205 protein-coding genes, 1 tRNA gene and 1 pseudogene (1 of these 207 running past the window's edge) are annotated in these 228608 nt (G+C 64.6%); 107 read left to right on the forward strand and 100 right to left on the reverse strand.

The genetic code is table 11. The features are described 5' to 3' along the window. The 3 genes from OH705_RS07100 to OH705_RS07110 form a co-directional block, all read right to left on the reverse strand. On the reverse strand, positions 1-810 hold the 5' portion of the coding sequence (locus tag OH705_RS07100) for an acetyl-CoA C-acetyltransferase (protein ID WP_267301593.1). Its footprint begins 369 nt before the window's first position; 810 of the gene's 1179 nt are visible here — the first part of the coding sequence; its start codon is at positions 808-810; its stop codon lies beyond the left edge, outside the window. A 189-nt stretch (positions 811-999) separates the two neighbouring features. Beyond that, a complete protein-coding gene (pta, locus tag OH705_RS07105) occupies positions 1000-3090 on the reverse strand; it encodes a phosphate acetyltransferase (RefSeq protein ID WP_267301594.1) in 2091 nt (696 codons plus the stop codon). A 32-nt stretch (positions 3091-3122) separates the two neighbouring features. Next, positions 3123-3425 carry a DUF3565 domain-containing protein gene (locus OH705_RS07110; RefSeq protein WP_267301818.1) on the reverse strand — a complete coding sequence of 101 codons (303 nt, stop codon included), beginning with the start codon at positions 3423-3425 and terminating at the stop codon, positions 3123-3125. On the opposite strand from OH705_RS07110, the gene OH705_RS07115 reads away from it, so the two are divergent. The 8 genes from OH705_RS07115 (at position 3424) to OH705_RS07150 (ending at position 11138) form a co-directional block, all read left to right on the forward strand. Further along, complete coding sequence (locus tag OH705_RS07115) at positions 3424-3909, forward strand: FKBP-type peptidyl-prolyl cis-trans isomerase (RefSeq protein WP_046854201.1); 486 nt, start codon at positions 3424-3426, stop codon at positions 3907-3909. The two genes, OH705_RS07110 and OH705_RS07115, sit on opposite strands and share 2 nt — an antisense overlap. Before the next feature lie 145 nt (positions 3910-4054). Next, entirely contained in the window at positions 4055-4537 is a 483-nt protein-coding gene (locus tag OH705_RS07120; RefSeq protein ID WP_094011746.1) for a glutathione peroxidase, read from the forward strand. 278 nt (positions 4538-4815) lie between these two features. After that, positions 4816-5121, forward strand: a complete 306-nt coding sequence (locus tag OH705_RS07125; protein WP_023630342.1) for a DUF3649 domain-containing protein — start codon at positions 4816-4818, stop codon at positions 5119-5121. Next, on the forward strand, positions 5118-6680 hold the full coding sequence (locus tag OH705_RS07130; protein ID WP_267301598.1) for a PepSY-associated TM helix domain-containing protein: 1563 nt from the start codon (positions 5118-5120) through the stop codon (positions 6678-6680). The genes OH705_RS07125 and OH705_RS07130 overlap by 4 nt, the downstream gene beginning before the upstream one ends. Next, positions 6680-7006 carry a DUF3325 domain-containing protein gene (locus tag OH705_RS07135; protein WP_046854208.1) on the forward strand — a complete coding sequence of 109 codons (327 nt, stop codon included), beginning with the start codon at positions 6680-6682 and terminating at the stop codon, positions 7004-7006. Before OH705_RS07130 ends, OH705_RS07135 begins: the two co-directional genes overlap by 1 nt. Positions 7007-7010: 4 nt before the next feature. Next, positions 7011-7562: an RNA polymerase sigma factor gene (locus tag OH705_RS07140; RefSeq protein ID WP_038706796.1), complete on the forward strand. Its 552-nt coding sequence runs from the start codon at positions 7011-7013 to the stop codon at positions 7560-7562. Next, positions 7559-8530: a FecR family protein gene (locus OH705_RS07145; RefSeq protein WP_267301603.1), complete on the forward strand. Its 972-nt coding sequence runs from the start codon at positions 7559-7561 to the stop codon at positions 8528-8530. The genes OH705_RS07140 and OH705_RS07145 overlap by 4 nt, the downstream gene beginning before the upstream one ends. Before the next feature lie 205 nt (positions 8531-8735). After that, positions 8736-11138 (forward strand): TonB-dependent siderophore receptor, encoded by a 2403-nt coding sequence (locus OH705_RS07150; RefSeq protein WP_267301605.1) that lies wholly within the window; start codon positions 8736-8738, stop codon positions 11136-11138. 55 nt (positions 11139-11193) lie between these two features. On the opposite strand, the gene OH705_RS07155 is transcribed toward OH705_RS07150, so the two are convergent. Beyond that, the gene (locus OH705_RS07155; RefSeq protein WP_267301607.1) at positions 11194-12069 is read right to left on the reverse strand and encodes a helix-turn-helix domain-containing protein; all 876 of its coding nucleotides are present in this window, start codon (positions 12067-12069) and stop codon (positions 11194-11196) included. Positions 12070-12297: 228 nt separating this feature from the next. On the opposite strand from OH705_RS07155, the gene OH705_RS07160 reads away from it, so the two are divergent. Further along, positions 12298-13200: a DMT family transporter gene (locus OH705_RS07160; protein WP_023631099.1), complete on the forward strand. Its 903-nt coding sequence runs from the start codon at positions 12298-12300 to the stop codon at positions 13198-13200. Between the two features lie 66 nt (positions 13201-13266). Here the strand turns inward: OH705_RS07160 and OH705_RS07165 are convergent, their stop codons facing one another. Next, positions 13267-14241, reverse strand: coding sequence for a 2-hydroxyacid dehydrogenase (locus tag OH705_RS07165; protein ID WP_267301611.1), 975 nt, complete (start codon positions 14239-14241; stop codon positions 13267-13269). A gap of 85 nt (positions 14242-14326) precedes the next feature. After that, a complete protein-coding gene (locus tag OH705_RS07170; RefSeq protein ID WP_023632830.1) occupies positions 14327-15274 on the reverse strand; it encodes a LysR family transcriptional regulator in 948 nt (315 codons plus the stop codon). Between the two features lie 180 nt (positions 15275-15454). Here OH705_RS07170 and OH705_RS07175 point away from each other — a divergent pair, with 180 nt between their 5' ends. From OH705_RS07175 to OH705_RS07190, 4 genes are read left to right on the forward strand one after another with little or no spacing between them, the layout of a single operon-like run. Next, a complete protein-coding gene (locus tag OH705_RS07175) occupies positions 15455-16981 on the forward strand; it encodes an efflux transporter outer membrane subunit (protein ID WP_038706791.1) in 1527 nt (508 codons plus the stop codon). Then, complete coding sequence (locus OH705_RS07180) at positions 16978-19155, forward strand: FUSC family protein (RefSeq protein WP_104444925.1); 2178 nt, start codon at positions 16978-16980, stop codon at positions 19153-19155. Before OH705_RS07175 ends, OH705_RS07180 begins: the two co-directional genes overlap by 4 nt. Before the next feature lie 4 nt (positions 19156-19159). Further along, positions 19160-19360, forward strand: a complete 201-nt coding sequence (locus tag OH705_RS07185) for a DUF1656 domain-containing protein (RefSeq protein ID WP_008097766.1) — start codon at positions 19160-19162, stop codon at positions 19358-19360. 10 nt (positions 19361-19370) lie between these two features. Continuing rightward, the gene (locus OH705_RS07190) at positions 19371-20231 is read left to right on the forward strand and encodes an HlyD family secretion protein (RefSeq protein WP_104444926.1); all 861 of its coding nucleotides are present in this window, start codon (positions 19371-19373) and stop codon (positions 20229-20231) included. 40 nt (positions 20232-20271) lie between these two features. Here the strand turns inward: OH705_RS07190 and OH705_RS07195 are convergent, their stop codons facing one another. Continuing rightward, positions 20272-20730: a universal stress protein gene (locus OH705_RS07195; RefSeq protein WP_094011739.1), complete on the reverse strand. Its 459-nt coding sequence runs from the start codon at positions 20728-20730 to the stop codon at positions 20272-20274. Positions 20731-20990: 260 nt separating this feature from the next. Between OH705_RS07195 and OH705_RS07200 the strand changes: the two genes are divergently transcribed. The 4 genes from OH705_RS07200 to OH705_RS07215 all read left to right on the forward strand — a co-directional run bounded on the left by OH705_RS07200 (position 20991) and on the right by OH705_RS07215 (position 26097). Next, positions 20991-21896, forward strand: a complete 906-nt coding sequence (locus tag OH705_RS07200; RefSeq protein WP_038706789.1) for a LysR family transcriptional regulator — start codon at positions 20991-20993, stop codon at positions 21894-21896. Positions 21897-22042: 146 nt separating this feature from the next. Then, a complete protein-coding gene (locus OH705_RS07205) occupies positions 22043-23584 on the forward strand; it encodes an MFS transporter (RefSeq protein WP_038706788.1) in 1542 nt (513 codons plus the stop codon). Between the two features lie 27 nt (positions 23585-23611). After that, a complete protein-coding gene (locus OH705_RS07210; RefSeq protein ID WP_102682104.1) occupies positions 23612-24673 on the forward strand; it encodes an HlyD family secretion protein in 1062 nt (353 codons plus the stop codon). Beyond that, entirely contained in the window at positions 24670-26097 is a 1428-nt protein-coding gene (locus tag OH705_RS07215; RefSeq protein ID WP_267301619.1) for an efflux transporter outer membrane subunit, read from the forward strand. Before OH705_RS07210 ends, OH705_RS07215 begins: the two co-directional genes overlap by 4 nt. Positions 26098-26140: 43 nt before the next feature. Here OH705_RS07215 and OH705_RS07220 read toward each other — a convergent pair whose 3' ends face one another. From OH705_RS07220 to yaaA, 15 genes are all read right to left on the reverse strand, one after another. Continuing rightward, a complete protein-coding gene (locus OH705_RS07220; protein WP_094011735.1) occupies positions 26141-26965 on the reverse strand; it encodes an SDR family oxidoreductase in 825 nt (274 codons plus the stop codon). A gap of 133 nt (positions 26966-27098) precedes the next feature. Further along, positions 27099-27563 carry a hypothetical protein gene (locus tag OH705_RS07225; RefSeq protein ID WP_023632535.1) on the reverse strand — a complete coding sequence of 155 codons (465 nt, stop codon included), beginning with the start codon at positions 27561-27563 and terminating at the stop codon, positions 27099-27101. A 142-nt stretch (positions 27564-27705) separates the two neighbouring features. Next, on the reverse strand, positions 27706-29160 hold the full coding sequence (locus tag OH705_RS07230; RefSeq protein WP_094011734.1) for a mannose-1-phosphate guanylyltransferase/mannose-6-phosphate isomerase: 1455 nt from the start codon (positions 29158-29160) through the stop codon (positions 27706-27708). A 35-nt stretch (positions 29161-29195) separates the two neighbouring features. Continuing rightward, complete coding sequence (locus OH705_RS07235; protein WP_038706783.1) at positions 29196-29843, reverse strand: alginate O-acetyltransferase AlgF; 648 nt, start codon at positions 29841-29843, stop codon at positions 29196-29198. Positions 29844-29863: 20 nt separating this feature from the next. After that, complete coding sequence (locus tag OH705_RS07240) at positions 29864-31024, reverse strand: alginate O-acetyltransferase (protein ID WP_038706782.1); 1161 nt, start codon at positions 31022-31024, stop codon at positions 29864-29866. Positions 31025-31034: 10 nt separating this feature from the next. Further along, complete coding sequence (locus OH705_RS07245) at positions 31035-32495, reverse strand: MBOAT family O-acyltransferase (protein WP_267301625.1); 1461 nt, start codon at positions 32493-32495, stop codon at positions 31035-31037. A gap of 190 nt (positions 32496-32685) precedes the next feature. Beyond that, complete coding sequence (locus tag OH705_RS07250) at positions 32686-33789, reverse strand: mannuronate-specific alginate lyase (RefSeq protein WP_038706780.1); 1104 nt, start codon at positions 33787-33789, stop codon at positions 32686-32688. Between the two features lie 7 nt (positions 33790-33796). Then, a complete protein-coding gene (locus OH705_RS07255) occupies positions 33797-35239 on the reverse strand; it encodes an alginate O-acetyltransferase (protein WP_023630479.1) in 1443 nt (480 codons plus the stop codon). A 13-nt stretch (positions 35240-35252) separates the two neighbouring features. After that, complete coding sequence (gene algG / locus OH705_RS07260) at positions 35253-36809, reverse strand: mannuronan 5-epimerase AlgG (protein ID WP_046854234.1); 1557 nt, start codon at positions 36807-36809, stop codon at positions 35253-35255. Positions 36810-36827: 18 nt separating this feature from the next. Next, positions 36828-38306 carry an alginate export family protein gene (locus OH705_RS07265; protein WP_038706779.1) on the reverse strand — a complete coding sequence of 493 codons (1479 nt, stop codon included), beginning with the start codon at positions 38304-38306 and terminating at the stop codon, positions 36828-36830. Next, entirely contained in the window at positions 38303-39745 is a 1443-nt protein-coding gene (algK, locus tag OH705_RS07270) for an alginate biosynthesis TPR repeat lipoprotein AlgK (protein ID WP_038706778.1), read from the reverse strand. Before algK ends, OH705_RS07265 begins: the two co-directional genes overlap by 4 nt. A gap of 13 nt (positions 39746-39758) precedes the next feature. Next, complete coding sequence (locus OH705_RS07275; protein ID WP_038706777.1) at positions 39759-40925, reverse strand: alginate biosynthesis protein Alg44; 1167 nt, start codon at positions 40923-40925, stop codon at positions 39759-39761. A gap of 34 nt (positions 40926-40959) precedes the next feature. Further along, positions 40960-42441, reverse strand: coding sequence for a glycosyltransferase family 2 protein (locus tag OH705_RS07280; protein WP_177182921.1), 1482 nt, complete (start codon positions 42439-42441; stop codon positions 40960-40962). Positions 42442-42512: 71 nt separating this feature from the next. Next, positions 42513-43829: a nucleotide sugar dehydrogenase gene (locus OH705_RS07285; protein ID WP_046854238.1), complete on the reverse strand. Its 1317-nt coding sequence runs from the start codon at positions 43827-43829 to the stop codon at positions 42513-42515. Positions 43830-44601: 772 nt separating this feature from the next. Then, a complete protein-coding gene (yaaA, locus tag OH705_RS07290; RefSeq protein WP_267301629.1) occupies positions 44602-45381 on the reverse strand; it encodes a peroxide stress protein YaaA in 780 nt (259 codons plus the stop codon). Between the two features lie 149 nt (positions 45382-45530). Here yaaA and OH705_RS07295 point away from each other — a divergent pair, with 149 nt between their 5' ends. Then, on the forward strand, positions 45531-46649 hold the full coding sequence (locus OH705_RS07295) for a polysaccharide deacetylase family protein (RefSeq protein ID WP_267301630.1): 1119 nt from the start codon (positions 45531-45533) through the stop codon (positions 46647-46649). Between the two features lie 14 nt (positions 46650-46663). Here OH705_RS07295 and OH705_RS07300 read toward each other — a convergent pair whose 3' ends face one another. Then, the gene (locus OH705_RS07300; RefSeq protein ID WP_263160158.1) at positions 46664-47554 is read right to left on the reverse strand and encodes a bestrophin family protein; all 891 of its coding nucleotides are present in this window, start codon (positions 47552-47554) and stop codon (positions 46664-46666) included. A 192-nt stretch (positions 47555-47746) separates the two neighbouring features. Between OH705_RS07300 and OH705_RS07305 the strand changes: the two genes are divergently transcribed. Beyond that, complete coding sequence (locus OH705_RS07305) at positions 47747-47908, forward strand: transcriptional regulator (protein WP_267301633.1); 162 nt, start codon at positions 47747-47749, stop codon at positions 47906-47908. Positions 47909-48022: 114 nt separating this feature from the next. Here OH705_RS07305 and OH705_RS07310 read toward each other — a convergent pair whose 3' ends face one another. The 5 genes from OH705_RS07310 to OH705_RS07330 all read right to left on the reverse strand — a co-directional run bounded on the left by OH705_RS07310 (position 48023) and on the right by OH705_RS07330 (position 50760). Next, positions 48023-48502, reverse strand: coding sequence for a GNAT family N-acetyltransferase (locus OH705_RS07310; protein ID WP_267301635.1), 480 nt, complete (start codon positions 48500-48502; stop codon positions 48023-48025). A gap of 86 nt (positions 48503-48588) precedes the next feature. Next, complete coding sequence (locus OH705_RS07315; RefSeq protein ID WP_267301636.1) at positions 48589-49491, reverse strand: nucleotidyl transferase AbiEii/AbiGii toxin family protein; 903 nt, start codon at positions 49489-49491, stop codon at positions 48589-48591. Continuing rightward, positions 49478-50032: a type IV toxin-antitoxin system AbiEi family antitoxin gene (gene abiEi / locus OH705_RS07320; protein ID WP_267301638.1), complete on the reverse strand. Its 555-nt coding sequence runs from the start codon at positions 50030-50032 to the stop codon at positions 49478-49480. Before abiEi ends, OH705_RS07315 begins: the two co-directional genes overlap by 14 nt. Before the next feature lie 217 nt (positions 50033-50249). Further along, positions 50250-50510, reverse strand: a complete 261-nt coding sequence (locus OH705_RS07325) for a DUF3077 domain-containing protein (RefSeq protein WP_267301640.1) — start codon at positions 50508-50510, stop codon at positions 50250-50252. A 16-nt stretch (positions 50511-50526) separates the two neighbouring features. Continuing rightward, positions 50527-50760, reverse strand: coding sequence for a hypothetical protein (locus tag OH705_RS07330; RefSeq protein WP_023629291.1), 234 nt, complete (start codon positions 50758-50760; stop codon positions 50527-50529). Between the two features lie 139 nt (positions 50761-50899). Here OH705_RS07330 and OH705_RS07335 point away from each other — a divergent pair. Next, positions 50900-51334, forward strand: a pseudogene (locus OH705_RS07335) (hypothetical protein); the annotation flags it as partial. A gap of 721 nt (positions 51335-52055) precedes the next feature. Here OH705_RS07335 and OH705_RS07340 read toward each other — a convergent pair. From OH705_RS07340 to OH705_RS07365, 6 genes are all read right to left on the reverse strand, one after another. Then, complete coding sequence (locus tag OH705_RS07340; RefSeq protein ID WP_267301641.1) at positions 52056-52352, reverse strand: hypothetical protein; 297 nt, start codon at positions 52350-52352, stop codon at positions 52056-52058. 17 nt (positions 52353-52369) lie between these two features. Beyond that, entirely contained in the window at positions 52370-52600 is a 231-nt protein-coding gene (locus tag OH705_RS07345) for a hypothetical protein (RefSeq protein WP_267301642.1), read from the reverse strand. Between the two features lie 502 nt (positions 52601-53102). Beyond that, positions 53103-53393 (reverse strand): hypothetical protein, encoded by a 291-nt coding sequence (locus tag OH705_RS07350; RefSeq protein WP_267301643.1) that lies wholly within the window; start codon positions 53391-53393, stop codon positions 53103-53105. Positions 53394-53497: 104 nt separating this feature from the next. Beyond that, positions 53498-53995: a hypothetical protein gene (locus OH705_RS07355; protein ID WP_267301644.1), complete on the reverse strand. Its 498-nt coding sequence runs from the start codon at positions 53993-53995 to the stop codon at positions 53498-53500. 68 nt (positions 53996-54063) lie between these two features. Further along, positions 54064-54600 carry a hypothetical protein gene (locus OH705_RS07360; RefSeq protein WP_267301646.1) on the reverse strand — a complete coding sequence of 179 codons (537 nt, stop codon included), beginning with the start codon at positions 54598-54600 and terminating at the stop codon, positions 54064-54066. A 138-nt stretch (positions 54601-54738) separates the two neighbouring features. Then, a tRNA-Leu gene (locus tag OH705_RS07365) sits at positions 54739-54823 on the reverse strand. Positions 54824-54932: 109 nt separating this feature from the next. Here OH705_RS07365 and queA point away from each other — a divergent pair. The 6 genes from queA (at position 54933) to OH705_RS07395 (ending at position 61006) form a co-directional block, all read left to right on the forward strand. Further along, the gene (gene queA / locus OH705_RS07370) at positions 54933-55982 is read left to right on the forward strand and encodes a tRNA preQ1(34) S-adenosylmethionine ribosyltransferase-isomerase QueA (protein ID WP_046854244.1); all 1050 of its coding nucleotides are present in this window, start codon (positions 54933-54935) and stop codon (positions 55980-55982) included. Between the two features lie 14 nt (positions 55983-55996). Continuing rightward, positions 55997-57112, forward strand: a complete 1116-nt coding sequence (gene tgt / locus OH705_RS07375; protein WP_023629281.1) for a tRNA guanosine(34) transglycosylase Tgt — start codon at positions 55997-55999, stop codon at positions 57110-57112. A gap of 42 nt (positions 57113-57154) precedes the next feature. Beyond that, complete coding sequence (yajC, locus tag OH705_RS07380) at positions 57155-57490, forward strand: preprotein translocase subunit YajC (protein WP_023629280.1); 336 nt, start codon at positions 57155-57157, stop codon at positions 57488-57490. Positions 57491-57554: 64 nt separating this feature from the next. Then, complete coding sequence (gene secD, locus OH705_RS07385) at positions 57555-59417, forward strand: protein translocase subunit SecD (RefSeq protein WP_038706774.1); 1863 nt, start codon at positions 57555-57557, stop codon at positions 59415-59417. 10 nt (positions 59418-59427) lie between these two features. Beyond that, a complete protein-coding gene (gene secF, locus OH705_RS07390) occupies positions 59428-60336 on the forward strand; it encodes a protein translocase subunit SecF (protein ID WP_102682082.1) in 909 nt (302 codons plus the stop codon). 121 nt (positions 60337-60457) lie between these two features. Continuing rightward, on the forward strand, positions 60458-61006 hold the full coding sequence (locus OH705_RS07395; RefSeq protein ID WP_023629277.1) for a glycine zipper 2TM domain-containing protein: 549 nt from the start codon (positions 60458-60460) through the stop codon (positions 61004-61006). A gap of 69 nt (positions 61007-61075) precedes the next feature. Here the strand turns inward: OH705_RS07395 and suhB are convergent, their stop codons facing one another. Beyond that, positions 61076-61894: an inositol-phosphate phosphatase gene (gene suhB, locus OH705_RS07400; RefSeq protein WP_038706773.1), complete on the reverse strand. Its 819-nt coding sequence runs from the start codon at positions 61892-61894 to the stop codon at positions 61076-61078. 151 nt (positions 61895-62045) lie between these two features. Between suhB and trmJ the strand changes: the two genes are divergently transcribed. The 21 genes from trmJ (at position 62046) to OH705_RS07505 (ending at position 80727) form a co-directional block, all read left to right on the forward strand. Next, on the forward strand, positions 62046-62801 hold the full coding sequence (gene trmJ / locus OH705_RS07405) for a tRNA (cytosine(32)/uridine(32)-2'-O)-methyltransferase TrmJ (protein ID WP_046854249.1): 756 nt from the start codon (positions 62046-62048) through the stop codon (positions 62799-62801). Positions 62802-62804: 3 nt separating this feature from the next. After that, complete coding sequence (cysE, locus tag OH705_RS07410) at positions 62805-63593, forward strand: serine O-acetyltransferase (RefSeq protein ID WP_023630640.1); 789 nt, start codon at positions 62805-62807, stop codon at positions 63591-63593. Between the two features lie 168 nt (positions 63594-63761). Further along, on the forward strand, positions 63762-64253 hold the full coding sequence (gene iscR / locus OH705_RS07415; RefSeq protein ID WP_023630639.1) for a Fe-S cluster assembly transcriptional regulator IscR: 492 nt from the start codon (positions 63762-63764) through the stop codon (positions 64251-64253). A 44-nt stretch (positions 64254-64297) separates the two neighbouring features. Next, positions 64298-65512 carry an IscS subfamily cysteine desulfurase gene (locus OH705_RS07420; protein ID WP_023630638.1) on the forward strand — a complete coding sequence of 405 codons (1215 nt, stop codon included), beginning with the start codon at positions 64298-64300 and terminating at the stop codon, positions 65510-65512. Between the two features lie 46 nt (positions 65513-65558). Then, the gene (iscU, locus tag OH705_RS07425; RefSeq protein WP_023630637.1) at positions 65559-65945 is read left to right on the forward strand and encodes a Fe-S cluster assembly scaffold IscU; all 387 of its coding nucleotides are present in this window, start codon (positions 65559-65561) and stop codon (positions 65943-65945) included. A gap of 25 nt (positions 65946-65970) precedes the next feature. Then, the gene (iscA, locus tag OH705_RS07430; protein ID WP_023630636.1) at positions 65971-66294 is read left to right on the forward strand and encodes an iron-sulfur cluster assembly protein IscA; all 324 of its coding nucleotides are present in this window, start codon (positions 65971-65973) and stop codon (positions 66292-66294) included. An 8-nt stretch (positions 66295-66302) separates the two neighbouring features. Continuing rightward, positions 66303-66824 carry a co-chaperone HscB gene (gene hscB / locus OH705_RS07435; protein ID WP_031315121.1) on the forward strand — a complete coding sequence of 174 codons (522 nt, stop codon included), beginning with the start codon at positions 66303-66305 and terminating at the stop codon, positions 66822-66824. 43 nt (positions 66825-66867) lie between these two features. After that, positions 66868-68730, forward strand: a complete 1863-nt coding sequence (gene hscA / locus OH705_RS07440; RefSeq protein ID WP_038706771.1) for a Fe-S protein assembly chaperone HscA — start codon at positions 66868-66870, stop codon at positions 68728-68730. A gap of 3 nt (positions 68731-68733) precedes the next feature. Next, complete coding sequence (fdx, locus tag OH705_RS07445; RefSeq protein WP_046854253.1) at positions 68734-69075, forward strand: ISC system 2Fe-2S type ferredoxin; 342 nt, start codon at positions 68734-68736, stop codon at positions 69073-69075. Positions 69076-69085: 10 nt separating this feature from the next. Beyond that, positions 69086-69286, forward strand: a complete 201-nt coding sequence (gene iscX / locus OH705_RS07450; protein ID WP_110699949.1) for a Fe-S cluster assembly protein IscX — start codon at positions 69086-69088, stop codon at positions 69284-69286. 89 nt (positions 69287-69375) lie between these two features. After that, the gene (gene ndk, locus OH705_RS07455) at positions 69376-69801 is read left to right on the forward strand and encodes a nucleoside-diphosphate kinase (protein WP_023630072.1); all 426 of its coding nucleotides are present in this window, start codon (positions 69376-69378) and stop codon (positions 69799-69801) included. A gap of 28 nt (positions 69802-69829) precedes the next feature. Continuing rightward, complete coding sequence (gene rlmN, locus OH705_RS07460) at positions 69830-70972, forward strand: 23S rRNA (adenine(2503)-C(2))-methyltransferase RlmN (RefSeq protein ID WP_267301661.1); 1143 nt, start codon at positions 69830-69832, stop codon at positions 70970-70972. A gap of 14 nt (positions 70973-70986) precedes the next feature. Beyond that, positions 70987-71748 (forward strand): type IV pilus biogenesis/stability protein PilW, encoded by a 762-nt coding sequence (gene pilW, locus OH705_RS07465; RefSeq protein ID WP_267301662.1) that lies wholly within the window; start codon positions 70987-70989, stop codon positions 71746-71748. Beyond that, complete coding sequence (locus OH705_RS07470) at positions 71745-72770, forward strand: RodZ domain-containing protein (protein WP_267301663.1); 1026 nt, start codon at positions 71745-71747, stop codon at positions 72768-72770. The genes pilW and OH705_RS07470 overlap by 4 nt, the downstream gene beginning before the upstream one ends. Positions 72771-72773: 3 nt before the next feature. Beyond that, a complete protein-coding gene (ispG, locus tag OH705_RS07475; RefSeq protein WP_023630055.1) occupies positions 72774-73883 on the forward strand; it encodes a flavodoxin-dependent (E)-4-hydroxy-3-methylbut-2-enyl-diphosphate synthase in 1110 nt (369 codons plus the stop codon). A 24-nt stretch (positions 73884-73907) separates the two neighbouring features. Next, complete coding sequence (gene hisS / locus OH705_RS07480) at positions 73908-75194, forward strand: histidine--tRNA ligase (protein WP_038706768.1); 1287 nt, start codon at positions 73908-73910, stop codon at positions 75192-75194. 38 nt (positions 75195-75232) lie between these two features. Next, the gene (locus OH705_RS07485) at positions 75233-75874 is read left to right on the forward strand and encodes a tetratricopeptide repeat protein (protein ID WP_038706767.1); all 642 of its coding nucleotides are present in this window, start codon (positions 75233-75235) and stop codon (positions 75872-75874) included. Next, complete coding sequence (gene bamB, locus OH705_RS07490) at positions 75849-77018, forward strand: outer membrane protein assembly factor BamB (protein ID WP_094011722.1); 1170 nt, start codon at positions 75849-75851, stop codon at positions 77016-77018. Before OH705_RS07485 ends, bamB begins: the two co-directional genes overlap by 26 nt. Positions 77019-77135: 117 nt before the next feature. After that, positions 77136-78599: a ribosome biogenesis GTPase Der gene (gene der / locus OH705_RS07495; RefSeq protein ID WP_023630727.1), complete on the forward strand. Its 1464-nt coding sequence runs from the start codon at positions 77136-77138 to the stop codon at positions 78597-78599. Between the two features lie 200 nt (positions 78600-78799). Next, on the forward strand, positions 78800-79948 hold the full coding sequence (locus OH705_RS07500; protein WP_023630728.1) for a pyridoxal phosphate-dependent aminotransferase: 1149 nt from the start codon (positions 78800-78802) through the stop codon (positions 79946-79948). Next, a complete protein-coding gene (locus tag OH705_RS07505; RefSeq protein WP_046854260.1) occupies positions 79936-80727 on the forward strand; it encodes an amidohydrolase in 792 nt (263 codons plus the stop codon). Before OH705_RS07500 ends, OH705_RS07505 begins: the two co-directional genes overlap by 13 nt. Positions 80728-80783: 56 nt before the next feature. Here OH705_RS07505 and OH705_RS07510 read toward each other — a convergent pair whose 3' ends face one another. Together OH705_RS07510 and OH705_RS07515 are read right to left on the reverse strand one after the other, a co-directional pair. Beyond that, on the reverse strand, positions 80784-83339 hold the full coding sequence (locus OH705_RS07510) for a sulfite reductase flavoprotein subunit alpha (RefSeq protein WP_267301667.1): 2556 nt from the start codon (positions 83337-83339) through the stop codon (positions 80784-80786). Between the two features lie 102 nt (positions 83340-83441). Further along, positions 83442-85721: a TonB-dependent receptor gene (locus tag OH705_RS07515; protein WP_267301668.1), complete on the reverse strand. Its 2280-nt coding sequence runs from the start codon at positions 85719-85721 to the stop codon at positions 83442-83444. A gap of 231 nt (positions 85722-85952) precedes the next feature. On the opposite strand from OH705_RS07515, the gene OH705_RS07520 reads away from it, so the two are divergent. Further along, positions 85953-86633: a Fe2+-dependent dioxygenase gene (locus OH705_RS07520; RefSeq protein WP_267301670.1), complete on the forward strand. Its 681-nt coding sequence runs from the start codon at positions 85953-85955 to the stop codon at positions 86631-86633. A gap of 3 nt (positions 86634-86636) precedes the next feature. After that, positions 86637-87386 (forward strand): tetratricopeptide repeat protein, encoded by a 750-nt coding sequence (locus OH705_RS07525; RefSeq protein ID WP_267301671.1) that lies wholly within the window; start codon positions 86637-86639, stop codon positions 87384-87386. A gap of 114 nt (positions 87387-87500) precedes the next feature. Here the strand turns inward: OH705_RS07525 and OH705_RS07530 are convergent, their stop codons facing one another. Beyond that, complete coding sequence (locus OH705_RS07530) at positions 87501-88664, reverse strand: type III PLP-dependent enzyme (RefSeq protein WP_025337787.1); 1164 nt, start codon at positions 88662-88664, stop codon at positions 87501-87503. 653 nt (positions 88665-89317) lie between these two features. Here OH705_RS07530 and OH705_RS07535 point away from each other — a divergent pair. The 3 genes from OH705_RS07535 (at position 89318) to OH705_RS07545 (ending at position 93312) form a co-directional block, all read left to right on the forward strand. Continuing rightward, positions 89318-89806 carry an RNA polymerase sigma factor gene (locus OH705_RS07535; RefSeq protein ID WP_038706762.1) on the forward strand — a complete coding sequence of 163 codons (489 nt, stop codon included), beginning with the start codon at positions 89318-89320 and terminating at the stop codon, positions 89804-89806. A 17-nt stretch (positions 89807-89823) separates the two neighbouring features. Next, positions 89824-90786, forward strand: a complete 963-nt coding sequence (locus tag OH705_RS07540; RefSeq protein ID WP_267301674.1) for a FecR family protein — start codon at positions 89824-89826, stop codon at positions 90784-90786. Positions 90787-90894: 108 nt separating this feature from the next. Next, complete coding sequence (locus OH705_RS07545) at positions 90895-93312, forward strand: TonB-dependent siderophore receptor (protein WP_160290935.1); 2418 nt, start codon at positions 90895-90897, stop codon at positions 93310-93312. Between the two features lie 40 nt (positions 93313-93352). Here the strand turns inward: OH705_RS07545 and OH705_RS07550 are convergent, their stop codons facing one another. Genes OH705_RS07550 through OH705_RS07565 form a run of 4 tightly spaced genes read right to left on the reverse strand, consistent with a single transcriptional unit; the run spans position 93353 to position 96795 of the window. Then, complete coding sequence (locus OH705_RS07550; RefSeq protein ID WP_094011714.1) at positions 93353-94510, reverse strand: betaine/proline/choline family ABC transporter ATP-binding protein; 1158 nt, start codon at positions 94508-94510, stop codon at positions 93353-93355. Then, a complete protein-coding gene (locus OH705_RS07555; RefSeq protein WP_263160170.1) occupies positions 94507-95160 on the reverse strand; it encodes an ABC transporter permease in 654 nt (217 codons plus the stop codon). The genes OH705_RS07550 and OH705_RS07555 overlap by 4 nt, the downstream gene beginning before the upstream one ends. Then, positions 95157-96068, reverse strand: a complete 912-nt coding sequence (locus OH705_RS07560) for a glycine betaine ABC transporter substrate-binding protein (protein ID WP_267301676.1) — start codon at positions 96066-96068, stop codon at positions 95157-95159. The genes OH705_RS07555 and OH705_RS07560 overlap by 4 nt, the downstream gene beginning before the upstream one ends. A 13-nt stretch (positions 96069-96081) precedes the next feature. Next, positions 96082-96795, reverse strand: a complete 714-nt coding sequence (locus OH705_RS07565; protein WP_038706760.1) for an ABC transporter permease — start codon at positions 96793-96795, stop codon at positions 96082-96084. A gap of 480 nt (positions 96796-97275) precedes the next feature. Here OH705_RS07565 and OH705_RS07570 point away from each other — a divergent pair, with 480 nt between their 5' ends. Continuing rightward, on the forward strand, positions 97276-98859 hold the full coding sequence (locus OH705_RS07570) for a peptide chain release factor 3 (protein WP_023629783.1): 1584 nt from the start codon (positions 97276-97278) through the stop codon (positions 98857-98859). A 103-nt stretch (positions 98860-98962) separates the two neighbouring features. On the opposite strand, the gene OH705_RS07575 is transcribed toward OH705_RS07570, so the two are convergent. The 4 genes from OH705_RS07575 to OH705_RS07590 all read right to left on the reverse strand — a co-directional run bounded on the left by OH705_RS07575 (position 98963) and on the right by OH705_RS07590 (position 102751). After that, positions 98963-100042: a polyamine ABC transporter substrate-binding protein gene (locus OH705_RS07575; RefSeq protein WP_023629782.1), complete on the reverse strand. Its 1080-nt coding sequence runs from the start codon at positions 100040-100042 to the stop codon at positions 98963-98965. A gap of 52 nt (positions 100043-100094) precedes the next feature. Then, entirely contained in the window at positions 100095-100436 is a 342-nt protein-coding gene (locus OH705_RS07580; RefSeq protein WP_023629781.1) for a cupin domain-containing protein, read from the reverse strand. Between the two features lie 33 nt (positions 100437-100469). Next, positions 100470-101876, reverse strand: a complete 1407-nt coding sequence (locus OH705_RS07585) for an NAD(P)/FAD-dependent oxidoreductase (RefSeq protein ID WP_104444940.1) — start codon at positions 101874-101876, stop codon at positions 100470-100472. Between the two features lie 65 nt (positions 101877-101941). Continuing rightward, on the reverse strand, positions 101942-102751 hold the full coding sequence (locus OH705_RS07590; protein ID WP_094011712.1) for a helix-turn-helix domain-containing protein: 810 nt from the start codon (positions 102749-102751) through the stop codon (positions 101942-101944). 244 nt (positions 102752-102995) lie between these two features. Between OH705_RS07590 and OH705_RS07595 the strand changes: the two genes are divergently transcribed. Further along, complete coding sequence (locus tag OH705_RS07595; RefSeq protein ID WP_038706757.1) at positions 102996-103904, forward strand: hypothetical protein; 909 nt, start codon at positions 102996-102998, stop codon at positions 103902-103904. A gap of 151 nt (positions 103905-104055) precedes the next feature. On the opposite strand, the gene OH705_RS07600 is transcribed toward OH705_RS07595, so the two are convergent. The 9 genes from OH705_RS07600 to OH705_RS07640 all read right to left on the reverse strand — a co-directional run bounded on the left by OH705_RS07600 (position 104056) and on the right by OH705_RS07640 (position 115697). Continuing rightward, entirely contained in the window at positions 104056-105024 is a 969-nt protein-coding gene (locus tag OH705_RS07600; protein ID WP_023632048.1) for a peptide ABC transporter ATP-binding protein, read from the reverse strand. Then, complete coding sequence (locus OH705_RS07605) at positions 105024-105992, reverse strand: ABC transporter ATP-binding protein (RefSeq protein WP_023632049.1); 969 nt, start codon at positions 105990-105992, stop codon at positions 105024-105026. The genes OH705_RS07600 and OH705_RS07605 overlap by 1 nt, the downstream gene beginning before the upstream one ends. A 10-nt stretch (positions 105993-106002) precedes the next feature. Beyond that, positions 106003-106929, reverse strand: coding sequence for an ABC transporter permease subunit (locus tag OH705_RS07610; protein WP_038706756.1), 927 nt, complete (start codon positions 106927-106929; stop codon positions 106003-106005). 10 nt (positions 106930-106939) lie between these two features. Continuing rightward, positions 106940-107950 carry an ABC transporter permease subunit gene (locus tag OH705_RS07615; protein WP_023630501.1) on the reverse strand — a complete coding sequence of 337 codons (1011 nt, stop codon included), beginning with the start codon at positions 107948-107950 and terminating at the stop codon, positions 106940-106942. A 76-nt stretch (positions 107951-108026) separates the two neighbouring features. Beyond that, positions 108027-109622 carry an ABC transporter substrate-binding protein gene (locus OH705_RS07620; RefSeq protein ID WP_023630502.1) on the reverse strand — a complete coding sequence of 532 codons (1596 nt, stop codon included), beginning with the start codon at positions 109620-109622 and terminating at the stop codon, positions 108027-108029. A gap of 72 nt (positions 109623-109694) precedes the next feature. Then, the gene (locus OH705_RS07625) at positions 109695-111074 is read right to left on the reverse strand and encodes an OprD family porin (RefSeq protein ID WP_416383568.1); all 1380 of its coding nucleotides are present in this window, start codon (positions 111072-111074) and stop codon (positions 109695-109697) included. A gap of 157 nt (positions 111075-111231) precedes the next feature. Next, the gene (locus OH705_RS07630) at positions 111232-112824 is read right to left on the reverse strand and encodes an ABC transporter substrate-binding protein (protein ID WP_267301686.1); all 1593 of its coding nucleotides are present in this window, start codon (positions 112822-112824) and stop codon (positions 111232-111234) included. Between the two features lie 212 nt (positions 112825-113036). After that, entirely contained in the window at positions 113037-114662 is a 1626-nt protein-coding gene (locus OH705_RS07635) for an ABC transporter substrate-binding protein (protein WP_023630505.1), read from the reverse strand. 312 nt (positions 114663-114974) lie between these two features. Then, positions 114975-115697, reverse strand: coding sequence for an SIMPL domain-containing protein (locus OH705_RS07640; RefSeq protein WP_102684911.1), 723 nt, complete (start codon positions 115695-115697; stop codon positions 114975-114977). Between the two features lie 201 nt (positions 115698-115898). On the opposite strand from OH705_RS07640, the gene OH705_RS07645 reads away from it, so the two are divergent. Next, the gene (locus tag OH705_RS07645) at positions 115899-117155 is read left to right on the forward strand and encodes an ATP-binding protein (protein WP_038706754.1); all 1257 of its coding nucleotides are present in this window, start codon (positions 115899-115901) and stop codon (positions 117153-117155) included. Next, positions 117155-117715: a response regulator transcription factor gene (locus OH705_RS07650; RefSeq protein ID WP_023632665.1), complete on the forward strand. Its 561-nt coding sequence runs from the start codon at positions 117155-117157 to the stop codon at positions 117713-117715. Before OH705_RS07645 ends, OH705_RS07650 begins: the two co-directional genes overlap by 1 nt. A gap of 79 nt (positions 117716-117794) precedes the next feature. On the opposite strand, the gene OH705_RS07655 is transcribed toward OH705_RS07650, so the two are convergent. Next, positions 117795-117983: a hypothetical protein gene (locus OH705_RS07655; RefSeq protein ID WP_023632666.1), complete on the reverse strand. Its 189-nt coding sequence runs from the start codon at positions 117981-117983 to the stop codon at positions 117795-117797. A gap of 14 nt (positions 117984-117997) precedes the next feature. Then, positions 117998-119632 carry a phospholipase gene (locus OH705_RS07660; RefSeq protein ID WP_267301692.1) on the reverse strand — a complete coding sequence of 545 codons (1635 nt, stop codon included), beginning with the start codon at positions 119630-119632 and terminating at the stop codon, positions 117998-118000. 189 nt (positions 119633-119821) lie between these two features. Here OH705_RS07660 and OH705_RS07665 point away from each other — a divergent pair, with 189 nt between their 5' ends. From OH705_RS07665 to OH705_RS07690, 6 genes are all read left to right on the forward strand, one after another. Then, positions 119822-120763 carry an AEC family transporter gene (locus OH705_RS07665; protein WP_023631898.1) on the forward strand — a complete coding sequence of 314 codons (942 nt, stop codon included), beginning with the start codon at positions 119822-119824 and terminating at the stop codon, positions 120761-120763. Between the two features lie 49 nt (positions 120764-120812). Next, positions 120813-122168 (forward strand): amino acid permease, encoded by a 1356-nt coding sequence (locus OH705_RS07670; RefSeq protein ID WP_267301695.1) that lies wholly within the window; start codon positions 120813-120815, stop codon positions 122166-122168. A 464-nt stretch (positions 122169-122632) separates the two neighbouring features. Continuing rightward, the gene (locus OH705_RS07675) at positions 122633-123301 is read left to right on the forward strand and encodes a FadR/GntR family transcriptional regulator (protein WP_267301697.1); all 669 of its coding nucleotides are present in this window, start codon (positions 122633-122635) and stop codon (positions 123299-123301) included. Between the two features lie 13 nt (positions 123302-123314). After that, positions 123315-124595: a CynX/NimT family MFS transporter gene (locus OH705_RS07680; protein ID WP_110604801.1), complete on the forward strand. Its 1281-nt coding sequence runs from the start codon at positions 123315-123317 to the stop codon at positions 124593-124595. Positions 124596-124710: 115 nt separating this feature from the next. Next, positions 124711-125181 carry a nuclear transport factor 2 family protein gene (locus tag OH705_RS07685; protein WP_023629130.1) on the forward strand — a complete coding sequence of 157 codons (471 nt, stop codon included), beginning with the start codon at positions 124711-124713 and terminating at the stop codon, positions 125179-125181. A 43-nt stretch (positions 125182-125224) separates the two neighbouring features. After that, on the forward strand, positions 125225-125521 hold the full coding sequence (locus OH705_RS07690; RefSeq protein ID WP_094011703.1) for a GIY-YIG nuclease family protein: 297 nt from the start codon (positions 125225-125227) through the stop codon (positions 125519-125521). A 115-nt stretch (positions 125522-125636) separates the two neighbouring features. On the opposite strand, the gene OH705_RS07695 is transcribed toward OH705_RS07690, so the two are convergent. Beyond that, complete coding sequence (locus OH705_RS07695; protein ID WP_102683850.1) at positions 125637-125879, reverse strand: hypothetical protein; 243 nt, start codon at positions 125877-125879, stop codon at positions 125637-125639. A 344-nt stretch (positions 125880-126223) separates the two neighbouring features. Further along, a complete protein-coding gene (yejK, locus tag OH705_RS07700; RefSeq protein ID WP_267301703.1) occupies positions 126224-127231 on the reverse strand; it encodes a nucleoid-associated protein YejK in 1008 nt (335 codons plus the stop codon). Positions 127232-127622: 391 nt separating this feature from the next. Between yejK and OH705_RS07705 the strand changes: the two genes are divergently transcribed. After that, a complete protein-coding gene (locus tag OH705_RS07705; RefSeq protein ID WP_008098055.1) occupies positions 127623-127904 on the forward strand; it encodes an HU family DNA-binding protein in 282 nt (93 codons plus the stop codon). Between the two features lie 47 nt (positions 127905-127951). Here OH705_RS07705 and rlmF read toward each other — a convergent pair whose 3' ends face one another. The 5 genes from rlmF to OH705_RS07730 form a co-directional block, all read right to left on the reverse strand. Beyond that, a complete protein-coding gene (gene rlmF, locus OH705_RS07710) occupies positions 127952-128902 on the reverse strand; it encodes a 23S rRNA (adenine(1618)-N(6))-methyltransferase RlmF (RefSeq protein WP_267301707.1) in 951 nt (316 codons plus the stop codon). Between the two features lie 119 nt (positions 128903-129021). Further along, positions 129022-131868 carry a valine--tRNA ligase gene (locus OH705_RS07715; protein ID WP_023629114.1) on the reverse strand — a complete coding sequence of 949 codons (2847 nt, stop codon included), beginning with the start codon at positions 131866-131868 and terminating at the stop codon, positions 129022-129024. Positions 131869-131996: 128 nt separating this feature from the next. Next, positions 131997-132368, reverse strand: coding sequence for a DNA polymerase III subunit chi (locus OH705_RS07720; RefSeq protein ID WP_267301710.1), 372 nt, complete (start codon positions 132366-132368; stop codon positions 131997-131999). Between the two features lie 5 nt (positions 132369-132373). Further along, a complete protein-coding gene (locus tag OH705_RS07725) occupies positions 132374-132802 on the reverse strand; it encodes a DNA polymerase III subunit chi (protein ID WP_023629112.1) in 429 nt (142 codons plus the stop codon). Positions 132803-132852: 50 nt separating this feature from the next. After that, positions 132853-134346 carry a leucyl aminopeptidase gene (locus OH705_RS07730; RefSeq protein WP_038706751.1) on the reverse strand — a complete coding sequence of 498 codons (1494 nt, stop codon included), beginning with the start codon at positions 134344-134346 and terminating at the stop codon, positions 132853-132855. 290 nt (positions 134347-134636) lie between these two features. Between OH705_RS07730 and lptF the strand changes: the two genes are divergently transcribed. Both lptF and lptG read left to right on the forward strand, forming a co-directional pair. Continuing rightward, complete coding sequence (lptF, locus tag OH705_RS07735; RefSeq protein ID WP_023632478.1) at positions 134637-135752, forward strand: LPS export ABC transporter permease LptF; 1116 nt, start codon at positions 134637-134639, stop codon at positions 135750-135752. Further along, positions 135745-136806: an LPS export ABC transporter permease LptG gene (lptG, locus tag OH705_RS07740; RefSeq protein ID WP_023632477.1), complete on the forward strand. Its 1062-nt coding sequence runs from the start codon at positions 135745-135747 to the stop codon at positions 136804-136806. The genes lptF and lptG overlap by 8 nt, the downstream gene beginning before the upstream one ends. Before the next feature lie 80 nt (positions 136807-136886). Here the strand turns inward: lptG and OH705_RS07745 are convergent, their stop codons facing one another. From OH705_RS07745 to arcD (OH705_RS07800), 12 genes are all read right to left on the reverse strand, one after another. Then, positions 136887-137375 (reverse strand): RDD family protein, encoded by a 489-nt coding sequence (locus OH705_RS07745; RefSeq protein WP_046854298.1) that lies wholly within the window; start codon positions 137373-137375, stop codon positions 136887-136889. A gap of 93 nt (positions 137376-137468) precedes the next feature. After that, positions 137469-137681, reverse strand: a complete 213-nt coding sequence (locus tag OH705_RS07750; RefSeq protein ID WP_046854299.1) for a cold-shock protein — start codon at positions 137679-137681, stop codon at positions 137469-137471. Positions 137682-138029: 348 nt separating this feature from the next. Then, complete coding sequence (gene gcvT, locus OH705_RS07755) at positions 138030-139151, reverse strand: glycine cleavage system aminomethyltransferase GcvT (protein ID WP_094011698.1); 1122 nt, start codon at positions 139149-139151, stop codon at positions 138030-138032. Between the two features lie 26 nt (positions 139152-139177). Further along, positions 139178-140554, reverse strand: a complete 1377-nt coding sequence (locus OH705_RS07760; protein WP_038706749.1) for an L-serine ammonia-lyase — start codon at positions 140552-140554, stop codon at positions 139178-139180. Between the two features lie 141 nt (positions 140555-140695). Further along, complete coding sequence (gene gcvP / locus OH705_RS07765) at positions 140696-143551, reverse strand: aminomethyl-transferring glycine dehydrogenase (protein ID WP_267301717.1); 2856 nt, start codon at positions 143549-143551, stop codon at positions 140696-140698. Between the two features lie 9 nt (positions 143552-143560). Next, the gene (gene gcvH, locus OH705_RS07770) at positions 143561-143944 is read right to left on the reverse strand and encodes a glycine cleavage system protein GcvH (RefSeq protein ID WP_267301718.1); all 384 of its coding nucleotides are present in this window, start codon (positions 143942-143944) and stop codon (positions 143561-143563) included. 302 nt (positions 143945-144246) lie between these two features. After that, positions 144247-145755, reverse strand: coding sequence for a sigma-54-dependent transcriptional regulator (locus OH705_RS07775; RefSeq protein ID WP_094011695.1), 1509 nt, complete (start codon positions 145753-145755; stop codon positions 144247-144249). A 105-nt stretch (positions 145756-145860) separates the two neighbouring features. Beyond that, on the reverse strand, positions 145861-146229 hold the full coding sequence (locus OH705_RS07780) for a DUF5064 family protein (RefSeq protein ID WP_031315061.1): 369 nt from the start codon (positions 146227-146229) through the stop codon (positions 145861-145863). A gap of 56 nt (positions 146230-146285) precedes the next feature. Continuing rightward, complete coding sequence (arcC, locus tag OH705_RS07785; protein WP_160290943.1) at positions 146286-147215, reverse strand: carbamate kinase; 930 nt, start codon at positions 147213-147215, stop codon at positions 146286-146288. A 142-nt stretch (positions 147216-147357) separates the two neighbouring features. Then, entirely contained in the window at positions 147358-148368 is a 1011-nt protein-coding gene (locus OH705_RS07790; protein WP_094011694.1) for an ornithine carbamoyltransferase, read from the reverse strand. A gap of 68 nt (positions 148369-148436) precedes the next feature. Further along, positions 148437-149690, reverse strand: a complete 1254-nt coding sequence (gene arcA, locus OH705_RS07795) for an arginine deiminase (RefSeq protein WP_110604796.1) — start codon at positions 149688-149690, stop codon at positions 148437-148439. Positions 149691-149722: 32 nt separating this feature from the next. Continuing rightward, entirely contained in the window at positions 149723-151150 is a 1428-nt protein-coding gene (gene arcD / locus OH705_RS07800; RefSeq protein WP_023630518.1) for an arginine-ornithine antiporter, read from the reverse strand. Between the two features lie 425 nt (positions 151151-151575). Between arcD (OH705_RS07800) and arcD (OH705_RS07805) the strand changes: the two genes are divergently transcribed. Next, positions 151576-153003 carry an arginine-ornithine antiporter gene (gene arcD / locus OH705_RS07805; protein ID WP_023630516.1) on the forward strand — a complete coding sequence of 476 codons (1428 nt, stop codon included), beginning with the start codon at positions 151576-151578 and terminating at the stop codon, positions 153001-153003. 24 nt (positions 153004-153027) lie between these two features. Here arcD (OH705_RS07805) and OH705_RS07810 read toward each other — a convergent pair whose 3' ends face one another. From OH705_RS07810 to gap, 6 genes are all read right to left on the reverse strand, one after another. Next, on the reverse strand, positions 153028-153441 hold the full coding sequence (locus OH705_RS07810) for a YbaN family protein (RefSeq protein ID WP_160290944.1): 414 nt from the start codon (positions 153439-153441) through the stop codon (positions 153028-153030). Between the two features lie 49 nt (positions 153442-153490). Then, a complete protein-coding gene (locus OH705_RS07815; RefSeq protein ID WP_038706745.1) occupies positions 153491-154096 on the reverse strand; it encodes a biliverdin-producing heme oxygenase in 606 nt (201 codons plus the stop codon). A gap of 181 nt (positions 154097-154277) precedes the next feature. Next, positions 154278-156866 carry a TonB-dependent receptor gene (locus OH705_RS07820; protein WP_267301721.1) on the reverse strand — a complete coding sequence of 863 codons (2589 nt, stop codon included), beginning with the start codon at positions 156864-156866 and terminating at the stop codon, positions 154278-154280. 125 nt (positions 156867-156991) lie between these two features. Continuing rightward, positions 156992-157954 (reverse strand): FecR family protein, encoded by a 963-nt coding sequence (locus OH705_RS07825; RefSeq protein ID WP_267301723.1) that lies wholly within the window; start codon positions 157952-157954, stop codon positions 156992-156994. Between the two features lie 93 nt (positions 157955-158047). After that, entirely contained in the window at positions 158048-158560 is a 513-nt protein-coding gene (locus OH705_RS07830) for an RNA polymerase sigma factor (RefSeq protein ID WP_023632569.1), read from the reverse strand. A gap of 140 nt (positions 158561-158700) precedes the next feature. Then, complete coding sequence (gene gap, locus OH705_RS07835; RefSeq protein WP_038706743.1) at positions 158701-159702, reverse strand: type I glyceraldehyde-3-phosphate dehydrogenase; 1002 nt, start codon at positions 159700-159702, stop codon at positions 158701-158703. 266 nt (positions 159703-159968) lie between these two features. On the opposite strand from gap, the gene edd reads away from it, so the two are divergent. From edd to OH705_RS07890, 11 genes are all read left to right on the forward strand, one after another. Further along, complete coding sequence (edd, locus tag OH705_RS07840) at positions 159969-161795, forward strand: phosphogluconate dehydratase (RefSeq protein WP_094011692.1); 1827 nt, start codon at positions 159969-159971, stop codon at positions 161793-161795. Continuing rightward, the gene (locus OH705_RS07845; protein WP_038706741.1) at positions 161792-162748 is read left to right on the forward strand and encodes a glucokinase; all 957 of its coding nucleotides are present in this window, start codon (positions 161792-161794) and stop codon (positions 162746-162748) included. The genes edd and OH705_RS07845 overlap by 4 nt, the downstream gene beginning before the upstream one ends. A gap of 96 nt (positions 162749-162844) precedes the next feature. Further along, positions 162845-163540: a response regulator gene (locus OH705_RS07850; RefSeq protein WP_201754994.1), complete on the forward strand. Its 696-nt coding sequence runs from the start codon at positions 162845-162847 to the stop codon at positions 163538-163540. Then, positions 163524-164978, forward strand: coding sequence for an ATP-binding protein (locus tag OH705_RS07855; RefSeq protein ID WP_094011690.1), 1455 nt, complete (start codon positions 163524-163526; stop codon positions 164976-164978). The genes OH705_RS07850 and OH705_RS07855 overlap by 17 nt, the downstream gene beginning before the upstream one ends. A gap of 121 nt (positions 164979-165099) precedes the next feature. Further along, complete coding sequence (locus OH705_RS07860; protein ID WP_267301725.1) at positions 165100-166317, forward strand: AGE family epimerase/isomerase; 1218 nt, start codon at positions 165100-165102, stop codon at positions 166315-166317. Positions 166318-166432: 115 nt separating this feature from the next. Beyond that, positions 166433-167719 carry an ABC transporter substrate-binding protein gene (locus OH705_RS07865; protein WP_094011688.1) on the forward strand — a complete coding sequence of 429 codons (1287 nt, stop codon included), beginning with the start codon at positions 166433-166435 and terminating at the stop codon, positions 167717-167719. A gap of 141 nt (positions 167720-167860) precedes the next feature. Next, positions 167861-168769, forward strand: a complete 909-nt coding sequence (locus OH705_RS07870; protein ID WP_023630395.1) for a carbohydrate ABC transporter permease — start codon at positions 167861-167863, stop codon at positions 168767-168769. Then, the gene (locus OH705_RS07875; RefSeq protein WP_023630394.1) at positions 168762-169607 is read left to right on the forward strand and encodes a carbohydrate ABC transporter permease; all 846 of its coding nucleotides are present in this window, start codon (positions 168762-168764) and stop codon (positions 169605-169607) included. The genes OH705_RS07870 and OH705_RS07875 overlap by 8 nt, the downstream gene beginning before the upstream one ends. Positions 169608-169610: 3 nt before the next feature. Next, positions 169611-170765, forward strand: coding sequence for an ABC transporter ATP-binding protein (locus tag OH705_RS07880; protein WP_094011687.1), 1155 nt, complete (start codon positions 169611-169613; stop codon positions 170763-170765). A 13-nt stretch (positions 170766-170778) separates the two neighbouring features. Beyond that, complete coding sequence (locus OH705_RS07885; protein ID WP_371041597.1) at positions 170779-172152, forward strand: carbohydrate porin; 1374 nt, start codon at positions 170779-170781, stop codon at positions 172150-172152. 119 nt (positions 172153-172271) lie between these two features. Continuing rightward, positions 172272-173126, forward strand: a complete 855-nt coding sequence (locus OH705_RS07890) for a D-hexose-6-phosphate mutarotase (protein WP_038706736.1) — start codon at positions 172272-172274, stop codon at positions 173124-173126. On the opposite strand, the gene hexR is transcribed toward OH705_RS07890, so the two are convergent. Further along, positions 173119-173982, reverse strand: a complete 864-nt coding sequence (gene hexR / locus OH705_RS07895; protein WP_172670918.1) for a DNA-binding transcriptional regulator HexR — start codon at positions 173980-173982, stop codon at positions 173119-173121. The two genes, OH705_RS07890 and hexR, sit on opposite strands and share 8 nt — an antisense overlap. 191 nt (positions 173983-174173) lie before the next feature. Here hexR and zwf point away from each other — a divergent pair, with 191 nt between their 5' ends. The 3 genes from zwf to OH705_RS07910 are packed head-to-tail and all read left to right on the forward strand — an operon-like array spanning position 174174 to position 177035. Next, positions 174174-175643: a glucose-6-phosphate dehydrogenase gene (zwf, locus tag OH705_RS07900; protein ID WP_038706735.1), complete on the forward strand. Its 1470-nt coding sequence runs from the start codon at positions 174174-174176 to the stop codon at positions 175641-175643. Then, the gene (gene pgl / locus OH705_RS07905; RefSeq protein WP_263160184.1) at positions 175630-176343 is read left to right on the forward strand and encodes a 6-phosphogluconolactonase; all 714 of its coding nucleotides are present in this window, start codon (positions 175630-175632) and stop codon (positions 176341-176343) included. The genes zwf and pgl overlap by 14 nt, the downstream gene beginning before the upstream one ends. Positions 176344-176360: 17 nt before the next feature. Further along, positions 176361-177035: a bifunctional 4-hydroxy-2-oxoglutarate aldolase/2-dehydro-3-deoxy-phosphogluconate aldolase gene (locus OH705_RS07910; protein WP_046854326.1), complete on the forward strand. Its 675-nt coding sequence runs from the start codon at positions 176361-176363 to the stop codon at positions 177033-177035. A 190-nt stretch (positions 177036-177225) separates the two neighbouring features. Here the strand turns inward: OH705_RS07910 and leuA are convergent, their stop codons facing one another. The 4 genes from leuA to OH705_RS07930 form a co-directional block, all read right to left on the reverse strand. Next, a complete protein-coding gene (gene leuA, locus OH705_RS07915) occupies positions 177226-178899 on the reverse strand; it encodes a 2-isopropylmalate synthase (RefSeq protein WP_267301731.1) in 1674 nt (557 codons plus the stop codon). A 350-nt stretch (positions 178900-179249) separates the two neighbouring features. Beyond that, positions 179250-180077, reverse strand: coding sequence for a M23 family metallopeptidase (locus OH705_RS07920; RefSeq protein ID WP_038706732.1), 828 nt, complete (start codon positions 180075-180077; stop codon positions 179250-179252). Between the two features lie 3 nt (positions 180078-180080). Next, the gene (gene xseA / locus OH705_RS07925; RefSeq protein WP_267301732.1) at positions 180081-181460 is read right to left on the reverse strand and encodes an exodeoxyribonuclease VII large subunit; all 1380 of its coding nucleotides are present in this window, start codon (positions 181458-181460) and stop codon (positions 180081-180083) included. A 76-nt stretch (positions 181461-181536) separates the two neighbouring features. Further along, positions 181537-182415, reverse strand: coding sequence for a LysR family transcriptional regulator (locus OH705_RS07930; protein ID WP_094011683.1), 879 nt, complete (start codon positions 182413-182415; stop codon positions 181537-181539). A gap of 97 nt (positions 182416-182512) precedes the next feature. Between OH705_RS07930 and OH705_RS07935 the strand changes: the two genes are divergently transcribed. The 4 genes from OH705_RS07935 (at position 182513) to guaA (ending at position 187087) form a co-directional block, all read left to right on the forward strand. Next, complete coding sequence (locus tag OH705_RS07935) at positions 182513-183268, forward strand: sulfite exporter TauE/SafE family protein (RefSeq protein ID WP_038706731.1); 756 nt, start codon at positions 182513-182515, stop codon at positions 183266-183268. 50 nt (positions 183269-183318) lie between these two features. Continuing rightward, positions 183319-183876 (forward strand): hypothetical protein, encoded by a 558-nt coding sequence (locus OH705_RS07940; RefSeq protein ID WP_023628476.1) that lies wholly within the window; start codon positions 183319-183321, stop codon positions 183874-183876. A gap of 86 nt (positions 183877-183962) precedes the next feature. After that, on the forward strand, positions 183963-185432 hold the full coding sequence (gene guaB, locus OH705_RS07945) for an IMP dehydrogenase (protein WP_023628475.1): 1470 nt from the start codon (positions 183963-183965) through the stop codon (positions 185430-185432). A 77-nt stretch (positions 185433-185509) separates the two neighbouring features. Continuing rightward, positions 185510-187087 (forward strand): glutamine-hydrolyzing GMP synthase, encoded by a 1578-nt coding sequence (gene guaA, locus OH705_RS07950; RefSeq protein WP_038706730.1) that lies wholly within the window; start codon positions 185510-185512, stop codon positions 187085-187087. 65 nt (positions 187088-187152) lie between these two features. Here the strand turns inward: guaA and OH705_RS07955 are convergent, their stop codons facing one another. Continuing rightward, the gene (locus tag OH705_RS07955; protein WP_050704159.1) at positions 187153-188097 is read right to left on the reverse strand and encodes a helix-turn-helix transcriptional regulator; all 945 of its coding nucleotides are present in this window, start codon (positions 188095-188097) and stop codon (positions 187153-187155) included. Positions 188098-188274: 177 nt separating this feature from the next. Between OH705_RS07955 and OH705_RS07960 the strand changes: the two genes are divergently transcribed. From OH705_RS07960 to tadA, 6 genes are all read left to right on the forward strand, one after another. After that, positions 188275-188721 (forward strand): hypothetical protein, encoded by a 447-nt coding sequence (locus OH705_RS07960; protein ID WP_267301736.1) that lies wholly within the window; start codon positions 188275-188277, stop codon positions 188719-188721. A 2-nt stretch (positions 188722-188723) separates the two neighbouring features. Next, positions 188724-189383: a hypothetical protein gene (locus tag OH705_RS07965; RefSeq protein WP_082337649.1), complete on the forward strand. Its 660-nt coding sequence runs from the start codon at positions 188724-188726 to the stop codon at positions 189381-189383. Next, positions 189376-190041, forward strand: coding sequence for a hypothetical protein (locus OH705_RS07970; RefSeq protein ID WP_104444958.1), 666 nt, complete (start codon positions 189376-189378; stop codon positions 190039-190041). Before OH705_RS07965 ends, OH705_RS07970 begins: the two co-directional genes overlap by 8 nt. 31 nt (positions 190042-190072) lie before the next feature. Further along, on the forward strand, positions 190073-191545 hold the full coding sequence (locus OH705_RS07975; protein ID WP_267301740.1) for a M48 family metallopeptidase: 1473 nt from the start codon (positions 190073-190075) through the stop codon (positions 191543-191545). 89 nt (positions 191546-191634) lie between these two features. Next, on the forward strand, positions 191635-193017 hold the full coding sequence (locus tag OH705_RS07980; RefSeq protein ID WP_046854334.1) for a multicopper oxidase family protein: 1383 nt from the start codon (positions 191635-191637) through the stop codon (positions 193015-193017). Then, entirely contained in the window at positions 193017-193496 is a 480-nt protein-coding gene (gene tadA, locus OH705_RS07985; protein ID WP_038706726.1) for a tRNA adenosine(34) deaminase TadA, read from the forward strand. Before OH705_RS07980 ends, tadA begins: the two co-directional genes overlap by 1 nt. A 104-nt stretch (positions 193497-193600) precedes the next feature. Here the strand turns inward: tadA and mltF are convergent, their stop codons facing one another. Next, positions 193601-195058, reverse strand: coding sequence for a membrane-bound lytic murein transglycosylase MltF (mltF, locus tag OH705_RS07990; protein WP_267301742.1), 1458 nt, complete (start codon positions 195056-195058; stop codon positions 193601-193603). Between the two features lie 222 nt (positions 195059-195280). On the opposite strand from mltF, the gene purL reads away from it, so the two are divergent. Together purL and OH705_RS08000 are read left to right on the forward strand one after the other, a co-directional pair. After that, a complete protein-coding gene (gene purL / locus OH705_RS07995) occupies positions 195281-199180 on the forward strand; it encodes a phosphoribosylformylglycinamidine synthase (protein WP_267301744.1) in 3900 nt (1299 codons plus the stop codon). 3 nt (positions 199181-199183) lie between these two features. Then, the gene (locus OH705_RS08000) at positions 199184-199495 is read left to right on the forward strand and encodes an NIF3 1 (RefSeq protein ID WP_023632229.1); all 312 of its coding nucleotides are present in this window, start codon (positions 199184-199186) and stop codon (positions 199493-199495) included. Positions 199496-199575: 80 nt separating this feature from the next. Here the strand turns inward: OH705_RS08000 and nagE are convergent, their stop codons facing one another. From nagE to OH705_RS08025, 5 genes are read right to left on the reverse strand one after another with little or no spacing between them, the layout of a single operon-like run. After that, a complete protein-coding gene (nagE, locus tag OH705_RS08005) occupies positions 199576-201237 on the reverse strand; it encodes an N-acetylglucosamine-specific PTS transporter subunit IIBC (RefSeq protein WP_038706724.1) in 1662 nt (553 codons plus the stop codon). A gap of 12 nt (positions 201238-201249) precedes the next feature. Next, on the reverse strand, positions 201250-203793 hold the full coding sequence (ptsP, locus tag OH705_RS08010) for a phosphoenolpyruvate--protein phosphotransferase (protein ID WP_094011675.1): 2544 nt from the start codon (positions 203791-203793) through the stop codon (positions 201250-201252). A gap of 18 nt (positions 203794-203811) precedes the next feature. Further along, positions 203812-204834: an SIS domain-containing protein gene (locus OH705_RS08015; protein WP_267301749.1), complete on the reverse strand. Its 1023-nt coding sequence runs from the start codon at positions 204832-204834 to the stop codon at positions 203812-203814. Next, positions 204831-205919, reverse strand: coding sequence for an N-acetylglucosamine-6-phosphate deacetylase (gene nagA / locus OH705_RS08020; RefSeq protein WP_104444960.1), 1089 nt, complete (start codon positions 205917-205919; stop codon positions 204831-204833). Before nagA ends, OH705_RS08015 begins: the two co-directional genes overlap by 4 nt. 11 nt (positions 205920-205930) lie before the next feature. Further along, positions 205931-206662 (reverse strand): GntR family transcriptional regulator, encoded by a 732-nt coding sequence (locus tag OH705_RS08025; RefSeq protein ID WP_038706720.1) that lies wholly within the window; start codon positions 206660-206662, stop codon positions 205931-205933. 461 nt (positions 206663-207123) lie between these two features. Here OH705_RS08025 and OH705_RS08030 point away from each other — a divergent pair, with 461 nt between their 5' ends. Beyond that, entirely contained in the window at positions 207124-207363 is a 240-nt protein-coding gene (locus OH705_RS08030; RefSeq protein WP_094011672.1) for a hypothetical protein, read from the forward strand. Continuing rightward, positions 207360-207599, forward strand: coding sequence for a DUF3077 domain-containing protein (locus OH705_RS08035; protein ID WP_050704173.1), 240 nt, complete (start codon positions 207360-207362; stop codon positions 207597-207599). The genes OH705_RS08030 and OH705_RS08035 overlap by 4 nt, the downstream gene beginning before the upstream one ends. A 98-nt stretch (positions 207600-207697) precedes the next feature. On the opposite strand, the gene tatC is transcribed toward OH705_RS08035, so the two are convergent. From tatC to tatA, 3 genes are read right to left on the reverse strand one after another with little or no spacing between them, the layout of a single operon-like run. Then, positions 207698-208432 carry a twin-arginine translocase subunit TatC gene (gene tatC / locus OH705_RS08040; RefSeq protein ID WP_267301751.1) on the reverse strand — a complete coding sequence of 245 codons (735 nt, stop codon included), beginning with the start codon at positions 208430-208432 and terminating at the stop codon, positions 207698-207700. After that, on the reverse strand, positions 208432-208719 hold the full coding sequence (gene tatB / locus OH705_RS08045; protein ID WP_023632013.1) for a Sec-independent protein translocase protein TatB: 288 nt from the start codon (positions 208717-208719) through the stop codon (positions 208432-208434). Before tatB ends, tatC begins: the two co-directional genes overlap by 1 nt. Then, positions 208719-208937 (reverse strand): twin-arginine translocase TatA/TatE family subunit, encoded by a 219-nt coding sequence (tatA, locus tag OH705_RS08050; protein ID WP_267301754.1) that lies wholly within the window; start codon positions 208935-208937, stop codon positions 208719-208721. Before tatA ends, tatB begins: the two co-directional genes overlap by 1 nt. A 136-nt stretch (positions 208938-209073) precedes the next feature. Here tatA and gspK point away from each other — a divergent pair, with 136 nt between their 5' ends. Next, positions 209074-210039 (forward strand): type II secretion system minor pseudopilin GspK, encoded by a 966-nt coding sequence (gspK, locus tag OH705_RS08055; RefSeq protein WP_267301756.1) that lies wholly within the window; start codon positions 209074-209076, stop codon positions 210037-210039. 73 nt (positions 210040-210112) lie between these two features. Here gspK and OH705_RS08060 read toward each other — a convergent pair whose 3' ends face one another. Further along, on the reverse strand, positions 210113-212158 hold the full coding sequence (locus tag OH705_RS08060; RefSeq protein WP_094011668.1) for a PhoX family protein: 2046 nt from the start codon (positions 212156-212158) through the stop codon (positions 210113-210115). Positions 212159-212364: 206 nt separating this feature from the next. Between OH705_RS08060 and OH705_RS08065 the strand changes: the two genes are divergently transcribed. The 12 genes from OH705_RS08065 to OH705_RS08120 are packed head-to-tail and all read left to right on the forward strand — an operon-like array spanning position 212365 to position 222982. After that, entirely contained in the window at positions 212365-214011 is a 1647-nt protein-coding gene (locus tag OH705_RS08065; protein ID WP_267301758.1) for a lipoprotein UxpA, read from the forward strand. Further along, positions 214008-214427 (forward strand): pilus assembly protein PilZ, encoded by a 420-nt coding sequence (locus OH705_RS08070; RefSeq protein WP_038706716.1) that lies wholly within the window; start codon positions 214008-214010, stop codon positions 214425-214427. Before OH705_RS08065 ends, OH705_RS08070 begins: the two co-directional genes overlap by 4 nt. 3 nt (positions 214428-214430) lie before the next feature. Further along, the gene (gspD, locus tag OH705_RS08075; protein WP_267301761.1) at positions 214431-216380 is read left to right on the forward strand and encodes a type II secretion system secretin GspD; all 1950 of its coding nucleotides are present in this window, start codon (positions 214431-214433) and stop codon (positions 216378-216380) included. Beyond that, positions 216380-217828 (forward strand): GspE/PulE family protein, encoded by a 1449-nt coding sequence (locus OH705_RS08080; RefSeq protein ID WP_038706715.1) that lies wholly within the window; start codon positions 216380-216382, stop codon positions 217826-217828. Before gspD ends, OH705_RS08080 begins: the two co-directional genes overlap by 1 nt. A 2-nt stretch (positions 217829-217830) precedes the next feature. Continuing rightward, the gene (gspF, locus tag OH705_RS08085; protein ID WP_267301762.1) at positions 217831-219027 is read left to right on the forward strand and encodes a type II secretion system inner membrane protein GspF; all 1197 of its coding nucleotides are present in this window, start codon (positions 217831-217833) and stop codon (positions 219025-219027) included. A 14-nt stretch (positions 219028-219041) separates the two neighbouring features. Further along, positions 219042-219476 (forward strand): type II secretion system major pseudopilin GspG, encoded by a 435-nt coding sequence (gene gspG, locus OH705_RS08090; RefSeq protein WP_046854352.1) that lies wholly within the window; start codon positions 219042-219044, stop codon positions 219474-219476. A 13-nt stretch (positions 219477-219489) separates the two neighbouring features. Next, positions 219490-219933: a type II secretion system minor pseudopilin GspH gene (gspH, locus tag OH705_RS08095; protein ID WP_038707593.1), complete on the forward strand. Its 444-nt coding sequence runs from the start codon at positions 219490-219492 to the stop codon at positions 219931-219933. Beyond that, positions 219930-220298 (forward strand): type II secretion system protein, encoded by a 369-nt coding sequence (locus OH705_RS08100; protein WP_267301763.1) that lies wholly within the window; start codon positions 219930-219932, stop codon positions 220296-220298. Before gspH ends, OH705_RS08100 begins: the two co-directional genes overlap by 4 nt. Then, positions 220295-220885, forward strand: coding sequence for a prepilin-type N-terminal cleavage/methylation domain-containing protein (locus tag OH705_RS08105; protein ID WP_267301765.1), 591 nt, complete (start codon positions 220295-220297; stop codon positions 220883-220885). The genes OH705_RS08100 and OH705_RS08105 overlap by 4 nt, the downstream gene beginning before the upstream one ends. Continuing rightward, on the forward strand, positions 220882-221943 hold the full coding sequence (locus OH705_RS08110) for a GspL/Epsl periplasmic domain-containing protein (RefSeq protein WP_267301767.1): 1062 nt from the start codon (positions 220882-220884) through the stop codon (positions 221941-221943). Before OH705_RS08105 ends, OH705_RS08110 begins: the two co-directional genes overlap by 4 nt. Beyond that, the gene (gene gspM / locus OH705_RS08115; RefSeq protein WP_023633121.1) at positions 221940-222326 is read left to right on the forward strand and encodes a type II secretion system protein GspM; all 387 of its coding nucleotides are present in this window, start codon (positions 221940-221942) and stop codon (positions 222324-222326) included. The genes OH705_RS08110 and gspM overlap by 4 nt, the downstream gene beginning before the upstream one ends. After that, on the forward strand, positions 222323-222982 hold the full coding sequence (locus OH705_RS08120; protein ID WP_267301769.1) for a general secretion pathway protein GspN: 660 nt from the start codon (positions 222323-222325) through the stop codon (positions 222980-222982). The genes gspM and OH705_RS08120 overlap by 4 nt, the downstream gene beginning before the upstream one ends. Positions 222983-222994: 12 nt before the next feature. On the opposite strand, the gene OH705_RS08125 is transcribed toward OH705_RS08120, so the two are convergent. Both OH705_RS08125 and OH705_RS08130 read right to left on the reverse strand, forming a co-directional pair. Then, positions 222995-224614: a ShlB/FhaC/HecB family hemolysin secretion/activation protein gene (locus OH705_RS08125; protein ID WP_267301771.1), complete on the reverse strand. Its 1620-nt coding sequence runs from the start codon at positions 224612-224614 to the stop codon at positions 222995-222997. A 187-nt stretch (positions 224615-224801) separates the two neighbouring features. Next, a complete protein-coding gene (locus OH705_RS08130) occupies positions 224802-228518 on the reverse strand; it encodes a hemagglutinin repeat-containing protein (protein WP_267301773.1) in 3717 nt (1238 codons plus the stop codon). Positions 228519-228608 lie beyond the last annotated feature (90 nt).

Below are 228608 nucleotides of genomic sequence, written 5' to 3' on the forward strand. Positions count from 1 at the left end.
CAGGCCCAGGGTCTTGGCCTTGGCGGCACTCATCAACAGCACGGCGGCGGCGCCGTCGTTGAGGCTCGAGGCGTTGCCAGCGGTGACGCTGCCGTCTTTCTTGAACGCGGCGCGCAGTTTGCTCAAGGACTCGGCGCTGGTGCCAGGGCGTGGCTGCTCGTCGGTGTCGAACACCAGCGGCTCGCCTTTTTTCTGCGGGATGTGGATCGGGGTGATCTCGTCCTTGAAGCGGCCGGCCTCGATGGCGGTCACGGCCTTGCGCTGCGACTCGGCGGCGAAGGCATCCTGCTGCTCGCGGCTCAGGCCGTACTTGTCCACCAGATTTTCGGCAGTAATGCCCATGTGGTAATCGTTGAAGGCGTCCCACAGGCCGTCGCTGATCATGCTGTCGACCAGCTGGCCGTGGCCCATGCGCTGGCCGGTGCGTGCCGAGGGCATTACATAAGGCGCCAGGCTCATGCTCTCCTGGCCACCGGCGATCACCACCTCGGCGTCGCCGCAGCGGATGGCCTGGGCGGCCAGGTGCAGGGCCTTGAGGCCCGAGCCGCAGACCTTGTTCAGGGTCAGGGCCGGTACTTCATAAGGCAGGCCAGCCTTGACGGCGGCCTGGCGGGCGGGGTTTTGCCCGGCACCGGCGGTGAGCACCTGGCCGAGGATCACTTCGTCGACCTGCGCCGGGTCCAGCTGGGTCTGGGCCAGCAGCTGGCGGATCACCGCGGCGCCCAGTTCCACGGCGGACACGTTGGCCAGGGCCCCCTGGAAACTGCCGATGGCAGTGCGGGTGGCGGCGACGATGACGACTTCGTTCATTGTTGTTCTCCAGGATACGAGCGTGATCGTCACAGCATCCGCGCCCGGGGCTTATTTGAGAAGTTTGTTTTTCTTTGCCATTGATCTGAAATTCAAATGAATGATCGGCGTGCCGGCATGCCCTCATTCGGACTCGCCAAGGCTTGGCCACTCCGATGAGCGTGGGGCCGCATGACGGCCCTTTGCCGTTCAGCGCACGGTGCTGGCCTGGATCGCGGTCAAGGCGATGGTGTGCACGATATCGTCCACCTGCGCTCCGCGCGGCAGGTCGTTGACCGGCTTGCGCAGCCCTTGCAGCATCGGCCCGAGGCTGACGCAGTCGGCGCTGCGCTGCACCGCCTTGTGCGTGGTGTTGCCGGTGTTCAGGTCGGGGAACACGAACACCGTAGCGCGCCCGGCTACCGGACTCGACGGCGCCAGCTGTCGGGCAATCTCGGGGTTGGCGGCGGCGTCGTACTGCAACGGGCCGTCGATCAGCAGGTCGTGCTCGGCCTGCTGCGCCAGGCGCGTGGCCTCGCGGACCTTCTCCACTTCTTCGTCGCTGGCCGCCGAGTCGCTGGAGTAGCTGAGCATCGCCACCCGTGGCGCGATGCCGAACGATTCGGCCGACTCGGCGCTCTGCCGGGCGATCTCGGCCAGTTCGGCTGCGCTGGGGTGCGGGTTCATCACGCAGTCGCCATAGACCAGCACCTGGTCGGGGAACAGCATGAAGAACACCGAGGACACCAGGCTGCTGCCCGGTGCGGTCTTGATCAGTTGCAAGGCCGGCCGGATGGTGTTGGCGGTGGAGTGCACCAGACCGGAGACCAGGCCGTCCACTTCGCCGAGGGCCAGCATCATGGTGCCGATCACCACCGGGTCTTCCAGCTGCTGCTCGGCCATCGGCGCGTTGAGGTTCTTGCTCTTGCGCAGGTTCACCATGGGTTCGACATAGCGGTCACGGATCACCTCGGGGTCGAGTACCTCCAGGTCCGGCGGCAGGCTGATGCCCTGGGCGCGGGCCACGGCCTGCACTTCCTCGGGTTTGGCCAGCAGCACGCAACGGGCGATGCCCCGGGCTTGGCACAAGGCCGCGGCCTGCACCAGCAAGGGCTCGGCGCCCTCGGGCAGGACGATGCGCTTGTTGGCCTGCTGGGCGCGCTGGATCAACTGGTAGCGGAACACCGCCGGTGACAGGCGCAGCTCGCGTGGCGTGCCGCAGCGCTGGTGCAGCCAGGCGGCGTCCAGGTGGCTGGCGACGAAGTCGGTGATGAACTCGGCGCGCTCGCGGTCGTCCACCGGGATCTCGCGGTTCAGCGAGTTGAGCTGGTTGGCGGTGTCGTAGGAGCCGGTGCTCACCGACAGGATCGGCAGGCCGGCCTGCAGGGCGCCGCGGCACAACTCGAGGATGCGCGGGTCGGGCTTGCTGTCGCTGGTCAGCAGCAGGCCGGCCAGGGGCACGCCGTTGATCGCCGCCATGCACACGGCGAGGATGATGTCGTCGCGGTCGCCCGGCGTCACCACCAGGGTGCCGGAGGTCAGCAGCGGCACGGTGTTGGCCACGGTGCGGGCGCAGATGATGATCTTGCTCATGCGCCGCTGGTCGTAGTCGCCGGGGTTGAGCACCTGGGCGCCGAGCAGCTCGGCCACGTCGCGGGTGCGCGGGGCGTTGAGCTCGGCCTGGTAGGGGATGCAGCCGAGCAGGCGGAAGTCGTTGCCGCGCAGCAGCGGCGAGTGCTCGCGCAGGCGGGTGGCGAAATCGGCCATGCTTTCGTCGGTGCGCACCTTGTTGAGGATCACCCCCAGCACTTTCGGGTCGCGCGGGCCGCCGAACAGCTGGGCCTGCAGCTCGACGCGGCCGGACAGCTCGCTGAGTACCTCGTTTTCCGGCGCCGATACCAGGATCACCTCGGCGTCCAGGCTCTTGGCCAGGTGCAGGTTGACCCGGGCGGCATAGCTGGCGTGACGGGTCGGCACCATGCCTTCGACCACCACCACGTCCTTGCCGACGCAGGCCTGCTGGTACAGGCGGATGATCTGTTCGAGCAGTTCGTCGAGCTGGCCGTCACCGAGCATGCGCTCGACATGGCCCAGGCTCAGGGGCGTCGGCGGCTTGATGCCATGGGTGCGGGCGACCAGTTCGCTGGAGCGCTCCGGGCCGGTGTCGCCGGGGTGCGGCTGCGCAATCGGCTTGAAGAAGCCGACCTTGAGCCCGGCGCGCTCCAGGGTGCGCACCAGGCCCAGGCTGATGGAGGTCAGGCCGACACCGAAGTCGGTCGGCGCGATGAAAAATGTCTGCATGCGTGCTTCTCGGAATAAGCGGTGCAAGGAATTCAGCGGCCAAGGGTAGCGCTAACGGCACCTTGAGCGCACCAGCCGCAGGGGAATACCTGGCCGATGCGCCGGGCGCGTTCGTCTGCATCGAGCACCCAGGGCCGGGCCTGCCACGGCGGCTGGTGGCGCAGATGCTGGGTGTGGCCGCAGGACAGCTCGACCACCCAGTGCTGCTCTTCGTCGAGGTGAAAGCCCGTGATCCGACTGATGGGCTGCTGTTGGTCCGCGCCGGGTTCGCAATCGGCCGATGCGTTGGTTACACTTGTTCGTTCTATATTCTTTTGCAAAAGGTCTTGCCCCATGCTGATCGCCGCCAACAAGGCTGTCTCCATCGACTATACCCTCACCAACGACGCTGGTGAGGTCATCGACAGCTCCGCCGGTGGTGCGCCGCTGGTCTACCTGCACGGTGCCGGCAACATCATCCCGGGCCTGGAAAAAGCCCTGGAAGGCAAGCAGGCCGGTGAGGAACTGACCGTTGCCATCGAGCCCGAAGAAGCCTACGGCGAATACTCCGCCGAGCTGGTCAGCACCCTGAGCAGCAAGATGTTCGAAGGCGTCGACCAACTCGAAGTCGGCATGCAGTTCCACGCCTCGGCGCCGGACGGCCAGATGCAGATCGTCACCATCCGCGACATCGACGGCGACGACGTGACCGTCGACGGCAACCACCCGCTGGCTGGCCAGCGCCTGAACTTCAAGGTCAAGGTTGTCGACGTGCGTGACGCCAGCGAAGAAGAAATCGCTCACCGTCACATCCACGGTGAAGGTGGCCATCACCACTGATTTTCTGCGCTAAGCTCAGAGAGTCGCCAGGCGCTCGGGCAAGCCGGACTTGCCCTCCTCGGGAGGGTGGACGGTTTGGCCGCGCGCCTTTTTCGTGGGCGGGATTCGCCCCTGCGGCAATCGGAACCTGAGAGGGGATTTCATCATGAGTGCATTTCACGACCTGACGTTGAAGGCGCTGAACGGCGAGGACCTGCCCCTTGCTCCGTTCAAGGGCCAGGTGGTGCTGGTGGTCAATGTCGCCTCCAAGTGCGGGCTGACGCCGCAATACGCTTCGCTGGAAAAACTGCACCAGCAATTCAAGGGCAAGGGCTTCAACGTGCTCGGCCTGCCGTGCAACCAGTTCGCAGGCCAGGAGCCTGGCAGCGAGAAGGAAATCCAGGACTTCTGCAGCCTCAACTACGGCGTGAGCTTCCCGCTGGGGGCCAAGCTCGAGGTGAACGGCCCGCAACGTCATTCGCTGTATCGCCTGTTGGCGGGCGAAGGCGCTGAGTTCCCTGGCGACATCAGCTGGAATTTCGAGAAGTTCCTGGTCGGTAAGGATGGCCGGGTGCTGGCACGCTTCGCCCCACGTACCGCACCAGATGATCCGACCGTGGTGCAGGCCATCGAGAAAGCGCTGGCTTGAAGGCAGCGCCAACAGGGGGCGCTTGTCCAGAGGGCTGGCGCGCGGTGGGTGTGGTTCTGGAGGCTCTCGAGCGGGTTGTCGAAATTGACCAGAGCGCGCCGGCATCGGCCTGCAGGTCCCCGTTGGCGGTGCCGCTTTCCAAGGTGCGCACCTTCTTGGGTTTCAACTCGTAACGACTGACCCGTTGGGCAGCTGGCTCGCCATCGCGCGTGTCGGCATGCTTTGCTTATGAGAATTGAAATCATTAGTATTGCAGCCCCCATTCCCGGATCCTCGTCATGAAGAGCAAAGCCGCCGGCCTTCCCCTGAGCTACCGCCTGGCCGTGACTTCCCGCAGCTTGGCAGCGCTGCTGGGCGGCTATCTGCTGGCGTCGATGGCCAGTGTCTGCATCACCCTGCTTGCGCCGATGACCCAGGCCGACGCGACGATGACCGGAATGATGTTGTCATTCGTCGTCTACCTCATCGCCTTCATCTGGTGCTTCGCCTGTCGGAGCGCCTGGCGTGCCTGGCTGGGCATGCTGTTGCCAAGCCTGGTGCTGGGGCTGATCAACGTACTGGCCTACTGGATGAACCTGTCATGAAAGAAGGCTTCCGCCAGGCCATGGCCTGGCTGCATACCTGGACCGGCCTGATCTTCGGCTGGTTGCTGTTCGCCATCTTCCTCACCGGGACGCTGTCGTACTTCAAGGAAGAGATCAGCCACTGGAGCCGGCCCGAGGTGCAGAGCCATCCGCTCGACCCAGTGGCCAGCCTTGGCCTGGCCCAGCGTTACCTCGAAACCCATGCGGGGCATGCCAGCACCTGGTTCATCCGTTTGCCCAGCGAGCGCCAGGCGGCGCTGAGCGTCAGCTGGCGCGACCCTAAAGGCGATGGACGTCGTGGCTTCACCGACAAGAACCTCGACGCGCGCACCGGTGAGGCAGTCCAGGCCCGCGACAGCCGGGGCGGCGAGTTCTTTTACCGCTTCCACTTTCAATTGCAGATGCCCCACCCTTGGGGGCGCTGGCTGTCGACCTTCTGCGCCTTCATCATGCTGTTGGGGCTGGTCACCGGGATCATCACCCACAAGAAGATCTTCAAGGAGTTCTTCACCTTCCGCCCGGGCAAGGGCCAGCGGTCCTGGCTCGACGGCCACAACGCCATCGGTGTGCTGGTGCTGCCGTTCCACCTGATGATCAGCTACAGCAGCCTGGTGATCTTCATGTACATGGTCATGCCGGCCAGCATCCTGGCCAGCTATGGTGACAGCAGCGGCTACTTCAACGATGTGTTCGGCCGCGACGAAGTGCCCGAGGCGGTTGCCCAGGCCGCGCCGCTGGCGCCGTTGACCGACCTGTATGCCAAGGTCCAGGAACAGGCGCCGGGGGCGCGCATGGGCTACATCCGGGTGCATAACCCCGGTGACCGCAACGCCCGCGTCACCTTCACCCGCGCCTCGGCTGACAGTGTCGCCTACCAGCGCAGCGCCATCTGGACCTTCGATGGCGTCAGTGGCGAGCTGCTGCGCCGCGGGGCGCCGGAAAGCGCGGCGATGACCACTTCGTTCACCTTCGTCGGCCTGCACATGGGCAACTTCGCCGGGCCTTGGCTGCGCTGGCTCTACTTTGCCTTCGGCGTGGCCGGCACGGCGGTGATCGGCACGGGCCTGGTGATGTGGTTGGGCAAGCGCCAACTCAAGCACGCCAAGAATGAGCGCATGCCCGGCGAACTGCGCCTGGTCGAAGTGCTGAACATCGCCAGCATGAGCGGCCTGTTGCTGGGCGTGGCGGCGTTCTTCTGGGCCAATCGCCTGCTGCCGGCAACGCTGGGAGGGCGGGCTGACTGGGAGATCAACGGCTTCTTCCTGGCCTGGGGCGCGTCATTGCTCCACGCCATGCTCAGGAGCGGGCGCCGCGCCTGGGGCGAGCAACTGACGCTGGGCGCGCTGGCGTTCGCCTTGCTGCCGTTGCTCAACGCGCTGACCTCCGACCAGGGCCTGGATCACTCCATCGCCGCGGGTGACTGGGCCATGGCCGGTTTCGACCTGACGGCCCTGGCCACCGGCCTGTTCCTGGCCTGGGCCGCCGGCAAGATGCTGCGCGCGCCCAAGCCGGCCGCCAAGCGTGCGCCACGCGCCGCCAAGACCGTGGAGGCGAGCTGATGCTGGGGGTTGCGCTGATGGGCTTCGCCGGTTTTGCCGGCCTGTGCCTGGCCATGGAAAAACACTTCAACGACCTGCTCGGGCGCAAGCCCACGGGGCGGCAGCTGCGAGCCTTGAAGATCACGGGCTGGGCGTTGCTGCTGCTGTCGTTGATCCTCGCCGTGCATGGGCGCGGCTGGGCCCTGGGCCTGGTGGAGTGGATCGCCGTGCTGATGGCCGGCGTGACCCTGTGGGTGTTCGGCCTGCCCTACCAGCCGCGGCTGTTGCTCGGCGCGGCGCTTGCCAGCCTGGTGCTCGGGCCGCTGCTGGCCGTGCTGGCGGTCTAGGCCCTTGAGCGACTCCGAGGCCGGCGGCGGGCGGGCACGCTTCCTCCAGGTGTTCCTCGCCCAGCGTGCGCGCATGGAGGCGCTGGTCAGCCGCCGCGTCGGCTGCCGCGCCACGGCGTCGGACCTGGTGCAGGACTTGTTCCTGCGCTTCTGGCGGCGCCCCGAGGTGCAGGTCGAGGCGCTCGATACCTACCTGCTGCGCAGCGCCAGCAACCTGGCTATCGACTACCTGCGCAGCGAAGGCAGCCGCGACCGGGTCGCTGAAGGCCTGCATGATCCTGACAGCGTGTCGGACAGCCAGGCCCCCGACCAGGCCCTGGAGGTCAATCACGACCTGCAACGCATCGAGGCGGCCCTGCGGGCGCTGCCCGAACGCACCCGGCAGATCTTCCTGCTCAGCCGCATCCATGGCTGCACCTACGGCGAGATCGCCAAGGCCATGCAGTTGTCCCAGAGCGCAGTGGAAAAGCATATGATGCGCGCCCTCGAAGCGTGCAAGGCGAGTGTCGCCGACCCCGCGTCCCCACTACGCCGGCCAGGGAGCGCCCGTCGATGAGTGTTGAACAGCCGATCACTGCCGCCCAGTCCCAGGCCGCCCTGCGCTGGCTGGGGCGCATCCAGCAGCAGCCGGCGCAGGCCGAGGGCGCGGCGTTCAAGCGTTGGTTGCTGGAGAGCCCCTCCCATCGCCAGGCCTATGCCGAGGCCCAGGCGCTTTGGCGCCTGAGCGAGGCGCCGGCGGCGCGGCTGGCGGCCGAGGAACACCAAGGCCTGCAAACATACCTGGAGGCCATGCGCCGGCCCGAGCGCAAGCGACCGTGGCGCGGCCTGGCAGCGGCGGCGAGCCTGGTCCTGGCGCTGGGATTCGCGGCAGGCTGGCAGCCGCAGTTCTGGCTGCAGGACCTACGCGCCGACTACACCAGCGGGGCGCAGGTGCGGCAGGTGACCCTGGCCGATCGTTCGCAACTGACCCTGGATGCCGGCACTGCCGTGGCAGTGGATTTCGTCCAGGGCGAGCGGCGTGTGCGGTTGCTGCGCGGCGCCGCGTTCTTCGAGGTGACCCATACCGGCGAGCCGTTCCTGGTGGATGCCCAGGGCGGCGAAGTGCGGGTGCTGGGGACCCAGTTCGAGGTGCGCGGGCAGGGTGACGGCGCGCAGGTCACGGTACGCAGCGGGCGGGTGGCGGTGACGGCAGCCGAAGGGCAGCCTGCCCGCGAACTGACAGCCAACCAGCAACTGGCCTATGCCGGTGGTGTGGCCGGTGGGGTCGAGGCGGTGGACAGCGACAGCCGCCTGGCCTGGCGCCAGGGCTGGCTGAACTACTACCAGGTGCCGTTGGCGCAGGTGCTCGAGGACCTGGGGCGTTACTACCCGGGGCGGATCCTGCTGCTCGACGGTGAGCTGGCGCAGCGCAGGGTCAGTGGCAGTTTCCCGGTTGAGGAACCGCTGGCCGCGCTGGATTCGCTGGGCAAGGTGCTGGGGTTCGAGCGGCAGACGCTGTTGGGCCGGTTGACCGTTTTGCGTTGACCTGAGCCGACGTCAGCGCGGGGCAAGCCCGCTCCCACGATCTTGGACCCTGCAAGCCACCGCGTGGGAGCGAGCTTGCCCCGCGATAGGATCGGAACAGCAAAATATTTCCATCAGGTGATGAGGTACCCCACGCCGGCATCCGTGTAGTAAGTGGAAGTGCGATTCATTCGCATACGATCATCCCGCCCACAGGTCCGCGTCCATGAAGTTCACCCCGCGTTGCGTCTCGCTCTGGTTCGGTCTCTGCAGCTTTTCCGCCGTGGCCGTCGTGCCCCAGGCCGTGGCCGCCCAGCAGAGCCAGGTCTATGCCTTCGCCCAGCCCAGCCAGCCGTTGGCCCAGGCGCTCAACGCCTTCAGCCGTACCACCGGGCAGAGCGTGGTCTATACCCTGACGCTACCGGACCTGCGAGCCCCGGCGCTGAACGGCACCTTCGACGCCGAGCAGGCTCTGCAGCAGTTGCTCGGCAATTCAGGCCTGGCCTGGCGCCGCCTCGACGCCCGCACGCTGACCCTGGAGCCGGTCGACACTTCCGGCGCGGTGAACCTGCAAGCCACCACCATCAACTCGCAACTGGACGACTACAGCTACCAGCCGCCGGCCAGCGCCTCGATCATGCGCGGCCAGGGCGCGACCCTGGATATCCCGCAGGCCGTGAACGTGGTCCCGGCCCAGGTGATCCGCGACCAGGCGCCGCGCAATCTGGACGATGCCCTGTACAACGTCAGCGGCATCACCCAGGGCAACAACTTCGGCGGTACCGCAGACACCGTGATGAAGCGTGGCTTCGGCGACAACCGCGACGGTTCGATCATGCGCGACGGCATGCCGATCGTGCAGGGCCGCGCGCTCAATGCCAGCACCGAGCGGGTCGAAGTGCTCAAGGGCCCGGCCTCGCTGCTTTACGGCATCCAGGACCCGGGCGGGGTGATCAATGTGGTCAGCAAGCGCCCGCAACTTGCGCAGTACAACGCCCTGACCCTGCGCGGCTCGACCTACGGCAACGGCAAGAACGGCAGCGGTGGCGGCCTGGACAGCACCGGTGCGCTGGGGGAGAGCAACCTGGCCTATCGCCTGATCGTCGATCACGAGGATGAAGACTACTGGCGCAACTTCGGCGTGCACCGCGAATCGCTGGTGGCGCCGTCGCTGGCCTGGTACGGCGAGGACACCCAGGTGGTGCTGGCCTATGAGCACCGCGAGTTTCGCTATCCGTTCGACCGCGGGACCGCCTTCGGCAGCGATGGCCACCCGTTGAACATACCCGCTACTCGCCGCCTGGACGAGCCGTTCAACGACATGGAGGGCCGCTCCGACCTGTACCGCCTGGAAATCGACCATCAGCTGGACGACGCGTGGAAGCTGCACGTCGGCTACAGCTTCAACCGCGAAACCTACGATGCCAGCCAGGTGCGCGTGACCGGCGTGGATGAAAGCAAGGGCACGCTGTCGCGCAGTATCGACGGCACCCGGGGCGCCCTGAGCCGTGACCAGTTCGTCACCTTCAGCCTCAACGGCAGTGTCGAGCTGGCCGGCATGCGTCATGATCTGGTGCTGGGTGCCGATCACGAGGACCGCAAGGTCTACCGCGCCGACCTGATCCGTCAGAACAGCCGCTCGACCTTCAGCTATCTGAACCCGGTCTATGGCCGCGAAGTGGAAGGCACCAATGTGCGCGCCAGCGACAGCGACCAGACCGACAAGCTGCGCACCGATTCGCTGTTCCTGCAGGACGCCTGGCACCTGGACGAGCACTGGATCCTGGTGGCAGGCGGGCGTTTCCAGCAGTACGACCAGTACGCCGGCCGCGGCCGACCGTTCAACGTCAACACCGACACCAGTGACCAGACCTGGGTGCCCCATGCGGGCGTCGTCTACAAGGTCGATGAGCAGCTGTCGTTCTATGGCAGCTATAGCGAGTCGTTCAAGCCCAACTCGACCATCGCCCCGCTGAGCATCGGTGGTGGCCGCACCCTGACCCTGGACTCTGGGATCGCGCCGGAGGAGGGCAAGTCCTGGGAGCTGGGGGCCAAGCTCGACGTGCCGGGCGCGGTGACCGGTACCCTGGCGCTGTTCGACATCACCAAGCGCAACGTGCTGGTGGCCGATGGCGACACCCAGCCGGGGACCATTCTCTACAGCAACGCGGGGGAAGTTCGTTCACGGGGCGTCGAGCTGGACCTGACTGGCCAGCTCAGCGAGCGCTGGAGCCTGATCGGGGCCTATGCCTTTACCGACGCCGAGGTCACCAAGGACCCGCAGCTCAAGGGCAACCGCCTGCAGAACGTCGCCCGCCACAGTGGTTCGCTGTCGGCAGTATACGACTACGGCAGCCTGTTCGGCGGTGATCGCCTGCGCCTGGGAGCCGGTGCGCGCTACGTGGGTGAGCGTGCGGGCAATGCGACAAACGACTTCGACCTGCCGGCCTACACCGTGGCCGATGCCTTCGCCAGCTACGAAACCAAGCTGGACGAGCACAAGGTGCGCCTGCAGTTGAACGTGAAGAACCTGTTCGACAAGGTGTACTACAGCTCCGCGGTGAACCGCTATTTCGTTGCGGTGGGGGATGCGCGGCAAGTCAGCCTGTCGAGCACCTTCGAGTTCTGACCAATCGATGATGGGCGGCATGGCAATGGGCTTGTTCCGCGACAGGGCCCGGCAGTCAGGCGCGGAACGCTGCCCTGTACTCTCCAGGCGTCGCCCCCAATGCCTGGCGAAACCTGTTGCTGAAATGGCTGGCACTGGCGAACCCGCACGCCAGTGCCACCTCGCCCAAGGCTGGCGTGCCCAGGCGCAGTAAGCGACAGGCCCTGTGCAGCCGCCGGGCAAGCAGATACTGATGCGGCGGCAGGCCGAAACTTGCCCGGAACATCCGTGCAAAGTGGTACTCGGACAGGTTGCAGCGCAGCGCCAGCTCGCCCAGCGTCAGCGGCTGGTCCAGGTGGGCCTCGATATAGTCCACCAACTGCCGACGCTGGTGCGGCGCCAAGCCACCCCTGAGTTTGAGCCCATGGCGCAGGCCGACCTGGTTGAGCACGGCGTGGTCGATGATGTCGTGGGCAAGGCTGCTGGCCAGCAGGCGTTCGCCGGGCTCGGACCAGTCCATGTCGATCAGCTGGCGAAAGCGTGCGGCCTGTTGCGGATCGTCGAGGAAGGTCGCCTCGCGCAGCTGCATTTCACGCGGTTCGCGGTCCAGCAGGCGGGTGCAGCCAAGGGCGAACTGTTCCTCGCTGATGTACAGGTGGGCAAGGCGGATCGAGCCATTGATCACCCAGTTCGATTCGTGGCCGGCGGGCATCACGCACAGTTTGTCCGGTGCGCCGCGGTCGGCCGGGCGCTGGCGGCGGAAAGTACCGGTGCCGTCGGCGATGTAGCACGACAGGGTGTGATGGCTGGGCGCCTGGTAATCACGGGCATCGTCGCGGTTGCTCCACAATGCCGCCGCCAGGCCGTCGCCCAGGTGCGCGCTCAGCTCCAACCGGGCGTTGGGTGAGGCGTTGAGGGCGTTGAAGACTTGCAGGTGGTCGAGTGTGGGCATCGGAGACTCCTCTGAAGGCCATCGTACTGCGGCGTGGGCGGGAAGGCAGCTGGCGGAGGAGGAAAAGCGCAAGTTTATGCAAGCGCAGGTGTGAAGCCCGGGAAGACACTGTTTGCCTGTGACGGCCATCGCGGGGCAAGCCCGCTCCCACGCCAGCCCGCCAGGGTGGCCCAATGTGGGAGCGGGCTTGCCCCGCGATGGGCCGAAAGCCTGTTCGAGGAAGCCGCCATGAACCTGTCGCTCTACCTGCTTACCGTCCTGATCTGGGGCACCACCTGGATCGCCCTGAAGCTGCAACTGGGTGTGGTCGCCATCCCGGTGTCGATTGTCTACCGCTTCGCCCTGGCCGGGTTGATCCTGTTTGTCTTGCTGCTGCTCACCCGCCGCTTGCAGCCGATGAACCGACGTGGTCACCTGGTGTGCCTGGCCCAGGGCTTGTGCCTGTTCTGCGTCAACTTCATGTGCTTTCTCACCGCCAGCCAGTGGGTCGCGACCGGCCTGATCGCCGTGGTGTTTTCCACTGCCACCCTGTGGAACGCGATCAATGCGCGGGTGTTCTTCGGCCAGAAGATCGCTGCCAATGTGCTTGGCGGCGGAGCCATGGGGCTGCTGGGGTTGGGGCTGCTGTTCTGGCCGGAGCTTTCTCATCATGCCGCCAGCCGCGAAACCCTTTATGGCCTGGGCTTGGCACTGCTTGGCACGCTGTGTTTCTCCGCCGGCAACATGCTCTCCAGTGTGCAGCAGAAGGCCGGGCTCAAACCCATGACCACCAATGCCTGGGGCATGGTTTATGGCGCGTCGATGCTGGCAGGGTATTGCCTGTTCAGGGGGATCCCCTTCGATATGGAGTGGAACACGCGTTACATAGGCTCGCTGCTGTATCTGGTGATCCCGGGCTCGGTGATCGGCTTTACCGCCTACCTCACGCTGGTCGGGCGCATGGGGCCGGAACGGGCAGCCTACTGCACCGTGCTGTTCCCGCTGGTGGCGTTGAATGTGTCGGCGTTTGCCGAGGGGTATCAATGGACAGCGCCGGCATTGTTGGGGCTGGTGGCGGTGATGGCGGGGAACGTGCTGGTGTTTCGCAAGCCCAAGCCCAGGCCTGTGGAAGGGGAGCTGGCAGTCAAGTAAAGGCGCCTTGTCGCAGTCTGCGGTGGAAACAGACTGCGACGGGGCCAGGCGCTCGGGCTGAACGACTCAGCCTTTCCACACTTGTGGATTCACCAGGTCCTGCGGCCGCTCGCCCAGCAACGCCGAGCGCAGGTTGTCGATGGCCCGGTTGGCCATGGCTTCGCGGGTTTCGGCAGTGGCCGAGCCGATGTGCGGCAAGGTCAGGGCGTTGGGCAGCTTGAACAGCGGCGAATCGGCCAACGGCTCCTTTTCGTACACGTCCAGGCCGGCGCCGCGAATGGTACCTTCCTGCAGCGCCTCGACCAGTGCCACTTCGTCAACCACCGGGCCACGGGCGATGTTGACCAGGAACGCGCTGGGCTTCATCAGCTTCAGCTCGCGGGCGCCGATCAGCTTGCGGGTGGCGTCCGACAGCGGCACCACCAGGCAGACGAAATCGGCTTCTGCCAGCAGCTCATCCAGGCTACGGAACTGCGCGCCCAGCTCTTGCTCAAGCGCGGCCTTGCGGCTGTTGCCGGTGTACAGAACCTGCATGTTGAAACCGAAACGGCCACGCCGGGCGATAGCCGCGCCGATGTTGCCCAGGCCGACGATACCCAGTTTCTTGCCGTGCACATCGCAGCCGAACTGCGCCGGGCCGACGGTGGCCTGCCAGTGGCCGGCCTTGGTCCAGGCGTCCAGCTCGGCGGTGCGCCGGGCGCAACCCATGATCAGGGCGAAGCCCAGGTCGGCGGTGCTTTCGGTGAGCACGTCGGGGGTGTTGGTCAGGGCGATGCCGCGCTCGTTGAAGTAGTCCAGGTCGTAGTTGTCGTAGCCGACCGAGACGCTGGACACCACCTCCAGCTTGCCCGCGCCTTCGAGCTGCGCCCGGCCCAGCTTGCGGCCGACGCCGATCAGGCCGTGGGCCTCGGGCAGCGCTTCGTTGAACTGGGCGGCGATGTCGCCCAGCTTGGGGTTGGGCACGATCACGTGGAAGTCGTGTTGCAGGCGCTCGGCCATGGCCGGGGTGATGCGGCTGAAGGCCAGGACGGTCTTTTTCATCGGGCTGCTTCTCTGCAAGGCGGGTAGGGGCGGTGTCGTTGCTTAGCAACCTACCATTGTCCCCCGCCCGAATGCACCGGCTTTTTCAGTTGGCGATCAGCAGCTCGTGGGTTTTCAGGTCGGCCTCGTGGGCGGCGAGAATCTCCGGCAGCGAGTTGCGCAGGTACTCGACCCAGGTCTTGATCTTCGCATCCAGGTACTGGCGCGACGGGTAGATCGCATACAGGTTCAGCTCCTGCAGGCGGTACTGCGGCAGGATCCGCACCAGGCTGCCGTCGCGCAGGCCATCGATGGCGGTGTAGATCGGCAGCACACCCACGCCCATGCCGCTGCGGATCGCGGTCTTCATCGCATCGGCGGAGTTCACCTGGAACGGCGAGCTGGTGATGTTGACCACCTCCTGCCCCTCGGGGCCGTCGAACAGCCATTTCTCCAGCGGGATCACCGGGCTGACCATGCGCAGGCAGGCATGCTTGAGCAGGTCGGCGGGCTTGTGCGCGAAGCCATGGCGCGCCACATAGTCGGGCGCGGCGCAGACGATGCTGTAGGTGATGCCCAGGCGCTGGGAGACGAACCCCGAGTCCGGCAGCTCGCTGGCCAGCACGATCGACACGTCATAGCCCTCGTCGAGCAGGTCGGGCACGCGGTTGGCCATGGTCAGGTCGAAGGTCACGTCCGGGTGCGATTCGCGGTAGCGGGCGATGGCGTCGACCACGAAGTGCTGGCCGACGCCGGTCATCGAATGCACCTTCAACTGCCCGGCGGGGCGGGCATGGGCATCGCTGGCCTCGGCCTCGGCTTCTTCGACGTAGGTAAGAATCTGTTCGCAGCGCATCAAGTAGCGCTTGCCGGCCTCGGTCAGCGCGATGCGCCGGGTGGTGCGGTTGAGCAGGCGGGTTTGCAGATGGGCTTCCAGGTTGGAGACCGCCCGCGACACGTTCGCGGTGGTCGTATCCAGTTGCGCCGCGGCAGCGGTGAAGCTGCCGAGCTGGGCCACGCAACTGAAAGCACGCATGTTTTGCAGGGTGTCCATGGGTCACTCTCGGTTTAGAGGACAAAATTGTGACATGAAGTAACGCTGTTTCGCTTCCGACTAAAGCCGGATTATCGCTGTTTTGGTAACAAAGATTCGCAGGAATATACGCTTATCGCCAATGAAACCCGCCCCTAGAATTGCCCGGCCCCTCCACCTCTTCCTCGGGAAATCGCAGCTGTGCCGCGTCGCAACATCAGAGCGCTTAGCGCGCTCAGTGCCTGTGCCCTTAGTCTCACCTTGAGCGGCTGTATCGGAACCTGGGGTATCGCCCCGCAGAGCAAGACCCTCCAAGCCAACCAACTGACCACCGACGACGCCATCCGTGAGGCTGCGCGCGACGCCCACTGGCCGGCCCAGCAATGGTGGCGCGCCTATGGCGACGCGCAGTTGAACGACTGGGTCGCACTGGCATTGGCCGGCAGCCCGAGCATGGCCATGGCCGCCGCGCGGGTGCGCGAAGCCAAGGCCATGGCGGGCGTGGTGGAGTCGGCGGAAAAGCTGCAGGCCAACGGCAACGCCACCCTCAAGCGCCACAACTGGCCGGAGGATCAGTTCTACGGCCCCGGCGCGCTGTCCGGCGCCAACACCTGGGACAACAACGCCGCCATCGGCTTGAGCTACGCCCTGGACCTGTGGGGCCGCGAGCGCAATGCCAGCGAGCAGGCCGTGGACCAGGCGCACATGAGCGCCGCCGAGGCGCGCCAGGCCCAGTTGGAGCTGGAGAACAACGTGGTGCGCGCCTACATCCAGCTCAGTCTGCATTACGCCCGGCGCGATATCGTGCGGGCGGAGCTTGCGCAGCAGGAGCAGATCGTCGCCCTGGCCAAGCGTCGCCTCGACGGTGGCATCGGTACCCATTTCGAAGTCAGCCAGGCCGAGGCGCCGCTGCCGGAAACCCACCGCCAGATCGATAGCCTCGACGAAGAGATCGCCCTGACTCGCAACCAGCTGGCGGCCCTGGCCGGCAAGGGGCCGGGGGAGGGCGCGAAACTGCAACGCCCGACCCTGACCCTCGCTGCGCCGCTGAAACTGCCCTCGAACCTGCCCGCCGAACTGGTCGGCCAGCGTCCCGACGTGGTCGCCAGCCGCTGGCAGGTGGCGGCACAGGCCCGTGGCATCGACGTGGCCCATGCCGGGTTCTTCCCCAATGTCGACCTGGTCGGTGGCCTCGGCTTCATGGCCACCGGGGGCGGCCCGCTGGAGTTCCTCACCGGGCGCAAGTTCAACTACAACGTCGGGCCGGCCATCAGCCTGCCGATCTTCGATGGTGGCCGCCTGCGCTCGCAACTGGGCGTGGCCTCGGCGGGCTATGACGTGGCCGTGGCGCGCTACAACCAGACGGTGATCGGCGCGTTGCAGAACATCTCCGACCAGCTGATCCGCCGCGAGTCGATGAAGGAGCAGGCGCACTTCGCCGCCGAATCCGTGGCCGCCGCGCAGAAGACCTACGATATCGCCACCGTCGCCTTCCAGCGCGGGCTCACCGATTACCTCAACGTGCTGAACGCCCAGACCCTGCTGTTCCGCCAGCAGCAGGTGCAGCAGCAAGTGCAGGCCGCGCGCCTGGTGGCCCATGCCGAACTGGTCACTGCCCTGGGCGGCGGCCTGGAGGCGGGCAAGGATGTGCCCGATCAACAGCGCCAGGCCGCACCGAAAACACCAGCCACCCTGGCCATCTTCGACACGCCGGACCACGCCGAATGAGCACATCGAGCTTGCCCTTGCGCTGGCTGCAGAGCCTGGAGTGGCGCCGGGGGTTCTTTGCCTGGGCGCGTACCGACGGCGTCACCTGGGTCTATATCTTCAAAGTCCTGGCCGCCGCCTTCATCACCCTGTGGCTGGCCATGCGCCTGGAGCTGCCGCAGCCGCGCACGGCGATGATCACCGTGTTCATCGTCATGCAGCCGCAGAGCGGCCATGTGTTCGCCAAGAGTTTCTACCGGGTGCTCGGCACCCTGGCCGGCTCGGCGATGATGGTCGCGCTGATCGCGATCTTCCCGCAGAACACCGAGCTGTTCCTGCCCAGCCTGGCTCTGTGGGTCGGCCTGTGCTCGGCGGGCGCCATGCGCTACCGGACCTTCCGCGCCTATGGTTTCGTGCTGGCCGGTTACACCGCGGCGATGATCGGCCTGCCGGTGCTGCAGCACCCCGACCAGGCGTTCATGGCGGCGGTGTGGCGGGTGCTGGAGATCGCCCTGGGGATTCTCGTTTCGACCTTCGTCAGCGCCGCGATCCTGCCGCAGTCGGCCAGTGCCGCCATGCGCAACGCCCTGTACCAGCGCTTTGGCGTGTTCGCCGGGGTGGTGGTCGAGGCCCTGCGCGGCGACAGCCAGCGCGACCGTTTCGAGACCAGCAACGTGCGCTTCGTTGCCGAGGCGGTGGGCCTGGAGAGCCTGCGCAACGTCACCGCCTTCGAAGACCCGCACATGCGCCGCCGCTCCGGCCGGCTGGTGCGGATGAACAGCGAATTCATGGCCATCACCACGCGTTTCAACGCCCTGCACCGGTTGCTCGAGCGCCTGCGCGCCCGTGGCCCGCTGCAGATCGTCGGCGCCATCGAGCCCGGGCTGGCCACCCTGGCCGAGCTGCTGCAGCCCTATGTCGGCCGGGCGCTGACCGACGCCGACGCCTTGCGCCTGGCCCTGGAGCTGGGCACCTACAAGGAAGGCCTGCAGGCCCAGGTGCGTGGTCTGCGCGCCGAGTATCTGCAGACCAACCCCAGCGAGTCTGACCTGCTCGATTTTCATACCGCCTTCGAGCTGCTGTACCGCTTCGTCGACGAGATGTACAGCTACGCCGAGACCCACGCCTCGCTGGCCGTGCACAAGCACGAACGCGAACAGTGGGACGAACCTTATGTGGCCCAGACCAGCTGGCTGGTATCGCTCGCCGCAGGGGTGCGCGCCTCGGCGGTGCTGTTGCTGCTGGGCAGCTACTGGCTGCTCAGTGACTGGCCCAGTGGCGGCATGATGACCCTGATCGCCACGGTCACCGTGGGCCTTTCGGCGGCATCGCCGAACCCCAAGCGCATGGCGTTCCAGATGGCCTGCGGCACGGCGATCGGTGCCTTCGTCGGTTTCTTCGAGACGTTCTTCGTGTTCCCCTGGATCGACGGTTTCGCGTTGCTGTGCATGGTCCTGGCGCCGGTGTTCGTGCTCGGCGCATTCCTCGCCTCGCGCCCGGCCTATGCCGGTTACGGCCTGGGCCTGCTGGTGTTCTTTGCCATCGGCTCGGTGCCGAACAACCTGACGATCTACGACCCCTACACCTTCATCAACGACTACATCGGCATGGTCATCGGCATGTTCGTCTGCGCCGCAGCCGGGGCGATCATCCTGCCGCCCAACAGCCGCTGGCTGTGGAGCCGCCTGGAGCAGGAGCTGCGTGAGCAGGTGCTGTTCGCCATCGGCGGGCGCCTGCGCGGCCTGGGCTCGGCCTTCGAAAGCCGTACCCGCGACCTGCTGCACCAGGCCTACGGCCTGGCCGCCGGCAAGCCGCAGGTGCAGAGCCAGCTGATGGGCTGGATGTTCACGGTGCTGGAGATCGGCCACGCCATCATCGAGCTGCGCAAGGAGCAGGCCCGCGCCCCGGTGCACCCGGCCTACGCCGAGTCGCAGCCGTGGCGCCAGGCCATCCGCGTCATGGGCCGGGCCCTGGCGCGGTTGTTCCTGCAACCCAGCGCCAGCAACCACGAACGCGCCCTGGTGGCGGTGGACCATGCCATCAGCCGCGTGCAGGCCACCGATGAACCTTTCGCCCGGCACTTCGACACCTCGGTGTTGCGTCGGGCGCAGAGCTACCTGCACTTCATCCGTTCCTCCCTGCTCGACCCACAGTCGCCGCTGGCTCCGGCGAAAGGATCGCACGATGCTCCGTGAAACCATGCCCCGAGAGATCGCCTTCCATGGCGTGTACATGCCCACCATGACCTTGATGTTCCTGTTCGCCCTGGGCCTGGCCTGGGGCCTGGACCGGTTCATCGCCAGCCATGATGGCTATCGCTTCTTCTGGCACCCGGCGCTGCTGCGCCTGAGCCTGTTCGTTTGCCTTTTCGGCGCCCTGGCGCTGTCGCTCTACTGGTGAGAGTCCTGCAATGAAAAAGTTCTTCAGCCTGATCGCCACCCTGCTGGTGCTGACCGCTGCCGTGGTGATCGGTCGCCAGTTGTGGCTGCACTACATGACCACGCCGTGGACCCGCGACGGCCGGGTGCGCGCCGATATCATCAACGTTGCCGCCGATGTGCCAGGCTATGTGGTGGACGTACCGGTCAAGGACAACCAGCGGGTGAAGAAGGGCGACGTGCTGATCCGCATCGACCCCGAGCACTACCAGTTGGCGGTGGAGCAGGCCAAGGCGCTGGTGGCCTCGCGCAAGGCCACCTGGGAAATGCGCAAGGTCAACGCCAGGCGCCGCGCCGACATGGACAACCTGGTGATCTCGAAAGAGAACCGCGATGACGCCAGCAATATCGCCAGCTCCGCCCTGGCCGACTACCAGCACGCCCAGGCCCAGCTGGCCGCCGCCGAACTGGACCTCAAGCGCACGCAGATCGTTGCCACCGTCGATGGCTATGTGACCAACCTAAACATCCACAAGGGCGATTACGCCCGCACCGGCGAGGCAGTGATGGCGGTAGTGGATGAGCAGTCGTTCTGGGTGTACGGCTTCTTCGAGGAAACCAAGCTGCCCCACGTCAAGGTAGGCGATGTGGCCGAACTGCAGATGATGAGCGGCGAGCGCATCAAAGGGCATGTGGAGAGCATCGCCCGGGGGATCTACGACCGCGACAACCCGCAGAGCCGCGAGCTGATCGCCGATGTGAACCCGACCTTCAACTGGGTGCGCCTGGCGCAGCGGGTGCCGGTGCGGATCCATATCGATGAAGTGCCGGAAGGTTTCCTGCTGGCGGCGGGGACCACCTGTACCGTGGTGGTCAAGCCGAGCGAGGGCTGATCCGAGTACGTCATCGCGGGGCTAAGTCTATCGCGGGGCTTCAGCCAACTTCAGTCGGCACGCCTACCAGAACCGGTATCTGTATCCGATCGATCACCTTGGCGCTGATCGACGGATCGAGCAGCCTGCCTAGCCGTGACAGGTGGCGGTGGCCGATGATGACCAGTTCGCACTCCAGCTCCCGGGCCTTGGCGACGATCGCCTCCACCGGCTGGCCGGCGACCATGCAGCCCAGGCTGTCGAAGCCGGCGTCGCGCAGCATGCTCACGGCGGTGTTCACGGCGTGCTCGGCCTGTTGCTGTTCGTCGCAGGCGGCGGGGTATTCCTCCAACTCATCTTCGGTGTAGGCCGTGCGGTGGTCGTGCACGGCGAAGGTCGAGTCGATGGCCAGCAGCACATGCAGGGTGTGCTCGCCGGGGCGGCAGTAGCGCTGGGCGAGGGTGAGCAGGCTGGCGGCTGCCGGAGAGGCGTCGATGGCGATCAGAACCGGATGGGGCATGGGCAATCCTTTGGAGAATGGATGGCAGTGCTGCGCTCATCGCCAGCAAGTCGCAACGGCGAACCGCGGTGCCCGCAGGGAGATGCGCTGCCTGCAGGCACTGCGGTTCGCCGCCGCGGCTTGCCAACGATGAGGCCACACCATTGTCGGTTCATTGACCTCTACGGATAAATGGTCCCCCACGCACGGCGCCATTGCGTCAGACGCAATCGGCCAACCTGTTACCATCGCGTTTCCCACAGCTGTCACGGAAAACGGCCATGCAACTCCCGGACATGAACCTGCTCGTCGCCCTCGATGTGCTGCTCGACGAAGGCAGCGTGGTCGGTGCCGCCCAGCGCATGAACCTGAGCCCGGCGGCGATGAGCCGGACCCTCGGGCGAATCCGCGAGGCCATGGGCGATCCGATCCTGGTGCGTGCCGGCCGTGGCCTGGTGCCGACACCGCGAGCGTTGGCCCTGCGCGAACAGGTGCATGGCTTGGTGGAGCAGGCTGGCCTGGTGTTTCGCAGCCGCGATGCCGTGGACCTGGCCAACCTCGACCGCGCTTTCAACATCCGCACCAACGACCTGTTCATTGCCCTGTATGGCGCACAGTTGCTGCGCATGATGCTGGCCCAGGCGCCGCGCACGGTGCTGCGTTTCGTGCCCGAGGGCAGTGGCGATGACGATGCGGTGCTGCGCAACGGACAGATCGACCTGATCATCAGCTCGGCCATCGAACTGGGGCCGGAGATCAAGGTGCAGAGCCTGTTCAACACCTACTTCGTCGGCCTGGCCCGTGAGGATCACCCGATCTTCGATGCTCCGATCACCCCCGAGCGTTTTGCTGCCTACCCGCAGATCAGCGTGTCCCGGCGGGGGCGGGCCAACGGGCCGATCGACGTGTCGCTGGCCAACTGCAAGGTGGAGCGGCGAGTGGCGCTGATCACCACCAGCTTCCATTCGGCGATGTTCTCGCTGCCGGATTCGGACCTGATCCTGCCGATACCGGCCAACATCCTCAACAGTGTGCAGCGCTTGAAGCTGCCGTTGCGTTCGTTCGAGATCCCGGTGCCGCTGGAAAAGGTCAACGTGATGCAGGCCTGGCATCCGCGCTTCGACAATGACCCGGCGCACCGCTGGTTGCGGCAGACGCTGAAGGCTTGCGGCAGCATCGATCCTTGATGGGCAATGTTTTGCGTTCCATAGCCGGCAAATCAATCTGGATTGCGTCTGACGCAACATAAAGCTGCCAACAAGTCAGTTTTCGTCAGTATTCGACCTTCTTAGACTTCACCCAGCCCTTAAAATGTTGCTGGAGATGTCTATCCATGAGTTCCCTGACCGCGCCTTCCGCCGCGCTGGCCGCCGCCCCTGCGCCGGCCGCCCCCGCGCAGACGGCGTTCGGCCTGCGGGTGGTGGTCGGGCTGTTCGGCGTGTTGCTGGCGGTGCTGTGCGCCGGGCTCAACGAGGCGGTGACCAAGATTTCCCTGAGCGACATCCGTGGCGCCATGGGCATCGGTGCCGACGAAGGCGCCTGGCTGCTGGCGGTTTACAGCGCCGCTTCGGTCTCGGCCATGGCCTTCGCGCCGTGGCTGGCCACCACCTTCTCGCTGCGCCGCTTCACCATGACCGCCGTTGGCGTCTTTGCCGTGCTCGGCCTGATCCAACCCTTCGCCCCCAACCTGCACAGCCTGATGTTGCTGCGTGTGCTGCAGGGCTTCGCCTCGGGCGCCTTGCCGCCGATGCTGATGAGCGTGGCGCTGCGCTTCCTGCCGCCGGGCATCAAGGTCTATGGCTTGGCCTGCTATGCCCTGACCGCCACCTTCGGGCCGAACCTCGGCACGCCGCTGGCTGGCCTGTGGACCGAGTACGTCGGCTGGCAGTGGGCGTTCTGGCAGATCATCCTGCCGTCGCTGCTGGCAATCGCCTGCGTCGGCTGGGGCCTGCCCCAGGATCCGCTGCGCCTGGAGCGCTTCAGGCAACTGGACTGGCGTGGGGTGTTGCTTGGCTTGCCGGCGATCAGTTGCATCGTCCTCGGCCTGTCGCTGGGCGACCGCTGGGGATGGTTTGATTCGCCGCTGATCTGCTGGCTGCTCGGTGGCGGTGTGCTGTTACTGGTGCTGTTCATGTACAACGAGTGGTCCGAGCCATTGCCGTTCTTCCAGTTGCGCATGCTCTCGCGGCGCAATCTGAGCTTCGCCCTGGTGACCCTGGCCGGTGTACTGGTGGTGTTGTCCGGTGTGGGCAGCATTCCTTCGGCGTACCTGGCGCAGATCCAGGGCTACCGCCCGGCGCAGACCAGCCCGCTGATGATGCTGGTGGCCATGCCGCAGCTGCTCGCCCTGCCGCTCACCGCAGCGCTGTGCAACATCCGCGCGGTGGACTGCCGTTGGGTGCTGGCGGCGGGCCTGGCGATGCTGGCGGCATCGTGCGTGGGTAGCAGCCTGCTGACCTCGCAGTGGATTCGCGGCGACTTCTATCCCTTCTACCTGCTGCAGGTGTTCGGCCAGCCGATGGCGGTGCTGCCCCTGCTGATGCTCTCCACCAATGGCATGACCCCGCAGGAAGGCCCGTTCGCCTCCGCCTGGTTCAACACGGTCAAAGGGCTGTCGGCGGTGATCGCCGGCGGCCTGCTCGACGCCCTTGGCACCCTGCGCCGGCATTTTCATTCCAACCACCTGGTCGACAGCCTGGGCAACGCGCCGCTGATCGACGACAACGCCGCTGGCCTGGCCAAGCGCATCCATGAACAGGCCCTGGTGCTGACCTCGGCCGACCTGTACCTGGTGATGGCAGGTATCGCCGTCGCCATGATCTGCCTGATCCCCTTCGTGCCTACCCGGATCTTCCCACCGCGTGCGGTGGCCTGAAGCCGGGGCTGAATTCGAGATAGAAAGATGACCAACAACCGCAAGACGCTCTTCATCGGCTCGGCACTCGCCGTGGCCGTGCTCGCCGCCCTGGTCGGCCCCTGGATGTTCGGCAGCGATCATCGCCAGCGCACCAACGACGCCTACGTGACTGCCGACTACACAGTGGTGGCGCCCAAGGTGGCGGGCTTCATCAAGGAGGTGCTGGTGGAGGACAACCAGCAGGTGAGTGCCGGCCAGTTGCTGGCGACCATCGATCCGCGCGACTACCAGGCCGCGCTCGACGCCGCCCAGGCGCAACTGTTGGTGGCCAGGGCGCAGAGCCTGGATGCCCGCGCCACGCTCGAGCGCCAGGCCTCGTTGATCGCCCAGGCCGAGGCGGCGGTAAAGGCAGCCCAGGCCGAGGCGGCCTTCGCCGACCACGAGGTGACCCGCTACAGCCGCCTGGCCGAGCAGGGCGCCGGCACCGTGCAGAATGCCCAGCAGGCGCGCAGCGGCGTCGACCAGGCCCGTGCGCGGTTGGCCAACAGCCAGGCGGCGCTGCTGGCCACGCGCAAGCAGGTGGACATCCTCAGCGCCCAGGTGGCCAGCGCCGATGGCCAGCTCAAGCGTGCCGAAGCCGGGCTGGAAAAAGCCCGCCTGGACCTGTCCTACACCCGTATCACCGCGCCGGTCGACGGCATGGTCGGCGAGCGCGCCCTGCGCATCGGCGCCTACGTCAATCCGGGGGCGCGGCTGCTGTCGGTGGTGCCGCTGGAGCGCGCCTATATCGTCGGCAACTTCCAGGAGACCCAACTGACCCATGTGCAACCGGGGCAACCGGTCAGTATCAGTGTCGATACCTTCTCCGGCGAACAACTCCACGGCCGTGTCGAGAGCATCGCCCCGGCCACTGGGGTGACCTTCGCCGCCGTGAAACCGGACAATGCCACCGGCAACTTCACCAAGGTGGTGCAGCGTATTCCGGTGAAGATCGTCTTCGATGACGGCCAGCCGCTGTTGGCGCGCCTGCGCGTGGGCATGTCGGTGGAAGCGACCATCGATACCCACGGCGACACGCTCGCCGGCAAAGAGGTGACTGCGCGATGAGACGCCTGAGCCCTCTGTTGCTGGCCATGCTGCTGGCCGGCTGCACCCTCGGCCCGGACTTCCACCGTCCGGACAGCGAGGCGCCCAAGGACTGGGCCGAGCTGCAAGGCGCTGCCGCGTCCAGCCAGCCGGTGGCCGAACCGCTGGAACTGCGTTGGTGGGACAGCTTCCACGACCCGCGCCTGAGCGTGCTGATCCAGAAGGTCACAGAGCGCAACCTCGACCTGCGCATGGCCAGTGCCCGCCTGCTGCAAAGCCGCGCCCTGCGCAGCAGCGTGGCGGCGGACGAGCTGCCGGCGGTGGACGTGAACGCCGGGTACAGCCGTGCGCGCAACAGCGCCGAGGGGCTGAACGACCCGTCCGGCAAGTCTGGCAAGTCGGCGTACAACCTCTGGCAAGGCGACCTGGTGGCCGGCTGGGAACTGGACCTGTGGGGGCGTGTACGCCGCCAGGTCGAGGCCGCCGACGCGAGCGTCGAGGTGGCGGAGAACGATCGCCGGGGCGTGCTGCTGGCCTTGCTTGCGGAAACCGCCGGCAACTACATCCAGTTGCGTGCCGTGCAGCACACCCTGGACATTACCCAGGACAACCTCAAGGTTGCCCGCCACAGCCTGAAGTTGTCCGAAGGCCGCCAGGCGGAAGGGGTAGCCACCCGCCTCGACGTGGCCCAAGCCAGCGCCCAGGTGGCCTCGATCGAGGCGCGCCTGCCGACCTTGGAAGCCCGTCGCGACGACCTGATCAACGCCCTCGGCCTGCTCGCCGCCGAACCGCCACGCAGCCTGCAGCGTGAGCTGCTGCAAGGCGGCGAGCTGCCCGCGCCGCAGCAGCGTTTCGCCATCGGCGTGCCTTCGGAGCTGGCCGAGCGCCGGCCGGACATTCGCCAGGCCGAGGCCCGCCTGCATGCCGCCACCGCCAGCATCGGCGTGGCCAAGGCGGACTTCTACCCGAGCATCCGCTTGTCCGGGAGTGTCGGTTTCCAGGCCATGCAACTGTCCGATTTCGGTGGTTGGGATTCGCGGCGGTTCGCCTTCGGCCCGCAACTGTCGCTGCCGATCTTCGAGGGCGGGCGGCTCAAGGGCACCCTGGAGCTGCGCGAGGCGCAGCAGCAGGAGGCGGCGCTGAACTACCGCAAGGTGGTGCTCGGTGCCTGGCACGAGATCGACGACGTGCTGCGCCTGTACAACGCCAGCCAGCTGCGCCGTGATCATCTGGCCGAGGCGGTGCGGCAGAACCGCATCGCCCTGGAGACCGCGCAGCGCCAGTATGTGGAAGGGGCGGTGGACTTTCTCAATGTGCTGACGGTGCAGGGTGCGCTGCTGGCCAGCGAAGAGCAGTGGATCGACAGCTCGGCGGCGGTGTCGCAGGCGTTGGTCGGGCTATACAAGGCACTGGGCGGCGGCTGGCAGGCGTTCGATCAGGTTTGAAAGGCATCGCGGGGCAAGCCAGCTCCCACGATGCCTTGTGTCGTCAGAGCGGTCGCAACAGACCGAAGCGTTTGCGCAGTACCCAATCCAGCAACCTCTGTGGCAGCACCCGGGCCATCAACGGCAGCGCCGTGCTGCCATTGCCGATACGTACCAGCGCCGGCACTGGCGACTTGCGCGTGGCGGCCAGCAGGCGTTGGGCAAACACCGCCGCCGAGGTCGGCCGGTCCTGCGACGCCCGCGCTCGGGCCTGTACCTGTTCGCGCAACGGCCACCATGGGGAATCGCTCGCCAATACCTGCTCGGCCTGTTGCTGGGCATTGCTGGCGAACTGCGAGGCGATCGCCCCCGGCTGCACTTCCATCACCCGGATACCGAACGGCGCCAATTCCAGGCGCAAGGCATCGGTGAGACCGTGCACGGCGGCCTTCGACGCGCAGTACGCGCCGGCGAACGGGGTGACCAGCACGCCCGAGACGCTGCCGATGTTCACCACCAGCCCACGGGAGCGGCGCAGCAGCGGGAACAGCGCGCGGGTTACGCCGACCAGGGCGAAGACGTTGGTTTCGAACTGTTGGCGCATGGCCTCGACACCGCCGTCGAGCAGCGGGCCCATGGCACCGTAGCCGGCGTTGTTGATGAGGATATCGAGGCCGCCGTGGCGGTCTTCCAGCTCGTCGGCAAGGCGGGTCAGTGCCTCGCCGTCATTCACATCCAGTTGCCGTGCGGCAAAGCCGGCGGCGAGCAGGGCGTCGACGTCGTCGGGCTTGCGGGCGGTGGCCCAGACTTCGTGGCCGGCATCGCGAAAGGCGTCGGCCAGGGCGCGGCCGATGCCGCTGGAACAACCGGTGATGAGGACGGTGGGCATGGGGTAGGCCTTAGGTCTGGGAGGGTCGTAATACCTGCCCCGGCCCTATCGCTGGCAAGCCAGCTCCCACAGGGATCACCGAAGCCCCTGTGGGAGCTGGCTTGCCAGCGATAGGGCCGGTACAGGCAATGAATCAATTGGCGAATGTACCTTGCAGATGCTCGGCACGAAACTCCAGGGTCTGCGGCCGATACCCCGAGCGCAGCGGCGGCAAGGGCAGGCAGTCGCTCCACTCGACGCCCGGCTGCAATTCGCCGGGACCACGGTAGCGGGGTGCTGCATAGGTATTCTCGGCAAGGTTCACGGTATCGCCGGGGGCATAGGCGGCCACGCGCCAGCGCAGCTCGGTGAGCGGCACCTTGTTGCCGTTCTTCATCCGTACTTGCAGGGCGCGGTCGGCGGGGCACTGGTCGGGGGCATAGCTCAGGCGAATGTCCAGGCGGGCCAGCTGCGAGGCCTCGCGAGTGTCCTGCCAGACCACGCCTAGTGCCACCAGGCCCAGGCCGCACACGGCGGCCAGGGAAATCGGCAAGGCCTTGGCGGGATAGCGCAGCAGCAGGACCAGCCAGGTGAGGATGAGCAGGGCGCCGATGATCATGGGAGTGCAGGCCTTGGTGGCGGGGGTTCGACCATCCTAGCCGCAAATTGGGCAGGCCTCCAAAACGCAATCGCGGGGCAAGCCCGCTCCCACGCCGGAAAACTGCGTGGAAGCGAGCTTGCCCCGCGAAGGTGCCCCAGGCTTACTGCGCGATGGTCTTCACCGAAACCCCACGCTCCACCGGCGTGGAAGTTCGCCCATACACATCCTCGAAGCGCTCGATGTCATCCTCGCCCAGGTAGCTGCCGGACTGCACCTCGATGATCTCCAGCGGGATCTTGCCCGGGTTGCGCAGGCGGTGCACCGAGGCGATGGGAATATAGGTGGACTGGTTCTCGGTCAGCAGGAATACGTTCTCGTCGCAGGTCACCTCGGCGGTGCCGGACACCACGATCCAGTGCTCGGCGCGGTGGTGGTGCATCTGCAGCGACAGGCTGGCGCCGGGCTTGACGGTGATGTGCTTGACCTGGAAGCGCCCGCCCATGTCCACCGAGTCGTACGAGCCCCACGGGCGGTAGACCTCGAGGTGATTCTGGGTCTCGGTCCGGCCCTGGGCGTCGAGGGTGTTGACCAGCTGCTTGACGCCTTGGACCTTGTCCTTGTGGGCGATCATCATGGCGTCCTTGGTCTCGACCACCACGATGTTCTCAAGGCCGATCACCGACACCAGCTTGCCATTGCCATGGATCATGCAGTTGTGGCTGTCCTGCACCACCACGTCGCCCTTGGTGACGTTGCCGTTGTCGTCCTTCTCGTGCACGTCCCACAGCGACGACCAGCAGCCCACGTCGCTCCAGCCGGCTGACAGCGGCACCACGCAGGCGCGCTGGGTCTTCTCCATCACTGCGTAGTCGATGGAGTTGTCCGGGCAGCAGGCGAAGGTGGCTTCGTCGATGCTCAGCACATCGGCGTCTTCGTCGCTGCGCTCCAGGGCCAGCAGGCAGGTGTCGTAGATGTCCGGATCGTGCTTTTTCAGCTCTTCCAGGAAACGGCTGGCGCGGAACAGGAACATGCCGCTGTTCCAGAAGTAGCCGCCGGCGCGGACGAACTCGTTGGCGCGTTTCTCGTCGGGTTTCTCGACGAACTGGGCGACCCGCGCCACGCCCTCGGGCAGCAGCGAATCCTGGCTGGAACGGATGTAGCCGTAGCCAGTCTCGGGCTTGGTCGCCGGCACCCCGAACAGCACCATCTCGCCGCGCTCGGCGGCCACGGTGGCCAGTGCCAGGGCGCGCTGCAGGGCCTTCTGGTCCTCGATCACGTGGTCGGCCGGGAGCACCAGCATCAGCTCGTCACGGCCTTCGTTGACCAGTTTCATCGCGGTCATGGCCACCGCCGGCGCGGTGTTGCGGCCGAACGGCTCCATGAGGATGGCCTGGGTTTCCAGCTTCAGCGCTGCCAACTGCTCCTGGACGATGAACTTGTGGTCCTTGTTGCAGACCACGATCGGGGTGTCCATGCCATCGAACACCAGGCGTTCGATGGTCTGCTGGAACAGGGTGTGTTCGCCGGTCAGCGCCAGGAACTGCTTGGGGAACTGCTTGCGCGACAGAGGCCACAGACGCGAACCGCTACCACCAGAAAGAATTACCGGGATCATCATGTTTCTCCAATAGTCGTTTAGAGGCAGGGGGATCAGTTGCTAGCCACGGGGCGAGTTACCCACACCGGCGACAGGCTGTTGCCGGAACCGGTGACATACAGCACGGCCGCTTCGCCGCGCTCCAGGGCGACGGGCTTGACGTCGCCGACTTTCTTGTCGCCTGCATACAGGGCAAGGTTGACCTTGACCGGGTTGATTTCACGTTCGCCACGGCCCTTGGCCGCCACTGGCTGGACCACCTCGGTCTTGCCGTCGGCGGTCTTCAGGCTCAGCGACTGGTCGCTGAGGTTCTGCACCCGCACCAGGGCCTTCTGCTTGTTCTTGAATGGTGGCTCCTCGATCAGCTGCGGGTTGCCGCCATTGTTGTTGACCAGGGTGTAGTACTTGTCGGCGGCCAGCTTGACCGGCACGCTCTTGCCACCGACCTGGGCGGTGTAGTCGCCGCCGGGCAGGAAGCTGAAGTCGCTGCTGGCCTGGGCGCCGACCTGCTTGATCTGGGTGTTGCCGACGCTGGCGGCGGTGGGGCTGCTGGCGGCGTTGTACAGGCGCACGAAGGTCGAGCCCTTCGGCGCGCTCGGGCCATAGAGGGCGGCATCGGCGCCAGCGAAGGCCTGCATCGAGGCCAGGGACAGGCCGGCGGCGAGGGTGAGGGCTTTGGCAATGGAAGTCTTGGTGGTCATGTGCGTGTTCCTCTCTATCTTCAGTGGTCCGTCCGGTTGGACGACAGGGCCAGGTTTTCTTCGGATTTGCGGGAGTTCTTCAGCTGTGCGATCCACTGCGGATCGAAGGCACTGAGGTCGTTCTTCATTGGCAGATACCGTTCAGGGAATTCCCACACCACGACCTGTGGCGGGGCATTTTTGAAAGCGTCGCTTTGCAGGTACTTGAGCATCGGCAGCAACGGCCCGTGGCCGTCTTCGGCGTAGTTGGCGACGTCGCTGCGCAGGGCCTGCTGCAGGGCGCCGAGGAAGTTCCAGTGCGGGTTGGCGCTGTAGCTGGTGCCTACCAGCGCCACCGGGATGCGGCTGTCGTCGAACAGCGCGTCGCCACCCTCGGCGCCCTCGGCCTGCACCGGATGGGTCTTGCGTTGTTGCAGGGTGTCGGGGCTGGGCAGCAGGTTGCTGAACAGCGGATCCAGCGGCAGGAAGTTGGTCAGGTCGCCCTTGTACGGCGCGCTGGCGCCGGCCTCGGTGATGTACGCCTGTGGCTCGCCGGTGAGCAGGTGCTGGCGGTCGACGGCTTCGGCCAGCGATTGCGCGACCACTTCGGCGCCCATCGGCGTCCAATGGGTGTCGGTACGCAGGAACACCTGGCCGCGGGCCTTGGCCTGCTCCAGCGGCGCCAGCAGGTCAGGGGCGAACACATTGGCCTGGCGCGCCTGGGCGTGGAACTGGTTGAACAGGTCGTCGTGCAGGCTGGCCGGTGTCTCTTTGCCGATGTATTCGGAATATAGGCGGGCCTTGGCCGGGACGATCGCCAGCACCAGTTGCACGCCCTGGCGTTGCAGTGTGTCACGCACCCCGCGCACCAGCGCCAGGTTGTCCTGCATTTGTTGCTGCGCGCCGACGGTGGGGTTGAATTCCTCGTCGGTGAACAGCCACTGGTCGCGGCCCAACACCACGCCAGGGCGGCCTTCGTTGAACAGCTTGAAGTCCAGCGCGGCCCACAGGTTGGTGCCGACGCGCTTGATCGGGAACTGCTCGTCGTAGTGGGTTTCGGCGGCCTTGGCCAGCTTGCCGTCGAGCAGGGTCATCTGCCCGGTGCGGTTGAAGCTTTCCAGCCCGCCGACCGACCATGCGCCCAGCCCGACGAGCAGGCCCATGAACGTCAATGAATAGGTGATGCGAAGTGTCCGGTTCATGATTCAGGCCTCAGAACTGGAAGTACAGGAACGGGGAGTAGCTCTGCGCCGAGAGCTTGAGTACCGAGGCGGCGAACAGCAGCAGGACCAGGGCGCGGGTCATGACCCGGGTCCAGTCCAGGCCCAGGGAACCATCGGCATTGACCTGCAGCGGGGTGCGCGGAGCTTGTTTCGGCGCGGCATTGCGGTAGAAGTCGCGCAGGCCGAAGAACGCCAGGGTGAGGTAGGCGACGACCAGCGTCGCGACCTGCAGGCCTGTTAGCTGGGCGCTGTTGATTTCCGACAGCTGCCAGTCGCCGAAGCTGAACATGGCGCCGTACATGCGGGCGGCCACGTGCAGGTTCTCGGCGCGGAAGATTACCCAGCCGACCACCACCAGCAGGAAGGTGAAGGCCCATTTCACCGGGTTGAACCGCTGCGGGTTGGTGTCCAGCCCCAGCGCGCGCTCGATGGCCAGCCACAGGCCGTGCCAGGCGCCCCAGATGATGTAGGTGAAGTTGGCGCCGTGCCACAGCCCGCCCAGCAGCATGGTCAGGAACAGGTTGCGGTAGGTGTTGAAGGTGCCTTTGCGGTTGCCGCCCAGGGTGATGTACAGGTAGTCGCGCAGCCAGGTCGACAGGCTGATGTGCCAGCGCCGCCAGAACTCGGTGATCGACTGGCTGATGTAGGGCTGCTTGAAGTTTTCCATGAAGCGGAAGCCCATCATCAGGCCCAGGCCGATGGCCATGTCGCTATAGCCGGAGAAGTCGAAGTACAGCTGCGCGGTGTAGGCCAGGGCGCCGAGCCAGGCATCACCTGTGGTGGGGTTCTGCAGGGCGAAGCAGTGGTCGGCGACCACCGCCAGGGTGTCGGCGATGAACACCTTCTTGATGAAGCCCTGCATGAAGCGGGTGCAGCCTTCAGAGAACTTGTCCAGGGTATGGGTGCGGTTGTTGAACTGGTCGACCAGGTCCTTGAAGCGCAGCACGGGGCCGGCGATAAGGTGCGGGAAGATCGCCACGAAGGCCGCGAAGTCGATCAGGTTGCGCGTGGCCGGGGTGTCGCCGCGGTACACGTCGATGATGTAGCTGATCGACTCGAAGATGTAGAACGAGATGCCGATCGGCAGCAGCACATGGGTGAGGATGAATGGCTCCAGCCCCATCGAGGTCATGATCGCATTGAGGCTGTCGACGCCGAAGTTGGCGTACTTGAAGTAGCCGAGGATGCACAGGTCGACGCCCACGCCGAGCAACAGCCAGCGCTGCGCGGGCTTGGTGCGCACGCCGGCGGCGCCGACTTTCAGGCCGATCCAGTAGTTCCACAGGGTGACCCCGGCGAACAGGGCGAGGAAGTCCACCCGCCACCAGGCGTAGAAGATGTAGCTGGCAACCAGCAACAGCAGGTTGCGATAGCGATTCCCGCTCACGTAGTACAAGCCGAGGAAAACCGGCAGGAACAGGAACAGGAACACGTTGGACGAGAAGACCATCCCGGTTCTCCTAGTTATGCACAGCACCTGGGGCACAGCGCCCCCCAAACCCCCCACGAAAATGCAGGGGAAACCTATACCTCTGTGGGAGCGGCGGTTCGCCGATGCGACTTGCCCCGCGATGGCGTCAGCAGGGCCAACACCATTGCCCATTCGGGCCTCATCGCGGGGCAAGCCCGCTCCCAACGACTTACTGCTTCATTTCGGCTTTTGGGTCATAGACCCGCGTCACATCGCCACCCAGCCGGAAGCTGTTGAACGGCTGCATGTCATGCTTGCGCTCCAGGGTGTCGCCGACGCACTGGTACAGCGCGCACCACGGCTCGAGCCAGGCGTACTTGCTGTCGATCTTCAGGTCCTTGAGGTCCTGCTTCACGCCGGCGCGGGTGTTGAAATGAACAGGGTCGCGGGCGCCGGCCAGCACGCCTTCGCCAAGCCGTTGCAAGGCGAAGTTGTTTTCCTTGCGCAGGTCCACGCCGTTGGCCTGGGCGAAGCTGGCGATCATCGCCAGCGGCGGCAGGGCGTAGTTGTGGTAGGCCAGGGCGCGCTGCTTGCGCTTGACCTCGTTGGGCAGGAAGCCCTGCTCGTCGACCTGGTTGACGCCGACCTTGTATTCCTTCACCGCCCAGTCGAACAGCTCTTGCTGGTCGGTGGCCACGGCGGTGGCCATCACCGACCAGGCCGCCCAGTAGCTGTGGTTGTTGATCTTCTCCAGCGGCAGGTCGCTCCAGTCGCGCACGGTCTGGCGCGCCAGGCGCACGAACCATTTCTCGATCTGCTCGGCTTCGGCGCGGTGCGCCGCCAGTGGCTGCGAGTTGGAGAACTTCAGGCGCAGCCACGAGCCGCTCATGCTGCCCAGGGCCCATTTGCGCATGGATTTGCCGGTATGGTTGTAATCGGTGGACATCAATGCATCGGCGCGTGCCCAGGTGTCGAGCCAGGTCAGGGCGCAGTCCAGTTGCGCCGGGCGGCCATCGCGCATGTACTGGCCGACCATCTTGCTGACGCCTTTCTCGAGGGTGGTGATGTCCTCGGTGGATTTGCGGAAGGCTTTTTCCGAGGCGACATTGAGCGTCGCCCGGGCCTTGTCCGAACCTTCGTACTTGCTGCGGAACTGCAGCGCGCCGGTATAAGGCTTGGGCGCGGCTTCGCAGCGGAAATTGCCATCGCCGGTCTTGAGCTTGTCGATGCCCTCGTAGTAACCCTGGGGCGGCACCAGCGCGGCCTGCGCCGCGCCGCCGAACAGGGCGAGGGCGAGCAGGGCGGGTGCGGTCTTGCTGCTTATGGTGGTCATGGTCGCCTCACTGGCCAGCTTGCGCGGTGTGCTGCGCGGGGCTGGCGAAGTTGTTGCGTTTGCAGAGTTTGGCTTCGACTTTCTGCGTACCGCTTTCTGGCCCTTGGACCTCCAGGGCGAGCAGGTTCTGGCCTGCCCAGTCTTCGTCCTCGCGCATCTGGAAGACGAAGCGCCCGTCGGTGTCGGAGGTCTCGGGCTTCTCGATCTTGATGTCCTCGTGGCGGCCGTTGAGGTACCACAGGGTGGCCTGCAGCACCTTCACCGAGGTGTCCTCGAACTTGATGTCGAGCTGGTGGTTGCGGTTGACCAGGTCCTTGATCACGCCGTTCTTGCCGTTGACCATCAGCTCGTTCTTGCCGGGCTTGAGGGTGGCGCTGGCGCTCATCTGTGCCGGACGGTCGTCACAGCCGTCGTCGAGCAGGCCGAGGATCTGCCGCCAGATGGTTTCCTGGTCGAGGCGGTACAGCGGCGAGAACTCCCACACCAGGATCTTCGGCGGGTTGTTCTGGAACTCCTCGCTGCCCAGGTACTGGATCATCGAGCCTTCCAGGCCGCCGCCGGGGAAGGCGACATTGAGCACATCGGCGCCGATGTACTGCTCGAGGAAGCCCGAGAAGTTGTAGTTCTTGCCGCTGTGGCTGGTGCCCACCAAGGTGATCTGCGCGTTGCCCGAATCGCCGAACAGGTCGTCACCGCCGGCGGCGCCCTTCGGTTCGGTGGCGAACTGGTCCATGTACTGCACCGCATAGCTCGTGCCGCACAGCTGGCCGGCGACGTTGTGCAGGGTGCCGGTCTTGCCCATGCGCCCGGATTTTTTGGTCTCGAATTCCTTGCGCGGGATGCCTTCGAAAGCCGGCATCTTGTGCACGGTGTCGGCCACGATCTTCGCCGCGCGCTCGGCGCCGTAGGGCGTCCAGTGCTGGTCGCCGCGGAAGTAGAAGTCCTTGCCCTGGTCGGCGGCGGCCAATTGCTCGTTGGTCAGCGGCGACAGGTCGGGCACGTTGTAGCCCATTTTGCTGAAGCGCTGGAGCATGGCCTGGTAGTTGCGCAGGGCCTTCTGGTAGTCGAAGGCGGCCTTCTCTTCGGGGTTGAGCATGTTGCGGTTCACCAGGCCACGGGTCGGCTGGTACACCACCACCAGCTCGACGCCACGCTTCTTGAACGCGTCGTGCACTTGCTGCAGGCGTTTGTAGCCACCCGGGGTGGTGTCGAACTCGGTGCGCAGGTCCTCACGGGTACGGAACAGCCAGTCGCCCTGGGCTTGCACCAGGGTGGTGAAGTTCTGCTGGTAGCGCGTGGTGTAGCGGCTGGCATCGTGGGCCTCGGGGCACAGCTGGCAGCAAGGTTCGGCGCTGAAGGTCGGTGCCTGGACGTCTTCGGCGCGCACGCCCTGGCTGATGGCCAGGAGGGCGGCGGACAGGCCCAGCAGTTTCATCAGGTGTGGAGTCATGGTCTGGGCTTCCTTAGTCGATCATTTCGGTCTGGCGTTCGACCGGGTCGATCAGCACGGCCTTCTGCTGGCGCACCAGCAGGTCGAGGATTTCGTCCTGGCGTTCGCCGAGCACGCCGTTGAAGCTGATGCCGTTGGCCTTGCGCGGCATCAGCATCGACACCTTGTACAGCTCCACCGACAACGGCGAATCGATCGACAGCGGACCTGAACCGTTGGCCGCCAGCTCGCCGCCGACCACGATCAGCGACACCTTGGTATCGAACGGGTCGAGGGCAATGTCGCGGTCGGTGTCGGACAGGTCCTTGATGTGGCCGTATACGCCCACCAGGCCGTTGGCCATGGCGACGTTCTCGTACAGGCGGATGTTCACGCTGTTGCGCACGCGGATGCCGTGGCGGCGATTGTTGATCAGCTTGTTGCCCCAGATCAGGTTGTCGCCGCTCTCGTACAGGGTGATGCCGTCGGTGTGGTTGCGGTAGATCTCGTTGTAGGCGATCAGGTTGTTGACGCTGTTACGGTCGATCACCACCCCCGAGAGCTTGTTGTCGTAGCTCTTGTTGTTGATGATCCAGCTGTCGTTGACCTCACGGGAGACGATGATCCCGTGCTTTTTCTTGGTGCCGTACACGGTGTTGCCGGCGATGATCAGGCGGTGCGAACGGTCGTGGGGGTCGATGCCGTAGACGATGTTGTCGCGGTAGGTGCTGTCCTTGACCACGAAGTCGCTGGTCTCATAGCAGTAGAAGCCGTACCACATGTCGCTGAACTCGGAGCCGATGATCCAGCCGGTGGGTTCCGGGCGGCCCATCTGCTTGGCCATGTTCGGCGTGTACTGCGAGATGCTCACGCCATAGGACTTGGATTTGGCGTAGCCGAAGCTAGCCATCTTGCTGTTGACGATATAGGTCTCGGTGCCGCCCCAGCTGAGCAGGAACGGGCGGAATTCATCGGGCTTGCGGAAGGTCGCCGGGCCATTGGCCTGCTCGCGCCATCCGGTGACCTGGGTGTCGCTGACAAACAGCTTGCCGTCGTTGACGATGAACGAGCCGCCTTCCTCGGACAGGCGCAGCTCCTTGACCTTGCCGTCGATCTCCAGCACGCCCTTGCGCCCGACCACGATCGGCAGGCGCGCCAGGTACACGCCAGGTGCGGTTTCACGCAGGTACTGGCTGGGGACTTTCTTGCTCAGCTCCACCAGGTCGACGTGGCCGTCATCGACGAAGATCGCCTGGGGGATGCCGTGCTGGCGGCGGACCCACTCGGCGCCCTTGTTGTCGCCGCCGATGAACTCCTTGAGGGTGTCCTCCTGGAGCATGCGGCGCACGCTGACCTTGCCCTTGTGCTGGCGGTCGATCTTCTGCTGCACGGCCTGGGCGGTGTAGCCGGACAGGTCGGGCAGCTTGGGCGGGTCCATCTTCAGCGGCTCGATCGGCGCGCTGGAGACGGTATAGGTCTTGGCCTGTTGCAGCCCTTTGGCCATCTCGGGCTCGGCGGCCTGGGCAAGGCCGCCGGCCAGCAGCAGGGCGCTGGCGAGCAGGCTGTGGCGAAGGTTCGGGTGCAGGTTCATGGCTATCCTCTCCCGGCCTCAGTAGCGCCAGATCACGTCGACGAAGGCGCGGTGCATGTACGAGTCGGCCTCTTTGCCGTAGGCGTCTCCCGGCTTGAACACACCGGCGCGCAGGCGCACCAGAGCCGACGGTTCGTCGATCGACTGGCTGATCGAGGCCGGCAGCAGGCCCTGCTTGAAGTACTTGGTCACGACCACGTCCATTTCCTGGCCGAGGTCTTTCTCGCCCTGCACCAGCGGACGGTTGATACCGCCGTCGTCGACCACGGCGTTGATGCCGCTGGACCCGATGTTCTGCTTGCCGTCGACACGCCAGAACTTGTGGTAGATGAAGCTGGCGTCGTAGTCGTCGCGCAGCTGCCAGGAGGCGAACAGGGTGGCCGCCTGCAGGTTGCCCAGTTCGCCGCGGAAGGCTTCACCGAAGCGATGTACGCGCGAGCGGGTGCCAGTGAAGTTGGAGCGGTTGCTCTCAAGGCCGGTCTGCTCGAAGTTGTTCGAGCCGTTGCTGCCACCGCCGCCGCTGCCCCGGGCGTAGGCTGCACCGACCTGCCACTGCGGATCGAGGCGCAGGCGGATGCCAAGATCGGTTGCCCAGGCGTTGACGTCACCGCTTTGCTTGCCGGTGGCGATCTGGTCGTTGCCCACCACCTGGCTGCTGAGCGTATCGCGATCGCCGGTCAGCCAGGTGACGCTGCCCCAGTAGTTGACAGTGTGGTCGTTGCGCCAGTTGTAGGCGTCGCTGTTGGCTTCCAGGCCCAGCCAGGTGAGGTCGCCGGTGCGCGTCTTGTCGAGGGCATCGACGGTTTCGCCGGGGCTCTTCAGGCTGCCGCCGTCATGGCTGTGGTGGGCGCGCAGGCCAACCCAGTGGCCGGGTGTCCATTGCGTGGCGACGTTGCCGTAGACATGGGTGCGGTCCTTGTCTTCGGGGGCCAGTTCGGTGAGGTCGGTGCGGTACTCGCTGAAGCGCTGGGCAACGCCCAGGTCGGCCTTGAGCAGAGTGGTATCGAAGGTCCAGTTCAGCGCTTCGATGTTGGTGTCGCGCCACATGCCATCGTCGCTGCGCAGACGCTGGCGGCCGAAGCGCAGCTGCTCACCTGGGTAGGGGGTCAGGCCGCTGTAGCCGACCCAGAATTCGCGCATGGCCAGGTAGCTCTTGTCCGGCTTGCGGCTGTCGTCGCCGTTGTCGCTGGTGGTGCCGTCGTCGTTCTGGCGCAGGGTGTCGGTTTCGATGATGTCGGTGGCGGCCACTGCCTGGCCCATGGCGAAGGCACTCCAGTTGCCGCGTTCGCCGTACACCCAGGGGCGCAGGTCCAGGCCCAGGCCGTTGACGTCGCCGCCGGAGCGGGTGCCCAGGTCACGGTCGTCCTCGGACTGGCCGGTGATCTTCACGTCGAGGCCGAAGTTCTTCTGCGCGGTTTCCGCCGCCAGGGTCGGCATCGACCACAGCAGGGCGAAGCCCAGGCCGATGCCGGCTTTCACGAAGGGGTTGAGCGTCATAGCGAATCCTCGGCGTCTACGTCTTCTTTCTCGTCCTGCAGCGCTTCGATGGCCAGTGTGCTGTTGGCGCCTTGGGCCATGCTGCCGCGTGCCTGCTTCTCCTGCGCCAGCAGTTGCTGGGCCTGGTTGCGCTGGTCGGGCGTGAGCTGCTGGTCGAGCTGTTGCAGCAGTTCGCTCGACTGTGGAGTCGGGTTGACCTGGGAGAGCTGCGCGAACACCCAGGCATTGGTCGGCGCCGGGCGGATGCCGTGGCCCTCGCTGAACAGCTGGGCCAGGGCGTAGTCGGCGCTGTTCTGGCCACCACGGGCGGCGGCCAGCAGGTGGTCCACGGCCTTTTGCGGCTCGACCTGGCCCAGGTAGCCACGGCGGTACAACTGGCCGAGGTAATAGTCGGCGCTGACTTCGCCGGCATCGGCGGCAGCCTGCAGGTGTTCCTGGGCCTTCTGCGCATCGGCGGGCACAGTCTTGCCTTCGTAGTAGAGCCGGCCCAGCAGCAATTCGGCGCGGGGCTGTTCTGTCTCGCGGCCTTTGTCGATATAGGTCATCAGCTGGTCGGTGTCGCCCAGTTCGGGGAAGTCATAGAGCAACTGCGCCAGGCTCACCCAGGACGCCGGGTTGGCCGGTGCGACCTGCTCGAGCAGGTCCTTGGCGGTCTTCTCGTCGGTCTGGCCGAGGCTGCGGTCGGCCAGCACGCGGGCGACGCTGTCGACCCGGGTGGCGGGCACGGCGCCGCGGGCATGGGCGGCCTTGAGCTGCTCCACCAGGGCGGCCTGTTGGTCGGGCTGGGCACGTTTCTGATAGATGGTGGCCAGTTCCACATAGCAGATATCGGTCGTGGTCAGTGCGGCCTTGCAGATCTTTTCCACCTCGCCCAGGTGCTGGTCGTAGGTGCCTTGGGTGCGATACAGCAGCACCTGGGCCAGGCCGGCTTCAGGGTTGCCGGCGGCGCGCCACTGGTCGATCTGCTGCTGGGCGTTGACCTTGGGGAAGCTCTGCGGGTGTTGCAGGTAGAGCATCGCCAGCGGGATCAGGGTATTCGTCTCACCTCGTTGCGCCGCGAGCTTGAGCAGGGTTTCGGCCTCCTCGCGCTCGGCTTGGGTGCTGTCGGGCTTGGCCACCAGCAGGCGGCCGAGGCGCGCCTGGGCACGGGGCGAGGTGGCAGCGGCGGCGCGGTAGGTGGCCTCGGCTTGCTTGAGCTTGGCCGGGTCGCGGGTGCTGACCTGGATGTCCGCGAGGCCGACCTGGGCGTCGCTGTAGCCGAGGTCGGCGAGGGCCTTGTAATTGCGCTCGGCGGTGGCGGTGTCGCCGCGCTTGAGCGCTTCGTTGGCCAGGCGCTGGTCGGGCAGGCCTGCGCAGCCGGCCAGGGTGATGGCGGCGGCCAGGGCGCATGCCCCCAGGCGCAAGCTGTCCCTGTGGGAGCCGGGGTGTCTGCTGGTCATCGGCATGATCCTCTTACAGCCCGCGGGCCACGGCTTTGTCGATCAGCCAGTTCAGCGACGGGCCACGGTCGCTGTTGACCGAGGCCGGGCGGCCGGCGAGTTCGGCCGGCAGGCCGCCGTCGGGCTTGATCTGCACGCGGATGTCGGAGGCCAGGTTGTCGGTGTCCAGGCTCGAGCTGCCGGTGATCCGGCCACTGCGTACTTCATCCTCGCCGGCGATCTGGAAGTTGACCCGGGTGCCCGGCTTCACTTCATCGAACTGGCGGTAGCTGAAGCGCGCCTCGATGGTCGGGGTGCTGGTACGCGGGATCAGCGCGAACACCGGCTGGCCCTTGCTGGCGTACTGGCCGTCATCCACCAGCTGGCGCGAGACCACGCAGTCACACGGGCTGGTGAGGGTGCCGGAGAGTTGCTTGCCGAACAGCTCCTCGACCTTGGCCGGCTCCAGTTGCGAGTCGTCCAGGTGGCCTTTGAGCAGGTCGAGCATGCTGGTATTGAATGTCGCCAGTGGCGCGCCTTTGGCTACGCTGGCACCGTTTTCCACCAGGCTCTGCACGCTGCCATCGCGGGGCATGGTGACATTGGTGGTGGGTACCGCGACCACGCCGGCTTCGGCATGGCTGACGAAGTACAGGCCATACAGCGATTTGGCGACGAAGCCGAACGCCACCAGGCCGACCACGAACACCCCGGCGGTGACGGTGACCGCGCGCAGGCGGCCGAAGGCCGTCAGGCCGGAGCCACCGTCCTTCTGCTTGCGCGCCTTGGTAAAGTTGTCGCGCTGCAGGGTACTGAGTACGTCGCCGGCGCTGATCAACTCGCCGGACAGATGGCTGGTGATGATATGGCGCAGGGTGGCGATGTCGCGCGGCTCCAGGTTCTGGAACTCGGCGCCGGTACGGCCGGTGTCGCGGCTGTTGGTACGTACCAGCAGCTCCACGTCCATCGACAGGCCGAGGTTGTCGACCACGAACTGCAGGCGGCCGCGCAGCACTTCGCCTTCGGCCAGGGGCTTTGGCGCATGGAAGGACAGGCCCCCGGCGGACAGGTCGTCAACCTTCACCTCGTGTGGCTCGCGGTTGCCGTCCAGGTAGCGCAGTTTGGCGGGGATGCGCACCCGGGCATGCTGGCGCTGCGCTTCGGATTCATGCACGACGTTGACGTTCACGGCGGTATTCATGGCGATATTCGTTCCTGTTATCCGATCCGGGGGCTCACACGACCATGAACAGCACGGCGACGAAGACGCTCGCGGCCGAGAAGGTCATGGTCCGCGAGGACCAGGTGTTGAACCATTGTTGAAAACTTGCGAGGTCGCGCTTGAGGGCAGTGGGCTGGCGGGTCCAGGACTGCTTGTCGAGACGGAAGAACACGTAGATCTTCATCACCGCGCCGACGATCTGGTTGTAATAGAGGATCAGCGGGTAGGCGGGGCCGACGTTGTGGCCCGAGCACAGCAGCATGATGGTGAGAATCAGGCGGGTGATGCCGATCCACAGCAGGTACACCAGCAGGAACTGCAGGCCGAACTTGAAGCTGGCGATCACCGCCACGGTCAGGCCCAGCAGGCTGGTCCACATCGACACGCGCTGGTCGAGCAGGACGATGCTGGTGAACAGCCCCAGGCGCTTGAGGCCCAGGCCCAGGGCACGGGAGTTCTGCCGCAGGTTGTTGCCGTACCAGCGGTACATCAGCTTGCGGCTGGCCTTGACGAAGCTCTTTTCCGGCGGGTGCTCGACCGTGTTGATCGCCGCGTCCGGCACGTAGAAGGTGTCGTAGCCCAGGCGCATCAGGCTGAACCAGCTGGACTTGTCGTCGCCGGTGAGGAACTTGAAGCGGCCGAGGCGCCAATGCATCAGCGAGTCGCTCTCGACGTCGGCAATGAACTCGGGGTTGGTCACTACGCTGGCGCGGAACATCGACATGCGCCCGGTCATGGTCAGCACGCGCTTGCTCAGGGCCATCGAGCACATGTTGATGTGGCGCTGGGCGAAGCGCAGCTTGTGCCACTCGCTCATGATGTAGCCGCCGCGCACTTCGCAGAACTCGTTGGTGGTCAGGCCACCGACGTTGGGGTAGAGCTTGAACCACGGCACGGTCTTGCGCACCACGCCTTCGGCCAGCACGGTGTCGCCGTCGATCACCGCGACCACGGCGTTTTCGTCCGGGAGCATCCGCGAGATGGCGCGGAAGCCATAGGCCAGGCCGTCGCGCTTGCCGGTGCCGGCGATGCGCACGATGTCCAGGGTGACGTGTCCGGGCGGGTTGTACTTGGCCCACAGGCTCTTGACCAGCAACTCGTCGGACTTCTCCACCAGCGAGCAGACCACCGTGGTGGGGAAGCCACAGTCGATCGCCTCGCGGATCACCGAGCTGTAGACCTGGGCGGTGGTCAGCGCATCGATGCGGAAGCTGGTGACCATCAGGTACACATGCGACGGGTCGGCGGCCTGGCCGAGCTTCTGCACCTTGCGGCGCAGGTACGGGTAGACCAGGTACAGGAAGATCATGCCGCGGATGAAGTGGGTGGCGCCCATGGAGTAGCGCCAGATGCCGACAGCGCCGACCAGGAAGATGAAGTGCTTCGATTGCGAATCGAAGATATCGCTGGGCAGGGCCAGGGCGATCAGCATGAGCAGGCTCATGTAGAGCAGCCAGCCGGCGCACTGCAACAGCACTGTCTGGAACCTTTGCATGTTCGGCATCCGTCGAGAATTCGGGGTGGGAAGGGCGGCGCGCTGGGGAGGGACGCGCCGCCCGACCGGGTTTACCAGCAGATGCCTTCGGTGCGGCTGGTGGTGCAGGTTGGCTTGCTCATGAAACCGACCAGGTCGATCACTTGCTTGCCGGCCGGCGCCTGTTGGGCCAGGGCTCGGAATTTCTCGTCACGGTTGCCCAGCACGATGATGTCGGCGTCGTTCACCACCTGCTCGAAGTTGGCGTTGAGCAAGGAGGACACATGCGGAATCTTCGATTCGATGTATTCCTTGTTGGCGCCGTGCACCCGGGCGTATTCGACGTTCTGGTCGTAGATGTCCAGCTGGTAGCCCTTGCCGATCAGGCGCTCGGCCAACTCCACCAGCGGGCTCTCGCGAAGATCGTCGGTACCGGCCTTGAACGACAGACCCAGCAAGGCGACCTTGCGCTTGTCGTGGCTCTCGATGATGTCGAAGGCGTTCTGCACCTGGGATTCGTTGCTGCGCATCAGCGAGTCGAGCAGCGGCGCCTTCACGTCCAGGCTCGAGGCGCGATACGTGAGGGCACGTACGTCCTTGGGCAGGCACGAGCCGCCGAAGGCGAAGCCTGGGCGCATGTAGTACTGCGACAGGTTGAGCACCTTGTCCTGGCAGACCACGTCCATCACATCGCGACCATCGACACCGACCGCCTTGGCGATATTGCCGATCTCGTTGGCGAAGGTGACCTTGGTCGCGTGCCAGACGTTGCAGGTGTACTTGATCATCTCGGCCACTTCGATCGGCTTGCGGATCACCGGGGCATCGAGTTCTTCGTACAGGGCTTGCAGGACGTCGCCGCTGGCGCTGTCCAGTTCGCCGATGACAGTCATCGGTGGGTGGTCGTAGTCCTTGATCGCGGTGCTTTCGCGCAGGAACTCGGGGTTGACCGCCACGCCGAAATCGACACCGGCCTTCTTGCCCGAGCAGTCTTCGAGGATCGGGATCACCACGTTCTTGACGGTACCCGGCAGCACGGTGCTGCGCACCACGATGGTGTGACGGCGGGTGGTGTCGCGCAGCACGTAGCCGATCTCGCGGCACACCGACTCGATGTACTCCAGACCCAGGTCGCCGTTCTTCTTGCTCGGCGTGCCGACGCAGATCATCGACACATCGCTGGCGCGGATGGCTTCGGCAAAGTCCGTGGTGCCGCGCAGACGGCCATTGGCGATGCCTTGCTGCAGCAACTCTTCCAGGCCCGGTTCGACGATGGGCGACTTGCCCTGGTTGATCAGGTCGATCTTGGTGCTGGACACGTCCACCCCAATCACGTCATGGCCTCGTGCCGACAGGCAACCGGCGCAGACTGCACCCACATAACCCAAACCAAAGATGCTGATACGCATCGCATTCACCTCATGTGTTTATCACGCCAGCCCTTCAGCGAAGAGCCGGCCGGGTTGATTGACCAGCAGTTTTCGGGCGCACGGTTCCATGGCGAATTGACACTTCACCGAACGCAGGCATGAATAAATCCGGAGCGCAAAAAGTTATGCACTCAAAGTTGGCAGTCAAAGGCCAATATTTAAAAGGCGTGCCCTGAAATGCAGCCGTCTTTATTGCAAATCGCCGTTCGCGAATTGCTGTGCTTGTTTTTTCAAGTGGATAAATCCTTTGAAATCAACCACTAGGACGAATTTTAGGGGCGCTTGTCTCCTGCATGGATAATGGCTTCAGGCACTTCCTGTACCGCCGTTGAAGTTCTCGGGCCGGTTAGGGATGGCGGCCCTTTGTCATCTGTAAGTCATTTCTCACGTTCAGCGCTTGAAACTCGTTACGGGTGCTATGAGCCATTGGGCGTAGTAGAAGTTCCTGGGGTGGTTGCCCCACGGTGAAAGATTTCTAAATATTTTTTCAGAGGGAAATACTTTCAATCTGATAGCACGGCGCAGTTTCGTCCCCGTATATAAAGGGTGAAAACGAAGCGCGATGGTTATATGCCAGCATGCGAAAATTTTTTTCAAAATCCGTCAAAAAACTACGAACGGTCTTATGGCGTTTTGCGATAAGGATAATGGGGATGGTTTTTTGGCGTCTGTTATTTGGCGATTTTCAGGCGCAAGCGTGCCCTATTGCGGGGCAGGGGTGGGATGGGGGCGCACAGCGCCCCCGGGGCCATCAGCCCTCAGCGTGATCGCGCAGGAACACCAGGTGATCTGGCTTCGACTGCTCGGCACTATAGTAGTAGCCCTGCGCATCGAAGCGCTTGAGCTGCTCGGGGTCGTTGACCCGCTCCTGGATCACGAAGCGGCTCATCATCCCACGGGCTTTCTTGGCATAGAAACTGATGATCTTGTACTGGCCGTTCTTCAGGTCCTTGAAGTCGACGTCGATCACCCGCGCCTTCAGGGCGCTTTTCTTCACCGCGCTGAAGTACTCGTTGCTGGCCAGGTTCAGCAGCACGTCGTCGCCCTGGTCGGCCAGGGCCTGGTTCAGCCACTCGGTGATGCGCGTGCCCCAGAAGGCATACAGGTCCTTGCCGCGGCCGTTGGCCAGCTTTGTGCCCATTTCCAGGCGGTAGGGCTGCATCAGGTCCAGCGGACGCAGCAGGCCGTACAGGCCCGAGAGCATGCGCAGGTGATCCTGGGCATAGCTGAAATCGTCCTCGCCCAGACTTTCGGCATCGAGCCCGGTGTAGACGTCGCCCTTGAACGCCAGTAGCGCCTGCTTGGCGTTGGCCGGGGTGAAATCCGGGGTCCAACTGCCGAAACGCGCGGCATTGAGGCCGGCGAGCTTGTCGGAGAGGTGCATTAGCTCGGCGATTTGCGCCGGCGACAGCTCGCGCAGTTGCACGATCAGCTCCTGGGAATCGTCCAGGTACTGGGGCAAGGTATGGCGTTGGGTCACCGGCGGGGTGTCGTAGTCGAGGGTCTTGGCGGGGGAAATCACCGTCAGCATCGGGTCGGCTCCTGGAATCGTCGGGCGAATTCTACGGGGCTGCTGGCGCAACGCCAAACTATGGCGACGATAGTCAGCGAACATCGCCACAGGCAACCGGCGGCTGTCGCGTTATAGTGCGCGCCAAGTCTTCTAGGAGAATGCACATCGTGCGTATCGCGTTTGCCCTGCTAGCCGGGCTCCTGAGCCTTGGCGCGCAGGCGGCCCCGGCCGACTTCGTCAGTTTCGACCGTGAGCGCTGGCCGGAGCAGTTGAACAGCCCGGCTCTGTTCGACGTGGCGTCGCGGGCGGAGATCCTGTCGTTCGCCCGCGTGCTGCACGAAAGCGAGATGCTCGACGAGCCGGCGCTGAAGGCCCGGCTGGGCCTTCGCCAGATCAACCTGACCGTGGTGCGGGCAGTGCGGGCGCGCCTGTGGCAGCGTCTGTGGACAAGCTATCAGCAGGCGCAGCGCAGTTGCGAGCAGGATGCCTCGTTCTGCTACCCGGTGGAATCCATGGCCGATTTGCGTACACAGGCCGCTGTGTTCGCCGAAGATGTCGGCTCGTTCTATGCCGAGTGGGTCGAGCCCAGTCATCAGTTCCACACCCGTTACCTGGATGAGCAGCTGCGCAAGGCTGCGCTGTTTCCCCAGACCACCAGCGAGGTGGCCAAGCTCTCCGATCGTGAACGCAACGGCGAGGAACTCAATGACCGGATGTTCCTGCTGACCTTCGTCAGCGGCCCCGCCCCCCAGGGCGGTAGCACCGATGCGCTGGCTGACTACCTGCGCCGGCAGAAGCTCGACGGGATTTTCTTCGTGCTCGGCAATCGCCTGCAGCAACGGCGCGATGCCGGCCCGCTGGGCGAGCTGTACGCCGGCCAGTGCGTGGGTATCCAGGGCTGGGAGTACCGCTCCCATGCCCAGTGGCAGGATTGGCAGGATTCACTGCGGCGCAGCCAGGCACGGGTGCAGGCCGACCTGGCCGAGCAGTATGTGCCGCTGTTCCGTCCGCCCTATGGCCAGCGCCGCGCCGATGGCGAAGCGTTCCTGGACAGCCAGCAGCTGCGGGTTTCACTGTGGGACATCGACGCTCAGGATGACGGCCCGCTGAGCGCCGAGGCCTCGGCGCAGCGGGTGCTGACGCTGATGCTTTTGTGGCGCAAGGGGGTTATCCAGTTCCGTGACGGCTTGCCCAAGGCCCAGCCGGCGCTGGAGTGGTTGTTGCAGCACACGGCCCAGAGCGGGATCGGTTGGGAAGGCTGTCGGGAGTACGCACGGCTGGAGTAAGCAGGGCCGAGGGCTCAAGGCACGCGGGCCGCACACTGCGCCTCACGCTGCATCGACTCCAGGTTGCGTTCGATGGTCTCGCAGATCGTGTCCATCGGGATCTGATGCTCGCTGATGCGGAACGGGCTCTGCAGGTCCGTGCCGATCCGTTCGATCGCCAGCAACATGAAGCCGACGACCGTCGAAGCCAGCGGCGTGAACCAGCCCAGCGATTCCACCAGTCCCACCGGCACTATCAGGCAGAACAGCGTGATGAACAGCCGTGGGAAGTACACATAAGGGTAGGGCAGCGGCGTATTGGCGATCCGCTCCATCCCGCCCTGGGCGTTGGACATGTCCACCAGCGTCGATTCCAGACGCGCCAGGCGGATGCTGTCCAGTCGCCCGGCCTGGTATTCCTGGGCCAGCAGTGCCGCCGAACCGCTGAGGATATCGTTGGCAAAATTGTTGGAGCGATTGCGCCGTTCGAACTCGCCGGGCGGTATGAAGGCCATCAGCTCATCCGGGCATTTCTCGTTCTTGAGATGGGCGGCCAGGCAGTTCACATAGGCGATATGCCGGCGCAGCAAGGTCGCCTTCACCGGGTTCGGCCCGTCAGCCGGGTCGTCGACCAGCGTCAGCACCTGCCTGGCGAAACTGCGTGAACTGTTCACCAACGCCCCCCACAAGGTGCGCGCTTCCCACCAGCGGTTGTAGGCACTGCTGTTGCGAAAGCTCACCAGCACCACCAGCGCCGAGCCCAGCAGGGTGAGCGGGATCAGCGGCAGGCTGAACTTGCTGTTGAAGAACAGCATGAAGTCGATGGTGACCAGCACGTCCCAGATCAGCAGCCAGAACAGCGACCAGCCGATGTAGCCGAAGGTCTTGACCACCAGGCGGTACTTGCGGGCGAGGAGGGCTTTCACGTTGGGGGAACCTCGAAGCGGGGGGATGCAGGTTCCGACGTCGCGGGAGGGGTCAAGGTTCGCTGGGATTCGTCGCAGGGTGTAACGTGGTTTTTCCGGTGAGCAGTTAAGAAGATGCCTACATCAAGAGGTAAAACGTCCCTCGCGGCGATGGTTTAGGCTCATGACCCATTCACTTTCAGGAAGTCGAGCATGACCAGTGAACTGACGTCATTCAAGATTGCGGATCTACTGGATTCAGAGGCAGCGATTCAGGAATACCTGTCACAGGTAGTGGCCGAAGGTGACGCAGATGAAATCATTCGAGCCCAGTCCCATGTCCAGGCCGCACGCTTGCGCACTACAGGTGGCTAGTCCAGCCAGATTCCTTGCTCCCGGTCTTTTGTACTGCACTGCCGCACGGTGAGCAGAATTGCGAGCATCGTCAGCGTGGGAGCGGGCTTGCTCCGCGATGGCTGCAACGCAGCTTCAGTCCAACACCTGCTTCATCTGCACCAGCGCCACCCGGCTTCCATCCGGCGCCCGCCGCTCCTCGATCCCGAACGGCACAAAACCGAGCTGTGGATAAAGCAGCAGCCCTGCGGTGTTGTGATTGAAACACGATACCCAGATCTCCCGCGCTGCGAACTCTTCGCGAGCCAGGCCGATCATGCACTGCACCAGATAACGTGCCACCCCCTGACCCCGCGCAGCCGGCGCCACCACCACATTACCCAGCGCGCAGACACCGCCGTGTTCGGCTTTGTAGAAATTGGCGAAGCCAACGATCACGCCATCGGCCTCGATCACTGTCGAACCACTGCGCTGGGCGATGGCTTCGTTTAGTTGCGCGGGTGTGAGCGGGTAGGTGGCTTTGGGGAACATGTAGAAGAGTTCGTCCGCGCTCTGAGGGAATTTGCAGAGCGTGGCGATGTCTGCAGGGAGGACGGGGCGATGGCTCAGAGGCATAGATGATGTTCCGCTGTGTAGAGAGGTTAGCAACCCCCGTGTGTCTCAGAAGTGCTGGGTCAATGCGGCGCCGGCAAGTCACTACCTTACATCAGGAACCTCTGATCGCCAGCGCCAGCATCCGCGGGGTCCAGGGATAAGCAAAGCTCACCGAACAACTGCTCGACGGTCTCCACCACATAGCTCCAGAATGCTGGGTTTTCGATAGTCTGCGACACCACTTGCAAGGGAAGAAAACGGCGCATCTCCGCCTGGAAGTCGCGCTGCGTCTGCGCCTGCGTCAAACAGGCGACTCGTGCCGTGCCCTGCTGCAGTAGCCAATCGGCAGTGATCGCATGGTCCCCAAGCTTGCGCCTGGCCAGTGAGAAAGCCGGTATCACGGCGCGCTGCTTGAGCCAGGCCAGGTCCCAGATGTCGCGATTCTTGATGCGTCCCCGGCGCAGGGCGAAAGCCAGCAGCTTGTCGATGAAGATCTCTTCGAGACTCTGTGTGTTGATGATCAACCCTTCGGTTCCCATATCGACCCCGTAGGGGTTCAGCAAGGTCATGGGTTTGCATTGATAGGACGGGACCGCGCAGATATCGATATGGATTTTCTGCGCGGGCAGGTTGCGAGCTTCGGGGCGGGTCTGCACGCACAGCTTCCAGGTGTCCACATTGCCAGGTGTGTGCAGCGGCTCGCTCACATCGATCTGCAATCCGTACTTTTCACTCAGCCTTGCTATCAGGTTTTCCTTGAGTGCCGAGAAGTCTTCCCGTTTGAAATCCGCGCCACCGGTGAAGTCGAGATCTTCACTCAGGCGCCTGGAACCGTAGCAGGTTCGCAGGCAGGTGCCGCCGATGAAGCAAAGCCTCTGCAGCAAGCCGGACTCGCTGAGTATCCGCATGATGTCATGATGCAGCAGCTCCTTCTCCACCACCACTTGCAGTGGTGCGAGCTCAGGTGTGTTGCCCAGGGCGTGCTGGACAAGTCGATCAAACAAGTTCATTGGCCGTTTTCCAGTCGATCAGCTCCAGATTGCGTCTGGTCCGCTTCATGTCGGCCAAGGCCAGCGAGGCATTGGCGCGCCATAGGCGGCAGCGGTCGTCGTAGTCGAGTTGGCCGTTGAGTTCGAGAGCGCTACGGGTGGTATGGACGAACTCGACCGTGCCGAAAGCTGCACAGCTTATGGTCTGGGTTCGCCCTGACGACATGATAGTCAGCCAGTTCTGTGGTACCTGAGAGATCACTCCGATATCGCTGAGGGCGCACTCGAGGCTGATGTAGTTGAGATTGTCAGCTCGCAGGCGGGCTGCGGTGTGATAGAGCACGAGCCCAGGGTTGGGCTTGGCCGGAGTGAAGAAGTAAAGCCCCCTGCATACCCTGACCAGGATGCTGTCGCTGGACGCCCTGCTCAGCAGCGAGCGATAGGCACCGTCGGACAAGCCAGGCACCAGGGCACGCATATCCGCTGGCGTGAACAGATAGCGCTGGGGTGTGGCGAGGTGATGCAGACCTCGATAGAGGCGCTGAAGCGGCTGGGCAGGCATGGGGTTGATCAACAGAAAGTCACGGTTTGTGAAACTTAGTGTAGAACGGTGGCTGTGGCTATACAGTAAGTTGCACTATGTGTGATTTTCTGTGCAGTCACCAGCTTGGCTCGAAAGACATCAACGCAACTACTAACGGGCAGGCCCACTCCCACGGGGCTTTTTGAGCTTGTGGGAGCGGGTACAGCCGATTTAGGCGTTAGACGTTCGGCAGGGGCTATTCAGTAGAACTCCGTTGGCGACCCAACTCCACATCATCCATCACCGCCTTGGCCATATCGCTCATCAAGTGTGCTCCCCAGCCAAGGTTGACCTCGCCATCAGTCGCTGCAAGCAATGTCATGCGCTTCACGCAGGCCATGATCGCGGAAGCTTGTTCCATGGCTGATTTACCATCCTGCCTGGGTTCGACCCGGAACAGTGGTTGTGCACCATCGCCATAGCCGAATCCTGTGACGCCGGCAGTCTTGTCGTTCATCGTGTTTGCTCCCTTTTCAATGCTTGATCTGAAGCTTGCTCAGTGCCAGTTCCACCAGCCCGCGTGCGGCCTCGATTTCGTGCATCGTTGCCATGGACATACCGCGTGCAGTGCTGGTGACCTGGGTGAGGGCGTTCTGGTGGGTAACGGAGAGGGCGCAGAACAGACGTTCCGATATCTGGATAAGCAGGTCTTCGAGCGAGTGGGCTGTTTCGGGAGAAAGCGGTGGGTCGGGGACAATCTTCAACATGGTGAACTCCTGGCTTCGAAAGGAGCCATCACCACCTGCTGTCAAACAAGAGGGTGGCGGCAGTACGTGGGTTGACAGACCGAGGAAGCATAGGAACCCGGCGCACTCGAAAGTGCCCCACGCACAACCGCCATAAAGCCACTCAACCGAGACGGTGGGCGGGGTGAAGAAGATCGAAGCGCTGGGCGCGCTCAAACTGCTGTAGGGAGGATCCGCCAGCCTGGCCGCTATCGACGACCTGCACCAGGCCACCGGGCGCGATCTCAACCTGGTGGTGGGGCAGAAGCTCAATGCGGCGATCGGCGGCGACCTGCAGGAGCGCATCGAGGGCGTGCGCAAGAGCCTCGCGGCGGGCAGTCAGCGCCTACAGGCGCCGAAGACGTGGCTGGTGTCAGAAGAAGTTAACGTGCTGCAGGTGCTGTGCGGCGTGCTCGACCTGGTGCAAAAGATAAACACCGAGCTGGCTGGGCACGTCCATGGTCCGACGCCACCGCCGAGCAACGCGGCCGCGTTCACACGATGCGCCGGTTCTGCGCTCATGCTAGCGACAAGGCTCAAACCGATCACTTCATAGAAATGCGATTCAATTTTCGACGCGGTTTTCGATGCTCGCTTTAACAACAATTCCGACAATGTAAACGGCAAAGCCATGCGACGCTCGAAGTTGTTAATACTTGCGGAGCCTTGTGGTCGATTAATATTAACGTTTATTTTTTTACGAATGACTTTTTTGGAAAAAAATTCACCCGACCGGTGAGTAAAAAAGATTCCATTTAACGGAATCGTCAATTTTATAGAGCCCAGTGATGGCGCGGGTTACGCTGGACAGACGGCCGTCAGGGCGCACAAAAAACGAAGGCCCGCACAGCGTGCGGGCCTTCGGATGCTTGAGTTTGGGGCTTCACAAGAGGGATGTCTCGTGGTTACTATCTGCCCAACCTCTGAGCCGGGTACTGCTATCAAGCGTTAGGAACTTGAAGGCTATCTGTACCTGACGATGTCGTCAACTGCCGTCCAGCATGCTAATGCCCGTCCCCAATATTTCCGTTAGCGGTAATATTTAAAGTTTTGGGGAAGCTATATGTTTGTCGGCGGCCGGATCAGTGGGAAACCCTCCATGGATCGGAACCCCATTAACCACCGAGTAGATAGCCTTGAAGATCAGGCCGAAGTGGCGCCGTAGGTGCCAGTTATCAGCTTTCATAGTGTTGTACTTTATTAACTTATCAAACGGCGTCATCGACCTTTGTACGAAGGTTATGTCGTAAGAAAAACAGGGGCCTCGGCCCCTGTTCCTATTCAAACCGACACCACCAGGACTGAGCGTAGGCACAGCCGTCTATCACCTCAAAGCCACTCAGCACAAAACCTAACGTTGCCATGCCGGAAAGCTTGGCATCGTGAAGCGGGGGTAATGGCACTGGCTGCATGGGCAGATCAGGTCTGACCTCTGCCAGGTTCGTGGCTCGCCCCATCTTGGCATCCTGCACGCACTGTACAAACACATCACCTTTTACCGCCCGGTACGCCCGTCGCTCTGCTTTTGTGAGTTCAATACCACGGCAGCGCATTAGGGTAATGAGCATATGCATAGGCCTACTCTCCTGCTTCACCAGTGCTGATCGGCCAATACGTCATGGGCGTGTACTAAAGTCTCGTCAGCCAGCTCCAGCATTTCAGCCAGTGTCCCCGCGTCCACAGCATGGATGTCACGTAAGGCATAGGCTTGATGCAGAAGCTCTCGATGATGGGCCTTTGGCGACTTGAGCAGCGAGTTAACGTCTCGGAGCGGGATGTACCAGTCTTCGACAGGGATCGGCGCGGGGTAGGCTTTGGCCATGGGTATACCTCGAAATACACTGTATATGAATACAGTGTTCCGGAATCACCCCCATGCCAAGGGGGCGCTGACGAGCTGCAGGTGGCGACGCCAGCAAAAAGTCGTCTAGGCAAAAAAATATTGAGTTGGAAATTCACTTATCCCCCTCCCGCCGACGCGCCTTGCCTCGCGAAATAGTGCAAACCAACGGTGGGGTGCAGTGCATGCTGCAGGCCGCGCCGTCTGTGAGCTCTCGCAAGAGGGCGGCCATTTCACACTGTGAAAGAAAATGAAGGGTTGTGCAGCCGTGGTTGCACTATTCGGCGGGGGTAGTGGGGCGGGGCGGGTAGGCTGTAGGCCACGGAATCCGTGAGGAAGCGTCTGAAAAATCCCGAATCTTCCGGGTTTTTCATTTTGGGCAAGGTCATTTGAACCGGTGCAGATCGCACCAGGTGCAGAACGCCGATGCGCCTGGAGCCCCCGAACGATGGGGGCCGGCGCTTCTTCAGCGTTGCACAGCGTTTCAGTCCTGCTCAGCTGCCACCAAGGGGAGGTGCGGAAGGTTGGTTTCCTTCTTAAGGCGCTGGAACTCCTTGGCGACGACCGGGGTTAGCAGGCGATCCAGGGCGTGACGCAGCTGGATGGCCTGAGCCTCAGTCAAGCGCTTCACGGATCCTGTATGAGCGCTTGCACACGCCACCTCCTCAGGTGAGATACCGATCGTGTCCATCGCGCCATCGATGTAGCCGTCTAGGTACTCGCGGCGCTTGAACAGGATCGAGCTCTCGGGCGCTTCCTGGTAGTCCCAATGCACCTCCCATGCCGGGGGGCGTTTCGTATGACGTGCACATACACGCAGCGTTTGAGAAATTGGCCTATCACACCGCGATAGTCCCTCTACGGTAGGGGCTGTTTTCGTTACTCAACCGGGTCTGCTCCTTCCTGGGAGCGCTGATCAAGGCCATGGTGGAGGTGTACAGAAAGCATCCCGCACAGGTATCCGAGAGCTGCACCCAAGTCGTGTTCACCAGAGCTGCCGTTATGGGTATCAACAGCCGCGATAATCGTCCGTTGTAACTTGGTGAATTTTGACTCGGATGGTTCAAGCTCGTGGGCCATGGCGTTCCGCATTGCATTCAGATCGTTCACGGCTGACCAGAGCGGAGCCACGTCGCTCTGGTTTGGGTCGAGGGAGCGAGCCAACAAGGCGATTTGCTTAAAGCTCAGCCGAGCATCTTGAAGGTGATCTGGATTTGGGACGGCGCGGGTGCAGAAGTCGCGGAGGATCTGCTCCAGCATCAGATGGACCTTCAACAGTCCAGTATGATCATCCATCTCATCTACGAAATGCTTGTCCACCAAGCTTTGGTGCTTGCCTACAAACCCACAAAGTAGCGGGGAATCCTGATCCGTCATGGGCATCTCTTCCTTTAGCACATCCTCATCGCTGCAACCGGCTTATGCCTGAATTACGCTATGGGCACTTAGTGAGTGGGGCATGTTTCGCTTTGTTGCGCTTTTGCTCGATTTCCGCCCGCAATGGCGAGGTTACGTCGCTGCATTCTCTGCGCAGCCTCTTCAAGGCCGCTCGCAAAGTCGAGCGTGATGGCCGCTTGCTTTGCCGCGAGGCTCACCATGACTGGCATCGCGTTTATCCGGTTGAGCTCTTTAATTTCTTCGAGCGTGAAGTGCTTCCGAAAAGAGTTGGTCGCAATTTCAATCAGCTGATTCGTCGGTATGGACATATCTAGCATGCAGTCCACGGTGTCCTTGTCAGCCTTGTATTCAAGCCGATAGCGCTCGGCCCTTTGTTTTTCCAGGGCCTCAAAAGCGGTCCGTAAGCCAGAGGTTTCGACGTAGTACCTGATCTGTACATTGATGTCATCGCTAACCAATGCGGCATTGGTTACGCTGCTGGAAGGTGTGGAGATTTTGTCCCAGTTAGAAATCATCGCAGTGGCAATGACACCTATTACCCCGATCACGGCGATGATGATTTCGTTCCTGGTAGCCGAAGCCATTTTTCAACTCCTACTGAATTCAATCCTAGGCTTGCTGAGCAGCACTGTGCTGGGGAGGTGTGGGTGAATACTATTACGCCGAATTTACGCCAGGCGAAAAAAAAGACCTTGATATTCAAGGTCTTTCTTCGCTGATCTTGGTGCCCCGAGGGAGACTCGAACTCCCACTCCTTTCGAAAACGGATTTTGAATCCGCCGCGTCTACCAATTCCGCCATCAGGGCTTGTGGCGCCGCAGTATAGAGAGGTCGCCCAAGGCGGTCAATCGGCTTTCATGGTCAATTTTCACGCATTGGGCTAAACTTCCCGGCCCTGTCGAACCCGAACATCATCATGCGCGTCGCCGATTTTTCCTTCGAACTCCCCGATTCCCTGATCGCCCGCCATCCACTGGCCGAGCGTCATGGCAGCCGCCTGCTGGTGCTCGATGGCCCCAGCGGTGAGCTGGCCCACAAGCAGTTCACCGATCTGCTCGACTACCTGCGCCCCGGCGACCTGATGGTGTTCAACAACACCCGGGTGATCCCGGCGCGGCTGTTCGGCCAGAAAGCCTCCGGCGGCAAGCTGGAAGTGCTGGTCGAGCGCGTGCTCGACAGCCACCGCGTGCTGGCCCATGTGCGTGCCAGCAAGGCGCCTAAGGAAGGCGCGCAGATCCTCATCGACGGTGGCGGCGAGGCCGAGATGGTCGCCCGCCACGATACCTTGTTCGAGCTGCGTTTCAGCGAAGAGGTGCTGCCACTGCTCGAGCGCGTCGGCCATATGCCGCTGCCGCCGTATATCGACCGCCCCGACGAGGGCGCCGACCGCGAGCGCTACCAGACCGTCTACGCTCAGCGCGCCGGCGCCGTGGCCGCACCCACCGCCGGCCTGCACTTCGACGAGGCGCTGCTGGAAAAGATCGCCGCCAAGGGCGTCGAGCGCGCCTTCGTCACCCTGCACGTAGGGGCGGGTACCTTCCAGCCGGTGCGGGTCGACAAGATCGAAGACCACACCATGCATAAAGAGTGGCTCGAAGTGAGCCAGGATGTGGTCGATGCCGTGCAGGCCTGCCGCGCCCGTGGCGGGCGGGTGGTCGCCGTGGGCACCACCAGCGTGCGTTCGCTGGAAAGCGCGGCGCGCGATGGCGAGCTCAAGGCGTTCAGTGGCGACACCGACATCTTCATTTTCCCGGGCCGGCCGTTCCATGTGGTCGATTGCCTGGTCACCAACTTCCACCTGCCGGAGTCCACGCTGCTGATGCTGGTCTCGGCCTTCGCCGGTTACCCCGAGACCATGGCCGCCTATGCGGCGGCGGTCGCGAACGGTTACCGCTTCTTCAGTTACGGTGATGCCATGTTCATCACCCGCAATCCGGCGCCACGCGGCCCAGAGGATCAAGCATGAGTCGCACCTGTCGAATGTCGTTCGAACTGCTGGCCACCGACGGCAAGGCCCGTCGCGGCCGGCTGACCTTCCCCCGTGGCACGGTCGAGACCCCGGCCTTCATGCCGGTGGGCACCTATGGCACGGTCAAGGGCATGCTGCCGCGTGATATCGAGGCCATCGGCGCCGAGATCATCCTTGGCAACACCTTCCACCTGTGGCTGCGCCCGGGTACCGAAGTCATCAAGAAACACAACGGCCTGCACGATTTCATGCAATGGAAGGGCCCTATCCTCACTGATTCCGGTGGCTTCCAGGTGTTCAGCCTGGGCGCCATGCGCAAGATCAAGGAGGAAGGCGTGACCTTCGCATCGCCAGTGGACGGTTCCAAGGTGTTTATGGGGCCGGAAGAGTCCATGCAGGTCCAGCGCGACCTGGGCTCGGACATCGTGATGATCTTTGACGAGTGCACCCCGTACCCGGCCGAGCACGACGTGGCGCGCACCTCGATGGAGCTGTCGCTGCGCTGGGCCCAGCGCTCGAAGAACGCCCATGGCGACAACACCGCGGCGCTGTTCGGCATCGTCCAGGGCGGCATGTACCAGGACCTGCGCATGCGCTCGCTGGAAGCGCTGGTCAACATCGACTTCGATGGCCTGGCCATCGGTGGCCTGTCGGTGGGCGAACCCAAGCACGAGATGATCAAGGTGCTGGACTACCTGCCCGCGCAGATGCCGGCTGACAAACCTCGTTACCTTATGGGGGTAGGCAAGCCGGAAGATCTTGTAGAGGGTGTGCGCCGCGGCGTCGACATGTTCGACTGCGTGATGCCCACGCGCAACGCGCGCAACGGCCATCTGTTCGTCGATACCGGGGTGATCAAGATCCGCAACGCGTTCCATCGCCACGATGAATCGCCGCTGGATCCGACCTGCGATTGCTACACCTGCACCAACTTCTCCCGCGCCTACCTGCACCACCTGGACAAGTGCGGCGAAATGTTGAGCAGCATGCTGAATACCATCCACAACTTGCGCCATTACCAGCGCTTGATGGCCGGTTTACGCGAGGCTATTCAACAGGGTAAATTGGCCGCCTTTGTCGACGCCTTCTACGCCAAGCGCGGGCTTCCCGTTCCGCCTTTGGACTGACTGTTCGCAATCATTATTAGAAAATTCCATTAGGAGAGCCCAATGAGCTTCTTTATCCCCGCCGCCTACGCGGACGCAGCAGCACCCGCCGCCGGCCCAGCCGGTACCGGCTTCGAGTGGATCTTCCTGGTCGGCTTCCTGGTCATCTTCTACCTGATGATCTGGCGCCCGCAGGCCAAGCGTGCCAAAGAGCAGAAGAACCTGCTGAGCAACTTGCAAAAAGGTGACGAAGTTGTCACCAACGGCGGCATCGCCGGCAAGATCGTCAAGGTTGCCGATGACTTCGTGGTCCTGGAAGTGTCCGACAATGTCGAGCTGAAGTTCCAGAAGGGCGCCATTGCCGCGACCCTGCCAAAAGGTACGCTCAAGGCTATCTGAGTTACCGGTTTCATTTTTCCAGTCGGGGCGCGCAAAGCGCCCCGCGTCTTGAACGGGCGGCGTGATGCTGAACAAATACCCTCTGTGGAAATACCTGCTGATCGTGGCTGTACTGGCGGTCGGCTTCATTTATTCCGCACCCAACCTCTATCCGGATGATCCGGCGGTGCAGATCAGCGGCGCCAGTTCCGCCCTGCATGTCAGCCAGGCCGATCTCGATCGCGTCACCAAGGCGCTGACCGATGCCGGCATCACCGTCAAAGGCGGCAACCTGGGCGAGAAGGGCAGTGCGCTGGTGCGCCTGACCAACCAGGAAGACCAGCTGCCGGCCAAGGATGTGGCGCGCAAGGCCCTCGGTGACGACTATGTCGTGGCCCTGAACCTGGCCCAGACCACTCCGCAGTGGCTGCGCAACCTGGGTGCCAGCCCGATGAAGCTCGGCCTGGACCTGTCCGGTGGTGTGCACTTCCTGCTGGAAGTGGACATGGACAAGGCCATGACCGCGCGCATGAAAGTCTACGAAGGCGAGGTCAAGACCTTGCTGCGCAAAGAGCGCGTCCGCTACCGCAGCCTGCCGCAGCAGGACGGCGGGATCATGCTGGGCTTCGCCGACGATGCCACCCGCGAACAGGCGCGCAGCCTGATCCGCAAGAATTTCAGTGATTTCGACCTGACCACCACCGAGCGCAACGAGCTCGCCGTGCTGCGCCTGGCACTGACCCAGGCCAAGATCGCCGAGATCCGCGAATACTCCATTAAGCAGAACCTGACCACCGTTCGCAACCGTGTGAACGAGCTGGGCGTGGCCGAGCCGCTGGTGCAGCGCCAGGGCGCCAACCGCATCGTGGTCGAGCTGCCGGGCGTGCAGGACACTGCCGAAGCCAAGCGTATCCTCGGCAAGACCGCCAACCTGGAGTTCCGCTTCGGTGCCGAGCCAGGCGCGTCCAAGGCCACCACCGAGGTGTTCGAGTTCCGCGAAGGCGGCCGCTCCGCTCCGGTCGAGCGCGGCCTGATCATCACCGGTGACCAGGTGACCGACGCCCAGGCCAGCTTCGACGAGCACGGTCGCCCGCAGGTGAACATTCGCCTAGACGGCCATGGCGGCGAGCTGATGAGCCGCGCCACGCGCAGCAACGTCGGGCGCAGCATGGCGGTGATCTTCATCGAGCAGAAGCCGGTCACCCGCTACCAGAAGCAGGTGGTCGACGGCGTGGAGAAAGAAGTCGCGGTGCAGACCTTCCAGGAAGAGAAGAAAATCATCAGCCTGGCGACCATCCAGTCGCCGCTGGGCAGCCAGTTCCGCATCACCGGCCTGAACGGCCAGGGCGAGTCGTCCGAACTGGCCCTGCTGCTGCGTGCCGGTGGTCTGGCCGCGCCGATGTACTTCGCCGAAGAACGTACCATTGGCCCGAGCCTGGGCGCCGACAACATCACCAAGGGTATCGACGCCTCGCTGTGGGGCATGCTCTTCGTGTCGCTGTTCATCATCGCCATCTATCGTGCCTTCGGCGTGCTGGCGACCATTGCCCTCGCGGGCAACATGGTCCTGCTGCTGGCGTTGATGTCGCTGCTGGGCGCCACCCTGACCCTGCCGGGCATCGCGGGTATCGTGCTGACCATGGGTATGGCGGTGGACGCCAACGTGCTGATCTTCTCGCGTATCCGTGAAGAGATCGCCGCCGGCATGTCGGTGCAGCGCGCCATCCACGAAGGCTTCAACCGGGCCTACTCGGCGATCGTCGACGCCAACCTGACCACCTTGCTGGTCGGCGGCATCCTGTTCGCCATGGGTACCGGCCCGGTCAAGGGCTTCGCGGTCACCATGTCCCTCGGGATTTTCACCTCGATGTTCACCGCCGTCATGGTGACCCGCGCACTGGTCAACCTGACCTGCGGCGGGCGTGACATCAAGAAGCTGTGGGTTTGAGGGAGCTGCGATGAAAACCATCAACTTCATGGGCGTGCGCAATGTCGCGTTCGCCATTACCGTGCTCCTTACCGTGCTGGCGCTGTTCAGCTGGTGGCACAAGGGCCTGAACTTCGGCCTGGACTTCACTGGCGGCACGCTGATCGAGCTCACCTATGAGCGCCCGGCGGACCTGGAGAAGGTGCGTACCGAACTGGTCGGCTCTGGCTTCCACGATGCCGTGGTGCAGAGCTTCGGCGCCACCACCGACCTGCTGGTGCGCATGCCGGGCGATGACCCGCAACTGGGCAACCGCGTGGCCGAGGCGCTGCAGAAGATCGGCGGCGACAACCCGGCCACGGTCAAGCGCGTCGAGTTCGTCGGCCCGCAGGTGGGTGAAGAGCTGCGTGACCAGGGCGGCCTCGGCATGCTTCTGGCCCTGGGCGGCATCCTCATCTACCTGGCGTTCCGCTTCCAGTGGAAGTTCGCTGTGGGCGCGATCATTTCGCTGATCCACGACGTGGTGGTAACCCTGGGTATCCTGTCGTTCTTCCAGATCACCTTCGACCTGACGGTGCTGGCGGCGGTGCTGGCGATCATCGGCTACTCGCTCAACGACACCATCGTCGTGTTCGACCGGGTGCGCGAGAACTTCCGTGTGCTGCGCAAGGCCTCGCTGATCGAGAACATCAACATCTCGACCACCCAGACCCTGCTGCGGACCGTCGCCACCTCGGTGTCGACCTTGCTGGCGATCGCTGCGCTGCTGTTCTTCGGCGGCGACAACCTGTTCGGCTTCTCCCTGGCGCTGTTCATCGGCGTCATGGCGGGTACCTACTCGTCGATCTACATCGCCAACGTGGTGCTGATCTGGCTGAACCTGAGCAGCGAAGACTTGATCCCGCCGGTCAAGGCCGAGGGTGTGGACGAACGTCCGTAAGGCTTGGTCCTGCGCCGCCTGGCGTAAAGAAAGGCGCGAGTGTTGAACTCGCGCCTTTTTTTTTGCTCCAAGGCAAGGAGAAGGCGGGCCATATCCCCGCAGGTACGATCAGGAGGTTCACGTGAACAAATCAATGCTGGTGGGTGCGGTTCTGGGTGCTGTCGGTGTGACTGCCGGAGGTGCTGTGGCGACCTACAGCTTGGTGAACAAGGGGCCTGAGTACGCCCAGGTCACCGACGTGCAGCCGATCAAGCAGCAGGTGAAGACGCCGCGTGAAGTCTGCAAGGATGTTACCGTGACGCGTCAGGCGCCGGTCAAGGATCAACACCAGATCGCCGGCACGGTGGTCGGTGCGCTCGCCGGTGGCCTGCTGGGTAACCAGATCGGCGGCGGTACCGGCAAGAAGATTGCCACCGTGGCCGGCGCGGTTGGTGGTGGCTATGCCGGCAACAAGGTGCAGGAGGGCATGCAGGAGCGTGACACCTACACCACCACGCAAACCCGGTGCAACACGGTCAATGACATCAGTGACAAGGTCGTGGGCTACAACGTGACCTATTCCATTGGTGATCAGGTCGGCAAGGTGAAGATGGATCACGAGCCGGGCTCGACCATCCCGCTGGACAAGAACGGCAAGCTGATCCTGAGTCAGAATCAGCCGGGGCAGTAAAGCAGGTTCAGTACTCTAAAACGAAAAAAGCACCTCGAGAGGTGCTTTTTTTGTGCTCGCTGTCGGCGCTTAGCGCTTCATGTGTTCCGGCAGGTGCGGCTGGATGGCAGTCAGCACGGCCTTGAAGCACTTGATGTTGCCCGCGACGATGTGGCCTTTTTCGAGGAATTCGTGGCCACCGTTGAAGTCGCTGACCAGGCCGCCCGCTTCCTGGATCAGCAGCACGCCTGCGGCCATGTCCCACTCGGACAGGCCCGACTCCCAGAAGGCGTCGAAGCGGCCGGCGGCGACATAGGCCAGGTCCAGGCTGGCGGAGCCGGCGCGGCGGATGCCGGCGGTCTGGCCGGTCAGGGCGCGGAACATGCCCAGGTAGTTGTCCAGGTCGGCCATCTGGTTGTCACGGAACGGGAAGCCGGTACCCAGCAGGGCGCCTTCCAGGCTGGTGCGCGAGCTGACGCGCAGCCGACGGCCATTGATCTGGGCGCCACGGCCGCGGCTGGCGGTGAATTCTTCCTGGCGAACCGGGTCGACGATCACGGCGTGCTCGAGGCGGCCACGGTATTTGCAGGCGATGCTGACAGCGAAGTGCGGCACGCCACGCAGGAAGTTGGTGGTGCCGTCCAGCGGATCGATGATCCACAGGTAGTCCTTGCCTTCTTCGCCGGTGCCGGCGTGCAGGCCAGTTTCTTCGCCCTGGATGGAGTGGTTCGGGTAGGCCTTGCGCAGGGCCTCGACGATGACCTTCTCGGCGGCGCGATCAACCTCGGACACGTAGTCCTTGGCCTGCTTTTCGTCGACTTTGATGCTGTCCAGGCGTTCGATGGAGCGGAAAATCAGTTCACTGGCGCTGCGAGCGGCGCGCAGGGCGATATTCAGCATAGGCTGCATGGGAAGGTCACCTGGAGATGTTAAAGAGGAAAGCCGGCCATTCTAGCAGAAATCTTTGACGACAGAAGTGTCACATTTGCTTTCATGGCGTTACGCTGGTCGGTTCTGTAAGATCGAACGCTCCTTTTTCTGCATCCGAGAGCACGACACCTTGCTGCAAAATATTCGTGTTGTCCTGGTCAATACCAGCCACCCCGGCAACATCGGCGGCGCTGCGCGTGCCATGAAGAACATGGGCTTGTCGCGCCTGGTGCTGGTGCAGCCGAAAGAATTCCCGGCCGCCGATGCCTCGGCGCGCGCCTCGGGTGCCGACGATGTGCTGGCCGGCGCCCAGGTGGTCGACAGCCTCGAGCAGGCACTGGTCGGCTGCAGCCTGGTCATGGGCACCAGCGCCCGCGAGCGCAGCATCCCCTGGCCGCTGATCGGCCCCCGTGAGTGCGGCACCAAGGCGGTGGAGCACGCCCTGGCCGGCGAGGAAATCGCCCTGGTGTTCGGTCGCGAGCACGCCGGCCTGACCAACGAAGAACTGCAGCGATGTCACTTCCACGTGCACATTCCCTCCAATCCCGACTTCAGCTCGCTGAATCTGGCCGCCGCAGTCCAGGTGCTCGCCTACGAGGTGCGCATGGCCTCGTTGGCGGTGCAGGACACGGCGCCAAAGGTCGAGAAGGCGGACGCCAATGAGTTGGCGACCATGGACGAAATGGAGCTGTTCTATGACCACCTGGAAAAGACCCTGGTGGACATCGGCTTCCTCGACCCTGCCAAGCCCAAGCACCTGATGCCGCGCATGCGCCGGCTGTATGGGCGCAGCTCGGTCGAGCGTACGGAAATGAGCATTTTGCGCGGCATCCTCACCGAGACCCAGAAAGTCGTCCGGGGCGAGCCGCATAAACGGAAGGACTGAACGATGTTCGAGCGTCTGCGTGAAGATATTCAAAGTGTTTTCCATCGTGACCCGGCGGCGCGCAATGCCTTCGAGGTGCTGACCTGCTACCCGGGCATGCACGCCATCTGGCTGCACCGCCTGGGCAATGCCCTGTGGAAGCGCGATTTCAAATGGCTGGCGCGCCTTGTGTCGAACTTCGGCCGCTGGCTGACCGGCATCGAGATCCACCCGGGTGCGACCATCGGCCGGCGCTTCTTCATCGACCACGGCATGGGCATCGTCATTGGCGAAACCGCCGAGATCGGCGACGACGTGACCCTCTACCAGGGTGTCACCCTTGGCGGCACCAGCTGGAACAAGGGCAAGCGCCACCCGACCCTGGAAAACGGCGTCGTGGTCGGTGCCGGGGCCAAGGTCCTGGGCCCGTTCACCGTTGGTGCCGGGGCCAAGATCGGCTCCAACGCCGTGGTCACCAAGGCGGTGCCCGCCGGCGCCACGGCGGTGGGCATCCCGGGACGGATCATCGTCAAGACCGAGGATGACGCCGTCGAGGCCAAGCGCAAGGCCATGGCCGAGAAGATCGGCTTCGACGCCTATGGCGTCAGTGGCGACATGCCGGACCCGGTGGCGCGCGCCATCGGCCAGATGCTCGACCATCTGCAGGCCGTCGACGAGCGCCTGGAGGGCATGTGTGGCGCGTTGACCCGGATGGGCAGTGACTACTGCGCCAAGGAGCTGCCGGCGCTGCCCGACGACGACTTCGCCGAAGCCTGCGTCGAGCTGAAGCAGGGCGACACTCGGTCGCATTGATTGCGCCGGCCCGATACAAGGGGCGTGTGCTTGCGCCCCTTGTCTGCTACACTCGCGGCCGCCTCCCGCATGCATACCCGACTAAAGCACTAGGTCTTATAGTTGACTTAAATGCTCGGGAATCGCATACTCGCACACATCCTGTAACTCCCGTGGTACCCATACGCCATGCGACTGACTACCAAAGGCCGATACGCCGTGACCGCCATGCTTGACCTGGCGTTGCACGCGCAGCAGGGGCCGGTGTCTTTGGCCGATATTTCCGAGCGCCAGGGCATTTCCCTCTCTTATCTGGAACAGCTGTTCGCCAAGCTGCGCCGCAGCAGCCTGGTATCCAGCGTTCGCGGCCCAGGCGGCGGCTACCAGCTGTCGCGAGGCATGGAAACCATCCAGGTGGCCCAGGTCATCGACGCGGTCAACGAATCGGTCGATGCCACCCGTTGCCAGGGCCTGGGGGATTGCCACGCCGGTGATACCTGCCTGACTCACCACCTGTGGTGTGACCTGAGCCAGCAGATCCATGAATTCCTCAGTGGCATCAGCCTGGCCGACCTCGTCATGCGCCGTGAGGTGCAGGAAGTCGCCCAGCGCCAGGACCTGCGCCGCGTCGCGGGCCGAACCGCCCAGCTGGACAAGATTGAGACGTCCGCCGTCGACTGAAAATTCAGCGACGAGCGACGCCACCGCCTGATAGGAGATACTCAATGAAGTTGCCGATCTACCTCGATTACTCCGCGACCACGCCGGTCGATCCCCGTGTCGCCCAGAAGATGGCCGAGTGCCTGCTGGTTGACGGGAACTTCGGTAACCCGGCCTCGCGCTCCCACGTGTTCGGCTGGAAGGCTGAGGAAGCAGTCGAGAACGGCCGCCGCCAGGTCGCCGAGCTGATCAACGCCGACCCGCGCGAGATCGTCTGGACCAGCGGTGCCACCGAGTCCGACAACCTCGCCCTCAAAGGCGTGGCGCACTTCTATCAGACCAAGGGCAAGCACATCATCACCTCCAAGATCGAGCACAAGGCGGTCCTGGATACCGCTCGCCAGCTCGAGCGCGAAGGTTTCGAGGTTACCTACCTCGAGCCAGGTGAAGACGGCATCGTCACCCCGGCGATGGTCGAAGCTGTCCTGCGCGACGACACCATCCTGGTCTCGCTGATGCACGTGAACAACGAAGTCGGCTCGATCAACGACATCGCCGCCATCGGTGAGCTGACCCGTTCGCGCGGCGTGCTGTTCCACGTCGACGCTGCACAGTCGGCCGGCAAGGTCGAGATCGACGTGCAAAAGCTGAAAGTCGACCTGATGTCGTTCTCGGCGCACAAGGTCTACGGCCCGAAAGGCATCGGCGCGCTGTACGTCAGCCGCAAGCCGCGTGTGCGCCTGGAAGCCATCATCCACGGTGGTGGGCATGAGCGCGGCATGCGTTCGGGCACCCTGCCGACCCACCAGATCGTCGGCATGGGCGAAGCCTTCGCCATCGCCAAGCAGGAAATGGCCGCTGAAAACGTGCGCATCAAGGCCCTGAGCGACCGCTTCTTCAAGCAGGTCTCGGACCTCGAAGAGCTGTACGTGAACGGCAGCCAGACCCAGCGCGTGCCGCACAACCTGAACCTGAGCTTCAACTACGTCGAAGGCGAGTCGCTGCTGATGTCGCTCAAGGACATCGCTGTTTCGTCCGGTTCGGCCTGCACCTCCGCTTCGCTCGAGCCGTCCTACGTCCTGCGCGCCCTGGGCCGCAACGACGAGCTGGCGCACAGCTCGATCCGCTTCTCCTTCGGTCGCTTCACCACCGAGGAAGAAGTCGACTACGCCGCGCAGAAAGTCTGCGAAGCCGTCAACAAACTGCGTGAGCTGTCGCCCCTTTGGGATATGTACAAAGACGGCGTCGACATCTCCAAGATCGAGTGGGCCGCCCACTAAGCAGTCGCCGGCAAGAGCGGCTCCCTGATGAGGAAGGAATTGCACCATGGCATACAGTGAAAAGGTCATCGACCACTACGAAAACCCGCGCAACGTCGGCAAGATGAACGCCGACGATCCGGATGTCGGTACCGGCATGGTCGGCGCCCCGGCCTGCGGTGACGTGATGCGCCTGCAGATCAAGGTCAACGAGCAGGGCGTCATCGAAGACGCCAAGTTCAAGACCTACGGTTGCGGTTCGGCCATCGCCTCCAGCTCCCTCGCCACCGAGTGGATGAAGGGCAAGACCCTGGACGAGGCCGAGACCATCAAGAACACCCAGCTGGCTGAAGAGCTGGCATTGCCGCCGGTCAAGATCCACTGCTCCGTGCTCGCCGAAGATGCCATCAAGGCCGCTGTTCGCGACTACAAGCAGAAGAAAGGCTTGGTCTGAGTCGACTGCGAGGTAAGGAGTTCCGATGGCTATCAGCATGACAGAAGCCGCCGCCAACCACATTCGCCGCTCCCTCGACGGGCGCGGCAAGGGTGAGGGCATTCGCCTGGGCGTGCGCACCACCGGCTGCTCGGGCCTGGCCTACGTGCTGGAGTTCGTCGACGAGCTCGCCGCCGAAGACCAGGTGTTCGAGAACCACGGCGTGAAGGTCATCATCGACCCGAAAAGCCTGGTGTACCTCGACGGCACCGAGCTGGACTTCGTCAAGGAAGGGTTGAACGAAGGTTTCAAGTTCAACAACCCCAACGTGCGCGGTGAGTGTGGCTGCGGCGAAAGCTTCAACGTTTGAGGCTGGCCGTGGGTACTCTTTGCCATTTCGCCCTGTTCGACCTGCAACCGGCTTTCCGCCTGGACCTCGACAAACTGGCCGTTCGCTATCGCGAGTTGGCCCGTGAGGTCCACCCCGACCGCTTCGCCGACGCTTCCGAGCGTGAGCAGCGTGTCGCCCTGGAAAAGTCCGCGGCGCTGAACGACGCCTACCAGACCTTGCGCAGCGCGCCGCGTCGCGCCCGTTACCTGCTGGCCATCGGTGGCCACGAAGTGCCCCAGGAAGTCACGGTGCATGACCCGGACTTCCTGCTGCAGCAGATGCAGTGGCGCGAAGAGCTCGAAGAGTTGCAGGACGAAGCCGACCTTGACGGTGTCGGTGTGTTCAAGAAGCGCCTCAAGGGTGCCCAGGACGCACTGAACAATGACTTCGCCGACTGTTGGGACGATGCAGCCCAGCGCGACAAGGCCGAGCGCCTGATGCGCCGCATGCAGTTCCTCGACAAGCTCGCCCAAGAAGTGCGCCAACTCGAAGAGCGCCTCGACGATTAACCCCGGCGTCACCCGTGATGACGCCTAAGGTACTCAGATAAGCATGGCCCTACTGCAGATCGCCGAACCCGGTCAGAGCCCTCAACCGCACCAGCGCCGCCTGGCGGTGGGCATCGACCTGGGCACCACCAACTCTCTCGTCGCCGCCGTGCGCAGCGGGCGCAGCGAGCCGCTGCCCGATGACCAGGGCCAGGTGATCCTGCCCTCGGCCGTGCGTTATCTCGAAGGCCGCAGCGAAGTAGGCCAGGCTGCCCGTGATGCCGCCTCCAGCGACCCGCTGAACACCATCCTGTCGGTCAAGCGCCTGATGGGGCGCGGCCTGGCCGACGTCAAACAATTGGGCGAGCAACTGCCGTACCGCTTCGTCGGTGGCGAGTCGCACATGCCGTTCATCGACACCGTCCAGGGCCCGAAGAGCCCGGTGGAAGTGTCGGCCGATATTCTCAAGGTACTGCGCCATCGCGCCGAGCAAACCCTCGGCGGCGAACTGGTGGGTGCGGTGATCACCGTGCCGGCATACTTCGACGATGCCCAGCGCCAGGCAACCAAGGATGCCGCCAAACTGGCCGGCCTCAACGTCCTGCGCCTGCTCAACGAGCCTACCGCGGCGGCCGTGGCCTATGGCCTGGACCAGAATGCCGAAGGCCTGGTGGCGATCTACGACCTGGGCGGCGGTACCTTCGATATTTCCATCCTGCGCCTGACCGGCGGTGTCTTCGAGGTGCTGGCCACCGGTGGCGATACCGCCCTGGGCGGCGATGACTTCGACCACGCCATCGCTGGCTGGATCATCGAGCAGGCGGGGCTGTCATCCGACCTCGACCCAGCCACCCAGCGCCAGCTGCTGCAGGCTGCCTGCGCAGCCAAGGAAGCCCTGACCGACGCCGACGTGGTCGGTGTCAGCCACGGCGCCTGGCAGGGCGAGCTGAGCCGGGCGGCTTTCGACGCCATGATCGAGCCATTGGTCGCCCGCAGCCTCAAGGCCTGCCGTCGTGCCGTGCGTGACAGCGGCGTCGAGCTCGAAGAAGTCGGCGCGGTGGTCATGGTCGGCGGTTCGACCCGAGTGCCACGCGTGCGCGAGGCGGTCGGCGCACTGTTTGGCCGTACCCCGCTGACCTCGATCGACCCCGACCAGGTGGTGGCCATCGGAGCCGCGATCCAGGCCGACACCCTGGCCGGCAATCGTCGCGAAGGTGGCGAGCTGTTGCTGCTGGACGTCATTCCGCTGTCGCTCGGCCTCGAGACCATGGGCGGGCTGATGGAGAAGGTGATCCCGCGCAACACCACCATCCCGGTGGCCCGCGCCCAGGAGTTCACCACTTACAAGGATGGCCAGTCGGCCATGATGATCCACGTCCTGCAGGGTGAGCGCGAGCTGATCAGCGATTGCCGCTCGCTGGCACGCTTCGAGCTGCGCGGCATCCCGGCGATGGTGGCTGGTGCGGCGAAGATCCGCGTGACCTTCCAGGTCGACGCCGACGGCCTGCTCAGCGTCGCGGCCCGCGAGCTGGGCTCGGGCGTGGAATCGAGCATCCAGGTCAAGCCATCCTATGGCCTGACCGACGGCGAGATCGCCCGCATGCTCAAGGATTCGTTCGAGCATGCCGGCTCCGACAAGCACGCGCGCCAGTTGCGCGAGCACCAGGTCGACGCCGAGCGCCTGCTCGAAGCGGTGCAGGGCGCCCTGGACGCCGATGGCGAACGCCTGCTCAGCAGTGACGAGCGTGAAGCGATCGAATTCCAGATGCAGGAACTACGTGATTTGCTGAGCGGCACCGATGGCGCCGCCATCGAGCAACAGACCAAGCGTCTGTCGCAGGTGACCGATGCATTTGCCGCCCGTCGCCTTGATTCGACGGTCAAAGCCGCACTGGCCGGGCGCAACCTGAATGAGATCGAGGAGTAATCGATGCCGCTGGTGACATTCCTGCCGCATGAGAAGTTCTGCCCCGAAGGGCTGACCGTGGAAGTGCCGTCCGGGACCAATATCCTTGAGCTGGCCCACGACCATCACATCGAGATGGAAAGCGCCTGCGGCGGCGTCAAGGCCTGCACCACCTGCCATTGCATCATCCGCAAGGGCTTCGACTCCCTCGAGGAGGCCGATGAGCTGGAGGAAGACATGCTGGACAAGGCCTGGGGCCTGGAGGCGCAGTCGCGCCTGGGTTGCCAGGTGGTGGTGGGCGATGAAGACCTGACCATCGAGATCCCCAAGTATTCGCTCAACCACGCCGCCGAAGCGCCGCACTGAGGGATCACGCATGAGCCTGAAATGGATTGATGTACTTGAGATCGCCATCCAGCTTGCGGAAAGCAAGCCGGACGTCGATCCTCGTTATGTGAATTTCGTCGATCTGCACCGCTGGGTGCTGGCACTGCCCGAGTTCAGCGACGATCCGTCGCGCGGCGGCGAGAAAGTGCTGGAAGCCATCCAGGCGGCCTGGATCGACGAAGCCGACTGAACGCACGCTGCAGGTTAGGCAATCCCCTGGAACCCGCGTATAATTCGCGGGTTTAATTTTTCGCAACACTCAATATTCTGGAGTTTTCCATGGCTGTTCAACGTACTTTCTCCATCATCAAGCCTGACGCAGTTGCCAAGAACGTCATTGGCGAGATCACCACTCGCTTCGAGAAAGCCGGCCTGCGCGTCGTCGCTTCGAAAATGAAGCAGCTGTCCAAAGCCGAAGCCGAAGGCTTCTACGCTGAGCACAAAGAGCGCGGCTTCTTCGGTGACCTGGTTGCCTTCATGACTTCGGGCCCTGTTGTTGTGCAGGTTCTGGAAGGCGAAAACGCCATTCTGGCCAACCGTGAGCTGATGGGCGCCACCAACCCTAAAGAAGCTGCTGCCGGCACCATTCGTGCTGACTTCGCCGAGTCGATCGACGCCAACGCCGTTCACGGTTCGGACTCCGAAGCTGCCGCTGCTCGCGAAATCGCTTACTTCTTCGCTGCTACCGAGGTAACCACTCGCTAAGCGAAGGCTTACGAGTGAGGGTGAATCCATGACGACATCGACTGACAAGATCAACCTGCTGGGGCTGACCCTGGCGGAAATGGAACAGTTCTTCGACTCAATCGGGGAGAAGCGCTTCCGTGCCGGTCAGGTGATGAAATGGATTCACCATTATGGCGTCGATGATTTCGCCGCCATGACGAACGTCGGCAAGGTCTTGCGCGAAAAGCTCGAGGCCGTTGCCGAGATTCGGGGCCCGGAAGTGGTCAGCGAAGACATTTCCGCCGACGGTACCCGCAAGTGGGTGGTCCGCGTTGCCTCTGGCAGCTGCGTCGAGACCGTCTACATCCCCACCGACGATCGCGGCACCCTCTGCGTGTCGTCGCAAGCCGGCTGCGCCCTGGACTGCAGTTTCTGCTCCACCGGCAAGCAAGGCTTCAACAGCAACCTCACCGCCGCCGAAGTGATAGGCCAGGTGTGGCTTGCCAACAAATCCTTCGGGACCGTCCCGGCCAAGATCGACCGCGCGATTACCAACGTGGTCATGATGGGCATGGGCGAGCCCTTGCTGAATTTCGATAATGTCATCGCCGCCATGAAGATCATGATGGAAGATCTGGGCTATGGTATTTCCAAGCGTCGCGTGACCCTGTCCACCTCGGGCGTGGTACCGATGATCGACGAGCTGGCCAAGCACATCGAGGTGTCCCTGGCCCTGTCGCTGCACGCGCCGAACGACGAGCTGCGTAACAAGCTGGTGCCGATCAACAAGAAGTACCCGCTGAAGATGCTGCTGGAGTCGTGCATGGGCTATATGTCCACCCTCGGCGGCAAGCGCGTGCTGACCATCGAGTACACCCTGCTCAAGGACGTCAACGACCAGCCCGAGCACGCCGCGCAGATGATCGAGCTGCTGCGTGATGTGCCGTGCAAGATCAACCTGATCCCCTTCAACCCGTTCCCGCACTCCGGATACGAGCGGCCGAGCAACAATGCGATCCGCCGCTTCCAGGACCTGCTGCACCACGGCGGCTTCAACGTGACCACGCGCACCACCCGCGGTGACGACATCGACGCCGCGTGCGGTCAGCTGGTGGGCCAGGTCAACGACCGGACCCGGCGTAGCGAGCGCTACATCGCCGTACGTCAGCTGGCTGCCGACGAGCCGCAAGACAGCGCCGTGCGCCCCTGACGAGCCACTGCCCCATGAGCCTGCGCACCGCGCTGTCGATCCTGACGCTTTCGCTGCTGGCCGGCTGTGTGTCCGGCGGCGCGGGTGATCCCCTGGCCAACCGCCAGGGGCGCGAAGCGGCCCGGCAGGCCTATGTGCAGTTGGGCCTAGGGTATTTGCAACAAGGTTTGACCGAACGCGCCAAGGTTCCCTTGGCCAAGGCCCTGGCCCTCGATGCCCGTGACGCCGACGCCCATGCCGCGCTCGCCCTGGTATTCCAGGCCGAGGATGAGCCCGCCCTGGCCGGCGAGCATTTCGAAAAAGCCCTGACCATCCGCCCGGATGACACGCGAATCCGCAACAACTACGGCGGTTTCCTATATGCTCAGGGCCATTTCGACGAAGCCCACGCGATGTTCCTCCAGGCTGCCGCCGATACCCTGTATCCTGAGCGTTCGCGCGTCTACGAGAACCTCGGGCTCACCGCCTTGAAGCGCGGGCAGGGCGCTCAGGCCCGCGAATATCTGGAAAAGGCCCTTCGGCTCAATCAGCGGCAACCGAAGGCTTTGCTCGAAATGGCTGAGTTGTCCTACGAAAACAGGCATTATGTGCCGGCCCGGAATTACTACGATCGATTCAGCCAGCTGAGCGACCAGAATGCCCGCAGCCTGCTGCTGGGCCATCGCCTGGCACTTGCCCTTGACGAGCAGGGCACCGCAGCCCGCTTGGGCCAGCAATTACAACGACTTTATCCCGGTACGCCGGAATATCAGCAATACCTGTCGGAGCAACGATGAAAGCCGCGCACACTGAAGTAGCAGCAGCGACTCGCCAGAACCCCGGTGACGTCTTGCGCCAGGCCCGCGAAAACCGCGATTGGAGCCAGGCTGAGGTCGCTCGCAAGCTCAACCTCACGGTATCTTCGCTGAACAACCTGGAAAACGGCGCCTTCGACAAGCTGCCCGGGCATACCTTCGCCCGTGGCTACATCCGCGCCTATGCCAAGCTGATGGACATGGACCAGGCGCCCCTGGTCGAGGCCTTCGACCAGATCACCGGGACCCACGCCAAAGGCAGTGAGGTGCATGCTCTCGGCCGCATCGAAGAGCCGGTGCGCCTGTCGCACAACATCCTGCGCGTGGTCAGCCTGTTGCTGCTGGTCGCCGTGGTCGGCGGTGGTTTCTTCTGGTGGCAGGACCAGAGCAGCCTGCGCGGCAAGGACCTGGCCAAGATCGCCCTGGAGCACGTCGAGGTCGAGAGCGCCGACGGCACCACGCAGATTCACCCGCTGGACGAACCGGAAGACCAGGCCGTGAGCGAGGGCCAGCAGGCCGAAGGCCAGGCCCTGCCGCTGGAACCGAGCAGTGCCGAGCAGGCGCCGGTCGCTGAGGCCCAGGCGCCAGTCGTCTCCGTTGCGCCAGCCACCAGCGCCGCGCCGACTGCCACCGCGCCTGTGGCACCGGTTGTCGCGCCAGCCGCTCCTGCCGTGGCCACGCCCACCGTGCCTGCCGCCGCCGTCGCGTCCACCGCTCCGACCGCACCAGCGGCGCCCGCTGAAGCCGCACCGGCCCCGGCCGGCAGCGCCAAGGTTCATATCCAATTCACCGCCGATTGCTGGACCCAGGTCACCGACGGCAACGGCAAGGTGCTGTTCAGCGCCATCAAGCGCAAGGGCGACAGCCTGGAACTGACCGGCAAGCCACCGTTCGCGGTGCGCCTGGGCTTCGCCCGCGGCGCCCAGGTGAGCTACAACGGCCAGGCGGTCGATGTCGCCCCGTTCACCAGTGGCGAAACCGCTCGCCTGAAGTTGGGACAGTAATTCATGCACGGCGAATCTCCGATCAAACGTCGCGAATCCCGCAAGATCTGGGTCGGCAATGTGCCGGTGGGTGGTGATGCGCCCATCGCGGTGCAGAGCATGACCAACACCGACACCAACGATGTCGCGGCCACCGTGGCGCAGATCCAGCGCCTGGTCGATGCCGGCGTGGACATCGTCCGTGTCTCGGTGCCGGACATGGACGCAGCCGAAGCCTTCGGCAAAATCAAGAAACTGGTCAGCGTGCCGCTGGTCGCCGACATTCACTTCGACTACAAGATCGCTCTGCGCGTGGCCGAGCTGGGTGTCGACTGCCTGCGCATCAACCCGGGCAACATCGGCCGTGAAGACCGTGTGCGCGCCGTGGTCGATGCCGCCCGCGACCGTGGTATCCCGATCCGCATCGGCGTCAACGCCGGCTCCCTGGAAAAGGACCTGCAGAAGAAGTACGGCGAGCCGACCCCGGCGGCGCTGGTCGAATCGGCCCTGCGTCACGTCGAGCACCTCGACCGCCTGGACTTCCAGGACTTCAAGGTCAGCGTCAAGGCCTCCGACGTGTTCATGGCCGTCGAAGCCTATCGCCTGTTGGCCAGGCAGATCATCCAGCCGCTGCACTTAGGCATCACCGAAGCCGGTGGCCTGCGCTCGGGGACGGTGAAATCCGCCGTCGGCCTAGGTATGCTGCTGGCCGAAGGCATCGGTGACACCATCCGCATTTCCCTGGCCGCCGATCCGGTCGAGGAAGTGAAGGTCGGCTACGACATCCTCAAGTCGCTGCACCTGCGTTCTCGTGGCATCAACTTCATCGCCTGCCCGAGCTGCTCGCGGCAGAACTTCGATGTGGTCAAGACCATGAACGAACTGGAAGGGCGCCTGGAGGACCTGCTGGTGCCGCTGGACGTGGCGGTGATCGGTTGCGTGGTCAACGGCCCGGGCGAAGCCAAGGAATCGCACGTGGGCTTGACCGGCGGCACGCCGAACCTGGTGTACATCGACGGCAAGCCATCGCAGAAGCTGAACAACGACAACCTGGTCGACGAGCTGGAAAAGCTCATTCGCCAGAAAGCGGCCGAGAAGGCCGAGGCCGACGCGGCGCTGATCGCCCGCGGCTGAGACACAGATTCGTAAGGACTATTCGTGAGCAAATCGCTGCAAGCCATCCGTGGCATGAACGACATCCTGCCCGACCAGTCGCCGCTGTGGCGCTACTTCGAGGGCACCGTGGCTGGCTTGCTGGACAGCTACGGCTACAGCCAGATCCGCACGCCGATTGTCGAGTTCACCGAGCTGTTCAAGCGCTCGATCGGTGAAGTCACCGATATCGTCGAGAAGGAGATGTACACCTTCCAGGATAACAAGGACTCGCTTACCTTGCGCCCGGAAGGCACCGCCGCTTGCGTGCGCGCAGTGCTCGAACACGGCATCATCGGTAATGGCCAGGTGCAGAAGCTCTGGTACGTGGGCCCGATGTTCCGCCACGAGCGCCCGCAACTGGGACGCTACCGGCAGTTCCACCAGATCGGTGTCGAGGTGTTCAACCTGGCCGGCCCGGATATCGACGCCGAACTGATCATGCTCACCTGGCGCCTCTGGGCGTTGCTGGGTATCCAGGACGCAGTGACCCTGGAGCTCAACAGCCTTGGCACCAGCGAAGCCCGCGGGCGTTATCGCGATGCACTGGTGGAGTTCCTGTCCCAGCGCATTGATCAGCTGGACGAAGACAGCCAGCGCCGCCTGAAGAGCAATCCGCTGCGTATCCTCGACAGCAAGAACGCAGGCACCCAGGCCGCCCTGGTGGGCGCGCCGAAGCTCGAAGAGTACCTGGACGAAGAGTCCCGCGTGCATTTCGAGGGTGTGAAGGCCCGTCTGGACGCTGCTGGCATCCCGTTCGTGATCAATACCAAGCTGGTACGCGGCCTGGACTACTACAGCAAGACCGTGTTCGAGTGGGTCACCGACAAGCTCGGTGCCCAGGGCACGGTCTGCGCCGGCGGGCGTTACGACGGCCTGGTCGAGCAGATGGGCGGCAAGCCGACCGCTGGCGTTGGCTTTGCCATGGGTATCGAGCGCCTGCTGCTGCTGATCGAAACCCTCGGCCAGGTGCCTGAGTCGATCAGCCGTACCATCGACGTCTACCTGTGCGCCTTTGGTGAGCAGGCCGAGCTTGCCGGCCTGAAGATCAGCGAGCAACTGCGTGATCGTCTGCCGAACCTGCGCCTGGCGGTCAACGCCGGTGGCGGCAACTTCAAGAACCAGTTCAAGAAGGCCGACAAGAGCGGCGCGCTGTTCGCCCTGATCCTCGGCGACGACGAGCTGGCCAAGCAAGAGATTGGCGTGAAGCCCCTGCGTGGCCAGGGCGAACAACAGAACATTGCCTGGGATGCGCTTGCTGCGCACCTGGAAACCGCGATCGCCCAGGCGTGATGCGGTCCGACAACGAATAGGCGAATAGGAGTATTGGGGTGTCGAGTACCGATGATGAAGGCCTGGCAGCGGCCAAGGACTGGTGGAACCGCAACGGCAAGCCACTGCTGACCGGCGCCCTGCTGGCCGGTGTGGTGGTGATGGGCTGGCAGACCTGGCACAAGTACCAGGCCAACCAGTCCCAAGGCGCTTCGGCGCTGTACCAGGCCCTGCTGGAAACCTCGCTGACGCCGGATGGCAAGCCTGACGCGAGCAAGGTGGCGGAGCTTTCCGGCAAGCTCAAGAGCGAGTTCGGCGGCACTGCCTACGCCCAGTACGGCAGCCTGTTCGTCGCCAAGGTGGCGGTCGAGAGCGGCAAGCTGGACGACGCGGCGAGCGAACTCAAGAGCGTGATGGACAAGCCGGCCGACGCCACCCTGAGCGAGATTTCGCGCCAGCGCCTGGCCCGCGTGCTCGCGGCCCAGGACAAGGCCGAGGACGCCCTCAAGCTGCTCGACGGCGACACCGACAAGGCCTTCCTGGCCAGCCGTGAAGAACTCAAGGGCGACCTGCTGGTGCAGCTGGGCCGCGCCGACGACGCGCACGGCGCCTACGAAAAAGCCAAGGCCGCGCTGTCCGACGACGCCGCGATCGGTGGCCTGCAACTGAAGCTGGATGACCTGGCCAAAGGGGACGCCTGAAGTGAAGGGTTGGAAACAAGCAGCAGTGCTCACCCTCGCCGTCCTGGCGGCGGGTTGCAGCAGCAACAGCAAGAAGGAACTGCCCCCGGCCGAGCTGACCAAGTTCACCGAGGAAGTGGTACTGAAGAAGCAGTGGAGCCGTTCGATCGGTGACGGCCAGGGTGAGACCTACAACACCCTGGTGCCGGCCATCGAGAACGACCGCATCTACGCTTCCGACGTCAACGGCGAAGTCTTCGCGCTGAACCGCATCACCGGTGACGTGGTGTGGAAGAAGGACCTCGAGCTGCCGGTTTCCGGCGCCGTGGGCGTGGGCTATGGCCTGGTCATGCTGGGTACCCTGAAGGGCGAGGTCATTGCCCTGGACTCCAGCACCGGCGAGGAGCGCTGGCGCTCGCGCGTCTCCAGCGAAGTGCTGGCACCGCCCGCCAACAATGGTGACGTGGTGGTGGTGCAGACCCAGGACGACCGCCTGGTCGGCTTCGACGCCGCCACGGGTGACCGTCGCTGGATCTACGAGAACAGCCCGGCCGTACTGACCCTGCGCGGTACCGGTGCGCCGGTGGTGACCAACCGCCTGGCCGTTGCCGGCCTGTCCACCGGCAAGGTGGTGGCGGTCGACATCAGCAACGGCGTGCCAGTGTGGGAAAGCCGCGTGGCTGTGCCGCAGGGCCGTTCCGAGCTGGACCGCGTGGTAGACATCGACGGCGGCCTGCTGCTGTCCGGTGGCACCCTGTACGTCAGCACCTACCAGGGCCGCGTCGCCGGCCTGGACCTGGAAAGCGGCCGCGTGCTGTGGCAGCGCGATGCCTCCAGCTACGTGGGTGTCGCCCAGGGCTTCGGCAACGTCTATGTCAGCGAAGCGTCGGGCACCGTGCAGAGCGTCGACGAGCGTTCTTCCAGCTCGCTGTGGAGCAACGACTCCATGGCCCGCCGTCAGCTGTCGGCGCCGGAAGTTTTCTCCAGCTATGTGGCCGTCGGTGACTTCGAGGGTTACCTGCACCTGCTCAGCCAGGTCGATGGCCGTTTCGTCGGCCGTGAGCGTATCGACAGCGATGGCCTGCGCGCCCGCCCACTGGTGGTCGGCGACACCATCTATGTCTTCGGCAACAGCGGCAAACTCGAGGCACTGACCATCCGCTGAAGCTATGCTTGGGCCCGTTCGCGGGCTCAGGTTGCGGCGTAGGAAACGCCGCCCGAACTCCGGCCGCTGCCTTGCAGCGGCCTTTGCATTTTCAAGAATTCAAGAGTGGAGAGCCGCATGGTTCCCGTAATCGCCCTGGTGGGCCGCCCCAACGTCGGCAAATCCACCATGTTCAACCGCCTGACCAAGACCCGCGATGCCATCGTCGGTGACCTGTCGGGCCTGACCCGTGACCGCCAGTATGGTGATGCCAGCTGGCAGGGTCGTTCCTACATCCTGATCGACACCGGCGGTATCACCGGTGACGAGGTGGGCATGGACGAGAAGATGGCCGAGCAGTCGCTGATGGCCATCGAGGAAGCCGACTACGTGCTGTTCCTGGTTGATGCCCGGGCCGGCATGACCGCCGCCGACCAGATGATCGCCGATCACCTGCGCAAGCGGAACAAGGAAGCGATCCTGGTCGCCAACAAGATCGACAACATCGATCCCGATATCGCCCGCGCCGAGTTCTCGCCGCTGGGCATGGGCAACGCCATCCCGGTGGCGGGCTCCCAGGGCCGCGGCATCAACGCCCTGATGGAGTCTCTGCTCGGCCATATTCCCCGTGATCCCGAGGAAGAAGCCCTCGACGAGGATGTCGCCGAAGGCGAAGAAGCCACGCGCATCCCCGGCCCGAGCGAGAAAGACGGTATCAAGATCGCCATCATCGGCCGCCCCAACGTTGGCAAGTCGACCCTGGTCAACCGCATGCTCGGCGAAGAGCGCGTAGTGGTGTACGACCAGCCGGGCACCACCCGCGACAGTATCTACATTCCGTTCGAGCGTGATGGCGAGAAGTACACCTTCATCGACACCGCCGGTGTGCGCAAGCGCGGCAAGATCCACGAGGAAGTCGAAAAGTTCTCGGTGGTGAAGACCCTGCAGGCGATCAAGGACGCCAACGTGGTGATCTTCGTCATGGACGCCCGCGAAGGCGTGGTCGACCACGACCTCAACCTGCTGGGCTTCGCCCTCGACGCCGGCCGCGCCGTGGTCATCGCCCTGAACAAGTGGGACGGCATGGAGCCGGGCGAGCGCGACTACGTGAAGACTGAGCTGGAGCGCCGGCTGTTCTTCGTCGACTTCGCCGACATCCACTTCATCTCGGCGCTGCACGGCACCGGCGTGGGCCATCTGTACAAGTCGGTGCAGGCCGCGTTCAAGTCGGCGGTCACCCGCTGGCCGACCAGCCGCCTCACGCAGATCCTCGAAGACGCCATCAGCGTGCACCAGCCGCCGTTGGTCAACGGCCGCCGCATCAAGCTGCGCTATGCTCACCTCGGTGGCGCCAACCCGCCGCTGATCGTGATCCACGGCAACCAGACCGACAAGATCCCCAACTCCTACTCGCGTTACCTGGAGAACACCTACCGCCGGGTGCTCAAGCTGGTCGGCACGCCGATCCGTATCGAGTACAAGGGTGGTGACAACCCGTTCGAGGGCAAGAAGAACACCCTCACCGATCGCCAGGTCAACAAGAAGCGCCGCCTGATGTCGCACCACAAGAAGGCCGAGAAGAAGCGCCGCGACAAGCGCTGATTCCGTGCTGGCTTCATCGCCGGCTAGCCGGCTCCCACAGCGTAAGCACAAGCCACAATACCTGTGGGAGCCGGCTTGCCGGCGATAGGGCTCTTTGATCCACCGCAATCCCCCTATTGTTTCAACCTTTTTCCTGACCGCTCGTTCCGCTATGCTCGGATCCACCCCCGTGCCGGACAAACCCCAGGAAAGAGGGCTCCATGATCCGCAGCAAACTGCCGAACGTCGGCACGACCATCTTCACCACCATGTCGCAACTGGCCATGCAGACCGGTGCGCTCAATCTGTCTCAGGGCTTCCCTGACTTCAACGGCCCCCAGGCCCTGCTCGATGCCGTTGGCCGCCACGTGGCCGCCGGGCATAACCAGTATTCGCCGATGACTGGCCTGCCAGCCCTGCGCCAGCAGGTTGCGGCCAAGATCGCCCGGCTGTATGGCGTGGCAGTGGATGCCGACCAGGAAGTGACCATCACCCCCGGCGCCACCGAGGCGATCTTCTGCGCGATCCAGGCGGTGATCCACCCCGGTGACGAGGTGATCGTCTTCGACCCCAGCTACGACAGCTACGAGCCGTCGGTGGAACTGGCCGGTGGCCGCTGCGTGCATGTGCCGCTGCGCGACGGCAGCTTCAGCATCGACTGGCAGAAGTTCAGCGATGCGTTGAGCCCGCGCACGCGCATGGTCATCCTCAATTCGCCGCACAACCCCAGCGGCGCGTTGATCAACCGCGACGACCTGGACCAGCTGGCCGCGTTGATCGGCAACCGCGATATCTACCTGGTCAGCGACGAAGTCTACGAGCACCTGATCTACGACGGTGTGCGCCACGCCAGCGTGCTGGCCCACGCGCAGTTGTACAGCAAAGCCTTCGTCATCAGCTCGTTCGGCAAGACCTACCATGTCACCGGCTGGAAAACCGGCTACGTGGTCGCGCCACCGGCCCTCAGCGCCGAATTGCGCAAGGTGCACCAGTACGTCAACTTCTGCGGCGTCACGCCCTTGCAGTGCGCGTTGGCCGACTTCATGGCCGAGCACCCTGAGCACATCGACGAACTGCCGGCCTTCTACCAGGCCAAGCGCGACCTGTTCTGCGATTTACTGCAGGCCTCGCGTTTCACCTTCACCCGCACCCCGGGCACCTATTTCCAACTGGTGGACTATTCGCAGATTCGCCCCGACCTGAACGATGTCGACATGGCGCTGTGGCTGACCCGTGAGCATGGCGTGGCTAGCATCCCGGTGTCGGTGTTCTACCAGCAACCCATCCCCGAGCAACGCCTGGTACGCCTGTGCTTTGCCAAACGCGAGGAGACGCTGCGCCAGGCAGCGGAAAGACTATGCGCGATTTGAGCCAACTGCCGAACCTGAAAATCGCCCTGGTGCAGACCACCCTGGCCTGGCACGACCGCGAGGCGAACTACGCGCACTTCGAGGAACTGATCACCCAGGCCGGTGAGGTGGACCTGGTGGTCCTGCCGGAAATGTTCACCACCGGGTTTTCGATGGAGTCCGAAAGCCTGGCCGAGCCGGAAAACGGCCCGACCTACAAATGGCTCAAGGCCCAGGCGAAGAAAGCCAACGCCGTGATCACCGGCAGCGTGATCATCCAGGCCGCCGACGGCAGCCATCGCAACCGGCTGCTGTGGGCGCGGCCCGATGGCGAGATCCTGCACTACGACAAGCGCCACCTGTTCCGCATGGCCGGTGAGCACAAGCACTACACCCCGGGCGAGCGCCAGGTGCAGTTCGAGCTCAAGGGCTGGCGGATTCGCCCGCTGATCTGCTACGACCTGCGTTTCCCGGTGTGGAGCCGCGATGCCCAGGACACCGACCTGCTGCTGTACACCGCCAACTGGCCGGCGGCGCGGCGCCTGCACTGGAACCGGCTGCTGCCGGCACGGGGCATCGAGAACCTGTGCTTCGTGGCAGCGGTGAACCGGGTCGGCACCGATGGCAAGGGCTTCGCCTACTCCGGCGACAGCCAGGTGCTGGACTTCCAGGGTGAGAGCCTGCTCAGCGCGGGCGAGGCCGACGGGGTGTTCACCGTGGTGCTGCGGGCGGCGGAGCTGGCCGCGTATCGGGCGCGGTTCCCGGCCAACATGGATGCCGATACCTTCGAATTGCATTGACCCCATCGCAGGGCAAGTCGGGACGGCGCCCCGACTTGCCCTGATGCTTTATTCAGTCAGTACACATCCCGCCGATAGCGCCCATCCTCGATCAGCTGCTGCACCCGCACCTCACCAAGCATGCCCTGCAGCGCTGCATCAACGCCGGCAGCCATGCCGTGCAAACTGCCGCAGACATACACGCAAGCACCGTCATCGACCCAGCGCTTGAACTCGGCGGCCTGCTGCAACAGCACGTCCTGCACGTAGATCTTCTCTGCCTGGTCCCGTGAGAAAGCCAGGTCCAGCCGTTGCAGGTCGCCGCTTGCCACCCAGCCTTGCAGTTCCTCACCGCACAGCAGGTCGTGCGCCTGGTTTCGCTCACCGAACAGCAGCCAGTTGCGCTGCTCGCCCGCCGCGATGCGCGCCTTGAGCAGGCTGCGCAGGCCAGCCAGGCCGGTGCCGTTACCGATCAGCACCAGGGGGACCGATTCGCCGGGCAGGTGGAAGCCGCTGTTGCGACGCAGGCGTGCGCTGACGCTGCCATCGAGTGGCAGGTACTCGGTCAGCCAGCCGGAACCCAGGCCCAGGCTGCCATCGGTGTGACGCTCCTGGCGCACGATCAGCTCCAGCGCGCCGTCGCTGGCGATGGATGCAATCGAGTATTCGCGGGCGGCCAGCGGGATCAGGGCATCGACCAGCGCCTGGGCATGCAGGCCCACCAGGTGTTCGCGGCCGACCGGTAGCTGGCGGCTGGCCAGGGCCTGCGCCAGGCTTTCCTGCAGGCCGTCGAGTTGCACCGGGCAACGAGGGTCGAGGCCCAGGCCTGCCAGGAAGGCATCGACACGGGGCTGGCCATTGCGCGGCAGGATCTCGATCAGGTCGCCTGCTTCCCAGGTTGCGGGCATTTGCGCCTGCAGGCCCAGCAGGTAGACCGGCGCGCCCTGGCTGCCCGGGTTGAGCAGTTCACGGCGCAGCAGGCGCCAGTTGCCGAAGCTCGGTGGTTGCCAGGCAGCGACCGGAAGAGTGCCGGTCAGTTGCGTCAGTTCCTGTTGCCACAGCGCAAGCGCGGCAGGGTCGGCATTGTCCACTTCCACCGGGCTGAAGGCGCAGGTGGCGCCGCGCTCGCCGAGCCAGGCCTGGAGGCGGCGGGCGAAGCCGCAGAAGTGCGGGTACTGGCGGTCACCCAGGGCGAGCAGGGCGTAGTCCAGGTGCTCCAGCGCCCACGGCTGGCCGAGGACCTTGCGCTCGAAGCCGCGGGCACTGTCCGGGGCTTCACCGTCGCCGAAAGTGCTGACCACGAACAGTGCGCGGTTGGCATTGCGTAATTGGGCTTCGCCCAGCTCGGCCAGCGGACGGACCTGCACCGGCAAGCCGGCAGCTTGTAGCTGGCCGGCGCTCTGCCAGGCCAGCTGTTCGGCGAAACCGCTCTGGCTGGCGAAACCGATCAGCCAGCTGTCGCCGGCGTTGCCCTGATCACCCACCGCGCCACGGGCGGCGCGTACCTGGCGTTTCTTGCGGCGGCGGTCTAGGTACAGCAACCAGCCGGTGACGAAGAACAGCGGCATGGTCAGGCTGGCGAGGGTGACGATGATGCGCCCGGGCAGGCCGAAGTACTCGCCGACGTGCAGGGCATAGACGCTTTGCAGCAGTTGCGCCTTGAACGACTTGTCGGCATAGCGTTCGTGACGCTTGACCTGACCGCTGGCCGGGTCGAGGGTCAGGGTGTTGAAGGCCCGCTCGTGCTCGGCGCCCCGCAGCAGGTAGAACAGTGTCGCGGGCTGGCCGCCGGCCGGTGGCAGGCGCAGGTTGTAGGTGGCCAGGTCCGGGCCTGCAGCTGCCTTGAGGTTGGCCCAGATGGCGTCATAGTCCACCACCCGTGGCGGGGCGTTCTTGTCCACTTTGGGCGGGCCATGACGACCGCCACGGCCTTCGCCGCGTTTCTGCTCGCCCGCAGCAGGCTGGTCGGCCAGCAGGCGGTTGAGGCCCGCGCGGTACCACTCGTAGGACCAGAACAGCCCGGTCAGGGCGAACACCAGGTAGAACAGCAAGCACCAAGTGCCGAACACCGCGTGCAGGTCCCAGTTGAAGGCGCGGCCTTTCTTTGCCCAGTCGAGGGTCAGCCAGGTCCGCCAGTTCAGGGCCTTGCGCGGCCAGCGCAGGTACAGCCCGGAGAGGCAGAAGAAGATCAGCATCAGGGTGCAGGCGCCGGTGATCTGCCGGCCGGTGTCGCCCATGGCCAGGAACCGGTGCAGGTTGAGCATGAGGTTGAAAAAGCCAAGGCCTGCGACTTCACCCTTGAGCTCGCCGGTGTATGGGTCGGCGTAGCGCAGCGCGCCACGGCGCTCGCCGGGGGCCGGGGTGAAGAAGATCCGCGCCGCGTTGCCGTCGCGGGTATCGACCCAGAGCATGGAGACCTGGTCGCCTTGCGCGGCCTCGACCCGACGCACCAGCTCGGCCGGCGGCAGCACGCCTTCCTGGCGTACCTCGACCTTGAGCACCTCGGCGTTGAACGCGCGCAGCAGTTCTTCCTGGAATGACCAGATCGCGCCGGTGATGCCCATCAGCGCCAGAACCAGGCCGGCGGTGATGCCAAGCAACCAGTGCAATTGGAACAGCGTCTTCTTCACCACATCGATCACCTTGTCTTGCCGCCAGCAACTGCGCGGCGTGCATTATGCCTTGATACGCAAAAGCCCCGTTCAATCTATTGAACGGGGCCTGGGGTGCGGCTTTTAGAAGTGGACGCTGGTGGTCAGCAATGCCGTTCGTCCCGCTGCCTGGTTGGCGAAGTGGGTGGAGAACGCCTTGTCGTAGTAGACCTCGTTGGTGAGGTTCTGCACGTTCAACTGCAGGTCGATGTTCTTGGTCAGCTTGTAGGCCGCCATGGCGTCGTAGCGCACGTAGCTGTCGACCATGGTGGTGTTGGCCACGCTGCCGTAGACGTCGTCGACATAGAAGGCGCCGCCACCGACTGTCAACCTGGGCGTCAGCTGGTAGGTGGTCCACAGGCTGGCGCTGTTGTTCGGCGTGTTGGGCAGCTGGTTGCCGTCGTTGGCCTTGCCCAGCGGGCCACCGTCGATCTGGCGGGCCTGCATGTAGGTGTAGCCGGCGAACACCTGCCACTTGTCGGTCAGCTTGCCGCTGGCCGACAGCTCGATGCCTTGCACGCGGGTTTCACCGACGTTCTCGTAGGTGTTGGTGTTGACCTGGACCCGGGCGTTTTCCTTCTCGGTGCGGAACAGCGCCGCTGCCAGGGACAGGCGCTGGTCGAGCAGGTCCCACTTGGTGCCGAGCTCGTAGTTGGTGGTTTCTTCCGGCTCCATGTCACTGCCCAGCAGGTTGCCGGAGCGGTCGGTGGTGTTGCCCAGCGGGTTGCCTTCGGTACCTTCGCCGAGCATGGCGCCAGGCGGCGTGGCCGAGGTGGCATAGGACACATAGATGCTGCCGTTGTCGGCTGGCTTCCACACCAGGCCCAGCTGGCCGGTGATGAACTCGCTGGTGTCCTGGCCCTTGGCGGGCACGCCCTTGGCGCTCACCGCGGTGCTGCCGTCGGCATTGTAGCCACGGTAGTCGGTGTCGAAGTGGTCATAGCGCAGGCCCATGTTGAGCAGCCACTGCGGGGTCAGCTCCAGGGTGTCGAACACGTAGAGTGCGCGGGTCTTGCTGCTGGTCTTGGTGCCGGCGTAATTGCGCGCGACGGTGCCGACCCAGGCATCGTCCGGGTTCGGGTTGTCCAGCGAGGTGCAGCTGCCGCCGCTGCCCGGCCCGGTGCAGGTGAGCTTGCTGTTGGGAGTGACAGTGTAGCTCTGGCGGTCGGACTCTTCCTTGGTGAACTCGACGCCGGTGGAGAAGCTGTTCTTCAGGCCGCCCAGGTAGAACTCGCCGAACAGGTCGGTCTGGTTGGTGGTGGTGGCGGTGTTGCCCACACGGGTGTTGGCGCGACGCCAGACGCCGTTGTTGTTGACGTTGCCGGCGCTGTCGTCAGGCTGGGTCAGCACATAGTCCTGCATGCTGTTGCCGTGGCGCAGGGTGTTCTTGATGGTCAGCGTGTCGGACAGGTCGTGCTCGATGGCGAAGGTCGCGATATCGACACGGGTCTTGCGGAAGTCGCGGCCGGTCAAGCCGTAGAAGTTGTCGCTGTCGCCGCCGTCCACCGGTTTGTCCGGATGGGCAGAGGTGCGTGCGGTGCTGCCAGCCCGTGGCACGCTGTAGGGGATGCCCGAATCCGGCAGGTCGTCGCTTTCCAGGTGGTAGTAGTCGAGATTGACGCGGGTCGGCGTGCCCAGGCCGAACGCCAGCGACGGGGCGATGCCCCAGCGGTCGTAGTTGACCTTGTCGCGGCCGGCGACGTTGCTCTCGTGGGTCATCAGGTTCAGGCGCCCGGCGACGCTGTCGCTGAACTGGTAGTTGCCGTCGAAGGTGTAACGCTGGGTCTGGTCGCTGCCCCAGGTCCAGGCGCCGTCCAGCGAGTTGCCCAGGTGCGCGCGCTTGCTCACCAGGTTGATGGTGCCGCCGGCTGCACCGCGGCCACCAATGGCGGAGTTCGGCCCCTTGGCCACTTCGACAGACTCGATGGCGAAGATTTCGCGGGTCTGGGCGCCGGTGTCACGCACGCCGTCCAGGTAGGTGTCGCCCTGGGCGTCGAAGCCGCGGATGAAGGGGCGATCGCCCTGCGGGTTGCCGCCTTCGCCGGCGCCGAAAGTGATCCCGGGCACAGTGCGCAGGGCGTCCTGCAGGGACATGGCGTTGGTGTCCTTGATCACCTGCTGGGGAATTACCGTGATCGAGCGCGGCGTGTCCACCAATGGCGCGGTGTACTTCTGCGACGAGGCCTTGTCGACCCTGTACTCGGTGCTTGCCTGTTCGGCCTTGCCATTGACGCTGGTGGCGTCGAGGGTGATGGCGTTGCTGGCGGCCGGGTCGGCGGCATAGGCCGAGGTGGCGGTGATCGCCATGCCGATGGCGGAGGCGAGCAGACGTGGTGAACTCACAGCAGATGGCACGTGACGCATTGTTGTAGACCTTCCCCAAGGTATGAAGGCCGCGGATGTTAATGTAAGCGAATGTAAGGAACAATTGAGAAGCGTTACCATTCGCCGGGAATTTACATTCTTTACAATTTGGCCTTACGGTTTTAACGGTCTCGTGCGTCTTGCCCTGGTGAAAGGGGGGTGAAAGGGGCTTGTGGTGAGTAAAAGGTAATCAATATCATTGACGCCCCTATCGCTCTCGGTGCCGTCGCCATGCTGCTTCACATCCCAGGCCTGTTCGAGGCCGACGAAATCCTGCGCGTTCGCGAGGCCCTGGAGCAGGCCGACTGGGCCGATGGCAAGATCACCGCCGGATACCAGTCGGCCAAGGCCAAGCACAACCTGCAGTTGCCCGAGGGCCATGCGCTGGCCAAGGAAATCGGCAGTGCGTTGATCGAGCGGCTGTGGCGCAACCCGTTGTTCATGTCCGCGGCGCTGCCGCACAAGGTGTACCCGCCGCTGATCAACTGCTATCGCGAGGGCGGCAGCTTCGACTTCCATATCGACAATGCCCTGCGCCAGCCCAAGGGCAGCCCGGAGCGCGTGCGTACCGACCTGTCCTCGACGCTGTTTCTCAGCGACCCGGACAGCTACGACGGCGGCGAACTGGTGATCCAGGACACCTACGGCGTGCGCCAGGTCAAGCTGGCCGCCGGTGACCTGGTGCTGTACCCCGGCACCAGCCTGCACAAGGTCAACCCGGTCACCCGCGGGGCGCGCTATGCGGCGTTCTTCTGGACCCAGAGCCTGGTGCGCGAGGACAGCCAGCGCACCTTGCTGTTCGAGATGGACAATGCCATCCGCCAGCTCGGCGCCGATGTGCCGGAGCACCCGTCGCTGCTGCAACTGACGGGCACCTACCACAACCTGCTGCGCCGCTGGGCCGAGGTCTGAGCCGTGTCTTATCAATTGCGCCGTGAGGAAGTGGTGGATGTCGCCGGGCTGAAGGCGATGCTCGAGCACAGCCCGGGGCAGGCCGCGCAGGCGATCCTCACGGCGGCGGGGCAGGGGGCGGTCGAGGCGCAGCTGTTGCTCGGGCAGATCCTGCTCGATGGGCGCGGTATCGAAGAGGATGCCACCGTGGCCCGCCGTTGGTTCGCCATTGCCGCCCAGGGCGGCAGCGCCATGGCCCACAACATGCTTGGCCGTTGCCTCGAGCACGGCTGGGGGGGCGAGGTGGATCTCGCCCAGGCAGCCATTCACTATGCCCGGGCGGCCGACGCCGGGCTGGACTGGGGGATGTACAACCTGGCCAACCTGTTGGCCACCGGTCGTGGGGTGGCGGCCAACCAGTCCCAGGCGTTGATGTGCTACGAGAAAGCCGCGCAGTTGGGGCATGCCAAGTCGATGAACCTGTATGGGCGGTATCTGGAGCAGGGCATTGCCACCGCCGCGAGCCCGGTGCGGGCCATGCGCTGGTACCGGCGTTCTGCCGAGGCGGGGGATTTCCGCGGGATGTTCAGCCTGGCGCTGGTGCTGGTCGAGCGGGGGCAGATAGGCGAGGCCGGGCCTTGGCTGGACCGGGCCAGGGTCGAGGGCAACCTGAATTTCCTGCGCAGTGCGCTGGTGACGTTGCAGGGGGCGGGGCCGGTCTTGATGGCTTTTGCGGCGCGTTATGCCGAAGAGATCGAACAGCGTGGTACTTGAGTATGTCTGTTCCGGTCATATCGTGGGGCAAGCCCGCTTCCACGGGTATTCACGACGGGCGTGGGCTTGTCCCGCGATAGAATTGAAAACGGGGCCTTGCGGCCCCGTTGTGCATTACAGGTAGTAAGCCTTCAGCGGCGGGAAACCGTTGAACTCCACCGCGCTGTAGCTGGTGGTGTAGGCACCGGTGGACAGCCAGTACAGGCGGTCGCCGATGGCCAGGTTCAGCGGCAGGCCATACTTGTAGTTCTCGTACATGATGTCGGCGCTGTCGCAGGTCGGGCCGGCGATCACCACTTCCTCGGCCTCGCCTTTCTTCTCGGTCCAGATCGGGAACTTGATCGCCTCGTCCATGGTTTCGATCAGGCCGGAGAACTTGCCCACGTCGGTGTAGATCCAGCGCTCGACGGCAGTGCGCGACTTGCGTGCCACCAGCACCACTTCACTGACCAGGATGCCGGCGTTGGCGATCAGCGAACGGCCAGGCTCGAGGATGATTTCCGGCAGGTCGTCGCCGAAGTCTTCCTTGAGGAAGCGGATGATCTCTTCGGCGTAGGTCTCGAGGCTGTTGGTGCGGGTGATGTAGTTGGCCGGGAAGCCGCCGCCCATGTTGATCAGCTTCAGCTCGATGCCGTCTTCTTCCTTCAGGCGCTCGAAAATCACCTTGACCTTGGCGATGGCCGCGTCCCACACGCTGATGTCGCGCTGTTGCGAGCCGACGTGGAAGGAGATGCCGTAAGGCACCAGGCCCAGGTCGCGGGCGAGGATCAGCAGGTCCATGGCCATGTCGGTCTGGCAGCCGAACTTGCGCGACAGTGGCCAGTCGGCGGTGGTGGAGCCTTCGGTGAGAATACGCACATAGACTTTCGAGCCCGGCGCGGCCTTGGCGATGTTGCGCAGGTCGGCCTCGGAGTCGGTGGCGTACAGGCGCACGCCTTTCTCGTAGAAATAGCGGATGTCCTTGGACTTCTTGATGGTGTTGCCGTAGCTGATACGGTCCGCGCTGACGCCGCGGCCGAGCACCTTGTCCAGTTCATAGATCGAGGCGATGTCGAAGCTCGAGCCCTTTTCCTTCAGCAGGTCGATGATCTCGACCGCAGGGTTGGCCTTGACCGCGTAGTAGACCTTGGCGAATTCGAACCCGGCGCGCAGGTCATCATAGGCTTGGCTGATCATCTGGGTATCGATGAGAACGAACGGGGTTTCCTGCTTGTCGGCGAACGCCTTCATTTTCTGGAAGGTGTCACGCGCAAAGTAGTCTTCGACCTGGATCGACATGCTCAGGGGCTCCATGGGCAAACTGAAAAGATAAGTGGCAGCAACTGAACGTCCTCCGTATCCCCACTTTGGTTCGCCTACTTCCCAAGGCATGTCGCCGAAAGCAAAAAGGTCAGTCGTGCCGGAAAAGGCGGATGACCTTGCTGTCTCGTCGTCAGTACTTGAGCCGGATGGATCGTTTCCAGCATGGACGTTCGGCGCGCACTTTAGGACGTGAAAACGGCAATATCAACAGGCAATCCCGGGGTGCTCGTCGCCTGTCGCGGAGCTGCCGTTGTGATAACCGACTGATGTGCGCCCGGTAGGTTCCTGAAAAGGCCACCAGCGTAAAAAATTGTGGAATAGGTGGCGATCTGGCCGCGATCGGCTGACAGCTTCATTCTTTGCATGATGGCTCTGGTTTCGCTGCGAAAGGGCGGAGGAAACCCTGGGTGACCGTTTGTCGGGGTTTGAGGCAGAGCGGCGAATGGTTACGGAGTGTTCAAATTTATGGCCACATGCTCAGCCCGGTTTTTACCGCAAAATTAGCCATAAATTTTTTGTTACGCAGAGCCCGTCGTGGCCATTGGTCGTGCAAGGGACATGTCGATTGCCGTCCTTGATGAGAAACATTACTATTCGCGACCTCATCTGCCTCCCTGACGACCCCGACCGTGTCCGGACCCAAAGGCTTCCTCGACCATTACCAAGAGCTGATCGGCACCTGGACGCGCAAACTGCGCAGTCGACAGCAGGCCGAGGACCTCACCCACGATGCTTTTGTGCGGGTGCTGGAAAACCCGCGCGAGCAGGTCGAACAGCCACGCGCCTATCTGCACCAGACCGCCCGTAACATCGCCGTCGACGGCTTTCGCCGCGAGGACCGGCGCCAGGCCCTGGAGCTTGAGACCTTCGCAGGGGGCATGGCCGCAGGGGACGACCCGGAAGCGTATGTACATGCCCTGGAACTGGCCGACAGCGTCGAGCGTGCGCTGGCCGAGCTGCCGCTGAATTGCCGCAGGGTGTTCATCTGGCAGAAGCTCGAAGGCCTGACCCAGGCCGAAATTGCCGAGCGCATGGGTTTGACCAAGAACATGGTCGAAAAGTATATGATCCGCACGCTCCGACATCTGCGTGAGCACCTGGATGTGTCGGCCAGATGAGTCAGGAGACCCCTTCGATGAAACAGCACGCGCCCGATCCCGTGGGCGAGCAGGCGGCCAGCTGGTTCGCCCGCGCCCAGGACGCGCCGCACGACAATGCCGTGCAGGCGGCGTTGCAGGCGTGGCTGGCGCAGCACCCCTCAAATCGGCAAGAGTACGAGCGCGTGGCGCAACTGTGGCGCGCCGCCGACTTCATCCCTCGGCAACGCCTCGAGGCGCTGTGCCAGCCCGAGCCGGTACGTCAGTTGCCGCGCCGCCGCCTGCTGCGCCAGGCATTGGCGGCCGGCGTGGCGGTGGTCGCGCTGGGGCTGGGCTGGACAGGTTGGCAGTATCAACAGCGCAACCATAAGGACACGTTGACTACGGCCCTGGGCGAGCGGCGTCAGGTCGAACTGCCGGACGGTTCACGGCTGGAGCTCAACAGTGCCACCCAGGTGCAGGTGATGTTCTCTGCGGGGCAGCGCCATGTGCGCCTGGGCGCGGGCGAGGCGATGTTCATCGTCGCCCATGACAGCGATCGTCCCTTCGTGGTGAGCACTGCCCAGGGCGATGTCACCGTCACCGGCACCCGCTTCGATGTACGCCAGGATCCGAACAGCACCCGCGTGACGGTGGAGCAAGGTTCGGTGAAGGTACAGGGGGCGGCCGAGTCGCTGGCGCTGCTCGGTGCCGGCCAGGGTTCGCATATCGATGCGCAGGGCAAGGTCGCCGCGCCCTATGCCATCGATGCCAACGCGGTGACCGCCTGGCGCCAGGGCAAGCTGGTATTCGACAACGCGCCGCTGAGCGATGTCGTGGCGGAAGTCTCGCGCTACCGTGCCCGGCCACTGCATGTGGCGCCCGGCAAGGCCGCCGCGCTGCGCCTGTCGAGCACCTTCAGCACTGACGACCCGGACGCCCTGTTGCGGGCCTTGCCGAGCATCCTGCCGGTGCGGGTGAAGACCCTTGCGGACGGCTCCAGCGAAATTGTTCTGAAATAGATTCAGGTTTTTTTCCGTTCGTTCGTCTTCCCCGCCAGCTGCAACTGCCAAGCATTTCCATTTGCGTGCGGTTGGCGTTTATCCCGACTCTCAGGACCCATCGAAGACGTGAACAACAATAATTCCCTTCTCCAGCTGCGCCGCCTGGCGCTGGCCCTGGCGGTCAGCGCCGCCGCCGGCAACAGCTACGCCGACAACATCCAGATCCAGGCCCAGCCATTGGCGGGCGCGCTCAAGCAATTGGGCCAGCAGACCAACCTGCAACTGTTCTTCAGTCCCGAGCTGGTGGATGGCAAGCAGGCCCCGGCGGTGTCCGGCAACCTGGCGCCGGAGCAGGCCCTGCAGCAACTGCTGCAAGGCAGCGGGCTGACCTTTGAGCAGTCCGCCGACACCGTGGTGGTCAAGCCGGCGCAGGCCGCTGGCACCCTGACCACCGGTAGCCTGGAGCTGGCGCCCACCGATATCAAGGTGGTCGGGGACTGGCTGGGCGACGCCGAGCAGAGCGTGGTGCAGAATCACCCGGGCGCGCGCACCGTGGTACGCCGTGAAGCGATGGTGGAGAAGGGCACGATGAACGTGCGTGACGCCCTGCGCGGTATCCCGGGCGTGCAGGTGCAGGATTCCAACGGCACCGGTGGCAGCGACCTGTCGCTGAATGTCGGCGTGCGTGGCCTGACGTCGCGCCTGTCGCCGCGTTCGACGGTGTTGATCGATGGCATCCCGGCAGCCTTCGCCCCCTACGGTCAACCACAGTTGTCGATGGCGCCGATCTCCTCGGGCAACCTCGACAGCATCGATGTGGTTCGTGGTGCAGGCTCGGTGCGCTATGGCCCGCAGAACGTCGGTGGGGTGATCAACTTCGTCACCCGGGCGATCCCCGAGAAGGCCAGCGGCGAGCTGTCCACCACCCTCGAGACTTCGCGCGATGGCGGCTGGAAGCACACCGAGTCGGCCTTCGTCGGCGGCACCGCCGACAACGGCATGGGCGTGGCGTTGCTGTATACCGGCGTGAATGGCGATGGCTATCGCGAAAGCAACAACGACAACGATATCGACGATGTGATGCTCAAGACCCACTGGGCTCCGACCGATGTCGATGAGTTCTGGCTCAATTTCCACTACTACGACGGCCGTGCCGACATGCCGGGCGGCCTGACCCAGGCCCAGTACGATCACAACCCGTACCAGTCGGTGCGCGATTACGACTACTTCAGCGGCCGGCGCAAGGACGTGTCGTTCAAGTGGCAGCGGCAGATCGACGACGCCACACAGTTCGAGGTGCTGACCTACTACACCGACAGCTTCCGTGGCAGCGCCATCGCCGCCCGCGACCAGAAGACCCTGTCTTCGTACCCACGCAACTACCACACCTTCGCCATCGAGCCACGCCTGTCGCGGATCTTCTTCGTCGGCCCGACCACCCAGGAAGTCAGCGTCGGCTATCGCTACCTCAAGGAAGCGATGCGCGAACAGTCCACCCGCCTGGCGCTGGTCGACAACGTGCCGACCGTGACCCCGACCTCCGACGGCCATGTGTTCCAGGACCGCAGCGGTGGCACCGAGGCCAGCGCCTACTACATCGACGACAAGATCGACGTCGGCAACTGGACCATCACCCCGGGTATCCGCTTCGAGCACATCAACACCGACTGGCGCGACCGACCGGTGCTGGACGCCAACTACCGCCCGGTGCTGGAGAAGAACCGCAGCATCACCAGCAACGAACCGCTGCCGGCACTTAGCGTGATGTACCACATGTCCGATGCCTGGAAGCTGTTCGCCAACTACGAGACCTCGTTCGGCAGCCTGCAGTACTTCCAGCTGGGCCAGGGCGGCGCCGGCGACAGCACGGCAAATGGCCTGGAGCCGGAGAAGGCGAAGACCTACGAAATTGGCACGCGCTATGACAATGGCAACTGGGCCGGTGAGCTGACAGCCTTCTACATCGACTTCGACGATGAGCTGCAGTACATCAGCAACGATGTCGGCTGGACCAACCTCGGGGCGACCAAGCACCAGGGTATCGAGGCCTCGGCGCGCTACGACCTGTCCGGCCTGGACCCACGACTGCAGGGGCTGTCGCTGAATGCCGGGTACACCTACACCCGTGCCACCTACGAGGGTGAGATCCCCAGCTTCAAGGGCCGTGACCTGCCGTTCTACTCGCGCCAGGTGGCCACCGCCGGTGTGCGCTACGAGGTCAACCGCTGGACCTGGAACCTGGATGCCTACGCCCAGTCGAAGCAGCGCGCGCCGGGCACCGGGATGAACGCCAATGGCAGTTTCAACGGCAACTACATCACCGAGCCAAGCGCCGACGGGCAGTATGGCGATATTCCGGGCTACGTCACCTGGCATGCCCGGGGGGGCTATGCGTTCGGGCCGCAGCTGTCGAACCTGAAGCTGGCCGCCGGGGTGAAGAACCTGTTCGACAAGCAGTATTTCACCCGCTCCAGCGACAACAACGCGGGGATCTATGTGGGTGAGCCGCGCACGTTCTATGTGCAGGCCAGTGTAGGGTTCTGATCCAAGATTGCCGGGGCGCAAAGCGCCCCCCGGCTTTCTATCAGGAGGTCACTGCCTCGGCCGGCGACACGATCGAGGTCTTCGCTCCGCGCGAGCGCCCAGAACTCAGGTACGCCGCAATCGACTCCTGCGTCACCTCGCCCAGGAACACCTGCTCGGCATCCAGCACCGGCAACCACGCCCGGTTGAACTCGTACATGCGCGACAGCAGGATGCGCAGGTGCTCGTCGTGCGCCGCGGTGGCATTGAACGGACGCAGGAAGGCACCGCAGGTTCCTTGCTGGCGGTGCATGTCGCGGCGGCGCACATAGCCCAGCGCCTTGTTCGCGGCGTCTGTCACCACTGCATAACGACGGTCGTGCTCATCCAGCAGCTCCAGCGCCTCGCTCACCGGTGTTTCCGGGCTCAGCGACGGCGCGTTGTCCGCCGCATCCTCGGCGCGCACCAGCAGCAGGCGCTTCAGGGTGCTGTCCTGGCCGACGAAGTTGCTGACGAAATCGTCCACCGGGTGTGCCAGCAGGGTGTCCGGGTGATCCAGTTGCAACAGCTTGCCAGCGCGGAAGATGGCGATCTTGTCGCCCAGCTTGATGGCTTCGTCGATGTCATGGCTGACCATGATCACCGTCTTGTTCAGGGCCCGCTGCATCTCGAAGAACTCGTTCTGGATCATCTCGCGGTTGATCGGGTCGACCGCGCCGAACGGTTCGTCCATCAGCAGCACCGGGGCCTCGGCGGCCAGGGCGCGGATCACGCCGATGCGTTGTTGCTGGCCGCCGGACAGTTCACGCGGGTAGCGTTGCAGGTACTGCTTGGGCTCGAGCTTGATCATGTGCATCAGCTCGCGGGCGCGGTCATGGCATTTCTGCTTGTCCCAGCCGAGCAGGCGTGGCACCACGGTGATGTTCTCCTCGATGGTCATGTTGGGGAACAGGCCGATCTGCTGGATCACGTAGCCGATATGCCGGCGCAGCGTCACCTCGTCCAGGCCGGTGGTGTCCTCGCCATTGATGAACACCTGCCCTGAGGTCGGGGTGATCAGGCGGTTGATCATCTTCAGCGTGGTGCTCTTGCCGCAGCCGGAGGGGCCGAGGAACACGCAGATTTCGCCTTCGTTGACGGTGAGGCTTACCGCGTCGACGGCTTTGACGTCCTTGCCATTGACGTTGAAGGTCTTGCTGAGGTTCTTCAGTTCGATCATGAGCGCAGTCCTTCTGGAGTCAGGGCACGTTGCAGGGCTTGCAGGAGCAGGTCGGCGATGATAGCCAGCAGGCTGACCAGCACCGCGCCGACCAGCAGCATCGACATGTCGCTGCGGCTGATGGAGGTGAGGATGAGCACGCCCAGGCCGCCGGCACCGATGGTCGCGGCGATGGTCATCACGCCGATGTTCATCACCACGGCGGTGCGCACACCGGCGAGGATCACCGGCACGGCGATGGGCAGCTCGACCATGCGCAGGCGCTGGCCGAAGGTCATGCCGATGCCGCGGGCGGCTTCACGAATACCGGGCTCGACGTTGGTCAGGGCCAGGTAGGTATTGCGCAGGATCGGCAGCAGTGAATAAAGGAACACCGCGGTGATTGCCGGCAGCGGCCCCAGGCCCTGGCCGAACTTCGAGTAGAACGGCAGCAGCAGGCCGAACAGGGCGATGGAGGGGATGGTCAGCAGCACCGTGGCGCTGGCCTGCAGGGGGCCGGCGAACACCGGGAAGCGGGTCATCAGGATGCCCAGCGGCACGCCGACAAGGATCGCCAGGCTTACCGCGATGCCGACCAGCATGATGTGCTGCCAGGTCAGTTGCAGGACCTGTGCCCAGTCGAGGTGGGCGAAGGTGTCTAGCAGGCTCATGGCTGTACCTCGCTGAGTGGGTGCTCACGCAGGAACGCGGCGGCCACCACCGTCGGGCTCTGGTGCTCGACATCGACCTTGGCGTTGAGCTGGCGCATGGTCTCGTCGTCCAGTTGCTCGGCCAGCGGCTTGAGCAGGGTGGCCAAGCGAGGGTGGGCGTCGAGAACGGCCTGGCGCAGTACCGGGGCGGCGGTGTAGTCGGGGAAGTAGTGCTTGTCGTCTTCCAGCAGCTTGAGATCGAACGCGCTCAGACGCCCGTCGGTGGTGTAGACCAGGCCGGCGAACACCTGGTTGTTGCGCATGGCTGTGTACACCAGGCCACCGTCCATCTGGCGGATGTTGCGCCGGTCCAGCGGCAGCTCGTACAGCTCGCGCAGGCCGACCAGGCCATCCGGGCGGTTGGCGAACTCGGTGTCCAGCGCCACCAGGTGGTTGCGGTCGGGCTCGTCACGCAGCACCTGGTTGAGATCGCTGATCGAGTTGATCTGCGGATAGGCCTCGGCGACGGCCTTTGGCAGGCCCAGGGCGTAGGTGTTGCTGAACTTCGACGGAGTCAGCCAGACCAGGCCCTTTTTCGCGTCGAGTTCTTTCACTCGCGCATAGGTGGCTGCGGCGTCGGGCATGCGCTCGTCGATATGGTTGTACGAGACCAGCGATACGCCGGTGTATTCCCACATCAGGTCGAGCTGGCCGGTTTCCTGGGCCTGGCGGGCGATATTGCTGCCCAGGCCGGTGGTCACCCGCACATCGAAGCCATTGGCGCGCAGGTACTGGGCGGTGATCTCGGCGAGCACGGTCTGTTCGGTGAACACCCGGGCGCCGATGCGGATCTGTGGTTTTTCCGCTGCCTGGGCAACGCCTGCGCAAAGCAGGGCCGCGCCCAGGAACAAGGCGATGGTTTTCTTCATGCTTTGCCTCTTCTTATTGGGCCAGGCCACGTTCCAGCCAGCGCTTGCTGGAGAAACTCACTAACGCATCGAGCGCCAGGGCCAGCAGCGCCGTGCAGGCGGCGCCGAGCAGCAGCTGCGGCTGGTTGTTCAGGGCGATGCCGGGGAAGATCAGGCTGCCCAGGCTGTTGGCGCCGATCAGGAACGCCAGCGGCGCGGTGCCCACGTTCAAGGCCAGGGCGACGCGCACGCCGCCGACGATGATCGGCACGGCGTTTGGCAGCTCGACCTGCCACAACTGCTGGCGCGCGGTCATGCCGATGCCGGTGGCGGCTTCCTTGAGCGAGGCGGGGACGTTTTTCAGGCCCTCGTAGGTGTTGCGCACGATGGGCAGGAGGGAGGCGAGGAACAGTGCGAAGATCGCAGGACCTGCGCCGATGCCCAGGATACTCAGGGCAATGGCCAGGACGGCCAGGGGAGGAATGGTGTTGCCAACGTTGAACAGCTGCATGAAGCGCTCGGCCTTGTCGACCCGGTGCGGTCGACTCAAGGCAATGCCGGCGGGGATGCCCACGGCCAGCGCCGCCGCCATCGAAGCCAGCACCAGGATCAGGTGCGCTTGCAGGTAGAACCCAAGATCGTCGCGGTAGCGGGCGATCGTGTCGATGCCGATCCAGTGGACCAGCAGGGCCAGGATGACGAGCACGGCGGCCCATCCCAACAGCCCTTTTCCGTAGCGTGCAGCCACAGGCGGACTCCTTTTTTATAGTCGGCGATCACACCCCCGTGCGGCCGGCCATTCCTGGCGGCGGGTGGTGTGCTCGCGAGTAGCAGCCGATGCGCGGCATCAGGCCATGAGCCGAACCCCGTCGGGCTCGTGAAGCAGGTGAAACCAGCCCTGAAGCGAAGCGGCTTGCAGGGGAGTGGACGTCTCCGTGGGCGTAAAGGTTCCCATCTGGGGCGGCATTTGGCCAGTGTTAATCACTGGGCTCTAGGAATTTTCACGCGAAAAAAAAGCGCGGATATTACGTGGAGGCGTTGAAGTACCTGCTATCGAGGCGTTTGCCGACGCGACGTTGGATGGCCCTGGGCTAGGCGATGTATGCGTGGCTGTCGTGATTCCTCGAATGCCATGTTCGGGCCGCCTTTCGTATCTTCGGTTTTGGCCCGCGCCCCGACTTCAGGTATGATATCGCCCCTTTTTGAATCCCCAGTCAGGCGATTTCCCATGACCAACCAGGCCGCCGAAGTCGCGAAGCGCCGCACTTTCGCAATCATTTCCCACCCCGACGCCGGTAAGACCACCATCACCGAGAAGCTCCTGCTGATGGGCAAGGCCATTGCCGTCGCCGGTACCGTGAAGTCGCGCAAGTCCGACCGCCACGCCACCTCCGACTGGATGGAAATGGAGAAACAGCGCGGCATCTCCATCACCACCTCGGTGATGCAGTTCCCCTACCGCGAGCACATGATCAACCTGCTCGACACCCCCGGCCACGAAGACTTCTCGGAAGACACCTACCGCACCCTGACCGCGGTGGACTCGGCGCTGATGGTGCTCGACGGCGGTAAAGGCGTCGAGCCGCGCACTATTGCCCTGATGGATGTGTGCCGCCTGCGCGACACGCCGATCGTCAGCTTCATCAACAAACTCGACCGTGACATCCGCGACCCGATCGAACTGCTCGACGAAATCGAGGCGGTGCTGAAGATCAAGGCCGCGCCGATCACCTGGCCGATCGGTTGCTACCGCGACTTCAAGGGCGTGTATCACCTGGCCGGCGACTACATCATCGTCTACACCCCGGGGCATGGCCACGAGCGCACCGAGGCGAAGATCATCGAGAAGCTCGACTCCGATGAAGCCCGCGCCCACCTGGGTGACGAGTACGACCGCTTCCTCGAACAACTCGAGCTGGTGCAGGGCGCCTGCCACGAGTTCGACCAGGACGCGTTCATCAACGGCCAGCTGACCCCGGTGTTTTTCGGGACCGCATTGGGCAACTTCGGTGTCGACCATGTGCTCGACGCGGTTGTCGACTGGGCGCCGCGCCCACTGGCCCGTGTCGCCCACGAGCGCACCGTGGAACCGGTGGAAGAGAAATTCACCGGCTTCGTGTTCAAGATCCAGGCGAACATGGACCCGAAACACCGTGACCGTATCGCCTTCATGCGTATCTGCTCGGGCAAGTACGAGAAGGGCATGAAGATGCGCCACGTGCGTACTGGCAAGGACGTGCGCATCGGCGATGCCCTGACCTTCTTCTCCTCCGAGCGCGAGCAGCTGGAGGAGGCCTATGCCGGCGACATCATCGGCCTGCACAACCACGGCACCATCCAGATCGGCGACACCTTCACCGAAGGCGAGGCGCTGGGCTTCACCGGCATCCCGCACTTCGCCCCGGAGCTGTTCCGCCGCGTGCGCCTGAAGGACCCGCTGAAATCCAAGCAGCTGCGCCAGGGCCTGCAGCAGCTGGCCGAAGAGGGCGCGACCCAGGTGTTCTTCCCCGAGCGCAGCAACGACATCATCCTCGGCGCGGTCGGTGTGCTGCAGTTCGACGTGGTCGCCAGCCGCCTGAAGGAAGAGTACAAGGTCGAGTGCGCCTATGAGCCGATCACCGTCTGGTCGGCGCGCTGGATCAGCTGCGACGACAAGAAGAAGCTCGAGGAATTCCAGAACAAGGCGGTGGAGAACCTGGCCATCGACGGCGGTGGTCACCTGACCTACCTGGCCCCGACCCGGGTCAACCTGGCGCTGATGGAAGAGCGCTGGCCGGATGTGAAATTCCGCGCGACTCGCGAGCACCACTAAGAGCAGCTGCAAGCTTCAAGCTGCGAGCGTCAAGAAGAGGCGGGCCCGGAAAGGCCCGCCTTTTTCTTGTCGCTTGCAGCTTCAAGCTTGTAACTGACGTATGTCAGTTGCCGGCTTTTATGCTGGTCCAGATCCGCGTCCTGATGCGGTCGATCTTCGCCGGCATTGCTTCCAGCGCATACAACTTGCCCATCACGTCGTCACTCGGGTAGATCATCGTGTTGCCCTTCAGCGCCGGGTCCACCAGCGCATCCGCCTGCTGGTTGCCATTGGCGTACTGCACGAAGTTGCTGATGTTGGCCATCACTTCCGGCTGCAACAGGTAGTTCATGTACGCATACCCGGCCTTCTCGTCAGGTGCATCGGCCGGCATGGCCACCATGTCGAACCACATCGGCGCGCCTTCCTTCGGGATCGAGTAGCCCACCTTCACCCCGTTCTTGGCCTCCTCGGCTCGGTTCTTCGCCTGCAGCACGTCGCCTGAGAAACCCACCACCAGGCACACGTCGCCATTGGCCAGGTCGCCGGTGTACTTCGAGGAATGGAAGTAGCTGATATACGGGCGCACCTGCATCAGCAACGCCTTGGCCTTGTCGTAGTCCGCCGGGTTCTGGCTGTGGTGGGGCAGGCCCAGGTAGTGCAGGGCGATCGGCAGCAGCTCGGGGCCGTTGTCCAGCACCGCCACGCCGCAGCTCTTTAGCTTGGCGAGGTATTCGGGCTTGAAGAACAGGTCCCACGAATCGATGGGCGCATTGTCGCCGAGCACCGCTTTGACCTTGTCGATGTTGTAGCCAATGCCGGTGCTGCCCCATAGGTACGGGAAGCCGTACTGGTTGCCCGGGTCGTTGACCTCCAGGGCCTTGAGCAGCACCGGGTTGAGGTTCTTCCAGTTGGGCAGTTGCGACTTGTCCAGCTGCTTCAGGGCCTTGCCCTGGATCTGCCGGGCCATGAAGTGGTTGGAGGGGAATACCACGTCGTAGCCGGAGTTGCCGGTCATCAGCTTGCCGTCGAGGGTCTCGTTGCTGTCGAACACGTCGTAGGTGGGATTGATGCCGGTGGTTTGCTGGAAGTGCTTCAGGGTGTCCGGGGCGATATAGCTCGACCAGTTATAGATCTTCACCGAGTCGGCGGCACTGGCCACGCTGGCGGCCAGCATCAGGGGAGCGAGAAGGAGAGTGCGCATGTCGGGGTTACCTTGCTTTGTCTGTTGTTATCGAAGGCAGGCGATCAGCGGATCAGAAAATGAGGACGTAGGTCTTGCGCACGGTCTCCTGGATATCCCAGGTGCCGAGGCTGTTGGCCGGTAGCATCAGTGCGTCTCCGGCTTCTATGACCAGGGGCTCGCCACCGTCGGGGGTGAAGGTGCAGCGGCCCTTGATGAAATGGCAGAACTCCTGCTGCACGATCTGCCGCCGCCAGCGCCCCGGGGTGCATTCCCAGATACCGGTCTCGACGCCGTCGTTGCGTTCGACGCAGGTGACCGAAGTCACTGCGACCGGCTCGCCGAGGGGCATGGCGACCGGGGTGCTGCTGTCCAGGATGGCGCTGTCGGTGTGCTTGAACTGGGTGATGCTCATGACCAGTGGATCCTGTGTGGTGGTGAGGGGAAGTCAGTGCATGAAGCCTTCCATGAAGTCGGCCAGCCCACTGGCCAGGCGTCGCCGCCAGGGCGCGCTGGCGGGGTTGGCGAGGGTCCGGTCCTCGTGGACGAAACTCTGGATGATCGCGTTGTAGCCCAGCCAGCGGCACGGCTCGGGTGGCCAGCTGGCCAGGCTCGACAGCGGGCGGTTGTCGTGCACCCAGGGCTGCGCGGTCAGTTCGTTGTGCTGACCGAGGATCAGCGCGGCCAGGGTGCGTCCACCGAGGTTGGTGGCGCCGACACCCTCGCCGCCATAACCGCCGGCCAGGGCGATGCCGCGCTGGCGGTCGCAGAGCATGTGGGGGCGGAAACGCCGGGCCATGCCGAGGTTGCCCCCCCAGGAATGGGTGATGCGTACGTGCTTGAGCTGTGGGAACAGTTCGCCGAACAGGTAGCGGCGCAGCTCCACCTCGTCGGTGGTCAGGGTGAAATCCTCGCGCAGACGGCCTCCGAAGCGATAGCCGCCGCGGGCACCGAACACCAGGCGGTTGTCGGCGCTGCGCTGGCCATAGGTGACCTGGCGGCTGTTTTCGCTGAAGGCCTGGCCCTGGCCCAGGCCGATCTGCTCCCAGGTCGACTCCGGCAGCGGCTCGGTGGCCACCAGCAGGCTCTGTACCGGCAGCTGGTGCCGCCCGAGCGGTGGCAGGCTGGCGGCGTAGCCTTCCACGGCCGGCACCACCCAGTGGCTGCGGATGCGTGCCAACGGGGTGCGCACTTCGCCGGTCTGCCAGTCTATGGCTGGGGTGTTCTCGTAGATCGGCACGCCCATGGCCTCGACCGTCCGTGCCAGGCCACGCACCAGCCTGGCCGGTTGAATGGTGGCGACGTGCGGGCTGTAGAGGGCGCCGTAGGGGTTGCTTACCTTCAGCTGGGCATCCAGCTGTTCCGGACGCAGCCAGCGGTAGTCGTCTTCATTCATGCCCTGGCGGTAGAGGTCGTCGAGCCAGGCGCGCAGGTTGCGTTCCTGTTCCGGGTAGCGGGCGGCGCAGTAGAGCACGCCGCCTTTGCGGTAGTCGCAGGCGATGCCTTCGCGCAGCAGCACGTCGTGGACTTCGTCGGGGATGCCGTGCAGCAGGTCGATGCTTTCACGCCGTTGCTGCGGCGAGAGCGTGGCCAGCAGGCGGTCCTCGCCCAGCAGGTTGCCCATCAACCAGCCGCCATTGCGTCCGGAGGCGCCGAAGCCGGCGATGTTGGCCTCGATCACCGCGATGTTCAACTGCGGCGCCTGGCGCTTGAGGTAGTAGGCCGTCCACAGGCCGGTGTAGCCGGCGCCGATGATGCACACGTCGAGATCCAGGTCCTGGCGCAGGGCCGGGCGCGCGCACAGCGGCTCGTCGAGCTGGTCCATCCACAGGCTGATCGTGCGCAGGGGTTGCATCGGGTCGGGCTCCACATCCGTTCAAGGTATGTGGACGATCCTAGTGAAGCGCGGGGAGGGCTGTCTTACGTGCGTGCACGCAGGGAAATTTGCTTGAGGTAGGCTTTGGGCGACAGGCCGGTGTGCTCGCGAAAGCACTTGTAGAACGCCGACAGCGAATTGAAACCGGCGTTGAACGCCAGGTCATCGACGGGCGCCGTAGCGCAGCTATTGTCCAACCGGCTCAGCAGGTGCTGCAGGCGGGCCTGGTTGACGTAGCGGTAGAAGCTCTGGCCAAGCACCTGGTTGAGGAGGTAGGAAATCTGGTTGCGGCTGTAGCCGCTTTCGTCGGCGACCTGCTGCAGGTCCAGTTCAGGGTCAAGGTAGGGGCGTTGGGCCTGGAAGTAGTGCTCCAGGTCCTGGGCCATGGTCGACAGCTGGCGTGGCGACAGGCCAAGCCGGCTGGTGGCAGGGCGCGGACCACCGGCGGGCCTGCCCTTGGCATCGCCGCGCACCAGCGTGGCGTATTCGTTGACCTGCCAGATCAGCCCGTCCCTGACCGTGATCGCCTCGCTGGACTGGAACGCCACCAGGCCGTCGCCGCCTTGTACGGTGACCTGGTACTGGATGAACGCGGTGCAGCCATCGACGCGGATGCGGTCGCTGTGGACGATGTCCTCCCCGGCCTCGTGGGGCAGGCTGGCGCGCACGTAGTCGCGCAGCTGGCTGAAACCGAGCACGCGGTTCTGGAAGAAGTCGTGGTACTGGATATCCGGGTGGTACAGGGCCATCACCCCGTCCAGGTCGCGATGCTTCCAGCACAGGTGGTAGCGCATGACGGTGGCGGCGGTGAGCGGGGTCTGCTCAGGGCCGTCGGGGACGGTGGTGATAGACATGCCGTGGATGGTGCCTCGCCGCGTCCCGGTCTGACAAGAACCAGCCCGTGTGCACAGGTCGCAGCCAGGTTTGCAGAAGGCCCTGCCGTTTCCGACCCGATCTGGCATTTTGCATGATGTTCAGATGTTGCCTACAAGCCAACCGCCTGATTTATAAAGAAGTCATGTTTTGACACAAAGTGGCACAGCCCCTGCACTGCCTTACCCGAGAAAGGACCTCCCCCTCAGATAAAGGCGTCGAATCATGATCACACCTGCCGACTACCCCACCAACGACCCCAATCGCTCCGGTGTTTCCTGGGCCGCGATATTCGCTGGCGCAGCAGCGGCGGCGGCCTTGTCCCTGATCCTGGTGGTACTGGGAACAGGGTTGGGCCTGGCCGCTACCTCGCCTTGGGCCGACGAAGGCGCCAGCGCCAAGGCGCTTGGGATTTCCACCATCATCTGGCTACTGATCACACAGATACTGGCCTCGGGCCTAGGTGGTTACATCGCCGGTCGCCTGCGGATGAAATGGGCCAACCTGCACGGTGATGAAGTGTATTTCCGGGACACTGCACATGGCTTCCTGGCGTGGGCGGTTGCCACGCTCGTGGCGGCCATGCTGGTGCTCGGTACTGCTGGCAACTTGCTGGGCGCCGGCGCCACCGCTGTGTCCGGGGCGGCTACAACTGCCGCTGCGGGCGTGGCTGGCAGCGACAGCCAGGGCAAGGACCCGATGGGCTACTTCGTCGATAGCCTGTTCCGTGCTCAAGGCCCGGTGGCGGTCAGTGACGACGCTGCAAATGGTGTGGCAGCGCGTATTCTGACCCGCTCGCTGGCTCAGGGCGGCACGCTTGCGCCGGAGGACCGGACCTACCTGGCCCAGGTGGTGGCCCAGCGCACTCGCCTGACCCAGCCCGAGGCCGAAGCACGCGTTGATCAGGTCTATGCGCAACTGCAGCAAGCCAAGGTCGAAGCCAAGCAAGCTGCGGATGCTGCGACAAAGGCTGCGGCCTGGACCGCGTTGTGGACCTTCGTCGCCCTGCTTTGCGGCGCCTTCTTCGCCAGCCTGGCGGCACTCTTCGGTGGCCGGCAGCGTGATCGGGTTCAGTGGCTCGAAGCCAGTCAAGCAGACTACAACTTGCGCCACGCCTCCGCACCGATTCGATAACCCGCACAGGAACAAGGAGAAACATCATGCGCTCATTATTGCTGTGGATGCTCGGGGTACCTATTCCGGTGATCATCCTGATTGCACTGTTCATGCACTGAGAAATGAAAACGCCGCCCCCGAAGGGCGGCGTTTTCATTGGCGCATAACGCTACAGGAACTGCTCGGCGTAGTGGCAGGCCACCTGCCGCGTGCTCACTTTGCGCAACGCTGGGACTTCCTTGGCGCATCGTTCGGTGGCATACGGGCAACGTTTGTGGAAGGCACAGCCATCCGGCGGGTTCAACGGATTGGGCAGCTCACCGGCAATGCGGATCTTCGGTTTCAGCGGATCTGGATGGATCGCCGGGGTCGCAGACAACAGCGCCTGTGTATATGGGTGCAGCGGCTTGTCGTAGATGTCCTGCTTGGGCCCCATCTCCGCTGGCCGACCGAGGTACATGACCAGCACCTGGTCCGCCACATGGCGCACCACCGCCAGGTTGTGGGAGATGAATACGTAGGCGGTGTTGAACTCCTTTTGCAGGTCCATGAACAGGTTCAACACCTGGGCCTGGATTGACACGTCCAGCGCCGAGGTCGGCTCGTCGGCCACCAGTACCTTGGGTTGCAGCATCATAGCCCGGGCCAGGGCGATGCGCTGGCGTTGACCGCCAGAGAACATGTGCGGATAACGCTGGTAGTGCTCGGGGCGCAGGCCCACCTGCTCCATCATCTTCTGCACTTTCTCGCGGCGTTCCGCCTTGCTCAGCGAGGTATTGATCAGCAGCGGTTCGGCCAGCTGGTCGCCGATCTTCTGCCGTGGGTTGAGCGAGGCATACGGGCTCTGGAACACCATCTGCACGTCACGGCGCAGCTGTTTGCGCTGGTCCTTGCTGGCGCCCTTTACCTCCTGGCCGGCGATCTGCAGCGAACCGGAGGAAGGCTCCTCGATCAGGGTCAGGGCCCGCGCCAAGGTCGACTTGCCGCAACCGGATTCACCGACCACGGCCAGGGTCTTGCCGGCCTCCAGTTCGAACGACACGCCATTGAGCGCCCGCACCAGCGCATGGCCCTTGAACAGGCCGCGGGAGACTTCGTAGTGGCGGGTCAGCTCACGAGCGGAAAGTACGACGGCCATCACGCCACCTCCTGGTTCAGCGGATAGAAGCAACGCACCAGGCTGTGGGCCTGGGGATCGAGGGGCGGGCGCTGCCGGCGGCAGTTTTCCTGCACATAGGGGCAGCGCGGCGACAGCAGGCAGCCTTGTGGGCGGTCATAGCGGCCGGGGACGATGCCAGGCAGGGTGGCCAGGCGTTCGGCGCCGATGCTGTGCTCGGGAATGGCCGCCAGCAGCGCTTCGCTGTAAGGGTGGGCGGGTACGTCGAACAGCTCGGGCACCTGGCCTACTTCGACTGCTTGCCCTGCGTACATCACACACACGCGCTTGGCGGTTTCGGCGACCACGGCCAGGTCGTGGGTGATCAGAATGAGCGCCATGTTGCGCTCTTTCTGCAGGTTGACCAGCAGCTCCATGATCTGCGCCTGGATGGTTACATCCAGCGCGGTCGTGGGTTCATCGGCGATCAGCAGTTTCGGCTCGCCGGCGATGGCCATGGCGATGGCCACGCGCTGGCTCATGCCGCCGGACAGTTGGTGCGGGTAGGCGTCGAGGCGGCTTTCGGCAGCCGGGATCTCGACCTTCTTCAGCAGTTCCAGGGCGCGCTGGCGTGCAGCCTTGCCCTTGAGGCCGAGGTGCTGGCGCAGCACTTCCTCGATCTGGTAGCCCACGGTGTAGCTGGGGTTGAGCGCGGTCATCGGGTCCTGGAAGACCATCGCGATGTCCTTGCCCACCACCTTGCGGCGCTGGCGGCCGCTGAGCTTGAGCATATTGGTGCCGGCGAAGTCGAGCACGTCCGCGGTGATGCGCCCGGGGGCTTCGATCAGCCCCATCAGCGCCATCATGGTCACCGACTTGCCCGAGCCAGATTCGCCGACGATGGCGAGGATCTCGCCGGCATCCACGCTCAGGTCGAGGCCGTCCACCACAGGCACGGCATTGGCGTCGCCGAAGCGCACGTTCAGGTTGTTGATCTGCAGCAGTGACATGGCGATCTCCTCAGGCGGCGTTCTTGAGTTTCGGGTCCAGCGCGTCGCGCAGGCCGTCGCCCATCAGGTTGATTGCCAGCACACTGAGCAAAATGGTCAGGCCGGGCAGGCTAACCACCCACCAGGCGCGTTCGATGTAGTCGCGAGCTGAGGCTAGCATGGTGCCCCACTCGGGGGTTGGCGGCTGCACACCGAGGCCGAGGAAGCCCAGGGCTGCGGCGTCGAGGATCGCCGAGGAGAAGCTCAGGGTAGCCTGCACGATCAGCGGCGCCATGCAGTTGGGCAGCACGGTGACGAACATCAGTCGCGGCAGGCCGGCACCGGCCAGGCGCGCGGCGGTGACGTAGTCACGGTTCAGTTCGCCCATCACCGCGGCGCGGGTCAGGCGCACGTAGGACGGCAGCGAGACGATGGCGATGGCGATCACGGTGTTGATCAGGCCTGGGCCGAGGATGGCGACGATGGCCACGGCCAGCAGCAGCGAGGGCAGGGCCAGCATCACGTCCATCAGACGCATGATCGAGGGGCCGAGGATCTGCGGGAAGAAGCCGGCAAACAGGCCCAGCAGGATACCCGGGATCAGCGACATCACCACCGACGACAGGCCGATCAGCAGCGACAGTCGAGCGCCCTGGATTAGCCGCGAGAGCAGATCGCGGCCCAGCTCATCAGTGCCGAGGATGAATTGCCAGGTACCGCCTTCGAGCCACACTGGCGGCGTGAGCAGGAAGTCGCGGTATTGCTCGCTGGGGTTGTGCGGCGCCACCCAGGGGGCGAACAGGGCGCAGAACACCACCAGGCACATGAACGCCAGGCCGGCCACCGCGCCTTTGTTGCGCGAGAAGGCCTGCCAGAATTCTTTATATGGCGAGGGATAGAGCAAGCTTTGGTCGACCACGCTGGGCGGGGTGACGGATTTTGGAATCGGGCTGGTCATGGCGTAGTCCTCAGCGCTGATGACGGATGCGTGGGTTGGCCAGGCCGTAGAGGATGTCCACGACGAAGTTGACCAGGATCACCAGGCAGGCGATCAACAGGATGCCGTTCTGGACCACGGGGTAGTCACGGGCACCGATGGCTTCGATCAGCCATTTACCGATGCCCGGCCAGGAGAAGATGGTTTCGGTGAGCACGGCGCCGGCCAGCAGCGTGCCGACCTGCAGGCCGAACACAGTGAGTACCGGGATCAGCGCGTTGCGCAGGCCGTGGATGAATACCACGCGCGACGGCGACAGGCCCTTGGCGCGGGCGGTACGGATGTAGTCCTCGCGCAGCACTTCGAGCATCGACGAACGGGTCATGCGGGCGATCACCGCCAGCGGGATGGTGCCCAGCACGATGGCGGGCAGGATCAGGTGCATCAGCGCATCCTTGAACGCGCCTTCCTCGTCGCTGAGCAGGGTGTCGATTAACATGAAGCCGGTTTTCGGCTCGATGTCGTAGAGCAGGTCGATGCGCCCGGAGACCGGCGTCCAGCCCAGGCTCACCGAGAAGAACATGATCAGGATCAAGCCCCACCAGAAGATCGGCATCGAGTAGCCGGCCAGGGAGATGCCCATCACCCCGTGGTCGAACAGCGAGCCGCGCTTGAGCGCGGCGATCACCCCGGCCAGCAGGCCGATGACCCCGGCGAACAGCAGGGCGGCCATGGCCAGCTCCAGGGTTGCCGGGAACAAGGTGAGGAATTCGTTCCATACGCTTTCACGGGTGCGCAGGGATTCGCCCAGGTCGCCCTGGGCGAGCTTGCCGACATAGTCCAGGTACTGGGCCGGCAGTGGCTTGTTCAGGCCCAGGCGCTCCATGGCCTGGGCATGCATTTCGGGGTCCACCCGGCGTTCGCCCATCATCACTTCGACGGGGTCGCCGGGGATCAGGCGTATGAGCGCGAAGGTCAGCAGGGTGATACCGAAGAAGGTCGGAATCAGCAGACCCAGGCGTCGGGCAATAAAACTCAACATTGTCAGGGGTACCTCATCAGCCGGAAACGGCGTGCCGCCGGGGCCTCTTGCACAAGGTCCGGCGGCTGTTGTTGTTCTACTTCACCTGGGTGGTGGCGAAGTTGTTGTTGGTCAGTGGGTTGATCACATAGCCTTCGACGTTCTCGCGCATGGCGGTGAACATCTTCGGGTGGGCCATGCTGATCCACGGTTGGTCTTCATCGTACACCGCCAAGGCCTCGTTATAGAGCCTGGCGCGTTCGTCGTTGTCGATCACTTCGCGGGCGCGGGTGATCAGGTCCTGGAATTTCTGGTTGCACCAGCGCGCATAGTTCTCGCCGCTTTTCACCGCGTCACAGCTGAGCATCGGCGTGAGGAAGTTGTCCGGGTCGCCGTTGTCGCCGGCCCAGCCCGCCGACACCAGGTCGGCCTCGCCCTTCTTGGCGCGACGCAGCATCTCGGCCCATTCCATCACGCGGATGTCGAGCTTGATGCCGATCTTGGCCAGATCCGACTGCAGCATTTCGGCGGACAGGCGCGGGTTGGGGTTGGTCGGGCCACCGCCGTTGCGGGTGAACAAGGTGATCACCGTGCCCTCCGGCACGCCGGCTTCCTTGAGCAGGGCGCGGGCCTTGTCGAGGTCATGGGGTGGGTTCTTGTTGTCGGTGTTGTAGCCGATCATGGTCGGTGGATACGGGTTGACCCCAACCAGGGCGTTGCCCTTGCCGAACAGCTGGTCGACGTGGGTCTGGCGGTCGAAGGCCATGTCGATTGCCTTGCGCACGCGCACATCGCTCAGGTATTTGTGCTGGGTGTTCATCGAGATGTAGCCGGTAACCAATGCTTCGATCTCGGCGACCTTGAGTTTCGGGTCGGTCTTGATCCCCGGCACGTCGTCAGGCTTGGGATAGAGGGCAATCTGGCATTCGTTGGCGCGCAGTTTCTGCAGGCGCACGTTGCTGTCGGTGGCGATGGCGAAGATCAGCGCATCGGCAGGTGGCTTGCCACGGAAGTAGTCCGGGTTGGCCTTGTAGCGGACGTTGGCGTCCTTGTTGTAACGCTGGAACACGAACGGGCCGGTGCCGACCGGCTTGCTGTTGAGATCGCCGGTCTTGCCGGCCTTGAGCAACTGGTCGCCGTACTCGGCGGAGTAGATCGAGGTGAAGGCCATGGCCAGGTCGCGCAGGAAGGGCGCTTCCGGGCGGGTCAGGGTGATCACCACGGTGTGATCGTCGGTCTTCTCGACCGACTTGAGCAGGTCCTTGAAGGCCATGCTCTCGAAGTAGGGATAGCCGACGCTGGTCTTGTCGTGCCACGGATGGTCTTTCTTCAACTGACGGTTCAAGCTCCACAGCACGTCATCGGCGTTGAAGTCGCGGGTGGGCTTGAAGTAGTCGGTGGTGTGGAACTTGACGCCTTCGCGCAGGTGGAAGGTGTAGACCAGGCCGTCGGGGCTGACGTCCCAGCTGGTGGCCAGGGCCGGCTGGATCTCGGTGGTGCCGGGCTTGAAGTCGACCAGGCGGTTGAAGATCGCCTCGGCCGTGGCATCGGCGGTGACGGCGGTGGTGTACTGGACGATGTCGAAGCCTTCCGGGCTGGCTTCGGTGCACACCACCAGCGGCTTGGCCGCCAGATTCGATGCGGCGCCCAGGATGACGGCTGCCAGGGCAGCACGTAGCGGTAGCAATTTCATGGAACCTCCCTGCAGTGCTAGTTCCAGCGTAGCCGCCACGGCCCGTGGGGAGGCGGGCCGTGGCGCCAACGGTCAGAGGATGTTGAACGGAATGGTGGTGACGACGCGGAACTCGTCGAGACTGCCGTCGCTCTGCGCCTTGCTGGCACGGTGGGCGGTATAGGTGGCGCGGATGGTGGTGTCCTTCAGCATGCCGCTCTGCACCGCGTAGCTGGTGCCGATGCCCCACTCGTAGTGGTTCTCGCCGTCCTGGCCGCGGACGTCATAGGCGGTGCCCTTGTAGTGGGTACCGTCGATATCCCAGCCGCGGGCGTTGTAGACGTTGAACTTCAGGCCCGGCACGCCATACGGCGCCATGTTCAGCACATAGCTGATCTGCAGGGATTTCTCGTTCGGGCCGTTGAAGTCCGACAGCAGGGAGTTGGCCAGGTAGATGCCGTTGGTCTCGTGCAGGTAGTCGAAGTACTCGTTACCGTTGACCTGCTGCCAGGAGGCGGTGAGGGTGTGGGCCTGGTGGGTCAGGCCGAACGACAGGCTGTAGGTGTCGTTGTCGATCTCGCCCATCTTCTTGCTGCCTTCGTCCACGGTCTTGTAGTAGTTAAGACCGGTGGTCAGGCTCAGCACCGCGCTGTCGCCCAGCACGTGGTTGGCGCCGAAGTAGTACTGGTTCCAGAAGTCCTCGACCTTGGTGGCGTAAAGGCTGGTGGTCAGGCTCTTGAGCGGCTGGTAGTTGATGCCGACGGTGCTGGCGCGGTCGGTTTCCCTGCCGTTGCCGTATTCGCTGCGGAACTTGCTCAGGCTCTGCTCGGTACGCGGCGAAACGCGGTCGAAGGTACCCACGTCGAACGACAGGTTCTCGAACTCGGCGCTGTGCAGGAACGCGCCCTGGAAGCTCGATGGCAAGGCACGGTTACCGATGTAGGCGATCATCGGCGTGTCGACCGATTGACGACCGACGGTCAGCGTGGTGTTGGAGATGCGCGCCTTGACATTGCCCAGGCCCATCTTGCTCCACTGGCCGATCGGGTCGCCGTCGCTGTGGGTCAGGGTGCGGTTGTTCGGGCCGGCCACGGCGGCGCGGCCCTGCTCGAGGGCGATGGCATTGTAGGCCGCGGCCTCGACGGCGAAGCCCACGGTACCTTCGGTGAAGCCCGAGCTGTAGTTGAGGATGGTGCCCTGCACCCAGTTGTCGCGGCTGTGGGTGTCGTGGCGGGTGCCGTCGCCCTTGGTGTATTTCCACAGCGGCGCGCGGGTGGCGCGTTCGCGGGCATACCAGTTGCGGGTGCTGCCGGACAGGCTCTGGCCATCGATGAAGCCTTTGGCCTCGGCCTGTTCACTGCTGGACTTGAGCGCGAACGGCACGAAGTCCTGGCTTGCGGGTTCGGCCTGGGCGAGGGCGCAGAAGGCGCCGACGGACAAGGCCAGTGCGGTGGTGGTGGTACGAATCAACATGAAAGCTCCCTGATATTTTTCTAGTTATCACCCGACCTTGTGGGCCGGGCTTGTCACGGTGACGCGGTACTGCAGTGTCTGCCTGGGGGTTGCCAGGCAAATCCGGGCTGCACGCCGTCGCGGGAGTGGGTCGCACTCCCGGCCGGGCGTTGCAGGGTCAATCGATGCTGACGCCGGAGAAAACGTTGCGTCCGAAGGGGCTGACCTTGAAGTCTTTCACGCTGATGCTCAGCGGCTGGTTGACCGTGGAGTGCGCAACCGGGGTAATCGGCACCTGTTGCTTGAGACGTTGCTGGGCTTGTTCGTAGAGGCTGGTGCGCTGGTCGCGGTCGGTGACCTGCTTGGCTTTTTTCACCAGTGCGTCGTATTGCGAATCGCACCACAAGGAGTAGTTATTGCTGCCGATGGCGTCGCAGCTGAACAGGGTGCCGAGCCAGTTGTCCGGATCACCGTTGTCGCCGGTCCAGCCGATCAGGGCGATGTCATGCTCGCCGTTCTTCATGCGCTTGAGGTATTCACCCCATTCGTAGCTGACGATGCGCACCTTGAAGCCGAGCTTGCTCCAGTCGGACTGGAGCATTTCGGCCATGAGCTTGGCGTTGGGGTTGTAGGGGCGTTGTACCGGCATGGCCCACAGGGTGATCTCGGTACCTTCCTTGACCCCGGCCTGCTTCAGCAGTTGCTTGGCCTTTTCCGGGTCGAACGGGGCGTCCTTGATCGATTTGTCGTAGGACCATTGGGTCGGCGGCATGGCGTTGACGGCGGTCTGGCCGGCATCCTGGTAGACCGCCTGGATGATTGCCTGCTTGTTCACTGCCATGTCCATGGCCTGGCGCACCTCCAGCCGGTCGAAGGGTGGGTGCTGGGTGTTGTAGGCGATGTAGCCAAGGTTGAAACCGGGTTGTGTCATCACCTGCAGCTTGCCGTCTGCCTTGAGCGCGGGCAGGTCGGCCGGGCGCGGGTGCAGGGTGATCTGGCATTCGTTGCGGCGCAGCTTCTGGATGCGCACCGAGGGGTCGACGTTGATCGAGAACACCAGGTTGTCGATCTTCACCCGGTCCGGCGCCCAGTATTCCTTGTTGCCCTTGAAGCGGATCTGCGAATCCTTCTGGTAGCGCTGGAACACGAACGGACCGGTGCCGATCGGCTTCTGGTTGATATCGCTGGCCTTGCCGCTGGCCAGCAGGTGGTCGGCGTACTCGGCGGAGAGGATCGAGGCGAAGGCCATGGCGATGTTCTGCAGGAACGCGGCGTCGACCTGGTTGAGGGTGAAGACCACGGTCAGCGGGTCGGTCTTCTCGACCTTGGCGATGTTCTTGTCCAGCCCCATGCTGATGAAGTACGGGAACTCGGTGGGATAGGCCTTGCGGAAGGGGTGATCCTTGTCGAGCATGCGGTTGAAGGTGAACAGCACGTCGTCGGCGTTGAAGTCGCGGCTGGGCTTGAAGTCCTTGTTGCCATGGAACTTCACAGCGTGTCGCAGGTGGAAGGTGTACTTCAGGCCGTCCTCGGACACCTGCCAGTCGGTGGCCAGGCCCGGCTGCACGGCAGTGCCGCCGCGCTCGAACTCGACCAGGCGGTTATAGATCGGTTCGGCGGCGTCGTTGTCGGTGGCCGCGGTGTACTGGGCGGTGTCGAAACCTGCCGGGCTGCCTTCGGAGCAGAACACCAGGTTGTTGGCGAGGCTCGCGGGAGCCTGGCTCAGCAAGCCGAGGGCAAGCAGGGTGGAACTCAGTGTGGTCAGGCGCATGGCAGATCCTTTGTCCGTGTTTTCAGGCCGCGACAGGCAAAACGCGGCTGCTGCATCCCGGTCCTGACGATAGGCGCGCCAGAATGCGGGAACCAGGGTTCGCTACTGATTTGAGGGCGGGAGCGTTCTGGCGAATGCGAGGGAATAACCCTGCGTATCGCCCGATCATGTCACCGCCCCGCCGGCAAAGGCCGGCGGGGCGGTCACGACCGTTACTTGTCCACGCTGACCCCGTAGAAGGAGTTCAGGCCGAAGGGGCTGATCTTGAAGTCCTTCACTTTCGCGCTCATGGGCTGATACACGGTGGAGTGGGCGATCGGGGTGATCGGCACCTGCTCCTTGAGGATGTGTTGCGCCTGCTTGTACAGCTCGGTGCGTTTGGCCTGGTCGGGGGTGGCCTTGGCTTGCTTGATCAGGTCGTCGTAGGGCTTGTAGCACCACTTGGAGAAGTTGTTGCCATCCATGGCATCGCAGCCATAGAGCGTGCCCAGCCAGTTGTCCGGGTCACCATTGTCGCCGCTCCAGCCAATCAGCATGGCGCCCTGCTCGCCGCCCTTGGAGCGCTTGATGTACTCGCCCCACTCGTAGCTGACGATCTTGGCCTTGATGCCGACCTTCGCCCAGTCGGACTGGAGCATCTCGGCCATCAGCTTGGCGTTGGGGTTGTACGGACGCTGCACCGGCATGGCCCACAGGGTGATCTCGGTGCCTTCCTTGATGCCGGCTTCCTTGAGCAGCTGCTTCGCCTTTTCAGGGTCGTACTTGGCGTCCTTGATCGTGGTGTCGTAGGACCATTGCGTCGGCGGCATGGCGTTGACCGCCAGCTGGCCGGCGCCTTGATAGACTGACTCGATGATCTGCGGCTTGTTCACCGCCATGTCCAGCGCTTCGCGCACCTTGAGCTGCGACAGTGGGTTGGGTTCATTGCTGCCCTTGACCTTGTCCATCACGTTGTAGGCGATGTAGCCGAGGTTGAAGCCAGCCTGGTCAGGCATCTTCAGCTTCGGATCCTGTTTGAGCGGTGCGATGTCGGCCGGGCGCGGGAACAGGGTGACCTGGCATTCGTTCTTCTTGAGTTTCTGCATGCGCACCGAGGCGTCGGTGCTGATTGCGAAGATCAGGTTGTCGATCTTCACGTCCTCGGGCTTCCAGTAGTCCTTGTTGCCCTTGTAACGGATCTGCGCGTCCTTCTGGTACTTGCTGAACACGAACGGGCCGGTGCCGATGGGCTTCTGGTTGATATCGGCAGCCTTGCCCTGCTTGAGCAACTGGTCGGCGTATTCGGCGGACTGGATCGAGGCGAAGCTCATGGCCAGGTTCTGGATGAACGCGGCGTCGACGTCGTTGAGCGTGAACTTCACAGTGTGCTCGTCGACCTTCTCGACCTTGGCGATGTTCTTGTCCATGCCCATGTCGGTGAAGTAAGGGAACTCGGTGGGGTAGGCCTTGCGGAAGGGGTGGTTCTTGTCGAGCATGCGGTTGAAGGTGAAGAGCACGTCGTCGGCGTTGAATGCACGGGTCGGCTTGAAGTACTCGGTGGTATGGAACTTCACGCCGTCACGCAGATGGAAGGTGTACGTCTTGCCGTCGTCGGAGACTTCCCACTTGGTGGCCAGGCCCGGGATCACTGCGGTGCCGCCACGCTCGAATTGAGTCAGGCGGTTGAACATGGTTTCGGCGGAGGCGTCAAAGTCGGTCCCGGTGGTGTACTGGCCAGGGTCGAAACCGGCCGGGCTGCCTTCGGAGCAGAACACCAGGTTGGTCGCGGCGAGGGCGGATGGAGCGCCGGCTAGCAAGCCTGCACTGACCAGGAACGGGATGACTGCGTGTTTGAGCATGGTGGCCTCATTGTTGTCATTTTTCGAATTGAGGCGGCCTCGTGAGCCGACCTGCGGATACTTATGCAGGGGGTATTCCCAATGCAACACTCAGCAGGATGGTTGACGCCAAAAACGTGGTACTGACGTACATGGATGTCGCATCCATATAACTTTGGCGAATGTTGAACGTTTGCGAGGGGGAAAAGGGCGAAAATTTCAGGATATTTCGCACTTTATATGACAAGCAGACGCACCCGTTTGGTGCGTAGGAAAGGTCTGAAACGGCTGTCCGAGACGGTTTTGACCATCTCGGACATCCAGTCGAGTGGGTCAGGGCACCTGGACTTCGATCAGGCCGTCGGCACTCATGCTAACTTCGCTGGTTCCGGCTTCGATATCCGGTGCCGGCGCGGATTCATCGGCGGCGCCCTTGGCCATCATCGCCATCGGTGCGTTGCGCAGGTAGGGGCGTGGGTAACCGCTGCTGTTGAGGTTCAGGCTGACCACCTTGTAGCCTTTGCCGCCCAGGGCATCGGTGGCCAACTGGGCGCGGGCCTTGAACGCGGCAACGGCATCCTTGAGCAGCTCGTCTTCATTGGACTTGCGTGTGGCCGGGGCAATGGAGAAGTCCATGCCGCCCATCTTCAGGTCTTGCAGCAGGTCACCGGTGAGCTTGGACAGGGCCGGGAAGTCGGCACTTTCCAGGCGCAGTTCGGCGCGCTCGCGCCAGCCGGTGATCTTCTGGCCCTTGGTGTCGTAGATCGGGTAGCTGTTGCGGCTGCCCTGGCTGATCTTCACGTCCTTGACCTGGCGGGCTTGCTGCACGGCCTTGTTCATGGTCTCGGTGATCTCTTTGGCCAGCTTGCCCGGGTCGGTGTTCTGCGCTTCGCTGTACAGCGTCACGACCATCAGGTCGCGTGCCACTTCCTTGCTGACTTCGGCACGCAGCGACACCTGGTTGTAGCGTGGCTCGTCGGCCGCCAGGGCCGGCAGGCTGGCGAGCATGCCGCAGGAAAGGGCAACGGCGGCGGCGCCGCGACGGGTAATGTGCATGTGGAGCTCCTTGGCAGGGTAAGGCGTGGATGAGCAGATCCGTTCCACGCATGGCCGATCAGACCGGTGACAGTGTAGAGGGTTCAAAAGTGCCATCATGAATCTATGACAAAGTGTGGCGCTTTGCCGCATCGCTGCAGTGGAGCGCCCGGCTTCGGTATACTCCAGCCGATTTTCCTGGAGCACTCATTGGGAGAGCTCATGCTCGCCGTCGCACATCCGTTGTCTGCCACACGCCAGAACCTGTGGCGCCTGACCTTCATCCGCATCCTCGTCCTGGCGGCCCAGGCGGGCTCGGTAGGCGTGGCCTACTGGACCGAGCTGCTGCCGCTGCCGTGGTTCTCGCTGGCAGTCACGCTGGCCCTGTCGTCGCTGCTGTGCGCGTTCACCGCCCTGCGCCTGCGCCTGTCGCTGCCGGTCACCGAGCTCGAGTACGCCCTGCAGCTGGCCTGCGACCTGCTGATCCACAGTGCCCTGCTTTATTACTCGGGCGGCTCGACCAACCCCTTCGTCTCCTATTACCTGGTGCCATTGGCCATCGCCGCGGTGACCTTGCCGTGGCTCTACTCGCTGGTGCTTTCAGGTATCGCCCTGGTGGCCTACAGCCTGTTGCTGGTGCAGTACTACCCGCTGGAAACGCTGCCGCTGGCGCGTGACACCATGCAGGTCTACGGCATGTGGCTGAGCATCGCCCTGGCCGCAGGGGTGATCACCTTCTTCGCCGCGCGCATGGCCGAGGAGTTGCGCCGTCAGGAGAACCTGCGTGCCGAGCGCCGCGAGGAAAGCCTGCGCGACGAGCAGTTGCTGGCCGTGGCCACCCAGGCCGCTGGCGCCGCCCACGAACTGGGCACGCCGCTGGCGACCATGAGCGTGCTGCTCAACGAAATGCGCCAGGACCACGCCGACCCGCTGTTGCAGGAAGACCTGCAGATCCTTCAGGACCAGGTCAAGCTGTGCAAGGAGACCCTGCAGCAGCTGGTGCGCGCCGCCGAGGCCAACCGGCGCCTGGCGATCGTCGAGCAGGATGTCACCGCCTGGCTCGACGAGGCGCTCAACCGCTGGCACCTGATGCGCCCGGAAGCCAGCTACCGCTTCCAGCGCCTGCGCGATGGCGTGGTGCCGCGGCTGACGCCGCCACCAGACCTGACCCAGGCCCTGCTGAACCTGTTGAACAATGCCGCCGATGCCTGCCCGGACGACCTGGAGGTGCGCCTGGACTGGGACGCCCAGGATATCGTCATCAGCATCCGCGACCATGGCCCCGGCGTACCGCCGGCCATCGCCGAGGCTATCGGCAAACCTTTCATTACCACCAAGGGCAAAGGCTTCGGCCTTGGCCTGTTCTTGAGCAAGGCCAGCGTGACGCGTGCGGGCGGTTCGGTGAAACTCTATAGTCATGAGCAGGGTGGCACCCTGACCGAATTGCGCCTGCCCCATGGCAAGCGAGGAGATGCATGATGAGCGAAGAAAACCAGGTCGAAGGCGAAGAGCTGCCGCACCTGCTGCTGGTGGATGACGACGCCACCTTCACCCGGGTGATGGCCCGGGCGATGTCGCGTCGTGGCTTCCGTGTGAGCACTGCGGGTTCCGCTGAGGAAGGCTTGAAGCTTGCCGAGCAGGACCTGCCCGACTACGCCACGCTGGACCTGAAGATGGAGGGCGACTCGGGGCTGGTCTTGCTACCCAAGCTACTGGAGCTGGATCCGGAGATGCGCGTGGTGATCCTGACCGGTTACTCGAGCATCGCCACGGCGGTCGAGGCGGTCAAGCGCGGGGCCTGCAACTACCTGTGCAAACCGGCCGACGCCGACGATGTGCTGGCGGCGCTGCTCTCGGAGCATACCGACCTGGATACCCTGGTGCCGGAAAACCCGATGTCGGTGGATCGCCTGCAGTGGGAGCACATCCAGCGCGTGCTGGGCGAGCACGAAGGCAATATCTCCGCCACGGCGCGGGCGCTGGGCATGCACCGGCGCACTTTGCAGCGCAAGCTGCAAAAGCGCCCGGTCCGGCGCTGAAGTCCACTTGGGGCGCTGCGCGCCCCATCGTCGCGGTTCGTCGCCACGAAAGGGCCACGTAGTGGCCCCCTGCGTTTTGTCAGGCTTTCCCTCCCGAGCGGTCAACCCGCACCGCAAGCTGTCCTGCTCCCGATGGCGCCTCGAACGCCATCTGTCCCCCTGCCGGCACTTTCGCCCGGCCAATCACCTTGCCATCGCGCAGCAACTCCAGCGGCATGCCTTCCATCGACTGGCCCGAAGCCAGTTCCAGTTTGACCTTGATATTCATCGGTGACCTCCTTGTCACGCGTTGCGATCGATATAGAGCGTTGTCTTTGCGTCCAGGCTGGCGATCAGTTCCGGCGAACCGCCGCGGAACTGGCGGAACAGGTTGCGCCCGCGTTGCTTACCGTCCGCAGGCACCTGCACGCTCGGGTGGAACTGGTCGGTGAGCTCGGCATAGCCGCTCCATGGGCCAATGTACGACTCGTTGAGCTGGTCGGTGATGCTGAAGGCATAGCGCACCGCGTTGCCCCGTTGCCAGTTCAGGCCATCGGGCTCACGGCGCTCCCAGCCGGTGATCACCGGCGCGGTGGCGGGGGCGTCGATGAAACCGGTGGGCTTGTTCGGCTTGTAGTCCTTGAGCAGCAGGTAGGTGCTCCAGCCCCACCAGTCGCTGATGCGGTTGCGGTCGTTGAGGTCGTTGACGTCCTTGCGCCGCAGCACCGCCTTGCCGTCCTGGAAGTACAGCGCGGCGAAGTTGCCGGGCACCAGGTCCTGTTCGGCGGCGCGCAGGTCGGGCGCCAGGCGCAGGGCCGAAAAGTCCTTGGCCTGGGGCGTGCGGCCCTCGGCGAAGGCCTGGAACACTTCATCGACCGAGCGCTGCACGGCGCGCGTCACTTGACGACGGTTGGCCACATCGACGCTGTCGAAGTAGCGCTTGTCGCCGTAGGCGCGCCATTGCTCGCCCTCGGCATTGCGCACGGCCAGGCCGTACTTGCTGTCCTCGTCGTGCATGAAGCGCGAGATCAGCGAGCCGACGTCGCTCGGCGTGACGGTTTCGGCCAGGGCCTTGCGCGGCACCCGCAGGTGGCCGGCGGAGAACAGGTCGGTGAGGAAGTGGTCGGCGAAGGCGTTCATCGCATAGGCCAGTTGCAGGTCGCGTTCGGCGCCGCTGGCGCGGGCTTTCAGCGCCTGCTGCAGGGCGGCGGCGTGGCCGGCCTGGTAGGCCAGCAGCGCCCAGGGGCCGAAGTGGTCCCAGTTGCTGGCGGCCAGTTTCAGGTAGCGGCCCAGGGGGAACAGGTCGGAGGCGAAGCTGCCGCCGCCGGTGATGCGGTTCCAGCGTGCCGACAGGCTGTCGCCCAGTGCATCATAGGCTTCATGGGGCTGCCGGCCGTCCTTGATGGCCTGGTTGGCGGCGCGGATTTCTTCCTGCATGACCGCGAGGATCTGTTCGGCTTCCGCCTTGGCCGCCTGCAGGCGCGCCAGGGAGTCGAAGGCCTGGATGAAGCGCTCGATCCGTTCGGCGTCGGTGCCGCCATCGGCGATCGGGCGCTCGGGCAAGCCATAGAAATCGCCGCCCAGGGCGATCACCTGGCCATAGGTCAGGTTCAGGCCGTTGGGCAGTGGCAGCGGCGACTGATGGGCGGGGATGCCCGGTTGGCCCACCTCGTAGCGCAGCAGGGCGTTGTCGCCGATGGCGGTGTGTTCGGCGCCTTCGAACAAGAGCTCCGGGCCGCGCTGAGCAGCTTTGCCGCCAGCCGACGGTGGCGCAGGGCGGTGATACTTGAGGGTGTGGTGACCGTGCATGACCAGTACCAGATGGCTGTCGGGGCCGGGCAGGGCGATACCGTGCTCATCGAACAGCTGGTCGAGGTCAGCGACCACCAGCGTGGCATGGGCCTTCGCGGCCAGAGGTGCAGCGTGCATTCCTGACATGATTTGCTCCTTGCAATGTCTGGACAATCCATTTTTTACTGTATGTATATACAGCAGTGCATATCATATGTAGGAAATTTCCTAGGTCAAGAGCCCTTTGTGCTGGCATCTGGCAGCTGTGGCGGGCGCAAGCCCCCGGCTCTCACGTATGATTGCGCTCCCTAACGGCATTTCCCGGGACCACGTTGCATGCTCGCCCTACTCATCCAGACACTGAACATCACGGCCCCTGTGTTCGCCATGCTGTTCATGGGCGTGCTGCTCAAGCGCATCCGCTTGATCGACGACAACTTCAACCGGGTCGCCTCCAAGCTGGTGTTCAACGTGTGCATGCCGGCGCTGCTGTTCCTCGGCATCTACCACGCCGACCTGGCGTCGGCGGTGAAACCAGGGGTGATGCTCTACTTTGTCGGCGCGACGCTGGCGTGCTTCGGTCTGGCCTGGGGCCTGGCGATCTGGCGCTGCCCGCGGGCTGACCGCGGCATCTACACGCAAGGCGCGTTTCGCGGCAACAACGGCGTGATCGGCCTGGCACTGGCGGCCAGCCTGTATGGCGACTACGGTATATCCCTCGGCGCGGTGCTGGCCGGGTTGGTGATCCTCATGTACAACTCGCTGTCGGCGGTGGTACTGGCGGTGTACAGCCCGGACCTGAAGTCCGACCCGTGGAGCATCTGCAAGAGCATCCTCAGCAACCCGTTGATCCTCAGCGTGCTGGTGGCAACACCCATGGCCTACGGCCAGGTGCCGCTGCCCAACTGGCTGCTGACCTCCGGCGACTACCTGGCGCAGATGACCCTGCCGCTGGCGCTGATCTGCATCGGTGGCACCCTGTCGCTGGCGGCCTTGCGCGACAGTGGCAGGCTGGCCGTCGATGTCAGCCTGGCGAAGATGGTCTGGCTGCCGCTGCTGGGCACCCTGGGTGCCTGGCTGTGCGGGTTCCGTGGTGCCGAGCTGGGCATCCTGTTCCTCTACATCGCCAGCCCCACTGCGGCGGCCAGCTATGTGATGGCGCGGGAGGCCAACGGCAACCATGAACTGGCGGCGTCGATCATCGTGATCACTACACTGATGGCCGCCGTCACCACGAACGTCGGGATTTTCTTCTTGCAATGGGGTGGATGGATCTAGTCCAGTTGCAAGCAAAACCAATAACACTGCCTCACCTAAAGGACACTTCATGCAAGACCAGAGCACGCCCGAGCGCTTGCAGCGCGGGCTGAAGAATCGCCATATCCAGCTGATCGCGCTGGGCGGGGCCATTGGCACCGGGCTGTTCCTGGGCATCGCCCAGACCATCCAGCTGGCCGGCCCGTCGGTGCTGTTGGGCTATGCCATCGCCGGCCTGATGGCCTTCCTGATCATGCGCCAGTTGGGCGAAATGGTGGTCGAGGAGCCGGTCGCCGGCAGTTTCAGCCACTTCGCGCACCAGTACTGGAGCGAGTTCGCCGGTTTCGTCTCGGGCTGGAACTACTGGGTGGTGTACGTGCTGGTCGGCATGGCCGAGCTCACGGCCGTGGGGATCTATGTGCAGTACTGGTGGCCGGACTTCCCGACCTGGGCCACTGCGGCGATTTTCTTCGTGGTGATCAACGCCATCAACCTGACCCAGGTGAAGGTGTATGGCGAAATGGAGTTTTGGTTCGCCCTGGTGAAGGTGGTGGCCATCGTCAGCATGATCGGCTTCGGCGCCTGGCTGCTGGGCAACGGCCACGGCGGGCCGGATGCCAGCGTCGCCAACCTGTGGCAGTACGGCGGCTTCTTCCCCAATGGCGTCACCGGGCTGATCATGGCCCTGGCGGTTATCATGTTCTCCTTTGGCGGCCTGGAGCTGGTGGGCATCACCGCCGCCGAAGCGGCCAACCCGCGTGAGAGCATCCCGAAGGCGACCAACCAGGTGGTCTATCGCATCCTGATCTTCTACATCGGCGCGCTGGCCGTGCTGTTGTCGTTGTATCCCTGGCAGAAGGTGGTGCAGGGCGGCAGCCCGTTCGTGATGATCTTCCACGAACTGGACAGCGACCTGGTGGCGACCATCCTCAACATCGTGGTGCTGACCGCCGCGCTGTCGGTCTACAACAGCTGCGTGTACGCCAACAGCCGCATGCTGTTCGGCCTGGCCACGCAAGGTGACGCGCCGCGCCAGCTGCTCAAGGTCAGCCGCCGTGGCGTGCCGCTCACCGCGCTGGGCGTGTCGGCCTTTGCCACCGGCCTGTGCGTGCTGATCAACTACCTGATGCCGGGCGAGGCCTTCGGCCTGCTGATGGCCCTGGCGGTATCGGCGCTGGTGATCAACTGGGCGAGCATCAGCATCACCCACCTGAAGTTCCGCAAGGCCAAGCTGGCGGCCGGCATCACGCCGTTCTACAAGAGCCTGTGGCACCCGCTGAGCAACTACCTGTGCCTGGCGTTCATTGTGCTGATCCTGGTGGTGATGTACCTAACCCCGCCAATCCGTATCTCGGTGATGCTGATCCCGGCGTGGATCGCCGTGCTGTGGGTGGCGTTCCGGATGAAGAAGGCACGTCAGGCCTGATCTGCTCCATGTCGGTTTCAGGATCGCAGTGGCGATAACATCGCCACTGCCAACCACGAAACTCGAATTTCTTGCTCTTGCTCTTGCTTCTAAGCGCACGGTAGCTCAGGCGCCGCCGATTGCGACTTCAGGAGGCCGAGTGCAGGGCTTGCGTAGGGAGGCGACGGGCATGGATGCCCGTCGAGCGCCGATCAGGCCATGGATGGCCCGTCGGCGCGTACTCCCGGAGCAAGCCCGGAGCGAGGGAACCCCGGAGCGCAGCGCAGGGGCCGTATGAACGGAGCCGAACGGTCTTGCTTACTTTTCCCAAGAGAAAAGTAAGCCGCCGTAAAGGCGGAAAGGTGACTAAAAGTCGACATCTTCCGGGAATGTGCATGTAAAACTCAAAACAGCCACTTAAAGAACAACACCTCCCGTCCCTTGCACCACCCCCACCAACCCGCTATCGTCAAGCAATTCATCCGATGACTGGACGTAATCCCCCCGTGACCCCGCTCAGCAAACGCAGCCTGGTAGAACAAGCCGTAGACCAACTCCGCGAGCGCATCGCCCAGGGCACCTGGTCAGTAGGCCAGCGCTTGCCCACCGAACCGGAGCTGGCCAGCGACCTGGGCATCAGCCGCAACACCGTGCGCGAGGCCATGCGCGTCCTGGCCTTCAGCGGCCTGGTGGAAGTCCGCCAGGGCGACGGCAGCTACCTGCGCACCGCCGTGGACCCACTGCATGCCGTACAGGTGATGTCGCGCTGCGCCGTCGAACACGCCCGCGAAACCCGCCATATCCTGGAAACACAAGCCATCGGCCTGGCCGCGTTGCGCCGCACCGAAACCGACCTGCAGGCACTGCGCGACGCCCTGCAACACAGCGCGCAGCACTACCACGGCAATGTGGATGCCTATGTCGAATGCGACCTGGTCTTCCACCAGCGCCTGGTGGACGCCGCCCACAACCCCGCCTTGAGCGAGCTGTACCGCTACTTTTCCGGTGTGGTCGGCGCGGCCCTGCAGCACAACATGACGACCGTCCCCCGTTGCCAGGCCGTATTCGACCTGCACGGGCAGATCCTCGACGCCCTCGAACAACGTGATCCGGAGCGGGCCAAGCACCTGAGCCGGACCCTCATCGAATCCTGACCACGAGAAGGCCATGGCCGAACAACTGACCCGCAACACCGCGCCCCGCGAGGCGGACCTCGAAGAACTGCTGATCGACGCCGAGGCCGACGATGAGCAAGTCCAGCAACAGCCTGTGCTTCTACGCCGGCCCTGGCTGTTGCTGCTGGGCCTGGTACTGGTGGCGCTGAACCTGCGTCCGGCGTTGTCGAGCATGTCGCCCGTACTCGGGCAGGTGTCCGAAGGGCTGGGGCTCAGCGCATCGCAGGCGGGCCTGCTGACCACCTTGCCGGTGCTGTGCCTGGGGCTGTTCGCGCCGCTGGCGCCGATCCTGGCACGACGCTTCGGCAGCGAACGGGTCATCCTCGGCATCTTGCTGACCCTCGCGCTGGGCATCCTGGTGCGCAGTGCCCTGGGCGCCACCGGCGTGTTCATCGGCAGCCTGATGGCCGGTGCGAGCATCGGCATCATCGGCGTGCTGCTGCCCGGCATCGTCAAACGCGATTTCCCACAACATGCAGGCACCCTGACCGGCGTCTACACCATGGCGCTGTGCCTGGGCGCGGCAATGGCCGCCGGTGCCACGGTGCCCTTGACCCGCCACTTCGATGACAGCTGGGCGCTGGGGCTGGGCTTCTGGGTGCTACCGGCGCTGCTGGCGATGCTGGTGTGGCTGCCGCAGTCGCGCCAGGGCCATGGCGTGCACAAGGTGGCCTACCGGGTGCAGGGCCTGTGGCGTGATCCGCTGGCATGGCAGGTGACCCTGTACATGGGCCTGCAGTCGTCGCTGGCGTATATCGTGTTCGGCTGGTTGCCGTCGATCCTGATCGGCCGTGGGCTGAGCCCGACCGAGGCGGGGCTGGTGCTGTCCGGCTCGGTGATCGTGCAACTGGTCAGTTCGCTGAGTGCGCCATGGCTGGCGACGCGCGGCAAGGATCAGCGCCTGGCCATCGTGGTGGTGATGCTGGTGACCCTGGGCGGGCTGTTCGGCTGCCTGTACGCGCCACTGGAAGGGCTGTGGGGCTGGGCGATCCTGTTGGGGCTGGGCCAGGGCGGCACCTTTGCCCTGGCGTTGACCTTGATCGTGCTGCGCTCCAAGGACGCCCATGTGGCGGCCAACCTGTCGAGCATGGCCCAGGGCGTGGGCTACACGCTGGCCTCCATGGGGCCGTTCGCGGTGGGGCTGGTGCATGACCTGACCGGGGGCTGGGGCGCGGTTGGCTGGATCTTCGCGGTACTGGGGATCGGCGCCATTGTGTTCGGGTTGGGTGCCGGGCGTGCGTTGCATGTGGGTGTGGTCAGCGAGCGGGTCTGAGAGCTGTCGGCACATGCCTGGGGCTTCGGCACCATTCATGGCGCAAATGGCTGTGGCGCCAAAGCCCGGCGGGGACTATCTTGCGCTTCTCGAGCCCCAGTACGGATAACCGCCAATGAGCGATGCCAACAGCGCCCTGATCACCCGTTTCTACCAGGCCTTCCAGCGCCTGGACGCCGAGGCCATGGTGGCCTGCTACAGCGACGACATCGTTTTCAGCGATCCGGTCTTCGGCACCTTGCGCGGGCAGGATGCCGGGGACATGTGGCGCATGCTCACCCGCCGTGCCAAGGACTTCACCCTGACCTTCGACAGCGTGCGCAGCGACGAGCGCGGTGGCGGCGCGCACTGGGTGGCGACCTATCTGTTCAGCCAGACCGGGCGGGTGGTGGTCAACGATATCCAGGCGCGCTTCGTGATCCGTGACGGCCTGATCTGCCAGCACGACGATACCTTCGACCTGTGGCGCTGGTCGCGGCAGGCCCTGGGCATGCCGGGCGTGCTGCTGGGCTGGTCGCCGATGCTGCAGAACAAGGTGCGCCAACAGGCGTTCAAGGGGCTTCGCGCATTCCAGCAGGCGTGCTGAGGCGTTAAGCTGGCGGCCTTCTTCCGTTGCACCGAACCGAGCCGTGAGCGAAACAGCGCCTTCCCCCGACTGCAAACCCTGGTACGTCTATCTGGTGCGTGCCGCCAATGGCTCGCTGTACTGCGGTATCAGCGACGATCCGCAGCGGCGCTTCATCAAGCACCAGAAAGGGCAGGGCGCGCGGTATTTCAAGACCAGCCCGGCGCAGGCGCTGGTGTATGTGGAGCAGTGGCCGGACAAAGGCGAGGCGCTGCGCCAGGAGCGTTTGGTGAAGAAGCTGCGCAAGGCGGCGAAGGAGGCGTTGGTGGCCTCCTATATTGGTCTCGCCACGGACCCATGACACGTTGCGGCGCCTTGGCCATGCTGTGCGGGCGCCATCGCGGGGCAAGCCCGCTCCCACGTAGCTAGGTACTGCGAAGTTCTGGTGTGGGAGTGGGCTTGCCCGGCGATCTGGCTTAATGCAACGTCGGTGCCTGTGCCGGCATCTGCACCTGGATCAACGCCGCTTCGAGCAACACACGCAGCGACTCCATCTCATGCATCGACGCCATCATCAGCACGGCGGCCGGCGACTTGGGTTTGAGCTGCACGGCATGATGGGCCACGGTCAAGGCGCATAGGGCGTACTCGGTGGCCTGGATGAGGGTGTCTTCGAGGGAATGAGGGTTGTGGGGTGGATCGGGGACAATCTTCAGCATTGGCTTGGCTCTCTCAGAAGGGCCACCACCAACTGCTGTCAAACAAGTGGGTGGCAGCTATGCGTGGGTTGACAGACCGGTGAGAGAACCTGACCCGGCGCACACGAGGTGCCCCACGCACAACCGCCATAGAGCAAGCCATGCAAAAGGTTCTCAGCGGCCTGTCAAAGCCGATCGCTGAATATGCAGCGACCGCCCGAGACTAGAGGCCAACCCAGACCACCGCAATGGCTTGAAAGGGCTTGGGAGTATGTTTGGGAAATGGACTACAGGGAATGGGGGAAGTCTTATAAATCGAAGACCTTTCCGAGGTTGCCGGGGCTGCGCCGCAGCCCCAGACGATCTCAATCCTTGCGTCGCTTCAACTGATCGATCAGCTGGGTCGGCAGGCCTTTGATGACCAGCGTCCCGGCTTCTTCGTCATACTCGACCTTCGAGCCGAGCAGGTGCGCCTCGAAGCTGATCGACAACCCTTCGGCACGCCCGGTGAAGCGGCGGAACTGGTTGAGGGTGCGTTTGTCGGCCGGGATCTCCGGCGACAGCCCATAGTCGCTGTTGCGGATATGGTCGAAGAACGCCTCGGGGCGGTCTTCGTCGATCAGGCTGGAGAGCTCTTCCAGCGTTACCGGCTCGCCCAGCTTGGTCTGGGTGGTGGCGTAGTCGACCAGGGTCTGGGTCTTCTCGCGGGCGGATTCTTCCGGCAGGTCCTCTTTCTCGACGAAGTCGCTGAAGGCCTTGAGCAGGGTGCGGGTCTCGCCCGGGCCGTCCACGCCTTCCTGGCAACCGATGAAATCGCGGAAGTAATCCGAGACTTTCTTGCCGTTCTTGCCCTTGATGAACGAGATGTACTGCTTGGAGTTCTGGTTGTTTCTCCACTCGGACAAGTTGACCCGCGCCGCCAGGTGCAGCTGGCCCAGGTCCAGGTGACGCGAGGGGGTCACGTCGAGCTCGGCGTTAACTGCCACGCCTTCACTGTGATGCAGCAGGGCGATGGCCAGGTATTCGGTCATGCCTTGCTGGTAGTGGGCGAACAGCACGTGGCCGCCGGTGGACAGGTTGGATTCTTCCATCAGCTTCTGCAGGTGCTCGACGGCCACGCGGCTGAAGCTGGCGAAGTCTTTCTCCCCGTCCTGATATTGCTTGAGCCAGCCACTGAACGGGTAGGCGCCGGACTCGCCGTGGAAGAAACCCCAGGCTTTGCCTTGCTTGGCGTTGTAGCTGTCGTTGAGGTCGGCCAGCAGATTTTCGATGGCGTCGGAGGCCGCCAGTTCGCTGTCGCGAGCATGGAGCACGGCGGGGCTGCCATCGGGCTTCTTGTCGATCAGGTGAACGATGCAATGACGGATTGGCATGTAATTCTCGGTGATAGGAGCGGTGAAAAGCCGCGCTGCAAAAGGCGCTCAGTTTAACCCAGGGCGAGGGTGATGCAGTGGCCAGATGTTGGCGTATATGTCGGTTGTTCGTTTTTTGTTCAAATATTTGCGATTTTTCTGAAAGCCCCGAAAAACCTGAACAAAAACGCAGTCGGCAGCGGATATTTATCGATTCCTGTGGTAGCTTTGCGCGGTCTTGCGCCCCTTGGGTGGCGCATTGCTGGCAGATCGCTTGCGCAGTGTCGAACCAAACGCCGATTTGCGTATCTACATACGCGATCGACGCGGCCTCTGGATTGTCCCGGGCTGGCCCGACCACCGACCAAGCACGCTGCACAACTACTGAATTTGATAGGGAAGGAACACCACCATGGCACTGACCAAAGACCAACTGATTGCCGATATCGCTGAAGCCATCGACGCGCCGAAAACCACCGCGCGTAACGCTCTGGAGCAACTGGGCCAGATCGTCGCCGACCAACTGGAAAACGGCGCCGAAATCACCCTGCCAGGCATCGGCAAACTGAAAGTCTCCGAGCGCCCTGCCCGTACTGGCCGTAACCCTTCGACTGGCGCCGCCATCGAAATCGCTGCCAAGAAAGTCGTCAAGTTCGTTCCTGCCAAAGCCCTGAGCGACTCGATCAACAAGTAATTGTTGATTTGACGAAACCGCGCCCGGCTTGCCCGGGCGCGGTTTTTTCATGCCCGGGATTTGCGCAGGGTGTGCCATTGCTGGCGTGCACTCTCGTCGTGGAAACTCCAGGCAACCATGCGGCTCTGCTTCTGCCCCTGGCCCATTTCGACGATGCGCAGGTCCTTCACCCCGGCCTTTTTCAAGGCTGCCTCGATACCCGGCAGGTTGCTGGCCTTGGACACCAGGCTGGTGAACCACAGCACCTGGGCGGCGTACTGCGCGCTTTCGGCGACCAACTGGGCGACGAAGCGGATCTCGCCACCTTCGCACCACAGTTCATTGTTCTGCCCCCCGAAGTTCAGCACCGGCAGCTTGCGCTTGGGGTCCTGCTTGCCGAGGTTCTTCCATTTGCGTTGGCTGCCGCGGGTGGCCTCCTCGCGCGAGGCGTGGAAGGGCGGGTTGCACAGGGTCAGGTCAAAGCGCTCGTCGGCCTGCAGCAGGCCGCTGAGGATGTGCTTGCGATCCGCTTGCAGGCGCAGGCCGATGGCCTTGTCGAGCTTGTTGGCCTGGACGATGGCCTTGGCCGAGGCCAGGGCCACGCTGTCGATGTCGGAGCCTGTGAAGCGCCAGCGGTAGTCGCTGTGCCCGAGCAGGGGGTAGATGCAGTTGGCGCCGACGCCGATATCCAGGGCGTGCACCTGGGCGCCACGGGGGATTTCACCGCCGTTGTCTTCGCCCAGCAGGTCGGCCAGCACATGGATGTAGTCGGCGCGGCCGGGGATCGGCGGGCACAGGTAGTCGGCGGGGATGTCCCTGTGCTGGATGCCGTACTGGGCCTTGAGCAGGGCGCGGTTGAACACCCGCACGGCTTCAGGGTTGGCGAAGTCGATGCTGGGTTTGCCGTAGGGGTTGGTGATGGTGAAGCGGGCCAGGTCCGGATGTGCCTTGATCAGGGCGGGGAAGTCGTAGCGGCCCTGGTGGCGGTTGCGCGGATGCAGGGTGGGTTTCTGGGTCATGGTGGGGTCCTGAAAAAGCATCGCCGGCAAGCCGGCTCCCACAGGATAGTGCAGTACCTGTGGGAGCCGGCTTGCCGGCGATGGGCTGCGAAGCAGCCCCCTATGGCTTCACGTTTGAATTACAGCGCAGCAATCCGCGCATGCTGTTCGGTGAAGTTGGCCAGGGCCTGCTCCGATTCGGCCAGCTTGGCGCGTTCCTTCTCGATCACCGCAGGTGGGGCCTTGTCGACGAAGGCGGCGTTGGACAGCTTGCCGCCGACGCGCTGCACTTCACCCTGCAGGCGCTGGATCTCCTTGCTCAGGCGCGCAAGCTCGGCGTCCTTGTCGATCAGGCCGGCCATCGGCACCAGCACTTGCAGGTCACCCACCAGGGCGGTGGCCGACAGTGGTGCTTCGTCCTGTTCGCCGAGCACGGTGAACGACTCGACCTTGGCCAGCTTCTTGAGCAGCGCTTCGTTTTCCTGCAGGCGACGCTGGTCGTCGGCATTGGCGTTCTTCAGGAACAGCGGCAGCGGCTTGCCCGGGCCGATGTTCATCTCGGCGCGGATGTTGCGCAGGCCGACCATCAGCTCCTTGAGCCACTCGATGTCGCCTTCGGCGGCGGCGTCGATGCGGCTTTCGTTCGCTTCTGGCCATGGCTGCAGCATGATGGTCTTGCCGTTGATGCCGGCCAGCGGCGCGATGCGCTGCCAGATCTCTTCGGTGATGAACGGCATGAACGGGTGGGCCAGGCGCAGGGCCACTTCCAGCACGCGTACCAGGGTGCGGCGGGTGCCGCGGGCGCGCTCGACCGGGGCATTCTCGTCCCACAGCACCGGCTTGGACAGCTCCAGGTACCAGTCGCAGTACTGGTTCCAGATGAACTCGTACAGCGCCTGGCTGGCCAGGTCGAAGCGGAACTGCTCGAGCTGGCGGGTCACCTCGGCTTCGGTACGCTGCAGCTGCGAGATGATCCAGCGGTCGGCCAGCGACAGCTCGTAGGCCTCGCCGTTCTGGCCGCAGTCCTCGCCCTTGTCCAGCACGTAGCGGGCGGCGTTCCAGATCTTGTTGCAGAAGTTGCGGTAGCCTTCGACGCGGCCCATGTCGAACTTGATGTCACGACCGGTGGAAGCCAGCGAGCAGAAGGTGAAGCGCAGGGCGTCGGTGCCGTAGCTGGCGATGCCTTCGGGGAACTCGGCCTTGGTCTGCTTGGCGATCTTCTCGGCGAGCTTGGGCTGCATCATGCCGCTGGTGCGTTTTTCCAGCAGGGCGTCGAGGGTGATGCCGTCGACGATGTCCAGCGGGTCGAGGACGTTGCCCTTGGACTTGGACATCTTCTGCCCCTGGCCATCACGCACCAGGCCGTGCACGTAGACGGTCTTGAACGGTACCTGCGGGGTGCCGTCCTCGTTCTTGATCAGGTGCATGGTCAGCATGATCATCCGGGCGACCCAGAAGAAAATGATGTCAAAGCCGGTGACCAGCACGTCGGTGGAGTGGAACTTCTTCAGGAACTCGGTCTGTTCCGGCCAGCCCAGGGTGGAGAAGGTCCACAGGCCCGAGCTGAACCAGGTGTCGAGCACGTCGTCATCCTGGCGCAGTTTCACATCGTTGCCCAGGTTGTGCTTGGCGCGCACTTCGGCCTCGTCGCGGCCGACATAGACCTGGCCGGCCTCGTCGTACCAGGCCGGGATGCGGTGGCCCCACCACAGCTGGCGGCTGATGCACCAGTCCTGGATGTCGCGCATCCACGAGAAGTACATGTTCTCGTATTGCTTGGGCACGAACTGGATGCGGCCGTCTTCGACGGCGGCGATGGCAGGCTCGGCCAGCGGCTTGGTGGAGACGTACCACTGGTCGGTCAGCCATGGCTCGATGACGGTGCCGGAGCGGTCGCCTTTCGGCACCTTCAGGGCGTGGTCGTCGATGCTGACCAGCAGGCCTTGGGCGTCCAGGTCGGCGACCATCTGCTTGCGCGCGACGAAGCGGTCGAGGCCGGCGTACTGGGCCGGCAGCGAGGTGTCGAGCTGCTCGTTGACGCTGCCGTCGAGGTTGAATGCCTGCACCGCGGCCAGCACGGTGGCGTTCTTGTCGAAGATGTTCAGCAGCGGCAGGTTGTGGCGCTTGCCGACTTCGTAGTCGTTGAAATCGTGGGCCGGGGTAATCTTCACGCAGCCGGTGCCGAATTCGGGGTCGCAATAGTCATCGGCGACGATCGGGATCAGACGACCGACCAGCGGCAGTTTGACGAACTTGCCGATCAGGGCCTGGTAGCGCTCGTCATTCGGGTTGACGGCAACGGCGACGTCACCGAGCAGGGTTTCCGGACGGGTGGTGGCGACCACCAGGTGGTCCTTGCCGTCGGCGGTCTTGGCGCCGTCGGCCAGCGGATAGCGCAGGTTCCACAGGTGGCCCTTCTCGTCGTGGTTTTCCACTTCGAGGTCGGAGATTGCCGTGTGCAGCTTGGTGTCCCAGTTGACCAGGCGCTTGCCGCGGTAGATCAGACCGTCTTCATGCAGGCGCACGAAGGCTTCCTTGACCGCCTCGGAGAGACCGTCGTCCATGGTGAAGCGCTCGCGGCTCCAGTCCACCGACGAGCCCAGGCGGCGGATCTGGCGGCTGATGTTGCCGCCCGACTGGTCCTTCCACTCCCAGACCTTCTCCAGGAACTGCTCACGGCCCAGGTCGTGGCGGTTCTGGCCCTTGGCCTCGAGCTGGCGCTCGACCAGCATCTGGGTAGCGATACCGGCGTGGTCGGTGCCCGGCTGCCACAGGGTGTCGCGCCCTTGCATGCGGCGGAAACGGATCAGGGCGTCCATGATCGCGTTGTTGAAGCCGTGGCCCATGTGCAGGCTGCCGGTCACGTTCGGCGGCGGGATCATGATGGTGTAGGACTCGCCTGCACCTTGTGGGGCGAAATAGTTCTCGGACTCCCAGGTGTTGTACCAGGAAGTTTCGATGGCGTGCGGCTGGTAGGTCTTATCCATGCGCGGCGGGACCCTTAGGCATTAATTCGGGAAAGCCGGGAAGTATAACCAAGCTGCGCGTTTCAAGACAGGTGTAGCGGGCAAGCCCGCTTGAGGGAGCGGGCTTGCCCCGCGATGCGGACGAAGGGTTACTCGGAACGCTTGAGCAACCGTTCCAGCCGCGCATCGAGGCGGCGCTTGATCTCGGTCTCGATGTGCGGGGTGAAGTCGTTGATCACGTCCTGCATGATCGACTGCGCCGCGGCGCGCAGTTCGGCGTCCAGATGCAGCAGGGTGTCCTGGCGGCGGGTCTGGGCATCCTCTTCGGGTGCCGGAGTCGGTGCCGGCGCTGCGGCGGCGGACGCTTCGGCGCTCGGCTCGTCGAGCAGCAGGGGGATCTGCTCCACGGTTTCGGTCAGCAGGGGCGGTTGCAGGTCGGCGTCACCCAGCAGCTCGCGGATCGACTCGAGGTCGTCGAGCAGGTGGGCGGAATGGGTCAGGGAGTTCAGCTGCTTGTCCATCGTCGTCAAAGTCGCTGTAAGCGGTGGTCTTGCAGAGCATAGCCCTGTTCGCGGTAGAAACGGAATCGCTCGCGAGCGGCCAGGCGGATGGCCGGCTCCTCGACGACGATTTCGGCGACCCGTTCGAACTGGCCGACAAAGGCCGGAACCTCGCCACCCAGGTTGATCAGCAGGTCACGGTGTTGGCCAGCATCGGCGCCGACACCCAGCGCGACAACGGCGTCGGGGTGCTGTTCGGCATGGTCGTGGGGCAAGAAGGCCTCGCCCTTGAACTGCCACAGGCGCAGGTCAAGTTCGCTGCGCTGCGCCTCGTCCTGGCAGTGCAGGTAGACCCGGTGGCCGAGGCGCCAGGCCTTTTCGCACAGCTTGCAGGCGAAATCCAGGCGCACCGACAGCGAGTCGCTGGGCAGGATGTAGAAATCGACTTTGCTCATGATCGTTAAGTGCCGGCCGGTGGCGCGGGGGCGCCACCGGCTGCGCGCCATCAGGCGCCGGCGCGGTCCAGCAGGTACTGGGTGAGCAGCGGTACCGGGCGGCCCGAGGCGCCCTTGTCCTTGCCGCCGCTGATCCAGGCAGTGCCGGCGATGTCCAGGTGCGCCCAGTGGTAGGCCTTGGCGAAGCGCGACAGGAAGCAGCCGGCGGTGATGGTGCCGGCCTTCGGGCCACCGATGTTGGCGATGTCGGCGAACGGGCTGTCCAGCTGCTCCTGGTACTCATCGAACAGCGGCAGCTGCCAGGCGCGGTCGTCGGCGCGCTTGCCGGCGTCGAGCAGTTGGCCGACCAGGGCGTCGTCATTGCCCATCAGGCCGGAGGTGTGGCTGCCCAGGGCGACGATGCAGGCGCCGGTCAGGGTGGCGATGTCGATCACCGCCTGTGGCTTGAAGCGTTCGGCGTAGGTGAGGGTGTCGCACAGCACCAGGCGGCCTTCGGCGTCGGTGTTGAGGATCTCGACGGTCTGCCCGCTCATGGTGGTGACGATGTCGCCCGGACGGGTGGCGCCGCCGCTCGGCATGTTTTCGGCGCAGGCCAGCAGGCACACCAGGTTGATCGGCAGTTGCAGCTCGAGCACGGCGCGCAGGGTGCCGAACACACTGGCGGCGCCGCACATGTCGTACTTCATCTCGTCCATGCCGGCGCCGGGCTTGAGGCTGATGCCGCCGGTGTCGAAGGTGATGCCCTTGCCGACCAGCACGAACGGTTTTTCGCTCTTCTTGCCGCCCTGGTAGTTGAGCACGATCAGCCGTGGTGGCTGGTCGCTGCCCTGGCCCACGGCGTAGAACGCGCCCATGCCCAGGTCCTTGATCTTCTTCTCGTCCAGCACCTCGACCTTGAGGCCCTTGTGCGCCTTGCCCAGGTCCTTGGCCTGTTCGGCGAGGAAGCTCGGGTGGCAGACGTTCGGCGGCAGGTTGCCCAGGTCGCGGGTGAAGGCCATGCCGGTGGCGATGGCGCTGGCATGCTTGACGGCGCGCTCGGCCTCGGCCTGACCAGCCTTGGCGGTGAGCAGGGTGACTTTCTTCAGGGCGCGCGGTTCGGCCTTCTGGCTCTTGTAGCGGTCGAACACGTAGTTGCCGTCGAGCAGGGTCTCGGCCAGCAGGCGGTACTTGCCGTAGTGGCCATCGCGGCCGGTGACGGCGATGTCGTCCAGGGCCAGCACGGCGTCGCCGCCACCCAGGCCCTTGAGCACGCCGGCGACGCTGGCCACCAGCTTGCGCCAGGCGCGGTCGCCGAGGGCTTCGTCCTTGCCGCTGCCGACCAGCAGCACGCGCTCGGCCTTCAGGCCCGGCAGGCTGTGCAGCAGCAGAGTCTGGCCCGGCTTGCCGGCCAGGTCGCCGCGCTTGAGCAGCGCGCTGATGGCGCCTTCGGTGGCCTGGTCGACGGCCTTGGTGGTGGCGCCGAGCTTGCGGCCTTCACCCACCGGCACGACCAGGGTGGCGGTCTTGACGGATACAGCGGCTACGCTTTTTACAACCAGTTCCATGTCTGGGGTCCCCGAATGATCTGTCAGTTGGCGCTGTCTTGGGCAAGCGCTCGTCAAACCGCCCCGGCAACCTTTGCCGGCCAGCGGAAAAGCTGCCAGTTTGAGCTTGCCGCGACCTTGCTGACAACCCCGTCATGCGCCAAGGTGCGCGGCCAAGTGACAGGCGCCGTCAATCACAGGATAATGCGCGCACTTTTACATGGAGGTTCGCCTTGGCGAACCGGCATTGGTCTTGGCTGTCCGAATCGTTCGTCTGGCTTTGAACCCCTGACAACCCAGGAGTGTCTGGTTTGATCGTCTTTCGTTATCTGTCCCGCGAGGTCCTGGTGACCTTGAGCGCCGTCAGCGCCGTGCTGCTGGTGATCATCATGAGCGGGCGCTTCATCAAGTACCTGGCCCAGGCGGCCCAGGGCATGCTCGACCCGGGCGTGCTGTTCATGATCATGGGGTTCCGCCTGCCGGGCTTCCTGCAACTGATCCTGCCGCTGGGGCTGTTCCTCGGTATCCTGCTTGCCTATGGCCGGTTGTATCTCGAAAGCGAGATGACCGTGCTGTCGGCCACTGGCATGAGCCAGCAGCGCCTGCTTGCCGTGACCATGGTGCCGGCGGCACTGGTCGCCCTGCTGGTGGCCTGGCTGAGCCTGAGCCTGGCCCCCCTGGGGGTTGCCCAGGTGCAGAAGATCATCGCCCAGCAGGATACCCTGACCGAGTTCGACACCCTGGTGCCGGGCCGTTTCCAGACCCTGCGCGATGGCTCGCGGGTGACCTACACCGAGCAGCTGTCCGATGACCGCATCAACCTGGCGGGCGTGTTCATCTCCGAGAAGCGCTTCAACCAGGACAAGACCAAGGACCGCGCGCCTTCGGTGCTGGTCGCCGAGAAAGGCCACCAGGAAGTGCAGGCCGACGGCAACCGCTATCTGGTGCTGCAGAACGGATACCGCTACGACGGCAATCCCGGCCAGGCCGACTACCGTGCGATCAAGTACGACACCTATGGCGTGCTGCTGCCAAAGCCTGAGGTCGCCGAGGAGGTGACCGAGCGCGAGGCCATCCCGACTTCCGACCTGTTCGGGCATCAGGGGCTGCGTGAGCGCGCCGAGCTACAATGGCGCCTGTCGCTGCCGCTGCTGGTGTTCGTGGTCACCCTGCTGGCGGTGCCGCTGTCGCGCGTCAACCCGCGCCAGGGCCGCTTCCTCAAGCTGCTGCCGGCGATTCTCCTGTACATGGCCTATCTGACAATGCTGATTTCCGTGCGTGGCGCCCTGGAGAAGGGCAAGTTGCCTATCTCGCTGGGTATCTGGTGGGTCCATGGCCTGTTCCTGCTGATCGGCCTGGCGCTGATGTACTGGGAGCCGCTGCGTCTGAAGCGTGCCGCTCGCCGTGCGGAGGTGGCCCGTGGTTAAACTGGACCGCTACATCGGCCAGAGCGTGCTGCTGGCCATTCTCGCCGTGCTGGGCATCATCCTCGGCCTGGCCTCGTTGTTCGCCTTCATCGATGAGATGGGCGACCTGAGCGACACTTACACGGTCATGGATGCCAGCAGCTTCGTGCTGCTCACCGCGCCGCGCCGGCTCTACGACATGCTGCCGATGGCGGCGCTGATCGGCTGCCTGATCGGCCTGGGCAGCCTGGCCAGCAGCAGCGAGCTGACCATCATGCGCGCTGCCGGTGTGTCCATCGGGCGCATCGTCTGGGCGGTGATGAAGCCGATGCTGGTGCTGATGCTGGTCGGCCTGCTGATCGGCGAATACGTGGCCCCGGTGACCGAGAACAAGGCCCAGGCCGACCGTTCGCTGGCCCAGGGCGGTGGCGAGGCGCAGAGTTCCAAGCGCGGCATGTGGCACCGCCAGGGCGAGGAGTTCGTGCACATCAACTCGGTGCAGCCCAATGGCCTGCTGCTGGGCGTGACCCGCTACCGCTTCGATAGCGAGCGCAAGATCCAGACCTCCAGCTTCGCCCGCCGGGCGCAGTACGTCGATGGCAAATGGATGCTCAACGATGTGGCCACCACCTACTTCCGCGGTGACCACACCGAAGTGGTCAAGAGCCCAGAAGAGGTGTGGGACGTGTCGGTGACCCCGGAGTTGCTCAACACCGTGGTGCTGGCACCGGAGTCGCTGTCGATCACCGGGCTGTGGGACTACATCCACTACCTGTCCGACCAGGGGCTGAACAACGCCCGCTACTGGCTGGCGTTCTGGACCAAGGTCCTGCAGCCGGTGGTCACCGCGGCGCTGGTGCTGATGGCGATTTCGTTCATCTTCGGCCCGTTGCGTTCGGTCACCCTTGGCCAGCGCGTGTTCACCGGTGTGCTGGTGGGCTTCGTGTTCCGCATCGCCGGGGAACTGCTGGGCCCATCGAGCCAGGTGTTCGGCTTCCCGCCGCTGCTGGCGGTGGTGATTCCGGCCGGCATCTGTGCGCTGGCGGGCTTGTGGTTGATGCGCCGGGCGGGTTGATGGCCTGAGCTGCATAAAGAAGCCGACCCTTGGGTCGGCTTTTTTGCGGGTGCTTTTCGCAGGCCTGATGCCCGCGCAGCTCACTTCTTGCGCTTGGGCAGGCGTACCAGCTGGGTCTCGGAATAGATGTCGTGCCAGCTGCGTTTACGTTTGTCGAACAACGACCAGATGAAACCCAGCCCCAGGCACAGCCACGACGCGATCGACACCACGAAACGCAGCAATGCCTGCCAGAGGCTGATGGCGCTGCCATCGGCGTTCTGCACGCGCATGCCCCATACCTGCATGCCCAGGGTCTGGCCACCGTGGGTCCAGAACTTGGCGAAGAAGCCAAACAGGGCGAACAGCAGAATCGTCGACAGCAGCGGGTCGCCGTCCAAGGCACCGGCCTCGGTCAGCTCGCGCATGCGCGCCTCGCCGATGATCGCCATCTGGATCATCTTGTAGGCGCCGGCAGTCACGATCAGCAGGGCCGTGCACAGCAGGAAGTCGTAGAACATCGCGGCCAGGCGACGGCCCAGGCCGACCGGCGGGAAATCACCCTGGGGGTTGAGCAATGGCTTGGACATGCATGACAGCTCCAGATGGCAAAGGCCCATTCTATGGAATTGCGCGCACAAAAAAGCCCCTGTGCGTCAACACAGGGGCTATTTATCGGAAGATCAGCCTTCGGCCTGGACTTCGTCAGCCTGCATGCCTTTCTGGCCCTGGACGGCCACGAAGGTCACTTTCTGGCCTTCTTTCAGGCTCTTGAAGCCGTTGCCTTGGATGGCGCGGAAGTGCACGAACAGATCCGGACCGCTTTCTGGGGTGATGAAGCCGTAACCTTTTTCGTCATTGAACCACTTGACGGTACCGTTCTGACGCTCAGCCATTGTCTTATTTCCTATGAAGCTTAAATATTGATGACAGTTTCTTTCACACTTTTTGTAAGTGAAAGACTACTGGGCTGGGTTGCAGGAAAGTAAGAGACGTCGAACGGGTTGTAGCAGATTGCGGCTACTGGCCCAGGTCACGAACTGTTGCGACCCATGCAAACACAGTGCAGTGACTCTACGCCAACTGCCGAGCGAAAAACAAGCCCTTGCGACGGGTGAAAATCAGGCTTTTCCCGATCACCGAACGATTTGTCGGAAACGCCGTGGCGCCTGGCCTGGCGCTATGTTCAGAAGTTATTGGACAGGTTCGAAAACGAATATGTCGAACCCGTCCAATCCACTCATTCAGCCACGGTAGTAACGTTGCGCCACGAAAGGCATTTTGCTGACTTTCATGGCAACTTGCTTGCCGCGCACCATTGCAAACAGTGCAGTGTCCAGGGTGGTGTGTTCGTTATCGACATAGCCCATTGTGACCGGCGCGCCGAGCGTCGGGCCGAAGCCGCCGCTGCACACCTCGCCGACCACCTTGCCTGTCGCGTCGACGATCTGCGCGCCTTCACGCACCGGGGTGCGCTCCTGGGGCAGCAGGCCTACGCGTTTGCGCGCCACGCCGGACTGTTGCTGGGCAAACACGGTGTCGGCACCCGGGAAACCACCGGCCCGTGCGCCGTCGGCACGGCGCACCTTGGAGATGGCCCACAGCAGGCTTGCCTCGATCGGCGTGGTGGTGGTGTCCATGTCGTGGCCGTACAGGCACAGGCCGGCCTCCAGGCGCAGTGAGTCGCGTGCGCCCAGGCCGATTGGCTGTACCTCTGGCTCGGCCAGCAGCCGGCGCGCCAGCGCTTCGGCCTTGTCGGCCGGCACGGAAATCTCGAAACCGTCCTCACCGGTGTAGCCCGAGCGGCTGACATAGCAGTCGGCGCCGAGCAGTTGAACAGGCTGGAACTGCATGAACGTCATCTTCGCCACCGCAGGTGCCAGGCGCTCCAGCACCTTGACCGCCGCCGGGCCTTGCAGCGCCAGCAGGGCGCGTTCCTCGAACAGTGGCTGGATCTCGCAGCGGCTGCCGATGTGCTGGCGCAGGTGGGCCAGGTCCTGCTCCTTGCAGGCGGCGTTGACCACCAGGAACAGGGTGTCGTCACCGAGGTTGGCGACCATCAGGTCGTCGAGGATGCCACCCTCGGCATTGGTGAACATGGCATAGCGCTGCATGCCCACCGGCAGGTCGATGATGTCCACCGGCACCAGGGTTTCCAGGGCCTTGGCGGCGTCGTTGCCGCGCAGGATGATCTGGCCCATGTGCGAAACGTCGAACAGGCCGGCCTGCTCGCGGGTGTGCAGGTGCTCCTTGAGCACGCCCAAGGGATATTGCACGGGCATGTCGTAGCCGGCGAACGGCACCATGCGCGCGCCCAGTTCCAGGTGCAGGGCGTGCAGCGGGGTCTTGTGCAGTGTTTCGGACATCGGTGACTCCTTGGTTTTTATTCGGGTCAACATTCGATGATGTTGACGGCCAGACCGCCGCGGGCGGTCTCCTTGTACTTGCTTTTCATGTCGGCGCCGGTCTGGCGCATGGTGCGGATGACCTTGTCGAGGGAAACGTAGTGCTGCCCGTCGCCGCGCAGGGCCATGCGCACCGCGTTGATCGCCTTCACCGAGCCCATGGCGTTGCGCTCGATGCAGGGCACCTGGACCAGCCCGCCAATGGGGTCGCAGGTCAGGCCCAGGTTGTGTTCCATGCCGATCTCGGCGGCGTTCTCCACCTGTTGCGGAGTACCGCCCATCACTTCGCACAGGGCGCCTGCGGCCATGGAGCAGGCCACGCCGACCTCGCCCTGGCAGCCCACCTCGGCCCCGGAGATCGATGCGTTCTCCTTGTACAGAATGCCGATTGCCGCGGCAGTGAGCAGGAAGCGCACCACCCCGTCCTCGTTGGCGCCGGGCACGAAGCGCATGTAGTAGTGCAGCACCGCGGGGACAATGCCGGCCGCGCCATTGGTCGGTGCCGTGACCACGCGTCCGCCGTAGGCGTTTTCCTCGTTCACCGCCAGGGCGTAGAGGTTGACCCAGTCGAGCACCGACAGCGCATCGCGCAGGCTGGCTTCCGGATGGCGGCTGAGCTGGCGGTACAACGCCGGAGCCCGGCGCTTGACCTTCAGCCCGCCAGGCAGGATGCCTTCGTGCCGGCAACCGGCCTCGACGCAGTCCTGCATCACCTGCCAGATGCGCAGCAGGCCGGCACGGGTCTCGGCTTCCGGGCGCCAGGCGGCCTCGTTGGCCAGCATCACCTGGCTGAACGACAGGTGCTGCGCGGTGCAGTGGCCGAGCAGTTCCTTGCCGGTCTTGAAAGGGTAGGGCAGCACGGTGCTGTCCTCGACGATGCGGTCATGGCCGGCCGCATCCTCGTCAACCACGAAACCGCCTCCCACCGAGTAGTACTCGCGGCTACGGATCTGCAGGCCGGCGGCATCGAAGGCGCGGAAGATCATGCCGTTGGGGTGGTAGGCCAGCGGTTTGCGGATCATCGCCAGGTGCTGTTTTTCGACGAAGTCGATGTCGTGTTCACCGAGCAGGCTGAGCCGACCGCTTTCACGAATGGCTTGCAGACGGGCGGGGATGGCTTCGGTATCGACGCTGTCCGGATGCTCGCCTTCCAGGCCAAGCAACACGGCCTTGTCGCTGCCGTGGCCCTTGCCGGTGGCGCCGAGGGAGCCGTACAGCTCGGCCTTGACCGTGGCCGTGCCGGCCAGCAGGCCATCACGGCGCAAGCCTTCGGCGAAGCGCGCGGCGGCGCGCATCGGCCCGACCGTGTGCGAGCTGGAGGGGCCGATGCCGATCTTGAACAGGTCGAAGACGCTCAAAGACATGCTGCTTCCTCCTGATGATGGCCAGTAAGCCCATTGGGGGCTGCTACGCAGCCCATCGCCGGCAAGCCGGCTCCCACAGCTTAGCGCTGAACCTGTGGGAGCCGGCTTGCCGGCGATGGGGCGCACAGCGGCCCCACCCGATCAGACGTCCTGGTAACTCTCGATCGACGGGCAGGCGCACACCAGGTTGCGGTCGCCGAACACGTTGTCGACCCGGCCGACCGGTGGCCAGTACTTGCCTTCCACCAGGCTCGGCAGTGGATACACCGCCTGCTCGCGGCTGTAGCCGTGGGCCCATTCGCCGGCCAGCTCCGCCGCTGTGTGCGGGGCGTTCTTCAGCGGGTTGTCGTCCTTGTCCAGGCTGCCGTTCTCGACCGCGCGAATCTCTTCGCGGATCTGGATCATGGCGTCGCAGAATCGATCCAGTTCCTCTTTCGACTCGCTTTCGGTCGGTTCGATCATCAGCGTGCCGGCCACCGGGAAGGACATGGTCGGGGCGTGGAAGCCGAAGTCGATCAGGCGCTTGGCGACATCGTCGACGCTGATGCCGCTGGTGTCCTTGAGCGGACGCAGGTCGAGGATGCACTCGTGCGCCACCAGGCCGTTGCCGCCGGTGTACAGCACAGGATAGTGCTCTTCCAGGCGACGGGCGATGTAGTTGGCGTTGAGGATCGCCATCTGCGAGGCGCGCTTGAGGCCCGCGCCACCCATCATGCGAATGTACATCCAGGTGATCGGCAGGATGCTGGCGCTGCCGAACGGTGCGGCGCATACCGCGCCCTGGGTGTTTTCCAGCTGGGCATGGCCCGGCAGGAATGGCGCCAGGTGCGCCTTGACGCCGATCGGGCCGACGCCCGGGCCGCCGCCGCCGTGGGGGATGCAGAAGGTCTTGTGCAGGTTCAGGTGCGAGACGTCGCCGCCGAACTTGCCCGGGGCGCACAGGCCGACCATGGCGTTCATGTTGGCGCCGTCGATGTACACCTGGCCGCCGTTGTCGTGGATGATCGCGCAGATCTCGCCGATGGCTTCCTCGAATACGCCGTGGGTGGACGGGTAGGTGATCATGATCGCCGCCAGGCGCTCGCGGTGCTCGATGGCCTTGGCACGCAGGTCGTCGATGTCGACGTTGCCGCGCGCGTCGCAGGCGGTCACTACCACGCGCATGCCGGCCATGTGCGCGGTGGCGGGGTTGGTGCCGTGGGCCGAGGACGGGATCAGGCAGATGTCACGGTGGCTGTCGCCACGGCTGCGGTGGTAGGCGCGGATCGCCAGCAGGCCGGCGTATTCGCCTTGGGAGCCGGCGTTGGGCTGCAGTGACACGGCGTCATAGCCGGTGGCGGCGCAGAGCATGGCCTCCAGCTCGCTGGTCATCTGCAGGTATCCCTGGCTTTGCGCGGCCGGGGCAAACGGGTGCAGGTTGCCGAACTCGGCCCAGGTCACCGGGATCATTTCGCTGGCGGCGTTGAGCTTCATGGTGCACGAGCCCAGCGGGATCATGGTGCGGTCCAGGGCCAGGTCCTTGTCGGCCAGGCGGCGCAGGTAGCGCATCAGCTCGGTTTCGCTGTGGTAGCGGTTGAACACCGGGTGCTCGAGGATGGCCGACTGGCGCAGCAGGCCGGCCGGCAGGCGCACGGCGACGGTGTTGGCCAGGGCGGTGAAGTCAGGGCTGGCCTGGCCGTCGGCGAACAGCTGCCACAGGGCCTCGACATCGGCCTGGGTGCTGGTTTCGTCCAGCGACAGGCCCAGCTGGGCGGCGTCGACCTGGCGCAGGTTGATGCCCTGGGCGCGGGCCTTGTCGTGCAGCGCGCTGGTGCTGGCACCGGTGGCCAGGGTCAGGGTGTCGAAGAAATCGCCGGTGACCACCTTGATGCCCAGCTTGGTCAGGCCGGTAGCGAGGATCGCGGTCAGCGCATGGGTGCGCTCGGCAATGCGCTTGAGGCCGGCAGGGCCGTGGTACACGGCGTACATGCTGGCGATGTTGGCCAGCAGCACCTGGGCGGTGCAGATGTTGCTCGTAGCCTTCTCGCGGCGGATGTGCTGCTCGCGGGTCTGCATGGCCAGGCGCAGGGCCGGCTTGCCGAAGCGGTCGATCGATACCCCGACCAGACGGCCCGGCATGTCGCGCTTGAAGGCGTCGCGGGTGGCGAAGTAGGCCGCGTGCGGGCCACCGAAGCCCAGCGGCACGCCGAAGCGCTGGGCGCTGCCGATGGCCACGTCGGCGTCGAACTCGCCCGGCGGGGTGAGCAGGGTCAGGGCCAGCAGGTCGGCGGCCACGGCCACCAGGGCACCTGCGCCGTGGAAGCGCTGCACCAACTCGCGGTAGTCGAACACGTCACCGTTGCTGGCCGGGTACTGCAGCAGGGCGCCAAAGAAGGCGCTGACGTCGCCCAGTTCGCGCTCGTCGCCCACCACCACCTCGATGCCCAGCGGTTCGGCGCGGGTGCGCAGCACGTCGAGGGTCTGCGGGTGGCAGTGCACGGAGGCGAAGAAGGCATGGCTAGCCTTGTTCTTCGACAGGCGCTTGCAGAAGGTCATGGCTTCTGCGGCGGCGGTGGCCTCGTCGAGCAGGGAAGCGTTGGCGATCGGCAGGCCGGTGAGGTCGCTGATCAGGGTCTGGAAGTTCAGCAGCGCTTCCAGGCGGCCCTGGGAAATCTCCGGCTGGTATGGGGTGTAGGCGGTGTACCAGGCCGGGTTCTCCAGCAGGTTGCGCAGGATCGGCGCCGGGGTGTGGGTGTTGTAGTAGCCCTGGCCGATGTAGCTCTTGAACAGCTGGTTCTTGCCGGCGATGGCTTTCAATGCGGCAAGGGCATCGGCCTCGCTCTGCCCGTCGTGGCTGCCGAGCACGCTGGTGCCCTTGATGCTGTCGGGGATGACGGCGGCGGTCATCGCGTCCAGCGAGTCGAAGCCCAGGGTCGTGAGCATGGCCTGCTCGTCAGCGGCGCTTGGGCCGATGTGGCGGGCGATGAATTCGTTGGCGGTGCCGAGGTTGATGGTCATGGTGATTCCTCAGGCGTCGTCGTTGGCTTTGAGCAGGCGGTCGTAGGCATCCTGGTCGAGCAGGGCATGCACTTCGCTCATGTCGGCGGGCTTGAAGCGGAAGAACCAGCCTTCGCCCAGCGGGTCTTCGTTGACCAGTTCGGGGCTGTCGTTGAGATCTTCGTTGACCGCGACCACTTCACCGTTCAGTGGCATGTACACGCCGCTGGCGGCCTTGACCGACTCCACGGTGGAGGCTTCGGCGCCCTTGTCGTACTGCTGCAGCTCCGGCAGTTGCACATAGACCACATCACCCAAGGCGTTCTGGGCGTAGGCGGTGATGCCCACGGTGACGCTGCCATCGGCTTCGACGCGCAGCCATTCGTGATCTTCGGTGAAACGCAACTCGCTCATGGGAATTCCTCGGGAAGCAGGGGCGTTGGGCGCGGTAGGCTCCGCGCTCTTAAGGTTGGAATTCCCTTAGCAATAATGCGGCCAGTCTTAAAAATCCTTATAAATCAATTGGTTAGTTTGTTAATGCAATCGATTTGTCATTTTTGTGGAATGAAATCGATACAGGAGAAGGGTGATTCAAAAGCACAGTGGGATCAAACCCTTGTACCCAGGCACCCAGATGGGTGTGTAGCGAATTCTGTACAGTGGAATGATTTTAATACGGCCTGCTTCCGGAGCGGGACTGGGCCGGCGAAGCAGCATCAGGCCTTGTTTGGAATACCGTACTTGCGCAAGCGCTGGGCTATCGCGGTATGCGAGGTTTGCAAGCGCCCCGCCAACTGCCGCGTCGAGGGATAGCTGGCATACAGGCGTTGCAGCAACTCCCGCTCGAAATCCCCCACGGCCTGTTCCAGGCTGGCCACCTCGCCATCCTGCCCGCGGGCCACCGAGGTGCCGGCGATGTCCAGGTCGCCGATGTCCACCACGTTGCTTTCGCAGATGGCCGCGGCGCGGAAGATCACGTTCTGCAACTGCCGCACGTTGCCCGGCCAGGGGTTGCCCAGCAGCGCCGGATGGGTGGCGGGCGCCAGGCGGCAGGGGGGGCGCTGGATCTGGGTGCAGGCCTGCTGCATGAAGTACTGCGCCAGGGACAGGATGTCCTGGCCGCGATCACGCAGGGGCGGAACTTGCAGGTTGAGCACGTTGAGGCGGTAGAACAGGTCTTCGCGGAAGGTGCCCTCGGCGACCATGCGCTCGAGGTCGCGGTGGGTGGCGCTGATGATGCGCACATCCACCTTCACCTCGCGGTCGCCGCCGACGCGGCGGAAGCTGCCGTCGCTCAGGAAACGCAGCAGTTTGGCCTGCAGGTACGGCGACATCTCGCCGATCTCGTCGAGGAACACCGTGCCCTGGTTGGCCAGCTCCATCAGCCCGGGCTTGCCGCCGCGCTGCGCGCCGGTGAAGGCGCCCGGGGCGTAGCCGAACAGCTCGCTCTCGGCCAGGCTCTCGGGCAGTGCCGCGCAGTTGAGGGCGAGGAACGGTGCGGCATGGCGGCTGCTGATGGCGTGGCAGGCGCGGGCCACCAGCTCTTTGCCGGTGCCGGTTTCGCCATGCACCAGCAGCGGCGCGTCGAGGGCCGCCACGCGCAGGGCGCGGGCCTTGAGGGTGCGAATCGCCGGGGAGTCGCCGAGCATGGCGTCGAAGCCTTCGGCGTGGTCGTGGTGCAGGGCCGAAAGGCGCTCGCCCATGCGGTTCGGCGGGTACAGCGTCAGCAGGCCGCCGGCATGGGTGATTGGCGTGGCGTCGAGCAGCAGGCTCTGGCCGTTCAACTGCATTTCGCGCATGGGCAGGTGGAAGTTGTTGTCCAACAGGGCCTGCAGCAGGTCGGGGTCGCCGAACAGTTCGCCCACCGAACGCCCGGCGGACTCACGCCCGCACAGGGCGATCAGCGCCGGGTTGGCCAGCAGCACCTTGCCCGCGCTGTCCACCGCCAGCACCGGGTCGCTCATGGCGGCGAGCAGGGCGTCGAGTTGCAGGTGCCGGCGTTGGCCGGGGAGGATGTCGACCACTTCCACCGATTGCACGCCGCGTACTTCGAACAGCGCGTCGTGCAGCTCTTCGAGCACGGCGGGACTCAGGGTCGGGGCGTCGATGTAGACGTTCGGCGGGACCATCTCCACGGCATCGAGGTTGAGGTTGCGGGCGCCGAGCAGGGCCAGGACTTCCTGGGTGATGCCGACGCGGTCGATGAAGCTGACGTGGATGCGCATGGGGAGATCGGGGCAGTGGCCAAGCGAGTGCGCCAGTATGCCTTGGGAAGGGCTCTAAACCCAATCGCGGGGCAAGCCCGCTGCCACGAAGCCCCGCGATTGCACTCAGCCCAGATGTTCAGGCTTGATCGAATCGCCCGATTTCACATCGAGCTTCTGGCGAATGTCTTCGAACATGTAGTCGTAGAGCTTGTGCGGCGAACCGAGACTCTCGAATTTCTTCGGCGCTGGCAGGTACGACTGGGCCTTGCGGCTCAACTGCATCAGAAAGCTGGGCAGCACCTGGTCCTTGGCCAGGAAGAACTTCTCATCGACGGCCTTGCCCTCGATGTGGCCATGCATGCGGAACTGGATACCGCGGCCTTCGCTGGGATCCGATACGGCCTCGTAGTCGATGCACAGGTCGTAGCTGTGGTCGTTGGTGTTCAGCGCAGTGCGCTCGATATGCACGTGACCGGGTTGATACTGGGCCATGGCGAGGTCCTCCGGAAGGTTGAAAACGGCCGGTGCCAGGCACCGGCCAACTGCGTTCAACGGTAGCTGATTCCCGGCTTGGCGGTGGAAACGCGGGTACCGGCGGTGCCTTTGACGATGTCCTCGATGTTCTCCAGCGAGCTGATTACCGCGACCTTGCCGGTATTCCGGGCGAAATCGCAGGCAGCCTGCACCTTGGGCCCCATGGAGCCGGCGGCAAAGCCCAGCTTCTCGAGCTCGTCGGGGTGCGCCTGGGCGATGGCTTTTTGTGTCGGCTTGCCGAAATCGATGTACGCAGCGTCGACGTCGGTGGCGATGATCAGCAGGTCGGCATCCAGTTGTTCGGCCAGCAGCGCCGAGCACAGGTCCTTGTCGATCACCGCCTCGATGCCCTTGAGCTTGCGGTTTTCGTCGTACATGGTGGGGATACCGCCGCCGCCGGCGCAGATCACGATGCTGCTTTTTTCCAGCAGCCACTTGATCGGGCGGATCTCGAAGATGCGCTTGGGTTTCGGGCTGGCCACCACCCGGCGGTACTTGTCGCCGTCGGGCTTGACCACCCAGCCCTTGTCCTTGGCCAGGCGTTCGGCTTCGTCCTTGGCGTACACGGGGCCGATGAACTTGGTCGGGTCCTTGAACGCCGGGTCGTTGGCGTCCACTTCAACCTGGGTGAGCAGCGTGGCGAACGGCACCTCGAAGTCCAGCAGGTTGCCCAGTTCCTGCTCGATCATGTAGCCGATCATGCCTTCGGTCTCAGCGCCAAGCACGTCCAGCGGATAGGCTTCATCCGGCTTGTACGACAGCCCCTGCAGCGACAGCAGGCCGACTTGCGGCCCGTTGCCGTGGGCGATGACCAGTTCGTTGCCGGGATGGATCTTGGCGATCTGTTCGGTGGCGGTGCGGATATTGGCACGCTGGTTGTCGGCGGTCATCGGCTCGCCGCGGCGCAGCAGGGCGTTGCCGCCCAATGCAACAACGATACGCATGGGGAATGTCCTTTGCGGATTTAGGGTAAGCGCCTCTTCCTTTGTGGGAGCCGGCTTGCCGGCGATCACTGGCGAAGCCGGTGCCATGCACCGTGTTGCCCGTATCGCCGGCAAGCCGGCTCCCGCAGAGTCAAGGCCGCTGTCAGAGATCAGCCAGGGTCGACACGAGGATCGCCTTGATCGTGTGCATGCGGTTTTCCGCCTGCTCGAAGGCGATGCACGCCGGCGACTCGAACACGTCATCGGTCACTTCGATGCCGTTGGCCAGGTGCGGGTACTGTTCGGCGATCTGCTTGCCGACCTTGGTCTCGGAGTTGTGGAACGCCGGCAGGCAGTGCATGAACTTGGTGCGCGGGTTGCCGGTGGACTTCATCAGCTCCTTGTTCACCTGGTACGGCAGCAGTTGCTGGATACGCTCACCCCAGGCCTCGACCGGTTCGCCCATTGATACCCATACATCGGTGTGGACAAAGTCGACGCCCTTGACCGCGGCTTTCGGGTCTTCGGTCAGGGTGATGCGCGCGCCGCTTTCTTCTGCGTACTTTTTGCACCGTTCGACCAGGTCGTCATGCGGCCACAGGGCCTTGGGCGCGGCGATGCGCACGTCCATGCCGAGCTTGGCGCCGATCAGCAGCAGCGAGTTGCCCATGTTGTTGCGGGCATCGCCCAGGTAGGCATAGCTGATGTCGTGCAGCGGCTTGTCGCTGTGCTCGCGCATGGTCAGCACGTCGGCGATCATCTGGGTCGGGTGGTATTCGTCGGTGAGGCCGTTGAACACCGGCACGCCAGCGAACTTGGCCAGTTCCTCGACGATCTCCTGCTTGAAGCCGCGATACTCGATGGCGTCGTACATGCGCCCGAGCACGCGGGCGGTGTCCTTCATGCTTTCCTTGTGGCCGATCTGCGAGGAGTTGGGATCGATATAGGTGACGTTGGCGCCCTGGTCGTAGGCGGCGACTTCGAAGGCGCAGCGGGTGCGGGTCGAGGTCTTCTCGAAGATCAGGGCGATGTTGTTGCCTTTCAGGTGCTGCTGCTCGGTGCCGGTGTACTTGGCGCGCTTGAGGTCGCGGGACAGGTCAAGCAGGTAACGCAGCTCGCGGGTGGTGTGATGTTCGAGGCTGAGCAGGTTACGGTTGTGGATGTTGAACGCCATGATGATTCTCCTTGAGTTCGGTAATCCCCCGGCCGCCGCTGGGTGAGCGCGGCCGGGGTGATGGACGTTTAGTAGTCGATAGGGTCGCGCACGATCGGGCAGGTCATGCAGTGGCCGCCGCCGCGGCCCCGGCCCAGCTCGCCGGCGCTGATGGTGATGACCTCGATCCCGGCCTTGCGCAGCAGGGTGTTGGTGTAGGTGTTGCGGTCGTAGCCGATGACCACGCCGGGCTCCACGGCCACCACGTTGTTGCCGTCATCCCACTGTTCGCGCTCGGCGGCGAAGCTGTTGCCGCCGGTCTCGACCACGCGCAGCTTGACCCCCAGGTGCTCGCCGACCACCTCGATGAACGACTTGTTCTCGCGGCGCACGTCCATGCCGTAAGGCTTGCTTTCGTCCGGGCGGATGATGAACGGCACGATCTCTCTCACCACTTCCGGGAAGACCGTGACCAGGTCGCGGTCGCAGAAGCTGAACACGGTGTCCAGGTGCATCGCGGCGCGGGACTTGGGCAGGCCGGCGACGATGACTTTCTCCACCGCGCCCTTGGCGAACAGGTTCTGTGCCAGCTGGCCGATGGCCTGGCGCGAGGTACGTTCGCCCATGCCGATGAGCACCACGCCCTTGCCGATCGGCATCACGTCGCCGCCTTCGAGGGTGGCGTTGCCGTGGTCCTTGTCCGGGTCGCCGTACCAGACCTGGAAGTCGGCGTTGGTGAACTCCTTGTGGAACTTGTAGATGGCGGTGGTCAGCAGGGTTTCCTGGCGTCGCGCAGGCCAGTACATCGGGTTGAGCGTCACGCCGCCGTAGATCCAGCAGGTGGTGTCGCGGGTGAACTGGGTGTTTGGCAGCGGCGGCAGGATGAAGCTGGAGTGGCCCAGGTAGTCGTTGTACATCTTGACCACGCTGGCGCCTTCGCTTTCCGGCAGGTCCTGGCCTGCCACGCCGCCGATCAGGAATTCGGCCAGGTGGCGTGGGTCGAGGCCCTCGAGCCAGCTACGCACTTCGTTGGTGAGGCCGACGCCGACGGTGTCGGAGGTGATCTTGCGGTCGAGAATCCACTTCAGCGCTTCAGGTTGCTGGACGATGTCGGTCAGCAGGTTGTGCATCTCCAGGACATCGACGCCGCGCTCACGCATCTTGGTGACGAAGTCGAAGTGATCGCGCTTGGCCTGGTCGACCCAGATCACATCGTCGAACAGCAGTTCGTCGCAGTTGCTCGGGGTCAGGCGCTTGTGCGCCAGGCCCGGGCTGCAGACCATCACTTTGCGCAGCTTGCCGGCTTCGGAATGAACGCCGTATTTCTGTTTCTCAGTGGACATGGTGAATCCTCCTGTAATGCGAAGACATGGGTTCAGAGCGTCAGGAAGCCGTCATACAGGCCGTAGGCAGCCAACAGGGCGCCCGCGACCACGGCGGCGAAGATCAGTTTTTCCACGCTGGTGAAGATCGGTTGGCCGACCTCGCGCTTGGCCTTGGCGAACAGGATCGCGCCAGGGGCATAGAGCAGAGCCGAGAGCAGCAGGTACTTGACGCCACCGGCGTACAGCAGCCAGATCGCGTAGAGCAGGGCGATGCCGCCGATGATCAGGTCTTTCTTGCGTTCAGCCAGGGCCTGCTCATAGGTTTCATTGCGCCAGGCGAGCAGGAAGGCATAGGCCGCCGACCACAGGTAGGGCACCAGGATCATCGAGGTGGCGAGGTAGATCAGCGACAGGTAGGTGCTGTTGGAGAACAGGGTGATGACCAGGAAGATCTGCACCATGGCGTTGGTCAGCCACAGGGCGTTGGCCGGCACATGGTTGGCGTTCTCGCGGCGCAGGAACTCCGGCATGGTGTGGTCCTTGGCGGCGGCGAACATGATCTCGGCGCACAGCAGCACCCACGACAGCAGCGCCCCCAGCAACGAGATGATCAGGCCGACGCTGATCAGCACCGCGCCCCAGTGGCCCACCACATGTTCGAGCACGGCGGCCATCGACGGGTTCTGCAGCTTGGCCAGCTCGGGTTGGGTCATCACGCCCAGCGACAGCACGTTGACCAGCACCAGGAACAGCAGCACGGTGATAAAGCCGATGACCGTGGCCTTGCCGACGTCAGAGCGCTTTTCCGCACGAGAAGAGAAGATGCTCGCGCCCTCGATGCCGATGAACACCCACACGGTGACCAGCATCATGTTGCGCACCTGGTTCATCACGCTGCCCAACTCCGGTGTGCCCACGGCCCAGATATCCGCGGTGAACACATCGAGCTTGAACGCGAACAGGCAGATCAGGGCGAACAGGGCCAGCGGCACGACCTTGGCCACGGTGGTGACCAGGTTGATGAACGCGGCTTCCTTGATGCCGCGCAATACCAGGAAATGCACGGCCCACAGCAGGACCGAGGCGCCGATCACCGCCGCCGGGGTATTGCCCTCACCGAAAACCGGGAAGAAGTACCCCAGGGTGCTGAACAGCAGCACGAAATAGCCGACGTTGCCCAGCCAGGCGCTGATCCAGTAGCCCCAGGCTGAGGAAAAGCCCATGTAATCGCCAAAACCAGCCTTGGCGTAGGCGTACACGCCGCCGTCCAGGTCGGGTTTGCGGTTGGCCAGGGTCTGGAATACGAAGGCGAGGGTGAGCATGCCCACCGCGGTGATGGCCCAGCCGATCAGCACCGCGCCGACACCGGCACTGGCGGCCATGTTTTGCGGCAATGAGAAGATCCCGCCGCCGATCATCGAACCCACTACAAGTGCAACAAGCGCACCCAGTTTTAGTTTTCCGGGAGAATCAGACATTTATCGACTCCGTACCAGGAGAAAGTTGACCTCAGAATAAATCTGACGCCTGGATCATTCGCTGACTTAGATCAGTTCATGCCAGCATGAAGGTAAGAAAAAACCTTCATGCGTCTCCTGGAGGATGCCGACAGCTTCGTTGCAGGCCTTGTACGCTGGCACCTCCATGTCCTTCTGGAGCAAACGCTCCGTTTTGCCTGCGAACCATGAAGTTAGTCTCTTTTAGGCTTTTCGCAAATTTTTCACAGTAAATAGCGACGTATTTAGGTGGGGAGTGAGATACTTTGCAATTGTCACTTTTCACTGCCCCGCGCTATAGACAGTCCGGTTATGAGTGCTATAGCTTTAATGGCTCGATTCAATAAGAAACTTGTAACATTCATGTTGCCAAATACGTTTACGCGCACCCGCGCACGAGGAGCCCCATGAGCGAACCGGGACAGAAGCTACGCCTGGGCGCGCTGATCGCGTTGGTGGTCGGTTCGATGATCGGCGGTGGGATCTTCTCGTTGCCGCAAAACATGGCGGCGCGCGCCGATGTCGGCGCAGTGCTGATCGGTTGGGGCATCACCGCGGTGGGCATGCTGGCATTGGCCTTTGTGTTCCAGACCCTGGCCAACCACAAACCTGAGTTGGACTCAGGGGTGTACGCCTATGCCAAGGCCGGTTTTGGCGACTACATGGGCTTTTCTTCGGCCTGGGGCTACTGGATCAGTGCCTGGTTGGGCAACGTTGGCTATTTCGTGCTGCTGTTCAGCACCCTCGGTTTCTACTTCCCGGTGTTCGGCCAAGGTAATACGCCGATGGCCATCGGCTGTGCTTCATTGCTGCTGTGGGCGGTGCACTTCCTGGTGCTGCGTGGCATCAAGGAGGCGGCCTTCATCAACCAGGTGACCACTGTGGCCAAGGTCGTGCCGTTGCTGATATTCATCGTCATCGCGGCTGTCGCCTTTCGCGCCGATATTTTCACCCGCGACATCTGGGGGATGAGCAATCCGCAGTTCGGCAGCGTCCTCGAGCAGGTCCGCAACATGATGCTGGTGACGGTGTTCGTGTTCATCGGCATCGAAGGTGCGAGTGTCTATTCGGGGCGAGCGCTGCGTCGCACCGATGTGGGCAAGGCCACGGTGATCGGCTTTCTCGGCGTGCTGGCGCTGCTGGTGCTGGTCAACGTGTTGTCGCTGGGGGTCATGACCCAGCCGGAACTTGCCGGGTTGCAGAATCCATCGTTGGCGTCGGTGCTGGAGCACATCGTCGGGCCCTGGGGCGCATTACTGATCAGCCTCGGCCTGGCGGTGTCGTTGCTCGGGGCGCTGCTGTCGTGGGCGCTGTTGTGTGCCGAGATCCTCTTCGCCACTGCCCGTGACAAGACCATGCCGCGGTTCCTGGCGCGAGAAAACGCCAACCATGTGCCGGCCAACGCCTTGTGGCTGACCAACGTGATGATTCAGGGCTTTTTGTTGATCACACTGTTCTCCGCCGGTACCTACACCAGCCTGATCTACCTGGCGTCGTCGATGATCCTGGTTCCTTACTTCTGGTCGGCGGCCTATGCGGTGTTGCTGACCGTGCGAGGCGAGAGCTACCAGGGGCAGGCGGGGTTGCGGCGCAAGGACATGCTGGTTGCCGTGATCGCGCTGTCATATGCGGTGTGGTTGCTGTATGCCGGTGGGCTCAAGTACATCCTGCTGTCGGCGTTGCTCTATGCCCCGGGGGTGATCCTGTTCGCCCGGGCCAAGCGCGAGCAGGGGCAGGTGCTGTTCACCGCATGGGAGAAGCTGATTTTCGCGGCGGTGCTGGTGGGCGCCGGGTTGGCGGCGTATGCGCTGTATTCGGGCTTGCTTAGCCTCTGACTGCTCATGTCAGGCGCGATTGAATCAATTTTGCAGTTCGACGCTGCCTTGCGAAACAGGCCGTTCCGGGCGTGACCAGATCCATAGGTTGCCGAGCGCCATGCCGCCGATGGCAAGGAATACGGGCCAGTGGTGCTCGAGGACGATCAGCATGAGGCTTGCGCATAGCAACATGCTGATAGTGGCGCTGATCTTGGCGCGCCGCTGGATCACCTTGCCGTTGCGCCAATTGAAGAGGATCGGGCCGAACAGTCGGTGGTTCTCAAGCCACGCGGACAGCCGCGGCGAGCTGCGGGTAGCGGCCCAGGCGGCGAGGAGGATGAACTCGGTGGTGGGCAGCCCGGGAATGACGATGGCGACCAGGCCAATGCCCAGGCTCACATAGGCCAGGATCGCATACAGCAGGCGGGATACTTTGGAGCGGGCGATTCGGGTCATGGTCTCACTGCAACGGTGCGGCCGCCCGCAGACGGCCGGGTAAAGCGTGTCAGGCCAGCGCCGCGTCGGCGGCATAGGCATGCTTGAGCAGCTCGGTGAAGCGCTCGAAGGCGGCGACCGCGCCACGTTCGGCGGCGGCGTCTTCCTCGGGCGACAGGTCCAGGCTGTCGAGGATGCGGGTGAACTGTTTCCAGCCTTCGGCGCGACCGCCGGCCGGTTCGCCCAGGTGACGGGCACCGAAGGTTTCGGACAGTTCCAGGGCCACGGCGCGCTTGATCAGGAATGCGGCGCCCAGTTTGGAGCCTTCGGAGACGAAGATCCAGCCCAGGGCTTCGCCCAGGCTTGGCTTGCCCAGGGCGCCGGCGAAGGGCGCGGGCACTTCGGTGTCGAGGTCGGCCAGGTCGAGGCGGGCCTGCTCGGCGCGGCAGCGCTCGGCCAGGTCGGGGACGATGGCGATCAGTTGCGGGTCGGTGTACAGCGCCTGCAACTCGGACTGGAACAGGTACTGGGCGACCACGAAGCGGGCGAAGCTCTCGCGGCTGTCGAACGGCTTGTGCGACTTGACCAGGGCGTCCAGCTCGGTGTGCGGGGCATGGGTGACCTGGTTCAGGCGCTGGGAGCGCAGGTTGGCGCGTTCGGTGGAAGGGGCGGTCATGGGGGCATCCTTGGAAAATGGGGCGTCTAGTGACAAGACGAAACAGAAGACGCGGAACAGTAAAAAAACCTCACCTGCGAAGTGAAATCATTCGCACAGGGCTCGATGCAGCGCCGGGCAAGCCCGCTCCCACGCGGGAACTGGGGGAACGAGCTTGTCCGGCGATGGCGATCTCAACCCGTCAGATGTCCCACATCAGGTTGATGGCAAAGTTGCGGCCCGGCATGGTCAGGCGATCGAGATTGGCCGGCTGGGTCACTCCCGCTTCGCCAAGCGCGTCGTAGCCACGTACGTCATCCCACTGCCAGTACTTCTTGTCGGTCAGGTTGTAGAGGCCTGCGTTGACGGTGATGTCGTCGGTCACTTTGTAGTAGCCGGTCAGGTCCAGCACGCCGTAGCCAGGCGTGCGGAACTGCTTGCTGGCGCCATCGGGGGCGAAGAAGGTGGAGTCGTCGACGCGGTCCTTGCGCTTGACCAGGGTCCAGCTCAGCAGCCCCCCATAGTTCTGTTGCTCGTAGCCCAGGCCGAGGACCGCGGTCAGCGGGTTGACGCTGTTCAGTGGCTGACCGTTGTCATCGTTGCGGCCGCGGGCATAGGCCAGCGAGCCTTGGGTGTACAGGCCCTGGGCAGCGCCGAAGTGGTCGAGGTTGAGGCGGCCCTTGAACTCCGCGCCCTTGATGGTGGCGTGCTTGATGTTGTTGGCCTGGAAGGTCGAACCCAGGTTGGCCGACTGCACGGCGTCTTCGTTGATGAAGTCGCGGTACTTGTTGTAGAACACCGCGATATCGAAGTTGCCGGCCTCGAAGTTACCGCGCAGGCCGGTTTCGTAGCTCTTGCTCTTCTCTGGCTCGAGGTCCGGGTTGGGTTGGACGCTGTAGCCCAGGGTCGGGTTGTCGAAGCGGCCGAACATGGCCTTGGCGGTCGGGGTACGGAAGCCCTCGGCGTATTGGCCGTACCAGGTGTAGTTGTCGTTGAAGGCATAGGTCACGCCGAATTTTGGCGAAACGCGGTGCCATTTCTTGTCTGCGTCGTCGATGGCCCCAGGCGCTGCACCGTTACCCTGGACCCCGCGCAGGAACTCGCTGGTCATCTGCGGTTCCATGCGGGTGTAGTCGTACCGAGCGCCGGGCAGGAAGGTCCAGTTGTTCCAGCGGATTTCGTCCTGGGCGAACAGGCTGTAGGTGTTGACCGTCGGGTCGGGGAAGTCGCTGACCCGTACCTGGCCGTCGCCGGGGCTATTCTGGCCGATCGCCGTACAGCTGCCGCCGACGTTGAGGCAGGTGCCGGTACCGCTGCGTGAACCGGTGATCTTTTCATGCTTGAGGGTCGTGCCGTAGGTCAGCAGGTGGTCGGTGGCACCCAGGCTGAAAGCCTTGTCCAGCTGGGCGTCGAATACCCACTGGCGGTCCTTGTAGGTGGTCTGGCGATCGCGGAACACCTGGCGGCCACTGGCGAAATACAGCTCGTCGGTGCGTTGGTCGGTCTTGGCGATCTGGTAGTTCAGGCTCCATTTCACGTGGTCGGCGACCAGGCTTTCAAGGCCGAACTCATGGTTGATGCCAAAGCGCTCGCGGGTAACGGTGTCGTCGCCCTGGCGCATCCGATACATGTTCGAGGCGCCGCGGCCCGGAATGAAGGGGCCTCCGACGGCGCTGAGGATGTTCTGGTCGCGGTCGTCCTTGTAGTGCTCGTAGGTGAAGCCGAAGCGGGCATCGTCGGCGTAGTTCCAGCCAAGCTTGGCCAGGACGTTGGTGGTGCGCACGTCCTCCGGGTTGGCCTTGCTGCGGTTCAGGCCGGTGCCGCCGTGTTCGCCATACGATTCGGTTTCATGGCCGTTACGTTGGCTCAGGTGCAGCAGGCCATCGAAATCGCCCTGGCGACCGGCGACGGTAGCCGAGGTCAGCCAGCTTTCGTCGGCCGAGCTGTAGCCGGTCTTCAGACGGGCGCCGACATCCTTGCCCGGCTTGATGATGTCCTCGGGATCGAGGGTGTAGTAACTCACCGCGCCGCCGATGGCGTTGCTGCCGTACAGCACCGAGGCCGGGCCGCGGAGGATCTCGACGCGCTTGACGATTTCCGGGTCGACATAGTTGCGCTGGGTCTGGGCGTAGGGGCCATAGAAGAAACTGTCGGGGATCGACACGCCGTCGACCTGGGTCAGGATACGTTCACCGTCGATGCCGCGAATGTTGTAGCCATTCAGGCCGCTGCGCTGGCCGACGCCACCGACGGAAACACCCGGCTCATAGCGCACCAGTTCCTTGATGTCGTTGACGTTCTGCCGGTCCAGTTGCTCGCGGGTCTTCACGCTGACGGTGCTCGGCACCTGGCTGACGTCCTGGGCGCTGCGGGTGGCGCTGACGGTCACCTGCTGCAGGGCGATGGCGTTGCCGGCGGCCTGGCGTTCCAGCACCACGTTGCCATTGCTGATCTTGCGGTAGCCCAGGCCGGTGCCGCGCAGCAGGCGCTGCAGCGCTGCTTCCGGGGCCAGCGAGCCCTGTACGCCCGGCGAGGCCACACCGTCGGCCAGCTCGGCACTGAAGCCGACCTGCCAGCCGGTGACCTGGCTGAAGGCATTGATGGCTTCGACCAGCGGTTGCTGGGCGATGGCGAAGCGGTAATCGCCCATGCGCGGGCTACTCGCCTGGGCCGGTTCCACGGCCAGCGCGGGCAGGCTGCAGGCGCCGCTGGCGAGCAAAGCCAAGGTCAACAGGGACAATTGCCCGCGACGGCGGGAAGAAGAGGACGGGCGGGTTTGACCTGTGGGCATCGAAAGCGCTCCCTGTCGCGCGTGAGTCATAGACAGTGCTTGTTCTCGTTTTCGAACGAGAATCAATCGTATTGGCTATAACGAGACGGGCGAGGTGTGGCGATCGCGTAAAAAAACTTGCAAGGTCAGTTAAGAATTACCACGGCTGGGTATTCATGCAGTTGCGCCGAGGTGATGTGGGCCAGGGCACGCAGCGTTTCCAGCGGCTGGTCGAGGCGATAGTTGCCGGTGACCGCGACCTGCTCCAGGTGCGCGTTGCGGTTGATGATCCAGCCCGGGTAGTAGCGGCGGACCTCCGCGAGCACCTGGCTCAGCGGGCAGTTCTCGAACACCAGGCGGCCTTCGATCCAGGCCAGGTCCTTGCTCATGTCGGGGCGCTGGCGCTGGCCGAAGCCCTTGGGGCCGACGCTGATGCTGTCGCCGGCGCTCAGGCGGATGCGTTGGTCGCTCGCGGCCTGCAGGTCGACATCGCCGCGTTGTACCCGCACCTGGGCCTCGCCATCGAGGTAGCGTACGGCGAAATCGGTGTCGCGCACGCTGGCGCGCAGTGGGCCGGCCTGGACTTCCAGCGGCGGCTGGCTGGTGTTGGACACCTGGAAATACGCCTCGCCCTGCAACAGCCGGGCGACCTTGCGGCCTTCGCGCTCGTCGCTGGCAAAGGCCGAATTGGTGTTGAGCAGCACCTTGGCGCCGTGGTCCAGCTCCAGGCGCTGGCGCTCGCCGACCACGGTCAGATGGTCGGCCTGCAGGCGCACTGGCAGGTTGCCGAACGTGAACAGCCCGACCAGCAGCACCGCGGCGGTGGCCAAAGGTTTCCAGTGGCTGCGCAGGCGCCCGGCAAGCGAGCGCTTGCGCCTTTGCTGCAGTTGCCCGGCCACCTGGCGCAGCGATGTGCCGTTCCACATCGCCTCGGCTTCGACATAGGCCTCGGCGTTTTCCGGCTCGGCGCCCAGCCAGTGCTCGAAAGCGCGGGTGTCGTCTTCGCTGGCGCATTGCAGGCGGATCAACCAGTCCAGCGCCTCTTCGCGGGCACGGGCGCGGGCATCAGGCTCGGCGGGTGACGGGCGAGGGGTGGGGTGGTCGGTCACGACGGATCCTTGCATTGGGCATTTTTTGCGCATGATCAGTGCAGACCTTGCCCATGGCAAGGGCTTTGCGCTGACCAGCGGCGAGCGGTCGCGTCACTGGTGACGATCGGCCACGCCCATGCAGATGGCCATGATCAGTTTCAGCTCCTTCTGCACGGTGCTGGCCGAGACGCTCAACTGCTCGGCGATTTCCAGGTAGCTGGCGCCGTGCAGGCGGCTGAGGATGAAGATGCGCTGCTGGCGTTCGCTCAACTGGCCGAGGCTGACGCTCAGGTGCTTGAGCAGTTGCTCGGCGTGGGCGGCATCCTCGCTGCTCGCGGCAGGGGCTGCGACGTTATGCAGGACCTGTTCGGGCACGTCGTCCACCAAGGTGCGCGCTTGCACCCGGCGCGTGCGCAGGTGGTCCAGGGCAAGGTTGCGGGCGGTCTGGAACACGAAGGGTTCCAGGTGCTCGATCGGGCGCTCGCCCAGGGCGCGGGTGACCCGCAGATAGGTTTCCTGCAGCAGGTCCTCGGCAGTGCTGGGGTTGCCCACCATGCGCTGCAGCGTGCGCAGCAGGGTGAGACGCTGGGTGAGGAACACTGAGTTGAACCGGGACTGACTCACGGGGGAACCTGGGCGTTTTGGGATTAATGATAATGCTTATCATCACCGACCAAGGTCAAGCATGGAAATGTCACGAATGAGTAAAGCTTGTGGCAGCAGCCCACTCCCACAAGACTTTACTCTGAAGACCTGACCCTGCCTTAACGCGCGTTGAACAATGCCAGGCAATTGTCCAGCATGCGGTTGGAGAAGCCCCACTCGTTGTCGTACCAGGCCAGCACCTTGAGCATCCGCCCGTTGGCGCGGGTGTGGTTGGCGTCGAAGATCGACGACAGCGGGTTGTGGTTGAAGTCGCACGACACCAGTGGCAGGGCGTTGTAGCCCAATACCCGGGAATGACGGCTGGCCTCGAGGAACAGCTGGTTGACTTCTTCGGCGCTGGTTTCGCGCTGCAGGTTGACGGTGAGGTCGACCAGCGACACGTTGATCACCGGCACCCGTACGGCCATTCCGGTGAGCTTGCCGGCCAGTTCCGGCAGCACCAGGCCCACGGCTTCGGCAGCGCCGGTCTTGCTCGGGATCATCGATTGGGTGGCCGAGCGGGCGCGATACGGATCGCTGTGGTAGACGTCGGTGAGGACCTGATCGTTGGTATAGGCGTGAATGGTGGTCATCAGGCCTTGCTCGATGCCGAACTCGCGGTGCAGCACCTGGGCAATCGGCGCCAGGCAGTTGGTGGTGCACGAGGCGTTGGAGATGATCTGGTGCGAGGCGCGCAGCACATCGTGGTTGACCCCGTAGACCACGGTGGCGTCGACACCCTTGGCCGGGGCGCTGACGATCACCTTGCCGGCCCCGGCGCTCAAGTGCGCCGCGGCCTTGGCGCGTTCGGTGAACAGCCCGGTGCATTCGAACACCACATCGATGGCCAAGGTTTTCCAGGGCAGCTCGGCAGGGTTGCGGATGGCGCTGACGGCGATACGGTCGCCATTGACGGTGAGGCTTTCGTGGTCGGCCTCGACAGTGGCGTCGAAGGTGCCGTGGACGCTGTCGTACTTGAGCAGGTGGGCATTCATCGCGCTGTCGCCCAGGTCGTTGATGGCGACGACCTGCAGGTCCTGGCGGTAGCCCTGCGTGTACAGTGCGCGCAGGACGTTGCGTCCGATGCGGCCGAATCCGTTGATGGCGATGCGTAGGGTCATGGTATTACCTCTGGCAGTCGGGTGAAGCCTGTGGCACAAAGGACAGCTTCACTGAAACGGTTTTGTTGTTGGAATTACAAGATTATTCACCGAGAGATAGAAAACAAGCCTTTTTGCTGGCAGTATTTTGTTTAAACATACAACGAGTGGTTGGGTTGTCCCCTTGTCGAGCGGTGCTGGCGCCTTTTCCTAGAGACTAGGTCGCAATCGTTTGGAGGGAAAATGCCCCAGTAAAGCCGCCCCACAGTTAGCCTGGAGTCCAGTACATGCATCCGCGCATCCTTGAGGTCACCGAACGGCTGATCGCCCGCAGCCGCCGTACCCGTGAACGCTACCTTGAGCTGATCCGTGGGGCGGCCAGTGACGGGCCCATGCGCGCCCAGTTGCAGTGCGCCAACTTCGCCCATGGCGTGGCCGGCTGCGGCGGGGACGACAAGCAGACCCTGCGCTTGATGAACGCGGCCAACGTGGCCATCGTCTCGGCCTACAACGACATGCTCTCGGCGCACCAGCCGTACCAGCACTTCCCCGAACAGATCAAACAGGCGCTGCGTGAAGTCGGTTCGGTCGGCCAGTTCGCCGGCGGCGTGCCGGCCATGTGCGACGGCGTCACCCAGGGCGAGCCGGGCATGGAGCTGGCCATCGCCAGCCGCGAGGTGATCGCCATGTCCACCGCCATCGCCCTCTCGCACAACATGTTCGATGGCGCGCTGATGCTGGGCATCTGCGACAAGATCGTCCCCGGGCTGATGATGGGCGCCTTGCGTTTCGGCCACCTGCCGACGATCTTCGTGCCGGGCGGGCCGATGGTCTCGGGCATTTCCAACAAGGAAAAGGCCGATGTGCGCCAGCGCTACGCCGAGGGCAAGGCCACCCGCGAGCAACTGCTCGAATCGGAAATGAAGAGCTACCACGGCCCCGGTACCTGCACTTTCTACGGCACCGCCAACACCAACCAACTGGTGATGGAGGTCATGGGCCTGCACCTGCCGGGCGCCTCGTTCGTCAACCCCTACACGCCGCTGCGCGATGCCCTTACCGCCGAGGCCGCGCGCCAGGTCACGCGCATGACCAAGGCCAGTGGCAGCTTCATGCCCATTGGCGAGATCGTCGACGAAAAGGCCCTGGTCAACTCGATCGTCGCCCTGCACGCCACCGGCGGCTCGACCAACCACACCCTGCATATCCCGGCCATCGCCCAGGCCGCCGGCATCCAGCTGACCTGGCAGGACATGGCCGACCTGTCCGATGTGGTGCCGACGCTGTCCCACGTCTATCCCAACGGCAAGGCCGACATCAACCACTTCCAGGCCTCCGGCGGCATGGCCTTCCTCATTCGCGAGCTGCTCGACGCGGGCCTGCTGCACGAGGACGTCAACACCGTGGCCGGGCACGGCCTGCGCCGCTACACCCAGGAGCCGTTCCTCGAGGATGGCCGCCTGGTCTGGCGCGAGGGGCCGCGGCACAGCCTCGACGAAAGCATCCTGCGCCCGGTGGCGCGGCCGTTCTCCGCCGAGGGCGGGTTGCGGGTGATGGAAGGCAACCTTGGCCGTGGCGTGATGAAGGTTTCCGCCGTGGCGCCCGAGCACCGGGTGGTCGAGGCGCCTGCCCGGGTGTTCCATGACCAGCAGTCGCTGGCCGATGCGTTCAAGGCAGGCGAGCTGGAGCGGGACTTCGTCGCCGTGGTGCGTTTCCAGGGGCCGCGCTGCAACGGCATGCCCGAGCTGCACAAGCTGACGCCTTTCCTCGGCGTGCTGCAGGATCGCGGCTTCAAGGTGGCGCTGGTTACCGACGGGCGCATGTCCGGTGCTTCGGGCAAGATCCCGGCGGCCATCCACGTCTGCCCGGAGGCTTTTGATGGTGGCCCGCTGGCGCGGGTGCGCGATGGTGATATCGTGCGCGTCGATGGTGCCGAAGGCACGCTGCGGATCATGGTCTCGGCCGAGGAACTGGCCGGCCGTGAACTGCCAGCGCCACCCAAGGGTAACGACCTGGGCTGCGGGCGTGAGCTGTTCGGCTTCATGCGTGTGGCGTTCAGTTCCGCCGAGCAAGGCGCGAGCGCCTTCACCTCGGCTCTGGAGAACCTCGAATGAAGGCCTTGCTGGTCGGCGACATCGGTGGCACCAACGCGCGTTTCGCCGTGTGGCGCGACGAAGAACTGCAGGCGGTCCAGGTGCTGGCCACCGCCGACTACACCAGCCCCGAACAGGCCATCGAGGCCTACCTGGCCGACCAGGGTATCGCCCGTGGCGGCCTGGCGGCGGTGTGCCTGGCGGTGGCAGGCCCAGTGGACGGCGACGAGTTCCGCTTTACCAACAACCACTGGCGCCTGAGCCGCAGTGCGTTCTGCCAGACGCTGCAGGTCGATCGCCTGTTGTTGATCAACGACTTTTCCGCGATGGCGCTGGGCATGACCCGCCTGCGCGCAGGCGAATTTCGTGAAGTCTGCGCAGGCCTCGCCGATCCATCGCGCCCGGCGCTGGTGATCGGCCCCGGCACCGGCCTGGGCGTGGGCAGCCTGCTGCGCCACGGTGAGCATTGGCTGGCACTGCCGGGGGAGGGCGGGCATGTCGACCTGCCGGTGGGCAATGCCCGTGAGGCGGCGATCCACCAGGAAATCCATCGGCAGATCGGCCATGTCAGTGCCGAGACCGTGCTCAGTGGCGGTGGGCTGGTGCGCCTGTACCAGGCCATTTGTGCGCTCGATGGTGCTGCGCCGACGCACAAGACCCCGGCGCAGATCACCGACGCGGCGCTGGCCAACGAGCCACGGGCGCTGGCGGTGGTCGAGCAGTTCTGCCGGTTCCTCGGCCGGGTGGCGGGCAACAATGTGCTCACCCTCGGGGCGCGGGGTGGCGTCTACATTGTCGGTGGCGTGATTCCCCGTTTCGCCGAATTGTTCCTGCGCAGCGGCTTTGCCGCGAGCTTCGCCGACAAGGGCTGCATGAGCGGGTATTTCGCCGGGGTGCCGGTGTGGCTGGTGACGGCGGAGTTTTCCGGGTTGCTGGGGGCCGGAGTGGCTTTGCAGCAAGCGCTGGACCTCTAACCGACGGAGCCGCACTGCGGCCCCCCACAGCAGGCATCAAGATCTGCGTTTACAAAAGGACTGACCATTGTGACCACTGCCGGCAAATCGATCCTGATGGTCGACGACGACCAGGACATCCGCGAACTGCTGCAGACCTACCTCGCCCGCTGCGGCCTGCAGGTGCACGCCGAACCTGACGGCCAGGGCTTTCGCCGCGCCCTGGACGCCAACTCCTACGACCTGGTGATCCTCGACGTGATGCTGCCCGACGAAGACGGCTTCAGCCTGTGTCGCTGGGTTCGCCAGCACCCGCGCCAGGCGCGGGTGCCGATCATCATGCTTACCGCCAGTTCCGATGAAGCCGACCGGGTCATCGGCCTGGAGCTGGGCGCCGATGACTACCTCGGCAAACCCTTCAGCCCGCGTGAGTTGCAGGCGCGGATCAAGGCCTTGTTGCGTCGTGCCGATTTCGGCCAGGCGGCGCCGGCCAGTGCGGTGCTGGCCTTCGATGACTGGCGCCTCGACACGATCAGCCACCGTCTGTTCCACCGCGACGGCGAAGAGGTGATCCTCTCCGGCGCCGACTTCGCCCTGCTCAAGCTGTTTCTCGATCACCCGCAGCAGATCCTCGACCGCGACACCATCGGCAACGCCACCCGTGGTCGCGAGCCGATGCCGCTGGACCGTATCGTCGACATGGCGGTCAGCCGCCTGCGCCAGCGCCTGCGCGACACGGAAAAACCACCCCGGCTGATCCGTACCGTGCGCGGCAGCGGCTACCTGCTGGCGGCCAATGTCTGCCCGGCCTGACGAGCGTCGCTGGCGCCTGCTGCCGCGCTCGCTGCTGGGGCGCATGCTGCTGCTTACCTTGCTGGTAGTGTTGCTGGCCCAGGGCCTGTCCAGCGTGATCTGGGTCGCGCAGCTGCGCGCCAGCCAGCTGCAGGGCTTGCGCGCCAGCGCCAGCAGCCTCGCGCATTCGATGAGTGCCAGTGTCAGCTACTTCCGTTCGCTGCCGGTGGCCTACCGGCCCATGGTGCTGGACCAGTTGCGCAGCATGGGTGGCACGCGCTTCTTCGTCTCGCTCAACGTCAAGCCGCTGGAAATGCCGGTGTTGCCGATCACCCCGCGCAAGCAGGCGGTGATCGACGTTTTTCAAGAGGTGCTGCACGAGCGCCTTGGCCAGCAGATGGAGATCTCCGTGGAGTTCGTCAGCCCCGACGATCTGCGCATCTTCAACAGCGGCCTGAAACTCGATGAGCTGCCCCGCTCCTGGGCGCACTATTCGCTCACCCTCGAGCCGCTCAACCCGCCGGTACTGGTGACCCAGCTCCGCCTCGGCGAGGGCGAGTGGCTGTACATCGCCTCGCTGTTGCCTGAGCCCTACACCAGCCTCGAGGCCGAACGCCTGCCGCGTCAGCAGATCGGTTTCATTGCCCTGACTACCGTGCTGTTGTTGCTGTTCATCGGCCTGCTGGTGCACTGGCAGAGTCGGCCGCTCAAGCGCCTGGCACGGGCGGCGCGGGAAATGTCGCTGGGCGCCGACGTGGCCCCGGTGGCCGAAGGCGGCGGCAGCGAGGTGGTCGAAGTGGGGCGGGCGTTCAACAACATGCGTGAACGGATCAGCCGCTACCTGACCGAGCGTTCCCAGCTGTTCAGCGCCATTTCCCATGACCTGCGCACACCAATCACGCGCCTGCGCCTGCGGGTGGAGCTTCTCGAGGACGAGAAGCTGCAGGCCAAGTTCAGCCGCGACCTCGATGAGCTGGAGCTGCTGGTCAAGGGCGCCCTGCAATGCGTGAAGGACACCGATATCCACGAGAACATCGAGCCGATCGATCTCAACCAGGTACTGGAGATGCTGGCCGAGCCTTATCTCGGCGATGGGCGCATCACCGTGGAGGGGCAGGCATTGGCACCGTACCCCGGAAAATCGCTGGCCTTGCGCCGCTGCATCGGCAACCTGATCGACAACGCCATCAAGTACGGCGAGCGCGCGCAGCTGCGCATCATCGATACCGCCGAGAGCTTCGTGCTGCAGGTGGACGACCAGGGGCCGGGGGTGCCCGAACAGCGCCTGGAGCAAGTGTTCGAGCCGCACTTCCGCCTCGCCGGGCAGCAGCAGGGGTATGGGCTGGGGCTGGGCATCGCGCGCAACATCGCCCATAGCCATGGCGGCGAGGTGAGCCTGTTGAACCTGCGCGAAGGTGGGTTGCGGGTGACCTTGTACCTGCCGCGTTCAGCCGAATGAGCCCTTGCTACGCGATAAGCGCTTCGATGTAACGATGTGGTGACAATCGAGCCGGGCTTCGTGACATGCCAGCCAGGACCGCTGGCTAGAATCGGCTGACAACAACAAGGAAGGTGCACCCATGGCCATCAGCTGGCTTGACTCCCCGACACACCATGCCTGGCTCGACGCCGAGGCCCTGCGCCTGCTCGCCTTCGCCAGGACTGCGCGCCTGCCCCAGGGGTTCGGCAACCTCGATGACGAAGGCCGCCTGCCCCGTTGCGCCCTGGCCGAGACCATGAACACCGCGCGCATGACCCACAGCTTTGCCCTGGCGCATATCCAGGGCGTTCCGGGTTGCCGCGAACTGGTCGGGCATGGTGTCGAGGCCCTGCAAGGCCCGTTGCGCGACAAAGAGCATGACGGTTGGTACGCGCAGCCTGAAGGTCATGGCGACACCGGCAAGGCCGCCTACCTGCACGCCTTCGTCGCCCTCGCCGCCAGCTCGGCGGTGGTGGCGGGCATCAGCCAGGCGTCGGCGTTGCTGGAGGCGGTGACCCAAGTCATCAAGCAGCGCTTCTGGTGCGAAGAGGAGGGCGCCCTGCGCGAGTCGTTCTCCCGCGACTGGCTGCACGCGGAGGCCTACCGGGGCGCCAACAGCAACATGCACGGCGTCGAAGCCTTCCTCTCCCTGGCCGACGTGACCGGCGACACGCAGTGGTTGCTGCGCGCCCAACGGATCGTCGAGCGCTTGATCCTGACCCGCGCCGCTGCCGACGGCATGCGCGTCACGGAACATTTCGATGCGCAGTGGCAGGCGCTCCCCGACTACAACCGCGAAAACCCCGCCGATGGCTTCCGTCCTTACGGGACCACGCCCGGCCACGCCTTCGAATGGGCGCGCCTGGTACTGCACCTGGAGGCGGCCCTGCAAAGGGCGCAACTGCCTGCGCCCGAGTCCTTGCTGCCCGCCGCCCGGGGTCTGTTCGACAGCGCCTGTCGCCACGCCTGGCAGGCAGATGGCGCGCCGGGGCTGGTCTACACCCTTGACTGGCACAACCGCCCGGTGGTGCGCGAGCGCCTGCACTGGGTGCATGCCGAGGCCTGTGCCACTGCCGCGGCGCTGTTGCGACGTACCGGTGAAGCCCAGTACGAACACTGGTACCGCTGCTTCTGGGACTTCATCGCCAGTCACTTCATCGACTGCGCCCACGGCAGCTGGCACCACGAACTCGACCCGGCGCTGCTGCCCAGTGCGCGCATCTGGGGCGGCAAGCCCGACCTCTACCACGCCTACCAGGCCTTGCTGCTGCCACGCCTGCCGCTGGCGCCGAGCCTGGCCACGGCGCTGGCTTTGTAACCAGACGATGACATTCGCGCATCCGTTCGTTACCTGGCGCCGGGCGCGACCTCCCTACACTCCATGCCATGCAAGCGACAGTCTTGCCTCGCATAACAACAAGAAAGGTAATCCCATGCATCCGACGCTTCGTCTCGCCGCCGCGATCTCCTTCGCCTCCCTGTTCTCCCTCAGTGCCCAGGCCGCCGACTCCAAAGGCAGCGTGGAAGTCGTCCATTGGTGGACCTCCGGCGGCGAGAAGGCCGCAGTCGACGTGCTCAAGGCGCAGGTCGAGAAGGACGGCTTCACCTGGAAGGACGGCGCCGTGGCTGGCGGCGGTGGCGCCACCGCCATGACCGTGCTCAAGAGCCGCGCCGTGGCTGGCAACCCGCCCGGGGTCGCGCAGATCAAGGGCCCGGATATCCAGGATTGGGCCGCCACCGGGTTGCTTGATCCCGACGTGCTCAAGGACGTGGCCAAGGACGAGAAGTGGGACGGCCTGCTCGACAAGAAAGTCGCCGACACCGTCAAGTACGACGGCGACTACGTGGCCGTGCCGGTGAACATCCACCGCATCAACTGGCTGTGGATCAATCCGGAAGTGTTCAAGAAGGCCGGTATCGACAAGGCCCCGACCACCCTTGAGGAGTTCTACGCCGCCGGTGACAAACTCAAGGCCGCCGGCTTCATCCCGCTGGCTCATGGTGGCCAACCCTGGCAGGACAGCACCGTATTCGAGAGCGTGGTGCTCTCGGTGATGGGCGTCGAGGGCTACAAGAAGGCCCTGGTCGAGCTGGATGAAAAGGCCCTGACCGGCCCCGAGATGGTCAAGGCGCTCACCGAGCTCAAGAAGGTCGCCACCTACATGGACCCGGACGGCAAGGGCCAGGACTGGAACCTTGAAGCGGCCAAGGTCATCAACGGCAAGGCCGGCATGCAGATCATGGGCGACTGGGCCAAGAGCGAATGGACCCTGGCGAAGAAGACCGCCGGCAAGGACTACCAGTGCGTGGCCTTCCCGGGCACCGACAAGGCCTTCCTCTACAACATCGACTCGCTGGTGGTATTCAAGCAGAAGGACAAGGGTACCGCTGCAGGCCAGCAGGACATCGCCCGCAAGGTCCTGGGCGAGGACTTCCAGAAGGTCTTCAGCATCAACAAGGGCTCGATCCCGGTGCGTAACGACATGCTCGCCGACATGGGCAAGTACGGCTTCGACAGCTGTGCCCAGACGGCGGCCAAGGACTTCCTGGCCGACGCCAAGTCCGGCGGCCTGCAACCGAGCATGGCGCACAACATGGCCACCACCCTGGCGGTACAAGGGGCATTCTTCGATGTGGTGACCAACTACATCAACGATCCCAAGGCCGATCCGGCCGACGCGGCGAAGAAGCTGGCCGCAGCCGTCAACGCCGCCAAGTAAGGATCTGACGGCCCTATCGCCGGCAAGTCGCGGCGGCGAACCGCGGCTCCCACAGGTACAGCGGAGCACACCTGTACCTGTGGGAGCTGGCTTGCCAGCGATGAGGCCCGCGCAGGCAATCTCGCATCGGGAACCCAGATCATGACTACAGCAACCGCCCGCCTGCGGGCCTCACCCCTGGACGCGCTGCAGCGTTGGCTGCCGAAACTGGTGCTGGCGCCAAGCATGTTCATCGTCCTGGTGGGCTTCTACGGCTACATCCTGTGGACCTTCGTCCTCTCGTTCACCACCTCGACCTTCCTGCCCACCTACAAGTGGGCAGGCCTGGCGCAGTACGCCCGGCTGTTCGACAACGACCGCTGGTGGGTGGCGAGCAAGAACCTGCTGCTGTTCGGCGGGCTGTTCATCGGCATCACCCTGGCCATCGGCGTGTTCCTTGCGGTGCTGCTCGACCAGCGCATCCGCCGCGAAGGCTTCATCCGCACCATCTACCTGTACCCCATGGCGCTGTCGATGATCGTCACCGGTACCGCCTGGAAGTGGCTGCTCAACCCCGGCATGGGCCTGGACAAGCTGCTGCGTGACTGGGGCTGGGAAGGCTTTCGCCTGGACTGGCTGATCGACCCCGACCGGGTGGTCTATTGCCTGGTGATCGCTGCCGTGTGGCAAGCCTCGGGCTTCATCATGGCGATGTTCCTCGCTGGCCTGCGCGGCGTCGACCAGTCGATCATCCGCGCCGCGCAGCTCGATGGCGCCAGCCTGCCGCGCATCTACTGGACCGTGGTTCTGCCCAGCCTGCGCCCGGTGTTCTTCAGTTCGCTGATGATCCTCGCGCACATCGCGATCAAGAGCTTCGACCTGGTGGCGGCGATGACTGCGGGCGGGCCGGGCTACTCCTCGGACCTGCCAGCGATGTTCATGTACTCGTTCACCTTCAGCCGTGGGCAGATGGGCATGGGCTCGGCCAGCGCCATCCTCATGCTGGGCGCGATCCTGGCGATCATCGTCCCCTACCTGTACTCCGAACTACGGGGCAAACGCCATGACTAGTCCTGTCGACAAACCCGCGCTGAACCTCAGCCGCATCGCCATCCATGCGGTGCTGCTGCTGGCGGTGCTGCTGTACCTGGTGCCGCTGGTGGTCATGCTGCTGACCAGCTTCAAGACCCCCGAGGACATCGGCAGCGGCAACCTGCTGAGCTGGCCGGCGGCGTTCACCGGCATCGGCTGGGCCAAGGCCTGGGCCACGGTCAACGGCTACTTCCTCAACTCGATCCTGATCACCGTGCCGGCGGTGCTGATCTCCACGGCGATCGGCGCGCTCAACGGCTATGTGCTGTCGATGTGGCGCTTCCGTGGCTCGCAGCTGTTCTTCGGCCTGCTGCTGTTCGGCTGCTTCCTGCCGTTCCAGACCGTGCTGCTGCCGGCCTCGTTCACCCTCGGCAAGCTGGGCCTGGCCAGCACCACCAGCGGCCTGGTGCTGGTGCATGTGGTGTACGGCCTGGCCTTCACCACATTGTTCTTCCGCAACTACTACGTGAGCATCCCCGAGGCGCTGGTCAAGGCCGCACGCCTGGACGGCGCCGGGTTCTTCACCATCTTCGGGCGGATCATCCTGCCGATGTCGACGCCGATCATCATGGTCTGCCTGATCTGGCAGTTTACCCAGATCTGGAACGACTTCCTGTTCGGCGTGGTGTTCTCCAGCGGCGACTCGCAACCGATCACCGTGGCCCTGAACAACCTGGTCAATACCAGCACCGGGGCCAAGGAATACAACGTCGACATGGCCGCGGCGATGATCGCCGGGCTGCCGACGCTGCTGGTCTACGTGATTGCGGGCAAGTATTTCGTGCGCGGGCTGACCGCCGGCGCGGTCAAGGGGTAAGTCATGGCAACACTCGAACTTCGCAATGTGCACAAGACCTATGGCGCTGGCCTGCCGGACACGCTCAAGGATATCCAGCTGGCGATCAAGGACGGCGAGTTCCTGATCCTGGTCGGGCCCTCGGGCTGCGGCAAGTCGACGCTGATGAACTGCATCGCCGGCCTGGAAAGCATCAGCGGCGGGGCGATCCTCATCGACGACGAGGATGTCAGCGGCATGAGCCCCAAGGATCGCGACATCGCCATGGTGTTCCAGTCCTACGCGCTGTACCCGACCATGAACGTGCGCGACAACATCGCCTTTGGCCTGAAGATCCGCAAGATGTCCCAGACCGCCATCGACGAGGAGGTGGCGCGGGTCGCCAAGCTGCTGCAGATCGAGCACCTGCTGGGGCGCAAGCCCGGGCAGTTGTCCGGCGGCCAGCAGCAGCGCGTGGCCATGGGCCGGGCGCTGGCGCGGCGGCCGAAGATCTACCTGTTCGACGAACCGCTGTCGAACCTCGACGCCAAGCTGCGGGTAGAGATGCGCACCGAGATCAAGCTGATGCACCAGCGCCTGAAGACCACCACGGTGTATGTCACCCATGACCAGATCGAGGCCATGACCCTGGGCGACAAGGTGGCGGTGATGAAGGACGGCATCATCCAGCAGTTCGGCACCCCGCAGCAGATCTACAACGACCCGGCCAACCTGTTCGTCGCCAGCTTCATCGGCTCGCCGCCGATGAACTTCATCCCTGTGCGCCTGATGAAGCAGGACGGCCGGGTGCTGGCACTGCTCGACAGCGGCCAGGCGCGCTGCGAGCTGCCGCTGGGCGTGGCGGCGGACGAGCTGGAGGGGCGCGAGATCATTCTCGGCGTGCGCCCTGAACAAATCTCGCTGGGCGCCGCGGAGGGCAACGGCATGCCCGCGATCCGCGCCGAAGTACAGGTCACCGAGCCCACTGGCCCGGATCTGCTGGTGTTCGTCACCCTCAACCAGACCAAGGTCTGCTGCCGCCTGGCGCCGGATGTGGCGTGCCGGGTGGGCGACAGCCTCAACCTGCAGTTCGACCCGGCGCGGGTGTTGCTGTTCGACGCCGGCAGCGGCGAGCGCCTCGACCTCGCCGCCAGTGGCACTGCCATCAAGGACAACGTGACTCGCTTCAAAGGCCGTTGAATCGTCTAGAACAATGCATAACAAGAAAAGAGGACGCAAAGGGATGGAACATCGCAATCGCATCAAGACCTTGGGATCGCTCGCCTTGTTGGCGGTGGTCGGCAGCAGCGGGGCCCAGGCCGCCGAGGCTTTCTCGTCGGAATCGAAATGGATGACCGGCGACTGGGGCGGCACCCGCACCGAGCTGCTGGAGAAGGGCTACGACTTCACCCTCGACTACGTTGGCGAAGTGGCCGGCAACCTGCACGGTGGCTACAACGACGACAAGACCGCGCGCTACAGCGACCAGTTCGCCTTGGGCGCGCACCTGGACCTGGAGAAGATCTTCGGCTGGAAGGACACCGAGTTCAAGCTGGCGATCACCGAGCGCAGCGGCCGCAACCTGTCCAACGACCGCATCAGCGACCCGCGTGCCGGGCAGTTCAGCTCGGTGCAGGAGGTCTGGGGGCGCGGCCAGACCTGGCGCCTGACGCAGATGTGGGTCAAGCAGAAGTACTTCGACGGCGCGCTGGACGTGAAATTCGGCCGCTTCGGCGAGGGCGAGGACTTCAACAGCTTCCCCTGCGACTTCCAGAACCTGGCTTTCTGCGGCTCGCAGGTGGGCAACTGGGTCGGCGGCATCTGGTACAACTGGCCGGTCAGCCAGTGGGCGCTGCGGGTCAAGTACAACATCACCCCGGAATTCTTCGTCCAGGTCGGTGCCTACGAGCAGAACCCGTCGAACCTGGAGACCGGCAACGGCTTCAAGCTCAGCGGCAGTGGCACCAAGGGCGCGATCCTGCCGGTGGAGGCGGTGTGGTCGCCGAAGGTCAACGGCCTGCCGGGCGAGTACCGCCTGGGCTACTACTACAGCACTGCCAAGGCCGACGACGTGTACGACGACATCAACGGCAACCCGCAGGCGCTGACCGGCGCGGCGTTCAAGTCGCACTCCAGCAAGCACGGCTGGTGGGTGGTGGCGCAGCAGCAGGTCACCGCCCATGCTGGCGACGTCAACCGCGGCCTGAGCCTGTTCGCCAACTTCACCGTGCATGACAAGGCCACCAACGTGGTCGACAACTACCAGCAGGTCGGCATGGTCTATAAAGGCGCCTTTGACGCCCGGCCCAAGGACGATATCGGCTTTGGCATCGCCCGTATCCACGTCAACGACGATGTGAAAAAGCGCGCCGAGCTGCTCAATGCCCAGTCCGGCATCAATGACTACGACAACCCAGGCTTTGCACCGCTGCAGCGCACCGAATACAACGCCGAGCTCTACTATGGCTTCCATGTCACCAACTGGCTGACCGTGCGCCCGAACCTGCAGTACATCAAGAGCCCGGGCGGTGTGGATGAAGTGGACAACGCGCTGGTCGCGGGATTGAAGATTCAGTCGTCATTCTGAGAAAAATTGTTGTAAATTTACGCCATCCATTTCGGCCTCCCGCTAACCACTGGTCTGCAGTGGTTAACGGGCACAGGCTGAGACAGCGCTATCTCGAACAACAAAAGAGCTTGGAAACCATGCCTGAACATCCGCTACATCGCTTCTTCACCTCGCAACGGCCGAGGCCGACCTTCGAGTGGGAGCGTTACCAGCAGCGCGATGTGCTGATCATCGACCACCCTCGCTGCCAGGCGGTGTTCAGCCGCCAGGGCGGGCAGCTCCTGCACTTTCAACCCGCCGGTGAGAAACCCTGGTTGTGGTGCGCCGAGCAGTGGCCGCAGGTGGGGGCCATCCGTGGTGGCGTGCCGGTGTGCTGGCCCTGGTATGGCCGCCATCCCAGCGAGGACCTGTGGCCGGCCCATGGCTGGGCGCGCCTGCTGGACTGGAAGCTGGTGGACAGCCGCGAGGACGAGGAAGGGGTGACCCTGAAATGGCGCCTGGACCTGTGCGACTGGCAGGTCGACCTGCATGCCCGGCTCGGGGCGAGCATGGAGCTGAGCCTGAGCACCGAGCACCAGGACAGCGAACCGTGCCAGCTGAGCCATGCGCTGCTGGCCTACTGGCGGATCAGCGACGTGTCGAAGATAGCGCTATCCGGGCTGGAGGACATCGACGGCTACGACCGCCTCAATCGCCAGGCCTGCCGCGAAGATGGCGCGCTGACCCTCAAGGGCGGTTGCCAGCGGGTCTATCCCGGCACGCCGCGGGTGCAGCTGCAGGACCCGGCTTGGCAGCGCGAACTGTGCATCGATACCGGCGACAGTGACGACACCGTGGTCTGGCACCCTGGCAATCGGCCCTTGATGGGCGTGAGCGGGCGGGAGTGCCAAGGCTTCGTCTGCGTGGAGGCGGCCAGCGGCAGTGACGAGGGCCTGAGCCTGGCGCCGGGCGAGCGGGCGCACCTGCGTTTGCAGGCGCACCGGCTCAGTTGAGGTCGTCGTCCTCGATCGGGTAGCGGCTGGCATTGAGGCTTTCCTTGATCTTGCGCAGGTGTGGCTGGAAGTCCACGCCGCGGCGCAAGGTCATGCCGGTGGCGAGCACGTCGAGCACGGTGAGCTGGATGATCCGCGAGGTCATCGGCATGTAGATGTCGGTGTCTTCCGGCAGCGGGATATGCAGGCTCAGGCTGCAAGCCTGGGCAAGGGGCGAGCCGGCGGCGGTGAGGCCGAGCACCGAGGCGCCGTTTTCCCGCGCCAGGCGCGCCACTTCGACCAGTTCGCGGGTGCGCCCGGTGTAGGAAATGATCACGAACAGGTCGCCGGTGTGGGCCACCGAAGCCAGCATGCGCTGCATCAGCACATCGGCGTGGGCCGACACGGCGAGGTTGAAACGGAAGAACTTGTGCTGCGCATCGAGGGCCACCGGGGCCGAGGCGCCGAGGCCGAAGAAGTGGATCTGCCGGGCCTGAATCATCATGTCCACGGCGCGGCTGACCTGCTGCGGGTCGAGCGCCTGGCAGGCGCTGTCGAGCGAGGCAATGGCACTGCCGAAGATCTTCTGGGTGTAGGCGGCCGGATCGTCGTCGGCCTCCACCGCACGGCTGACATAGGCGGCGCCGCTGGCCAGGCTCTGCGCCAGTTGCAGCTTGAGTTCGGGGTAGCCGCTGACGCCGAACGAGCGGCAGAAGCGGTTGACCGTCGGTTCGCTGACACTGGCTGCCTGGGCCAGGGCGGCGATGCTGAAGCGGGTGGCTTGTTGCGGGTTGAGCAGGATGACTTCGGCGACCTTGCGTTCGGCCTTGTTCAACTCGTCGAGGCGGCCCTGGATCTGTTCCAGGAGGTTTCGCACGCGGTCCATGGTGTGTCCTTGGGTCGGGAAGCAGGCTTTTTGCGCTGGTGTGTATCCTACTGTCGGTAAGATTGTCACACCACTTGTCTGTAATGGCTGTATTGGATGTTGTGGTTTTTACTACATTAACCCTTGAAAAGCAGGGTTGAAACCGGTATTCCTAGTCCAACATTTATAAAAGAACCAACATCATGGCCGCGATCAGTGTCGAACCCTGCACCTTCGCCCTCTTTGGCGCCCTAGGCGACCTGGCATTGCGCAAGCTGTTCCCCGCGCTCTACCAGCTCGACCGCGCCGACCTCCTGCACCCCGACACCCGCCTGCTGGCCCTGGCCCGCGAGCCGGGCAGTGTGCAGGAACACATGAACAACATCGAAGCCCATCTGCGCCGCCACGTGCCGGAGGCCGAGATCGATGCCGCTTCCCTGGGGCGCTTCCTCGCGCGCTTGAATTACCTGCACCTGGACTTCGTCGAGCCCGAGGGCTACCAGGCCTTGGCCGAACAGGCACCGAGCGGGCAGCCGCTTATCGCCTACTTCGCCACGGCGGCGGCGGTCTACGGCGCGATCTGCGAGAACCTCGACAAGGCCGGCCTGGCATCGCGTACCCGGGTGGTGCTGGAAAAGCCCATCGGCCACGACCTGGAGTCGTCGCGCCGGGTCAACGACGCCGTGGCGCGGTTCTTCCCCGAGAGCCGGGTCTACCGTATCGACCACTACCTGGGCAAGGAGACGGTGCAGAACCTGATCGCCCTGCGCTTCGCCAACAGCCTGTTCGAAACCCAGTGGAACCAGAATTCCATCTCCCATGTGGAGATCACCGTCGCCGAGAAAGTCGGCATCGAGGGCCGCTGGGGCTACTTCGACAAGGCCGGCCAGCTGCGCGACATGATCCAGAACCACCTGTTGCAGCTGCTCTGCCTGATCGCCATGGACCCGCCCAGCGATCTCTCGGCCGACAGCATCCGCGACGAGAAGGTCAAGGTGCTCAAGGCCCTGGCACCGATCACCGGAGAAGGGCTGAGCACCCATGTGGTGCGTGGCCAGTACATCGCCGGTTTCAGTGACGGCAAGCCGGTGCCGGGTTACCTCGAAGAGGACAACGCCAACGCCCAGAGCGACACCGAGACCTTCGTCGCCCTGCGCGCCGATATCCGCAACTGGCGCTGGTCGGGCGTGCCGTTCTACCTGCGCACCGGCAAGCGCATGCCGCAGAAGCTGTCGCAGATCGTCATCCACTTCAAGGAAACCCCGCACTACATCTTCGCCCCGGAACAGCGTTTGCAAATCGGCAACAAGCTGATCATTCGCCTGCAGCCGGACGAGGGTATTTCGCTGCGGGTGATGACCAAGGAACAGGGCCTGGACAAGGGCATGCAACTGCGCAGCGGCCCGCTGCAGCTGAATTTCTCCGACACCTGGCGCAGCGCGCGGATCCCGGACGCCTACGAGCGGTTGCTGCTGGAAGTGATGCGCGGCAACCAGAACCTGTTCGTGCGCAAGGACGAGATCGAATACGCCTGGAAATGGTGCGACCAGCTGATCGCTGGCTGGAAGCACACCGGCGACGCGCCCAAGCCCTATGCGGCCGGTTCCTGGGGGCCGATGAGCTCGATTGCATTGATTACACGTGATGGGAGGGCCTGGTATGGCGATATCTGAACTGCAACTGCCGGCGACCGTGAAGGTTCATCAGCTGGCCGATCCGAAAACCCTGGCGGCGACCCAGGCCCATGATGTGGCTGAACGCCTGCGCCAGGCGATCACCAGCAAGGGGCAGGCCTGCCTGGTGTTGTCTGGCGGCCGTAGCCCGGTGCCGTTTCTCGAGAAGCTGGCCGGCGAGGCGCTGGACTGGACCCGGGTCACCGTGAGCCTGGCCGACGAGCGCTGGGTGCCGGTGGCGCACGACGACAGCAACGCCGGCCTGCTGGCTCGCCACCTGTTCAAGGGACCGGCGGCCAAGGCTCGCTTTATCGGGCTCTACCAGCCCGCAGCGACCCTCGAAGCCGCTGCCGAGCAGGCCGACCAGGTGCTGGCCGACCTGCCGCCGATCGATGTGCTGGTGCTGGGTATGGGCGACGATGGTCATACGGCCTCGCTGTTCCCGGCCAGCCCCAACCTGCGCCAGGGCCTGGCCAAGGTCGGTGAGCGCCGCTGCCTGCCGATGCTGGCACCCAGCGTGCCACACCAGCGCCTGAGCATGACCCGCGCACTGCTGGCCACTGCCGGCCTGACCCTGTTGTCGGTGCAGGGCGCGGGCAAGCTAGCCACCCTGCGCACCGCGCTGGCGGCCGAAGACCCAACCGAAATGCCGATTCGCGCCTTTCTTCACGACCCCCTGGACATCTACTGGTGCCCATGAGCCAAGGATCCATTGTCATGACCACCCTCGAACGCCCACAGCCTTTGCTCTCGATGGCCGACAAAGCCGCGCGGATCGACGCGATCTGTAACAAGGCGCGCATCCTGCCGGTAATCACCATCGCCCGTGAGGAAGACATCCTGCCCCTGGCCGATGCCCTGGCCGCCGGCGGCATCCGCACCCTGGAAGTGACCCTGCGCTCGCAACACGGCCTGAAGGCCATCCAGGTGCTGCGCGAGCAGCGCCCGGAGCTGTGCGTCGGCGCTGGCACCGTGCTCGACCGCGGCATGTTCGCGGCGGTCGAGGCGGCGGGCGCGCAGTTCGTCGTCACCCCGGGCATCACCCAGGACATTCTCGAAGCGGGCGTGGACAGTGATATTCCGCTGTTGCCGGGCATCAGCACGCCGTCGGAAATCATGATGGGCTACGCCCTGGGCTATCGCCGCTTCAAGCTGTTCCCCGCCGAGATCAGTGGCGGCGTGGCGGCCATCAAGGCGTTCGGCGGCCCGTTCGGCGACATTCGCTTCTGCCCCACTGGCGGGGTCAACCCGGCCAACGTGCGCAACTACATGGCCCTGCCCAATGTGATGTGTGTGGGCGGCACTTGGATGCTCGACAGCAGCTGGATCAAGAACGGCGACTGGGCGCGGATCGAGGCGTGCAGCGCCGAGGCGATGGCGTTGCTGGACTGACAGATTTCGTTGTGTGCTACACGGCTTGTGGGGCGCTTGGTCGGCGCCCCTTTTTTTCGCCTGCGATTTGGGTGCTGCCGGTTCCGGCTCTATCGCGGGGCAAGCCCGCTCCCACGAGCCCGCGATGGGCTCGGGAAAACCAACAAAAAAGCCCGCATCGAGGATGCGGGCTTTGGTTATCAGCGTTGGCTTACGCCGCTTTGGCCTGCTGCTGGCTCAGCGAGCGGTTCAGTGCGCTGAACAGTGCCTTGAAGCTGGCGGTGGTGATGTTCTCGTCGATGCCCACGCCGTGCACCGGACGCCTGCCGGCCACGCGCAGCTCGATATAGGCCGCGGCCTTGGCATTGGTGCCGGCGCCGATGGCGTGTTCGTTGTAATCCATGATCTCCACGGCGATCGGCAGGCCGGCCACCAGTGCTTCGAGGGCGCCGTTGCCCTTGCCGTGCCAGTGCAGGGTGGTTTCGCCTTCACCGGAGACTTCCACTTGCACGTGGCTGCTGCCGTTCTCTTCCTGCAGGCGGTGGCTGACCAGGGCATATGGCGCGTTGGCCTGGAGGTATTCCTTCTGCAGCAGTTTGTAGATCTGCTCGGCGGTCATTTCCAGGCCGAGACGGTCGGTTTCGCCCTGTACCACCTGGCTGAACTCGATCTGCATGCGGCGCGGCAGGCTGATGCCATATTCCTGCTCGAGCAGGTAGGTGATGCCGCCCTTGCCCGACTGGCTGTTGACGCGGATTACCGCCTCGTAGCTGCGGCCGATGTCGGCCGGGTCGATCGGCAGGTATGGCACTTCCCACAGCTCGCCGTCCTGCTGCTTGGCGAAGCCCTTGCGAATGGCGTCCTGGTGCGAGCCGGAGAACGCGGTGTGCACCAGGTCGCCGACGTACGGGTGACGTGGGTGCACCGGCAGCTGGTTGCACTCCTCGACGACCTTGCGCACGCCGTCGATATCGGAGAAGTCCAGCTGCGGGTCGATGCCCTGGGTGTAGAGGTTCAGTGCCAGGGTCACCAGGTCGACGTTGCCGGTACGCTCGCCGTTGCCGAACAGGCAGCCTTCGGCGCGGTCGGCGCCAGCCATCAGGCCCAGCTCGGTGGCGGCGATACCGGTGCCCCGGTCGTTGTGGGTATGCAGGCTGATGATCACGCTGTCGCGGCGGTTGACGTTACGGCAGAACCACTCGATCTGGTCGGCGTAGACGTTCGGCGTGGCGACTTCGACGGTGGCCGGCAGATTGAGGATGATCTTGTGCTCAGGGGTCGGGTTCCACACCTCGATCACCGCGTCGCACACCTCTTTGGCGAACTCCAGTTCGGTGGCGCTGAAGGTTTCGGGCGAGTACTGGAAGGTCCACTGGGTTTCAGGCTGCTGCGCCGCGTACTTGACGAACAGCTTGGCGGCGTTGACCGCGATGTCCTTGACGCCCTGCTTGTCCTGGTTGAAGACGATGCGGCGGAACGACGGGCAGGTGGCGTTGTACAGGTGAACGATGGCCTTCTTGGCGCCGCGCAGGGATTCGAAGGTACGCGCGATCAGGTCTTCACGGGCCTGGGTGAGCACCTGGATAGTGGTGTCGTCCGGGATGTGGCCGTCTTCGATCAGGGTGCGCACGAAGTCGAAGTCGGTCTGCGATGCGGACGGGAACGAGGCTTCGATTTCCTTTACGCCTACTTGTACCAAGGTCTTCCAGAAACGCAGCTTCTTCTCCGCATCCATCGGCTCGATCAGCGACTGGTTACCATCACGCAGGTCGGAACTGCACCAGATCGGCGCCTGGGTGATGGTCTTCGACGGCCAGGTACGGTCAGGCAGGTCGATGGTCGGGAAAGCGCGGTACTTCTTCGATGGATCTTTGAGCATGGTCATGGAAGCAATCCTTTTATGTGCGGCCGTGATCGGGCCTGCCGAACGTGTACGAGATGAAAAGGCGAGGCGACGCGATTCACCCTGGTAGTCGGGCGCTGACCAGGCAGAGGCTGCGGTGTTGTTGGAGGAGGGTGCTGAAGATGTTCATATGCTCAACCCTAACCAGTGGGTTTGGGTATGGCAAGCATTGCGAGAAAATTGAGAGGAATGCTTAAAAAAACGAATTTACTGAGTTTTTATGGCTTTTAAATTTGACCTGATGAGATTTTATTGCGTTAAGTTTTTTCATTGCGCAAGTCGCGGGGCAAGCGTGGGCTACGTGGGGGCGGGCTCGCCCCGCGATTGCGATTTCAGGGCTGGAACGCGCCGATGAAGATCGCCGGATCCACCCGCGCATCGTTGAGGCTGACGTTCCAGTGCATGTGCGGGCCGGTGGCCCGGCCAGTCGAGCCCACGCGGCCCACCACCTCGCCACGGCGCAGCGCCTGGCCCGGCTTCACGTCGATCTTCGACATGTGGCAGAACATGCTGATGAAGCCTTGCCCATGGTCGACGAACACCGTGCGGCCATTGAAGAAGTAGTCGCCCACCAGGATCACCTTGCCATTGGCCGGGGTCTTGATCGGCGTGCCGGCGGGCACGGCGAAGTCCAGGCCGGCATGGGGGTTGCGTTCCTCGCCATTGAAGAAGCGGCGCACGCCGAACTTGCTCGACAGCGGGCCGTTGACCGGCTTGTCGAGGATCAGGTTGCTCGGAAGCGCAGGGCTGAAACTGCGGTAGGCCTTTATCTGCTCGGCCAGTTCGCGGTCGATGCGCTTGAGGTCCTGCGGTTCAGGGTTGACCTGGCGCTTGTTCTTCAAGGTGATGTGCTGCTCGGGGTACTTCTTGCTGCCGACACTGAAAGGAATGTTGCGCCCACCCTGGGTCAGCACGGCACTGCCGGGCTTTTGCGTCAGCGGAATACCGACGATGGCCAGCCAGTTGTCCTGCTCCCTGACCACCAATACCGGTTTGCCATCGAAGCGCGCGATCGGGGCGCTGGCGGCCGGGCCCAGGTCGACCACCGCCACGCCACCGGGCACGGGCTTGTTGAGGGCGCGGGTAATGTAGCTGGCGTGGGCGGCCGTGACCGGCAGCAGCAGGGCAAGGGCAAGCAGGGGCGCGAACAGGCGTGGCATGTGTCAGTCCAGGAGCGAGAGGGTGACCGGGGTCTGGTGGTTGTCCTCGACCCGCACCTTGAGTTCGCCTTCGTTGAGGCGGGCGGTCAGGCGTTGGCCGTTGTGGGTTTGCGCGGCGCTGCGGATGGCCTGGCCGCGCTCATCCAGGAGGATGCTGTAGCCGCGGGCGAGGGTGGCCAGCGGGCTGACCACCTGCAGGGTCTGCAACTGTGCCTGGAAGCGCTGGCGGCGGTCCTTGAGCACGTCGCGCATGGCCCGCGGCAGGCGTTCGGCGAGGCTGTCCAGGCGCTGCTTGAGCAGTTTCAGGCTGCGCCCCGGATGTTGCGCGGCCAGGCGCGTGTCGAGGCGGCCGAGGCGTTGCTGGCGCTGGTTCATGGCGAGCATGAAGGCGCGGCGCAGGCGCATGTCCAGGTCGTCCAGGCGCTGGGCCTGCTGGCGCAGGCGCTCGCCGGGGTGGCGCAGGCGTCGGGCCAGCCCGTCGAGGCGCAGGCGGTCGTGGGCCAGGCGGTTCTGCATGCGCAGCAGCAGGCGCCGTTGCAGGCCGTCGAGGCGCTGCTGCAGGCCGCTGCTGTCGGGGGCGAGCAGCTCGGCGGCGGCGGACGGCGTGGGGGCGCGCACATCGGCGACGAAATCGCTGATCGACACGTCGGTCTCATGGCCCACGGCGCTGACGATGGGCGTGACGCAGGCGGCCACGGCGCGGGCCACGGCCTCTTCGTTGAAGCACCAGAGGTCTTCCAGGGAGCCACCGCCACGGGCCAGGATCAGCGCGTCGAAGCCTTGCCGATCGGCCATCTGCAGGGCGCGGACGATCTGGCTGATCGCCTCGCGGCCCTGCACCGCGGTGGGGATCAGGTTCAACTCGACCTGCGGCGCACGGCGGCCAAACACACTGATGATGTCGCGAATCACCGCGCCGGTGGGCGAGGTGATGATGCCGATGCGTTGCGGGTGCGCCGGTAGCGGCTTCTTGCGTTCGGTGCTGAACAGCCCCTCGGCGCCGAGCTTTTCCTGCAGCGCCTCGAACGCCAGGCGCAGGGCACCGTCGCCGGCCGGTTCGACCGTATCGAGGATAAGCTGGTAGTCGCCACGCCCTTCGAACAGCGAGACCTTGCCGCGCACCCGTACCGCCAGGCCGTCACGCAGGGCCTGGCGCACCCGGGCGGCGTTCTGCCGGAACAGCGCGCAGCGGATCTGTGCGCCGCTGTCCTTGAGGGTGAAATACATATGGCCGGAGGCCGGGCGGGCGAGGTTGGAAATCTCGCCTTCCACCCAGACGCTGCGGAACACGTCCTCGAGCAGCACGCGGGCGCGGCCGTTGAGCTGGCTGACGGTGAGGACCTCGCGGTCCAGGCCGAGTCGTTCGAAAGGGTCTCTGATCATGGCGGGCATCATAAAGGAGCGAAGGCCTGGTTGTCTGTGCCGGCCTCTATCGCGGGCTTGACCCGCGATGAGGCCTTCAGCCTTGCATGATCGCCACGAACTGGCCCACCAGTTCCCCGGCATCCCGCCGGCAAGCCAGCGCCACGGTACTTTGGCACGCCTCGTCCAGCGGCACGAAATGCACCGCCGGCGGGGCAATCTCGCGCATGCTCGCCGGCAACAACGCCACCCCGAACCCGGCCTGGATCAGTTGCAGTTGCGTGGTCTTGCGCGATACCACCTGTGCTGCCTGCGGAAAGAACCCCGCATTCATGCACAGCGACGCCGACAGGTAGCTCAGGCCGCCACGCTGGCGATGGGGGATGGAAATGAAACGTTCCTCGCGCAGTTGGTCCAGTCGAACACTGCTTGCCGTGGCCAGTGGGTGGCCCGCCGCCACTGCCAGCAGCAGGGGTTCGTCGAACAGCGCATGCAGCTCCACGCCTTCATGCTGGCGCAGCACCGGCAGGCGCAACAGGCCGATCTCCAGGCGGCCTTCGGCGATGTCCTCCAGTTGCGCCTCCGACGATTGCTGAGCGATCTCCAGGGAAACGCCGGGATTATTCTCGAGGTAGCCGCCGAGGCGCTGCAGCAAATGGCCGGTCAGCGGCACGGTGCTGGAGTGGTTCAGTCGCAGGCTGCCGCGCAGGCCCTGGCCGATTTCCCGGGCCAGGCGCTCGGCCTTGTCCAGGTCGGCAAGCAGATGGCGGGCGCGCTCGAGAAAGGCCAGCCCGGCGACGGTCAGCCGTGGCTGGCGGGCAGTGCGTTCGAACAGGACGGTACCCAGGTGAAGCTCAAGCTCCTTGATCTGTCGGCTGAGGGCCGACTGGGCAATATACAGCCGCTCGGCGGCGGCGCTGAAACTGCCGGCCTCGGCGATTTCGACGAAGTAGCGCAGCTGGCGGATCGAAGTCATGTCATGCCTTTTCGAGATGTCTAGTGGCAAAAAAGCATATTAGTCGGCATGGCTCGTCACTGGCTAACCTTCAGTTGTCTTCAAGGGAACTGCCGCGATGCTCGCTCAACTGTCGTTTTCCACGTTCGACTGGCTGCCCATCCTGCTGGGAGTGGGGGTGGCCTATATCGTCTTCGGTATTGCCGGTTTCGGCACTGCGCTGGTCGCTGGCCCCGTGCTGATCCATTTCATGCCGTTGTCACGGATCATTCCGTTGCTGGTGCTGCTGGATTTCGTCGCAGCCTTCGGCAACCTGCTGCCGTCGCGGCGCGATGTGGTGCGCGGCGAGTTGCTGCGCCTGCTGCCGTTCATGGCCGTGGGTTGCGCCCTGGGCGTGGTGTTCCTGCTGCGGCTCAAGTCCGATGTGTTGCTGTTGCTGATGGGCATCTTCGTGACCGCCTATGCGGTCTATGGCCTGGCGGTCAAGGTACGCCCGGCTAGCCTGTCGGGCGCCTGGGCGGTGCCCATGGGCACGGTGGGCGGGTTGTTCGGCGCCTTGTTCGGCAGTGGTGGATTCCTCTACGCGATCTACCTCAGTGCCCGCCTGGAGGCCAAGGAACAGGTGCGCGCGACCCAGGTCGCGCTGATCAGCTGCAGCACGGTGGTGCGCCTGTCGCTGTTCCTGCTCGCCGGGGTGTATGCCGATACCAGCCTATTGCTGCTCGCCGCCTGCCTGCTGCCGGTGATGTTCGCGGGCACCTGGTTGGGGAGGCGACTGACCTTGAAACTGTCTCGCGAGGCCTTCATCCGCCTGGTCACCTGGTTGGTCCTGGCCAGCGGCCTGGCCTTGATCGGTCGCTACCTGAGCGCCTGAGCAGGCGCTAGAATTGCGCCATTACCGCAGTCCGCAGGCCCGCCTCACCCATGAATACCCAGAGCATCATCGTCCCCAAACTGTCCACCGTGCCCGTCCATGAGGCCCGCGCCCGCGCCATCCTGCGCTGGTTGGTGCGCGAAAAAATCGTCGAGGAACAGTTGAGCACCTGTGGGCGCACCGGCAACCGCATGGGCCATGCCCTGGCGGAGGGGGCGCGCAAGGTGGCCCTGCATCCCGAGAAGTTGCCGTTCGGCGAGCAGGTCAACGGCCTGGAGGTAATGCTCAAGCGTTGCATCTACACCCCCACCGACGGTTTTCTCGAAGAAGCCGGTTGCCCGGAGTGCCGGCGCGAGGTCGGCGAGCCGCTGTTCGAGAGCCTGGAGGAGTGGATGCCGGGGGTGAGTGACAACTTCACCTGCCCGCTGTGCGGCTTCGAAGACGACATCAATGGCTTTCTCTATTTGCAGCCGTGTGCCTTTTCCAACCTGGGGTTCATCTTCAATAACTGGGGCGAGGCCGGGTTTACCCAGGCCTTCCTCGACAGCTTTGCCGACTGGCTGGACCAGCCAGTGGCGGTGGTGCAGGTAAAACTGCCGCAAGGCTGACCGAAGGCCCTTATTTTGCATTGAGCGGCGCGCCATGGATGGGTATAATGGCGCGCTTCCATTTTTCCCTCCCGGGAGCCCCCGCGATGCTGCGTATCAGCCAAGAAGCCCTGACCTTCGACGATATCCTCCTTGTACCTGGCTACTCCGAGGTACTGCCCAATGAAGTCAGTCTCAAGACCCGTTTGACTCGTGGCATCGAGCTGAACATTCCCCTGGTCTCCGCCGCCATGGATACCGTGACCGAAGCGCGCCTGGCCATCGCCATGGCCCAGGAAGGCGGCATCGGCATCATCCACAAGAACATGACCATCGAGCAGCAGGCCGGCGAAGTACGCAAGGTCAAGAAGTTCGAGGCTGGCGTGGTCAAGGACCCGATCACCATCGACGCCGACGCCACCGTGCGCGACCTGTTCGACCTGACCCGGCTGAACAACATCTCCGGTGTTCCGGTGCTGGAAAACGGTGACCTGGTCGGCATCGTCACTTCCCGCGACGTGCGCTTCGAAACCCGCCTGGACGCCAAGGTCCGCGACGTGATGACCCCCAAAGAGCGTCTGGTCACCGTCCGCGAAGGCGCCGACAAGAACGAAGTCCGCGAGCTGCTGCACAAGCACCGCCTGGAAAAAGTCCTGATCGTCGACGACAAGTTCGCCCTCAAGGGCATGATGACCGTCAAGGACATCGAGAAAGCCAAGGCCTACCCGCTGGCCAGCAAGGACGACCAGGGTCGTCTGCGCGTGGGCGCCGCGGTCGGCACCGGCAAGGACACCGGCGAGCGTGTTGCCGCCCTGGTAGCCGCCGGCGTTGACGTGGTTGTCGTCGACACCGCCCACGGTCACTCCAAAGGCGTGATCGACCGCGTTCGCTGGGTCAAAGAGACCTACCCGCAAGTGCAGGTGATCGGCGGCAACATCGCCACTGGCGCTGCCGCCAAGGCCCTGGCCGAAGCCGGTGCCGACGCGGTCAAGGTCGGTATCGGCCCAGGCTCGATCTGCACCACCCGTATCGTCGCCGGTGTCGGCGTGCCGCAGATCAGCGCCATCGCCAATGTCGCCGCCGCACTGGAAGGCACTGGCGTGCCACTGATCGCCGACGGCGGCATCCGTTTCTCGGGTGACCTGTCCAAGGCCATCGTCGCCGGTGCTTCCTGCGTGATGATGGGTTCGATGTTCGCCGGTACCGAAGAAGCACCGGGTGAAGTCGAACTGTTCCAGGGTCGTTCCTACAAGGCCTACCGTGGCATGGGCTCGCTGGGTGCCATGGCGCAGGCGCAAGGCTCGTCCGACCGTTACTTCCAGGACTCCTCGGCCGGCGCCGAGAAGCTGGTGCCGGAAGGTATCGAAGGTCGCGTGCCGTACAAAGGCGCCCTGGCCGCGATCATCCACCAGCTGATGGGCGGCCTGCGTTCGTCCATGGGCTACACCGGCAGCGCGACCATCGAAGAGATGCGTACCAAGCCGGAGTTCGTGCGCATCACCGGTGCCGGCATGGCCGAGTCCCACGTGCATGACGTGCAGATCACCAAGGAAGCCCCTAACTACCGCGTAGGCTGAGGCTTCCAGCAATTACCGAACGGGGCTGTCATACACAGCCCCGCGTCGTTTCCGATTTCCACTGACGAGATTGAGTCATGGCCCTCGACATTCACGCTCACCGTATCCTGATCCTCGATTTCGGTTCCCAGTACACCCAGCTGATCGCCCGCCGCGTGCGCGAGATCGGTGTGTATTGCGAGCTGCACCCGTTCGACATGGACGATGAAGCGATCCGCGAATTCAACCCGCGCGGCATCATCCTGGCCGGTGGCCCCGAGTCGGTCCACGAGGCCAACAGCCCGCGCGCGCCGCAGGCCGTGTTCGACCTGAAGGTCCCGGTGCTGGGCATCTGCTACGGCATGCAGACCATGGCCGAGCAGATGGGCGGCAAGGTCGAAGGTTCCGACCTGCGCGAGTTCGGCTACGCCCGCGTCGACGTGGTCGGCAAGAGCCGCCTGCTCGACGGCATCGAAGACCATGTCGACGATGACGGCGTGCTGGGCCTGGACGTGTGGATGAGCCACGGCGACAAGGTCACCCAGATGCCAGGCAACTTCAGCGTGCTGGCCAGCACCCCGAGCTGCCCGATCGCCGGCATGTACGACGATGCCCTGGGCTACTACGGCGTGCAGTTCCACCCGGAAGTGACCCACACCAAGCAAGGCGGTCGCATCCTGTCGCGCTTCGTCCAGGACATCTGCGGCTGTGAAGCCCTGTGGACCGCTTCGAACATCGTCGAGGACGCCATTGCCCAGGTACGTGCACAGGTTGGTTCGGCCAACGTCCTGCTGGGCCTGTCCGGCGGCGTCGACAGCTCGGTTGTTGCCGCGCTGCTGCACCGCGCCATCGGCGACCAGCTGACCTGCGTGTTCGTCGACAACGGCCTGCTGCGCCTGCACGAAGGCGACCAGGTGATGGCCATGTTCAAGGAGAACATGGGCGTCAAGGTGATCCGCGCCGATGCCGAGAAGCAGTTCCTCGACAACCTGCAAGGCGAAGCCGACCCTGAGAAGAAGCGCAAGATCATCGGCCGCACCTTCATCGACGTGTTCGATGCCGAGGCCAGCAAGCTGGAGAACATCCAGTTCCTCGCCCAGGGCACCATCTACCCCGACGTGATCGAGTCGGCCGGCGCCAAGAGCGGCAAGGCTCACGTGATCAAGTCGCACCACAACGTCGGTGGCCTGCCGGAGGAAATGAACCTCAAGCTGGTCGAGCCACTGCGTGAACTGTTCAAGGACGAAGTGCGCAAGATCGGCCTGGAGCTGGGCCTGCCGTACGACATGGTCTACCGCCACCCGTTCCCGGGCCCGGGCCTGGGCGTGCGTATCCTCGGTGAAGTGAAGAAGGAATACGCCGACATCCTGCGTCGCGCCGACCACATCTTCATCGAAGAACTGCGCAAGGCCGACTGGTACCACAAGACCAGCCAGGCGTTCGTGGTGTTCCAGCCGGTCAAGTCGGTCGGCGTCGTCGGCGACGGCCGTCGCTACGCCTGGGTCGTGGCCCTGCGTGCCGTCGAGACCGTGGACTTCATGACCGCGCGTTGGGCGCACCTGCCGTACGAGCTGCTGGAAACCGTCAGCGGCCGTATCATCAACGAAATCGACGGCATCTCCCGCGTCACCTATGACGTGTCGAGCAAGCCGCCAGCGACCATCGAGTGGGAATGATCCCGAGTCGCGGTTGAATGAAACGGGCCTGCATTGCAGGCCCGTTTTTTTGGGGGGGCTGAACCCTACTCAGCCCCGGGAGAATGCCCAAAATACGCCTTGTAGGCATGGCAGAAATTGGCCGGGTTGGCGTAGCCGACATGATAGGCAACCTGCGATACCTGCCAGCGACGCTCCAGCAGCAGGGCGCGGGCCAGCTCCATTCTCTGTTGCCGAACATACTGCAAGAGCGACCGACCGTATTCGTGGCTGAAAGCGCGGCGCAAGGTGGTCTCGCTCACCCCCAGCTGGCGAGCGAGTGCGGCAGCAGTGGGCGGTGCGTTCAGGTTTTCATCGAGCTGGCGGCGCGTTTCAATGGCCAGGTCGCGGCGCCCCCGGTCTTGACTCTTCTCGGCGGATCTGTGCCCGATCAGGTGGCTGGCCAGTTCCAGCAAGATGGCCAAGCTCAGGCTCTCGCAATGCAGGCGCCTGAGTCCGCCGGTATAGGGTGACAGATACAGCTGCCGGAACAGGCGGCTCACCGCTGGACACTGCGGTAGCTGGTCGAAGCGCATGCCGTCGGCGACAAGTGCCAACAGGGGCTTGAGCTGCGCGTCCTCCCGGGCCAGCTCTTGCAGGTAATCGCCGGCAATACGTACTCCGGCCATGCGGGCATGACTGTTGGCGGGCAGTTGGTCCTGCGCCTCCAGGCTTTCACCCAGGCTCAGCATGTGCAACTGGCCAGGGGCATAACTGTTGAGCCTTCCGTCCACCGTGTGCTGCCACGCCCCGTCGAACACCTGCACGATGCACAGGCTTTGCGGCAGCACCTTGTCGATCCTCAGCGGCTCTGGAAACTGCAGGTTGCAATCGAAGTATTGCAACCCGCTGTGTACCGTCTGCGCCCGATAGTGGCCGGTCGCGCTACCCATCACTCGCGCGCTGCTCGCATCCAGTACACCAGCATCAGCGAGTGACCCGGGGCTATCGAATGAAAAGTCGGTGTCGAGGTAGGGGCTGATCGATCGCATGTGCGCTTGGCATCCTTGGCTGAGGGCGGCATGGCCGCGAATGGTAACGCGTGCACATTTTCAGCGACAGCCGTTGTGCGCAGGGTGCTGTCTGTTGTGCAAGCCGGTCAGCGGGGTTGGCTAGTCGGGCCAGGCTTATTTCAATGGGCGTTTGTTTCGATTCAGGATGGAGAAGACATGCTCGCTTATCGCAAATGGACAGCCCTGGTGGTGGCTGCGTTCGCCCTGTGGCTGGGCCAGGTTCACGCTGAACAACGGCCGGAAGTGGCCGACCAGGTAGTTGTCTACATGGGGGCGCAAGGGACCAAGGTGTGGACGCTGCGTATCGGTGAACGTGCCGCCAACGAAGCGCTGGTACAAATCGAAGGCATCGATCACGACTGGAACATGCGCATCCAGAAAATGCAGGTGGAGAAGACCAGCAAGGACACCCGCTACTCCACCACCGTGGACGGCAAGAAGTACGTGGTGCTGATCATCCAGGGCAACTGGGGCGGCGAGTTGAACCTGCCGGGTGAGGCGCAGACACAGCAGGTCGGCTATTCGGAAGGGCTGTCGCGTGAGGGCAATGCCCAGGCGTTCCTTACCGATTATCTGGCAGCACAGAACACGGAGGCGCAATGATCATGAGCGAGTTCAACGACCCGCTCTCCGAACTGTCTGGCTCGCTGGGCCAGGACTACGAGCAAAGCCGTGCCGCCCAGCGCGACCGAGTGATCGCTGAGCTCAAGCAGGTAATCGAGCGCGTGCCCGAGCAGAGCGAGTTCACCAACTCCCGGCGTTACCGGATCTGGGGGCCAGTATTGTTGCTGGGTGCACTGATTATCACGGCCGTGACCTTCAATCCGGAACGCTTGGGGGCGGTTGCAGCAGGTGTCTTCATCACCTTGATCGCAGCAGCGGTGACCTGGCAACACCGTAATGCCGGTACCCAGGTCTTCATGCGCTTGACCCGCCGGCAGTTGTTCGTCGATACGCTGGATGCACCGGTAGACCTGGCGGAAGTGGAGGACGTTTCGGTCAAGGATGAAGGGCTGGTCATGGTACAGACGCTGGAAATGAGCAGCGAAGCCGTCCTGCCAAAGCATCATGTGGTGAAACTGCAGTTCTTCGGTAACCAGGCCATGGTGTTGAAGAAGCCGCGGCCGCAGATCCGCATCATGTCCGCAGGCCTGGCCAGCAACGGACGCAAGCTGGGGAACGAGGAAGTGCTCGCGCTGCTGGCAGCCTACCGCGATGCGGCACATGCGCAACGGCAACTGGATCTGTTGCAGAACGATGGATAACGGCGAACGCGAAGCCCACCTCGCGTACCTGCAGGCTCAGGCTGATGGCCCCACCGACAGCTTCGTACTGCTGGAGCATTCGCTCGGCAAGGCGCTGGCATGTGCCGTGATTGGCCTGTTGTTCGGCGCGCTGGGCATATGGCTGACCACTCTGGCGGTGCGGTTCAGTCCCGGTGCCAGCAGCGGTGTCATCTGGCTGATGTCTGGTTTCGGCCTCGGCCTGGCCGGCGTCGGGGTGGCGGGGCTGGCCTGTGCCGTCGTGCTATACCGACGGCACGGCAAGCGGGTGCTGAGCGTGACACCAGATACCCTGTGCTTCGCCAACGCGCAGGCGCCGACCCCACTGGACTCCTTCGACGGCTTCGAGGTCGAGCAGGGTTACTTCACTACCCGGCTGATCTTTACCGTGTCGGCGTTCAGCCATGCACCAGTGCTGGCACCGGCCTGTTTCAGGGCGCTGGCCTCACCTGACGCGGTGGTCGTCGCGGGCGGCTTGCGCGTCAGGCTGTGGTTGTGCACGCCCGTCGTAGCCGGGCGCCGCCTTGGCCTGCAGGAACTGGTGGATCTGCTTTATGCCTATGTGCAAGCGGCCCAGGCCAGGCGTACGTTGGCGCAGCTGTTTCCGGGTGTGGCGCGTCTGGGTGAAGCGGCCAGATGAGCCTGAACGTGACCATTGGCGCTCTGGGGCAATGAAGCGCTTCGGTTGGGGCCTGATCCTGCTGCTGTTGCCTCTGGTGCTGTTTGGCTGGGGTAAAGTGCAGTACTGGCGGGCTGACACGGCGCAGGATCAGGCCCTGACCATACGGCAATGGCTGGCTGCCCCCAATGAGACGTTGCTACGCCAATTGCCGTGGGAAGGCCGCAAGGAGCTTGCCAGGCATGTCGATCCGCGGCAGGCCCTGCAGCGTCAACTGGACCTGCTCGATGCGGATCGTCTTTGGGTAAGCGTACGCAAGGTGATGGCCAGTGTGAGCTGCTGGCTGGCAGTGGCCGCTCTGCTGGCAGGCCTCTGGGCCTGGCTCAAGCTGAAGTTGGCTGCCTGGCGGGCGCTGCGCTCTGCGGCCTACCTGTATGAACGCATGATGGCCAACTGGCAGGCCTTGGGCTGTTGCTTGAGTCTCTACATGGTCATGCTTGCCGGTTCGCTGTGCCTGTTGCTGCTCTATGAGGCCAGTTCCGGAGCAAGCCGCGCAGCGCAGGGCGGCATGACGGTGCTGGTCGTGGTGCTGCCGCTGGCCTCAGTCCTGGTTGTGTGTGTTCGCCAGGTCTGGCGAATGCGTCGGCACTGGCCGCTGATGCAGTCTCCGACCGCCAGATTTCTCGCCCGCCCGCTAGGCAGGCAGGCGACGCCAGCGGTGTGGCAGTGGATCGAGACCTTGGCAACACAACTGCACGCGCCTGTCCCGGACCATATCGTGGTCGGCCTTGACCAGGGTTTTTTCGTCACCAGCGTTCCGATCCTGCTGCAGCCCGGTGGGCAGGTCCTCAGGGGGCGTACGTTGTATCTGCCTCTACCTTGCCTGGCCGCCTTGAGCCAGGCAGAGGCGGCCTCGGTCATCGGTCACGAACTGGGCCACTTCAGGCGCCGTGATACGGAGCGGGGCAGCGAAACCAGTGCGCGTTTCAGCCTGATGTGCGCGCATTATTCGGCCATGGTCGGCGACGAGGATGCTCCGCGCTGGGAGGTTCGGCCCACCTTGTGGCTGGCCGGGCAGTTCTTGCACCATTTTCAGCTTGCGGTTCATCACTGGGGGCGTGCACAGGAATTGCTGGCTGATCGGGCAGGTGCCGAGGTCGCTGGCCCGAAGCTGTTCGTACAGGCGCTGTTACGGGTGATTGCCCTGGGGCGGGTGATCGACGGCTTGTTGGTCGCACACGGTGGCAGCAACCTTTTGCGGGCGCTGGCGGCGCACCTGCAAGGCACGCCGTTGCAACTGGGCGAGGAAGTGCTGGGGCTGGCCACTACCCATCCATTCGATACGCACCCCGACCTCGCCACGCGCCTGAACAACCTGGATATCCTGCTCGACCCACAATTGCTGCAGGCCGCCTTGCGCGTGCCGTCCGCTGATGACCAGCAGTGGTTCAATGACCTTTGTCTGGCTCCAGGCAGCACTTGTGATAGCAAGGCTGCGGGCAGCATCCAAAGAGACTTCACTTAATATTTCCCAATTGCAGGTGTATCGTATTCGCCCTTCATCGCCAGCCATGCTGGCAGCTTGATTGCGCAGAACACGAGGTACCCGCACCAATGTCCTTCACCCGTCGACAAATGCTCAAGGGCCTGACCGGCCTTGTAGTGGTAGGCCTGGGCGCCGGTGGCGCGGCGCGTTACTGGCTGGGCAAGGTCGAGGACGACAACGCCGGGCACGACTACGAGCTGATCGCCGCACCGCTGGATGTCGAGCTGGTGCCGGGCTTCAAGACCGAGGCCTGGGCCTTCGGCCCGTCGGCGCCGGGCACTGAGTTGCGGGTGCGCCAGGGTACCTGGCTGCGGGTGCGCTTCATCAACCATCTACCCGTCGAGACCACCATCCATTGGCACGGCATCCGCCTGCCGCTGGAGATGGACGGCGTGCCGTACGTGTCGCAATTGCCGGTCAAGCCCGGCGAATATTTCGACTACAAGTTCCGTGTGCCGGATGCCGGCAGCTACTGGTACCACCCACATGTGAGCAGCTCCGAGGAACTGGGGCGCGGGCTGGTCGGCCCGCTGATCGTCGAAGAGCGCGAACCGACCGGTTTCAAGCACGAGCGCACGCTGAGCCTGAAGAACTGGCACGTGGACGAGCAGGGCGCCTGGCTGCCGTTCAGCATCCCCCGCGAGGCGGCGCGCAACGGCACTGCCGGGCGGCTGATCACCATCAATGGCCAGGCCGAGTCGGTCACCGAGCTGCCGGCCGGGCAGGTGGTACGGGTGCGTCTGTTGAACCTGGACAACACCTGGACCTACCGCCTGAACCTCAAGGGCAACTGCGAGGCGATGATCTACGCCCTCGATGGCAACCCGATCACCCCGCGCCCGCTGGACGAGGAGTACTGGCTTGGCCCCGGCATGCGCATCTGCCTGGCGATCCGCATACCCGAGGCGGGCGAGGAGGTCTCGTTGCGTGATGGCTTCGTGCGCCTGGGCACCTTGCGCTCGGTGGCCAGCAGCGACGCTCCCGGCGACTGGCCCAAGGCGCTGCCGCCGAACCCGGTTGCCGAGCCGGACCTGGAGAATGCCGAGAAGCTCAACTTCAATTTCGAGTGGGTCGGCAAGGTTTCGGTGAATACCGAGAACGGCAAGCCGCCGAGCCTGTGGCAGATCAACGGCCAGGCCTGGGACATCACCGACAAGACGTGCGCCGACCGGCCCATCGCCACGCTGCAGAAGGGCAAGAGCTATATCCTCGAGCTGAAGAACATGACCCAGTACCAGCATCCGATCCACCTGCACGGCATGAGTTTCAAGGTGATCGCCTCCAATCGGCGCAAGATCGTCGAGCCGTGGTTCACCGACACTTACCTGCTGGGCAAGAACGAGCGGGCGCAGGTGGCGCTGGTGGCGGATAACCCAGGCACCTGGATGTTCCACTGCCATGTCATCGACCACATGGAAACCGGCTTGATGGCCGCGATCGCGGTGGTCTGATGCGTCCGCAGATCATCGATCGCAGCCGTGATCAGGAATTCATGCGCCTGGCCCTGGAACTGGCGGCCCAGGGCGCGGCCCTGGGCGAGGTGCCGGTGGGCGCGGTGCTGGTGCAGCACGGCCAGGTGCTCGGCCAGGGCTTCAACCGGCCGATCCTCGACAGCGACCCCAGCGCCCACGCCGAGATGGTGGCGATCCGCGCTGCGGCCAAGTCCGCCAGCAACTACCGCCTGCCGGGCAGCACCCTGTACGTGACGCTGGAGCCGTGCAGCATGTGCGCGGGGCTGATCGTCCATTCGCGGGTGGCGCGGGTGGTCTACGGCGCGCTGGAGCCCAAGGCAGGGATCGTGCAGAGCCAGGGGCAGTTCTTCACCCAGAGCTTTCTCAATCATCGGGTGATGTACGAGGGCGGGGTGCTGGCCGAGGAATGCGGCGCGATACTCAGCGAGTTTTTCAAGGCTCGGCGGGCCAAGGGCTAACCTGCGCCGGCCTCATCGCTGGCAAGCCAGCTCCCACAGGATGGCGCTCGGCTTTAGAAGGGCGATCAAGGGAGCTGGCTTGCCGGTGAAGTGGTCTTGAAGACTCACATCGGCGCCGCTTGCTCCGCTGGCTTGTCCTTGTTCACCGCAGGCACATGCAGGTTGCCCTCGGCCACCTGGCCTTCGAGCTGCGGTTGCGTGACCCAGGTGAGGATGTCGTAGTAGCGGCGGATGTTGGCGACGAAATGCACCGGCTCACCGCCCCGGGCATAACCGTACTTGGTCTTGCTGTACCACTGCTTCTGCGACAGGCGTGGCAGCATCTTCTTCACGTCCAGCCACTTGTTCGGGTTCAGGCCTTCGCGCTTGGCCAGGGTGCGGGCGTCTTCCAGGTGGCCGCTGCCGACGTTGTAGGCCGCCAGAGCGAACCAGGTGCGGTCCGGCTCCTTGATGCTGTCGTCGAGCTGGTCCTTGACCAGCATGAAGTACTTGGCGCCGCCCTGGATGCTCTGCCGGGGGTCCAGGCGGTTGGACACGCCCATGGCCTGGGCGGTGCGCTGGGTCAGCATCATCAGGCCGCGCACACCGGTCTTGGAGGTGACCTCCGGCTGCCACATCGATTCCTGGTAGCCGATCGCGGCCAGCAACCGCCAGTCCACCTGTTCGACCTTGGAGCTGGTCTTGAAGTGTTTCTCGTACTTGGGCAGGCGTTGCTGCAGGTGCTGGGCGAAGGTGTAGGCGCCGACGTAGCCCAGTACATCGACATGGCCATAGTAGCGGTCTTTCAGGCGTTGAAGCGTGCCGTTCTTCTGCGACTTGTCGAGAAAATCGTTGATCTCGTTGAGCAGGCTGTTGTCTTCGCCGGCGGCCACCGCCCAGCGCTGGTCACGGGTGTCGCCCAGGTCGAAGGCCACGCGCACGTTGGGGAAGTAGACCTGGTTCATGGCCAGTTCGTTGGAGTCGACCAGGGTCAGGTCGATCTGGCCTTCGTCGACCATGCGCAGCAGGTCGACCACTTCGACGGCGTCGGATTCTTCATATTCCAGCCCCGGATACTGCTTTTTCAGCTCGGCCAGCTGGTCGGCGTGGCTGCTGCCCTTGAGCACCATGATCTTCTTGCCCACCAGGCCCTTGGCATTGGTCGGGCGCGAGCGGCCGTTGCGGTAGATGACCTGCGGGGTCACCTCGAGATAAGGGTGGGAGAACTTCGCCTGGCTGGCGCGTCGCTCGCTGCTGACCAGGCCGGCGGCGGCCAGCACCGGGCCGGAGGGTTTGCCCAACTGGTCGAACAATTGGTCGAGGTTGTCGGCGGTCTCGATCTCGAGTTTTACCCCCAGGTCATCGGCGAAGCGCTTGACCAGTTCGTACTCGAAACCGGTTTCGCCGTTGCGGTCCTGGAAGTAGGTGGCCGGGCTGTTGCGGGTAATCACGCGCAATACGCCATCCTCCTTGACGCGCTCGAGGGTGCTGGGTTTTTCAACACAGGCACCGAGCATCAGGAAGAGTCCGGTTGCGAAGAGCCATTTGGCGCAACGCTGGCGCAAAGCAGTGTGGGCGAACATAGGGTGCAGTATACGCAAAGGACTGCCGGCGCCATATCTCGACAATAGGTGGCTTGTCTGGTAGCAGGCGCTGTGACGGGAGTGGCGCAAGGGGTGATTTTTTGACCCCTGGGTCCGGTTCCACCGCCCGGCAGCATTGGCTTAGAGCGGGTGCCGAAAGCCTGCGAATTAGGCTAGAATGCACGGCCTCTAAGCACACCCCTTCCTGAGGCTGTCCCGACGATGTTGATCCTGCGCGGCGCTCCTGCCCTTTCTGCCTTTCGCCACGGTAAATTACTCGAGCAACTGAGCCAGAAAGTCCCCGCTGTTACTGGTTTGTATGCCGAATTCGCCCACTTCGCCGACGTCGACGGCGAGCTGACCGTCGACCAGCAGCAGGTGCTGGGCCGTCTGCTCAAGTACGGCCCGAGCGTGCCGGTACAGGAGCCGAGTGGCCGCCTGTTCCTGGTCGTGCCGCGCCTGGGCACCATCTCGCCCTGGGCATCCAAGGCCAGCGACATCGCCCACAACTGCGGCCTGCAGTCGATCCAGCGCCTGGAGCGCGGCATCGCCTACTACGTAGCCGGCAACATCAATGACGCCGACGCTCAGGCCATCGCCGCCGAGCTGCACGACCGCATGACCCAGCGCGTGCTGGGCAAGCTGGAAGACGCCGCCGACCTGTTCAGCCACGCCCAGCCCAAGCCGATGACCTCGGTCGACATCCTGGCCGGTGGCCGCGCCGCCCTGGCCCAGGCCAACATCGACCTGGGCCTGGCCCTGGCCGAAGACGAGATCGACTACCTGGTCGCCGCCTTCCAGGGCCTTGCGCGCAACCCGAACGACATCGAACTGATGATGTTCGCCCAGGCCAACTCCGAGCACTGCCGCCACAAGATCTTCAACGCCAGCTGGGACATCGACGGCCAGGCGCAGGAGAAGAGCCTGTTCGGCATGATCAAGAACACCTACCAGATGCACAGCGAAGGCGTGCTGTCGGCCTACAAGGACAACGCCTCGGTGATCGTCGGTTCGGTGGCCGGGCGCTTCTTCCCGAACCCTGAGACCCGCCAGTACGGCGCGGTGCAGGAGCCGGTGCACATCCTGATGAAGGTCGAGACGCACAACCACCCGACCGCCATCGCCCCGTTCTCCGGCGCCTCCACCGGCTCCGGCGGCGAAATCCGCGACGAAGGCGCCACCGGCCGTGGTGCCAAGCCCAAGGCCGGGCTGACCGGTTTCACCGTTTCCAACCTGCGCATCCCCGGTTTCGAGCAGCCTTGGGAAAAGCCGTACGGCAAGCCCGAGCGCATCGTCGACGCCCTCGACATCATGATCGAAGGCCCGCTGGGCGGCGCCGCGTTCAACAACGAATTCGGTCGCCCGGCCCTGACCGGCTACTTCCGTACCTTCGAGCAGGGCATCAACACCCCGCACGGCGAGGAAGTCCGTGGCTACCACAAGCCGATCATGCTCGCCGGCGGCATGGGCAACATCCGTGAAGACCATGTGCAGAAGGGCGAGATCACCGTCGGCGCCAAGCTGATCGTGCTTGGCGGCCCGGCCATGCTGATCGGCCTGGGTGGCGGCGCCGCTTCGTCGGTTGCCACTGGCGCCAGCTCCGCCGACCTGGACTTCGCCTCGGTGCAGCGCGAGAACCCGGAAATGGAGCGCCGTTGCCAGGAGGTCATCGACCGCTGCTGGCAGCTGGGTGACAAGAACCCCATCGCCTTCATCCACGACGTCGGCGCTGGCGGCATTTCCAACGCCTTCCCCGAGCTGGTCAACGACGGTGGCCGCGGTGGCCGCTTCGAACTGCGCAACGTGCCCAACGACGAGCCGGGCATGGCCCCGCACGAGATCTGGTCCAACGAATCGCAGGAGCGCTACGTGCTGGCGGTCAGCGCCGAGGACTTCGAGCGCTTCCAGGCCATCTGCGAGCGCGAGCGTTGCCCGTTCGCGGTGGTCGGCGAGGCCACCGAAGAGAAACACCTGACCGTTACCGACAGCCACTTCGACAACACCCCGGTGGACATGCCGCTGGACGTGCTGCTGGGTAAGCCGCCGCGCATGCACCGCTCGGTCACCCGCGAAGCGGAGCTGGGCGATGAGTTCGACCCGAGCACCCTGGAACTCAAGGACTCGGTCGAGCGCGTGCTGCGTCACCCGGCCGTGGCCAGCAAGAGCTTCCTGATCACCATTGGCGACCGCACCATTACCGGCCTCGTGGCCCGCGACCAGATGGTCGGCCCGTGGCAGGTTCCGGTGGCCGACTGCGCCGTCACCGCCACCAGCTTCGACGTCTACACCGGTGAAGCCATGGCCATGGGCGAGCGTACCCCGCTGGCCCTGCTCGACGCCCCGGCGTCCGGGCGCATGGCGATCGGCGAGACCCTGACCAACCTGGCCGCCTCGCGCATCGAGAAGCTGTCCGACATCAAGCTGTCGGCCAACTGGATGTCCGCCGCCGGCCACCCGGGCGAAGACGCCCGCCTGTACGACACCGTCAAGGCCGTCGGCATGGAGCTGTGCCCGGAGCTGGGCATCACCATTCCGGTGGGTAAAGACTCGATGTCGATGAAGACGCAGTGGAGCGAAGCCGGCGAGCAGAAGAGCGTCACCTCACCGATGTCGCTGATCATCACCGGCTTCGCCCCGGTCACCGACATCCGCAAGACCCTGACCCCGCAGCTGCGCATGGACAAGGGCGAGACCGACCTGATCCTGATCGACCTGGGCCGTGGCAAGAACCGAATGGGCGCCTCGATCCTGGCGCAGACCCACGGCAAGCTGGCCGCCCAGGCGCCGGACGTCGACGACGCCGAAGACCTCAAGGCGTTCTTTGCCGTTATCCAGGGCCTGAACGAAGACGGCCACCTGCTGGCCTACCACGACCGTTCCGACGGTGGCCTGCTGACCACCGTGCTGGAAATGGCCTTCGCCGGCCACTGTGGCCTGGAGCTGGAACTGGGCAACCTGACCAGCAAGCGCGAGAAAGTCGCCGCCATCCTCTTCAACGAAGAGCTGGGCGCGGTGATCCAGGTCCGTCAGGACGCCACGCCGGATGTGCTGGCGCAGTTCAGCGCCGCAGGCCTGGGCGAAGATTGCGTCGCGGTGATCGGCCAGCCGATCAACAACGGTGAAGTGCTGATCAAGTTCGAAGGCGAAGAGCTGTTCAAGGGCGACCGTCGCCTGCTGCAGCGCCAGTGGGCCGAGACCAGCTACCAGGTCCAGCGCCTGCGCGACAACGCCGACTGCGCTGACCAGGAGTTCGACGCGCTGCTCGAGGAAGACAACCCAGGCCTGTCGGTCAAGCTCGGCTACGACGTCAACGAAGATATCGCCGCGCCGTACATCAAGAAGGGCGTGCGCCCGCAAGTGGCGATCCTGCGCGAACAGGGCGTCAACGGCCAGGTCGAGATGGCCGCGGCCTTCGACCGCGCCGGCTTCGCCGCCGTCGACGTGCATATGAGCGACATCCTGTCTGGTCGTGTCGATTTCGAAGCGTTCAAGGGCCTGGTGGCCTGCGGCGGCTTCTCCTACGGCGACGTGCTCGGTGCCGGTGAGGGCTGGGCCAAGTCGGCGCTCTTCAACGCCCGTGCCCGCGATGCCTTCCAGGCCTTCTTCGAGCGTACCGACAGCTTCGCCCTGGGCGTGTGCAACGGTTGCCAGATGATGTCCAACCTGCACGAGCTGATCCCGGGCACCGAGTACTGGCCGCACTTCGTGCGCAACCGCTCGGAGCAGTTCGAAGCCCGTGTGGCCATGGTCGAGGTGCAGAAGTCCAACTCGATCTTCCTGCAGGGCATGGCCGGTTCGCGCATGCCGATCGCCATCGCCCACGGTGAAGGCCATGCCGAATTCGCCAGCGAAGAGGCACTGCTGGAAGCCGACCTGTCCGGTTGCGTGGCCCTGCGCTACGTCGACAACCACGGCAAGGTCACCGAAGCCTACCCGGCCAACCCGAACGGTTCGCCGCGCGGGATCACCGGCCTGACCAGCCGCGACGGTCGCGTGACCATCATGATGCCGCACCCGGAGCGTATGTTCCGCGCCGTGCAGAACTCCTGGCGCCCGGATGAGTGGCAGGAAGACGCGGCCCTGATGCGCATGTTCCGTAACGCGCGGGTGTGGGTGAACTAAGGCGTGTACAAGCTCGCCTTCTTCGTCCCCGACAGCCATGTCGAAGTGGTCAAGGCCGCTGTGTTCGCCGCCGGTGGCGGGCGCATTGGCGACTATGACCACTGCGCCTGGCAGACCCTCGGCCAGGGCCAGTTCCGCCCGTTGCACGGCAGCCAGCCGTACCTCGGGCAGACCGGCCAGGTCGAGGTGGTCGAGGAATGGAAGGTGGAGCTGGTGGTGGCTGATGCGCTGATCGCCCAGGTGGTCGCTGCGCTCAAGCAGAGCCACCCGTATGAAACGCCTGCCTATGAGGTCTGGCCGCTGGCCGATTTCTAGTAAAGCGTTGAATGACATCGCGGGGCAAGCGCGCTCTCACGAAGCAAATTCGTGGGAGCGCGCTTGCCCCGCGATGCTTTTCAGCCTTGCAAGGCGGCGCCCAGCGCAGGCGCCTTGCCACCCACCAGCAGATGCCAAACGCCACCCGCCTGCAGACTCACTCCCAGGCATCCCAAGGCGGCCAGGTGATCCTGTTCCACCTTGCTCTCATCCCTGACTTGCACGCGCACCCGGCTCGAGGCCACGCACTGCGCTTCCAGCAGATTGTCGCGCCCGCCCAGGGCCTGCAGCCATTCATCCACGACGACCGTCTCGGTGACCACGGCGGCCTTCTCGGCCACCGCTGCCGTCACCCGCGCATGGGGTAGTTCACCACGGATCTCATCGGCCAGCGCATCGGCCATCGGCCCCACCACCACTTGGAGGCTGCCGCCGCTGCCAGGCCGTACCACCGCCATGGCGCCGAGGGCTTTCAAGGCCTGGTCCTGGGCCAGGCCGCGATCGGCAAGTACCAGGCGCAGGCGCGTGGTGCAGGCGTCCACCCCTTGCAGGTTGGCCGCGCCGCCCAGTGCGTCGATATAGCGCCGGGCCCTGGGCACCTCCGCCCCGGCCACCGCTTCGTTGCCGGGTTGCTCCTCGCGTCCCGGCGTCTTGAGGTCGAAGCGGCGGATACAGAAGTCGAACACGAAGTAGTAGACCACCGCATACAGCAGGCCTACAGGGAACACCAGCCAACCATTGCTGGAGCGCCCCCAGCCCAGGGCCATGTCGATGGCGCCGCCGGAGAAGGTGAAGCCCAGGCGGATGCCGAGCAGGTCGCAGACCGCCATGGACACCCCGGTGAGCAGCGCGTGGATCAGGTACAGCAGCGGCGCGAGGAACATGAAGGCGAACTCGATCGGCTCGGTCACCCCGGTCAGCGCCGAGGTCAGCGCCATCGACAGCAGCACGCCACCGATCAGCTTGCGCCGGGCCGGCAGGGCGTGGCGATACATGGCCAGGCACGCAGCAGGCAGGCCGAAGATCATCACCGGGAACATGCCGGTCATGAACTGGCCGGCGTTCGGGTCGCCGGCGAAGAAGCGCGCCAGGTCGCCAGTGACCACCTGGCCGCTGGCCGCCTGGAAGCTGCCGAAGACGAACCACACCAGGTTGTTGAGGATGTGGTGCAGGCCGGTGATGATCAGCAGGCGGTTGAGCACGCCGAAGAAGAACGCGCCGATGCTGCCGCTCTCTAGCATCAATTGGCCGAGGCTGTTGATGCCGTCCTGGATCGGCGGCCAGGCCAGGCCGAACAGCAGCCCGAGGAACACCGCCGACACCCCGGTGGCAATCGGCACGAAGCGCCGGCCACCGAAGAACGCCAGGTAGTCCGGCAGCTGGATGTCCTTGAAGCGGTTGTACAGGCCACCGCCGAGCAGACCGCAGATGATCCCGGCGAGCATGCCCATGTCGATTTTCGGGTCGATCACCTTCAGCGTCGCCACCAGCACCAGGTAGCCGATGGCCCCGGCCAGGCCGGCGGTGCCGTTGTTGTCGCGGGCGAAGCCCACGGCGATGCCGACGGCGAAGATCAGCGCCAGGTTGGCGAAGATCGCTTGCCCTGCGTCATGCACCAGGGCGATGTCGAGCAGGTCGGTGTCGCCCAGGCGTAGCAGCAGGCCGGCGATGGGCAGGATGGCGATGGGCAGCATCAAGGCGCGGCCGAGCCGTTGCAGGCCCTGGATGAAGTGCTGGTACATGGTGCGCTCCGATTATTGTTGTAGGGCCGCGGCGGCGGCCGGTTGGGCGTGGGACTGGGCGGTGAAGTCGCGGCAGGCCTGGCGCACCGCGGCGGCGCTGGACAAGCCCAGCAGGCCTTGACTGAAGCGGCGGCAGGCGGCGGCATCGAGCTGGCGCACCTGCGCCTTGATCTCACCGATCTGCGGCGCGCTGACCGACAGCTCGGCCACCCCCAGCCCTATCAGCACCGGCGTGGCCAGCGGGTCGGAGGCCAGCGCACCGCACACGCCAACCCAGCGCCCGTGCTTCGCCGCGCCCTGGCAGGTCAGCTCGATCAGGCGCAGCAGGGCGGGGTGCAAGGCATCCACCCGCGCAGCCAGCCCGGCGTGGTCGCGGTCCATGGCCAGGGTGTACTGGGACAGGTCGTTGGTGCCGATGGAGAAGAAATCGGCATGTTCGGCCAGGCGCTCGGCGAGCAGCGCCGCGGCCGGCACCTCGATCATCACCCCCAGCTCGGCGCGTTGCCCGATGCCCAGCTCACCGGCCAGTCGGTCCAGGCGCTGGCGGATGGCGATCAGCTCGTCGACTTCGGTCACCATCGGCAGCATGATCCGGCAACGCTGTTGCGGGCTGACTTGCAGCAACGCGCGCAACTGCTGGTCGAGCAGTTCCGGGCGCACCTGGCCCAGGCGGATGCCGCGCAGGCCCAGCACCGGGTTGGCCTCGGCCGGCAGGGGCAGGTAGTCGAGCTGCTTGTCGCCGCCCACATCGATGGTACGGATGATCACCGGGCGTTCGGCCATGGCATCGAGCACGGCCTGGTAGGCGCTGCGCTGCTCGGCCTCGTCCGGCGCGGTGGGGCGGTCGATGAACAGGAACTCGCTGCGCAGCAGGCCGATGCCGTCGGCACCTTGGGCCAAGGCCTCGGCGGCTTCCTCGGCACTGGCGACGTTGGCGGCAACCTCGATCACTTGGCCATCGCGGGTGCGGGCGCTTTGCTGGGCGGCGGCCCGCTGGCGTTGGCGGGTTTCGTGGCGCTGTTGCACATGACGCTGCACCTCGGCCAGGCGCTGCGCATCAGCCTCGGTTTCCAGGCGGCCCTGGTCGGCGTCCAGCACCAGCGGCGTGCCGGCGGGCAGCTCCAGCAGCGCTTCGCCCACGGCCACCAGGCACGGCAGGCCGCGGGCGCGGGCAAGGATGGCGACGTGCGAGGTGGCGCCGCCCGCGGCCATGCACAGCCCGGCGACCTCGTGGCGGGCCAGTAGCAGCAGGTCGGAGGGCGTCAGTTCATGGGCGACGACAATGGCCGAGGGCGGCAGGCGCAGTTGCCGGGTTTCACCAAGCAAAGCGCGCAGCACGCGCTGTTGCAGGTCGTACAGGTCGTTGGCGCGCTCGGCCAGCAACGGGTTGCCCAGGCTGCGCAGGATCTGGCACTGGGCATCGATGGCACGGCTCCAGGCATGGCTGGCGGCGACGCCGTTGGCGATATGCTGGCGGGCGTCGCCGAGCAGGGCCGGATCGTCGAGCAAGGCCAGGTGGGCCTCGAGGATCGCGGCCGCGTCCTCCTGGCCGCGCGGCAGGTGGCGCCAATCACGGTCAATGGCGTGGCGCACTTCGGCCAAGGCCGAGTTCAACGCCTGGTGCTGTGCGGCGGGATCGTTGTCGCCGTTATCGGGCGGCAGGCTGACCCCGTCCAGCCGGGCCAGTGGCCCTTGGGCCAGCCCGGGGGCGGCGCAGACACCGGTAAGCATGCCGGGTCCGGCAGCGGGCTTGGGCATGGCGGTGCTGGTCGGCGCGTGCGCGGCATGGCGCTCACCGACCGAGGCTGTCTGCACGGCGGCGGTCAACGCCAGCAGCGCGGCCTGGCTGTCTGGCCCGGTGCAGATCAGTTCGACTTCGGCACCTTCGCCAACGCCCAGGCCCATGACCGCCACCAGGCTGTCGAGGTCGGCCTCGCGCTCGGCGAAGCGCAGCACGGCATGGCTCTGGAAACCTTGCGCAGTCTGGCGCAGCAAGGCAGCGGGGCGGGCGTGCAGGCCGCCGTGATGAGCGACCCGGGCGTGACCGCGCGCGCTTTCATCGCTGACCGGCCGGGCCTGCGCTTCGTGACCTGTGGCCTCGACCTCCAGTAGCGCCGCGCCGAGCTGCGCAGTGCCTGCCTCCAGTCGCCTCAGGCCAAAGCCAGGGCCATTGCTGATCAGCATCACGGTGACCAGGCTGACACAGTGCTGCGCCACCAGGTCCATGTCGAAGCGCACCAGCGGCTGGCCTTGGCGGACTTGGTCGCCCAGCGCCACCAATGGCGAGAAGCCACGGCCCTGCAGTTGCACGGTGTCGACACCGATATGCAGGAGGATTTCCGCACCGTTGGCCGCGCGCAGGGTCAGCGCGTGACCGGTGCGGGCCAGTTGCACCACCTCGCCGGCACACGGGGCGTGCAGCACGTCGTTGAGTGGATCGATGGCGACGCCGTCACCGAGGGTGGCGCTGCTGAACACCGGGTCCGGCACCTGCTCCAGCGGCACCAGCGGCCCGGCGAGCGGGGCATGGAGGATGATCTTGTTATTGTCGGGCATGCGCTGTTCCTCGCGGCTTCACTGCGTGCAGGTCACTTTGCTCAGGTGGCGCGGCTGGTCGGGGTCGAGGCCACGGGCCTCGGCCAGGGCCGCGGCCATGACGTAGAAGCTCTGGATCGCCAGCAGCGGGTCCAGGGCCGGGTGTTCGGCGCAGCTCAGGGTGAGGTCGCGCCCGGCGATATTGGCGGGCGCGGCCAGCAGCACATGGGCGCCGCGCTGGCGCATGTCGGCGGCCAGTTGCAGCAGGCCGGCCTGCTCGACGCCGCGCGGGGCGAACACCAGCAGCGGGTACTGGGCGTCGATCAGCGCCATGGGGCCGTGGCGCACCTCGGCGCTGCTGAAAGCCTCGGCCTGGATCACCGAGGTTTCCTTGAGCTTGAGGGCCGCTTCCTGGGCGATGGCAAAGCCGGCGCCACGACCGATCACCATCAGCCGTTCGGCATCGCGCAAGGTATCGAGGGCCGGGCTCCAATCCTGGGCGGCGGCCTCGCGCAATTGCGCGGGCAGGGCAAGGCCGGCTGCCAGCAGGGCGCAGTCCTGGCCCCAATGGGCGACCAGGCGGGCGCTGGCGCTCAGGGTGGCGACGAAGCTCTTGGTTGCCGCCACCGACAGCTCTGGCCCGGCGCCCAGCGGCAGGTGATGCTGGCAGGCCTGCTCCAGCGGCGAGCCCTCGGCATTGACCAGCGACACCGTGGTCGCGCCGCACTGGTTCAGGCGACGCAGGCTGTCGACCAGGTCCGGGCTCTGGCCCGACTGCGAGAAGCCCAGCGCCACCTGGCCGCGTACCCGCAGCGGCGCCTGCTGCAAGGTCACCACCGACATCGGCAGCGAGGCCACTGGCAGGCCGAGCTGCTGCATGGCGACATAGGCGAAGTAACTGGCGGCGTGGTCCGAACTGCCCCGGGCCACGGTCAGCGCCACTTGCGGGTCGAGCCGGCGCAGTTGTTCGCTCAGGGTTTCCAGGCGCGGGTCCAGTACCTGGTTCTGTCGTTCGACGACATCGGCGCAGCTACGAGCTTCTTCGAGCATCCTTGAGCTCATGCGGTTTCTCCTTCGACCATCACGGCGGTCAGGTTCAGTTGGCGATCGAGCAGCACCGTGTCGGCCCAGGCGCCCGGTTGCAGGCGGCCACGGTCGGCGATGCCGAGGTAATCGGCGGGGTAGCGGGACAGGCGCGCGGAGGCCTCGGCCAGGGGCAGGCCGATCTTCACCAGGTTGCGCAGGGCCTGGTCCATGGTCAGGGTGCTGCCGGCCAGGGTGCCGTCGGGCAGGCGCACGCCGCCCAGGCACTTGGTCACGGTGTGGCTGCCCAGGCGGTATTCGCCGTCGGGCATGCCGGCGGCGGCGGTGGAGTCGGTGACGCAGTACAGGCACGGGATCGCGCGCAGGGCCACCTTGATCGCCCCGGGGTGCACGTGCAGCAGGTCGGGGATCAGCTCGGCGTAGCGGGCGTGGGCCAGGGCCGCGCCAACGATGCCCGGCTCGCGGTGGTGCAGCGGGCTCATGGCGTTGTACAGGTGGGTGAAGCTGCTGGCGCCGGCCTCCAGGGCCGCCACGCCTTCCTCGTAGCTGCCCAGGGTGTGGCCGATCTGCAGGCGGATGCCGCGCTGGCTCAAGGCCTGGATCAGCGGCAGGTGCCCGGCGATTTCCGGGGCGATGGTGATGACCTTGATCGGTGCCAGGGCCAGGTATTCCTCGACCTCGTCGAGCAGCGCCTGGTGGGCGAAGTTCGGCTGTGCGCCGAGCTTGCCGGGGTTGATATATGGGCCTTCCAGATGAACGCCGAGAATGCGCGCGCCCTGGCGCGGCTGCTTGAGGTGCTCGCCCAGTTCGGCGAGCACGCGGGTCAGCTCCTCGCGGGGCGCGGTCATGGTGGTGGCCAGCAGCGAAGTGGTGCCGAAGCGCCGATGGGTGCGGGCGATGGTGGCGAAGGCGTCGCCGCCCTGCATGATGTCGCTGCCCCCACCACCGTGCACGTGCAGGTCGATGAACCCGGGCAGCAGATACGGCAGGTCGTTGGTCTGCGGGTCGCACGGCGTACCCTCGATGGCCCGGATGCGGCCGTTTTCGAGGTGCAGTTGTCCGCGCACCCAGCCGTCGGGGGTGAGGATGTTGGCGATGTCCATGGGGGCTCCGGTCAGCGTCGCAGTTCGGCGACGAAGTCGTAGTAGTCGTTGCGGCAGTAGGTGTCGGTCAGTTCGATGGCGGTGTTGTCGTCGAGGTAGCCGATCCGGGTCATCAGCAGCATGGCGGTGCCGGGTGCGATGCCCACCTGGGCGGCCAGTTCGTCGCTGGCGTTGATCGCGCGGATATGCTGCAGGGCGCGGACCACCGGGCGGCCGAGTTGGTCGAGGTGCTGGTACAGCGAATCGCCGATGGCCTGCGGGTCGCCGAGCAGGCGGGCGGGCAGGGTGCTGACCTCCACCGCCATGACGATGTCGTCGGCCTTGCGCAGGCGCTTGAGGTGGGCGACCTGGTCAGTGGGCGACAGGCCGAGGCGGATCAGTTCGTCGCTGCTCGGCGTGCCGATGCTGCGCTCCAGCCACTGCGAACTGGGCACGAAGCCTTTCATGCGCAGCATTTCGCTGAAGCTCGACAGGCGCGACAGGGGTTGTTCGAGGCGTGGCGTGATGAAGGTACCGGAGCCCTGGATGCGCTGGATCAGGCCTTGTTCGAGCAGGACTTCCAGGGCCTTGCGCGCGGTGACCCGGGAGATGTCCAGGGTTTCGCTGAGGGTGCGCTCCGAGGGCAGGGCCTGGTCGGCGGTCCACTGGCCGGCGTGGATGGCCTGCTCAAGGTTGCGCGCCAGCTGCAGGTAGAGCGGGGTGGCACTGGTGTCGTCGGGGCGCAAAGCGGTTAGAGGACGCATGGGCGGTGTCCGGTATTGTTGTGGGATGAAAATTAATACCACTTTAATACCAGGTCAATACCACTGGTCTGTATTAGTGTGTCGATGGGGATGAATATCGATAGAGATTTGGCGCCTATCGATGAACGCCCCGTCCCCCAAATCTCCTGTCGGACATTTCCGAACTTGAAACCAAATGCTTCAACCGGAAAAGCTTGGGAACTATCCTACGTGCTTGCCGGAAGCTGGCGCGTTGTCGGGGAAAGACCCCAGGGATAACTTCACCGGGTCGCCACATTGTGGTGACAGGGTGTGAGAACCCGCATCACGAAGAACGCCGCTCTGCTATGGCAGCCGTGCGCGGGCAGGTTCTGCCTGACCGGTTTTCTTCGTGACCGGGTTCTCACTCCGTGTACGGCTGCCACCCAATCATGTGAGAACGATCAAGTGGCGGTTCCTGTTAATCACGAAGGAACTTCCCAATGAAAAAACGCGTACCTGACCCACCCCGTCTCGCACCCTTCATCAGTATCCGTCCCACACTCGCCCGCGAGGAGGCGATGGCCGCCGCCGTCGAGGTAGCCACTGCCATCTCCGATGTGCTCGATATCTACTTCCAGACCGAACCCGGTGAAGTTCAGGACCGTCTGTTCACAGCCAGCGACTACCTCGGCCAACTGGCCTGCGCCCTGCTCGAACACAAACCGGAGCTGCGACCATGACTCGCGGACATACTGCAGGTCGCACGGTCTGCCTGGACCTGTTCAAGGTCGAACCGGGTGTTTCCTTCGAGGACGCTTTCAGCGAGTTGTCGGTGCTGCTCGGCTGCATCCGCCACCTGACTTGCGAGGCGGAAATGGAGGGTGACCTGCTGGCCGGCAGCTCGGCGCGGATCCTCAGCGCCATGGCCAAGGCGCTGATCGATGACATGGAGGTGGGGTTGAACCGTTCTGGTTGAGCTGATGGCCCTATCGCGGGGCAAGCCCGCTCCCCCGCAGAGTGTGCAAATGTGCGATTGGCGTGGTGGGCTTGCCCCGCGATAAGGCCGGTACAGCTTTACTCCGCCCGGCGCACCAACCCACACGCCAGCAACCCCACCTCGAACAACACCCACATCGGCACCGCCAGCATGGTCTGGGAAAACACATCCGGCGGCGTCAGGATCATCCCCACCACGAAGCAGCCGACGATCACATAAGGCCGGCTGCGCCGCAGCATGGCCACGTCGGTCAGCCCCGCCCAGACCACGATGAAGGTCGCCACCGGGATCTCGAAGGCCAGGCCGAATGCCAAAAACAGCGCCAGGATGAAGTCCAGGTACAGGCCGATGTCGGTCATCATCGCCACCCCGTCCGGGGTCACGCTGGCGAAGAAACCGAACATCATCGGGAACACCAGGAAGAACGCGAACGCCATGCCGCCATAGAACAGCACGATGCTCGACACCAGCAGGGGCAGGGCGATACGCCGTTCGCGGCGGTACAGCCCCGGGGCGATGAAGCCCCAGGCCTGGTGCAACAGCAGCGGCATGGCGACGAACAGCGCGCACATCGCCGTCAGCTTGAACGGCGCAAGAAACGGCGAGGTGACGCTGGTGGCGATCATGCTGGCGCCTTCGGGCAGGTAGCGGCGCAGCGGTTCGGAGATGTGCGTGTACAGCGTCTGGGCAAAGGGGAACAGCCCGCAGAACACCAATGCGATCACCAGCAGGCAGCGCACCAGGCGCTTGCGCAGGTCGCGCAGATGATCGGTCAGAGGCATGCGCGCCGCCTGGTCGAGAGCGAGGGACATCAAGCGCTCTCCTTGGCATGGGCGACGGGTGTCGGGTCATTGGCCGGCGTCGCGTCGAGCTGGATGCCTTGGCGCAGCTCCTGCTCCAGGCGCTGCAACGGCGCGGCATCCAGGGCGGGCATGTCGATCTCCCGTTCCACCTGCGCCTTCAACGCATTCAGTGACCGACGGGCCTGGCCCAGCCCACGGCCCAGGGTCCGCGCCGCCACCGGCAGGCGCTCGGGGCCGAGCACCAGCAGCGCGACGATGCCCACCAACAGCAGTTCGGTGAAGCCGATCTCGAACATCAGGCCTGACGATCCGTTTGTGTCTGCTGCACCGGCTGATTGTTCAGCACTTGCGGCTGTTGCTCGACAGTGTTGTCGGCAGCGCCACCCATGGACTTGCGAAAGCCTTGGATCGCCTCGCCCACATCACCGCCCAGACCCTTGAGACGCTTGGTGCCGAACAGCAGGAAGACGATCAACAGCACGATCACCAATTGCCAGATTCCGATGCCACCCATGTAAGACCACTCCTGTCAGGTCAAAGAAAAAGGAAGGCCAATCCTGCCCTGCGCAGATGACGGGCACATGACTGCCATCTGCCTGCAACAACCGGCGTGTTGACTGGCGCTTTTCAGCAGCCACGGGAAGACAGGGATGGGGCGCAGGCGACAACGGGGCGCAGCACTGTTGATGGTGCTGGTGGTGCTGGCGATGCTGGCGGCGGGGCTGGCCTGGCTGGTGGAGGATGGCCGGCGCCAGGTGGACGCGGTGCGCCTGTTGCACCAGCGGGTGCAGGTACGGGCCATGGAGCAGGCGGGACTGGCCTACGCCTCCCAGGCCTTGCGTGATCCGGCCTGGCGCGCCAGTCCGCTGTTCTGGCAGGCCCTGCGCGGGCAGCCGCTGACCTACGACTTTGGTGCCGGCAAGGCGCAGTTGCGGGTGATCGACCAGCACAGCTGCTTCAACGTCAACGCCCTGCTGGGCGAGGATGGCCCACGGGCCGAGCGCCAGTTGCGCCAGCTGTTGGGCGATGACATGGCTGCCGAACGGCTGGTCGATGCCTTGGCCGACTGGCTGGACGCCGACAGCGATGCTCGCCTGCAGGGCGCCGAGAGCGCCCAGTACCTGCGCCAGCAACCACCGCGGCTGGCGGCCAACCAGCCCATGCTCGACACCAGTGAACTGAACCTGCTGCTGGAGCCGGACAGTGCTCGGCAAGGCCGCTATCGAATGCTCTGCGCGCTGCCGTCGACCAGCGGCTGGCGGCTCAATGCCAATGCCCTTGGGTTGGAGCACCTGCCGTTGCTGGAGGCGATGTACGAAGGGCGGTTCTCCCGTTCCATGCTCAGCCGCGTGATCAGTGGCCGCCCGGCGGCCGGGTATGTCGATGCCGCGGCGTTGCGCCAGGCGCTGGGGGCGGTGGATGACGAGACCTTCGCCCGGCTAAGCGAAGGGTTGCTGCTCAACAGCGGCCATTTCGTCCTGCAACTGTCGTTCGAGGAAGAGGGGCGCACGCTACGCAGCCAGTTCCAGATCGAGGCGCTGGGCGTGGTGCAGTGGCATGCGCGGGTGCCGGCGCAGCAGGTGCGGGTCAGGGGCAGGGAGGCGGTGGCCTGGTAGAACAAAATCGCGGGACAAGTCGCATCGGTGCGCCGATGCGACTTGTCCCGCGATTGAGGTGAAAGCTGATCGATCAGACGGTGCCGATCTCTCCGCCATCGTTACGCTGGATCACCACCGTCGAAGCCCGTGGCCGCACCGGGGTGCCGGCCGGCGTGACGTCGGTGGCCTTGTCGGTGCTCGGCCAGTTGTCCGGGTGCTGGATGTTGACGAACATGGTCTTGTTGTCCGGGGTGAAGGCGATCCCCGTCACCTCGCAGCCATTCGGCCCGACGAAGAAGCGGCGCAGGTCCACCTGGTTGGTGGCGTTGACCGGGACCTGCTTGCCGTTGGCGTCCACCAGGTCGGTGGGGATCACTGCCAGCACCTGGTCGTTGGTGTAGCTGGTCAGGGTGGCTTCGCCGTTGTCGGTCTCGAACCACAGCACGCCGCGGCTATCGAAGCTCATGCCGTCGGGGCTGGCGAACTGGTTCAGTTCGGTCAGGCCCGAGCGGTTGATGTCCGGCGCACCGGCGGCGTTGGCGCCGAACACGAAGATGTCCCAGGTGAAGGTCTTGTGGTCGTCGCTGTCATGCCAGCGGATGATGTGGCCGTGGCGGTTCGGCCCGCGTGGGTTGGCCGCGTCGACCTTGGCCGCGGTGCGCGCGCTGTTGTTGGTGAGGGTCAGGTAGACGTCGCCGTTGAGCGGGTTGACGGCGGTCCACTCAGGGCGGTCCATGGGCGTGGCGCCCACGGCGTCGGCAGCGCCACGGGTGTTGAGGATGATGCCCGGCAGGTCGCCGAACTGCGCGCCCAGGGTGCTGCCGGCGGTGGTCGGGGTGGCCACGTCGAGCAGCAGCCACGCGCCGGTGCCGTTGGCATCAAAGCGGGCGACATACAGCTTGCCCTTGTCCATGTACTTGGCGCCGGTGGCCAAACGGTCGGCTGGGTTGGCGTCGGCCGGGTCCCACAGGGCGTCGGAGACGAACTTGTACAGGTACTCGTTGTTGGAGTCGTCGCCGGTGTACCAGACCAGCGGCTTGCCGGCCACCGGCAGGCCTGGGCAGCAGCCTTCATGGCGGAAGCGGCCCAGGGCGGTGCGCTTCACCGCCAGGGTGTTGTTGGTGTACGGGTCGATCTCGACGATGTAGCCGTAGGTGCTGGCTTCGTTGCGGAAGTCATCGGTGGCGCTGGCGCCGCTGGGGGTGATGTTGAAGCGGGCGAATTCGCCGGCCACTTCGCTGGCATCACCAGCCGCTGTTTCCCACTTGTACTGGCCACTGCTCGAAGAGACGCCGATCCGCACCTGGTCGGCCGGGCGCACACCCTTGTTGACGAAGATGCCGGGCCAGTTCTCCTCGCAGGTCAGGTAGGTGCCCCACGGGGTGTAGCCGTTGCCGCAGTTGTTGTTGGTGCCGCGGCACTGGGTGCCGGTGGGTGAAAACTTGGTCTTGACGTGGTCGGTGCCACGCATGGGGCCTGCGATATCCATCAGCGAGACGGTGGTGAAGCGGCGATTGAGCGGGTCGTTGTCGACCACCTGCCAGCGCCCGGCGACCTTGCTGATGCGCACCACGCCGGCGCCATGGGCGTTGATCTCCTTGCGCACCTCCTCGACCGGACGTTTGCCGGCGACGGTGGTGGGGCCGGCCGGGTGCAGGGCGGCGGTGTCGATGTATTCGAAGTTGATCGCCAGCAGGCCATCACTGGAGCTGCCGTTGATGGGGAAGAAGTGCATGCCGTCATGGTGCATGCCCATGGCGTTGGCCTGGTCGGTGGAGGTGTTGCTGCCGTCGGCCTTCCATGGGTTGGCGGTGGCGTTCAACGGCGTGCCCCAAGGGGCCAGCACGTAGGCGCTGTAGCCGGCGGCGACCACGCAGGCGTCGGTGCGCGAGCCGGCGATGGAGTTGAAGCCCAGCTTGAGTTTGGGTTTCTCCGGCTGCGGCGCTGGATCGTCGTGATCCGAGCCGCCACCGCTGTCGAAGCAACCGGTCAGGCCGGCACCGGCGATCATGGCGATGGCCGCGCCGAGGCTGCCGCGCACCACGGAGCGACGGCTCAGGTAGGTGTCCATGACACTGGCCATCGGCAGGTTGCCGCTCTGGTTGCGGTCCAGGTTATCGCCGGTATCTCGACTCATCAGGGTGTCCTTTTTTGGCTGAGTTGAAGGAAACCGCGAATGTAGAGGGCAAGTATGATGATTGTTTGTCAGATTTGTTAAACAGCCTTTAAAACTCACCGCTATTACTAAAGCGTTAACCTGCGCTGTTTTGGAATTAAAGTCGGTTTTCTGCCATCAAACTGTCACGCAAGCGCCGCAATATCCGGAGCCCTACGTGAACAGGGATGGCGGAGTCGATGGCGAGCAGGCGCGAAGTGATCAGCTGGATGGGTGTCGGTGCCCTGGCACCGTTGCTCGGCGCCTGCTCGGCCCTGCCCATGCCCGGTGGCGCTGGCGACCGCGCGCTGGACCTGCTGTATGTCGCCGATACCCTCGACGCCCGCCAGCCGGGCCAGGCCGTGGTACCGGCCACGCGCCTCGGCCCGGTCAGCCACCTGGGGCGTGCCCCGTGGATGAGCGGGCCGAATGCGAGTGCCGGGCAGCTTGAGCTGGCGCCGTTGCTCGATGCCGGCCTTGCCGGCCAGGCCCAGACTGGAGGCTATGCAGTATTGGCCGCGCTGCTCGAACAGCTGCGGCGCGAGGCCGGCAGCGAACAATGCCTGACCCTGGAGAACGGCCAATGCTGGAACGGCAGTGGCCTGGCCTACCTCACCCAGGGCGAAAGCGGTGTCCAGGGCAGCCAACTGCTGGGCAGCGAGGTGCGGGTCAGCAGCGATGAACGCGTGCTGTGGCCACAGCGCAGTGCCGGACTCTACCGCCAGTCCTCCTCTATTACCCTGGGTGCCGGCCTGGCCGATGCCCAGGCCAAGACCCTGGGCGTCAAGGGGCTGCAGGTGTTCCAGCGTGGTGGTGTGCGCATTGCCGTGGTCGGCGTCACCGATCCTTATGCACAGGATCAGAAAGCCTCCCTTAAACAGTGGTACCAAGCCTTGCAACCGAGCTTCCAGCAAGCCCGGCGCGAGGCGGACTTGGTGGTGGCGCTGGCAGATGTCGGCACCGGCCCGGGCTTGTGGTTGGCCGAGCGCATACCCGAGGTGGATGTGCTGTTGTGCGCCCGTGGCCAGGACCTGTGGCCGGCGCCGGTGCAGGCCACCCAGGCCAGCGGCCGCCGGGTACCGGTGCTGTTCGCCGGTTGCCGGGCCAGTGGCGCGTTTCGCCTGCGCTGCCGCCAGGCAGGCGGCCAATGGCAGTTCGAGGCGCGGTTCTTCCCGGCCTTCGAGCACAGCCTCGCCCCCCAGGCCCTGGCCCGCGCCAACCAGTTGCGCGGCGAGTTGCAACGCCAGCGTAGCGGCCATGCCGCCTGGCTCGACCAGCCGCTGGCCCGTGCCCCAGAAACATTGTGGCGCCGCGATACCCGTGGCGGCAGTTGGGATCGCCTGCTGCACCAGGCCTTGGCCGACGATTCGAGCATGCCGGTGCTGCTGCCCGGTCTGCGTTATGACTACCCTCTGCAAGCCGGTGAAGCGATCACCCGCGAGCATCTGATCAGCCTGACTGGCGGCTATCCCGCTCCGGTGGTGGAGGCCCCGGCGCGCCAGGTCGAGCAGGTGCTGGAAAACGCCGCCGAGCAACTGTTCGGCGACCCGTTGCTGCTGGACAACAGCCAGGACCTGCCGCGCTGGCAAAGCCAGGACTGGCAGGTCAGCTACAGCCCCAACGGCAAGCGCATCATCGGCCTGCAACCCGTCGAGGGCCTGTGCCGCACCTTTGGCCTGCACTTCGATGCCCAGGCCGGCGCCCCCTTGTGGCAGACCCTCGAAGCCTGGCTGACCCGCCAGGCGCCGGGCTGGGCCCTGGCACCCTTGCAACTGCCGGCCGTGCGCTACGTGCAGGGCCACCCTGGCTGGCACCCGCACCAGGTGGCCGCGTGATCTCGCGTGTTTTCAGCTTCGCGTTGCTGACTCTCGCCGGTTGGCTGGCGGCGCAGTGCGTGCTGCTGCTCAGCCGCCAGCCGCAACCTGCCAGTGCGCCGGTGTCGGCGCTGGCGCCGTTGCCGGGCTTGCTGGCCGAGCATTGGCAAGCGCCGGTGGACGACGGCCGTATTCCGCTGACCCGCCTGCCCCTGGCCTACCTGGGCGGGCTCAAGGCCCAGCCGCTGTCGGCCAGCGTGGTGGTACTGCGCCATGGCCAACAGGTGCGCACCCTCGGCCGTGGCCAGCGCCTGGCCCCGGGCATCGTGCTGCAGGACATCGACGCCGATGGCCTGATCTTCGACAACAACGGGCGGCGCGAGCGCCTGCCCTGGCCACCACGCCCCGCCGTGACCGGCTTCAAGCGCCAAGGATGAATGATGATCGCAAGGTACTGTCTGGCCGGGCTGCTGATGCTCGGCATGTCCCTGGCCCGGGCCGAAGAGGCGGAAGTCTTCGCCGACGACGGCACGCCGCTGTACGAGGTGAACTTCGTCGATACCGAGCTCGGCGAGTTCATCGACAGCGTGTCGCGTATCACCGGCACCACCTTCATCGTCGACCCCCGGGTGCAGGGCAAGGTCACTGTGCGCACGGTCGATCGCCACGACGCCGACGCCATCTACGACATCTTCCTTGCCCAGCTGCGCGCCCAGGGCTTCGCCGCCGTAGACCTGCCCAACGGCAGCGTGAAGATCGTGCCCGACCAGGCCGCGCGCCTGGAGCCGGTGCCGGTGGAAACCGCGGGCAAGAAGGCCGAAGGCAGCGACGGCGTGGCCACCCGCGTGTTCAATGTGCGCAACGCCGCCAGCGAGCAGATGCTCGGCATTCTCAAGCCGCTGATCGACCCACGGGTCGGGGTGATCACCCCGTATCCGGCGGCCAACCTGCTGGTGGTCACCGACTGGCGCAGTAACCTGGAGCGCATCGACAGCCTGCTGCGCCAGCTCGACCAGGTCAGCGACGAGCCGTTGCAGGTGATGCCGCTCAAGCATGCCAGCGCCGCCGACACCGCTGGCCTGGTGACCCGCCTGCTGGCCCGCGAGCAGGGCGCCGACAGCGCCCAGGTGGTTGCCGACCCGCGCAGCAATGCGCTGCTGGTGCGCGGCAGCGCCGACAGCCGGGAGCGGGTGCGGGCGCTGCTGGTGCAGCTCGACCGGCCCAGCGACAGCCTGCGCAGCAGCAACACCGAGGTCATCTATCTGCGCCACGCCAATGCCGCCGAGGTGGTCAAGGTGCTGCGCGGCCTGAGCCAGGCTGGCACGGTGCCGGCGGCGGAAGGCGAGGGCAAGGATGTGCCCGTGCCGGCGGCCAGCGACTCGGGCATTCGCCTGGAGTACGAGGAAGGCACCAACGCCGTGGTGATGGTTGGCCCCGACAGCGAGCTGGCCGCCTACCGCAGCATCGTCGAGCAGTTGGACATTCGCCGGGCGCAGGTGGTGGTCGAGGCGATCATCGCCGAGGTTTCCGACAGCAGCGCCCAGGAACTGGGCGTGCAGTGGCTGTTCGCAGATGAGAAGTTCGGCGCCGGCATCGTCAACTTTGGCGGCAACGGGGTGAACATCGCCAGCATCGCCGGGGCCGCCAGCAGTGGCGACAACGAGAAACTCGGCAAGCTGCTGTCGGCTACCACTGGCGCCACCGCCGGCATCGGCCATATCGGTGGTGGCTTCAACTTCGCCATGCTGGTCAACGCGCTGAAGGGCAAGAGCGGTTTCAACCTGCTGTCCACACCGACCTTGCTGACCCTGGACAATGCCGAGGCGTCGATCCTGGTGGGCCAGGAGGTGCCGTTCGTCACCGGCTCCGTCACCCAGAACAACGCCAACCCCTACCAGACCATCGAGCGCAAGGAAGTCGGGGTGAAGCTGCGCATCAAGCCGCAGATCAGCATCGACGACAGCGTGCGCCTGGACATCGTCCAGGAGGTGTCGTCGATCGCCGACTCCAGCGCCGCCAGTGACGTGATCACCAACAAGCGCGAGATCAAGACCAAGGTCATGGTCGAGGACAACGGCCTGGTGATCCTCGGCGGGCTGATCAGCGACGAGCTGGCCACCAGCAACCAGCGCGTGCCGCTGCTCGGCGATATTCCCTACCTGGGCCGGCTGTTCCGTTCCGACGCCAGCAAGAACACCAAGCAGAACCTGATGGTGTTCATCCGCCCGCGCATCCTGCGTGACGGCGAGAGTCTGGCCGGTATCAGCCAGCAGAAGTACCGGAGCCTGCAGCAGAACACTGCGCTCAAGCTGCCTGCCCTGGCTGAAGGCCTGCCGTTGCTGCAGGTGTTCCCCTCCAGCCGGGCACGCCTTGAAGGCGGTGACTGGTGATGCTGCCCTATCGCTTGGCACGGCAGAGCGGGGTCGCCATGGCACCGGCTGAGAACGGCTGGCAGCTGTGGCTGCGCGGCGACGCCGAGAGTGACCAGTTGCAGGAACTGCTGCGCGTGCATGGCCAGCCGGTGGGCGTCGAGCAGCTCGACAGCGCGAGCTTCGACGAGCGCCTCGGCCAGCTCTACCAGGCCGGCGAGGCGGCGAACCAGGCCTTGATCGAAGGCATCGGCGAGCAGGTCGACCTGGACAGCCTGATGAGCGAGATGCCGCGCATCGAGGACCTGCTGGAGAGCGACGACGAAGCCCCGGTGATCCGCCTGATCAACGGCCTGTTCGGCCAGGCCCTGCGCCTGCGCGCCTCTGACATCCATATCGAGACCTTCGAGCAGAGCCTGGTGGTGCGCCTGCGCATCGACGGCCACCTGCGCGAGGTGCTGCGCCCGCCACGGGCGTTGTCGGCGATGTTGGTGTCACGGATCAAGGTCATGGCGCGGCTCGATATCGCCGAGAAGCGCCAGCCCCAGGATGGCCGCATTACCCTGCGCGCCGCCGGGCGCGAGGTGGATGTGCGGGTCTCGACCTTGCCCGGCATCCATGGCGAGCGGGTGGTGATGCGCGTGCTCGACAAGCAGGCCAGCCTGCTGGCGCTGGACAACCTGGGCATGCCTGCCGCAGTGCTGCGTGGCTTGCGCGGTTGCCTGGCGCGGCCCAATGGCATCGTGCTGTCCACCGGCCCCACCGGTTCGGGCAAGACCACCACGCTGTACGCCAGCCTCAACAGCCTGAATGACGGCAGCCGCAATATCCTCACCGTCGAGGACCCGGTGGAATACGCCATCGCCGGCATCGGCCAGACCGCCATCAACCCGCGTGCCGGGCTGACCTTCGCCAGTGGCTTGCGCGCCATCCTGCGCCAGGACCCGGACGTGATCATGCTGGGCGAGATCCGCGACCAGGAGACCGCGCAGATCGCCGTGCAGGCCAGCCTCACCGGGCACCTGGTGCTGTCGACCCTGCACACCAACAGTGCCGTGGGCGCGGTGACCCGCCTGCGCGACATGGGCATCGAACCGTTCCTGATTGCCTCGTGCCTGCGCGGGGTGCTGGCCCAGCGCCTGGTGCGGCGCCTGTGCACCTGCGCGGTGGCGCAGCCGCTGCAAAGCGCCGAGCGTGAACTGTGGCCTGAGCTGGGCAGCCTGCGTGAAAGCTTTCACCCGGTCGGCTGCGAGCACTGTCAGGGCAGCGGCTATGTCGGCCGGCTGGGGCTGTACGAGTTCATCGAGCTGGATGCCGGGCTGGTTGCCTTGCTCTACGACGGCGAGAGCGAACTGGCCATGCAGGCCTACCTGGATGGCCGCCGGCAGAGCCTGGTGGCTGAGGCCCGCGATTGCCTGGCCCGTGGCGAGACCAGCCTGGCCGAAGTGTTGCGCGTGGTGCAGGGCTGAGCATGCCGACCTATCGCTACCAGGCCGTGGATCTTGCCGGCAAGGCACACAAGGCCAGCGTGCAGGCCGACAACGAGCGCCATGCGCGGCAATTGCTGCGCGAGCAGGGGCTGTTCACCCGGCACTTGCAACGCCACGACAGCGCCCAGCCCCGTCGTCAGCGCCTGACCCGCGCCCAACTGTGCGAGCTGACCCGCCAATTGGCGACCTTGGTTGGCGCTGGCATCCCCCTGGTCGATGCCCTGGCCACACTGGAGCGGCAACTGCGCCAGCCGGCCTTGCACGCGGTGCTGGTGGCCTTGCGCGGTTCCCTCGCCGAGGGCCTGGGGCTGGCGCGTAGCCTGGCGCGACAGGGCGCGCCGTTCAATGGTTTGTACTGCGCGCTGGTCGAGGCCGGGGAGCGCTCCGGGCGCCTTGGCCAGGTGCTGAGCCGTCTGGCCGACCATCTCGAACAGGTTCAGCGCCAGCGCCACAAGGCGCGCACCGCGCTGATCTACCCGGCGGTGCTGATGGGCGTGTCGCTGGCCGTGGTGGTCGGCCTGATGACCTTCGTGGTGCCCAAGCTCATCGAGCAGTTCGCCCACTCCGGGCAGAGTCTGCCTTTGATCACGTCGCTACTGATCGGCTTGAGCCAGGGGCTGGTGCAGGCCGGCCCCTATCTGCTGGCACTGGCGATCCTGGCCGCGCTGTTGGGCGGCTGGCTGCTGCGCAAGCCGCACTGGTGCCTGCGCCGCGACGACCTGCTGCTGCGCCTGCCGCGTATCGGCGTGCTGCTGCAAGTGCTCGAGAGCGCGCGGCTGGCGCGCAGCCTGGCGATCCTCTGCGGCAGCGGCGTGGCCCTGCTCGAAGCCTTGCAGGTGGCCACCGAGACGGTTGGCAATCGGCGCATCCGCGCAGCCATGGAGCAGGTGCGCCAGCAGGTGCAGGGCGGCACCAGCCTGCACCGGGCGCTGGACAACGCCGGGGAATTTCCGCCGCTGCTGGTGAACATGGTCGGCAGCGGCGAGGCCAGCGGCACCCTGGCCGACATGCTCGAACGGGTGGCCGATGACCAGGAGCGCGGCTTCGCCCGCCAGGTGGACACCGCCATGGCGCTGTTCGAACCGCTGATGATCCTGGTGATGGGCGCCGTGGTGCTGTTCATCGTGCTGGCGGTGCTGCTGCCGATCATGCAGCTCAACCAGGGATTGCAACTGTGACAAGGAGAACTTCGATGCAACGACGACGCAACCGCCAGCGGGGCTTCACGCTGATGGAAATCATGGTGGTGATCTTCATCATCGGCCTGCTGATCGCCGTGGTCGCGCCCAGCGTGCTGGGCAACCAGGACAAGGCGATGAAGCAGAAAGTCATGGCCGACCTCGCGACCCTGGAACAGGCGCTGGACATGTACCGCCTGGACAACCTGCGCTTCCCCAGCACCGAACAGGGCCTGGCGGCGCTGGCGAAGAAGCCGACCCAGGAACCGCTGCCGCGCAGCTGGCGCAGTGACGGCTATATCCGGCGCCTGCCGGAAGACCCATGGGGCACCCCGTACCAGTACCGCATGCCCGGCGAGCACGGCCGGGTCGATGTGTATTCGCTGGGCGCCGATGGCGTGCCGGGCGGCGAAGGGCTCGATGCCGACCTGGGCAACTGGGCGCTTTAAGTTGATCAAGCCTATGGCCCACTCCCTCCAGCGCGGCTTCAGCCTGCTCGAACTGCTGGTGGTGCTGGCCATCGCCGCCTTGATGACCAGCATGGCCGTGGCCTGGCTTGACAGCGGCAGAAGCAGCATCGACCAGGCGCTCGATCGCCTGGCCGCCACCACCGTGGCCCAGGCCGATCTGGCGCGCCATGCCGGGCAGTTGCGCGGGCTGCGCTGGAACGGTCAACGCCCCGAGTTCGTCCGTCGGCAAGGCGAGCACTGGCAGGTGGAAAGCGTGGCACTGGGTGATTGGCCCAAGGGCTTGCGGCCGGACTGGCCAGCGAGCCAGGCGCCAGCGCTGCTGTTCACCCCCGATGGCTGGTCACGTCCGGGCACTGTGCGCTGGCGCTGGGCCGAGGGCGGTCAGCGCTGGGACTGGGACCGCGGCGGGCAGTTGCGCGTGAGCGCGATGCCATGAAGCACCGGCAACGCGGCTTCACCCTGTTGGAGGTGAGCGTGGCCCTGGGCATTGCCGCCGTCCTCGCGGTGATCACCAGCCAGGTCCTGCGCCAGCGCCTGGCGGTGCAGGAAACCGTGCAGCAGCATCGTCTGGGCCTGCTGTGCGCCCGTGAGCTGCAGGCACGTTTCGTGGTCGAGCAGTATTGGCCGGCGACCAACCAGGACAACGGCGTGCTGGTGCAGGGCGGGCAGGCCTGTCATTGGCAGTTGCAGTTGCGCCGCACCGGTGTGCGCGACCTGCGCCGTGGCGAACTGCTGTTGCATGCCGATCGCGACCAGCGCCTGCCGCTGGGGCAGTTCACTGTGTTTCTGGAGCGGCCATGAAACGGCGCCAGGCGGGCATGACCCTGATCGAACTGCTGGTGGCCCTGGCCCTCACGGCCTTGCTCGGGGTGATGCTGTCGGCGCTGGTCAACGGCTGGCTGAAGGTGCGCGAGCGGCTCGATGAACAGGTGAGCGAAACCGGCGTAGTGGATTTTTGCCTGGCCTTGGAGCGGCGCTTCGACAGCCCTGTGCTGCGCCGCCTGTACGAACAGCGTTTGCCGTTGGCGACGCGCTGGCTCGACTGGCAGCCCGACCGCCAGCAACTGTCGTGGGTGGCCGCCGCCGCCTGGCCGCAGGCCGAAGGGGGATCGCGCTTGCAGCGTCAGCGCCTGCGCTTCGAGCCGCGTGAACAACGGCTGCTGCTGGAAACCTCGGCCGACCTGTATGCCGCCGCGGCACCGGTTTGGGTGCTACGTGAACGGCTGGAGCGGGTCAGCGCGATGAATGTTCTCTACCACCAGGCCGGCCGTTGGCTCGCCTGGCCTTCCGATCAACCGGCGCACCCCGGTAGGGGCGTGCGCGTGGAGCTAGTGCGTGATGGAGCACCTTATACCTGTACCTTCGTTCTGCCCTGGGGGCGCGCATGAAGCTTGAATGGCGCCGGCGGGCGCCGGCACAACCCTGGCTGCTGCTGCGCCCCGGGGAGGTCTGGGAGTGGCTGTTGGTCAGCCAAGGCCGTCCACTGCGCCAGGGGCAGGGCGAACCTCCGGCGGGGCTCGGGGCGCGGGTTGCCCTGATCGTCCCCGGTGAGCATTGCAGTCATTTCCAGCTGCCCGCGCCGCCTGGGCTGAAACGCGAGGAATGGCCCTTGCTGCTCGAGGATCGCTTGCTGCAAGGCGACGATGATGTACTGTGCGGCTGCATCGGCCGTCACGCAGGGCACTTGCGCCTTATGGTTGTGGCGCGGGGCAGGCTCAACGAATGGCGGGGGCAGTGCGCCGGCTGGGGGCTGATTGTGGAACGTTGCTGGGCCGAGTTCCAGTTGCTGCCCGACTGTGCAGCAGAAGCGGCCTGGCATTGGCGACGAGGAGCGATGAGCCTGTACAAGGGCCAGACCCACTGGCTGGCCTGGCCGCAGGGCCTTGGCCCGCCTCCCGCGCTCGCCTGGCTGCCTGGCGAGGTCGAGGGCATCGACGGCGACTGGCCCGATGTGCTGGCCCCGCTCGATGGCTTGCCTGGCTTGTTCGAAGCCCGCCGCCCCCGCCAAGGCCTGCGCCTGGCAAAAGGGCAGGCGCGCCTGGCAATTGCCTGCCTGGCGTTGATGTTGGCGTGGGGCGGGCTGTGGAGCGCGCAACAGTGGCGCCAGGCCCAGCTCTATCGCGCCCAGGTGCAGGCCGTGACCGGCATCCAGCCGACGCCTCGCCAGGCGGCGCGGGTGTTGACGCAACTGCAGGACGAGGCGCGTGAAAGCCAGGTGCGCCTGCGCCAGCTCGAGGCGTTGCAGGCGCAGGTCCATGGATGGTTGAACGATCATCCCGGCTGGCGCCTGCAAGTGGTGCGCTTCGATGGCCAGCGTTGGCACCTTGAGCTGGTCGGAGAGGGTGCAGAGGCACCCTGGCAGGAAATGGCCACGGCAGCCGGCGTGCAGGTCCAGGTGGAAGACGAGGCGCGCCGCGTGGTGTTCGACCTGGGGAGCGCCGCATGAGCCATGAATGGATACGACAGCATCGGCTAGCGCTGGCCTGGGGTGTCGTCGCGCTGTTGCTGGTGTTGTTGGCGCTACGTGAGGGCGTGGCCTTCTGGCAAGAACAGCGGCAATGGCAGGCACTGGCCGAATCGCTGGCGGCACAGCCGCGCCAGCCTGCGCTGACCCTTGAAGCGTTGCACCAATCGGCCCAGGCCCGGCATATCGAATTGGCCGAGGTGCAGTCCCAGGATCAAGGCTGGCTGCTGCGCGGCAAGGTGGTCGATGCCCAAGCCCTGCAGGGCTGGTTGCAGACCCTGCGCGATGACGGCGCGCAGCCGTTGCAATGGGGGCTGGAGCGAGATACCGAGGGGCTGCGTTTCACTGTGCGGCTTCGACCATGAGGCGGCGGGCGTACCTTTGGCTGGGCCTGGTGTTCTGCCTGACCCTGGTGGCAGAACTGCCGGCGCGTTGGCTGGTGGCGGGGTTCGGGTTGCCGGCGGAGGGGGTGAACGGCAGCCTGTGGCAAGGGCAGTTTGCCCGGCTCGGACCGGTGGGACCCGTGCAATGGACATGGCGTCCATGGCAGCGCGACCTGCAGGTGCGCCTGGGCTTCCAGGGGCAGGGCTGGCAAGGCCGGCTGAGCGGTTGGCCGTGGCGTTGGCAGGCCGACCTTAAGGCGCTGGGCGCACAGCCAAGCGTCGGCGGCGACTATCGCCTGGCCGGGCAATGGCAGGGCAGCATCAAGCTGCAAGGCTCGGGGCAACATTGTCGAGCCGCCGCAGGCAGTATCACCGTCGCCGACCTGGCTTTGAACGCGCCCTGGTCGCTGGAGCTGGGGCAGGGCTCGCTGGCGATGGCCTGCCGTCAAGGCTGGCGGTTGAGCGCTGGCCTGGTTCGTCAAGGCCAGCACCAGATGAGCCTGGACGCCGACCTCGCGGCCCGGCAAGCGCAGGTCGATTTCGTGTTGCAGGCCGATGCCGTTTTGACGCCGGTGCTGCGCGGCGTGCAATGGCTGGGGCCCGAAGACACGGTCGGGCAGCGCCGGCTCAGGTGGTAGCTCGCTTGTCGGTCAGAGGGCGAGGGACCATTGCGCGACCCAGAAGCCTTGCTCCAGCGATTTGCGCGGGCGATCGCTGGCATGCAGTGCGCGTTGGTAGTCCAGGCGCACCGTACTGTGCGGCAGGTTCAACTCGACGCCAGCCGAGGCGCCGACCAGGCGCTGCGACGGGCTGGTGCGCGCATAACGGGCCCAGCCAAGGTCAACGCCGAAGGATGGGCGTACCTGCAGCGGCAGGGGCAGTGGCTGGCTGAAGGTGTTGCGCCATGCCCCGGCGCTGGCCCCCGCGACGTTGTGCTGGCGGAATCCGCGCACCGCCGAATGATCGCTCAGTTGCATCTGTTCGACGGCGGGCAGCACATGGGCGCTGTATTGCAGGGCCAGTTCGCTCTGCCAGCGCCAGGGCCATTGAGCCGGGCCTTGGCGCAGGTGCAGCAGGTTGGCGCGGTACTTGGTGAAGTCCGGGCGGGGCGCCTGCTTGTGGGCGAACGGGCGATCGGCGCCGAACCAGCGTACCCCTTGGCTTACGCCCAGGTAAGCGTTCCACAATCCACCTTCGAGCCACAGCAGGTTCAGCCCGGCTTCGACAGTCGCCAGGGTCGGGCTCTGCAGTGCCAGTACGGCGGGGCCGAAGCGGTTGAGCAATTGCTTGCGGTCCAGGCGGGCGCTGGCGCTGAGCATGCCTTGCTGGTTGCGCCACAGCACGCGCTCGGCGCTGACACCGTAGAATTCGCTGCGGCCACTGCTGGCGTAGCGGGTGTTCGGGATCGGTGCTCGGTAGCGCATCTGGCTGGCATTGAGCCTGAAGGTCCAGCGGCCATGGGGAATGCTGTAGTACAGGCTGGCGCCTTCATTCTGGCCGGGCGCGTCGAACACCACCGAATTAAGCGAAAGGCGCAGCTCGTCGTTCAGGCCCAGCGGGCTGTCCAGGCCAAGGCCCAGGTTGAAGCGGTGGCGACCGGTCAGTTCACCGCCTCGGTTGTCGAGCAAGGCATCCAGGTGGGCGCGGGAAGCGACGCGCCGAGGTTCGAGCACGACGCGGGTGCCGCCCTGCATCTCGCCCGGCAGCAAGGCCATTTGCAGGTCATAGGCACGCAGTCGGTTGAGTTGGTCCAGGCCTTGCTCGAGGTCTGGCAGGTGCAGGGGAAGGCCGAGCATGCCCGGAAATGCGCTTTGCAGCGACAGGGGCAGGTCGGTGCCAGCCAGTTCGATCGATTCGATGAAGCCTTCGACGATGACGATGTCCAGCGGGGCGCCGTGCTCGGGGGGGCGGGCCACATAGGGGCGACTGGTGGGATATCCGGCTTGCACGTAGTGCCGGGTCAGTTGTTTGAGTAGCCGGTCAATTTCGGCGACACCCATGCAGGAGGACGACAGCGCACGCACGATCGGCTGCAGTTGCCGGGTATCGAGCATGCGGTTGCCGGCCAGGCGTACTCCGCTGATCGCCCAGCAGTGCTGGTCGGGGTCGAGCGTTGCAGTGTCGCGGTCTTCAGTGGCGTTGGCAGGTTGATTGCGCTGCCAGCGTTCGAGCCGCTGCTGCTGCTCCAGTTGTCGCACGGCCTGCTGCTGATCCCGTAACTGCTGGCTGGCCGGGTCGAACGTGGCGATGGCGTTGGCCGATAGCGTCATGATGAGGCAAGCCAGAACGACAGTGGCGACGCGGCGCATACCTGCACTTGATGGGCGGAAAATATGGGAAGAGAAGAACGGTACGTTCATGGGATTCGGTCCGATGCCGCTGTGGGAACGGGTGTGCCCGCTCCCGCAGAGTCCGTGTGGGAGGCTCAGCGACCCACAGGCCGCTGCCTGGCACGCGTCAGCGCTGGCGGCTCTCCTTTATCTGCGAGACATACTCGGTAGTGCGGTCGTGACCGGTGTTGCTGTACGCCTTGTGGTCGTCAGCCTTGTCGGTGTTGCCGGTGAACAGATTCGAGAGGTACGAATAGGCGGTACCTGCAAGACCGGTCGTCGACAAATCGACATTGACCTTCACATCCTTGGCGTAGTCCCGACCGCTCAGGTTGTCGCGGGCGACCGCGCCGCCGCCGAGTCCGACCTGGCCATCGGCCGCCTGCAGCGTGGCGCCGACCAGGCGAGTGTCGCCACCTACCTGCAGATCAATGCCTTGCGTGCCGGACAGGAGCGTCTGCTGGCTGACGGTGTCGTTGCTGCGCTTGGCGTAGTCGATCTTGACCGATGGGGTAAATTTCGCGGTGACTTTGTTCCACAGCGCCCCGGCGATTTCCGTGATGTTGCCGCCCTCGAAAACGCTCGCCAGCGAGGCCGGAGCGTCAGTGTCGGCAGTTGCCTGTTGCTTCTGGGCGAGACTGGCATCGATCTCTAGCTTCACGCTGTCGACCTGGTCCTGACGGCTGGCCACCCGCAGGTTGCCGTCGATCTTGCCTTCGATTGCCTGCGCCTCAAGTTGAGCGCCTTCGATGCGGGTATCGCCCTGGCTGCGCAAGTCGATCAGGTCGGCGCGCAGTTTGCTGTCATGCCAGGTGGTGTTGTCGCGTTTGTCCCGGCCGACCTTGACCTGGGCGTTGATGCCTCCAATGTCCATGGCATTGACCTTCAGGCCGCCACCAAGGGTAACGTCGAGGTTGTCGTGGCGCTCGGTGTTACTGGCCGCCTCGACCAGCAGACCACCATTGCCAGCGTCCAGACCTATCCGCTTGGCGTTGGCTTGCAGCCCTTGCACGTGTAGCGCGACGTCGTCGTGGGCAAGACTGGTGAGTTGCAGTGTGCCCTTGCTGTCGAACCGCGCACCAATGGCTGTACTGCCCCGCTCGTTGACCCAACCGAAGGTGCCCTGGCCACCCAGTCCGCCACCGGTGCTGCTGCCTTCGACATCCAGCTTGCCGCCCCTGGTCTGGCCCTGGCTCTGGCGTGTATCGCTGGCGGCTGTCACGCTCAGTGTGCCTTGGCTGTGCAGGGTAATATCGCCGTTGCCGCCGTCGACACGGACTCCCTCGTAGTGACCACTACGTTCGAGTTCTACCTGAACCCCCTGGCTGCCCTGCAAACTGCCTACTCGAGCTGTGGTTGTCTGCTTCAGCTGGTTCAGGGTGTTGCCATGACCTTCAAGTCTTGCTTTGAGATCAGTTCCCGTGATGGTGCTAACACGCAGGCTGCCGCCACCCGTGGTGTCGCGGACTTCGCTGCTGCTCTGATCCCGGGCGGCCAGCATCTGGTGCTCCCCAGCCTCGATGCGCAGGCTCCCGGTCCTGGCCTTGTAGGCGCTCCCTTCATCCATGAGCTGATTGGCTCGAATGGTGATGTCGCCACCGTCGAAGGTCGTGACCTGCGCGGTGCTGTCGGTGTCCTTGTGCACACGCGACGTGCGCTGCAGCGACAGGTCGGCGCCGACGTTTGGGGAGGCCGCCTGGTCTGCGGCTTTCTCACCACCGAACAGCCTCTTGACACGATCGCTGAGGTATTTGTAATCGATACCGACGCTCAGGCCGCCCTGCCATTCAGCGACGCTGGTTTCGCGGACCTTGGTGTCGGCTGCTGCACGGTTGTCAATGTGCTCGGCGTCCACTTTCAAGGTACGTCCCGCTTTTAGCTGTGCAGCGGCCGTAGTCAGTTGCGTGGCGTCTATGTGCAGGTCGCGAGCTGACTCCAGATTGCTTCGTCGCGCGGTCGTTTCGTGCTCGAGTACCGCGGCCGGGCCATGCTGGCCATCGATGCCAAGGCCTACACGGTCGCTGCCGCCGGTGACGTTCAACGCGGCGCCGGTGCGGGTATCGAGGGTATGCCTGGCGTGGCTGTCGTAGGCCGCCGCCAGTTCGATTTCGCTGGCGGCCAGCTTGAGGTCTCCTGTGTCTGCCTGCACGTCCGAACCGCTGACCTTCAGTTTGCGATCGCTGCGCAGGGTGACGGAGCCCGCGTTGATGCTGCTGGCGACCTGGCGGGTCGCGGTGGTCTGCTCGTCGCTCTGCAGTTTTTCGTAGCCGACCTTGGCCGAGTACTGCTCCGAGTCCGGCGCGGCCTTGCCGGCGCTGGCCACGAACTCGCGCTTGCCAGTGGTGCGTTGGGCATGGTCGTTTTCCACGGCGCTTTCGATCCGCAGGGCGCCCTTGGCGTCGAGTTCGACCTGCTTGCGCGCCTCGAGGCGGGCGCCGGAGATCTGCATGTCGGCCCCGGCGCTGGCGATGAGAGTGCCGCCCTTGAGGGTGCTGGCCTTGACCCGCTCGGTGTGTACCTGGCTGTCGATATCGGTGCGGTCCAGATAGCGCCTGTGGGTGGACTGCTCGGCGATATCGAGAGTGTCCACGCCAGCGTCGATCGTCATCTTTCCACTGCTGCGCAGTTGCAGGGCGTTGTCCGCCTCCAGTTGCGTGGCCGTCAGGTGCAGGTCGGTACCGGCCTTCAGGCTGAGGCTGTCTTCCGCCACCAGACGGCTACCCAGTTGCTGGCGACTGGTTTGCGTGGCATTACCCTCATGGCTTTCGGTGGGGATGAACAGCCATTGCTTCGCCCAGTTGACCGGGGCGTCCGTCACCTGTTCGCGGGTGGCGGTGTCCAGGGACAGCTTTTTGCCAGAGTGAACCTCGATCTGCCTGGCCTTGCCATGGGCATGGGTGAGCTGCAGGTCGCCGTCGGCCTTCAAGTCCAGCTTGCCGGTGTTGCTGACCAGCCTGGCCTGGCGCTTGTCATTGCCCTGTACTTTCAGGTCACCCGCGGAGTGGATGATCAAGTCGCGGTCCGCGCGCAGCTCCTTGTCACCCACTTGTACGCCGGCGCCTTCGGCGGTACTGACGATGCGGATGCGTCCGGCCTGCATGGCGCCGAGCAGGTTGGCATCGATGGCGGTGGCGACGGGCAGGTGTTCGAGCACCTCGCGGCTGCCGGTGTCGACAAGGTTGCGGCCGATGGTCAGGTTCAGCTGCCCCTTGGCCAGCAAGTGCCCTGTGCTGTCGATGCGCGGCGCGATCAGGTCCAGGGCGCCTGCCGCATTGCTCTGGCCACGGCCCAGCACTTTCAGCGTGCCGTTGGCGTCGCGGCTGTCGAGCTGCTTGATCTGTCCATCGTGAATGTCCGCCTTGCCGACCAGGAAGCCGGCCCGGGTGGTATTGATGAAGCTGCCGCCGTTGAGGGTGATGCCGTTGGGGTTGGCGAGCAGGTAATCGGCTTTCTGGCCGAAGATTTCCTGAGCCCCCTCGATTCGCGAGGCGTTCTGGCCGACCACCTCGTTGAGGATGGTCGAGGCGGCGTGGCCCTGGAACTGCGGGTTGGCGCCCAACTGGCCGGCCAGCTGCGACTGTCCGGCCTGCAGGGCATTGTTCAGCACCAGCCCAGGCTTGCCGACGTTGTAGTCGAGGAACTGGTTGTGTGACAGGCCGCTGGCATTGGGTGCGACGATGTCGATGACCGGTACGCCATGGCCATTGTCGATGATCGGGGTGCCGCCAGGTCCTGATGTCGGTGTCAGGGCGCCTTGCGCCTGAACCTGGGTGCTGCCGAGCAGGGCAAGGAAGACAGCCCAGCGCAGGGTATCTGGTCTGATCTTGGATACAGGATTGTGCATGAAAACCTCGCAAGTGATGTACGAAATCGTGAAATCAGCTGCGGGAATTCTAAGAATGTCAGTGATGGCATTTATGTGGCTCAACGCCAC

It is taken from the genome of Pseudomonas sp. BJa3, from assembly GCF_026343815.1.
Lineage (GTDB): Bacteria > Pseudomonadota > Gammaproteobacteria > Pseudomonadales > Pseudomonadaceae > Aquipseudomonas > Aquipseudomonas soli.

Bases quoted from the DNA above. Each gene is read 5' to 3' on its own strand.
- pta (WP_267301594.1), bottom strand. From the start codon at position 3,090: ATGCAGACATTTTTCATCGCGCCGACCGACTTCGGTGTCGGCCTGACC.
- OH705_RS07115 (WP_046854201.1), top strand. From the start codon at position 3,424: ATGCTGATCGCCGCCAACAAGGCTGTCTCCATCGACTATACCCTCACC.
- OH705_RS07110 (WP_267301818.1), bottom strand. From the start codon at position 3,425: ATGGGGCAAGACCTTTTGCAAAAGAATATAGAACGAACAAGTGTAACC.
- OH705_RS07120 (WP_094011746.1), top strand. From the start codon at position 4,055: ATGAGTGCATTTCACGACCTGACGTTGAAGGCGCTGAACGGCGAGGAC.
- OH705_RS07125 (WP_023630342.1), top strand. From the start codon at position 4,816: ATGAAGAGCAAAGCCGCCGGCCTTCCCCTGAGCTACCGCCTGGCCGTG.
- OH705_RS07130 (WP_267301598.1), top strand. From the start codon at position 5,118: ATGAAAGAAGGCTTCCGCCAGGCCATGGCCTGGCTGCATACCTGGACC.
- OH705_RS07135 (WP_046854208.1), top strand. From the start codon at position 6,680: ATGCTGGGGGTTGCGCTGATGGGCTTCGCCGGTTTTGCCGGCCTGTGC.
- OH705_RS07145 (WP_267301603.1), top strand. From the start codon at position 7,559: ATGAGTGTTGAACAGCCGATCACTGCCGCCCAGTCCCAGGCCGCCCTG.
- OH705_RS07150 (WP_267301605.1), top strand. From the start codon at position 8,736: ATGAAGTTCACCCCGCGTTGCGTCTCGCTCTGGTTCGGTCTCTGCAGC.
- OH705_RS07155 (WP_267301607.1), bottom strand. From the start codon at position 12,069: ATGCCCACACTCGACCACCTGCAAGTCTTCAACGCCCTCAACGCCTCA.
- OH705_RS07160 (WP_023631099.1), top strand. From the start codon at position 12,298: ATGAACCTGTCGCTCTACCTGCTTACCGTCCTGATCTGGGGCACCACC.
- OH705_RS07165 (WP_267301611.1), bottom strand. From the start codon at position 14,241: ATGAAAAAGACCGTCCTGGCCTTCAGCCGCATCACCCCGGCCATGGCC.
- OH705_RS07170 (WP_023632830.1), bottom strand. From the start codon at position 15,274: ATGGACACCCTGCAAAACATGCGTGCTTTCAGTTGCGTGGCCCAGCTC.
- OH705_RS07180 (WP_104444925.1), top strand. From the start codon at position 16,978: ATGAGCACATCGAGCTTGCCCTTGCGCTGGCTGCAGAGCCTGGAGTGG.
- OH705_RS07185 (WP_008097766.1), top strand. From the start codon at position 19,160: ATGCCCCGAGAGATCGCCTTCCATGGCGTGTACATGCCCACCATGACC.
- OH705_RS07190 (WP_104444926.1), top strand. From the start codon at position 19,371: ATGAAAAAGTTCTTCAGCCTGATCGCCACCCTGCTGGTGCTGACCGCT.
- OH705_RS07195 (WP_094011739.1), bottom strand. From the start codon at position 20,730: ATGCCCCATCCGGTTCTGATCGCCATCGACGCCTCTCCGGCAGCCGCC.
- OH705_RS07200 (WP_038706789.1), top strand. From the start codon at position 20,991: ATGCAACTCCCGGACATGAACCTGCTCGTCGCCCTCGATGTGCTGCTC.
- OH705_RS07205 (WP_038706788.1), top strand. From the start codon at position 22,043: ATGAGTTCCCTGACCGCGCCTTCCGCCGCGCTGGCCGCCGCCCCTGCG.
- OH705_RS07210 (WP_102682104.1), top strand. From the start codon at position 23,612: ATGACCAACAACCGCAAGACGCTCTTCATCGGCTCGGCACTCGCCGTG.
- OH705_RS07215 (WP_267301619.1), top strand. From the start codon at position 24,670: ATGAGACGCCTGAGCCCTCTGTTGCTGGCCATGCTGCTGGCCGGCTGC.
- OH705_RS07220 (WP_094011735.1), bottom strand. From the start codon at position 26,965: ATGCCCACCGTCCTCATCACCGGTTGTTCCAGCGGCATCGGCCGCGCC.
- OH705_RS07225 (WP_023632535.1), bottom strand. From the start codon at position 27,563: ATGATCATCGGCGCCCTGCTCATCCTCACCTGGCTGGTCCTGCTGCTG.
- OH705_RS07230 (WP_094011734.1), bottom strand. From the start codon at position 29,160: ATGATCCCGGTAATTCTTTCTGGTGGTAGCGGTTCGCGTCTGTGGCCT.
- OH705_RS07235 (WP_038706783.1), bottom strand. From the start codon at position 29,843: ATGACCACCAAGACTTCCATTGCCAAAGCCCTCACCCTCGCCGCCGGC.
- OH705_RS07240 (WP_038706782.1), bottom strand. From the start codon at position 31,024: ATGAACCGGACACTTCGCATCACCTATTCATTGACGTTCATGGGCCTG.
- OH705_RS07245 (WP_267301625.1), bottom strand. From the start codon at position 32,495: ATGGTCTTCTCGTCCAACGTGTTCCTGTTCCTGTTCCTGCCGGTTTTC.
- OH705_RS07250 (WP_038706780.1), bottom strand. From the start codon at position 33,789: ATGACCACCATAAGCAGCAAGACCGCACCCGCCCTGCTCGCCCTCGCC.
- OH705_RS07255 (WP_023630479.1), bottom strand. From the start codon at position 35,239: ATGACTCCACACCTGATGAAACTGCTGGGCCTGTCCGCCGCCCTCCTG.
- algG (WP_046854234.1), bottom strand. From the start codon at position 36,809: ATGAACCTGCACCCGAACCTTCGCCACAGCCTGCTCGCCAGCGCCCTG.
- OH705_RS07265 (WP_038706779.1), bottom strand. From the start codon at position 38,306: ATGACGCTCAACCCCTTCGTGAAAGCCGGCATCGGCCTGGGCTTCGCC.
- algK (WP_038706778.1), bottom strand. From the start codon at position 39,745: ATGACCAGCAGACACCCCGGCTCCCACAGGGACAGCTTGCGCCTGGGG.
- OH705_RS07275 (WP_038706777.1), bottom strand. From the start codon at position 40,925: ATGAATACCGCCGTGAACGTCAACGTCGTGCATGAATCCGAAGCGCAG.
- OH705_RS07280 (WP_177182921.1), bottom strand. From the start codon at position 42,441: ATGCAAAGGTTCCAGACAGTGCTGTTGCAGTGCGCCGGCTGGCTGCTC.
- OH705_RS07285 (WP_046854238.1), bottom strand. From the start codon at position 43,829: ATGCGTATCAGCATCTTTGGTTTGGGTTATGTGGGTGCAGTCTGCGCC.
- yaaA (WP_267301629.1), bottom strand. From the start codon at position 45,381: ATGCTGACGGTGATTTCCCCCGCCAAGACCCTCGACTACGACACCCCG.
- OH705_RS07305 (WP_267301633.1), top strand. From the start codon at position 47,747: ATGACCAGTGAACTGACGTCATTCAAGATTGCGGATCTACTGGATTCA.
- OH705_RS07310 (WP_267301635.1), bottom strand. From the start codon at position 48,502: ATGCCTCTGAGCCATCGCCCCGTCCTCCCTGCAGACATCGCCACGCTC.
- OH705_RS07315 (WP_267301636.1), bottom strand. From the start codon at position 49,491: ATGAACTTGTTTGATCGACTTGTCCAGCACGCCCTGGGCAACACACCT.
- abiEi (WP_267301638.1), bottom strand. From the start codon at position 50,032: ATGCCTGCCCAGCCGCTTCAGCGCCTCTATCGAGGTCTGCATCACCTC.
- OH705_RS07325 (WP_267301640.1), bottom strand. From the start codon at position 50,510: ATGAACGACAAGACTGCCGGCGTCACAGGATTCGGCTATGGCGATGGT.
- OH705_RS07330 (WP_023629291.1), bottom strand. From the start codon at position 50,760: ATGTTGAAGATTGTCCCCGACCCACCGCTTTCTCCCGAAACAGCCCAC.
- OH705_RS07340 (WP_267301641.1), bottom strand. From the start codon at position 52,352: ATGCATATGCTCATTACCCTAATGCGCTGCCGTGGTATTGAACTCACA.
- OH705_RS07345 (WP_267301642.1), bottom strand. From the start codon at position 52,600: ATGGCCAAAGCCTACCCCGCGCCGATCCCTGTCGAAGACTGGTACATC.
- OH705_RS07355 (WP_267301644.1), bottom strand. From the start codon at position 53,995: ATGACGGATCAGGATTCCCCGCTACTTTGTGGGTTTGTAGGCAAGCAC.
- OH705_RS07360 (WP_267301646.1), bottom strand. From the start codon at position 54,600: ATGGCTTCGGCTACCAGGAACGAAATCATCATCGCCGTGATCGGGGTA.
- queA (WP_046854244.1), top strand. From the start codon at position 54,933: ATGCGCGTCGCCGATTTTTCCTTCGAACTCCCCGATTCCCTGATCGCC.
- tgt (WP_023629281.1), top strand. From the start codon at position 55,997: ATGTCGTTCGAACTGCTGGCCACCGACGGCAAGGCCCGTCGCGGCCGG.
- yajC (WP_023629280.1), top strand. From the start codon at position 57,155: ATGAGCTTCTTTATCCCCGCCGCCTACGCGGACGCAGCAGCACCCGCC.
- secD (WP_038706774.1), top strand. From the start codon at position 57,555: ATGCTGAACAAATACCCTCTGTGGAAATACCTGCTGATCGTGGCTGTA.
- secF (WP_102682082.1), top strand. From the start codon at position 59,428: ATGAAAACCATCAACTTCATGGGCGTGCGCAATGTCGCGTTCGCCATT.
- suhB (WP_038706773.1), bottom strand. From the start codon at position 61,894: ATGCAGCCTATGCTGAATATCGCCCTGCGCGCCGCTCGCAGCGCCAGT.
- cysE (WP_023630640.1), top strand. From the start codon at position 62,805: ATGTTCGAGCGTCTGCGTGAAGATATTCAAAGTGTTTTCCATCGTGAC.
- iscR (WP_023630639.1), top strand. From the start codon at position 63,762: ATGCGACTGACTACCAAAGGCCGATACGCCGTGACCGCCATGCTTGAC.
- OH705_RS07420 (WP_023630638.1), top strand. From the start codon at position 64,298: ATGAAGTTGCCGATCTACCTCGATTACTCCGCGACCACGCCGGTCGAT.
- iscU (WP_023630637.1), top strand. From the start codon at position 65,559: ATGGCATACAGTGAAAAGGTCATCGACCACTACGAAAACCCGCGCAAC.
- iscA (WP_023630636.1), top strand. From the start codon at position 65,971: ATGGCTATCAGCATGACAGAAGCCGCCGCCAACCACATTCGCCGCTCC.
- hscA (WP_038706771.1), top strand. From the start codon at position 66,868: ATGGCCCTACTGCAGATCGCCGAACCCGGTCAGAGCCCTCAACCGCAC.
- fdx (WP_046854253.1), top strand. From the start codon at position 68,734: ATGCCGCTGGTGACATTCCTGCCGCATGAGAAGTTCTGCCCCGAAGGG.
- iscX (WP_110699949.1), top strand. From the start codon at position 69,086: ATGAGCCTGAAATGGATTGATGTACTTGAGATCGCCATCCAGCTTGCG.
- ndk (WP_023630072.1), top strand. From the start codon at position 69,376: ATGGCTGTTCAACGTACTTTCTCCATCATCAAGCCTGACGCAGTTGCC.
- rlmN (WP_267301661.1), top strand. From the start codon at position 69,830: ATGACGACATCGACTGACAAGATCAACCTGCTGGGGCTGACCCTGGCG.
- pilW (WP_267301662.1), top strand. From the start codon at position 70,987: ATGAGCCTGCGCACCGCGCTGTCGATCCTGACGCTTTCGCTGCTGGCC.
- OH705_RS07470 (WP_267301663.1), top strand. From the start codon at position 71,745: ATGAAAGCCGCGCACACTGAAGTAGCAGCAGCGACTCGCCAGAACCCC.
- ispG (WP_023630055.1), top strand. From the start codon at position 72,774: ATGCACGGCGAATCTCCGATCAAACGTCGCGAATCCCGCAAGATCTGG.
- bamB (WP_094011722.1), top strand. From the start codon at position 75,849: ATGACCTGGCCAAAGGGGACGCCTGAAGTGAAGGGTTGGAAACAAGCA.
- der (WP_023630727.1), top strand. From the start codon at position 77,136: ATGGTTCCCGTAATCGCCCTGGTGGGCCGCCCCAACGTCGGCAAATCC.
- OH705_RS07500 (WP_023630728.1), top strand. From the start codon at position 78,800: ATGATCCGCAGCAAACTGCCGAACGTCGGCACGACCATCTTCACCACC.
- OH705_RS07505 (WP_046854260.1), top strand. From the start codon at position 79,936: ATGCGCGATTTGAGCCAACTGCCGAACCTGAAAATCGCCCTGGTGCAG.
- OH705_RS07515 (WP_267301668.1), bottom strand. From the start codon at position 85,721: ATGCGTCACGTGCCATCTGCTGTGAGTTCACCACGTCTGCTCGCCTCC.
- OH705_RS07520 (WP_267301670.1), top strand. From the start codon at position 85,953: ATGCTGCTTCACATCCCAGGCCTGTTCGAGGCCGACGAAATCCTGCGC.
- OH705_RS07530 (WP_025337787.1), bottom strand. From the start codon at position 88,664: ATGTCGATCCAGGTCGAAGACTACTTTGCGCGTGACACCTTCCAGAAA.
- OH705_RS07540 (WP_267301674.1), top strand. From the start codon at position 89,824: ATGAAACAGCACGCGCCCGATCCCGTGGGCGAGCAGGCGGCCAGCTGG.
- OH705_RS07550 (WP_094011714.1), bottom strand. From the start codon at position 94,510: ATGATCGAACTGAAGAACCTCAGCAAGACCTTCAACGTCAATGGCAAG.
- OH705_RS07555 (WP_263160170.1), bottom strand. From the start codon at position 95,160: ATGAGCCTGCTAGACACCTTCGCCCACCTCGACTGGGCACAGGTCCTG.
- OH705_RS07560 (WP_267301676.1), bottom strand. From the start codon at position 96,068: ATGAAGAAAACCATCGCCTTGTTCCTGGGCGCGGCCCTGCTTTGCGCA.
- OH705_RS07570 (WP_023629783.1), top strand. From the start codon at position 97,276: ATGACCAACCAGGCCGCCGAAGTCGCGAAGCGCCGCACTTTCGCAATC.
- OH705_RS07575 (WP_023629782.1), bottom strand. From the start codon at position 100,042: ATGCGCACTCTCCTTCTCGCTCCCCTGATGCTGGCCGCCAGCGTGGCC.
- OH705_RS07580 (WP_023629781.1), bottom strand. From the start codon at position 100,436: ATGAGCATCACCCAGTTCAAGCACACCGACAGCGCCATCCTGGACAGC.
- OH705_RS07585 (WP_104444940.1), bottom strand. From the start codon at position 101,876: ATGCAACCCCTGCGCACGATCAGCCTGTGGATGGACCAGCTCGACGAG.
- OH705_RS07590 (WP_094011712.1), bottom strand. From the start codon at position 102,751: ATGTCTATCACCACCGTCCCCGACGGCCCTGAGCAGACCCCGCTCACC.
- OH705_RS07595 (WP_038706757.1), top strand. From the start codon at position 102,996: ATGATCACACCTGCCGACTACCCCACCAACGACCCCAATCGCTCCGGT.
- OH705_RS07600 (WP_023632048.1), bottom strand. From the start codon at position 105,024: ATGGCCGTCGTACTTTCCGCTCGTGAGCTGACCCGCCACTACGAAGTC.
- OH705_RS07605 (WP_023632049.1), bottom strand. From the start codon at position 105,992: ATGTCACTGCTGCAGATCAACAACCTGAACGTGCGCTTCGGCGACGCC.
- OH705_RS07610 (WP_038706756.1), bottom strand. From the start codon at position 106,929: ATGACCAGCCCGATTCCAAAATCCGTCACCCCGCCCAGCGTGGTCGAC.
- OH705_RS07615 (WP_023630501.1), bottom strand. From the start codon at position 107,950: ATGTTGAGTTTTATTGCCCGACGCCTGGGTCTGCTGATTCCGACCTTC.
- OH705_RS07620 (WP_023630502.1), bottom strand. From the start codon at position 109,622: ATGAAATTGCTACCGCTACGTGCTGCCCTGGCAGCCGTCATCCTGGGC.
- OH705_RS07625 (WP_416383568.1), bottom strand. From the start codon at position 111,074: ATGTTGATTCGTACCACCACCACCGCACTGGCCTTGTCCGTCGGCGCC.
- OH705_RS07630 (WP_267301686.1), bottom strand. From the start codon at position 112,824: ATGCGCCTGACCACACTGAGTTCCACCCTGCTTGCCCTCGGCTTGCTG.
- OH705_RS07635 (WP_023630505.1), bottom strand. From the start codon at position 114,662: ATGCTCAAACACGCAGTCATCCCGTTCCTGGTCAGTGCAGGCTTGCTA.
- OH705_RS07640 (WP_102684911.1), bottom strand. From the start codon at position 115,697: ATGCACATTACCCGTCGCGGCGCCGCCGCCGTTGCCCTTTCCTGCGGC.
- OH705_RS07645 (WP_038706754.1), top strand. From the start codon at position 115,899: ATGCTCGCCGTCGCACATCCGTTGTCTGCCACACGCCAGAACCTGTGG.
- OH705_RS07650 (WP_023632665.1), top strand. From the start codon at position 117,155: ATGAGCGAAGAAAACCAGGTCGAAGGCGAAGAGCTGCCGCACCTGCTG.
- OH705_RS07655 (WP_023632666.1), bottom strand. From the start codon at position 117,983: ATGAATATCAAGGTCAAACTGGAACTGGCTTCGGGCCAGTCGATGGAA.
- OH705_RS07660 (WP_267301692.1), bottom strand. From the start codon at position 119,632: ATGTCAGGAATGCACGCTGCACCTCTGGCCGCGAAGGCCCATGCCACG.
- OH705_RS07665 (WP_023631898.1), top strand. From the start codon at position 119,822: ATGCTCGCCCTACTCATCCAGACACTGAACATCACGGCCCCTGTGTTC.
- OH705_RS07670 (WP_267301695.1), top strand. From the start codon at position 120,813: ATGCAAGACCAGAGCACGCCCGAGCGCTTGCAGCGCGGGCTGAAGAAT.
- OH705_RS07675 (WP_267301697.1), top strand. From the start codon at position 122,633: ATGACTGGACGTAATCCCCCCGTGACCCCGCTCAGCAAACGCAGCCTG.
- OH705_RS07680 (WP_110604801.1), top strand. From the start codon at position 123,315: ATGGCCGAACAACTGACCCGCAACACCGCGCCCCGCGAGGCGGACCTC.
- OH705_RS07685 (WP_023629130.1), top strand. From the start codon at position 124,711: ATGAGCGATGCCAACAGCGCCCTGATCACCCGTTTCTACCAGGCCTTC.
- OH705_RS07695 (WP_102683850.1), bottom strand. From the start codon at position 125,879: ATGCTGAAGATTGTCCCCGATCCACCCCACAACCCTCATTCCCTCGAA.
- yejK (WP_267301703.1), bottom strand. From the start codon at position 127,231: ATGCCAATCCGTCATTGCATCGTTCACCTGATCGACAAGAAGCCCGAT.
- OH705_RS07705 (WP_008098055.1), top strand. From the start codon at position 127,623: ATGGCACTGACCAAAGACCAACTGATTGCCGATATCGCTGAAGCCATC.
- rlmF (WP_267301707.1), bottom strand. From the start codon at position 128,902: ATGACCCAGAAACCCACCCTGCATCCGCGCAACCGCCACCAGGGCCGC.
- OH705_RS07715 (WP_023629114.1), bottom strand. From the start codon at position 131,868: ATGGATAAGACCTACCAGCCGCACGCCATCGAAACTTCCTGGTACAAC.
- OH705_RS07720 (WP_267301710.1), bottom strand. From the start codon at position 132,368: ATGGACAAGCAGCTGAACTCCCTGACCCATTCCGCCCACCTGCTCGAC.
- OH705_RS07725 (WP_023629112.1), bottom strand. From the start codon at position 132,802: ATGAGCAAAGTCGATTTCTACATCCTGCCCAGCGACTCGCTGTCGGTG.
- OH705_RS07730 (WP_038706751.1), bottom strand. From the start codon at position 134,346: ATGGAACTGGTTGTAAAAAGCGTAGCCGCTGTATCCGTCAAGACCGCC.
- OH705_RS07745 (WP_046854298.1), bottom strand. From the start codon at position 137,375: ATGTCCAAGCCATTGCTCAACCCCCAGGGTGATTTCCCGCCGGTCGGC.
- OH705_RS07750 (WP_046854299.1), bottom strand. From the start codon at position 137,681: ATGGCTGAGCGTCAGAACGGTACCGTCAAGTGGTTCAATGACGAAAAA.
- gcvT (WP_094011698.1), bottom strand. From the start codon at position 139,151: ATGTCCGAAACACTGCACAAGACCCCGCTGCACGCCCTGCACCTGGAA.
- OH705_RS07760 (WP_038706749.1), bottom strand. From the start codon at position 140,554: ATGTCTTTGAGCGTCTTCGACCTGTTCAAGATCGGCATCGGCCCCTCC.
- gcvP (WP_267301717.1), bottom strand. From the start codon at position 143,551: ATGACCATCAACCTCGGCACCGCCAACGAATTCATCGCCCGCCACATC.
- gcvH (WP_267301718.1), bottom strand. From the start codon at position 143,944: ATGAGCGAGTTGCGTTTCACCGAAGATCACGAATGGCTGCGCGTCGAA.
- OH705_RS07775 (WP_094011695.1), bottom strand. From the start codon at position 145,755: ATGCGCATCCACGTCAGCTTCATCGACCGCGTCGGCATCACCCAGGAA.
- OH705_RS07780 (WP_031315061.1), bottom strand. From the start codon at position 146,229: ATGGCCCAGTATCAACCCGGTCACGTGCATATCGAGCGCACTGCGCTG.
- arcC (WP_160290943.1), bottom strand. From the start codon at position 147,215: ATGCGTATCGTTGTTGCATTGGGCGGCAACGCCCTGCTGCGCCGCGGC.
- OH705_RS07790 (WP_094011694.1), bottom strand. From the start codon at position 148,368: ATGGCGTTCAACATCCACAACCGTAACCTGCTCAGCCTCGAACATCAC.
- arcA (WP_110604796.1), bottom strand. From the start codon at position 149,690: ATGTCCACTGAGAAACAGAAATACGGCGTTCATTCCGAAGCCGGCAAG.
- arcD (WP_023630518.1), bottom strand. From the start codon at position 151,150: ATGTCTGATTCTCCCGGAAAACTAAAACTGGGTGCGCTTGTTGCACTT.
- arcD (WP_023630516.1), top strand. From the start codon at position 151,576: ATGAGCGAACCGGGACAGAAGCTACGCCTGGGCGCGCTGATCGCGTTG.
- OH705_RS07810 (WP_160290944.1), bottom strand. From the start codon at position 153,441: ATGACCCGAATCGCCCGCTCCAAAGTATCCCGCCTGCTGTATGCGATC.
- OH705_RS07815 (WP_038706745.1), bottom strand. From the start codon at position 154,096: ATGACCGCCCCTTCCACCGAACGCGCCAACCTGCGCTCCCAGCGCCTG.
- OH705_RS07820 (WP_267301721.1), bottom strand. From the start codon at position 156,866: ATGCCCACAGGTCAAACCCGCCCGTCCTCTTCTTCCCGCCGTCGCGGG.
- gap (WP_038706743.1), bottom strand. From the start codon at position 159,702: ATGACCCTACGCATCGCCATCAACGGATTCGGCCGCATCGGACGCAAC.
- edd (WP_094011692.1), top strand. From the start codon at position 159,969: ATGCATCCGCGCATCCTTGAGGTCACCGAACGGCTGATCGCCCGCAGC.
- OH705_RS07845 (WP_038706741.1), top strand. From the start codon at position 161,792: ATGAAGGCCTTGCTGGTCGGCGACATCGGTGGCACCAACGCGCGTTTC.
- OH705_RS07850 (WP_201754994.1), top strand. From the start codon at position 162,845: ATGGTCGACGACGACCAGGACATCCGCGAACTGCTGCAGACCTACCTC.
- OH705_RS07855 (WP_094011690.1), top strand. From the start codon at position 163,524: ATGTCTGCCCGGCCTGACGAGCGTCGCTGGCGCCTGCTGCCGCGCTCG.
- OH705_RS07860 (WP_267301725.1), top strand. From the start codon at position 165,100: ATGGCCATCAGCTGGCTTGACTCCCCGACACACCATGCCTGGCTCGAC.
- OH705_RS07865 (WP_094011688.1), top strand. From the start codon at position 166,433: ATGCATCCGACGCTTCGTCTCGCCGCCGCGATCTCCTTCGCCTCCCTG.
- OH705_RS07870 (WP_023630395.1), top strand. From the start codon at position 167,861: ATGACTACAGCAACCGCCCGCCTGCGGGCCTCACCCCTGGACGCGCTG.
- OH705_RS07875 (WP_023630394.1), top strand. From the start codon at position 168,762: ATGACTAGTCCTGTCGACAAACCCGCGCTGAACCTCAGCCGCATCGCC.
- OH705_RS07880 (WP_094011687.1), top strand. From the start codon at position 169,611: ATGGCAACACTCGAACTTCGCAATGTGCACAAGACCTATGGCGCTGGC.
- OH705_RS07885 (WP_371041597.1), top strand. From the start codon at position 170,779: ATGCATAACAAGAAAAGAGGACGCAAAGGGATGGAACATCGCAATCGC.
- OH705_RS07890 (WP_038706736.1), top strand. From the start codon at position 172,272: ATGCCTGAACATCCGCTACATCGCTTCTTCACCTCGCAACGGCCGAGG.
- zwf (WP_038706735.1), top strand. From the start codon at position 174,174: ATGGCCGCGATCAGTGTCGAACCCTGCACCTTCGCCCTCTTTGGCGCC.
- pgl (WP_263160184.1), top strand. From the start codon at position 175,630: ATGGCGATATCTGAACTGCAACTGCCGGCGACCGTGAAGGTTCATCAG.
- OH705_RS07910 (WP_046854326.1), top strand. From the start codon at position 176,361: ATGACCACCCTCGAACGCCCACAGCCTTTGCTCTCGATGGCCGACAAA.
- leuA (WP_267301731.1), bottom strand. From the start codon at position 178,899: ATGACCATGCTCAAAGATCCATCGAAGAAGTACCGCGCTTTCCCGACC.
- OH705_RS07920 (WP_038706732.1), bottom strand. From the start codon at position 180,077: ATGCCACGCCTGTTCGCGCCCCTGCTTGCCCTTGCCCTGCTGCTGCCG.
- xseA (WP_267301732.1), bottom strand. From the start codon at position 181,460: ATGATCAGAGACCCTTTCGAACGACTCGGCCTGGACCGCGAGGTCCTC.
- OH705_RS07930 (WP_094011683.1), bottom strand. From the start codon at position 182,415: ATGACTTCGATCCGCCAGCTGCGCTACTTCGTCGAAATCGCCGAGGCC.
- OH705_RS07935 (WP_038706731.1), top strand. From the start codon at position 182,513: ATGCTCGCTCAACTGTCGTTTTCCACGTTCGACTGGCTGCCCATCCTG.
- OH705_RS07940 (WP_023628476.1), top strand. From the start codon at position 183,319: ATGAATACCCAGAGCATCATCGTCCCCAAACTGTCCACCGTGCCCGTC.
- guaB (WP_023628475.1), top strand. From the start codon at position 183,963: ATGCTGCGTATCAGCCAAGAAGCCCTGACCTTCGACGATATCCTCCTT.
- guaA (WP_038706730.1), top strand. From the start codon at position 185,510: ATGGCCCTCGACATTCACGCTCACCGTATCCTGATCCTCGATTTCGGT.
- OH705_RS07955 (WP_050704159.1), bottom strand. From the start codon at position 188,097: ATGCGATCGATCAGCCCCTACCTCGACACCGACTTTTCATTCGATAGC.
- OH705_RS07960 (WP_267301736.1), top strand. From the start codon at position 188,275: ATGCTCGCTTATCGCAAATGGACAGCCCTGGTGGTGGCTGCGTTCGCC.
- OH705_RS07965 (WP_082337649.1), top strand. From the start codon at position 188,724: ATGAGCGAGTTCAACGACCCGCTCTCCGAACTGTCTGGCTCGCTGGGC.
- OH705_RS07970 (WP_104444958.1), top strand. From the start codon at position 189,376: ATGGATAACGGCGAACGCGAAGCCCACCTCGCGTACCTGCAGGCTCAG.
- OH705_RS07975 (WP_267301740.1), top strand. From the start codon at position 190,073: ATGAAGCGCTTCGGTTGGGGCCTGATCCTGCTGCTGTTGCCTCTGGTG.
- OH705_RS07980 (WP_046854334.1), top strand. From the start codon at position 191,635: ATGTCCTTCACCCGTCGACAAATGCTCAAGGGCCTGACCGGCCTTGTA.
- tadA (WP_038706726.1), top strand. From the start codon at position 193,017: ATGCGTCCGCAGATCATCGATCGCAGCCGTGATCAGGAATTCATGCGC.
- mltF (WP_267301742.1), bottom strand. From the start codon at position 195,058: ATGTTCGCCCACACTGCTTTGCGCCAGCGTTGCGCCAAATGGCTCTTC.
- purL (WP_267301744.1), top strand. From the start codon at position 195,281: ATGTTGATCCTGCGCGGCGCTCCTGCCCTTTCTGCCTTTCGCCACGGT.
- nagE (WP_038706724.1), bottom strand. From the start codon at position 201,237: ATGTACCAGCACTTCATCCAGGGCCTGCAACGGCTCGGCCGCGCCTTG.
- ptsP (WP_094011675.1), bottom strand. From the start codon at position 203,793: ATGCCCGACAATAACAAGATCATCCTCCATGCCCCGCTCGCCGGGCCG.
- OH705_RS08015 (WP_267301749.1), bottom strand. From the start codon at position 204,834: ATGAGCTCAAGGATGCTCGAAGAAGCTCGTAGCTGCGCCGATGTCGTC.
- nagA (WP_104444960.1), bottom strand. From the start codon at position 205,919: ATGGACATCGCCAACATCCTCACCCCCGACGGCTGGGTGCGCGGACAA.
- OH705_RS08025 (WP_038706720.1), bottom strand. From the start codon at position 206,662: ATGCGTCCTCTAACCGCTTTGCGCCCCGACGACACCAGTGCCACCCCG.
- OH705_RS08030 (WP_094011672.1), top strand. From the start codon at position 207,124: ATGAAAAAACGCGTACCTGACCCACCCCGTCTCGCACCCTTCATCAGT.
- OH705_RS08035 (WP_050704173.1), top strand. From the start codon at position 207,360: ATGACTCGCGGACATACTGCAGGTCGCACGGTCTGCCTGGACCTGTTC.
- tatC (WP_267301751.1), bottom strand. From the start codon at position 208,432: ATGTCCCTCGCTCTCGACCAGGCGGCGCGCATGCCTCTGACCGATCAT.
- tatB (WP_023632013.1), bottom strand. From the start codon at position 208,719: ATGTTCGAGATCGGCTTCACCGAACTGCTGTTGGTGGGCATCGTCGCG.
- tatA (WP_267301754.1), bottom strand. From the start codon at position 208,937: ATGGGTGGCATCGGAATCTGGCAATTGGTGATCGTGCTGTTGATCGTC.
- gspK (WP_267301756.1), top strand. From the start codon at position 209,074: ATGGGGCGCAGGCGACAACGGGGCGCAGCACTGTTGATGGTGCTGGTG.
- OH705_RS08060 (WP_094011668.1), bottom strand. From the start codon at position 212,158: ATGAGTCGAGATACCGGCGATAACCTGGACCGCAACCAGAGCGGCAAC.
- OH705_RS08065 (WP_267301758.1), top strand. From the start codon at position 212,365: ATGGCGGAGTCGATGGCGAGCAGGCGCGAAGTGATCAGCTGGATGGGT.
- gspD (WP_267301761.1), top strand. From the start codon at position 214,431: ATGATCGCAAGGTACTGTCTGGCCGGGCTGCTGATGCTCGGCATGTCC.
- OH705_RS08080 (WP_038706715.1), top strand. From the start codon at position 216,380: ATGCTGCCCTATCGCTTGGCACGGCAGAGCGGGGTCGCCATGGCACCG.
- gspF (WP_267301762.1), top strand. From the start codon at position 217,831: ATGCCGACCTATCGCTACCAGGCCGTGGATCTTGCCGGCAAGGCACAC.
- gspG (WP_046854352.1), top strand. From the start codon at position 219,042: ATGCAACGACGACGCAACCGCCAGCGGGGCTTCACGCTGATGGAAATC.
- gspH (WP_038707593.1), top strand. From the start codon at position 219,490: ATGGCCCACTCCCTCCAGCGCGGCTTCAGCCTGCTCGAACTGCTGGTG.
- OH705_RS08100 (WP_267301763.1), top strand. From the start codon at position 219,930: ATGAAGCACCGGCAACGCGGCTTCACCCTGTTGGAGGTGAGCGTGGCC.
- OH705_RS08105 (WP_267301765.1), top strand. From the start codon at position 220,295: ATGAAACGGCGCCAGGCGGGCATGACCCTGATCGAACTGCTGGTGGCC.
- OH705_RS08110 (WP_267301767.1), top strand. From the start codon at position 220,882: ATGAAGCTTGAATGGCGCCGGCGGGCGCCGGCACAACCCTGGCTGCTG.
- gspM (WP_023633121.1), top strand. From the start codon at position 221,940: ATGAGCCATGAATGGATACGACAGCATCGGCTAGCGCTGGCCTGGGGT.
- OH705_RS08120 (WP_267301769.1), top strand. From the start codon at position 222,323: ATGAGGCGGCGGGCGTACCTTTGGCTGGGCCTGGTGTTCTGCCTGACC.
- OH705_RS08125 (WP_267301771.1), bottom strand. From the start codon at position 224,614: ATGACGCTATCGGCCAACGCCATCGCCACGTTCGACCCGGCCAGCCAG.
- OH705_RS08130 (WP_267301773.1), bottom strand. From the start codon at position 228,518: ATGCACAATCCTGTATCCAAGATCAGACCAGATACCCTGCGCTGGGCT.